Annotated in this window: 185 protein-coding genes and 1 pseudogene (2 of these 186 only partly in view); 111 read left to right on the forward strand and 75 right to left on the reverse strand. The window is 41.3% G+C overall.

The genetic code is table 11. The annotated features are described in order from the left end of the window. The 3 genes in view from NSTC745_RS24660 to NSTC745_RS24670 are tightly spaced (at most 52 nt apart) and all read right to left on the reverse strand, a layout consistent with a single transcriptional unit that may run on beyond the window. Positions 1-138 carry the start of an IS630 family transposase gene (locus tag NSTC745_RS24660; protein ID WP_445632652.1) on the reverse strand. The gene continues 399 nt to the left of window position 1, outside the view, so only the first 138 of its 537 coding nucleotides appear in the window; its start codon is at positions 136-138; its stop codon lies off the left edge, out of view. 52 nt (positions 139-190) lie between these two features. Then, positions 191-463, reverse strand: a complete 273-nt coding sequence (locus NSTC745_RS24665) for a winged helix-turn-helix domain-containing protein (protein ID WP_445632651.1) — start codon at positions 461-463, stop codon at positions 191-193. A gap of 19 nt (positions 464-482) precedes the next feature. Then, the gene (locus NSTC745_RS24670; RefSeq protein WP_445632650.1) at positions 483-686 is read right to left on the reverse strand and encodes a hypothetical protein; all 204 of its coding nucleotides are present in this window, start codon (positions 684-686) and stop codon (positions 483-485) included. Positions 687-990: 304 nt separating this feature from the next. Between NSTC745_RS24670 and NSTC745_RS24675 the strand changes: the two genes are divergently transcribed. From NSTC745_RS24675 to NSTC745_RS24685, 3 genes are all read left to right on the forward strand, one after another. After that, entirely contained in the window at positions 991-2,349 is a 1,359-nt protein-coding gene (locus tag NSTC745_RS24675) for a S8 family serine peptidase (protein ID WP_445633312.1), read from the forward strand. A 15-nt stretch (positions 2,350-2,364) separates the two neighbouring features. After that, on the forward strand, positions 2,365-2,772 hold the full coding sequence (locus NSTC745_RS24680; RefSeq protein ID WP_445633313.1) for a hypothetical protein: 408 nt from the start codon (positions 2,365-2,367) through the stop codon (positions 2,770-2,772). A 141-nt stretch (positions 2,773-2,913) separates the two neighbouring features. Beyond that, positions 2,914-3,969, forward strand: a complete 1,056-nt coding sequence (locus NSTC745_RS24685; RefSeq protein ID WP_445633314.1) for a M20/M25/M40 family metallo-hydrolase — start codon at positions 2,914-2,916, stop codon at positions 3,967-3,969. 303 nt (positions 3,970-4,272) lie between these two features. Here NSTC745_RS24685 and NSTC745_RS24690 read toward each other — a convergent pair whose 3' ends face one another. After that, positions 4,273-4,521: a hypothetical protein gene (locus tag NSTC745_RS24690; RefSeq protein ID WP_445633315.1), complete on the reverse strand. Its 249-nt coding sequence runs from the start codon at positions 4,519-4,521 to the stop codon at positions 4,273-4,275. 484 nt (positions 4,522-5,005) lie between these two features. Between NSTC745_RS24690 and NSTC745_RS24695 the strand changes: the two genes are divergently transcribed. From NSTC745_RS24695 to NSTC745_RS24705, 3 genes are all read left to right on the forward strand, one after another. Further along, a complete protein-coding gene (locus NSTC745_RS24695; RefSeq protein ID WP_445633316.1) occupies positions 5,006-5,164 on the forward strand; it encodes a hypothetical protein in 159 nt (52 codons plus the stop codon). A gap of 8 nt (positions 5,165-5,172) precedes the next feature. After that, positions 5,173-6,834: an alpha/beta hydrolase gene (locus NSTC745_RS24700; protein ID WP_445633317.1), complete on the forward strand. Its 1,662-nt coding sequence runs from the start codon at positions 5,173-5,175 to the stop codon at positions 6,832-6,834. Between the two features lie 1,216 nt (positions 6,835-8,050). Then, entirely contained in the window at positions 8,051-8,731 is a 681-nt protein-coding gene (locus NSTC745_RS24705; protein WP_445633318.1) for a DUF6875 domain-containing protein, read from the forward strand. A 202-nt stretch (positions 8,732-8,933) separates the two neighbouring features. On the opposite strand, the gene NSTC745_RS24710 is transcribed toward NSTC745_RS24705, so the two are convergent. Both NSTC745_RS24710 and NSTC745_RS24715 read right to left on the reverse strand, forming a co-directional pair. After that, entirely contained in the window at positions 8,934-9,149 is a 216-nt protein-coding gene (locus tag NSTC745_RS24710) for an amidohydrolase family protein (protein ID WP_445638678.1), read from the reverse strand. 165 nt (positions 9,150-9,314) lie between these two features. Beyond that, positions 9,315-9,734 carry a fosfomycin resistance glutathione transferase gene (locus tag NSTC745_RS24715; protein WP_445633319.1) on the reverse strand — a complete coding sequence of 140 codons (420 nt, stop codon included), beginning with the start codon at positions 9,732-9,734 and terminating at the stop codon, positions 9,315-9,317. Between the two features lie 141 nt (positions 9,735-9,875). Between NSTC745_RS24715 and NSTC745_RS24720 the strand changes: the two genes are divergently transcribed. The 5 genes from NSTC745_RS24720 (at position 9,876) to namA (ending at position 14,907) form a co-directional block, all read left to right on the forward strand. Continuing rightward, on the forward strand, positions 9,876-10,340 hold the full coding sequence (locus NSTC745_RS24720) for a CYTH domain-containing protein (RefSeq protein ID WP_445633320.1): 465 nt from the start codon (positions 9,876-9,878) through the stop codon (positions 10,338-10,340). A gap of 490 nt (positions 10,341-10,830) precedes the next feature. Then, positions 10,831-12,477, forward strand: a complete 1,647-nt coding sequence (locus NSTC745_RS24725; RefSeq protein WP_445633321.1) for an FAD-dependent oxidoreductase — start codon at positions 10,831-10,833, stop codon at positions 12,475-12,477. Next, on the forward strand, positions 12,474-12,869 hold the full coding sequence (locus NSTC745_RS24730; protein ID WP_445633322.1) for a 4Fe-4S binding protein: 396 nt from the start codon (positions 12,474-12,476) through the stop codon (positions 12,867-12,869). The genes NSTC745_RS24725 and NSTC745_RS24730 overlap by 4 nt, the downstream gene beginning before the upstream one ends. A 694-nt stretch (positions 12,870-13,563) precedes the next feature. Then, positions 13,564-13,770 carry a hypothetical protein gene (locus NSTC745_RS24735; RefSeq protein WP_445633323.1) on the forward strand — a complete coding sequence of 69 codons (207 nt, stop codon included), beginning with the start codon at positions 13,564-13,566 and terminating at the stop codon, positions 13,768-13,770. Positions 13,771-13,839: 69 nt separating this feature from the next. After that, positions 13,840-14,907, forward strand: coding sequence for an NADPH dehydrogenase NamA (namA, locus tag NSTC745_RS24740; RefSeq protein WP_445633324.1), 1,068 nt, complete (start codon positions 13,840-13,842; stop codon positions 14,905-14,907). Between the two features lie 418 nt (positions 14,908-15,325). On the opposite strand, the gene NSTC745_RS24745 is transcribed toward namA, so the two are convergent. The 7 genes from NSTC745_RS24745 to NSTC745_RS24775 form a co-directional block, all read right to left on the reverse strand. Beyond that, positions 15,326-16,165: a M24 family metallopeptidase gene (locus NSTC745_RS24745; RefSeq protein WP_445633325.1), complete on the reverse strand. Its 840-nt coding sequence runs from the start codon at positions 16,163-16,165 to the stop codon at positions 15,326-15,328. Further along, the gene (locus NSTC745_RS24750) at positions 16,140-17,408 is read right to left on the reverse strand and encodes an APC family permease (protein WP_445633326.1); all 1,269 of its coding nucleotides are present in this window, start codon (positions 17,406-17,408) and stop codon (positions 16,140-16,142) included. The genes NSTC745_RS24745 and NSTC745_RS24750 overlap by 26 nt, the downstream gene beginning before the upstream one ends. 89 nt (positions 17,409-17,497) lie before the next feature. Continuing rightward, complete coding sequence (locus tag NSTC745_RS24755; protein ID WP_445633327.1) at positions 17,498-18,478, reverse strand: alpha/beta fold hydrolase; 981 nt, start codon at positions 18,476-18,478, stop codon at positions 17,498-17,500. A gap of 119 nt (positions 18,479-18,597) precedes the next feature. Further along, positions 18,598-18,969, reverse strand: a complete 372-nt coding sequence (locus tag NSTC745_RS24760) for a Rieske 2Fe-2S domain-containing protein (RefSeq protein WP_445633328.1) — start codon at positions 18,967-18,969, stop codon at positions 18,598-18,600. After that, on the reverse strand, positions 18,957-20,396 hold the full coding sequence (locus NSTC745_RS24765; RefSeq protein ID WP_445633329.1) for an iron-containing redox enzyme family protein: 1,440 nt from the start codon (positions 20,394-20,396) through the stop codon (positions 18,957-18,959). The genes NSTC745_RS24760 and NSTC745_RS24765 overlap by 13 nt, the downstream gene beginning before the upstream one ends. A gap of 220 nt (positions 20,397-20,616) precedes the next feature. Continuing rightward, the gene (locus NSTC745_RS24770; RefSeq protein ID WP_445633330.1) at positions 20,617-21,702 is read right to left on the reverse strand and encodes a 50S ribosomal protein L11 methyltransferase; all 1,086 of its coding nucleotides are present in this window, start codon (positions 21,700-21,702) and stop codon (positions 20,617-20,619) included. A 483-nt stretch (positions 21,703-22,185) separates the two neighbouring features. Next, the gene (locus NSTC745_RS24775) at positions 22,186-24,783 is read right to left on the reverse strand and encodes a pre-peptidase C-terminal domain-containing protein (RefSeq protein WP_445633331.1); all 2,598 of its coding nucleotides are present in this window, start codon (positions 24,781-24,783) and stop codon (positions 22,186-22,188) included. 779 nt (positions 24,784-25,562) lie between these two features. Here NSTC745_RS24775 and NSTC745_RS24780 point away from each other — a divergent pair. Then, positions 25,563-27,881 carry an NB-ARC domain-containing protein gene (locus tag NSTC745_RS24780; protein ID WP_445633332.1) on the forward strand — a complete coding sequence of 773 codons (2,319 nt, stop codon included), beginning with the start codon at positions 25,563-25,565 and terminating at the stop codon, positions 27,879-27,881. Between the two features lie 67 nt (positions 27,882-27,948). Here NSTC745_RS24780 and NSTC745_RS24785 read toward each other — a convergent pair whose 3' ends face one another. The 6 genes from NSTC745_RS24785 to glmM all read right to left on the reverse strand — a co-directional run bounded on the left by NSTC745_RS24785 (position 27,949) and on the right by glmM (position 35,732). Beyond that, a complete protein-coding gene (locus tag NSTC745_RS24785; protein ID WP_445633333.1) occupies positions 27,949-28,449 on the reverse strand; it encodes a glycine-rich domain-containing protein in 501 nt (166 codons plus the stop codon). A 467-nt stretch (positions 28,450-28,916) separates the two neighbouring features. Beyond that, on the reverse strand, positions 28,917-30,098 hold the full coding sequence (gene hpsO / locus NSTC745_RS24790) for a hormogonium polysaccharide biosynthesis glycosyltransferase HpsO (RefSeq protein WP_445633334.1): 1,182 nt from the start codon (positions 30,096-30,098) through the stop codon (positions 28,917-28,919). 99 nt (positions 30,099-30,197) lie between these two features. Further along, positions 30,198-31,178, reverse strand: a complete 981-nt coding sequence (gene hpsN / locus NSTC745_RS24795; RefSeq protein WP_445638679.1) for a hormogonium polysaccharide biosynthesis glycosyltransferase HpsN — start codon at positions 31,176-31,178, stop codon at positions 30,198-30,200. Between the two features lie 62 nt (positions 31,179-31,240). Continuing rightward, positions 31,241-32,395, reverse strand: a complete 1,155-nt coding sequence (locus NSTC745_RS24800; protein WP_445633335.1) for a glycosyltransferase family 4 protein — start codon at positions 32,393-32,395, stop codon at positions 31,241-31,243. 11 nt (positions 32,396-32,406) lie between these two features. Beyond that, on the reverse strand, positions 32,407-34,047 hold the full coding sequence (hpsL, locus tag NSTC745_RS24805; RefSeq protein WP_445633336.1) for a hormogonium polysaccharide biosynthesis protein HpsL: 1,641 nt from the start codon (positions 34,045-34,047) through the stop codon (positions 32,407-32,409). 215 nt (positions 34,048-34,262) lie between these two features. Beyond that, positions 34,263-35,732 carry a phosphoglucosamine mutase gene (gene glmM, locus NSTC745_RS24810; protein WP_445633337.1) on the reverse strand — a complete coding sequence of 490 codons (1,470 nt, stop codon included), beginning with the start codon at positions 35,730-35,732 and terminating at the stop codon, positions 34,263-34,265. Between the two features lie 564 nt (positions 35,733-36,296). Between glmM and NSTC745_RS24815 the strand changes: the two genes are divergently transcribed. Then, positions 36,297-37,013 (forward strand): biliverdin-producing heme oxygenase, encoded by a 717-nt coding sequence (locus NSTC745_RS24815; RefSeq protein ID WP_445633338.1) that lies wholly within the window; start codon positions 36,297-36,299, stop codon positions 37,011-37,013. A gap of 401 nt (positions 37,014-37,414) precedes the next feature. Here NSTC745_RS24815 and NSTC745_RS24820 read toward each other — a convergent pair whose 3' ends face one another. Next, a complete protein-coding gene (locus NSTC745_RS24820; protein ID WP_445633339.1) occupies positions 37,415-38,659 on the reverse strand; it encodes a tetratricopeptide repeat protein in 1,245 nt (414 codons plus the stop codon). 343 nt (positions 38,660-39,002) lie between these two features. Between NSTC745_RS24820 and NSTC745_RS24825 the strand changes: the two genes are divergently transcribed. The 4 genes from NSTC745_RS24825 to NSTC745_RS24840 all read left to right on the forward strand — a co-directional run bounded on the left by NSTC745_RS24825 (position 39,003) and on the right by NSTC745_RS24840 (position 50,967). After that, positions 39,003-41,483, forward strand: coding sequence for an endonuclease MutS2 (locus NSTC745_RS24825; protein ID WP_445638680.1), 2,481 nt, complete (start codon positions 39,003-39,005; stop codon positions 41,481-41,483). Between the two features lie 431 nt (positions 41,484-41,914). Then, positions 41,915-47,968, forward strand: coding sequence for an AAA family ATPase (locus tag NSTC745_RS24830; protein ID WP_445633340.1), 6,054 nt, complete (start codon positions 41,915-41,917; stop codon positions 47,966-47,968). Continuing rightward, positions 47,965-49,956, forward strand: a complete 1,992-nt coding sequence (locus tag NSTC745_RS24835; RefSeq protein ID WP_445633341.1) for an ATP-binding response regulator — start codon at positions 47,965-47,967, stop codon at positions 49,954-49,956. The genes NSTC745_RS24830 and NSTC745_RS24835 overlap by 4 nt, the downstream gene beginning before the upstream one ends. Positions 49,957-50,115: 159 nt before the next feature. Beyond that, positions 50,116-50,967, forward strand: a complete 852-nt coding sequence (locus NSTC745_RS24840) for a Uma2 family endonuclease (RefSeq protein WP_445633342.1) — start codon at positions 50,116-50,118, stop codon at positions 50,965-50,967. A 24-nt stretch (positions 50,968-50,991) separates the two neighbouring features. On the opposite strand, the gene NSTC745_RS24845 is transcribed toward NSTC745_RS24840, so the two are convergent. Next, positions 50,992-52,314 carry an AAA-like domain-containing protein gene (locus NSTC745_RS24845; RefSeq protein ID WP_445633343.1) on the reverse strand — a complete coding sequence of 441 codons (1,323 nt, stop codon included), beginning with the start codon at positions 52,312-52,314 and terminating at the stop codon, positions 50,992-50,994. Between the two features lie 633 nt (positions 52,315-52,947). Here NSTC745_RS24845 and NSTC745_RS24850 point away from each other — a divergent pair. The 5 genes from NSTC745_RS24850 (at position 52,948) to NSTC745_RS24870 (ending at position 60,143) form a co-directional block, all read left to right on the forward strand. Continuing rightward, positions 52,948-54,531, forward strand: a complete 1,584-nt coding sequence (locus NSTC745_RS24850; protein WP_445633344.1) for a mechanosensitive ion channel family protein — start codon at positions 52,948-52,950, stop codon at positions 54,529-54,531. Positions 54,532-54,659: 128 nt separating this feature from the next. Beyond that, entirely contained in the window at positions 54,660-56,315 is a 1,656-nt protein-coding gene (locus NSTC745_RS24855; protein ID WP_445633345.1) for a mechanosensitive ion channel family protein, read from the forward strand. A 374-nt stretch (positions 56,316-56,689) separates the two neighbouring features. Continuing rightward, on the forward strand, positions 56,690-57,796 hold the full coding sequence (locus NSTC745_RS24860; RefSeq protein WP_445633346.1) for an ABC exporter membrane fusion protein: 1,107 nt from the start codon (positions 56,690-56,692) through the stop codon (positions 57,794-57,796). A gap of 8 nt (positions 57,797-57,804) precedes the next feature. Then, the gene (locus NSTC745_RS24865; protein WP_445633347.1) at positions 57,805-59,001 is read left to right on the forward strand and encodes an FtsX-like permease family protein; all 1,197 of its coding nucleotides are present in this window, start codon (positions 57,805-57,807) and stop codon (positions 58,999-59,001) included. 26 nt (positions 59,002-59,027) lie between these two features. Continuing rightward, entirely contained in the window at positions 59,028-60,143 is a 1,116-nt protein-coding gene (locus NSTC745_RS24870) for an ATP-binding cassette domain-containing protein (protein ID WP_445633348.1), read from the forward strand. A gap of 785 nt (positions 60,144-60,928) precedes the next feature. On the opposite strand, the gene NSTC745_RS24875 is transcribed toward NSTC745_RS24870, so the two are convergent. Further along, positions 60,929-61,150 carry a DUF4327 family protein gene (locus NSTC745_RS24875; protein WP_445633349.1) on the reverse strand — a complete coding sequence of 74 codons (222 nt, stop codon included), beginning with the start codon at positions 61,148-61,150 and terminating at the stop codon, positions 60,929-60,931. 485 nt (positions 61,151-61,635) lie between these two features. On the opposite strand from NSTC745_RS24875, the gene NSTC745_RS24880 reads away from it, so the two are divergent. After that, the gene (locus NSTC745_RS24880) at positions 61,636-61,950 is read left to right on the forward strand and encodes a cation-transporting P-type ATPase (RefSeq protein WP_445633350.1); all 315 of its coding nucleotides are present in this window, start codon (positions 61,636-61,638) and stop codon (positions 61,948-61,950) included. Here NSTC745_RS24880 and NSTC745_RS24885 read toward each other — a convergent pair. Beyond that, complete coding sequence (locus NSTC745_RS24885) at positions 61,887-62,714, reverse strand: HEAT repeat domain-containing protein (RefSeq protein WP_445633351.1); 828 nt, start codon at positions 62,712-62,714, stop codon at positions 61,887-61,889. The genes NSTC745_RS24880 and NSTC745_RS24885 overlap by 64 nt on opposite strands. Before the next feature lie 372 nt (positions 62,715-63,086). On the opposite strand from NSTC745_RS24885, the gene tsaB reads away from it, so the two are divergent. Further along, the gene (gene tsaB, locus NSTC745_RS24890) at positions 63,087-63,734 is read left to right on the forward strand and encodes a tRNA (adenosine(37)-N6)-threonylcarbamoyltransferase complex dimerization subunit type 1 TsaB (RefSeq protein WP_445633352.1); all 648 of its coding nucleotides are present in this window, start codon (positions 63,087-63,089) and stop codon (positions 63,732-63,734) included. A 9-nt stretch (positions 63,735-63,743) separates the two neighbouring features. Here tsaB and NSTC745_RS24895 read toward each other — a convergent pair whose 3' ends face one another. After that, a complete protein-coding gene (locus tag NSTC745_RS24895; protein WP_445633353.1) occupies positions 63,744-63,953 on the reverse strand; it encodes a hypothetical protein in 210 nt (69 codons plus the stop codon). 498 nt (positions 63,954-64,451) lie between these two features. Here NSTC745_RS24895 and NSTC745_RS24900 point away from each other — a divergent pair, with 498 nt between their 5' ends. Beyond that, complete coding sequence (locus NSTC745_RS24900) at positions 64,452-64,889, forward strand: DUF6918 family protein (protein WP_445633354.1); 438 nt, start codon at positions 64,452-64,454, stop codon at positions 64,887-64,889. An 80-nt stretch (positions 64,890-64,969) separates the two neighbouring features. On the opposite strand, the gene NSTC745_RS24905 is transcribed toward NSTC745_RS24900, so the two are convergent. Then, positions 64,970-69,400: an ATP-binding protein gene (locus tag NSTC745_RS24905; protein WP_445633355.1), complete on the reverse strand. Its 4,431-nt coding sequence runs from the start codon at positions 69,398-69,400 to the stop codon at positions 64,970-64,972. Positions 69,401-69,533: 133 nt separating this feature from the next. Then, positions 69,534-69,767 carry a helix-turn-helix domain-containing protein gene (locus NSTC745_RS24910; protein ID WP_445633356.1) on the reverse strand — a complete coding sequence of 78 codons (234 nt, stop codon included), beginning with the start codon at positions 69,765-69,767 and terminating at the stop codon, positions 69,534-69,536. Between the two features lie 607 nt (positions 69,768-70,374). Here NSTC745_RS24910 and NSTC745_RS24915 point away from each other — a divergent pair. Together NSTC745_RS24915 and NSTC745_RS24920 are read left to right on the forward strand one after the other, a co-directional pair. Then, the gene (locus NSTC745_RS24915; protein ID WP_445633357.1) at positions 70,375-70,761 is read left to right on the forward strand and encodes a hypothetical protein; all 387 of its coding nucleotides are present in this window, start codon (positions 70,375-70,377) and stop codon (positions 70,759-70,761) included. Between the two features lie 62 nt (positions 70,762-70,823). Then, positions 70,824-71,639: an SDR family oxidoreductase gene (locus NSTC745_RS24920; protein ID WP_445633358.1), complete on the forward strand. Its 816-nt coding sequence runs from the start codon at positions 70,824-70,826 to the stop codon at positions 71,637-71,639. Between the two features lie 61 nt (positions 71,640-71,700). Here NSTC745_RS24920 and murD read toward each other — a convergent pair whose 3' ends face one another. Then, positions 71,701-73,212: a UDP-N-acetylmuramoyl-L-alanine--D-glutamate ligase gene (murD, locus tag NSTC745_RS24925; RefSeq protein WP_445633359.1), complete on the reverse strand. Its 1,512-nt coding sequence runs from the start codon at positions 73,210-73,212 to the stop codon at positions 71,701-71,703. A gap of 83 nt (positions 73,213-73,295) precedes the next feature. Continuing rightward, on the reverse strand, positions 73,296-75,449 hold the full coding sequence (gene glyS, locus NSTC745_RS24930; RefSeq protein ID WP_445633360.1) for a glycine--tRNA ligase subunit beta: 2,154 nt from the start codon (positions 75,447-75,449) through the stop codon (positions 73,296-73,298). Between the two features lie 550 nt (positions 75,450-75,999). On the opposite strand from glyS, the gene NSTC745_RS24935 reads away from it, so the two are divergent. From NSTC745_RS24935 to NSTC745_RS24950, 4 genes are all read left to right on the forward strand, one after another. Continuing rightward, positions 76,000-77,289 (forward strand): glycosyltransferase family 4 protein, encoded by a 1,290-nt coding sequence (locus tag NSTC745_RS24935; protein WP_445633361.1) that lies wholly within the window; start codon positions 76,000-76,002, stop codon positions 77,287-77,289. 695 nt (positions 77,290-77,984) lie between these two features. Continuing rightward, the gene (locus NSTC745_RS24940) at positions 77,985-79,610 is read left to right on the forward strand and encodes an efflux RND transporter periplasmic adaptor subunit (RefSeq protein ID WP_445633362.1); all 1,626 of its coding nucleotides are present in this window, start codon (positions 77,985-77,987) and stop codon (positions 79,608-79,610) included. 180 nt (positions 79,611-79,790) lie between these two features. After that, positions 79,791-82,946, forward strand: a complete 3,156-nt coding sequence (locus NSTC745_RS24945) for an efflux RND transporter permease subunit (protein ID WP_445633363.1) — start codon at positions 79,791-79,793, stop codon at positions 82,944-82,946. 295 nt (positions 82,947-83,241) lie between these two features. Next, positions 83,242-83,685: an RpiB/LacA/LacB family sugar-phosphate isomerase gene (locus NSTC745_RS24950; RefSeq protein ID WP_445633364.1), complete on the forward strand. Its 444-nt coding sequence runs from the start codon at positions 83,242-83,244 to the stop codon at positions 83,683-83,685. Between the two features lie 53 nt (positions 83,686-83,738). Here NSTC745_RS24950 and NSTC745_RS24955 read toward each other — a convergent pair whose 3' ends face one another. Next, entirely contained in the window at positions 83,739-84,470 is a 732-nt protein-coding gene (locus NSTC745_RS24955; protein ID WP_445633365.1) for a gamma-glutamyl-gamma-aminobutyrate hydrolase family protein, read from the reverse strand. 507 nt (positions 84,471-84,977) lie between these two features. Here NSTC745_RS24955 and NSTC745_RS24960 point away from each other — a divergent pair. Next, on the forward strand, positions 84,978-85,928 hold the full coding sequence (locus tag NSTC745_RS24960) for an RpoD/SigA family RNA polymerase sigma factor (protein ID WP_445633366.1): 951 nt from the start codon (positions 84,978-84,980) through the stop codon (positions 85,926-85,928). Between the two features lie 143 nt (positions 85,929-86,071). On the opposite strand, the gene NSTC745_RS24965 is transcribed toward NSTC745_RS24960, so the two are convergent. Continuing rightward, complete coding sequence (locus NSTC745_RS24965; RefSeq protein ID WP_445633367.1) at positions 86,072-86,557, reverse strand: DUF6985 domain-containing protein; 486 nt, start codon at positions 86,555-86,557, stop codon at positions 86,072-86,074. A gap of 373 nt (positions 86,558-86,930) precedes the next feature. Here NSTC745_RS24965 and NSTC745_RS24970 point away from each other — a divergent pair, with 373 nt between their 5' ends. Further along, the gene (locus NSTC745_RS24970; RefSeq protein WP_445633368.1) at positions 86,931-88,925 is read left to right on the forward strand and encodes an MASE1 domain-containing protein; all 1,995 of its coding nucleotides are present in this window, start codon (positions 86,931-86,933) and stop codon (positions 88,923-88,925) included. 4 nt (positions 88,926-88,929) lie between these two features. Here the strand turns inward: NSTC745_RS24970 and NSTC745_RS24975 are convergent, their stop codons facing one another. The 5 genes from NSTC745_RS24975 to NSTC745_RS24995 form a co-directional block, all read right to left on the reverse strand. Continuing rightward, the gene (locus NSTC745_RS24975; RefSeq protein WP_445633369.1) at positions 88,930-89,574 is read right to left on the reverse strand and encodes an HMA2 domain-containing protein; all 645 of its coding nucleotides are present in this window, start codon (positions 89,572-89,574) and stop codon (positions 88,930-88,932) included. A gap of 275 nt (positions 89,575-89,849) precedes the next feature. Beyond that, positions 89,850-90,248, reverse strand: a complete 399-nt coding sequence (locus NSTC745_RS24980) for a VOC family protein (RefSeq protein ID WP_445633370.1) — start codon at positions 90,246-90,248, stop codon at positions 89,850-89,852. Positions 90,249-90,342: 94 nt separating this feature from the next. Beyond that, positions 90,343-90,753 (reverse strand): VOC family protein, encoded by a 411-nt coding sequence (locus NSTC745_RS24985; protein WP_445633371.1) that lies wholly within the window; start codon positions 90,751-90,753, stop codon positions 90,343-90,345. A gap of 29 nt (positions 90,754-90,782) precedes the next feature. Further along, positions 90,783-91,241: a YybH family protein gene (locus NSTC745_RS24990; protein ID WP_445633372.1), complete on the reverse strand. Its 459-nt coding sequence runs from the start codon at positions 91,239-91,241 to the stop codon at positions 90,783-90,785. A gap of 70 nt (positions 91,242-91,311) precedes the next feature. After that, a complete protein-coding gene (locus NSTC745_RS24995) occupies positions 91,312-91,668 on the reverse strand; it encodes a YciI family protein (RefSeq protein ID WP_445633373.1) in 357 nt (118 codons plus the stop codon). A 294-nt stretch (positions 91,669-91,962) separates the two neighbouring features. Here NSTC745_RS24995 and NSTC745_RS25000 point away from each other — a divergent pair, with 294 nt between their 5' ends. Beyond that, the gene (locus NSTC745_RS25000; RefSeq protein WP_445633374.1) at positions 91,963-93,216 is read left to right on the forward strand and encodes an RNA polymerase sigma factor; all 1,254 of its coding nucleotides are present in this window, start codon (positions 91,963-91,965) and stop codon (positions 93,214-93,216) included. 427 nt (positions 93,217-93,643) lie between these two features. Here NSTC745_RS25000 and NSTC745_RS25005 read toward each other — a convergent pair whose 3' ends face one another. After that, a complete protein-coding gene (locus NSTC745_RS25005; RefSeq protein WP_445633375.1) occupies positions 93,644-94,048 on the reverse strand; it encodes an acyl-CoA thioesterase in 405 nt (134 codons plus the stop codon). Positions 94,049-94,428: 380 nt separating this feature from the next. Beyond that, positions 94,429-95,178 carry an SDR family NAD(P)-dependent oxidoreductase gene (locus NSTC745_RS25010; protein ID WP_445633376.1) on the reverse strand — a complete coding sequence of 250 codons (750 nt, stop codon included), beginning with the start codon at positions 95,176-95,178 and terminating at the stop codon, positions 94,429-94,431. Positions 95,179-95,596: 418 nt separating this feature from the next. Between NSTC745_RS25010 and NSTC745_RS25015 the strand changes: the two genes are divergently transcribed. The 3 genes from NSTC745_RS25015 (at position 95,597) to NSTC745_RS25025 (ending at position 99,933) form a co-directional block, all read left to right on the forward strand. After that, positions 95,597-96,763, forward strand: coding sequence for a glycosyltransferase family 4 protein (locus NSTC745_RS25015; RefSeq protein WP_445633377.1), 1,167 nt, complete (start codon positions 95,597-95,599; stop codon positions 96,761-96,763). Positions 96,764-97,090: 327 nt separating this feature from the next. Beyond that, a complete protein-coding gene (locus NSTC745_RS25020; RefSeq protein ID WP_445633378.1) occupies positions 97,091-97,999 on the forward strand; it encodes a hypothetical protein in 909 nt (302 codons plus the stop codon). A gap of 11 nt (positions 98,000-98,010) precedes the next feature. Continuing rightward, positions 98,011-99,933, forward strand: coding sequence for an Hsp70 family protein (locus tag NSTC745_RS25025; protein ID WP_445633379.1), 1,923 nt, complete (start codon positions 98,011-98,013; stop codon positions 99,931-99,933). Between the two features lie 117 nt (positions 99,934-100,050). Here NSTC745_RS25025 and NSTC745_RS25030 read toward each other — a convergent pair whose 3' ends face one another. Then, positions 100,051-100,251 carry a hypothetical protein gene (locus NSTC745_RS25030; protein WP_445633380.1) on the reverse strand — a complete coding sequence of 67 codons (201 nt, stop codon included), beginning with the start codon at positions 100,249-100,251 and terminating at the stop codon, positions 100,051-100,053. Between the two features lie 173 nt (positions 100,252-100,424). On the opposite strand from NSTC745_RS25030, the gene NSTC745_RS25035 reads away from it, so the two are divergent. The 3 genes from NSTC745_RS25035 (at position 100,425) to NSTC745_RS25045 (ending at position 101,973) form a co-directional block, all read left to right on the forward strand. After that, a complete protein-coding gene (locus tag NSTC745_RS25035) occupies positions 100,425-100,883 on the forward strand; it encodes a cupin domain-containing protein (protein WP_445633381.1) in 459 nt (152 codons plus the stop codon). 369 nt (positions 100,884-101,252) lie between these two features. Further along, positions 101,253-101,441: a helix-turn-helix domain-containing protein gene (locus tag NSTC745_RS25040; RefSeq protein WP_445633382.1), complete on the forward strand. Its 189-nt coding sequence runs from the start codon at positions 101,253-101,255 to the stop codon at positions 101,439-101,441. 208 nt (positions 101,442-101,649) lie between these two features. Next, positions 101,650-101,973 (forward strand): thioredoxin family protein, encoded by a 324-nt coding sequence (locus NSTC745_RS25045; RefSeq protein WP_096540441.1) that lies wholly within the window; start codon positions 101,650-101,652, stop codon positions 101,971-101,973. Positions 101,974-102,160: 187 nt separating this feature from the next. Here NSTC745_RS25045 and NSTC745_RS25050 read toward each other — a convergent pair whose 3' ends face one another. Both NSTC745_RS25050 and NSTC745_RS25055 read right to left on the reverse strand, forming a co-directional pair. Beyond that, positions 102,161-103,336 carry a DUF1822 family protein gene (locus tag NSTC745_RS25050; RefSeq protein WP_445633383.1) on the reverse strand — a complete coding sequence of 392 codons (1,176 nt, stop codon included), beginning with the start codon at positions 103,334-103,336 and terminating at the stop codon, positions 102,161-102,163. A 162-nt stretch (positions 103,337-103,498) separates the two neighbouring features. Continuing rightward, positions 103,499-104,665, reverse strand: coding sequence for a sigma-70 family RNA polymerase sigma factor (locus tag NSTC745_RS25055; protein ID WP_445633384.1), 1,167 nt, complete (start codon positions 104,663-104,665; stop codon positions 103,499-103,501). Positions 104,666-104,849: 184 nt separating this feature from the next. Between NSTC745_RS25055 and NSTC745_RS25060 the strand changes: the two genes are divergently transcribed. From NSTC745_RS25060 to NSTC745_RS25080, 5 genes are all read left to right on the forward strand, one after another. After that, positions 104,850-105,284 (forward strand): hypothetical protein, encoded by a 435-nt coding sequence (locus NSTC745_RS25060; protein WP_445633385.1) that lies wholly within the window; start codon positions 104,850-104,852, stop codon positions 105,282-105,284. A 389-nt stretch (positions 105,285-105,673) separates the two neighbouring features. After that, positions 105,674-106,099: a hypothetical protein gene (locus tag NSTC745_RS25065; RefSeq protein WP_445633386.1), complete on the forward strand. Its 426-nt coding sequence runs from the start codon at positions 105,674-105,676 to the stop codon at positions 106,097-106,099. A 75-nt stretch (positions 106,100-106,174) separates the two neighbouring features. Beyond that, positions 106,175-106,960 (forward strand): hypothetical protein, encoded by a 786-nt coding sequence (locus tag NSTC745_RS25070; RefSeq protein WP_445633387.1) that lies wholly within the window; start codon positions 106,175-106,177, stop codon positions 106,958-106,960. Then, positions 106,957-108,591, forward strand: a complete 1,635-nt coding sequence (locus tag NSTC745_RS25075; RefSeq protein WP_445633388.1) for an ATP-grasp domain-containing protein — start codon at positions 106,957-106,959, stop codon at positions 108,589-108,591. Before NSTC745_RS25070 ends, NSTC745_RS25075 begins: the two co-directional genes overlap by 4 nt. 273 nt (positions 108,592-108,864) lie before the next feature. Beyond that, the gene (locus tag NSTC745_RS25080) at positions 108,865-114,108 is read left to right on the forward strand and encodes an nSTAND1 domain-containing NTPase (RefSeq protein WP_445633389.1); all 5,244 of its coding nucleotides are present in this window, start codon (positions 108,865-108,867) and stop codon (positions 114,106-114,108) included. On the opposite strand, the gene NSTC745_RS25085 is transcribed toward NSTC745_RS25080, so the two are convergent. Next, on the reverse strand, positions 114,062-114,400 hold the full coding sequence (locus NSTC745_RS25085) for a hypothetical protein (protein WP_445633390.1): 339 nt from the start codon (positions 114,398-114,400) through the stop codon (positions 114,062-114,064). The genes NSTC745_RS25080 and NSTC745_RS25085 overlap by 47 nt on opposite strands. Before the next feature lie 500 nt (positions 114,401-114,900). On the opposite strand from NSTC745_RS25085, the gene NSTC745_RS25090 reads away from it, so the two are divergent. The 4 genes from NSTC745_RS25090 to NSTC745_RS25105 all read left to right on the forward strand — a co-directional run bounded on the left by NSTC745_RS25090 (position 114,901) and on the right by NSTC745_RS25105 (position 120,194). Next, entirely contained in the window at positions 114,901-116,487 is a 1,587-nt protein-coding gene (locus tag NSTC745_RS25090; RefSeq protein WP_445633391.1) for an NAD(P)H-hydrate dehydratase, read from the forward strand. Between the two features lie 551 nt (positions 116,488-117,038). Beyond that, positions 117,039-117,875 (forward strand): YsnF/AvaK domain-containing protein, encoded by an 837-nt coding sequence (locus NSTC745_RS25095; protein ID WP_445633392.1) that lies wholly within the window; start codon positions 117,039-117,041, stop codon positions 117,873-117,875. Positions 117,876-118,315: 440 nt separating this feature from the next. Beyond that, complete coding sequence (locus tag NSTC745_RS25100; RefSeq protein ID WP_445633393.1) at positions 118,316-119,200, forward strand: DUF2382 domain-containing protein; 885 nt, start codon at positions 118,316-118,318, stop codon at positions 119,198-119,200. Positions 119,201-119,297: 97 nt separating this feature from the next. Next, on the forward strand, positions 119,298-120,194 hold the full coding sequence (locus tag NSTC745_RS25105; RefSeq protein ID WP_445633394.1) for a DUF2382 domain-containing protein: 897 nt from the start codon (positions 119,298-119,300) through the stop codon (positions 120,192-120,194). A 222-nt stretch (positions 120,195-120,416) separates the two neighbouring features. Here the strand turns inward: NSTC745_RS25105 and NSTC745_RS25110 are convergent, their stop codons facing one another. Continuing rightward, positions 120,417-121,601: an MFS transporter gene (locus NSTC745_RS25110; protein WP_445633395.1), complete on the reverse strand. Its 1,185-nt coding sequence runs from the start codon at positions 121,599-121,601 to the stop codon at positions 120,417-120,419. 99 nt (positions 121,602-121,700) lie between these two features. Between NSTC745_RS25110 and NSTC745_RS25115 the strand changes: the two genes are divergently transcribed. Continuing rightward, positions 121,701-122,624 (forward strand): ion channel, encoded by a 924-nt coding sequence (locus NSTC745_RS25115; RefSeq protein WP_445633396.1) that lies wholly within the window; start codon positions 121,701-121,703, stop codon positions 122,622-122,624. Positions 122,625-122,687: 63 nt separating this feature from the next. Here NSTC745_RS25115 and NSTC745_RS25120 read toward each other — a convergent pair whose 3' ends face one another. Continuing rightward, positions 122,688-122,870, reverse strand: coding sequence for a hypothetical protein (locus NSTC745_RS25120; protein WP_445633397.1), 183 nt, complete (start codon positions 122,868-122,870; stop codon positions 122,688-122,690). A gap of 301 nt (positions 122,871-123,171) precedes the next feature. Between NSTC745_RS25120 and NSTC745_RS25125 the strand changes: the two genes are divergently transcribed. Beyond that, positions 123,172-124,872: an alpha/beta hydrolase gene (locus tag NSTC745_RS25125; RefSeq protein ID WP_445633398.1), complete on the forward strand. Its 1,701-nt coding sequence runs from the start codon at positions 123,172-123,174 to the stop codon at positions 124,870-124,872. Between the two features lie 1,173 nt (positions 124,873-126,045). Next, complete coding sequence (locus NSTC745_RS25130; protein WP_445633399.1) at positions 126,046-126,852, forward strand: SDR family NAD(P)-dependent oxidoreductase; 807 nt, start codon at positions 126,046-126,048, stop codon at positions 126,850-126,852. 142 nt (positions 126,853-126,994) lie between these two features. On the opposite strand, the gene NSTC745_RS25135 is transcribed toward NSTC745_RS25130, so the two are convergent. Beyond that, positions 126,995-127,378, reverse strand: a complete 384-nt coding sequence (locus NSTC745_RS25135; RefSeq protein ID WP_445633400.1) for a hypothetical protein — start codon at positions 127,376-127,378, stop codon at positions 126,995-126,997. A 250-nt stretch (positions 127,379-127,628) separates the two neighbouring features. Between NSTC745_RS25135 and NSTC745_RS25140 the strand changes: the two genes are divergently transcribed. From NSTC745_RS25140 to NSTC745_RS25205, 14 genes are all read left to right on the forward strand, one after another. Then, positions 127,629-129,116, forward strand: a complete 1,488-nt coding sequence (locus NSTC745_RS25140; RefSeq protein ID WP_445633401.1) for a glycosyl hydrolase family 57 — start codon at positions 127,629-127,631, stop codon at positions 129,114-129,116. 227 nt (positions 129,117-129,343) lie between these two features. Beyond that, positions 129,344-129,805 carry a hypothetical protein gene (locus tag NSTC745_RS25145; RefSeq protein ID WP_445633402.1) on the forward strand — a complete coding sequence of 154 codons (462 nt, stop codon included), beginning with the start codon at positions 129,344-129,346 and terminating at the stop codon, positions 129,803-129,805. A 217-nt stretch (positions 129,806-130,022) separates the two neighbouring features. After that, a complete protein-coding gene (locus NSTC745_RS25150; protein ID WP_445633403.1) occupies positions 130,023-130,616 on the forward strand; it encodes a LemA family protein in 594 nt (197 codons plus the stop codon). 6 nt (positions 130,617-130,622) lie between these two features. Then, positions 130,623-132,527 carry a M48 family metallopeptidase gene (locus NSTC745_RS25155; RefSeq protein WP_445633404.1) on the forward strand — a complete coding sequence of 635 codons (1,905 nt, stop codon included), beginning with the start codon at positions 130,623-130,625 and terminating at the stop codon, positions 132,525-132,527. Between the two features lie 365 nt (positions 132,528-132,892). Then, positions 132,893-133,612, forward strand: a complete 720-nt coding sequence (locus NSTC745_RS25160) for a hypothetical protein (RefSeq protein ID WP_445633405.1) — start codon at positions 132,893-132,895, stop codon at positions 133,610-133,612. Between the two features lie 549 nt (positions 133,613-134,161). After that, a complete protein-coding gene (locus tag NSTC745_RS25165) occupies positions 134,162-134,644 on the forward strand; it encodes a cupin domain-containing protein (protein WP_445633406.1) in 483 nt (160 codons plus the stop codon). Positions 134,645-135,140: 496 nt separating this feature from the next. After that, positions 135,141-135,263, forward strand: a complete 123-nt coding sequence (locus NSTC745_RS25170) for a hypothetical protein (RefSeq protein WP_445633407.1) — start codon at positions 135,141-135,143, stop codon at positions 135,261-135,263. A gap of 113 nt (positions 135,264-135,376) precedes the next feature. Beyond that, positions 135,377-135,499: a hypothetical protein gene (locus NSTC745_RS25175; RefSeq protein WP_445633408.1), complete on the forward strand. Its 123-nt coding sequence runs from the start codon at positions 135,377-135,379 to the stop codon at positions 135,497-135,499. Between the two features lie 113 nt (positions 135,500-135,612). Then, positions 135,613-135,735: a hypothetical protein gene (locus tag NSTC745_RS25180; protein WP_445633408.1), complete on the forward strand. Its 123-nt coding sequence runs from the start codon at positions 135,613-135,615 to the stop codon at positions 135,733-135,735. A 113-nt stretch (positions 135,736-135,848) separates the two neighbouring features. After that, on the forward strand, positions 135,849-135,971 hold the full coding sequence (locus NSTC745_RS25185) for a hypothetical protein (protein WP_445633409.1): 123 nt from the start codon (positions 135,849-135,851) through the stop codon (positions 135,969-135,971). Positions 135,972-136,166: 195 nt separating this feature from the next. Next, on the forward strand, positions 136,167-137,393 hold the full coding sequence (locus NSTC745_RS25190; protein WP_445633410.1) for a hypothetical protein: 1,227 nt from the start codon (positions 136,167-136,169) through the stop codon (positions 137,391-137,393). A 3-nt stretch (positions 137,394-137,396) separates the two neighbouring features. Next, positions 137,397-139,370, forward strand: coding sequence for a tetratricopeptide repeat protein (locus tag NSTC745_RS25195; RefSeq protein WP_445633411.1), 1,974 nt, complete (start codon positions 137,397-137,399; stop codon positions 139,368-139,370). Positions 139,371-139,426: 56 nt separating this feature from the next. Then, positions 139,427-139,570, forward strand: a complete 144-nt coding sequence (locus NSTC745_RS25200) for a hypothetical protein (protein WP_445633412.1) — start codon at positions 139,427-139,429, stop codon at positions 139,568-139,570. 493 nt (positions 139,571-140,063) lie between these two features. Further along, entirely contained in the window at positions 140,064-140,852 is a 789-nt protein-coding gene (locus NSTC745_RS25205) for a phytanoyl-CoA dioxygenase family protein (RefSeq protein WP_445638681.1), read from the forward strand. Between the two features lie 452 nt (positions 140,853-141,304). Here the strand turns inward: NSTC745_RS25205 and xylB are convergent, their stop codons facing one another. Together xylB and NSTC745_RS25215 are read right to left on the reverse strand one after the other, a co-directional pair. Continuing rightward, on the reverse strand, positions 141,305-142,771 hold the full coding sequence (xylB, locus tag NSTC745_RS25210) for a xylulokinase (protein ID WP_445633413.1): 1,467 nt from the start codon (positions 142,769-142,771) through the stop codon (positions 141,305-141,307). A 27-nt stretch (positions 142,772-142,798) separates the two neighbouring features. Further along, entirely contained in the window at positions 142,799-143,173 is a 375-nt protein-coding gene (locus NSTC745_RS25215; RefSeq protein WP_445633414.1) for a GNAT family N-acetyltransferase, read from the reverse strand. Positions 143,174-143,465: 292 nt separating this feature from the next. Here NSTC745_RS25215 and NSTC745_RS25220 point away from each other — a divergent pair, with 292 nt between their 5' ends. Continuing rightward, positions 143,466-143,732 carry a hypothetical protein gene (locus NSTC745_RS25220; protein WP_445633415.1) on the forward strand — a complete coding sequence of 89 codons (267 nt, stop codon included), beginning with the start codon at positions 143,466-143,468 and terminating at the stop codon, positions 143,730-143,732. Positions 143,733-143,735: 3 nt separating this feature from the next. Here NSTC745_RS25220 and NSTC745_RS25225 read toward each other — a convergent pair whose 3' ends face one another. The 5 genes from NSTC745_RS25225 to NSTC745_RS25245 all read right to left on the reverse strand — a co-directional run bounded on the left by NSTC745_RS25225 (position 143,736) and on the right by NSTC745_RS25245 (position 149,641). Next, a complete protein-coding gene (locus tag NSTC745_RS25225) occupies positions 143,736-145,220 on the reverse strand; it encodes a mannitol dehydrogenase family protein (protein WP_445633416.1) in 1,485 nt (494 codons plus the stop codon). After that, positions 145,180-146,334 (reverse strand): ABC transporter ATP-binding protein, encoded by a 1,155-nt coding sequence (locus tag NSTC745_RS25230; RefSeq protein WP_445633417.1) that lies wholly within the window; start codon positions 146,332-146,334, stop codon positions 145,180-145,182. The genes NSTC745_RS25225 and NSTC745_RS25230 overlap by 41 nt, the downstream gene beginning before the upstream one ends. 101 nt (positions 146,335-146,435) lie before the next feature. After that, positions 146,436-147,257 carry a carbohydrate ABC transporter permease gene (locus NSTC745_RS25235; protein ID WP_445633418.1) on the reverse strand — a complete coding sequence of 274 codons (822 nt, stop codon included), beginning with the start codon at positions 147,255-147,257 and terminating at the stop codon, positions 146,436-146,438. A gap of 1 nt (position 147,258) precedes the next feature. Then, positions 147,259-148,182 carry a carbohydrate ABC transporter permease gene (locus tag NSTC745_RS25240; RefSeq protein ID WP_445633419.1) on the reverse strand — a complete coding sequence of 308 codons (924 nt, stop codon included), beginning with the start codon at positions 148,180-148,182 and terminating at the stop codon, positions 147,259-147,261. A 112-nt stretch (positions 148,183-148,294) separates the two neighbouring features. Next, the gene (locus NSTC745_RS25245) at positions 148,295-149,641 is read right to left on the reverse strand and encodes an ABC transporter substrate-binding protein (RefSeq protein ID WP_445633420.1); all 1,347 of its coding nucleotides are present in this window, start codon (positions 149,639-149,641) and stop codon (positions 148,295-148,297) included. A 147-nt stretch (positions 149,642-149,788) separates the two neighbouring features. Between NSTC745_RS25245 and NSTC745_RS25250 the strand changes: the two genes are divergently transcribed. Together NSTC745_RS25250 and NSTC745_RS25255 are read left to right on the forward strand one after the other, a co-directional pair. After that, positions 149,789-150,592 carry an SDR family NAD(P)-dependent oxidoreductase gene (locus NSTC745_RS25250; RefSeq protein WP_445633421.1) on the forward strand — a complete coding sequence of 268 codons (804 nt, stop codon included), beginning with the start codon at positions 149,789-149,791 and terminating at the stop codon, positions 150,590-150,592. 195 nt (positions 150,593-150,787) lie between these two features. Continuing rightward, a complete protein-coding gene (locus NSTC745_RS25255) occupies positions 150,788-151,780 on the forward strand; it encodes a sugar-binding transcriptional regulator (RefSeq protein WP_445633422.1) in 993 nt (330 codons plus the stop codon). A 245-nt stretch (positions 151,781-152,025) separates the two neighbouring features. Here NSTC745_RS25255 and NSTC745_RS25260 read toward each other — a convergent pair whose 3' ends face one another. From NSTC745_RS25260 to NSTC745_RS25275, 4 genes are all read right to left on the reverse strand, one after another. Continuing rightward, the gene (locus tag NSTC745_RS25260) at positions 152,026-153,402 is read right to left on the reverse strand and encodes a dihydrolipoyl dehydrogenase family protein (protein WP_445633423.1); all 1,377 of its coding nucleotides are present in this window, start codon (positions 153,400-153,402) and stop codon (positions 152,026-152,028) included. A 126-nt stretch (positions 153,403-153,528) separates the two neighbouring features. Then, positions 153,529-154,353: an alpha/beta fold hydrolase gene (locus NSTC745_RS25265; RefSeq protein WP_445633424.1), complete on the reverse strand. Its 825-nt coding sequence runs from the start codon at positions 154,351-154,353 to the stop codon at positions 153,529-153,531. A 277-nt stretch (positions 154,354-154,630) separates the two neighbouring features. Beyond that, positions 154,631-155,038, reverse strand: coding sequence for a hypothetical protein (locus NSTC745_RS25270; RefSeq protein WP_445633425.1), 408 nt, complete (start codon positions 155,036-155,038; stop codon positions 154,631-154,633). Positions 155,039-155,360: 322 nt separating this feature from the next. Further along, positions 155,361-155,636: a UBP-type zinc finger domain-containing protein gene (locus tag NSTC745_RS25275; RefSeq protein ID WP_445633426.1), complete on the reverse strand. Its 276-nt coding sequence runs from the start codon at positions 155,634-155,636 to the stop codon at positions 155,361-155,363. A 516-nt stretch (positions 155,637-156,152) separates the two neighbouring features. On the opposite strand from NSTC745_RS25275, the gene NSTC745_RS25280 reads away from it, so the two are divergent. The 4 genes from NSTC745_RS25280 (at position 156,153) to NSTC745_RS25295 (ending at position 160,080) form a co-directional block, all read left to right on the forward strand. Continuing rightward, positions 156,153-157,808 (forward strand): alpha-D-glucose phosphate-specific phosphoglucomutase, encoded by a 1,656-nt coding sequence (locus tag NSTC745_RS25280; protein WP_445633427.1) that lies wholly within the window; start codon positions 156,153-156,155, stop codon positions 157,806-157,808. A 166-nt stretch (positions 157,809-157,974) separates the two neighbouring features. Then, on the forward strand, positions 157,975-158,814 hold the full coding sequence (locus NSTC745_RS25285) for a uroporphyrinogen-III synthase (protein ID WP_445633428.1): 840 nt from the start codon (positions 157,975-157,977) through the stop codon (positions 158,812-158,814). Between the two features lie 146 nt (positions 158,815-158,960). Continuing rightward, positions 158,961-159,257: a 2Fe-2S iron-sulfur cluster-binding protein gene (locus NSTC745_RS25290; RefSeq protein WP_445633429.1), complete on the forward strand. Its 297-nt coding sequence runs from the start codon at positions 158,961-158,963 to the stop codon at positions 159,255-159,257. A gap of 502 nt (positions 159,258-159,759) precedes the next feature. Continuing rightward, the gene (locus tag NSTC745_RS25295; protein ID WP_445633430.1) at positions 159,760-160,080 is read left to right on the forward strand and encodes a DMT family transporter; all 321 of its coding nucleotides are present in this window, start codon (positions 159,760-159,762) and stop codon (positions 160,078-160,080) included. Between the two features lie 378 nt (positions 160,081-160,458). Here NSTC745_RS25295 and NSTC745_RS25300 read toward each other — a convergent pair whose 3' ends face one another. Together NSTC745_RS25300 and NSTC745_RS25305 are read right to left on the reverse strand one after the other, a co-directional pair. Continuing rightward, a complete protein-coding gene (locus NSTC745_RS25300; RefSeq protein ID WP_445633431.1) occupies positions 160,459-161,277 on the reverse strand; it encodes a type 1 glutamine amidotransferase in 819 nt (272 codons plus the stop codon). A 183-nt stretch (positions 161,278-161,460) separates the two neighbouring features. Continuing rightward, entirely contained in the window at positions 161,461-162,798 is a 1,338-nt protein-coding gene (locus NSTC745_RS25305; RefSeq protein ID WP_445633432.1) for a MurT ligase domain-containing protein, read from the reverse strand. A gap of 685 nt (positions 162,799-163,483) precedes the next feature. On the opposite strand from NSTC745_RS25305, the gene NSTC745_RS25310 reads away from it, so the two are divergent. The 25 genes and pseudogenes from NSTC745_RS25310 to NSTC745_RS25430 all read left to right on the forward strand — a co-directional run bounded on the left by NSTC745_RS25310 (position 163,484) and on the right by NSTC745_RS25430 (position 191,742). After that, positions 163,484-164,332 carry an STAS domain-containing protein gene (locus NSTC745_RS25310; protein WP_445633433.1) on the forward strand — a complete coding sequence of 283 codons (849 nt, stop codon included), beginning with the start codon at positions 163,484-163,486 and terminating at the stop codon, positions 164,330-164,332. Positions 164,333-164,349: 17 nt separating this feature from the next. Next, on the forward strand, positions 164,350-164,763 hold the full coding sequence (locus tag NSTC745_RS25315; protein WP_445633434.1) for an STAS domain-containing protein: 414 nt from the start codon (positions 164,350-164,352) through the stop codon (positions 164,761-164,763). Then, positions 164,702-165,148, forward strand: coding sequence for an anti-sigma regulatory factor (locus NSTC745_RS25320; RefSeq protein WP_445633435.1), 447 nt, complete (start codon positions 164,702-164,704; stop codon positions 165,146-165,148). The genes NSTC745_RS25315 and NSTC745_RS25320 overlap by 62 nt, the downstream gene beginning before the upstream one ends. A gap of 1 nt (position 165,149) precedes the next feature. Next, positions 165,150-166,157: a SpoIIE family protein phosphatase gene (locus NSTC745_RS25325; protein ID WP_445633436.1), complete on the forward strand. Its 1,008-nt coding sequence runs from the start codon at positions 165,150-165,152 to the stop codon at positions 166,155-166,157. A 158-nt stretch (positions 166,158-166,315) separates the two neighbouring features. After that, the gene (locus NSTC745_RS25330) at positions 166,316-168,463 is read left to right on the forward strand and encodes an ATP-binding protein (RefSeq protein ID WP_445633437.1); all 2,148 of its coding nucleotides are present in this window, start codon (positions 166,316-166,318) and stop codon (positions 168,461-168,463) included. Next, positions 168,456-170,501 (forward strand): response regulator, encoded by a 2,046-nt coding sequence (locus tag NSTC745_RS25335; protein ID WP_445633438.1) that lies wholly within the window; start codon positions 168,456-168,458, stop codon positions 170,499-170,501. The genes NSTC745_RS25330 and NSTC745_RS25335 overlap by 8 nt, the downstream gene beginning before the upstream one ends. 400 nt (positions 170,502-170,901) lie before the next feature. Continuing rightward, positions 170,902-171,489 (forward strand): thylakoid membrane photosystem I accumulation factor, encoded by a 588-nt coding sequence (locus NSTC745_RS25340; protein WP_445633439.1) that lies wholly within the window; start codon positions 170,902-170,904, stop codon positions 171,487-171,489. A 314-nt stretch (positions 171,490-171,803) separates the two neighbouring features. Further along, entirely contained in the window at positions 171,804-172,412 is a 609-nt protein-coding gene (locus tag NSTC745_RS25345) for a hypothetical protein (protein WP_445633440.1), read from the forward strand. A 447-nt stretch (positions 172,413-172,859) separates the two neighbouring features. After that, complete coding sequence (locus NSTC745_RS25350; protein WP_445633441.1) at positions 172,860-173,297, forward strand: Hsp20/alpha crystallin family protein; 438 nt, start codon at positions 172,860-172,862, stop codon at positions 173,295-173,297. Between the two features lie 293 nt (positions 173,298-173,590). After that, positions 173,591-174,673, forward strand: coding sequence for a photosystem II q(b) protein (psbA, locus tag NSTC745_RS25355; RefSeq protein WP_096535943.1), 1,083 nt, complete (start codon positions 173,591-173,593; stop codon positions 174,671-174,673). 566 nt (positions 174,674-175,239) lie between these two features. Then, a pseudogene (locus NSTC745_RS25360) lies at positions 175,240-175,626 on the forward strand (AMP-binding protein); the annotation flags it as partial. Between the two features lie 607 nt (positions 175,627-176,233). After that, positions 176,234-177,352, forward strand: coding sequence for a sensor histidine kinase (locus NSTC745_RS25365; protein WP_445633442.1), 1,119 nt, complete (start codon positions 176,234-176,236; stop codon positions 177,350-177,352). A gap of 26 nt (positions 177,353-177,378) precedes the next feature. Then, positions 177,379-178,059, forward strand: a complete 681-nt coding sequence (locus NSTC745_RS25370) for a response regulator (RefSeq protein WP_445633443.1) — start codon at positions 177,379-177,381, stop codon at positions 178,057-178,059. A 40-nt stretch (positions 178,060-178,099) separates the two neighbouring features. After that, positions 178,100-180,232, forward strand: a complete 2,133-nt coding sequence (locus tag NSTC745_RS25375; RefSeq protein WP_445633444.1) for a substrate-binding domain-containing protein — start codon at positions 178,100-178,102, stop codon at positions 180,230-180,232. After that, positions 180,210-180,884: an FHA domain-containing protein gene (locus NSTC745_RS25380; protein ID WP_445633445.1), complete on the forward strand. Its 675-nt coding sequence runs from the start codon at positions 180,210-180,212 to the stop codon at positions 180,882-180,884. Before NSTC745_RS25375 ends, NSTC745_RS25380 begins: the two co-directional genes overlap by 23 nt. Positions 180,885-181,488: 604 nt before the next feature. Further along, positions 181,489-182,640: a KamA family radical SAM protein gene (locus tag NSTC745_RS25385; protein ID WP_445633446.1), complete on the forward strand. Its 1,152-nt coding sequence runs from the start codon at positions 181,489-181,491 to the stop codon at positions 182,638-182,640. A gap of 534 nt (positions 182,641-183,174) precedes the next feature. Continuing rightward, positions 183,175-183,669, forward strand: a complete 495-nt coding sequence (locus tag NSTC745_RS25390) for a DUF2231 domain-containing protein (RefSeq protein WP_445638682.1) — start codon at positions 183,175-183,177, stop codon at positions 183,667-183,669. Continuing rightward, on the forward strand, positions 183,666-184,265 hold the full coding sequence (locus NSTC745_RS25395; RefSeq protein ID WP_445633447.1) for a DUF2231 domain-containing protein: 600 nt from the start codon (positions 183,666-183,668) through the stop codon (positions 184,263-184,265). The genes NSTC745_RS25390 and NSTC745_RS25395 overlap by 4 nt, the downstream gene beginning before the upstream one ends. 66 nt (positions 184,266-184,331) lie before the next feature. Then, positions 184,332-185,252 carry a cytochrome c oxidase subunit II gene (locus tag NSTC745_RS25400; protein WP_445633448.1) on the forward strand — a complete coding sequence of 307 codons (921 nt, stop codon included), beginning with the start codon at positions 184,332-184,334 and terminating at the stop codon, positions 185,250-185,252. Then, on the forward strand, positions 185,242-186,909 hold the full coding sequence (locus tag NSTC745_RS25405) for a cytochrome c oxidase subunit I (protein WP_445633449.1): 1,668 nt from the start codon (positions 185,242-185,244) through the stop codon (positions 186,907-186,909). The genes NSTC745_RS25400 and NSTC745_RS25405 overlap by 11 nt, the downstream gene beginning before the upstream one ends. A gap of 136 nt (positions 186,910-187,045) precedes the next feature. Then, positions 187,046-187,714, forward strand: a complete 669-nt coding sequence (locus NSTC745_RS25410; protein WP_445633450.1) for a cytochrome c oxidase subunit 3 — start codon at positions 187,046-187,048, stop codon at positions 187,712-187,714. Positions 187,715-187,756: 42 nt separating this feature from the next. Beyond that, a complete protein-coding gene (locus tag NSTC745_RS25415) occupies positions 187,757-187,993 on the forward strand; it encodes a hypothetical protein (protein ID WP_445633451.1) in 237 nt (78 codons plus the stop codon). Between the two features lie 158 nt (positions 187,994-188,151). After that, positions 188,152-189,522 (forward strand): NAD(P)/FAD-dependent oxidoreductase, encoded by a 1,371-nt coding sequence (locus NSTC745_RS25420; RefSeq protein ID WP_445633452.1) that lies wholly within the window; start codon positions 188,152-188,154, stop codon positions 189,520-189,522. A gap of 212 nt (positions 189,523-189,734) precedes the next feature. Next, positions 189,735-190,343 carry a TetR/AcrR family transcriptional regulator gene (locus tag NSTC745_RS25425; protein WP_445633453.1) on the forward strand — a complete coding sequence of 203 codons (609 nt, stop codon included), beginning with the start codon at positions 189,735-189,737 and terminating at the stop codon, positions 190,341-190,343. A 487-nt stretch (positions 190,344-190,830) separates the two neighbouring features. After that, positions 190,831-191,742 (forward strand): fatty acid desaturase, encoded by a 912-nt coding sequence (locus NSTC745_RS25430; protein ID WP_445633454.1) that lies wholly within the window; start codon positions 190,831-190,833, stop codon positions 191,740-191,742. Positions 191,743-192,039: 297 nt separating this feature from the next. Here NSTC745_RS25430 and NSTC745_RS25435 read toward each other — a convergent pair whose 3' ends face one another. From NSTC745_RS25435 to NSTC745_RS25470, 8 genes are all read right to left on the reverse strand, one after another. Continuing rightward, a complete protein-coding gene (locus tag NSTC745_RS25435; protein ID WP_445633455.1) occupies positions 192,040-192,789 on the reverse strand; it encodes an SDR family NAD(P)-dependent oxidoreductase in 750 nt (249 codons plus the stop codon). A gap of 109 nt (positions 192,790-192,898) precedes the next feature. Beyond that, on the reverse strand, positions 192,899-194,320 hold the full coding sequence (locus NSTC745_RS25440; RefSeq protein WP_445633456.1) for an MFS transporter: 1,422 nt from the start codon (positions 194,318-194,320) through the stop codon (positions 192,899-192,901). Between the two features lie 296 nt (positions 194,321-194,616). Beyond that, positions 194,617-195,243 (reverse strand): rRNA large subunit pseudouridine synthase E, encoded by a 627-nt coding sequence (locus NSTC745_RS25445; protein ID WP_445633457.1) that lies wholly within the window; start codon positions 195,241-195,243, stop codon positions 194,617-194,619. A gap of 853 nt (positions 195,244-196,096) precedes the next feature. Beyond that, a complete protein-coding gene (locus tag NSTC745_RS25450) occupies positions 196,097-196,786 on the reverse strand; it encodes a DevA family ABC transporter ATP-binding protein (protein ID WP_445633458.1) in 690 nt (229 codons plus the stop codon). Between the two features lie 36 nt (positions 196,787-196,822). Beyond that, positions 196,823-197,995 (reverse strand): ABC transporter permease DevC, encoded by a 1,173-nt coding sequence (gene devC / locus NSTC745_RS25455; RefSeq protein ID WP_445633459.1) that lies wholly within the window; start codon positions 197,993-197,995, stop codon positions 196,823-196,825. A gap of 65 nt (positions 197,996-198,060) precedes the next feature. Next, entirely contained in the window at positions 198,061-199,248 is a 1,188-nt protein-coding gene (locus NSTC745_RS25460; RefSeq protein ID WP_445633460.1) for an ABC exporter membrane fusion protein, read from the reverse strand. A 659-nt stretch (positions 199,249-199,907) separates the two neighbouring features. Next, on the reverse strand, positions 199,908-200,120 hold the full coding sequence (locus NSTC745_RS25465; protein ID WP_445633461.1) for a hypothetical protein: 213 nt from the start codon (positions 200,118-200,120) through the stop codon (positions 199,908-199,910). A gap of 318 nt (positions 200,121-200,438) precedes the next feature. Further along, a complete protein-coding gene (locus tag NSTC745_RS25470) occupies positions 200,439-200,633 on the reverse strand; it encodes a hypothetical protein (RefSeq protein ID WP_096534177.1) in 195 nt (64 codons plus the stop codon). A 1,032-nt stretch (positions 200,634-201,665) separates the two neighbouring features. Here NSTC745_RS25470 and NSTC745_RS25475 point away from each other — a divergent pair. The 3 genes from NSTC745_RS25475 to NSTC745_RS25485 all read left to right on the forward strand — a co-directional run bounded on the left by NSTC745_RS25475 (position 201,666) and on the right by NSTC745_RS25485 (position 203,708). Continuing rightward, positions 201,666-202,319, forward strand: a complete 654-nt coding sequence (locus NSTC745_RS25475) for a sigma-70 family RNA polymerase sigma factor (RefSeq protein ID WP_445633462.1) — start codon at positions 201,666-201,668, stop codon at positions 202,317-202,319. Positions 202,320-202,553: 234 nt separating this feature from the next. Beyond that, positions 202,554-203,174, forward strand: a complete 621-nt coding sequence (locus NSTC745_RS25480; RefSeq protein WP_445633463.1) for a hypothetical protein — start codon at positions 202,554-202,556, stop codon at positions 203,172-203,174. A gap of 243 nt (positions 203,175-203,417) precedes the next feature. Further along, positions 203,418-203,708: a hypothetical protein gene (locus tag NSTC745_RS25485; RefSeq protein WP_445633464.1), complete on the forward strand. Its 291-nt coding sequence runs from the start codon at positions 203,418-203,420 to the stop codon at positions 203,706-203,708. Positions 203,709-203,958: 250 nt separating this feature from the next. Here the strand turns inward: NSTC745_RS25485 and NSTC745_RS25490 are convergent, their stop codons facing one another. The 6 genes from NSTC745_RS25490 to NSTC745_RS25515 all read right to left on the reverse strand — a co-directional run bounded on the left by NSTC745_RS25490 (position 203,959) and on the right by NSTC745_RS25515 (position 209,590). After that, the gene (locus tag NSTC745_RS25490) at positions 203,959-204,393 is read right to left on the reverse strand and encodes an Hsp20/alpha crystallin family protein (protein ID WP_445633465.1); all 435 of its coding nucleotides are present in this window, start codon (positions 204,391-204,393) and stop codon (positions 203,959-203,961) included. Between the two features lie 571 nt (positions 204,394-204,964). Beyond that, a complete protein-coding gene (locus NSTC745_RS25495) occupies positions 204,965-205,657 on the reverse strand; it encodes a class I SAM-dependent methyltransferase (protein ID WP_445633466.1) in 693 nt (230 codons plus the stop codon). 45 nt (positions 205,658-205,702) lie between these two features. After that, on the reverse strand, positions 205,703-206,905 hold the full coding sequence (locus NSTC745_RS25500; RefSeq protein ID WP_445633467.1) for an ABC transporter substrate-binding protein: 1,203 nt from the start codon (positions 206,903-206,905) through the stop codon (positions 205,703-205,705). A gap of 84 nt (positions 206,906-206,989) precedes the next feature. Further along, entirely contained in the window at positions 206,990-207,727 is a 738-nt protein-coding gene (locus NSTC745_RS25505; protein ID WP_445633468.1) for a peptidoglycan-binding domain-containing protein, read from the reverse strand. Positions 207,728-207,842: 115 nt separating this feature from the next. Next, a complete protein-coding gene (locus tag NSTC745_RS25510) occupies positions 207,843-208,235 on the reverse strand; it encodes a hypothetical protein (protein WP_445633469.1) in 393 nt (130 codons plus the stop codon). Between the two features lie 596 nt (positions 208,236-208,831). Further along, positions 208,832-209,590 (reverse strand): hypothetical protein, encoded by a 759-nt coding sequence (locus tag NSTC745_RS25515; RefSeq protein ID WP_445633470.1) that lies wholly within the window; start codon positions 209,588-209,590, stop codon positions 208,832-208,834. Positions 209,591-210,283: 693 nt separating this feature from the next. Here NSTC745_RS25515 and NSTC745_RS25520 point away from each other — a divergent pair. After that, positions 210,284-210,736: an Hsp20/alpha crystallin family protein gene (locus NSTC745_RS25520; protein ID WP_445633471.1), complete on the forward strand. Its 453-nt coding sequence runs from the start codon at positions 210,284-210,286 to the stop codon at positions 210,734-210,736. A 95-nt stretch (positions 210,737-210,831) separates the two neighbouring features. Here NSTC745_RS25520 and NSTC745_RS25525 read toward each other — a convergent pair whose 3' ends face one another. Further along, the gene (locus tag NSTC745_RS25525; RefSeq protein ID WP_445633472.1) at positions 210,832-211,023 is read right to left on the reverse strand and encodes an RNA-binding S4 domain-containing protein; all 192 of its coding nucleotides are present in this window, start codon (positions 211,021-211,023) and stop codon (positions 210,832-210,834) included. 341 nt (positions 211,024-211,364) lie between these two features. On the opposite strand from NSTC745_RS25525, the gene NSTC745_RS25530 reads away from it, so the two are divergent. From NSTC745_RS25530 to nifJ, 6 genes are all read left to right on the forward strand, one after another. Next, entirely contained in the window at positions 211,365-211,736 is a 372-nt protein-coding gene (locus tag NSTC745_RS25530) for a hypothetical protein (RefSeq protein ID WP_445633473.1), read from the forward strand. A gap of 164 nt (positions 211,737-211,900) precedes the next feature. Next, complete coding sequence (topA, locus tag NSTC745_RS25535) at positions 211,901-214,063, forward strand: type I DNA topoisomerase (protein WP_445633474.1); 2,163 nt, start codon at positions 211,901-211,903, stop codon at positions 214,061-214,063. Between the two features lie 430 nt (positions 214,064-214,493). Next, entirely contained in the window at positions 214,494-219,710 is a 5,217-nt protein-coding gene (locus tag NSTC745_RS25540) for an eCIS core domain-containing protein (RefSeq protein ID WP_445633475.1), read from the forward strand. Between the two features lie 4 nt (positions 219,711-219,714). Next, a complete protein-coding gene (locus tag NSTC745_RS25545; protein WP_445633476.1) occupies positions 219,715-220,071 on the forward strand; it encodes a hypothetical protein in 357 nt (118 codons plus the stop codon). A gap of 4 nt (positions 220,072-220,075) precedes the next feature. Further along, complete coding sequence (locus tag NSTC745_RS25550; protein WP_445633477.1) at positions 220,076-220,909, forward strand: hypothetical protein; 834 nt, start codon at positions 220,076-220,078, stop codon at positions 220,907-220,909. A 545-nt stretch (positions 220,910-221,454) separates the two neighbouring features. Then, positions 221,455-225,138: a pyruvate:ferredoxin (flavodoxin) oxidoreductase gene (gene nifJ, locus NSTC745_RS25555; protein ID WP_445633478.1), complete on the forward strand. Its 3,684-nt coding sequence runs from the start codon at positions 221,455-221,457 to the stop codon at positions 225,136-225,138. 761 nt (positions 225,139-225,899) lie between these two features. On the opposite strand, the gene NSTC745_RS25560 is transcribed toward nifJ, so the two are convergent. Then, a complete protein-coding gene (locus NSTC745_RS25560) occupies positions 225,900-226,280 on the reverse strand; it encodes a response regulator (protein WP_445633479.1) in 381 nt (126 codons plus the stop codon). Positions 226,281-226,756: 476 nt separating this feature from the next. Here NSTC745_RS25560 and NSTC745_RS25565 point away from each other — a divergent pair, with 476 nt between their 5' ends. The 3 genes from NSTC745_RS25565 (at position 226,757) to NSTC745_RS25575 (ending at position 229,346) form a co-directional block, all read left to right on the forward strand. Continuing rightward, complete coding sequence (locus NSTC745_RS25565) at positions 226,757-227,479, forward strand: Crp/Fnr family transcriptional regulator (RefSeq protein WP_445633480.1); 723 nt, start codon at positions 226,757-226,759, stop codon at positions 227,477-227,479. Positions 227,480-227,829: 350 nt separating this feature from the next. After that, positions 227,830-228,552, forward strand: coding sequence for a Crp/Fnr family transcriptional regulator (locus tag NSTC745_RS25570; protein ID WP_445633481.1), 723 nt, complete (start codon positions 227,830-227,832; stop codon positions 228,550-228,552). 341 nt (positions 228,553-228,893) lie between these two features. Beyond that, complete coding sequence (locus NSTC745_RS25575) at positions 228,894-229,346, forward strand: response regulator (RefSeq protein ID WP_445633482.1); 453 nt, start codon at positions 228,894-228,896, stop codon at positions 229,344-229,346. Positions 229,347-229,720: 374 nt separating this feature from the next. Here NSTC745_RS25575 and NSTC745_RS25580 read toward each other — a convergent pair whose 3' ends face one another. Together NSTC745_RS25580 and NSTC745_RS25585 are read right to left on the reverse strand one after the other, a co-directional pair. Further along, positions 229,721-230,095 carry a hypothetical protein gene (locus NSTC745_RS25580; RefSeq protein WP_445633483.1) on the reverse strand — a complete coding sequence of 125 codons (375 nt, stop codon included), beginning with the start codon at positions 230,093-230,095 and terminating at the stop codon, positions 229,721-229,723. Between the two features lie 102 nt (positions 230,096-230,197). Continuing rightward, positions 230,198-230,686 carry the 3' portion of a hypothetical protein gene (locus NSTC745_RS25585; RefSeq protein WP_445633484.1) on the reverse strand. The gene runs 117 nt beyond the window's last position, so only the last 489 of its 606 coding nucleotides appear in the window; its start codon lies off the right edge, out of view — the gene reads right to left on this strand; it ends in the stop codon at positions 230,198-230,200.

Raw genomic sequence — 230,686 nt, forward strand, 5'->3', positions numbered from 1 at the left:
TAAATAAAAATTTTCACGTTGCCATTGACTTAAGCCCACAGGTTTAACTCCTCTAGCTGTAATCAAACGTCCTGCAATTGTCTTTAATCCTAAACGTGTTTCATCCTGACCGGAGGCGGAGCGTCTCCGGCTCCGCACAAGTACCTCAATCGTTTCCCCGCTCCAAATTCCTCCTGCAAGAATTTGAATGCTAAAGGCAGTTTTTTTTAAAGTGAGATAGACTTTGTGGGTGTTGTTTGGTACTTTGAGGACGAGGCACTTTTAACTTCGCACCCAAACGCTGGCGAACAATTTCATAGACTGTTTTGTAGGCAAGTGAAACCCCTAATTCGCTCTTGAGCCATTGTTGAATTTGGCCATAGCTAGTAAACCCAGATGGCTCCTGTAACCGCTGTTCCAAGCGTTCTAAGTCTGAACCAATAATGCTCGGAGCTTTTCCGGGTGCATGTTTGACTTCAAGCAAGCCCCTTGTTCCTTGATCTTTATACTTCCTTACCCAACGAGTTATGGTTGCTACCAGAGCGTCCTAAACGTTCTGCAAGCGATCGCCTGCTGCTAACTTGACCACTCTTGAGCCAATAGAGCATTTGTAATCTTTCTTTACTGCTTGCCGTGGTGGCATGTTTGACAGCTTTCTCCAATTCTTCTTGGCTTTCTGAAATCTCAATTTGGAATGGACGACTCATCACAAAGTTACTCAATGCACCCATCTATAAGTTTGACCTAGTTTGGCGCATCTTCATACAGAATTGGTATGAGAATCTCGAAACAAAGAAGGAGTTCGCGTTATTAGCAAGAAAATTGGCCACCCATCTCAGGAAAGTGAAGCTAGAAATAGGAACAATAGAAAGTCGTAAAATTGCTATAAAATCTCTAAAAATTTGGGCAAACTTACTTGAAGGCGTTAAACCTCAACAAACAACATCTCGTCAGTCTGCATCTGTTAAAACTCAAACTAACAAACCTAAACCTACAAAGAGGTAAATTAACTTGAGTACCGAGTCAAAAATATCCCCTGCCTTTGAGCAATTTCTTGCCGACACTAACGAAGATGATAAGCGAGATGCGATTGTTGTTTACCAAGCACCACCAATTGAAGGTTTACCATTACGTGGTCGCTTACGAGAACTAAAACGACGATTAGATGAAGTAAAAGAACAGGTACAACTTCAAAAAGCAGTTGAACAAAAAGTTATTGCTAACTACCAAGAAGCTAGCCGTGATTTGGGTTACACAAAGCAACCGCTAAAAACTTCCTCTATTGGTACTGGTACATTACCTGTAGCCACTGTCGAAGTTACTCGCAAAACCCTGAAAACTTTAGCAGCACAACCTGGTGTTGTTGCTGTTCTCCCCAATCAAAAAATTCACCTCATCCGGCCTCAAAAGGTTGAATATTCAGCACTGATTGAACAGGAAAAGCAAGATAATCTCACTTGGGGTTTAAAACAACTTGAAATCCCTCAACTTTGGCAAAAAACCAAAGGACAAGATATTAATGTTGCAGTTCTTGACACAGGGGTTTATGCTGCTCATTCAGCCCTCAGCGATCGTGTCAAAGATTTTATTGTTATTGACCCACTAGGACGACGCATCAAGTCTGAGCCAGCTTTTGATTGTGGGCAGCATGGCACTCACGTTTGTGGAACCATCGCAGGCGGTCAAACCGCAGAAGGTATTTCTATTGGCGTTGCTCCCCAAGCAAATCTGTTTGTTGCAGGTGTACTCATTGGTGATGCTTCCTTGCGAACTTTAATGGAAGGAATTGCTTGGGCAATTGAAAAAGGGGCAGATATTATTAATATGTCTCTAGGCTTGAACTACTATGAGCCTCTGTTTGCCGAAGTTCTGGAAATCTTGCTCAATCAATATGGCATTCTGCCTGTGGTAGCGATTGGTAACGAAAATCATGGTAACAGTAGCTCACCTGGTAATGCTTATAATGCCTTCTCAGTGGGTGCAGTGGAAAAAAGTGAAAATAATTTTGAAGTCAGCTTCTTTAGCAGTGGTGCAAGCCTTGTTTTTCCTGGACAGCCAAATCATTTGGTAACTAAGCCTGATATTGTTGCGCCAGGTTCTCAAATTTACTCATGTATTCCTCCTACCAAAGGCCCTGACGGTACTTATGAGTACAACTTTATGGATGGAACTTCGATGGCAACTCCTCATGTGGCAGGAGTCGCAGCTTTACTAATGGCAGCAAACCCAACCGCACCTCCAACCGATATAATAAGAGTACTCAAAGAAACCGCTTATCATCCAAACGGTTCTGCACTCCGACCTTGTAACCGTTGGGGAAATGGATTAATCCAGCCAGTTGAGGCATTGAAAGCCCTCACATCAATCTAACCGGGGATAAGCACGATGCAAAGGCACGATGCACCCAATACAAAGAAGCTTAGCCCTGAGTTTGCAGCTCGGTTGACAAGTCTTGAACCTCAACAAAAAGTTCGTGTAATAGTCCTACTTCAGGTTCAAGATGCTCAAACCTCCCTCAATAAGCGTCAATCGCGTAGTGAGCGCCAAGCTGCAATCAAAGCCGTGCGCGAGTCAGCAAAACAAGCTTTAGAAAACATTGTTGAAATTATCCAAAACTTTGACGGACAACCGTTAACCGAACATCCTGATTTGTTCGGCTCTATTCCACTTGAAATTAGTGTCGCTGGTGTCAATGCCTTGGCTGAATCTGAGGCAGTTAAAGCTGTAATGGAAGATCAATCAATTTACCCAATACATTTAAGTAATTCTCCTAAAATCAATAAACTTGAATAGCTTATTGATTTCATACAACAGGTTACAGTTCACTTACTCTACAGTTTTTCACTTCAAATTGCAGCTAGCACAGAATTCTGCGATCGCATTTATGCTTGGAGATTTGCGCTACCCTAAGTCTGGAAGCCAAGGATAAATCATATGAGCAAATGGATCTGGCTGATGCTGTTGGCGCTGATGACAGTTGCGATGGTAGCTAGCACAGGTAGCACATTTTTTGAACAGCGTCCCTCACCAGAAATTGTTCAGAGCATTCCAGTAAAAACACCAGAACCACAGCCAGGGTCTCAGGAAGTTGACAGTACCCTACAAGTGTCTGGTGAAAGACTGTTAACTCATATCCAAAATTTGAATTTTCAGCGTTACACAACAACAGAGCGATCGCGTACTCGCACATATATCACAAATGAACTGAAAAAATTCGGCTGGACACCTAAATTAGAAAAGTTCTCCGATGGTGTAAATATTTTTGCCGAACGTGCAGGAACAAACAAAGCTGCTAAAGCAATTCTCGTTGGAGCGCATTACGATACTGTTGCCTCTTCTCCAGGTGCCGATGATAACGCCAGCGGTGTAGCTGTCATGCTGGAAGTTGCGCGGCTGTTGGGTTCCCATCCTACACCACGGAAGCTACAGTTAGCTTTTTTTGACCGAGAAGAAGCAGGACTTTTAGGTAGCCAGGCTTTTGTTGGCAACAAAGCACGCTTAGACAATTTGGGCGGGGCGATCGTCATGGATATGGTAGGTTATGCTTGTTACACACCTGGGTGTCAAAAATATCCTGCGGGATTGCCTGTTACCCCACCTAGTGAGAAAGGCGATTTTTTGGTGGTAGTTGGCGATACAGAACATTTACCTTTACTGAATGCGTTCCAAAACTCCCAGAATATTCCCCCAACTGCTCTGATCAAACAGCAATCAAATCTACCGGCAGTTTTGACACTACCAATTCCTCTCAAAGGTTTACTGACACCCGATACTTTACGCAGCGACCACGCACCGTTTTGGTATCAAGGAGCAGGTGCTGTACTGGTAACAGATACCGCTAATTTACGTACTCCCCACTATCATCAACCTAGCGATGTTCCAGCGACTATTGAGCGATCGTTTTTCACAGGTTCAGCCCAGGTTGTGGTTAATGCTACCACTGTTTTATTAGAAAAAAACGAGGATTTAGCAACTCAGCCAGCGACCTAATTCGTAATTAGTATGTTTGCGACACACCAATTATTCGTAAGGGCACAACAATGTTATGCTCCTACCCATCTGTTGTATTCTTTTTTCAAATTTGTATTATTTTTTTACGGCAGGTTTTATTTTTAATAACTATACATACGAGTGTCAAATTATTTCCTATTCAATACTGTTCGGATAAGATCCCCCCGCCTGTAGCGACCCCCTTAAAAAGGGGGTAATTAGAAGAAAAAGCCCCCCTTAAAAAGGGGGGTTGGGGGGATCTTAGAGGCATAAACACGTTAACCGAACTGTATTGATTTCCTATTAATCAACTTTTAGTTGAGGAAAAGTTAAAGTCCAATTCTCTTTATCATTTATCTCAAAGTACAAACCTTGGAGAATCAATCGCACGGATGTTCGAGTTCTAATGAACTTTCTCAATAGATAAGTTCCTGGCTCAGCAACAATACCATCAATTTTTTTTCTATAACCGAATTGTTTTGAACAGTAATTGCCAGCACCTTTGACCGTCAACACAAAAAACGGAGCTTGTTTGTATTCATCAGGAATCATAAAGATTCCGTATGATTTATGTTTACCAAGCCACGGCTTAACAACAACTTTACTGGCTTGTATTTGAAATTTTGTAGTATTTGATGCTAAAAAAGCTTCAGAATTGCAAACAGAATCATTTACGGGCCACCATAATGCAATAGTACTTAGCGAAAGTAGGAAAATAAAAATATAAGTGAGTCTGGGAAGCATAAAATTAGAAAAAAGTGTTGGTGCTACTGGTGCAATTTGAAGAGTAATGGTAGTGCAGCAACAGCAATAAGACTATCCACCTGCAACAGGTTAGTGATTGGGCATTGGGGATGGGGCATGGGGCATTGGTTACCAGCAAAGGACTAATAACTAATGCCTAATGACTAATGACTAAGGACATTTGTTGCAATATTTAACTTAGTTGAGAAACAATCGGTTTTTTGTGGCTATTAACACCGATTTTTGCTGAAATTTTTAGCTGTAATGAATTGTACAATTCTTTGTTTTTGTGATGTTTTTGATGAGTTGCGATCGCACCCGCAGATATATTTCCCACTTAGGAGCGATCGCTATTAACTTCCAACAAAAAATCTGCGTCTATTTATTTGTAGTAAATCAAGTAGCCAAATACACGAATATCCGCTATATTCACGTAAGTATGAATTGGTGAAAATCTTCATGGCTAGAAGTTGGGATCTAAAAAAACTTGGTAGTTTCTTGTGCGCCATTGCACTGACGCAATTCGGTACAAATACTTGTGCAAAAGCAGCTGACACAGTTGTTGTTCGTTTTGGTCTATTTACAGAATCCATCACCCTTGCTGAGTTGCAAAAGGCTGCAAAAAGTGGGGAATTACCTAGAAGTTTACAGCCTTACACTAAACGATTATCCCAAGAACAACGTCAGTTCTTTTTGGGTGCGTTAAACACGAATTTACCGTTAAATGTTGTCACTATTAATAGATTACTTAATACGCAGATTGGTACAAGTATTCTCAACGATCTGGCTACTGCTTTAGCCAGGGAAGACAAAGCTGGAGTACAAGCACTCAGGGCAGGATTAGTATTAGGCTCTAATGCACCAGGCGGACTTTCTATACTCAGTTTTATTGCCGCTTATCCGAGTAAACGCTTAGAAATAAATGTACCGCAGGCTTTTAAGGTTGCAGGAAGTTTGAATACGGCTTTTTGGCGCACTCAGCAGTTTATGTTGGCAATTGCGCCTCAACTCGGCCTCCTGACACCACAGCCCTTGACACCCCAGGTTGCTTTTCCTTTTGACCCCTCCCAACCAGGAACCGCTAAAGTAGAAATACTCAAATTAGACTTAGATGACCAAAAGCACAATCGCAAAATTCCAGTTGATGTTTACTGGTCAACTGCTGCAACTCCTGACAAACCCGTGATTGTCTTTTCTCACGGTTTCGGTTCAATCCGCACGGACTTGCGTTATCTTGCGGAACATCTAGCATCCCACGGTTATGTAGTCGCAGCTTTAGAACATCCTGGTAGTAATGCGACAAATGTTGGCTCAGCTTTACAAGGGAAAAACAGATTTGTCAAGCCTGAGGAGTTTTTGCTTCGCCCTCAAGATATTAGTTTTGTTCTCGACGAATTAGAAAAGCTCAATCAAACAGCTAATAACCCCCTTGCTGGGAAACTTGCGACTCAGAACGCGATGGTTGTTGGCTATTCTTTTGGTGGTGGTACAGCTTTGGCAATTGCTGGCGCCGAGTTACAACTAGAACGTCTCAAACAACGCTGCAAACAGAACTTGGCGATCTTGAGTTTAGGAGAAGCTATGCAGTGTATCGCTCAAGAACTGCCAGAAAATAGCTATCAATTGCGGGATAACAGAATTAAAGGAGCGATCGCTCTCAATCCTACAACTTCTCTGATATTTGGTGAAACTGGGTTAACCAAGGTGCAGGTTCCTACTTTGGTGTTAACAAATTCAGCAGATAAAACCACCCCAGCTTTAACCGAACAAATTGTCGGATTTGATAAAATCCCATCCCCCAAATGGTTAGTTGGTGTAGTTGGAGGTACTCATTTGAGTGTCAAAGACCCAAGTACCACTCAAGATCAAATCGGACAACCAAATACCCCTATCAGTGGCGGTGAAGTTGTCAACGAAAAAGCAGCTGATGTTCGTAAGTTAGTTAAAGCTTTAACTTTATCCTTCGCTGCACAACTGACTCCAGAAGCTAAAAACTACGCAGTGTTTCTCACATCAGATTATGTAAACTCTACATCAACCCCAGCATTTCCATTCCGGCTAGTTACTGAAATTCCTCCTAATGCTATGGCTATAGTCAAAGAATTCGTTGGAAATAACTAGCCCTTTTAACTAGCCTTTTTTAACTAGCCTTTTGTAGTTCGGCAGACATGTAGTTCCAGAAATTAATTTTTAATCTTTGTCCTTTGCTAATGAAAAATGACGAATTAATCCGATTCGATCGCGTGTAAAAAATTACTTACATCTGAGGAAACAGGCAATAGGCAATAGACTTCTTGCAAAAGTCGGGAAAAGGGGGAAACGTTTGGTATTTTCCCTTTTCCCACAAGAGTGCAAAAAGCAATTGATTGCAAGGGGTCTAATGAATACTTTTACTATTGCCCTTTGCCTATTCCTTGAGCTTATGAATAATATCAATTCAAATTATGTTTGCGATACATCAATTATTTATTTGTAAGGGCATAATACCGTTTCACTTTCAAATTGATGCAAATAGGCAGCAGGAGGGTAGGGAGCAGGAGGACACGGGAAAGAATTAAAGACCAATCATTTGTATCATGTATTTCGTGAAATGGCATAACAATATTCCCTACGATAACCTGTACTTTATTAACATCCAATTTGCTGTATATGGCATTAATTTTTTCAGCCTCTGCCTAAACATAGATAAATCAATTAAATACTATAGATAAATCAAATACTAAATTAAAGTATAAATTATTACTAATTTATTAAGTGTCACAAGCTTGTATCAAGTTAATATTGTTACATATTATCGTAACTGTTTGCTTCCTGAGATTATTGAATTATCAGTAATAATAAGCGTTCGGATTAAATATTATCACTGCTCCCAAGAATATTCAAATTCTAACTAAAATACTTTACTGCTCAAGTAATAATACTGTGATTCTACGCTACATACTATCAGTATTTGAAAAACTATACTAAATTTTTACAATAAAACTAAATACTTAGATATTAACTTTATAATACTTTTGTTAAAAATATTATTAGCTTATAAGCACTAAAAAGGCAGGTGAATAAGGTCAAAAAAAATAAAAATATCACCTATAATACTACAAATTGCGCTCAGAAATAAATTACTTGAGGCTGAAATATATTTTCAGCTTTGTGCATTGCTCTAAATTGAATTGCACAAAATATTAAAACAATTTTTCTTTGGCAATGACTCAAATCAGCCCAAAATGCAACGCTATGAAGGCTGATTTTTTAGATAAAAATTGATTCAGCTATCAGATAGCATCATCAAAGGAATTTGAATTCAGAATCTAACAATTACTACACTTGACTGAGGCTAATGCAACTCTATACACCTATTGAAATTGAACAACTTCAGGAAAACGAAGACCTTCCCTACTTAATTCAAATTTTAGATTGGGTTAAAAATTTTTTAGGAAGACCTCATCCTCATTTAGGAAGACCGGGGGCAGTTTGTCCTTTTGTACCTTACTCTATAAGATCCAACAGTATTCGTTTGGCAGTTATTCGCACGAAAGATTTGTATCCAGAACAAATAGAAAATATTGTCAAACGTTATCGAGATATCTTCCTACAGATGGATGTTAAAGAACAAGAATCAAAAATTAGTAAAGCTTTTTTGCTGATATTTCCTGATATCCATATAGAAGATGCTTCTAAAACCATAGATAGCATCCAACAAAAACTTAAACCTATATTTGTCGAATCAGGACTAATGATTGGAGAATTTCATAAACGCAATCAAAGTCCTGGTTTACATAACCCAGACTTCCGTCCACTACGTAGCCCTGTACCTTTGTTAGCTATCCGATTTATGGTTGAAGCAGACTTACCTTTTCTTCAAAGTCCCGCCGATCCACACTTACGCATTAGGTATCTGGAAGCTTATTTAAAGCGGTTTGGCTATAAATTTACAGATGAGACTAGGTTTAAAACTGCTTATCAGGCATTGGCTTTAGCGAAAGAAGAAGTAGAAACAGCAAATCTAGTGAGTTATTAAAGTTTTAATCAGCTATAAGTTATCACTTACCGCTGATAACTGATAACTGATCTCAGACTTGTATTTGATATTTCCAGCAAATAACCTATCGTTTTGGCTGTTTATTGTGTGTTTTGTGTTCCCTGTTTTATTCTAAAAATTTATCAAAGATTGCAGTGCGCCACTTCAAGCATTACTGAAATCTGATTTCTAGCTTTTTGATTTAACTGACTCGACGACCTTGACAGATAGTTGCAGTCAAGCATGGGACTACACCATCACGATGAACAGCGATCGCATCAGCTCGTTTACCTAGTTCGAGACTACCGCGATCGCCAAATATGTCAATAGCTTTCGCTGGATTGCTGGTAAATAGTTGCATCGCTTCGTAAATCGGCTTATCAGTTTTATCAGCAATCAGAAAGATGACTTGCAGCAGGCTTTGGGGAACTTATATTAAATCTCTCTTTCTTCTTTGCGCCTACCCTTCTCCTTCGGAGACGCTACGCGAACGGGAAGCCGCTTCTCTACGAGACGCTGCGCGAACGCGTCTATGCGCCTTTGCGCGATCGAAATAATTAAGTAACACCAAATAACAGAGAGTTTACAATTTATCCTCAAAAAATACCATACCTTCATAAGGAACTTCTCTAGTTGCAGCAATTCGGGAAAACAAATCACCCACATGCAATTCCAACTTATGAAAATCTGGATCGAGAATATATAATGAATCTCCCTCGCTGATATTTTCTTTCCACTTTTGTACGCCCAAAGAAATCAGGCGATCGCTATATTTTTGAAACTCTTCTTCGGGAACGCTAAAAGCAATATGAGTATACTCAACCGCAGGATTTGTAAGGGTATTTGCATCTAAAGATAGGCACAACCACAAATCACCTGCGAGTAAATAAGCGCCTTTTTTCCATTTGGCGATCGCTCGACAACCAAGAATTTTGGTGTAAAACTCAAAAGATTTTTCCACATCGGAAACTGACAAAGTAATATGATTAATTCCTGTAATCATTGAAACCCAGATTAAATTTAGCTTTCTTCATTTTGGATTTTGAATTCATTTACCCTTCATTTATCGCTGTTCTGTAGTAACCAGGTCATAACATTTTCGATTTTGTAGTATAAATAAACTAGGGATTGGAGATTGAGTAAAATGCCGCAAGAAATAGAGCGAAAATATTTAGTGATTGGGGATGATTGGAGAAGTTTAGCTGAAGGTCGTATCTATCGTCAGGGATATATTCCTACACAAGATAAAGTGACTGTACGCGTCCGGATAATAGGAGAAAAAGGTTATTTGACAATTAAAGGCCCTACTATTCAATATTCCAGATTAGAGTTTGAGTATCCTATTCCGATTCAAGATGCTCAAGAAATGCTTGAGACATTGTGTCAACGTCCATTTATAGAAAAAATTAGATATAAGATACAATCGGGCAGCTTGATTTGGGAAATAGATGAGTTTGAGGGTGCTAACAAAGGGCTAATATTAGCAGAAGTTGAACTCAGCGACGAAAATCAAGAAATTGAACTACCAACCTGGATTGGAGAAGAAGTTTCTCATGATTCCAGATATTACAACAGCAATTTAGCAAAACATCCTTTTTCAGAATGGTAATTGTTGACGGTTGACGGTTAATAGTGAGACAACTCAACGCAGGAAGGTGTCTGTTAAGTTTCGTTCCTGAAACATCACTTGTTTTGAGTCAGGAAACTTTTCTATAAGTAGAGCGATCGTAACCTCCGATCGATACCATTTCTTTGTAAGGCTGCGCCTAATTTCCTTGACTTAATATCAATAAAATTTTTAATCACCTCTTGTTTTTTAGCACAATCTATGCAAATCTCATAAATGTATAATACGGTAAATCAGTCAATTTACCGTATTATATGTAAGAAATTGAGTAGATTAGCCAATAAACTCAAATTTAGTTACTTGAGAGTATGTCTGAGACTGGGGACTGGGGACTAGATATAAGTACACAAAGAGTACAGGGCAAAAGGATAATTCTTCTTAATCCTGAGCGCTCAATGATGAAAACGGACAGAGAAGGCAGTATTGGAAGTTAGCCCTAGTACCCAATCACCAAAATTTAGGAGATAACATCATGAATGCATATCAATCAGAGTCAGGCAATAGTTCTACTACTTCTTCGCAACTGAATTTAGAGGCTGATGTTCTAGTCATTGGGGGCGGGCCATCAGCGACTTGGGCGGCTTGGAATGCTGCTGCCCAAGGAGCAAAAGTGATACTGGTAGACAAAGGCTACTGCGGTACGAGTGGAGCGACAGCACCCTCTGGTACTGGTGTTTGGTATGTGCCTCCCGATCCACAACAACGGGAAGAGGCTATGGCTAGTCGGGAAGCTTTAGGAGGCTATCTGTCAGAACGCTCGTGGATGGAGCGCGTATTGGATCGAACCTATACAAATCTGAATAAACTCTCAGATTGGGGCTATCCATTTCCTGTGGATGATGAAGGTCGTCCCCATCGGCGATCGCTCCAGCAAGCTCATGATTACATACGGCTAATGCGTAAAAAAATTACCAAAGCTGGCGTAAAAATACTCGACCACAGTCCAGCTTTAGAACTACTGGTAGACGCAGCAGGCGCAGTTGCTGGGGCGCGGGGGATTTGCCGCCAAACTGGCGAACGTTGGCAAGTTAAGTCTGGAGCAGTGGTAATTGCTACTGGCGGCTGTGCCTTCCTGAGTAAAGCTTTAGGCTGTAACGTCCTCACAGGAGATGGTTATTTGATGGCAGCTGAAGCTGGTGCCGAAATGTCAGGCATGGAATTTTCCAATGCTTACGCCCTATCGCCGGCTTTTTCCTCAGTCACCAAAGGAGCTTATTATCGTTGGGCAACCTTCTACTACGAAGATGGCACAGAAATTGAAGGTGCTGGTTCCCAAAGAGGGCGATCGATTATTGCGCGTACCCTGCTCACCCAACCCGTTTATGCTCGTCTGGATAAAGCAACTCCTGAAATTGAAGCGATGTTGCGGACTATTCAACACAACTTCTTATTGCCATTTGACCGCATGGGAATTAATCCCTTCACCCAACTTTTCCCTGTAACTCTGCGTTTGGAGGGAACGGTACGCGGTACGGGTGGAATTCGGATTGTTGATTATAACTGCGCTACCACCGTACCCGGACTTTATGCTGCTGGTGATGCTGCAACGCGAGAATTAATTTGTGGTGGCTTTACTGGTGGTGGTAGTCATAACGCTGCTTGGGCAACCTCTTCGGGATATTGGGCGGGTGAAGCAGCAGCAAACTACGCCCGTCAACTCGGAACTAAAGCTAATCAACGCTTTGTGCGAGGACTGGGAGAAACTGGGGTAGCTTCCGAAAAAGGTAGCAACAACAGTTTTGTTCCCTCAGAAGTAACTAAAGCAGTCCAAGCCGAAGTATTCCCCTACGATCGCAACTTATTCCGCACCGAAAAAGGATTGACACAATCCCTCGATCGCCTACATCAGTTGTGGAAAGAAGTCCGCAACACCCAAGCAGTGCCAGAAAATCAAGCTGTCCAAGCTAGGGAAGCCACTGCAATGCTAGCAACTGCCAGGTGGATGTACGCTAGCGCCCTTGAACGTAAAGAAACTCGCGGGATGCACAAACATCTAGACTATCCAGAACAAGACCCGAACCAATACCACCGCCTACTGAGTGGTGGTCTAGATCGAGTCTGGGTCAAGCCCCAAAAACTACAAACTGCCGTTAAGGAAAAGGAGCTAGTAACGCTGTGATTGAGCTAGTTAGCGAATCTCGCTGTATTAAATGTAATATTTGCGTTTCCGCTTGCCCCACCAACGTTTTTGACAAAGTGCCAGACGGGCCGCCAAGGATTGCTCGTAAAAGCGACTGCCAAACCTGCTTTATGTGCGAGTTGTATTGTCCAGCCGATGCCCTCTTCGTTGCCCCACAGGCAGATGAGTCCGTCCCAGTAGACGAACAGGCTCTTATAGAAGCGGGATTTTTGGGCGGATATCGGGAAACCTTGGGCTGGAAACCTGGAGGCACTCCAGCAGGCGTGAGAGAACAATCTGCCCGAATGTTTATTGGTCGGAGCAATTTACCTACTGATTCTCAGGGTAGAATTCTGCCTTGGAGCAGCCAGCCTAATTCCCAGCCAAACTAACTAAATGAGCGCTTATAGATCCCCGACTTCTTGAAGAAATCGGGGATCTGACCGCTAGCGATCGCGATTTTATGGGAGCCTGCCCTTTATTTACACCCTTTACTCAGGGAATTATTGCTCTGGTGTAACCAACAAAAGACAAAAAACGATCTCAACTCTATCGATTTGAAATTGTTAATTATAACATTATTCTCTAAGTCTTTAAATTTGATAACTATACTTGCAATAATAATTATTAGTTTGACTATCAGAAAATAGTTAAATAAAAAATTATGGCATTCCCAATTTACTAATTTATTAATTTATTTAGGAGATTTTCAAATTTAGTTATTATCAATACTACACTATGAGATTAATTAACTGTAACCTAAATAATTGTGATGATAGCAAGCAAAAATTTTTTAACTTTTGATTCCGGCTGAAAATTATACATTAATGTATTTTCAATGGTTTGATTTTCTATAGTCAAACCAAAAACGCCGAAATCATTGATAACAAAGTTCTTCATTGCTGTCATGCCGAAAAAATGTCGCCGTCAGGCAAAGATTAGCTATATTTAACCGACTAGCTAGTCAGTTTCTAGCTAGAGAAATCAGCAAAGCTTATTTAATACTTAAGTTGACTAAGCAAGCTGATATAAACATTCTCAAGAAGGCGAATTTGCAATACAGCTATATTAGTGGAGAAAAAACCAATGTTTTTTGGACAATTTGAAAGAGAATCTTTATATGGAGAAATTTGGTCAGTTTGGCAAACAACCAAATTACCAGAACATCTACAATTATTGGTCGACCGAGAGCAAGTAAAATACGATATCTGGGAATTGCAAAGCCAAAAGCCTGATTCTAAGACTACTCCTGTCAGTGGCGATCGCACTTCTAGCGATTCACAAAATATTTGACCCCACGCTTTTTGAATTCATACTGCAAACCTATTGAGCATCACATAGCAAGAGAAGGAATCAATAACGATGCCACACCTGTTTGAACCATTCAGGATTCGTGAAGTTACTTTTCGCAACCGCATCGCCGTTTCACCGATGTGTCAATATTCAAGTACAAATGGATATGCCAACGATTGGCATATGATACATCTGGCTTCTCGTGCAGTTGGCGGTGCAGGTATAGTGCTAACAGAAGCAGCAGCTGTGGAACCACGCGGACGTATTAGCCCCCAAGATTTAGGCATTTGGTCAGATGCACACATCCCAAGTTTAGCCAGGATTGTGGGATTGATTCACAACTTTGGAGCTGTTGCAGGTATCCAACTTGCTCATGCAGGCAGAAAGGCCAGCACCGCCAAACCGAGTAAGGGAGGAAAAGTACTCGACGAATCTCAGGAAGGTTGGCGTCCCTTGGTTTCCAGCAGTGCGATCGCTTTTAGCAAAGATAGCCCTGTGCCCGAAGCCCTAAGTATTGAAGGAATTCAAGAAGTTATTGATGCCTTTATTCAAGCTGCTAAACGTTCTCTGCAAGCCGGCTTCAAAGTTATTGAAATCCACGCTGCCCACGGTTACTTGCTGCACCAGTTTCTCTCACCCCTTTCTAACCATCGTGAAGATGATTATGGTGGTAGCTTTGAAAACCGTACTCGTTTGTTAATAGAAGTAGTTCAAGGAGTCCGAGAGGTTTGGCCTCAAACACATCCACTTTGGGTACGCATCTCCGCCACTGACTGGGTAGACAAGGGTTGGGACATTGAGCAGAGTATCGCTTTAGGTGACAAACTTAAGTCTCTAGGAGTCGATCTCATCGATACTTCATCAGGGGGGCTAATTCCAGGGATCAACATCCCAGTTAAACCTGGTTATCAAACTCAATTTGCCGAACGCATCCGCCGTGAAGCTAATATCTATACAGGAGCCGTAGGGTTAATTACATCTCCAGAACAAGCTGACGAACTGATTCGCAAAGAAGCAGCTGATATAGTGCTGTTGGGACGCGAACTACTCCGCAATCCTTACTGGCCGCATTTAGCAGCCAAACAACTCGGACACGATAAACTTTGGCCTGTTCAATATGACCGCGCTTGGCTGTGATGCTATCTGGGGGCTGGGTTGCTAAAGTGAAAATGCGATCGCCTTAAATATTAAACCTGAATGGACAGTTGCTCATGACAGATCGTATTACTTTGGTTAAAAGTTTTAATTTATACCAATTTCTGATGAATACTATAATAAAATCTCTCAATGTAGGTTGGGTTGAACGGCAGTGAAACCCAACATCCACACAGATCGAATGTTGGGTTACCCTACGGGAAGCCGCCCTACGGGCGTCTACATTCCTCAAACGCCACTTGCTTTAAGCCGGGAAACCCGTCTAACGCAGTGGCTCCCCAACCTACAGATATTATAAGTGTTTAACCGAACCTGATATTACTATTGGACTTTGGACAAAAAACTTGTTAAGCATTCAAATCTAACTGTGGAAAAAGTGCAACTTTTAGCCCGAATGTCATTATAAAGCTAGTAAATCTTCGTAGAAAGCTCCAAATCGATTTTGAGGATGAACTAGGTGTGTTTCGAGTATCCAATGCCGTTTATTCCCAAAATTATCAGGAGCGCTCATCGGTCTAATGTTTTCTGGGCAGATATAATCAAATTTAGTATCTCCAAGTATTTTTTCATGGGGGAAAAGCCCAATTAAATGACCTGAATGGGGTTGCGAACTCAACTTCCAATCGTTTTTCTCGGCCTGATATTGCATATATTCGTAGAGTTCCTTGCCAGTCATATCCTGATTTTGTAAATAATAAGCTTTGCCTTGGAGAAACAGGTGCTCACAATCATTGCATATCCTAAATTTCTCAGGGTCAATATCTGTTCCTGGCACAATTATGGTACGTCCAAGATCCACTTCTACACGAACAGAGGAATCCACATCCATACAAAGAGCGATACCCAGGTCAAAAAAAGCTATATCTCCTGAGTTAATCGCATTATTTGTAACCTTGGCACTATAAGGATTAATGGTATCTTCGCCTACACGCAATATTTGTTTATGCCAGAATCGCGGTTTTTGACCTGGTGGACAAAGCACTTGTGCAATTAATTCGTGAATCGCCTTTTGAATTGTTCCAGTTTGAGATTCAGCTTTTACTAGTTGAGATTCGATAATCTGCTCGATAAGCAACAGGGCGCGATTCCGAGCGGAAATTAGCTGTTGTGCCAAGATGGAGTCAGTATACAAAGAATTATGGCCTTGCATAATGGTGGGATAAATTGAGGTGACCAGGGGAGACATTTTTCGGCGGTTTTTATTTGGAAATCCCTTATTTTGCCCGACTACTGATGACATTCTGGCGTACTTTATTGGCTATGAAGCCCAAAAGCATCAGACCGAGTACAAACACTAAGCCCCAGCTAAAAGTACCCATAATTGCAACGACGAGAATCAAGGTAAAGCCACCAACTAGTTTCTGCCACCATTTTCGAGTGAGTTTGAGGTAGGCAATGACGCTTAAGGCATTCACCGCGAAAAAGCCTTGCCCTGCTAACCCGAATAGAAGGCTCAAAGGGAGTATACCTAAAAAATTTAGTATGGTAGCGATCGCAAAAGCAAAGATTGTCCAAGCAACTGCTACACGGGGTATTTGAGAACGCGGTTCAATTTGGCTCAGCCACTGTGGTAGTAATCCCTCACGCGCAGAAGCAAACACCAAACGAGAAGATGCCCAACTTCCCCCAATCAGATTTGTGGTAACAATCGCTACTCCAATGAGGGCAACTATCTGACCGCTTGTCTTTCCAAATATGGAGGCCAGCATCGCCACGATCGGTGCGGTTGTCAAGCTCGTGTCGTTAGGTGATAGGGTAAACTGGACAGCCAGAGCAATTGTGATGTAAAGTGCCACAACAATAATAAAGCTCACACCAACAGCCACAGGAAAATCTCGCTTGGGATTGCGGTATTCTTCAGATGTGAATGACAGCATCTCAAAGCCAGTGAAAGCAAAAAAAAGAGTTGCTAAAACAGGAAACGTGGCATTCAACTCTACTAGAGGAACGATACCTGTACCTACATTTATATTGCCAAATACTAGCGTGGCAATAGCCGCAGTGGCTACCAGTCCGACGAGGAAGAAAGCTAAAAACTGCTGAACGCGACCCGATATCCTTACGCCCTGATAATTTACATAACCTGCGAAACTAATGATTGCCAGCGACGCAAACAGCGTACTCAATCGTCCTCCCCCTACTGCTGCTGCAAAGTAGTTTCCGCCGGTAACTGCGATCGCTGGGCCACCCATCAAGAATGTACCCAACAGTAAGGCTTCGGTAGCTGCGGCGATCGGTCGTGAGAATGCTGCTTGCACAAATCCAGCAACACCCCCAGCACTGGGAAAATTTGCACCCAAATAGGCAAAGATTACAAGCAATGGCACAACCAACAAAGCGTTCAAGAGCCAAGCGTAAACAGCAGCGCCACCGACTTGTTGATAAGCAATACCAGGCAGCACAAGCAAACCACTACCGACGACAGTAGTAATAGCTAAACCAATAGCCTGACCAACTGTCAATGTTTTTGCCAGCCCAGTCATTTTATTCTCCTCCTTTTCAATCTCTTAATGTTCGTATCCCAATACGCTTGGGTTAAGCTTTTCTCTCCCCTTCCCTAATACCCGTGCCTTTATTTTTGTACCAAAAAATTATTTACAGCATCTCCAAACTCTATGGGTAACTGATGATGAAAACCATGAGCGGAGTCTGGGTAAATCATTAATTGCGCCTGAGGAATTTCACGTTCCAATACATAAGAATTTTGTATTGGTAGTGCAATATCATACCTTCCTGTAGCAATCAGAATAGGTTGTTGTATTAGTTTTAGCTTGTTGAAATAGTTTTCTTTGTTCTCAAACCAGCCAATGGCGGCAGAAAACTGTGTTTTCCAACTATCCGTATTTACGAGTGGCTCAATATCTGTTGTTCTCTTTTTGATTCTTTGCAGAGATTCTAAACCTAGTTTCCTACTATTGCTAGAGTTAGCAAAGAACATCTTTAAATGATCCTCATCTGTATAATTTTCTTTGACAGCAATATCTTTAAATGCTTGAGATACAGGTACAAATTCCGGATTTCCAGGTGCTGTAGATGCTACTAAAACCACGCGACGTATGAGTTTTGGATATTTAATAGCCATCGTCTGAGCCACCATTCCACCAAGCGACCAACCGAGAATATCTACTTGTTCGTATCCCAGCGCTTTTATGAAATGTTCTGCATCAACAGCCATGTCTGTGATTGTAGAAGCAACTTTTCCATTAGAGGAACTAATGCCCGTATTGTTGAAGAGAATCACTTGATGGTTTTGTGCTAGACGTTCCAAAAATAAAGGATCCCAGTCATCCATCGTACCTCTGAGTCTTTGAATGAGCAGTAGTGGACGACCGGTGCCGAGTATTCGATACGCAAAATTATGTCCATCACTCTTTACATAAAGTGTGGGAATATCTGTTGCAGATAATTGATTTTTGGTGACATTCTTCACAAAAGGTCTGGGAATATCTGTTGCAGACACCTGATTTTTAGGAGCATTAACAATCATAAAACTTGCCAATATTCCCACTACAAAAAAGGCTAACAAAGATTTTCGCAAATTAAATATTTGCATAATACTCCTGCAAAATGTTGGCATACATTTAGTTTTTTTGCTGCTAGAAATCGTAATATCGCGCATTTAAATTGCTGGAATTGGGCGGGCTTTTCGGCCCACCCTCGCAAGACTTTCAGTTAGTTACAGGTACGATAGCTTTCAGCTTGTCCTTCATTGCAACCAATCTCTGGAGCCACCAAAATGTGACGGTGTTTGAACACAATCGGCGTTGACTCTGCTTTAGGTATAACGGCTATTGCAAGATTATGACGCCAGACCAAAGGCATAGCATGTTGCTGTAACCGTTGAACGGAAACAGCCGAGTTATGCCAGGGGCAAACGATCGCACTTTTTTGACAATTAAAGTACCCTAGATGAAGCGGCCCGCCTCGATGAGGACAATTATCTGTCACTAAGAATGTGCGATTGTCCAAGGAGATGAGGAAGAAACGGCGATCGCCATGAATCAGGAAATTTGATTGCTGGGGATCGAATTTTATGACAGGCATTTTTGATAGTCTCCGATTGAATAGATGTTGTACACACATTCTTCGGATTCAATGATCGCTCCGTGGAGTCGATTGTGCTGAATAACCGTGCCTTCGCCAGCATTGAGTATTGTATAGCGATCGTCACCAGTAACGAACTTCATCACACCAGACTCGATGTAACAAAGCTCATCACCATCATGAACGTGAGTAACTGACAATTCACCGCGAGGCTCAATAAACTGCTGCATTTTCGGATTGATGCTACCATCTTGAATTTTCTTATAGACCGGTAATGCTAAGGCTTTGTACTTCAGTCCGTCGTCAGCCCAATGCACTTGGTCGATAAAATCGCGATCGGCAATTTCGGATATGAGCTTGGCTTCCTCAAAACCCCGCAAAATATCAGGAATTATTCCTTCGCCATAACTGGCGATCGCTGGCTTAATCAGTTTTTCCAGCACCATTCGACTGTGATGGCGATCGATATGGACATGTTCTAGAAAATAACGGTTGTTAATGGTTGAACCAAATATTTTCTTCATTGTTTTAGCAGCTAGTTCGCAGAATTTGATAAAAGTGGTTTCTGCGTAAAAAATAGCTCCTAAATAGCGGAAGAATTTCGAGTGGTCAGTGCAGATGTAATTAAAGTAATTATTTAACATCAGTGAAGATGTTAAATAGAACTGCCAATAACTATGTGGTGTTGATTCTAAGCCAACGCTAAGAAGTGTTTCTTCAAATAACTTACTATGCTTTGTCTGATGAACACCGTAGCCGTATTCATCAATCACAACCTTAAATAGCTCTGATTGCAGAGAGCCATAGGAACCCAAAATATTCCTAGACATTGCTGAAGATTCTACTAGAAAGTCCCCAGCTAATTGGATCAAAAAGGTTTTGACAGCATGGACTGGATCTGTGGAACCTTCGATGGTTTCCATTACCAAATTAGTTTGTGTGTTCTTGACAGTTTCAGCATATTCTTGGAAATATTCCTCAACAGCAGCAGCAGTCCAATTACCAGTCACAGATATTTCGCTATCAAGGAATGAGAAAATGTAGCGTTCTAACCAAGGTCGGATAATATGCCCCAAAGTCATAATTTTGGGGTCATAAAATTTTTCAAAATCTTCGCGTTTCCGAACAAAATCATGTTTTGGCAAGAATACAAAATTGCTTTCATACACAGTTAGCAATGTTCGATTAGCAGTCAAACTATTGTAAGTCAGTAAATTATTTCTATCCAGAGGTTTTGAAAAGTCCAAATGATGGAAAATATGCGGCCGCAAGGTTCGACGATAAGGATTGTCTTCCAGCAACCATTCCTCTGTATCTTTAAACAGATTGCATTTGCCATATTCAATTAAACATGACTTGAAAAAATCATAGTCACTAATTTTCAGAGCAGCAGAGGTTTCTTGTGAAAATCTAGTTTTTGTTTGCATGATGTACCTAACCTACTGAATCTAAATAGAAAACTAACAGTTGCGTTGACTTAAAAAACAAGGGAATCAGAGGATATTTTAAAAGTTGAAGTCATTCAAAATGCGATCCAAATAATCGCTATATAGATAACAGCCTCCAAAATTTTGCACTCCTAAGGAGGCTGGGATCTTAATTTTGATCTTCACCCTGATAGCTTGGTTTTATAACAGTATTCCTCTTTTAAAACTTCCTCTTATTTTTCAGTACTTTGTTCATCTGAAAATCAATATTGGTATCACTTTGCCGAACGGTTAATTTCAACACTTCGCCCCGTTCAACAATCATCGGTTTTTCAAAACATTGTACTGCTTGCATCCAGTGTGATTTTTCGTTATCTACTGCATTGGTCAAAATAACTCCATTACCTAAATCTAACTCAAACCAAAAAACAACACCATGAACAATTCCCTTGTGTTCAGCTTCTACAGATATTTCTTTCTGACGCGATTTCAAAGGATCGACTCGGAAATCGAATTCAAATGCTGTAGTGGGTTTACTTAACAAGCGATGCGGCCAAATCCACAGCCGAACTGGGAAATACCCGGCTGTAGAGAAGATATTGAATGGCGAAACATCAAAATCAGTTGCCTCGGATGCAAAATTCAGATTATGTACTAAACTGCTCTCTAACAAGCTAAACTTAACTACTGCTTTAGCTGGAATAATCGTTGCATCTGGAGTCAACAATGCTTGCCGAGCGTGACGAATGGTTGGCAATATACCTTCACCAACAAGCCCACAATCAACAGTTTCAGTGATTAAAACATCGGCTCGTTTGGCTAAATCTAGACCAACGACAAGATTATCTGACTTTTTCGGGACAATTTTAATCCGGTCTTCAAATCCATTGATACCAATAATTTTATTAGCTATATGTGCGATTGGTTGCATCATTTCACAGGATGTCACATAACTAGCTCCATGACGAGCAGCCATCATTGCCAATAATCCCGAACCTGCTCCAATATCTAGCACTGTGCAATTTGGACGCACAACGTGTTTGATGGCAGCTTCAAATGCTTTATTGCGTTCCACATCATTAAGCATGGCAAAGTGCCAGCGTGGAATTAGCTTCCGATAAACCTGACTGAACCCAAGATGCAAATTTATCTTCGATTTATCAAAGGCCAGAATCTTTTCCATATCCTCCGACATTTGCTGTAAGAGGGCAAGAGGTATCAGGCTCTGTTGTTGTAGCTGCAACGTGTCAAAGGTTTCTATTTCTAAATCGAGTTTTTGGTCTTTTTTGACAAAAGATAAAGTCATATCGTTTGACCTCCTAATTAAAGTTGTTATAGGTAATGTGATTTAACAAAACGGAATTCAGAGTAAAGCCGCAGATGTTTCCGTTGCTTTGGTCAGAACTCTCTTGCTTGTACTGTATGTAACTCGCGGATTGAGTAGCGATTCGCTGTGTCCGAAAGCCGCTGAATAGATGAGTTTAAGTCCCCTCGGAAATTTTCAATTCGCTGGTTTACGATTAGTGGGAGATTTAGACCCGCCATTAATTGATTGTGAATTCTGTATTCTTCTTCAAGCACTCTTGAAAAATAAAACCTCAGATACTTATACTTTTAGGGAGCAAGTGTCCGATGGATAGGAGCGATCGCAACTATCTAACAGTATTGCTATTACTCCCTCAAATGCCATATTTGGCAGAGATGATGCGTGAATATGGTGCAATACCCAGTCTGGTTAATTCCCGAAAATTCTTCAAACTTGTCTATACTTAGTCATCAACTTCTAGTATTACAGCACTTGAGTGCTGGAGTAGTTGAAGGAAAGAGTGTAGTTGGTGGGGTCGCCATTAACCTGATAAGCTTGCAAAAAGTAGTTACCAGGAGTATCTACTCGAATACTATCAGTCTGAGTACCTGGATTTGTAGACCCTAAAATTACATCGTTTTTATCTACGATGCGATTTCCGTTACGGTCTGCAATCAATCGGATATCGACATTACCATCTACCGGATTCAGGACAATATCGGTAGCTTCAAAACTGTCAACAGAGAAAGCAAAGATATCAGAAGTGTCATTGTTGCTGATGTTAGCGTTGATGGTGAGACTGCTGGATAGGTTTCCGAGAGGGATTTCATTCAACAGCAGATTACTGGGATTAGCAGTAGACAAGGATAAACGGTAAGAAACATCACCTAAACTATCTTGAGCAGAACGGCTAACTTCCGCAAAATATGTGCCTGAAACTAGATCGCTAACATTGATTGAGTCATCTACATTGGTTCTGCGAGCAGCAATTGAGACAAACACATCATCCGTGTCTGGTTCAAATGTCTTGTCACCATCGTCTCGAAAAAGTCGGACATTAGCATTATCCCCTGCACTGATATTAGTCAGAGCTAGGTTAATATTACCAAGAGTTTTAGTATCGAACACATAGATGTCTTTCGGATCTGTTGAAGTCAAAACACCATCGCGGGCAACAGGGTTTTTTCCCAGTTTGCCGAGACTTATGAGATCCTTTTTTTCTCCCTTAGTCGGTACAGCGCCAGGCGTGGTGAAATAGTCAAAAGCAAGATTATATTTGGTCGAGTCAGCACCAGCTTGATAAACTTGCAGTAAGTAATTACCAGCAGCATCTACTCGAATACTATCAGTCAGAGTACCTGGATTTGTAGAACTTAGGAGTACATCCCCTGGATCAACGATGGCATTTCCATTCACATCTTGAATCAGTCGGATATCAGCATTACCACCTTGTGGAGTCAAATTTATGTTGGTTCCTTCAAACTTATCCAGAGAGAATGCATAAACATCAGCAGTATCACTATTGCCTACATTACCAACGAAAGTTTGACTAGCTGATAAGTTTCCAACGCGGAATTCAATGGGTAGAAGGTTGCTAACACCAGTATTAGACAAGGATAAACGGTAAGAGGCGTCACCGAAACTGCCTAGATCGAAACGACTGACTTCTACAAAATAAGTGCCTGCTGCTTGATTGGCTACGGTAATTGAGTCATCCTGATTACCTGGCCGAGGGCCTGCTGAAATGTATGCATCACCTGATGTTGGCTCAAAAATACCGTCACCATCGTCTCGAAACAGTTGGATGTCAATATCATCGCCAGCAGTGATATTGGTCAAAGCGAGGTTGATATTACCAAGACTTGTGGTATTGAATACAAAAACGTCACTAGAGTCTGTTCCGGTGAGAGTGCCATTGCGGATAATAGGGGTACTACTCAAATTACTCAGAGTAATAGGAGCTTTGACAAAAGTGAATTGGTCTAGATTAGTCAAGCTGACATCAGAAGATGATATACCCTGTAAAATAGCAATTAGTTCTTGTGTGGAAGAATCGTTAAAAAATATTGCTGTACCCGATGGTAGTCCCGTGGGAGACGAACCTAAAGAATAATTCTTAGATGAACCTGACAATTGGATTTTGTCTACTCCACGATTGAGGTTGTTGTTAACCAATCCAAAGTCCGTAATCAGTGCGTAGTCTTCAGTTCCTAAAGATTTCGGATCGCCGTTATCGTAAAAAACAATATTCTTATTATTTAATACTTGCCCTAGAACAAATATGTCGTCATTTTGATTCCCTGTAAGGGTATCAATCTCACCTCTACCAAAATTTAAATTTGGCAAAAAAGGATCGACACCAATCAAACGGTCGTTACCTAGACCACCAGACAAAGAGTCGTTGTTAGCGCCACCAATCACAACGTCGTTACCAAGATTACCTCCAACAACGTCATTACCAGCACCACCAAAAACGGTATCGTCACCACTTCCACCATCGAGAATATCATTTCCGATATCTCCGTTTAGTTGGTCATTGCCGTTTTCACCAAACAGTTGGTCGTCACCATTGCCGCCAAACAATTTATCATCTCCTAGACCTCCTCTAAGGGTGTCGTTTCCCGATCCTTCATTAGTAGTAAAGTCGCCAATGATAGTATCATTTCCATCATCACCTAAGAGGTTATCATCACCGTCTTCACCGATAATAATGTCGCTACCTGCACCACCGGCAACCGTGTCATTTCCTACACCACCGATTAAAAGGTCATTTCCTGCATCTCCATTAACTAGATCCTCACCAGTTCCTGCAAGAACGAGGTCATCACCATTACCTCCGTTGGCTGTATCATTCCCACCAAGAAGTACGATGCTGTCATTACCAGCTAGTCCGGAAATTTCGTCTGGATTATTAGTTCCTAGAAGCGAATCATTGTCGGATGTGCCAACTACGGTGTTTGTTGGAGTGGTGATTTCTGTGAGAGTCTTGACTTGGTTTGTTGTCGAACTAGATTTTGATGCTTGAAGTCCTTGTTGCTCTAATTCCAAAGCAATTTCTAATCTAGATTTTACCTTTGCCATATTTTTCCTTCTGCGTTTGATGAATGTTATCTATGTGAATCGAAGTCATTCGTTCATCTGCACTGGGTAGTACTAAAAGGAACTCCAATAAATCATCCAATCATGTGGGGTGGGTCACAAAGCCCGCCCTATGGACTCAGGCGACGATACGCCACCCTATATGGGTTTAATTGGATATTTTTTTGATTTAGAAATTCCTAACCAACCAAAATTTGTTGGGTAAGGCAACCTAAAGAATTTGGAAGCACAGCAGAAGTTGGAGAGTGAAGAATTACTGAAGAATAATTCTTTTTCTTCCCCTGTTTGTGCCACCCATTTATATCTGCATAGCAAACCACTAATTTACAGCTATTTTCAGATAAATAGACCACGCTTTTCGGGCACAGCAGTGCTGTGCCCCTACGACAGATGTGGTTCAAATACATGAAAACTGCTGTAGTTAGTACAAAAACCGGAGTGTCAGTAATCAAAGGACGCAAAAATTTTGACGACAAACTTCAATAACTGTCTTAAACTCAGATTTTTTTCTAAATCATCAATTCTGGTCAGTCTACGGGATCGGAAGACAAAACCTGATGTCATTTATCAGGATGATGCCAAGAGAAATGTAAAAGTTATTTACACTCTTTTTATTTCCTTAACTTCCGTATATACAACACAATAACTCTTTATCTTTCTGAAAGCAAGCACTATTCCTCGGAAAAACTTTCCGAAAGACTCCGAAAATACCGTAAACATACCAGTACACTAGAGTATGAACAGCAAATTTTTTTTGAGTGATGTTCCCACGTAATTTTTTAAGCCAGATGGCTCACGAGCGCGAACTGTCTCCAGAGCAAGAGCAAGTTTTTTTAATGCGAATGGGAGACAATGAGAAATATGAACGTATAGCTGAGCATTTGCTTACATCTCCAGATGCGTGTTTGAAGCGGATGGGTCAGATTTATAAAAAGTTTAATATTGTTGGTAATAGCCGAGGTAAGGAAAATCGACTGAGAATTTTTCTCATTAAAGAGTTAGAAAAATGGCAGCAATTAGAAGAACAGACAGAGCAATTTTCAGTAAATACTCAGCTAGCTAATATTCCCCATCCGGAAGCTGAGCATAATGTTACGCCAGCTAAGCACAAACCCTCAGTTTTGCAAAACTTACCCGCACGAGAATGTAGGGCTTTCGTTGGTCGCAGCCAAGAAATTGCCCGACTGATGGAACTTCTAGATTCTCAGCATTCTGCCCATTTAATCAGTGTGGATGGCATTGGTGGCGTAGGTAAAACAACTTTAGTAGTTGAGGTGGCTTATCGTTGTTTAGAAGCAAGTCAGCATAGCAATTTTCCGATTGTGAGTACTCCCACCTTTGAAGCCCTTATTTTTACTTCTGCTAAACAGAATCATCTCACCGCAAATGGTTTGCTACCACGATTGACTTTTCAGCGCACTTTGCGGGATATCTGTCGGGAAATCGCTTACACTCTAGATTTTTTGCAAATTACCAATGTACCTTATCAAGAGCAAATCGAGCTAATTCGTCAGAAACTATCTCAAATCAAAACCTTACTAATTGTCGATAATCTAGAAACTATTGAGAATAAACAGGAAGTTCTTTCGTTCCTTTACGATTTACCGCCTACCGTCAAAGTTATTGTGACTACTCGCGAACAAGCTCTGTTTGTACCCATTCGTTTGGATTGTCTTCCTAAAGAACATGGTTTGCGCCTAATTCAACATGAAGCCAAAGAGAAAAATTTAAACTTAAGTGCTGAACAATCTCAGCTACTTTTTGAGGGAGTGAGCGGAGTCCCTGCTGCCATTATTTACGCTATTGGTCAGATGGCAGCAGGTTACTTGCTCCAAGATGTGCTGTTACAAATTAAGCAACCCGATGGGGATGTTGCCGGTTTTTGTTTTGCAGGTTGTGTCACTCCATTGAGAGGTACACCTACCCACTATTTGCTGATGACGCTGGCTTTGTTTGTGCAGCCCGTCACCAGAGATACTGTTGCTCAAGTAGCTTTCGATCGAGTGAACCCGATCGCAATATCTCAGGGATTAGCTAAATTGCAGCAACTTTCTCTGGTCTATCAGCAACAAGAACGCTACGGTTTACTTGAGCTAACCCGCGAATATGTCTTAGCAGAGTTAGCTGTTCATAATGAGTTTGCCCAAAAGTTAAGGGAACGATGGGTGAATTGGTATCTGCGATTTTCGGAGGCATACGGAGGCACTAATTGGAAGGAATGGCATCTTGGCTATGGATATTTGGAAGTAGAGTGGGAAAATCTGAGAACTGTTCTGGAATGGTGTATTAGTCGAGCTATGTACTCGGATGTGCGAGCAATGTGGCGACACATCAAAGGCTATATTCATATCCGAGGCTACTGGGATGAGCGTTTAGATTGGACAGCTTGGTTAATTGAAACTGCCAAACAAGTTGGTGATTGGTCTTTTGCAGTAGAGGTGATGAGCGATCGCGCTATTACATTGCTGAATATGCGTCAGACGAGGGAACTACAACAAGCAGAAGTACTTTTAAAAGAAGCTTGGAATTTACGCCACCATCAAACCATAACATTTCAGTTAGAGCTAGCAAGAAATATGGTTATCCTGCATATTCATCAGCAACAATTAGCGATCGCTCAAGAGTGGCTCACCAAAGAACAAAAACTTTTAAAGCAAGCTTCCTTGTCAGATTTAGAATGCCGAGAACAACAAGTTCATATTCTTTATTATCAAGGACAAATATATTTCAAAAATAATAACTATCAACAGGCTCAGGCCATTTTCCAGAAAGCATTAGAACAAGCTCAAGCCTTAGGATGGCAAAGAGCTACCGCAGCTATCCAAAATTGGTTGGCAGACATTTCCCTCAAACTAGGGAATATAGGCCAAGCAAGAGAAATCTTGAGCTTGAGCTTTCCGATGGCAGAAAGACATAAAGATCGGCGTTCTATTGCTTTTCATAAAGCGACATTTGCCAGACTAGAAAAATTATCAGGGAATTTGGCTCAAGCTCAACGATGGGCAAAAGAAGCAGCAGAGGTTTTTGATAGTTTAATGATGGTACCGGAAGCTCAAGAAATGCGCTCTCTTGGTAGCTGACTTTTCACAGGATAATATTGTTTGCAAACCATCTGTGTTCCTTACCGCCTGTGAAAAGTCTGTTTTTTTAATTAATAGTCAATAGTTGGTTTTTTGGTAAGGTAAGACAGGCACTGCTTTGTCTTGAAAGGCTGGAGCACATAGGCAAAGTCTCATAAGATGTAGTCTGAGAATTTATATTTTTACAAATACCTAATTGAATAACTTTATCAAACAAAGCTTGAGTTAGAACAAAACCTATGTCTTGATTTTGGCGTTCAGAGTTGTTATTACTACCTATAGAAGAACGATGATGTAAAATATAGCCGTATAAATTATGACAATCCTGAATATATTGATAGGTGTCTAGTAAAATATGCGTGTGCCAAACTCCATCAACTTCTTTAGTGGGAATCAGTTCCATATTGGGAAAAAGGAAGTGAATGCACAAGAACATTTTATAATCTGCGATCGCCACTTCTGTTTGTTGGGCTGTCCAGCCATACCCATTTTCTGATGACATCAGTTGGTCTGCGATCGGTTTCCAGTCAAGTTTATTCACTTTATTTAAAAAAGTGACAATCTTCATAGTTTTTGTCCCTCTAACAGAATTAATAAATTTGCAAGAAATCTTGATTGTTCAACCTCAACAATCAAACCTCTATTTATTTATCAATCTCTCATGAGATTATTATGTAAATAAGAAGGCAGTTCTTGGTAGAGGAAAACTGCCCATACTCTAGAACTGCCGCGATCGCTAAATATCATCAACCATGAACTAGGAAATCTGATGGACTAATTCCCAGGTGGCGGTGATATCGTGCTTTTGGCTTATTTTAAGTAAGTTGTAGTTTTGTTGAGAAAGATGCGGGTAATGGATAGCCTTGGTAAGGGGAGGGGCTGGGGGTGGGGTGTTAGGGACTTTTGCACTCTTACTCCATGAGTTGCACGCACAAGGAGCACTGAAAATATCTTGGTTTTCCCAGTCACCAGTACCCAGTCCCTAGTCCCTATTTTCAAGCTAGGTCTAATAACTAATAACCAATGCCCCATGCCCTATGCCCCATGCCCCATGCCCAACTCTTGATAAAACTCTAATTGCTGTTTAGCTAAAGCTTTATTTGTGTATTTAACCATTGCTTTTTGATAACCCATTTCCCCAAGACTATGAGCAAAATATGGTTTATCCATTAATTCAATTAAGCAATTAGCCAGCGCTGGAGCATCTCCTTCAGGAAAAATTAAACCAGCATCACCAATTACATGGGGAATTTCACCGGAATCAGAACCAATCACAGGCACTTGACAAGCCATTGCTTCAATTAACACATGACCGAATTGTTCTTTCCAACCAGCAGATGTTAAGGTTTTAAATTTGTAAGTTGTTTCTGAAGGCAGTACCAAAGTGCTCATTAAATTAATATAGTTCGCCACCCGATCGTGGGGAACGCTTTCTACTAAAATTAACCGTTCTTCAATATTGTTTTCTGTCGCTATTTTGATTAATTCAGCTTTTAATTCTCCCCGCCCCAATAAAAGCAATTTCCAAGGTTGATTTTTTAAAGTTACTAAGGCTTTTAAAAGCGTGAACAAACCTTTTTCTTGGACAAAACGACCGACAAAACCTACTACAAAATCTTCTTTTTCAATACCTAAACTTGCGGCTAACTCTGGTTGTGCTTTGGGAGTAAATAAACTTTCATCTACACCCAATTGCGGCATGACTTTAATTGGCCCTTGATATCCACGTTGCCGCAAAATTTCTGCGCCATCTTGGTTACCAGAAATAATGCCGTGGCTTTGATTAAGGTTATATTTTTCTAATAACGCAACTGGTAATTTTAATTCGTATGGTAGGTTCCACCACGTAAAAAATACATTTTTTGCTTTGAGTCCTAATAGCTTATTTAAAGCAATCATCTGAGTATAAGCTAATCCCCTAGACCCTTGTTCTACCTGGATGATTTCGGGACGAAATTGTTTGAATAAAGATATCAAATCAGCACCAAAGGTTAGAAGTCCCTGATGATTTTCGCTGAAGTTAGAAACCGGAACTATTTTAAATGAACCTTCATCGCGATATTCAGTTTCAATAATTTTGTTTTGTACGCCGCCAGGATTCCAACGTTTTGGAACTACAACTGTTACTTCAATGCCAGGTTGTAGTTGAGATAAAGCACGTAATTTTTCACAGTTGAGGTCTACAATATAAGTGTGACTAGCAACTAAAATTTTCATTGTTATTTGTTATTTATCATTGGTCATTAATTATTAGTCATTAGTCATTAGTGAAAACTAATCTCCAATGCCCTATGCCCCATGCCCTATGCCCAATACTTATACTTTTCCATCGAAACGAGTGTAAATTTGGCCATCATTCCATACTGATTGGATGACAGTACCCAAGGCTTTGAAAAAACCCAAAGTGTAAAAAATACCGCGAGTGGCAATTTTGATGGGGGAACCACTTTTGTGGCAAGGTGGGCGTCCCAAGACGTGGCAATCAAATAAACGTGCGTATAGGCGTAAAGCTTGGGTAACTGTGAGGTTTTTCAGCCCCATTAAGAAATGATTGTGGTAAAAGGTGAGTTGATATTTGAGCGATCGCATACTAATATCGTGACAACCACCAGTCTCTTCACCTAGATGCACCAAATGAGCCTCTGGATCGTACCAAATCTTATATCCCGTCTTTCGTACCCGCAAACAAAAGTCTGATTCTTCCCGCACTGCACTACCCCGAAATCTCTCATCAAAACTCAGTCCGTGCTTAGTAAAAATTTCGCGGCGAAAGGACATATTGCAACCCCTTGCTGTCAGTACTTGTTGGGGTTTTATCGTATGTACTAAATCAATATGATACCAAGCTATTCCTGGGTCCATAGCTTCGGGAGGTAAATATTCAATCTCTAAATCTCCTCCAGAATCGCCCAGTTTCATCCTGTCGAATACCCGTCCAGCAACAGCCCCCACTTCTGGGTTTTGGAGATAATTTTTCGCATGGGCTGATAACAATCCAGGCGTTAACTGAACATCATCATCAATAAATAATATTATTTCACCAGATGACCGCCGCACAGCATAATTCCGCGCCCCTGGTAAACTCGCCCAATCTAACCGCAACCATTTAATTTTACCTGCTGCCGCCATTTCCTCAAGATAGGCTTGAATTTCTGGTTGGTGTTTTGCGGTTTGGTCTACCACCAAAACTTCAAAATTGGGATAGTCTTGTTTGAGTACATCCACAATACTATCCCGTAGCGGTTCCTCCCGACCGTATGTCGGAATAACCACTGTAATTAAAGGCAAATTATTCATAATTTTAGTCATTAGTCATTTGTCATTGGTCATTAGTTTTTCCCCGCGTCCCCGCGTCTCGTTTATCCCGCTGCTGCTGCATATAAATTATCAAATAACTCATTTTGCTTTTCAGAGTTATGCAAAATTTGTGCTTGAGCTAATGCTCCCGCACTTAAAAATTCATAATGTTCTCGTTTATCGCTTCTATCAATAAATTGCATGATTTGTTGTAGTGCTTGTTCTGCTAAATAGTCATAGGTACTATTAAGAACTTCCCAATATTCATTAGTTTTAGTTTTTTCTCCATGTAACCAATTAGCCCAGTGTCTAATATCGTTGATTGGTAATTCTAAAATATAGCCATTTTCGTTATGACGAATAAACTCTGGTAGGGCGCATATATTTGTTGTAATTGCCGGCGTCGCAACGGAAAATCCTTCGATGACACTAAAGCCATAAGTATCATGTAATGTAGGCATTAATTGAAAATGGCTTTGGGATAGTAACTCAATAACTTTGTCGTTAGGAAGATTTTTATGGAAGACAACGTTACTTAAATCCAGTAACTTTAAATCTTCTAAATATTTGGTGGTATCGGGAAAATCTGTAGGTACTCCTGAACCATGCCCTAGTCCGGATATTATATGGATAGTAACAGGTAAACCTAATTTTTCAGCTTTCTTTGCTAGCCTTAAAGCAACGACTCCACCTTTTCTTGCAATGTGGTGTCCTACAAAAATAAGCTGTAAATTTTGGTCTGGTTGATAAGTTTTTGCTTGGTCAACTCTGGTACGAAAATTTGGATGAATTACATCCAATTTCTTAGTTAAGCTCTCTTCTATTTTCCAGCCTTCTATTCGCTTAAGGAACCTGATTTTAGCATAATCCGACATTGCTATAAGTTTTTGGCAATTATCTAGTGCTAAACGATTGTTTAATAATTCATAAATTACTGCTTCGCGTTTATTTTGAGGATTTCTATACAAAAAACGGTGATCTTCAAATGTGACAAACCAAGGTTTATTTGTATATAAAACTCTGTTAAAAGAATGAACAACCTGATATTTTTCCCATGATGGTTGCCAAGCGAAAAAACTTCCTAAAGGATACCAAAGTTTTTCTATAGGATATCTACCTGTAGGAAAAGATTTGGCATGGATTAGTTGGTGCCTAGAATTACGTGGTAAATTAGGAATTCTAATGTGATTATTACCACATATGATAACTTTTGCCATTTTTCTCTGATTTAAATTGTTTTTAGACGTTTTTTCTTGTTTTTTGGGTTGGGGTCGGCATCTTCCTTTTCTTGTTTTTCCAGTTCTGGCAATTTAAAAAGAACTCCCGCAAAAAACCAATAATAGACAGCAACTGGATCTACATCCAAGGGATAATAGTAGGTGTTGTAACTAATAAACAATATAAACACCCATAAAGCTGCTCCGTAACTGCGGAAATTACGGTTTTTTATCGAACGATAGGTTTTAAAGGCAATAATTGTTAAAGTCGTGACTAAACCCAAAAATGCTAGTACTCCAACAATCCCAATTTCATAAAGTACTTTGGGGTAATAAGTTTCTACCAGCTTAGTTTCGCCCATTGTACGGGCAGAGTTAGTTGCTCTACCTAAGCCACTACCTAAAGGCCCGTCTACGTTTTTCCAGTTTTCTTCAAATTGCTGAACGATAAAATCTTGGGGTGGTGAAGCTTCCCAACGACTGGTAAAACTTGCGGTTCTCTCTTGGACGACAGCAGGGTTAGTTACCATTGCTACTCCCAAAATAAAAGCTAGTCCTATGCCTATGGGGATAAACCGTTTGAGGTTGCCAATTTGACCTGTGAGCAATAGCAAAATTCCAAAGCAGGTTGGTACTAAAGCTAAAGCAATTCTCTGTCCAGAAATGACAGCATTGATAAATACTGAACCTAAAGCACCTAAGCTGACTAACCGCCAAATTATTGAGGGGTCGGTGAATCCAGTAGCAAAGGTAAAGAAGGTGCTGGAAATCAAAAACCATGCCCATTGCCAAGGGGCAACAAATGTTCCTGGTAAGCGAATAACTCCTTCTTCAGGACTATATAGTAGTGCTCCACCAAAATAACACCGCGCTTCTAGTGATGTGACAAATAGAGCATTTCCTTCAAGACCTCTAGTGCCTTTACATATACCAGTGAATAATAAGAAATATTGAATAAATCCCAGCACACAGCAAATCAGTATGAGGGAAACTTGGAGGCGCGATAACAATAAAAAATCTCGTTTATCGCGAATTAAATAGTAAGCACAAGCAATCAAAGGTACATAACCTAAAAGTACTTTCAGTCCCAGAATTCCCATACCTAAAGGTATTTCTTTGGGCGCCTTTTGTAAAAGTCCGACACTAGGGGGGTTAAACTGCTGTCCGCCATTAACAAACAACAGCGTTAACACACAGCAAGCCAAAACAATATAAAGTGGAGTTTTAATTCCAGAGGGAATAATCATCGGTAGCCCTTGTTTGCGGCAAGTCTGCCAAAGTCCAATGAGTGCTGGAACGTAAAAAGCATCTTTAGCTAATTGCAGTACCGGACTATTGCCCAGATAGTAAGTAATAGTACCGCCCGCAGGTACGTAAATGATGAAGGCATATAGGGCTTGGCGGGGATATTTGTAAGAAAGGGACATGACAATTATCCCCAAGACACCAGGAACTGCTGCTTTAATTCCAGCTACGAAAAAAAGTACGATACCCAAGAAGACACCGCCACAGGTGGCGGTGGTGAGTAAGCTGGTGAGTTCTTTACGCGCTTGGGCTGCTTTGCGCTTTTGGGCTAACTGTTCTTTAAGACTAAGGGTAGGAGCTTCTGGCTTTTTTGAGCGTTTAGATTTTTTCTGCTTGGGTTTTGCCATTTCAGGGGTGTGGAGAGTAGGGACTGGTGACTGGGTGATGGGGAGATGGGGTGATGGGGAGATGGGGGAGTGTGGGGAGTGTGGGGAGTGTGGGGGGAAAGAGAATTTATACTTCCGGCTTTTCCTCTCCTCCCACACCTCCTTGTCCTCCCACACCTCCTTTTCCTCCCACACCTATCAATGCCCCATGCCCTATGCCCCATGCCCTACTCAGTTTATGCTATGTATTGCTGAACTTTTGAGACTAATTCATTTGTCCAGTGGTTGGCGAGTTCGGCATTGGCGGCTTCTACCATAACTCTGATTAGCGGTTCTGTACCAGAGGCGCGAACTAAGATTCTACCAGAATCACCCATTGCAGCCTCGGCAAGAGCGATCGCTTTTTGCAGAGGTTGGCAATCTTTCCATCCCAAACGGCGATCGCGGTCTATAACTCGCACGTTCCGCAATAATTGAGGATAGGTCTGGAAGCTTTGGTCTACTAATTCTGCTAAGGAAACACCTGTTTGTTTTACTAAAGCTGCTATATGTAAGGCTGTTAATAAACCATCGCCTGTGACGGCATAATGACGGCAAAGGATGTGACCTGATTGTTCCCCGCCTAGCATTCCGCCAGTCCGCAACATTTCGGCTTGCACGTATTGGTCGCCGACTGCGGTACGAATCAAGTTACCACCAATTTCTTGCCAAGCTTTCTCGAAGCCCAAGTTAGCCATGACTGTAGACACAATCAAGTTGTCTGGGAGTTGTTGTTTTTGTTGGAGGTGGCGTCCCCAAAGGTAGAGAATGTAATCGCCGTTAACTTGCCTACCTGTATTATCTACTGCTAAAACGCGATCGGCATCGCCATCAAAGGCAAAGCCGATGTCGGCGTTGTGTTCTTGTACGGTTGCTGCCAGAATATCTAAGTGGGTGGAACCGCAATTGACGTTAATGCGATCGCCATCTGCTTCGTTATGCAAGCAAATTACCTCTGCACCCATCTGTGTAAATACTGTTGGTGCTAATCCTACTGCTGCTCCCCACGCCAAGTCTAAAACAATCTTCATTCCTTCAAGATTGAAGTCGCCATCCAAGGGTTTTTTCAAGGCGTCGCCATAACTATCGATTAACTCAAAACGTGAGTAATGCCTTCCGCAATTGCTGTGAGTAGCAGCCGTTGATATCTTGCCACGCAGTCCCGCTTCAATTTCTGCTTGCAATAGTTGGGGTAACTTCCCGCCATCCGCACCAAAAACCTTAATGCCGTTGTCTTCTGGAGGGTTGTGACTGGCAGATATCATCACTCCACCAATGGCATCACTGATACTCGTGAGATAGGCAACGCAAGGAGTGGGACACAATCCCAAATACCAAACCTCTAATCCTGCTGCTGTTAACCCCGCACTCAAAGCCATTGCCAGCATATCGCTAGAGTTTCTCGAATCTTGTCCGAGAATCACTGGTCCCACGCTAGTGGCATGGTTACGTAAAACAATACCCGCCCAAAACCCAATTTGCAATGCCAGGGGCGCACTCAGTAATTCTCCCACTCGTCCGCGAATACCGTCTGTGCCAAATAACGGATTTGCTGGTAGCGCTAGTAAATTCAGCGCAAAACTGCTCTCAATGCCTTTGCCTAATCCATTCGGTTCGGAGGCTGAATTCCCAACAATGCCTGATGTCCGAGTTACAGATGAAACCATATTTTTAAACACTCCACACAATAAACTGAAAAATAGCACTTGAGACTTGATTGAGCAATTTCGGCATTCTTTATTCTCTTTATAAATTTGCTTCAGATAAACTTAATTTTACGTAAAAATACTTAAAGGAATTTGGTACAATTGTAAATATTTCATGAATTCAGTATTGGTTTTTACGTTAGTAAATAAAGTTGACTCATTTTAACTAATTCTTCTCTTTATGCCCTCTATCTTAGTCTGGACTCTTATACGTATTAGTTAATACTTAATGTCTTTTTTAAATTAAAAGTAATAAATGCTACTTTTAATAGTTAAGTCATATTTCAGTAAAGTCGAGAATGAAAGTAAAATCTAGCTGGTAAAAAGAAAAAACCAAAATCCCAGGAATATAAGCTTTTATTCATTTATTGGCTTGTTGTGTAAAATGCTACTAAAATAGAATAGCTTAAAAAATTTTAATATAAATTCTCATCAAATAGTTTTAAGGTAACGTTTTAATGGCCTTTTTAGCCTTTGGTCAGTTAAAACTCCGGCAGTTGACTTTTTAAAGTTGAGAAATTTAGTATGAGCAGCAATTTAGCAACCAAATTACGTGTAGGCACTAAAAAAGCCCACACAATGGCAGAAAATGTAGGTTTTGTCAAGTGCTTTTTAAAAGGAGTAGTCGAGAAAAACTCTTACCGGAAACTAGTTGCTAACTTCTACTTCATCTACTCAGCGATGGAAGAGGAGATGGAAAAGCACCGCCAGCATCCAATTGTTTCTAAAATTTATTTTCCCCAGTTAAACCGCAAGCATACCCTAGAGCAAGACCTGAATTATTACTTTGGTGCGAACTGGAGAGAGCAAATCCAACTGTCTCCCGCAGGTGAAGCTTATGTAAAGCGGATTCGGGAAGTATCTGCAACAGAACCAGAACTGTTAATCGCCCATTCATATACTCGTTATCTGGGTGACTTATCCGGGGGACAAATTCTCAAAAATATTGCTGTAACGGCAATGAATTTGTCTGATGGGCAAGGTACTGCCTTCTATGAATTTGCAGATATTTCTGATGAAAAGGCATTCAAAGCCAAATATCGCCAGAATTTGGATGAATTACCTCTAAACGATGCTACAGGCGATCGCATTGTTGATGAAGCTAACGCCGCCTTTGGGATGAACATGAAGATGTTCAATGAATTGGAAGGCAATTTGATCAAAGCGATCGGTGTAATGTTGTACAACAGCCTCACACGGCGTCGTACACGCGGTAGCACTGAACTCGCTACTGCTGAGTAGTTAGTGTGGAGTAGTGACAGTTGGCTTAATGTCAACTTATAATTCAAAAAAATTCCCACCGAAAATACTCAGTAAATGCTGAGTACTAAATGCGGAGTGTGGAGTGTGGAGTCATTATTCCAGACAGCTTGATGAAAAATAATTCATAAGTGTTTCTGGGAAAAGAGCAATGCTTGCGGTCAGCCCGTTTTGCATCTGTGCCAAAAACCTTCAAAATATTTAGGGGCAATAGCCCTGTGAATGCTTTTTATTAGTGAAAGCAAGCATAGGGAGATTGCCCCTCAATTATGTTAGGCATGGGGTGAATCGGAAGTGTGGAAGGTGTGGGAGGATGGTGAAAAAATCTTTCCCCCCTCTCTCCCCACACTCCCCCACCTCCCCATCTCCCCAGTCCCCACAACTTAATAAGCAATTAAATCCTTGAGGGCTTCTTTAGCCTCAGCGTTTTGTGGGTCTATTTTTAATGCTTCCCGAAAAACTTTTGTTGCTTCTTGTTTTGAGCGATCGCCAGATTCATCATAGGCGATATCTTTGCCTAGTTTGATGTAAAGTTCAGCCATTTTGCGGCGTGGAATCACATTTGCCAAGGACTGATAAAATCCCATTACTTCACTAAACCCTTTTTGTTTGTAAAGTAGCATATTGATATTTGAGCAAGTATCATAACTGCCTTCACCAATGTTGACTACCTTTTGACAAATTGCCAGGGCTTCATCTAGATTTTCTTGTTGAACTAGTGCTTGAGTGAGTTTGCTGTAGTAATAATCACTACCATCTTGGGCAGCGGCTTGACGATAAAAACCGATCGCTTCTTCATATTTTTCTCGGATCGCCAGCACATCAGCTAAGTCTACGTATGTTGAAGGTTCAGGTTTGATTTTAATTAGTTGGCGATAGGCTGCGATCGCTTCATCGACAAACCCACGCTGAAATGATAATTCGGCTAACTTTTGATAATAAACTTCATCTTCAGGGTTATTGTTACTCGCTTGACGATAAATAGCTACTGCTTCCGGGTATTCGAGGATTTCGCCTAGCTTATTGTAAGCGTAAGGAGACCAATAACCACTTTCATCAACTTTTAATACCTGGCGGTAAGCTGCGATCGCTTCTTCTCGTTTGCCTGTTTTAAATAGGGCTTCAGCTAAAGTATTGTAATTATATGCTTCTGGCTTGAGTTTAACTGCTTGGCGGTAAGCGCCTAGCGCTTCCTCTGTCTTGCCGATTGCGATTAACTGGTTGCCTAAATTTGTATACGTGGTATCATTTTTATTGTCTAGTTTGACAGATTCCCGTAAAGCTGCGATCGCTTCTGCGATTTGTCCCTTTTCTGCCAAGAAATTTCCTAATTTTAGGTAAACTTCAGCATCGGGAGCTAATTGCAAAGCTTGGCGATAAGCTGCGATAGTGTCTGCAATTTTGCCTTGGTAAGATAATATATCTGCTAGTTTGACGTAGGCAGAGGTATTCTTGGCATCGCGTTTAATCAAACTGCGCCAAATATTAGCGGCTTCTTCATAATTTTTCACTTCCTCAGCAGATGAGGCTTGTTGCTCCAACTCTTCCACTGTTTGTGCCACACTAATTTGAGGAGCCAACGCCAAACCTAAACCCAACAGCAAAGGCAATATTTTCCAGCTTCCCATAGAGTTTCTGCTTCAAATAACTTAAATCAATCTTCAAACTAAGCTTAGTACCAGTATTTAAGATTGTAATCAGTGAAACTTCCAATACTGAGGAAATTAGGCAAAAATATAATAATCCGCTTTAATTGTTGAACTATTGAACTAACTTACTTAAATAAAAATGTGATTAATTATTCTCTAGCTATATCTGTATTTATTCAGAAGTCGTTGAGCATCAGTAAACATCTGTACTTTATCCTTTAAGATTTACCCATCAAGGGGCTAGAATTGTTACGATAGTTTCAGATTAGACGTTGAAGCCTTGATCCAATCTGAAACCTTAGAACTATTAGAATGGCATCGTTTGTGCCAGCACCTTTCCACCTTCGCGGCAACTAAATTGGGTGTTATAGCCGCGCGTCATCTGAAAATACCTGATTTTCAAATAGAAAGCGAACAGTTATTAGAGCAAACCAAAGAAGTCTATCAGCTGGAAAGTCGCCTGACTACAGGACTGTCATTTGAGGGAATTCAAGATATAGGTGACTCCTTAGAACGGGCAGAACGCAGCGGAATTTTGGCAGGAGATGAACTCTTAGCGATCGCCACCACCTTGGCTGGTGCAAGAAATTTGCGCCGTGTGATTGACAATCAGGAAGATTTGCCAATCCTCACTGATTTAGTTGCCGATTTGCGGACTTACCCAGAACTAGAACAGGAAATTCACCGCTGTATCGACGAACGCGGGCAGGTAACCGACCGCGCCAGTCAAAAACTCGGCGAAATTCGCACAGATTTGCGGCGAGTACGCACGCAAATTACCCAAAAGCTGCAAAATATAATACAGGCAAAATCTGGCGCAGTTCAAGAACAGATTATTACCCAACGGGGCGATCGCTATGTAATCCCTGTCAAAGCACCCCAGAAAGACGCCATCCCCGGTATCGTTCACGATACCTCCACCAGCGGTGCAACGCTCTACATCGAACCGAATTCCATCGTACCTCTGGGCAACCAACTGCGGCAAATCGTTAGGAGAGAGCAAGCGGAAGAAGAAGCAATTCGCCGCGCTTTGACCGAGCAAGTAGCCGCAGTCAAATTAGATTTGGAAAGATTGCTAGCAATTGTCACCACTTTAGATTTAGCAACCGCTAGATCTCGGTATAGTTACTGGTTAGGAGCCAACCCCCCGCGATTCATTCAGCCGCAAGAAAATGAAATGATTACTTTGCGGAACTTGCGTCATCCCCTGTTAGTATGGCAGCAACAGCACGAACAAGGGCAGCCAGTAGTTCCGGTGGATTTACTTATCAGTCCTCACATTCGGGTAGTGACGATTACCGGGCCAAATACAGGTGGTAAAACTGTTAGCCTAAAAACTCTAGGGTTAGCAGCATTGATGGCCAAAGTGGGTTTATTTGTCCCCGCCCGCGAACCAGTGGAAATTCCTTGGTTTGACAAAGTGCTGGCAGATATTGGCGATGAACAATCTTTACAGCAAAGTTTATCCACATTCTCCGGGCACATCCGGCGGATTAGTCGGATTTTGGAAGCATTGGAGGCTGGGGACTCTTTACTGGGGACTGGTGATAAGGAGATGGGGGGATGGGGAGATGGGGAGATGGGCGAAACTACTGCTACCACCCCACTACCTCACCACCCCACCTCTCCTACTCAGCCAATCCCTAATCCCCAATCCCCAATACCCAATCCCCAATCCCTAGTTTTACTCGATGAAGTTGGTGCAGGTACCGATCCAGCTGAGGGTAGCGCCCTGGCAATCGCCCTGTTGCAATATCTCGCTAATCACGCCCAGCTAACTATTGCTACCACTCACTTTGGCGAACTCAAAGCCCTGAAATATGATGATGAGCGGTTTGAAAATGCCTCTGTAGAATTTGACGAAAGTACTCTCTCGCCTACTTACCGTTTGCTGTGGGGAATACCAGGGCGTTCTAATGCTTTAACAATTGCGCTGCGCTTGGGATTGAAGCCAGAAGTGGTAGAACAGGCGAAAACCCAAGTGGGAGAGGCAACAGATGAAGTTAATCAAGTAATTGCTGGGTTAGAAGCCCAACGCCGCCGCCAAGAAACCAAAGCTGCGGAAGCTCAAAATTTGTTGCAGGAAGCGGAACGTTTGTATAAACAAGTATCTGCTAAAGCCGCGGCCTTGGAGGAGAGGGAAAGCACTTTGCGGGCTTCACAAGAAGTAGCAGTGCAACAAGCGATCGCCCAGGCAAAAAATGAAATTGCCCAAGTGATCCGCCGCCTGCAAAAAGGTACGCCAACAGCCCAAGACGCCCAGCAAGCAACTAACGCATTAAATCAAATTGCCCAGCAATATCAACCAGCAACCCCAGCAAAACCAAAACCTGGGTTTATGCCGAAAGTAGGCGATCGCATCCGCGTTCCCAAGCTGGGACAGACAGCAGAAGTGTTAACGGCACCTGACGCAGATGGAGAGTTAAGCGTTCGGTTTGGGCTGATGAAAATGACTGTGAAGTTGCAAGATGTAGAATCCTTAGATGGGCAAAAAGCCGAACCAGTCGTTAAACCTAAACCAGCCCCAGCCGCAGTTACACCACCACCGCAAAATGTCCCGGCAATTCGCACCTCGCGAAATACCGTTGATTTGCGTGGTAAGCGGGTAGCTGATGCCGAATTGATTCTCGATAAAGCTATTTCGGAAGCTACAGGCCCGATATGGATTATTCACGGACACGGAACTGGTAAATTGCGACAAGGCGTCCACGCCTTTTTGCACCAGCATCCGAGAGTTAACAGCTACGAAGCCGCAGAACAAGCAGATGGCGGGAGTGGTGTTACCATCGCGCATATAAATTGAACAAAGATAAAAGCGATTGCACCTTTGGTTGATGTTGGGGGCGATCGCTTTTACGTTTTCAATAAATTATCGCATTAAAGCTTTACTTTCCTTTACTTTCGATCGCATAAATAAATCTGACGCTTATTAATATGTCAAAAATTAATGACATTTTCTAATTTAAATGGCAGTAAAATTAAACACTGGGATAAAAATCATAAATAAAACTTACAGAAGATCAATTGAAAATCCGCAGATTGCATCACAAAAATTTAAAATAATAGTAGTCGGGCGAGTCAGCGGATAAATAAAATTATTTACCCTAAACATCCAAAAAACTAGCAAAAACTTATCAAAATGATTTTGGAATTATTTAAACAATCCTTTTTAGTAACACAATGAGTTTTTTTAGCTGATTTAAGAATTGATGTCACTCAAGTGACAAAAAAAATATGAGTATTATCCTTGCCGATTACAACGCGATCGAAGTTATTTTTGATGGCATAAACAGCTGCATCTACCGTGCTTTCAAAGAATCAGAACAAACTTCAGTAATTATCAAAACTCTAAAAGCTGAATATCCCACCATAGAACAAATTGCCCAGATAAGGCACGAGTATCAAATACTGCAATCTTTGGAAATAGAAGGAGCTATTCAACCTCTAGCCTTAGAAAGCACGCAAAATGGTGTTGCACTTATTTTGCAAGATTTTGAGGGAGAAACACTCAAGGATATTATTAGCAGGCACAATTTAAAACTCAACAACTTTTTGCAAATTGCTATTCAACTAGCTACAACTCTATATCAACTACATCAAAATCATCTTATTCATAAAGATATTCAACCTCATAATATTCTCATCAATTCCAACACGGGTCAAATAAAAATTATCGACTTTAGCATTGCATCACGCTTATCTAGAGAAAATCAGATAGTTAACGATCTCAATTTGCTAGAAGGTAGCCTAGCTTATATGTCACCTGAGCAAACTGGGAGAATGAACCGCTCAATAGACTATCGAACCGATTTTTACTCCTTAGGCGTAACATTCTACGAAATGCTAACTAGCGAGTTGCCCTTTGTCGCAAACGATCCTTTAGAATTAGTTCACTCACACATTGCTAAGATCCCAGTTCCGCCTCACGAATTAAATGCCAAAATACCGCTAGCAGTTTCTGATATTGTCATGAAATTATTAGCTAAAACTGCTGAGGAAAGATATCAAAATGCCTTAGGACTAAAAGCTGATTTAGAACTATGTTTGCGCCAACTGCAAACAACTGGTAAAATTGAAAATTTTGTTGTTGGTCAACTTGATTTATATAGCCAATTTCTGATTCCCCAAAAACTTTACGGTCGAGAGCGAGAAGTTACCAAATTGCTCGATGCCTTTGAGCGAGTTAGTTCTGGTGCAACTGAGTTAATGCTAGTTAGTGGTTATTCTGGTATTGGTAAATCTTCCCTAGTAAATGAAGTTCATAAACCCATAATTCGCCAGCGCGGCTATTTTATTTCAGGAAAGTTTGACCAGTATAAACGCAATATACCTTATGCTTCATTAATTCAAGCTTTTCAAGAATTAATGCGACAGTTATTAACAGAAAATGCTGTCAAAATAACAAACTGGAAAACAAAAATTTTAGAAGCAGTTGGTGTTAATGGTCAAGTTCTGATCGATGTTATTCCCGATGTCGCAAAAATTATCGGCTCTCAGCCGGAAATACCAGAACTAGGAATTAATGAAGCTCAAAACCGCTTTAATAGATTATTTCAACAATTTATTCATGTATTTTCTCAAGCCGAACATCCACTGGTAATTTTTCTAGATGATTTACAGTGGGCAGATGCAGCTTCCCTCAAGTTAATTCAATTGCTGATTAATGACCCTGAGAGTAAACATTTATTAATAATAGGAGCATATCGAGATAACGAGGTGACTCCGAGTCATCCATTAATATTAACTCTAGAAGAATTGCAAAAATCTGGTGCAAATGTTAACAATATTGTTCTCCAGCCTTTGGAAATTTGGCATATCAAGCAATTAATTAACGATACACTGCGTATTTGTCTAGAAAAGTCACAGGAACTAGCTGATTTAGTATTGCACAAAACCCAAGGCAATCCATTTTTTGTAACGCAGCTACTTAAATCTCTTTACCAAGATAACTTGTTATTTTTTAATTTTGATACAGGTTGTTGGGAGTGGAATATTGAACTGATTCAAGAGATTGATATTACTGATAATGTCGTTGAATTAATGGTTAATCAAATTCAAAAACTATTACCAGCGACACAGAAAGTTTTAAAATTAGCTGCTTGCATAGGCGATAAATTTACTTTAGATATTTTGAGCATTGTTAATCAAAAATCTTTATCAGAAACAGCCAAAGAGCTATGGGAAGCTTTGCAAGCAGGTTTAGTTTTACCCATAGACTCATCCTATAAAATACCCCTAGTTGTTAGTGAGGATTTAGAAGAACAGCAAATAATTGCATACAAATTTTTGCACGATCGCGTACAGCAAGCATCTTATTCTTTGATTCCAGACGTTGAAAAAAAAGCAACTCATCTGAAAATTGGGCAATTGATTCTCCAACAAACTTTGCTCGAAGATCGAAAAGAAAATGTCTTTTATTTAGTAAATAATTTAAATCATGGCATTGATTTATTAACTTTAGAATCAGATAGATATGAGCTAGCTGAACTTAATCTCATAGCAGGGCAGAAAGCAAAAGCAGCAGCAGCCTATGAGTCGGCTATGCGCTATTTAAAAGAAGGTTTAAGGTTATTAACAGTAAATAGCTGGCAAAACCAATACGAATTAACATTATCAATTTATGAATCAGCGGTAGAAGTAGCGTACCTCAATGGTGATTTTGTACAAATGGAGAAATGGGCGAACCTTGTTCTACAGGAAGCAAAAATTCCACTCCATAAAATGAAAATCTATGAGGTAAAAATCCAAGCTTGTATGGCGCAACTCAGACCGCTTGAAGCATCGAAAATTGGTTTACAAGCCCTAGAATTGTTAGGTATTAGTTTTCCCGCGTCACCTAGCTTGTCAGACATTCAGCAAACTCTCAATGAAACAGCTACTAATTTAGCTACAAAAAAAATAGAAGACCTGATTAACCTACCGTTAATGACAGATATAGATAAGTTAGCAGCTATCAGGATGCTAACTTGTATGGGTTCGCCTACCTATCAAGCTGCTCCTGCATTGTTTCCGTTGGTGATATGCGAACAAGTAAATTTATCTATACTTTATGGAAATGCATCTTTTTCTGCTTATAGTTATGTTTGTTATGGAGTAATTTTAAATAGCATTATTCAAGATATAGATTCAGCTTATAAATTTGGTAAATTAGCATTAAGCTTAGTCGAAAAGCTAAATATTTTAGAATTAAAAACAAGCATATTTTTTGTAGCTGCATCATGTACGATGCATGGCAAAGTCCATGCTAGGGAAACGTTACCATTTTTGGAAAATGCCTACTCTAGTGGGTTAGAAAACGGACAGTTTGAATACGGTTGTTATGCTGCGGTACAAAAATGTCACCATTTATATTTCATTGGCGAAGAATTGCCAATACTGGAAAAAGAAATAGCAAAAATCAGTGATGTTCTAGCTCAACTTAAACAGGAAAATCCCTTAAGTTGGAATGCAATCTTTCATCAGTCAGTTTTGAACTTGCTCCGGCCTTGTGAAAATCAGTGTCGTCTAATGGGTGAAGTATACAACGAAGACGAATCATTGCCACTGCTGGAAACAGCTAACGCTAGAACTGGACTTCACTACTTTTATTTAAACAAACTGATCCTTTGCTATTTATTTGGTGACTACCAACAAGCAGCGCAAAATGCACTGCAAGCCGAACAGTATTTAGATGGAGTTAAAGGATTTTTTCATGTGCCAGTATTTCATTTCTATGAGTCTTTAGTACAACTAGCAATTTACCAATTAGCGCCAGATGCTCGCCAAAAACATCTATTAAATAAAGTTATTAAGAATCAAGAAAAAATGCAAATCTGGGTCAACAATGCCCCAATGAATTTTCAGCATAAATATGAGCTTGTAGAGGCAGAGAAGGCGCGAGTATTAGGGCAACATTGGCAAGCGATGGAATATTATGACCGAGCAATTGCTGGAGCTAAGGAACAAGGATACATCCAGGAAGAGGCTCTTGCCAATGAACTAGCAGCAAAGTTTTATTTTCAATGCAGTAAAGAAAAGATAGCTCAGACTTACCTGACTGATGCTTACTATGGATATAGTAATTGGGGAGCAACAACAAAGCTGAGAGACTTAGAAGTAAAATATACTCAAATTTTTGCGCGGCTGTCAGAACAAAGAATTCACAAACCAGAAAAGAACAAACTTATCAACTCTCTGAATCCAAGTATTAGCGAATCTTTTGATTTAGCAACAGTTATTAAAGCTTCACAAGCTCTTTCTGGTGAAATTGTTTTTGAAAAGCTGCTAGCAAAATGGATGCAGATTGTGTTAGAAAATGCTGGGGCAGAAACAGGGTTTTTAATTTTAGAGAGGTCGGGTAAATTATTTATAGAAGCTTCAGGTAGGTTTGGTGAAACTGAAATTAATGTACAGCAATCAAGACCTGTAGAATTAAGTCAGCAATTACCTATATATATCATTAATTATGTATATCAGACTCAGGAAAATATTGTACTCAACGATGCTACCTCTGAGGGGGGGTTTACCACAGATAGCTATATCGTTCAGTACAAACCAAAATCTATTTTATGTATTCCGATAATTCATCAAGGTAAATTGATTGGCATTCTTTACTTAGAAAATAAATTGATTGCTGGGGCTTTTACACCGGAACGATTAGAAGTTTTGCAACTTTTATCATCACAAGCTGCAATTTCGTTACAAAATGCCCGTCTCTATAATGATTTAGAAGAATATAATCGGACATTAGAAATAAAAGTTAAAGAGCGCACTCTCGAATTACAAGATAAAAATTTACAATTACAACAAGAAATTAGCGATCGCCAAAAAGCTGAAGAAATAGCTGCATCTGCCAACCGTGCCAAGAGTGAATTTCTTGCTAACATGAGTCATGAACTCCGAACTCCACTCAATGGTATTTTGGGTTACACTCAAATTTTCCAAGCAGATACATCTTTAACTGCTCAACAAAAAAATGGCATAAATATTATACATCAGTGTGGCGAACATCTACTAACACTAATTAATGATATTTTAGACATCTCCAAAATAGAAGCTCGAAAAATGGAGCTTTATTTACAAGAGTTTCATTTGCCGTCTTTTTTAGAAGGAATAGTAGAAATTTGTCGAATTCGGGCTGAAAGTAAGGGAATTAGCTTAATCTACCAACCTTTTTATCCGCTACCTAATCTCATTTGTGCCGATGATAAGCGCCTACGTCAAGTTTTAATTAATTTATTAAGTAATGCAGTTAAGTTTACAAAAAAAGGTAGCATTACTTTTAAAGTAGGCTATGTAACTCAGCATGGGGAGTGGATAATTAATACAGAGAAACTTGCAGAGCAGTTATTAAATTCCAAAATTCGATTTCAAGTAGAAGATACAGGAATTGGGATTGCTACAGAGCAATTAGAAGAGATATTTTTACCTTTCAAGCAAGTAGGTGAAGATAGCCTCAAGACAGAAGGTACTGGATTGGGGTTGTCTATTAGCCGCCAATTGGTTCAGATGATGGGGAGTGAATTATATGTCGCCAGTGAATTAGGTAAAGGTAGCATTTTTTGGCTAGATTTGGAATTACCAGAAGTCGTTCAAAGCACAAAAAATAATGTTAATGAACTTAACATTATTGGTTTTGTAGGCGCTAGACGCAAAATTATGGTAGTAGACGATAAATGGGAAAATCGGTCTGTATTGATTAATATCTTAGAACCTCTAGGTTTTGAAGTTGTAGAAGCAACTGATGGTCTAGATTGTCTTCGGAAAGTTCCTAAATGTCAGCCAAACTTGATTTTTATGGATTTGGTAATGACAAATTTGGATGGATTTGAAGCTACCCGCCGCCTCAGAGTGCTACAAAACTTTAAGGAAGTGATAGTGATTGCTGTCTCAGCTAGTGTCTTTGAATTCGATCGGCATGAAAGTCGGAAAGTAGGGTGTGATGATTTTCTGGCGAAACCAATTAAGAAAGCAGAACTTTTAGAAAAGTTACAGGTTCACTTAGGATTAGAATGGGTATATGAAGATAAAGGTAAGGTAAGAAAGATGAAGGACGAAAACAAAAGTCCGACTAATACTTTACACTTAACATCTCAGACTCTTATTGTCCCTCCTTCAGCAAGTGAATTGGCAATTTTGCTAGATTTAGCTATGCGGGGTGATTTAAGAAGCATTGCTGAACGAGCAGTAAAACTAGAAGAAATAGATGAGGAGTTGCAGCCTTTTGCTACTCATTTATATCAACTGGCTAAAGGTTTTAAAGGAAAACAAATATTGGAGTTTCTCCAAAAGTATTTTGAGGGCGTATGAAAAATGATGTTAATAAATCGAGTGTGATTTTAATTGTTGATGACACTCCCATCAATTTAGAAATGCTGTTTGATTTTTTAGGTCAAGCAGGATTTACGGTTTTGATTGCTGAAGACGGCGAAAGTGCGATCGCCAGAGCGGAATATGCCCCACCCGACTTAATTTTGTTAGACATCCTCATGCCAGGAATGGACGGTTTTGAAACCTGCCGTCTTTTAAAAAGCAGTGAATTAACACAAGATATTCCTGTTATTTTCATGACTGCGCTTTCCGAAACAGTGGATAAAGTCAAAGGCTTTGAACTGGGTGCAGTCGATTACCTTACCAAACCACTCCAACATCAAGAAGTCTTAGCCAGAATTCAACTTCATCTCAAGCTGCGAACTCTCACAAAAACACTGCAAGAACAAAATTTACGCTTGGAAAATGAAATTACCGAACGCTTGCGAGTTGAAGAAAAAATCCGCGAACAAGCTGCTTTATTAGATATTACCAGCGATGCAATTATTGTCAAAGATTTTGTCAATCAAATCCGTTTTTGGAACAAAGGGGCTGAGGATTTGTATGGCTGGAAAGCTGCGGATGTAATTGGTATGAATATCAACCAGATTTTATATCCACCAGAAAGCTTATCTCAAATTCAAAATATTTCTGCAAGTATAGCTGAATCTGGTTTTTGGCAAGGCGAATTGCATCAGGTTAATAAACAAGGAAAAGATATTATTGTTGCCAGTCGTTGGACTTTAATGCGCGATCGCAACGGTGAACCAAAATCAATTTTAACGGTAAATACTGATATTACTGAAAAAAAACATTTAGAAAATCAAATTTTGCGGGCACAACGTTTAGAAAGTATTGGTACTTTAGCTAGTGGCATCGCTCACGATCTCAACAATATACTGACTCCCATTTTGACAGCAGCACAACTGTTGCAACTCAAAATGTCTGATACCAATGAGCGCAATCAACAGATGTTGCAAACCATAGAAAATAATTCTAAACGTGGGGCTGCTTTGGTGAAACAAGTCTTGCAGTTTGCGCGAGGAGTCGAAGGACAGCGTACCATTGTGCAAGTGAACCATCTGTTCTCAGAAATTCAGCAAATTGTCCAAGAAACTTTTCCAAAATCGATTGAATTGGCAGTAGATATTCAGCCAGGACTTTGGGCTGTAATTAGCGATCCAACGCACCTACATCAGCTACTGATGAACTTAGTAGTTAATGCTCGTGATGCTATGCCTAGAGGTGGTCAGATTAAAATCTCTGCGGAAAATCTCTTTATCGATCGACAGTATGCACGCATGAATCTTGATGCCCGTGTGGGTGCTTACATTATGATTACCGTTGCAGATACAGGCATCGGGATGCCTTCAGAGATCCTTGACAGAATCTTCGAGCCGTTCTTTACTACTAAAGATATTGGCAAGGGTACAGGATTGGGCCTGTCTACTGTTAGGGGTATCATCCAAAGTCATGGGGGTTTTATAACTGTAGCTAGTCAGCTTGCTAGAGGTAGTCAATTTAAAGTTTACTTGCCAGCAGTAGAAGTAGCAAAAACATCACAAGGACAAGACCTGGAATTGCTCAAAGGTAACGGAGAATTAATTTTAGTAGTTGATGATGAAAGCGAAATTTTAGAAACAACCAAAATTTCTTTAGAAACTTACAATTACAGAGTCATGACAGCGAGTAATGGCATTGAAGCGATCGCCCTCTATGCTCGACACGAAGACGAAATCAACCTAGTGCTGATGGATATGATGATGCCATTAATGGATGGTGCCATTGCCATTAGTACGTTACAAAAAATGAATTCCCAGGTCAAGGTTGTGGCTGTTAGCGGTCTGAATGCTAACGATAAACTAACTAAAATACCTGGAGTTAAAAAGTTTATCCCTAAGCCATACACAACCAAGGAGTTATTGCAGACCTTACACAGTATTCTTGTAGAGAAAGCCTCAAACCCAAAGGATACGGTTAAGGCTTGACCTAACACGCTAACCCATCAAATTTGATGGAGGCGATCGCTTTTACTTACCGTGATATTTTCCTAATTTCAATCCGAAATCCTGTAAACTCGGTACTTTAAGGATTATTTCAAGTACCATAGATATATTCGCTGCGGGCTACCCTACTGATAAACAGCCATGTCAGAAACCACCCTACCTGCACCTCTAATTGAAATTCCACCCACCCAAGCAGAACTTCCTTTTGATGATGGTGTCCCAATGGAAAGCGCACGGCACAAAGTTCAGATGGACTTGCTGATAGATGGCTTAATCCCTTGGCTGTCACACCGAGAAGATGGATTTGTTGGTGGCAATATGTTTGTCTACTATAGTCTGGCGCAGGTGCGAAACCAAGATTTTAGAGGGCCGGACTTTTTTGTGGTGTTGGGTGTCCCTCAAGGCGAACGCAAAAGTTGGGTGGTTTGGGAAGAAGGAAAAGCCCCGGATGTTGTTATTGAGTTGCTTTCTGAAAGTACAGCCACCGCAGACAAAAACGAGAAAAAGCTGATTTATCAAAATCAAATGCGCGTGCCAGAATATTTCTGGTATGACCCGTTTAACCCAGATGATTGGGCGGGCTTTTCTATCCAGCAAAGAGTTTACCAACCCTTAGTTATCAACGATCGCCATCAATTGGTGAGCGAATCCTTAGGGTTAGCCTTGCAGCGCTGGCAGGGAAATTACAAAGGAATTGATGCAACTTGGCTGCGCTGGGCAACTTTGGAGGGAGAATTACTGCCAACACCTGAAGAACAAGAATACCAACGAGCCGAACAGGAACGCCAACGAGCCGAACAGGAACGACAACGAGCCGAACAGGAACATCAACGAGCCGAACAGGAACGCCAACGAGCCGAAAGAGCAGAGTCGCAGTTATTACAAACGGCACGCAACTTGCTGGCGGGTGGGATGACGGCCGAACAGGTAGTTAACATTACAGGTCTGGATGCATCGGCGATCGCACCATTGATACCTCCATCTGAATCGTGAGAAAAATGGCAATTGCCTGCTATTTTATTCAAAACTACCTAAATTTGCTGATTCACAATACAAACGATACAATTCACAGGAAAATTTAGCGCGATCGCACTCAAGTTTTATCAGCCCAATACTTTCTAATTTATAAGCAAGCATAGATTCTAATTTTATATCTTGTGCAGCAATTAACTTTTTAATCGCAGCACTCAATTCTGGCTCCTCCTGGAGTGCTGTTAACAGCCGTCGTAAATGGTCGTTATAAATTCCTGATTCCGTGGGAGCTTGTTGTAATAGCTGCTTTAAGGTAACTTTTCCCTGAGAAACGTGATACAAAGCTAGGCGCACTAAATAGGGATGTCCCCCTACCATTGACATCAGTTGCTTGGCTTGTTTACCATCTCTCCAATCTAGCCCATGACGCTGTGCTAAATCCTGCACTTGCTTGATTGTAAATGAGGGCAACTTTAGCGGTAATCCGATATTAAACGGTGATTGGTTTAGCTTTAAAGGAATATAAATTTCTGTTGAATAAGCCACAAGCAGCCGGAGTTTTTCCCAAATTTCTATTTGCTTAGCTTGCTCGTGCCAAGAACGCAACAAGGGTAAAAACTCTTGAGCGATCGCTGGATACTCAAACACACGATTTACTTCATTTAATGCCAAAACAAAGGGACAAGTAAGATATTCTAGCAAATACCTTTGAAAGTAGTTGGTGCAGCTAACTTTGCTGCCGATATCTTCATCCCAATACTCATCGAGTTTGGATTCTAGCTCTAGCTTACTACTGATGTTGGCACAAAACCAACGTAAAAATTTATCAAGGTTGCAAAATACCGTTGAGTCTGCTTGCTGAAAATCCAAGTTTACGCTGCGATAGCCAACGGATGCAGCGTAATCAATAATGCGTATCATCAGAGAGCTTTTTCCCATCTGGCTAGAGCCTTTGATGCGAATAACACATCCCGGTTCAGTAATTTCTTTGTAGGCAAATTCCTCAATTGGCGGACGAGGGATATAAAACCGGGAAGATAGCATGACTGGGCCGCTGGGAAATTCTAGGGTAGTAACGGTACTGCTGGCGTGTTTTTCAATCTGTTGCTGTTGTGCTTTGGTGAGGAGGCGTACCTCTAGGGTGTGGCGGAAGTTAGCTTTGCTAATTCGTTCTCCAAAAATTTTACTAAGTACGTGCCACAACTGGGAAGCTACTTCTCTAATACTTTGTGCCCCATAGTGAACTTCACCTGCCATGTGGTTGTAAGTTTTTCCCTCCCAGGACGAGCGCAACACTAATTCTTGCAGGGGTGTCAAAGGTTTTTTTTGGCTGACTGATAGAATTTGTAGCACTTGCTCGATGTTCATTTTCTAGATGCGTAGGCAGCTTTTCACCTTGATTGAGATCTAGGCAACTCCGACAACCCAAAATGTAGTTAATATTCGGCTATGTTTTAGAGTTAACAGTAGTATATTTTTTCAAAAACCTACAAAGCAAGTATTGACAATTATGTTTTTATGTGATAGGTATAATTTACTATTTGTACAGCAAATAAGCCGCTTTTAACACGATATATGAGATCGATAAACGAAACAACCTTATTATTTATACTAATGAATTATTTGATTTATACGCTTATCAGATACAAAATGTAGGTAATTTTTGTAGCTCCAGCCATATCTTGACGAAAATTAGGCAACAATTTTCTCTTTACTTAATTTCTGGTTTAATTTAATAATACTCTCAATGCAAAATAATTAGTACAAAAATATTGAAGATTCTGCTTTAGTTGTCGCAGAAAACATATTATTTTAGTTAAATTAATAATTGCATACATAAAATATTTAAAAGATATTTAGTAACAGCAAAGCCTATTTACATAGATCGAATGAATAAATTTCTATTAAATATTAAAAGATTGACAAAATATAATGATATGAAATAATTAACATCTATCCATTTGGATATTGTCTAAAATTATTCAAATTCTATGATTAAAGATGAACATATTAATTATTGTCGCTGAAGTCAGCCTCATAATATTTGTGTTCTTACTTATCAACTGGCTTGTAAGTAAGACATTTAAGCTGTCTATTAAATCCTCTATATTGAGAAGTGACGATAAGAGTATCAAAACCCTACGACGCAACATCACAGGGTTACTATTACTTGCTTGTTTGGTATTGTCTATTCTGATTGTAGGTGCTAATGGTTATTTAATTTATCGTGGAGAAAACCTACAGAAATACACACTAACTATAATTCGCCGTATTCCATTAGAATTTTGGACAGCTCTAGGAATTGGTATAGCTAAAAGTATTGGCGTATTGATTGTAGCGGCGATTGCGGTGACATTTGTCAATTATTCCTTGAAGGTAGCTAACACCCGCGCCAAGAATTTAGAAAGAAGTACTGCTGACGATGAAAGTATTGATGGTTTCTTCAACGCCCTCAATCAAAGAGTCACTGGTGGAATTTGGCTGTGGGCTGCGATTTTGTGTGCAGAATTTCTGAAATTGCCACCAGTAGTTTCGCAATATCTCTACATTGCACTACGGATTTATCTAATTATCGCCGTCGGTTTGCTAATACTCAAAGCAGTTGCAGTGTTAGTTGATAGCCTAGATGCTTTGAGCCTCAGATACTCTAGCCCTGATAACCTCCTGAGATTCTACGATCGCCTCCGACACCTGATACCCTTTTTAAAGCGGTGTCTAGAATTTGTAATTTATGTCTGCATGGCAACATTGGTAATTCAACAAGTGCAGTTAATTGCCAACGTAGCAGCTTTTGGCCCGCGAATCATCAAAATCATCGCCATCATCTTTATTAGTCGTGTAATGTTTGAGGTCGTCTACTTATTTATTGAAGAGGTGCTGTTTAAAAACCAGAATCTAAATGACATTCAAAGAAGTAGACGCTTGACCCTCGTTCCTCTATTCCGTAGTTTCTTACAATACTTCATTTACTTCAGCGCGATCGTTTCGATCCTTTATACCCTGGAAATCGATCCTACTCCCATACTTGCAGGTGCAGGTATTGTCGGTATAGCCGTCGGTTTAGGGGCACAAACGCTGATTAACGATATCGTTTGCGGCTTCTTTATTCTGTTTGAAAACTATTACTTAGTCGGTGACTATATCGAGGCTGGAAAAAGTGAAGAAAGAATTGTCGAAGGTATTGTCGAAGCAATTGAACTAAGGACTACCCGCGTTAGACACCCGAACGGTCAATTACAGATTATTCAGAATGGGAATATTGGCTCAATTACTAATTACTCCAAACAGTACATCTATGCAGTAGTAGAAGTTGGCGTTCCTTATGATTCCAACTTAACTCATGTCTATAAAGTAATTGAGGAGGTAGGACAGCAGTTAAAAGCAGATTATCCAGATGTACTCGAAGGTACACAAGTGGATGGCATCGAAAACCTTGGTGAGTCTAACTTATTGCTGCGGACATTGACAAAAGTCAAGCCGGGAAAACATCTGCAAATCCAGCGTATTCTTCGCAAGATTTTTACAGATACTCTATTGCGTGAAGGAATTGTTATTCCTAGTGGTGTTCCAAGTACAGAAGATTAATTTACTAATAATTTTAGAGTCATTTAATTTTGAATTTTGGATTTTCCATTGCAGGAAAAATCGAAAATATAAATATGCTTCGACAGCAACAAACTTTCAAATTACTTAAGATTTGAGGTAAACAACAAATGATTTATACGCTCATTGCCCAAGCGGCAGAATCTACATCAAAAACCCCGATACCAATAGCGCCGCCCACTGTGCCAACAGGGGCACAAATCAATGCTTTTTTATATACATTTGGGGCATCTGTAATTGTTTTCTTTGTCATCTACTTATTCCTCTTCTATATACTGCGAGTCTTTTTTAGGCGTACAGAAAAAGATACAGCTCTACTCATTCTTGCAATTTCACAAATTCCCACCATTGCAATTTTTATTTTTGCCAGTCTCAAGATTTCCCTGTTCCAATTAGGTTCAGGAGGAATTATAGATTGGATTGACCGAGGACTGACAGCTTTGCTAATTGCCGCTTTCACCTACTTGGTAAGTCTATTCTTTACAGAAGCAGCAGTTTCTTATTTGAAAGACTACGCCCGCAAAACTGAAGCTGTCTGGGATGACGTATTAATTCCACTACTGCAAAACTTTATCCCAGTAATCACATACATAATTGGAATCTCTCTGTTTTTCAGCACCCTTGGAGTTGATTTAAGTGGCATCGGTTTAGCAATAGGTAGCATTACTGTAGTTTTGGGATTGGCAATCAAAGATATTTTAAGCGATTTTTTCAGCGGGTTGGTATTGTTAGTTGATACACCCTTTAAATTTGGAGATGTTATCTCCATGCCAGATGGATCAATTGCAATTATCAAACAAATTGGTATCCGGGTGACCAAACTATATTTGATTAACGAGCATTGCGAGGTCTATGTACCAAACACATCATTGGGCGGTCAAAATATCGTCAATCTGAGTCGTCCTACAACCCACTATGCTTACACAATTAAAGTCTCAGTCAGAGTTGATGCTGATGCAGTAGTAGCAACAAAAATTTTGCAAGAAATTATCATTGGGCATCCAGATACCTTAGGTGATATCGATGAAAAACTGCAATGTTTAGACAATTTCGCGGCATTAAGAGAAGCAGAGGGTGATAAAATCTCAAAAAAAGAAGCAGGGCGGCTGCGTTTATTAATTGAGAAAGATGTTAATGAACAGTTGCAAAAGCTTGAACAAGCATTTGAATATTTTGCCCTGGAAATTAAACAGCTAGAAAAGGGAGGTTTGAATTCAGAAGAATTAAGAAGTATTCAGAAAAACTATCTGGAAATATTGAACATTGTCGGTCTGGTGGTGATTACAGAACGTAAAGGTAAACGAGCGCGATCGCGCCTAGAAGAACAACAACAGGCTGGAAAACCAACTTTGATTAGTTTGATTCGTAAATGGTATCAAACTTGGCTTCAAGACCCTGATTTAGTATTTGAAGACCAAAGTCTTTTACCTGACGAATGGGAACAAAAAATTGAACTTTTGAAAATAAAACTCAATAAGATTTTTCAAAAAATTTCCAATCCTGGAGTAGATGAAACCAGATTAGATGACTACTCATTAAAATTTGTTGAATGGTTACATGACAGTTTTAAAGAATCTAATACTGCCTGGAAAGAACCACAAGTTCAACTAACTGATATCCAAGGCTCTGGTATGCAATTTTCTGTAAGATTCTACGTTGATAATATTCAATTAGAACACTGGCGGCGTGGTAACCGCGTCCAAAATGAGGTGCGTCGAGAAATGGTACGGCGTTTAAGACAAGCTTATATTTACACACTAGGATGATGAAATCTAGGGTGTACATACAAGTCTTTGGCGGCCCAATTTCAGATTTATCCCACAACCACGTCAAAACCCTTCCTCTTTTTGCTCAAGAAAGGAATTAAAGATAGGACTATTTGAGATTTTTGTTTTGTTTTGGGTCATTTCATTAAAAGTCAGTGGTAAACTCGCTGGCTAAAGCGAGGGAGACGACTTCCTCACTCTAGCCAGCGATTTTTTCATTTTCAGTATATTCATGTAGCAAATAATTTGCAGTAACAATATTTACAGCATATACTAAAAAAATAAAATTTTTACTAATAATTTTGTTTTTATCTCCTGTTTATCAGGAGATAAAAGCATATATATCTACCATTAAGACTGAAACAGCAGGAATTATGACGCCTTTTTTTATCCCCGATCGCAATAGAAAATATACTCATTTTTTAGCAATAATAACTACAATAATTGCTGGCACAATTACTGTGGTTTGGTTAATAACATATCGAATAAGAGAGACGAATGAAACGGCCAAACCCCAGCCAGAAGTTGTAAATCCAGCGATGTCTACGACTGGCTACGCCTACGCGGCGGTGACGGCTTTGGGGCATATAGAACCAGAAGGAGAAGTAATTCAAGTATTTCCGCCTGCTTCAACCGAGTCAGCCCGCATCCAACAACTAGAGGTGAAGCAAGGGGATTGGGTGAAGGCTGGGCAAGCGCTAGCAGTGTTGGATAATTATGCTCGTCGTCTGGCAGCTGTGAAGGCGGCTGAGGAAGATGTGAAAGTAGCTCAGGCACAATTGATGCAGGTACAAGCAGGAGCAAAGCAAGGAGATTTACAGGCTCAGCAAGCGGAAATTGCGCGTCTGGTAGCAGAATTGAAAAATGCCCAAGTAGAAGAGTTACGGTATCGCAGTTTGTACACACAAGGGGCGATTTCGGCTTCCCAATACGATCGCCAACGCTTGCAAATGGAAGCAGCGCAACGTCAGGTAAATCAAGCGCGTGCTTCACTCAATAGTTTGGCAGAAGTACGTCCGGTAGATGTGCAGTTATATCAAGCACAAGTCAAACAAACAAGAGCAAAAGTAGTACAGGCTCAGGCTGAATTAGACTTAAGTGTAGTGCGATCGCCCCGTTCTGGACAAATCCTCAAAGTGCATACATTTCCTGGTGAAATGGTGGGAAGTCAGGGCATCGTCAATTTAGGCAATACAACGCAAATGGTAGTAGTTGCAGAAGTTTATGAAACGGATATTCCCAAAGTACATTTAGGGCAAATAGCAACAATTACTAGCCCCAGTCTCACTAAACCACTCTCTGGAAAAGTTTCACAGTTAGGTTTAGAAATTGGGAAAGCAAATGTATCCGATATCGGTTCCTCAACGAATATGGATGCTCGTGTAGTAGAAGTGAAAATTGCTTTAAATCAAGAAAGTAGCCGTATTGTAGCAGCAATGACGAATCTTAATGTTGATGTATCAATAGGTCTTGAAGAATGATTCGATGTTTGGTAAATGAACTGAGAAAAATACCTATTGCTTGGTTGCAATTGAGATACCAACGCAATCAAACGATTGCAGGAATTGTGGGAATACTTTGCATTACATTTCTTATTTTTATGCAGTTGGGATTGAGAAATGCCTTTTTAGAGGGAGCATTGCAATTAACTTTGAATCTTAACGCAGATATTGTTTTAGTTAGCTCTCTCTCTTCAACTGTACTCCAACCAGTAACTTTTTCCTCCAGACCTTTATATCAAGCACTAGCAATCAAAAACGTTGAATCTGTCGCACCACTTTACATTACTTCAACTCAATGGTATGACAGAAATCAGTCTGTTTATCGCATTCGGGTAAATGTCATAGGTATTCCTACAAACATACAAACACTAAACCTACCCGGAGTTAAAGAAAACCTTGAAAAACTAAACAAGCAAAAATTTGCTTTATTCGACCGTAATGCTAGAAATGAATTCAACTCCATCATTACTGAATTCAAAGAAAAAGGAGAATCATCGGCAGAAGTTTTAGCAGGAACTAGTAGTTCATTGCAAAAGCTGAGAGTTGTTGAACTCTTTGAATTAGGAGTTAATAATGCTTATGATGCTAGCTTTATTGTTAGTCCTGGGACTTTTAGTGAATTATTTGGACGTGACTTTAGAAAAATAGATATTGGCTTAATTAAATTAAAGCTAGATTCTAATTCCGATATTGCCATAGCTCAGACCGTTAAACAATTAAAAAGTTATCTTCCGGCAAATATTAAAGTGGTTTCTAAATCAGAATTGATCGAGCAAGAAAAAATATTTCACGAAAATAATTCCCCAATGGGTTTTATATTTCGGTTTATTTTAATTATGGCTGTAATTATCAGTATTTTTATACTTTATCAAATACTTTATGTAAAAGTCACACATAATCTTGCTAACTATGCAACCTTAAAGGCTTTGGGATTGAGTCAAAAATCTATCATTGCCGTGGTGTTTCAAGAGGCGATAATTTTAGTGATTGCTGGATATATTCCAGGCATAATTGCATCTTATATAGCTTATGACTACCTAATTAAAGTGACAAAAATATTTATCAAAATGACTCTAGAAACAGCATTATTTGTTTTGGGATTAGTCTGCATAATTTGTCTAATATCAGCAGCACTTTCGTTATTAAAAGTTAAAGATGCAGATCCGGTAGATGTTTTTAAGTAAATTGTTTTATTAATCGTATCAGGTTTATGAGCCAAATTATCACAATTAAAAACCTGAATCATTATTATCAGGAAGGCAAAAGGCAAAAACAAATTTTATTTGGAATCGATCTGGAGATTTACCCAAAAGAAGTTGTTATTTTAACTGGAGCATCTGGTTCCGGAAAAACAACGCTATTATCTCTCATTGGCTGTATGCGTTCTGTTCAAGAGGGTAGTCTCAAAGTTTTGGCTCACGAATTGAAAGGAGCCAATGAAATTCAGCGAATGCAAATACGGCGCCGAATTGGCTATGTTTTTCAGCATTTTAACTTACTGGATTTTATGACTGTGCAACAAAATGTGATGGTTTCTTTGGAACTGCAAGAGAACTTTAAGCCTCAGGAAGCAAGAAGCCAAAGTAGGGAAATTTTGGAAGCAGTAGGATTAGGAAAGCATCTAAATGCTTATCCAAGGGATATATCTGGCGGGCAAAAACAACGGGTTGCCATCGCTCGCGCTCTTGTCCACCGTCCTCAATTACTTTTAGCTGACGAGCCGACATCCGCTTTAGATAGACAAACAGGACAAGAAGTCACCGAACTAATGACGACACTAGCTAAAGAACAAGGAAGCGCGGTTTTGATTGTCACCCATGATAGCCGTATTTTTAATGCTAGCGATCGCATCGTCCGTATGGAAGATGGCAAACTTGATATAGACTACCAAGGTCAGCTATCTATTACTTTACCAACCTTAACAGATAAGCAATTATTTGAGTTAATTCCCCAATTACAAATGTTGACCTTTCAACCGGGTGAAATTGTTATCCGTCAAGGTGAAATATCAGACAGATTTTATATCTTAGTTGAAGGTAAAGTAGAAGTCATTCAAGATTTGCCGAATTCCGAATCAAAAGTATTAAGAACATTAGGGCCTAATACGTATTTTGGTGAAATAGGGTTATTGCGGGAAACAAAACGGACGGCAACTGTACGTGCAACAAATGAGGCAGCAATTAAAGTTTTGACTATAAATCGTTACGATTTTTATCAAATGGTTGTCAGTTCAAAAATGACTCATGCATTTTTGAACTACCAGGCAATAAAATCGCTCTGGATTGATAAGTTCAAAACATCCTACTACAAGAGTATCAAGAATTAACTTTGATTTTTCCTATCACTGCGTAAGTCCTGAATCAAATTCTTTGACAGATGACCGTTAACCACCAACAGTCAACTTTTGTTTTTACTTTGGTGAATAGATATGAATTAATGCGATCGCTTTGAGAAGTAGCGATCGCATTTTAATACTGAGCTAATTGTAACTATAGCTAACTATACAGCTAACTAAAATATCAACTAACAAATAACAAATTAATACTATCAACATACTGGAGCAACATAGTGAATAGTACGTAATTCGCTACCATGAGGATGCCAATGAGTATGTGTGGTTTTTTAATCAATGTGACTTTCATAAGTTAACTAAAGTGAGGGTAAAAAAGTGGGTATATTTTCCCCACTTATGACGTTTGAATACCCTACAATTTGTAGCTTTACTATCTACTTATGAAATCAGTTGAAATACTGAAAAATTTTCTCATATTCATGATTGAATTTAGATCGTGTCCGCCTAATCACTTATCATTAAAATTACATTAGTTAAACCCATTCCATTACTCCAGAGGGCTTGGTGTTGGTTTTTTACTCCCTCTTGAGTCTCACACCTTTGGTTATACGAAGATAATTTGAGGAACTTGTGAGGTGACGACTACTTTGTTGTTCTTGTTATTACTTACTCAATAGCTGTCCGATTTGATTTATGAACTTATCTGTGCAGGCACGGACCCAACAGGCAAGAGGGTTGTAGAAGATTAAAGCGTATAGAATTTTTTCACCCAATCAAATCAAATCGGATTCTTATATAGTTAAGCGATCGCAATTTAATTAGTCTTCGCTCCAATCTTCACGGCCTAAGAGATCTATAATTTTGTCCCGAAGCAAAAATTCATTTTTTTCTAGCTCAAGTTCAACGCAAACCCAATCACGCCCAGGAATATATTTACACAGAGTATAAATCGGCTCATGACGACGAATTGCTCCTTTGTTAACGAGTTCGCGTGCTTCATCTTTGATAGCTTGAATATCATACTTAACAAGAGTATCCATAACAAAACCCCTCAATATTAACTAGGCAGGTTCAGCCTAAGCATCAACATTTGGACTCTAATTTAAACCTATCAAAAATGTTTGAGGATTTTGTGAAGATTAAAATTTAATTTTATCAGCTATTGCCCTTTAAAAGGATCTATGGATTATGGTATGTTTAATATCTAAATCCTTTGCTATAAAAGCTGGTTAATTACTGATAATTTTAAACTCTCCGCGTCCCTATATGTTGCCGTGTCAATGTCTTAATTGATATTAAGTGTTGTCGGAGTTTGATATTACATTCTGCCTTGTAAGTAAGGATAAAAAAAGCTTGGTAGTGTACAAAGCTCATTGGAACTACTTTGTGACTTATGATTCTGTTTTGACTTCACAACTTCCTCAAAATTTTTTTCTAACTTCATACCAACGAATCGAATTAGCACAAGCATTTTGATATCAGAAACCACTAGATTTACTAGCTTACTGAACCAAAAAATGTAGCTATGAACTCACATCATGCGATTTGGTCACTCACACCTGAAGAAGTCTACAACAATTTAACAACGACTCCCCAAGGACTGAGCGAGGTTGAAGCTAATTTACGCATCAAACAATACGGTTACAACGAATTGCCAGAACCGCAAACACGCCTTTTAATCTTGCGTTTTATTGACCAATTAACTCATTTTATGGCGCTTTTGTTATGGGTGGTATCACAGGCCAAGAAAGAGGAGGTAGGAAATGGCAAATCCTTCTACCTCACTGTTGAACCCTGTTTTAACGTGAGTTCGACGGAACTAAAAAAGGGCAGGAGGTAGGGCCTAATTATAGTTTTATAATCCATTTTTGCGATAGTATGAGCAATTAATCCCTGACTATAATGTTTTTTATAGTTTCTAATAGGCTCATAATTACCAGATAATAACATTTCTGTTAATTTATTGATTGCATCAGTATTTCCCACTCCAATTTGTTCCAAAATTGATAATGCTGTACAGCGAGTACGATATTCTTGTGCAGTCCTCGCAGTTTCAACTATGGCATTGATAGTATCTTGACTAGTATCCTCAATGCGTTTTAAGCTCTTAGCAGAAGTTCTACGAGTATAATCATAAGAACTATTGTGTATTAAATAAATCAAAGTTTGAATTGCATCCTGGCTACCTTTATCGATGTACCCCAAGGTATAAGCAATGGCTTCGCGAGTTACTTCATCAGAGGTGTTACGTGCTAGGTTAGCCAGAGTCGTAATTGCTTGTTCGTTACAAACAGCAATTTTCGCTAGGTTCTGTGCTATTACCCTACGGGTAGGTGGCTGAACAGTACTGAGTTGCTTAATTAGTGTTTGAATTACATCATTGTTACCAGTACCAATTTTGCCTAAGCTTTGAATTCCTACCCAGCGCGTAGGTTCATCTTGGGTGGTGTATACTAGGTCAATTAAGGCATTAATTACATCTGCATTCCCAGCACCCAAAAACCCCAAACGTTCAGCAACCTGTTTGAGAACTGAGTTATCCTGACTTGTGTGTAGTTGTTGAATTAAAAAATTAATATTGTCTTGCTCTTGCTGGTTGCTCATTGGTTTTCATAAATTCTAAATTTTTCAAGGGGGTCTTTACCTCCCAAACCTTTACCTGGCTAGATTTTACAATGATGTTGCCCCTTGAACTGTTGACAGTTAACCCTCATCTGTTAACGAACTTCATCAGCGACTGTGCAATTTCAAAGCCTAATATAGGACTAGTATTTGATTTTTGAAATACAGGTAGGGTGTGTTAGCGATAGCGTAACGCACCACAAGTTTGGAATAGTGCGTTACGCTATCGCTAACACACCCTACTGAGATTTTTTCACCAAATCAAATATGATTCTTATAGCTTAGGATTGTCTGCTGAATCACTTGATTTCTTTACAAAATCCTGTATCTCAATCTAGTATAAATTTATAGTTCATGTCAACGAAAATTCTCACAACCAAATATGCTTTATCACTGCACACCACGACGCCAGAATTAGGTATAGCAATTAGTAATTTTTCAGGGGATACTCGCTCTCAAGTTTGGAATTTAGGGCGCGATTTATCTAGCTTAATACATCAATATCTAATCGAATTTATCAAACCACAAACTTGGGCAGATTTGTCATTTATCGCAGTTGCAAAAGGCCCCGGCGGCTTTACTGGGACTCGTATTGGTGTCGTAACTGCCCGAACTTTGGGGCAACAATTAGCTATTCCTGTATTTGCAATTTCGACTTTGGCTGCGGTAGCTTGGTCAGAGGCAAGCAAAAATCAAAATCCAACAACTCTTGCTGTGGAAATGCCAGGACAACGAGGTCAAATTTTTGCTGCTATCTATCAATTTATCCCAGATGCTTCTGAGCTAATAGCCTTATTGCCGGATACAGTTATGACACCAGAAAAATGGCAGGAAACTTTAGCCAATTGGAACACTAGTTATCAGCTGATTCAAGCCCAATCTGGGTTAGCAGCAACAGTAACAAGTATTCTGGAACTAGCAGAACTCGATTGGCAACACGGCAAGTCTCCTCATTGGTCTGAGGCTTTGCCTTATTATGGACAACATCCAGTAGAAGTTTAACTAGAACATTCAATCGTCCAACAAACTCATCAATGCTTGTAATTCAGAGTCTGGTGACTCTGATAATCGATCCCGTAGTTCTAACAGTTGAGTCTGTAATGCTGTAACTACGTTCGCCATATCAGAGTCTTGTGCGATTTTTAGCTGACTTTCTTTGATTCTGATTTTTCTCAACAGGTCATTTACATCGGAAATTGAATCATAATCTTGAGAAATCATAGCCTTACACCTACTAGAAATTACAGGAGTAAAGTGAAACTTGTTGCTCACACATTGTCTAGCATCGTTTAAATTTTAAGTAAAAATTGTACATGCTATTGGCACAGACTTGTCATCAGAGTGATTTTTTTTTAAAGTTTAGTATATTGCTTGATAGTAATTTAGCTATGAATTATGTTCAAAAAATTCAGTATTTGCTAGAATTCTCAACAGCTGGTTAGGCATCTATATGCTGTTTGACCTCAAATTAGTTAACTAGTATAAAATTTTTAGTTGAATGCGAAAAAACAATTGTATTTACCTAAATTTGAACTCATGATGTGATACTACGATTACCTAATTTAGGTTATAGCTAACTTTACAATTACCATTGAACAGCACAGCAAGGTTATCTTTAGGACTGATAATGGCATCTCAGATACCATTTTCTGTAACTTGCTGCTTGCTAAAAAATTAGTCGAATGACAATTAAGTACTGGATTTCTCAGGAGGAGTGAAATGGGACTTAGCGACGAACTTTTGAACTCAAACAAAAAAGCTATGGTCGTAGAAGACTGCTGCAATCTACTCGAAACACAAGTTGCTTCTAAGTCAGGTATCAGCGGTATGGCTTTGAAAGCTGCCTTTGGGGCCTTAAAGGGTATCAAACCTGGATACATACCCTATGCCGTTGAACAACTTTTGCCCCAGTGTTTCACAGCTATCGATCCCATTTGGAATGAAGGCGTCCAGAAGGGCGACCCGGTGGGGTACGTGATTGCAAATTCATCAGATACAGCAGATGCACTTTTAAGCGTAACTGACGCGAGGCTCAAAACTGTGAAACGCCAAATCGTGCGAGGAACTTATGAAAAGCTTCGCGGCTCAGCCAAAAAACACGTCGAAGAGGCCATACCAGACTTAGCTAATATCATCGACAAGTATGCCAACGGATGATGGGGAGTGGGGACTGGGGGACAAGGGAGACAAGGAGAATAACTCCTAACTCCTAACTCCTCAGTCAACACCTTCCATTCCTATCTCCCAATCAAAGTAGCAATTGCCTTGACTAACTCGTCTGGTTCTACGGGTTTAGATATATGCTTTTGAAATCCTGATTCTAGGGCTTTTTGCTGGTTGATTTCGCCTGCATAAGCAGTTAAAGCGATCGCCACAATCTGCTTATCCTGTGCCTGCAATGCTTTAACTTGGCGCATCAGCATATAGCCGTCTGTTTCTGGCATTCCGATATCACTCACCAGAACATCCGGCTTTGACTGTGCCAAGGCTTGTAGTGCTTCCAAAGCAGATGCCGCAGCAGTCACCTTTGCTCCAGCTTGTTCGAGGACAAATGTGTGGAATTCACGAGTATCTGTGTCATCGTCCACAACTAAAATTTTGATGCCCGCAAGAATTTCAGTTGCGGGGGAAACATCAGAATCGGTAATGCTATTGTCTTGTTTTTTACTTAAATCTTTTTTGATTAAGGGTAGTCTGACTGTGAAAGTGGCTCCTTGCCCTTCGCCTAAACTTTCTGCCCAAATCGTTCCCCCATGTAGTTCTACCAAATGACCGACAATTGCTAGGCCTAACCCCAAGCCACCAAACTTTCGCGTTGTGGTGCTGTCAGCTTGACGGAAATATTCAAACACATAAGGAAGGAATTCCTGCGCGATCCCTTTGCCTGTGTCGCTGACGGTAATCTGAGCTTGAGTGTCAACCTGCTGGAGTTGAATCTCAATTTTCCCTTCTTCAGGGGTGAATTTTACAGCATTCGATAACAAATTCCAGATTACTTGTTGTAAACGACCGGAATCGCCCAAAACTCGCTCTACAGAAGTATCGAGGGTTTTATTAATTTGAATATTTTTAGCTTCTGCTGCCAAACGCACTGTCTCCAATGCTGCATCAATTACAAGCACTAAACTGACAGGAAACATATTCAGGTTGAGCTTGCCTTGTAAGATACGAGACACATCGAGCAAATCTTCAATGAGCTGAGCTTGTAATTTAGCATTACGCTCAATGGTGGCGATCGCTTTTTTTACTGCGGCTCGGTCAAACTCACGAGTCTTTAGCAAATTTGCCCAACCGAGAATCGGATTTAAGGGCGATCGCAATTCATGGGAAAGCACCGCTAGAAACTCATCCTTGATGCGGTTGGCTCTTTCGGCTTCGGTTCTGGCAGCTTGCTCAAGTTGTAGCAGGCGATCGCGTTCTGATTCTGCTGCCTTGCGTTCCGTAATATCAATAGACGAACCGATGTAGCCTAAAAATTCTCCTTCGGCAGTAAATCTGGGTACACCTACATCAAAAATCCAGCGGTATTGCCCATCAAAGCGTCTGAGTCGATATTCCATTTGAAACCCTTGATGGGTATCAAAGGCATTCACATAAGTATCTAAGCAATATTGTAAATCCTCCGAATGCACTCCCTTAGTCCAACCATTGCCTATCTCTTCCTCTATGCTTCGTCCAGTAAAGTCCAACCATGTTTTGTTAAAATAATTACATTTTTTATCAATCCCAGCCATCCAAATTAATGTCGGTGCTGAATCTGCCATTAGCCGAAAGCGTTCCTCACTCTCTCGAAGTGCCTCTTGGGCTTGTTTGCGTAAGCGTAGCTCCTCGTAGACATCACTGACATCTGTAACAAAGATTGATACTCCTTCATTAAAGGGATAGATCCGATTCTCAAACCAGCGATTCCATTTAGGATAAAAGTATTCAAAACGAACCACAGTCTGTTCGGCGATCGCCCGATGAACCTGGGTATAAAATTCAGTTTCCACCAGATCTGGAAATATCTCCCAAATGCTCCTACCCAGCAACTCATCCTTTGAAAAACCCACAACTTCTGCTACCCGTTGATTGACAAAGATGTAGCGCCACTCGCGATCCAATACAAAGAACTGGTCTTGGATACCAGCTAACACTGTCTCCAAGTGGGCTTTTGCTACCTCCGCTTCAAACCGTAGCTCTTGTTCCCGTTGCATTGTCTCCTGTCTCAGACGAGCCATTTTTAAGGCTGCTTCTACCCGTGCTAACAATTCACGGGCTGAGAAGGGTTTAATCAGGTAATCATCAGCTCCAGCTTCTAACCCTTCCACCCGTGCCTCTTCTCCTGCCCGTGCCGACAGCAGAATAATCGGAACTTTTTTCGTCTGCGGATCGGTTCGTAATGCTTGCAACAATCCAAAGCCATCTAAGAAAGGCATCATTACATCCGTCAGCACTAAATCTGGCAGATGCTCCCGAACAGAATTCAAAGCAGCTAAACCATTGGGCACTGCTTCCACTTCATAATGCTGGCTTAACAACCGCTTGACATAATCGCGCATATCAGCATTGTCATCAGCTAGCAGGATGCGGGCAGTTTTAAGCACAGGGGCAGAGGGGGAAAGGGGCAGAGGGGAAATTAGACTCTCCTGCTCCCCTGCTCCCACCTCGGCTTCGCTCGGCGACCACCTGCTCCCCTGCTCCCCATCCTCTTCAGGTAGCCAACGCAAGGCTTCTTCTATATAGGGCGCTACACCTAAGGCTGTTGAAGCTAAAGTTTGAGGGGCGCTAATCCTGTCTGGAGGCAAATGAGCATAACCTGTAGGAATCGACACAGTAAAGCAACTGCCTGCTCCTAGAACAGTGCTTACTTGGACAGTTCCACCATGCATTTTCACCAATTCTTGCACCAGTGACAATCCAATTCCCGATCCTTCAAAAGTTCGTCCTTGCGCTCCTTTGACGCGGTGAAATCGTTCAAAAAGATGAGGAATTTCTCCTGTTGGAATGCCAATTCCTGTGTCTTGCACCGACAATTCTACGAAAGAAGACGCGGAGACAGGGAGAGGGGGAGACGCGGAGATTGTTTGTGATAAATTCTCTACATTCTCATGTCCCCTTATCCCCTTGTCCTCCGATCCAACTTCTCTCCTTGTCCCCTTGTCCCCTTGTCCCCTTGTCCCCCCATCCTCTTCCCCCACCCACCGCAAATTCACCGTAATTTTTCCTGCCAAGGTGAATTTGAAGGCGTTAGACAGCAGGTTAAGAACAATTTTTTCCCACATTTGGCGATCTACATACACTGGTGCGGGTAGGGGAGGACAATTAACTGATAACCGCATTCCTGCGCGTTCAATCGCTGAACGAAAAACACTAGCTAATTCGGCGGTGAAAGTGGCGAGGTCGGTGGGTTCGTATGAAGCTTGAACCCGTCCGGCTTCGATACGCGAGAAATCTAGGAGGCTATTGACTAGTTTCAACAAGCGCAGTCCGTTACGTTGCACCATTTTTAACTGCTCTTGTTCGTTGGGTGGTAACAAATCGCCACAACTGGCCAAGGTGTCTTCTAGCGGCCCTAACATGAGAGTTAATGGGGTACGAAACTCGTGGCTGACGTTGCTAAAGAAGATAGTTTTGGCGCGATCGATTTCTGCTAAAGCTTCAGCCCGTTTGCGCTCTTGTTCGTAAGCTTGAGCGTTGGCAATGCTAGCTGCGATTTGAGCTGCAACTAGTTCCATAAATCCTTTGTAATTGTCGTCAAACAGCCTGAAGGGGTTTAAGCCAGCAATTAAGATGGCAGCTTTGCCAGTTTCACCCGATGGTGCAATGGGTACAGCTACTGCTTGATGTGGGGAGCGCTCCCATATCCCACAAGGCAAGTTACCAAAATCCGCTGCTACAATGTCAACCAGTTTTGTTTGATGGGTTGTCATCACTTCCCCAAAAGGCCAAATTGCATCAGAATTGAGACTAACTGTTTGTGGAACTGCGATGTGGTTTGGCTCGATGCGGCATGTTCTGGCGAGAAAAACTTGTTGTCGATCTGGATCGACTAAATAAATCATTGCAAAGGGTAAGTCATAAGGGTTGGTTTCCAGACAACTGGCACTGAGGGTACAGGCTTCATCAAACGTCCGTGCATCTGCTGTCCTGGTTGCCAACTCTCGTAATAGTTTTAACTGACGCTCGCTAATGATGCGTTGTGTGTCATCTGTATTGGCACAGATAATCCCGCCCGTCTCGCCCTCATCATTGGGAACCGGGCTATAGGAAAAAGTATAATAAGTTTCTTCTGGGTAACCATTACGCTCCATAATCAGCAGTAGTGCTTCGTCGTAAGTACCCTCGTTTTTCAGCATCGCTGATTCTGCTCTAGGGCCAACCTGATCCCAAATTTCCCGCCATACATGGGAAGCTGGCTGACCGAGTGCTTGTGGATGTTTGCCACCAATAATAGCTTTGTAAGGATCGTTGTAAAGATTAATTAGTTCGTCGCCCCACCAGACAAACATTGGTTGACGACAAGTGAGCATAATCCGCACCGCAGTTTTCAAACTCTGCGGCCAATGCTGTGTTGGGCCAAGGGAGGTTTGCGACCAGTCGAGTTCTCGCATCCGCGCCCCCATTTCACCTCCACCGAGAAGGAAATTACCGTCGGCGTTGCTTGCTGACGTTGACTCGTTTTTCATTGGTTCCTCTCGATTAGTCATGGGTCGGGTAGAAAGCTACAGTTGTGGTCATCTGCCGGTCAAAATCTTTTTGGTATGGCCCAAATAGCGTTGAGGGCGATTCTGATTTTGAACTCAGCACCATAAAACAAGCTTACTCTTCTTCTCCAAAGTATGTCCCTTGGAGAATTTTACTTCGATCGCCCAACTCATTGAGTAAGGGATTAATACCCTGCATTGCCAAAACAGAGGGTGTTGCGCGTCTATTTTGCCAACGGTTTATTGTTGCAAACGCGACACTAAACTTGGCGGCAAACTTTTCTTGAGACAGATTCGATTTTTGCCGCAGGGCATGAACTAGCTTACTAATATAGGATTGTTTTGCCACAAGTAGGCTTCTACTATGAAGCAGGTAAATCAAAGTTTATAATGCTTTATATATCTAATGTTTACGTCAAAGCGCTATTTGCCGTCAATTATTCTTGAGATAGAGATTATAATTTAAACAGCTTTTCCATTAGTTAGAGTAGACAAGCTGATGTAGTGCGATCGCTCCCAAAAATTAGATGACAAAACTCATCAAAACTCAGAAACACCATATTTAGTAAATTATCATAGCCAAAGTTGTCGAGCGCAACAAGATTGATTTTTGGCTCTAAGATTTAGCTTCTCTACTTCATTTTCATGAAAACTATTGTGAATAGCTACCTGTATTGAGCAATTTATTTAGATTACGATTAGTTGAATTTATGGGTTTAACAAAGAATAATATTTGATTATATTTGAAAGCTTGTTTATTCTAGAAGTAACTCAAAATTACAGATTAGAGAAACTCCTAAATTGTATTTACTTAATTTAACCTAACAAATCATCAAATTTTCAAAAAAAATCACAATTTTCACAAATAAAAATTGAACTAACATTGAGTCAGCCAAGTAATACTACTAAGTTACTGAAATAAAATTTATGAAAGACGTGCAATTTAAAAATCAATTTTGATAAAAGCAATAAACGAAAAATCTCAACCTTTTGTAGCAATTATTACTCCAGATTTTTCTAAAGATTTACTAACTGTAATGAACATCAAATTTTTCCAAATTACTCTAGTGTTATTAGTATTTCTGTTCAACTTAGCAATTGCTTCTCCTCCCACTTGGGCAAAAACAACACTTTCCTTAACTAGCAATCCTGACTACTTTGAAGTGGGTCAAAAAGTTATTTGGCTTTACAAAGCTCGTGGTGATTCTGCTGATATCCAGAGAATTCCCGCAGAAGTGGTCAAGTTAGGTTCCAAGGAAGTGCAAATTAAGGTATACAAAAATAAAAATGAATTTGTGAATCGTTGGGTAAATCCAAACAAGCTAGAAAATTTTCATAAATAGGCTCAGAAAAACTAGCTGTTAAGGTCTTGAGGGCTGACTCTTTCAAGGTTATCCTCAAAATTATGAGTAGAAATTTTGACCAAAAACACGCTATTATTACTGGCGGCTCAAGTGGAATCGGTAAAGCAACAGCGCAACTGTTAGCTAACGAGGGCGCACATATTTCAATTGTTGCTCGCAGTCAAACCAAGCTGGAGGCTGCAAAAGCAGAAATAGAGGCACTAAGAGTACATCCAAATCAGCGCATTATTGCCATTTCAGCAGATGTAGCGGATCGAATTCAAGCCGAGCAAGCGATTAAGACAGCTATTGACCAAATCGGCTTTGTTAATTTGTTAATTACCTCTGCTGGTGTTGCCCAACCTGGTTATTTTCAAGAACTCTCAACAGAGGTTTTTGAACGCACAATGGCAGTCAATTACTTTGGCTCGCTTTACTGCATTAGGGCGGCACTACCAGCTTTGGAACAACAGCGACAGGGTAATATCGTACTCATCTCTTCTGGTGCGGGTTTAATTGGTATCTATGGTTACACACCATATAGTCCTACCAAGTTTGCTGTACGGGGTTTAGCGGAGTCCCTGCGCGGCGAGTTGAAATTGAGCGGAATTAACGTCTCGATTGTTTATCCTCCCGATACTGATACCCCACAACTTGAAGAGGAAAACAAGACTAAACCTCTGGAAACGCAAATGATTACTGGCACTGCCAAGATTTGGAGTGCTGAGAAAGTGGCTTTTGAGATTGTCCAAGGTATTAAGAAAAACTCATTCGTAATCACTCCGGGACTAGAAATGACATTGCTTAACAGGTTCCACAGCTTGCTAGCTCCGGTAATTAACTGGTATATGAATCGGATTATTGACAAAAGTCATTAATAATTTTTGTTGACTGTTAACTGTTAACCGTTAACAGTCAACAGTCAACCCAAAATTTGAACTATGGACTGTTGACGAGAATTGTTTGAGTCTGGAAGTTGATGTTGGGCTTGGAGTTTTGCACCCAATCAAGGCACAACTGACGGAAACGATCGCCCCGCACCTCAAAATTGGGGTACTGGTCGAAACTCGCGCAAGCAGGAGATAGCAAAACTACAGCTGCTTGATACTGCTTAGCTAATTCTGCCGCTCTAGGAATTGCCCTTTCCATAGTTTCCACAATTTCGTAACTAGAATATCCTACTTCTTGCAGGCGTTGGGCAAATGCGGGTGCAGCAGAGCCAATTAATAAGACAGCAGCAGCTTTGCTTTGAATTTGTGCTAGCCAAGCAGTATCATCGCCTGCTTTCGCTTCTCCGCCAGCAATTAAAATCGCTGGACTGTTCGCAGATGCCAAGCCAACTTCGGCAGCATCGTAGTTTGTAGCTTTGCTATCGTTAATAAAATCAATGCCTTCCCAAGTGCAGATATGTTCTAAACGATGGGAAACTCCAGGAAATTCTTCTATTGCACGAGCGATCGCATCTTTATTAATTCCCGCTAACCGCGCCGTAGCCACTGCCATCAAGAGATTTTGCTGGTTATGTTCTCCCACCATCCGCAAAGCAGATACTTTTACAATCCGTTCTGGTGCAGAGGTAGCAGTTAACTTTTCTACAACCCAGCCATCTTCAATATAAAAGCCTTTTTCGCTAATCAGAGAATCTTTGCCTTTGACACTAGTCCAATAAGCATTCGGCCAAGCACTCAAACCCAGCTTGCTCAAGTAAGCATCGTCGCCATTAAATACTTGTAACTCAGACTGGCTCAATAACTTGGCTTTGATGTTGTAGTAATTTTCTAAAGTTTTATGCCGCGCCAAATGATCCGGCGTGAAAGTCGTCCACACACCAATCCGAGGTGCCAGAGACGTTGAAGATTCTATTTGATAGCTGCTAATTTCAGCAATTATCCAATCGAGTGAGGAGTTAGGAGTTAGGAATGAGGAGTTATCAAATCTTTCCCCTGCTCCCCCTGCTCCTCTTCCCTTCCAAGACAGAGCAACCTCACAAGCAGCATAGCCAATATTACCGCAAGCAGGTGCGTTTAAGCCTGCGGCTTGGAAAATGGCGGCAATTAAAGATGTGGTGGTGGTTTTGCCGTTAGTGCCGGTAATTCCTACCCAAGGTAAAGGTTGCAAATGTCGCCAAGCGAGTTCCATTTCGCCGATGGTTTCAATCCCTAGTTCCCGTGCCTTATTTAATACAGGAACATCCCACGGCACGCCAGGACTAACGACTATTAATTCTGGTAAATTAGCACCATTCAAGTCTGGGGATTGACCTAGTTTAACGGTTATTTGTTCGGCAGTGAGTTCTTGTTGTTGTTGGAGAAGGGTCTCGGAGGTGTTGCGTTCAGCTAAGCTCTCGGCGCTAGCGGAATCAGTCAGTTCCACCTCCCAACCTTCCCGTTTCAACAATCTCGCCGCAGCAACACCGGACTTTCCAAATCCAATTACAGTAGCTCTGGACATAGATTGCAGCAGAGATCCCTGGTTAAGCACTCCTTATACTAACGTTTATTAGCAAAAATTACACAACTTTTTGTTGACCTACGCTACAGATTTTTGACAATTGCTCCGAAATCAGCCAAAACGCGGGCATGATTGCGGACTAATCCCAACAGATGTAATCGATTACGCTTAATTTCTGGATCGGAGTCCATTACTAAAACGCTATCCGGGCCGTCAAAGAAGTTACTAACTGTGGGAGCAATTTTTGTCAGGGCTGCTACTAACAGTTGATAGTTTCTGGTTTCGTGTGCTGCTTGAGTTTCTGGCACTAAATCTACCAAGGCATTATACAAAGCCACTTCGGAAGGCTTTTGGAATAGTTCTTCACGGATTATGGCTGTTGGCTGTAGCTGTTTTGTATCTAGATCGCCTTGGGCGGCCAAGCGTGTGGAACGGTTAACGGTTTCATAGATGGTATCTAAGATGCCATCGTTACGAATTTGTTGCAGATATAAGGCGCGATCGCGTACATCTAACAAATCCTTTAATGCCCGCTCTGTATATTCTGGATCGTTTTCTCCCAAAACTGCATTCACTAAGTCGTAATCAATCTGTTTTTCTTCCTGCAATAAAGTCCGAATTCGCTGTAAGAAAAATTCTTGTAATGCTGCTGTTAATGATGCCAGATCTTTTTGATATTTTGCTGCAAAATCTGTCGCTATTTGCAATAGTAAGTCATCTAATTTTATTGGTAAATTAGCAAACCAAGTAATTTTTACTACTGCATTGGCAGCACGACGCAAAGCAAAAGGATCGGAAGAACCGGAAGGAATTAAACCTAAACCGAAGATACTCACTAAAGTATCTAATCTATCTGCTAAACCGACGACTTGACCTGTGAGCGTTTCGGGTAAATTGTCACCTGCTCCCGTTGGCAAGTAATGTTGAAAAATTGCCTTTGCTACTTCACTATCTTCACCGCTGGCTAAGGCGTATTTTTCTCCCATAATGCCTTGCAACTCTGGAAACTCATACACCATTTGAGTAACCAAATCTGCTTTAGATAATAAAGCGGCGCGGTGGATTTTTTGGCTTTGCTCTGCTGTTAAATCTAATTGCTTAGTTATTTGCTCGGCAATTTTAACTATTCTATCTACCTTGAGACGCAAAGATCCCAATTGTTCTTGAAAAGTGACTGTTTCTAACTTTGGTAAAAAGCTTTCTAATGGCTTGGTTAAATCGGATTCGTAGAAGAATCTGCCATCAGCTAATCTAGCACGAATCACCCGTTCGTTACCCACAGCAACGATATCTGATTTTTGGGGATCGGCGTTAGAAATAGTGATAAAATTCGGCAGTAATTCTTGCTGAAGATTACCTGATTTGAAGACAGGAAAGTAGCGCTGGTGAGTTACCATAACTTCAGTAATTACTTCAGTTGGTAATTCCAAAAATTCTGGTTCAAATTTCCCGACAACAGCCGAAGGATATTCCACCAAATTGATGACTTCTTCTAATAAATCGGGGTAGATTACTGTATGTCCACCTAAATTTTCTGCTACCTTATTTACTTGCTCTGTAATTAAATTTGCCCGTTCTTCTGGGTCAACGGTAACGTAGGCTTCTTTGAGGGTGGTAACATAATCTGTAGCCTGGGCAATTGTCACAGGTTGAGGATGTAAGACGCGATGACCTTGGGAAATGCGATCGCTCTGAATCGTTTTAGAACCATTTACCAATTCTAAAGGCAGCACCGTATCATCTAACAAAGCCACAAGCCAACGAATTGGTCGGGAAAATCTCGCATCTCCATCACCCCAACGCATCAACCGCTTTCCTTCCAAGCCCCAAATCCACTGGGGAATCAGTTCTGTCAAAATTTCCGCCACAGGACGCCCAGAAATTCTTTTTTGCACAAACACAAAATCCCCTTTATCAGTCGGACGAACAGACAGCGCATCTACTTCCACACCCTGCCTTTTGGCAAAACCCACTGCTGCTTGGGTCGGCTGACCATCTTTAAAAGCAGCAGCAGCAGGAGGCCCTTTAATTTCTTCTTCCCGGTCTGGTTGCTGGGATGGTAGACCTTTAATCAATACCGCCAAACGTCGGGGAGTCCCGTATACCTCGACGCTTTCGACCTTGAGGCTGTTTGCTTCCAAACTTCGGGGAATGCGCTCTTGCCATTGCACTAAGGCATCACTGAGAAAGCTTGCAGGTAGTTCTTCTGTACCAATTTCTAATAAAAAAGCAGGCATAGGTTACTTTTTTTAAGTTTGCGTAGCTCAACTTTATGCAGTTGATTCCAACAGTTTACCTTGCCGCAATGCTGCCGTATGGGCTGTAAAACACTTTTAAGTAATTCGGCAAAATTCCTCATCTCTCCTACAGGGTGGTGTAGTTCACAATGCTTCATGTGCCACTTTCCAAGCCGGAATGCGGGTTTCATGCACGGAATTAAATATGATGCTACAATCCCCTATGAGTAAATTTAACGATTAAATTCCCATTTTAATTAGTTCAAAGTCATCACCCCTATGGTGAAAAAGTTAAATTCAGCGAACAGTTAACTAGTAGCTGATAACTGCACAGTGGAGGGACTCGATCCAAGCAGAAAAAACTCAGAATTGATAGTTAATAACTGTTAAAATTTACCTAGAAAATTTCTAAATAGTCTGCAATGCAATTGTGATTTAAATAAATCATAACCTGTTCGCAACCTAAGTTAAATAATACAAAACAGCAGCCCATTTGCAAGCAATCAATTTGCTAATCTTTGGCTGTTTTCACCAACTTCAAAAATAGCTCATGCACATTCTGATCTATTCCTACAACTACCATCCAGAGCCGATTGGAATTGCTCCCTTAATGACTGAATTGGCAGAAGGACTAGTAAAGCGAGGTCATGAAGTGCGAGTAATCACTGCAATGCCCAATTATCCTGAGCGACGGATTTACGATGAGTATCGGGGTAAATGGTACGTAACCGAACGAAAAAATGGTGTTACAATCCAACGAAGTTACGTGCGAATTAAGTCTAAACCCAACGTTGTAGATCGACTTTTATTGGAGTTGAGCTTTATTTTCACAAGTTTACCGCAAGCTTTTAAAGGCGATCGCCCAGATGCGATAATTCTAACAGTTCCACCTCTACTAGGTATTTTACCAGCAACAATATTTAGCTATTTATACAACTGCCCGCTAATTCTGAATGTGCAAGATATATTACCAGAAGCCGCCGTGCGCGTTGGGCTGCTGAAAAACAAATGGACGATCCGCACTCTTGCAGCCTTAGAAAAATTTGCATATCGAACTGCACAAAAAATTAGTGTGATTGCTGATGGGTTTAGTGAGAATTTAGTAAATAAGGGAGTACCTGTTAATAAAATTGTTTGTATTCCCAATTGGGTGAATATAAATTTCATCCGTCCCTTACCCAAACACGATAACTCCTGGAGAACTGCACATCAATTAGATGGGAAATTTGTCGTACTTTATTGCGGAAACATTGCCCTCACACAAGGTTTAGAAACAGTCATACAAGCAGCAATTTGCTTGCGTCATCTCAAGGATATTGTCTTTGCGATCGTTGGTGAATCAAGAGCATTGCAGAGGTTACAAGAATATTGTCTATTAAATGGAGCGGATAATGTTTTGCTGCTACCTTTGCAACCACGAGAAAAATTACCAGACATGCTAGCAGCATCAGATGTGGGACTGATTGTGCAAAAACACAATGTAATTTCATTCAATATGCCTTCAAAAATACCACTGCTTTTGGCCAGTGGTCGCCCGATTGTGGGTTCAGTTCCGGCCAGTGGTACTGCTGCTAGAGCGATCGCACTTAGTGGTGGTGGCATAATTGTGGAGCCAGAATCACCCCAGGCTTTAGCAGATGCAGTGCAGGATTTATATACCAATCCGACTTTTGCAGCCAAGCTAGGTCACGTAGGCAGACAGTTCGCCGAAGCAAACTATACCTTAGAGCAAGCACTCGATCGCTATGAGTGGCTATTTTCTCAGATTGTTACCAATCAAAAATCAATACAAAGTATATTACCAAAATTGGATTCCAACAAATCTATTGTAGATGGTTGAAACTTCTGCCCCCCTGCCTCCCCTTCATCGCCCAAATCTGGGAAAATTAAATCACCCGATCGGGTGACCTAAGTGTAGGAAGTCGAAATCGATTAAAAAGAAGATTCTGGATCAATAAACGCCGATTGTGGTTCGTTCTTGGTGAGGATAAATCAATGAAACTCGCAATCTTGATTAAATAGATCTCAAATAACTTAGTGATTGGCTACTCTTTATCTTCCTTCAGATCGATATTCACTACTACTTAAGAAGGGTAAACTCATTTTTAGCATTACCAATCTTCTTTACTATGTAGTCATAATGCAGCCTAATACTTACATAGAAATGCAAGCAAGTACTTGCAAACACTTATGAAAAACCTAACACCAGGTTGCACATTTGAGGTGATACAAGACTGACAAATTACTGCCCAAACAGTTGGTTGTGTATTAAAAAAACGGCGAGGAGAAAGGTACAGTGCGCTCAGATATTGATTTGAAACCATCTTTGCATAGTTTTATAGGTATGTTGCTTCGCCTCAGAGGCAGAGATATAGGGTAGCAAATATAACGGAGACGGGGGAGTGTGGGAAAAATACAAAAAGCTTCTCACACCTGTCAATACCTAATGCCCTGTTTGGCCTGTTTGACCAATGTCCTCCTCGTTGACCTAAGTAAGATTGCTCAAGTCTAGATTCACAAGACGAGAAAACGAAAATGTCCAATTCTGAGTTCCCTGAATCTTCCTTTCCTGTTGAAATAGAACAGCCTGCTGTTAATGATTCCAGTCAAGAGTCCAGACCCTTACCAGGATCGCCCAAATCACCTAAAAAGCGGCGTTGGCCTGTAGTGTTGGGAATTATCCTGTTAATCGCAGGTGTTGGTTTTGGTTGGCGGTGGTGGCAAACTAGCAGTGCTAGCAATGGAGCATCGGGTAATCAGGCCGCTCCCGCTCAACCTCCGGCAATTCCCGTGAAGCTAGCAATTGTGGAGACAGAAACTACACAAGAAAGTTCCCAGTTTCTTGGCTCCTTAGAGGCTCCTCGTTCGGTACTCATTAAGCCACAGATTGAAGGACGAATTACCCAGATTTTCGTCCAAGAGGGCAACCGAGTACAACAAGGGCAAGTTATTTTTACCTTGCAAAGCGATGATGCCCAAGCTCAGTTATTACAAGCTAGAGGCTCACTCCAACAAGCCCAGGCGCGTCTTGCCGAACTTGTAGCGGGTACCCGGCGAGAAGAAGTTGCCCAAGCTAGAGCGCAGTTAGCCCAAGCCCAAGCTCGTCTTAGAGATGCCCAAGCAGGAGCGCAGCCACAAGAAATTGCTCAGGCTGAGGCTCAAATCCAGTCAGCTAAATCTGATTTGGAACTGGCACAGTCACGAGCCAAACGATACGAGCAATTGAGAAAAGAAGGTGCAGTTTCCCAAGATACCTTAGAAGGATATGTCAAGGAACAGCGGAGTGCTGAAGCTGACCTCGTAGTAGCCCAGAAACGTTTAGACCAACTCCGCCAAAGTAGAAACTCTAGTATTAATGAGCTAGCTGCCGCTGTAGAACAACAGCAACAGAACTTAAGGCAGTTGGAAAATGGCTCTCGCCCAGAAGAAATTGCCCAAGCGCGATCGCAAGTTACTCAAGCAGCAGGCCAAGTCCAAGCTGCCCAAGTGCAACTGCAATATACAAAAGTCATAGCTCCTTTTACTGGCATTGTTGGTGATATTCCCACAAAAGTCGGAGATTACGTACAAAGAGCAGATCAGCTCACCACATTAACTAGAAATGATTCATTAGAACTGAATATTTCCGTTCCCCTAGAAGAAGCCAAAAAGTTGCGCTTGGGATTACCAGTACAAATGCTCGACGCCCAAGGCAAAGCCATAGCCACAGGTAAAGTCAGCTTCATCTCCCCAGATGCGAGTTTAGATTCCCAAACAGTTCTAGCCAAAGCCAACTTTGGCAATTCTACAAGGCAACTACTTAATCGCCAGTCAGTACAAACCAAAGTCATTTGGGACGAACGCCCAGGAATTTTAATTCCAGTAACAGCAGTATCTCGTTTGGGTGGAGAGACATTCGTCTTTGTGGCTGAAGCACCAGCGCCAAACTCTAAACCTGGAGCGCCAAAAGCTGAAGCACCAGCGCCAAACTCTAAACCCGAAGCGCCAAAATTGGTAGCTCAGCAAAAGCCCGTAAAGCTGGGAGCTATTGAGGGCAATAGTTATCAAGTGATCGAAGGACTAAAACCTGGCGACAAAATTGTTGTTTCTGGTATCCTCAACCTCACCAATGGCGCCCCCATTAGCCCTGCACCGGAAACAGTCGGTAGTCGGAATTTTTAAGTGAACTGGGACAAGGGGGACAAGGGGGCAGGGGAAAAAGGGAAAAGGATTTAATCTTTCCCTTTTTCCCCGGTTGGTGAGCTTGTCGAACCATACCCCTTTCCCTTTACCCATACCCAATGCCCAATGCCCAATGCCCCATGCCCAATGCCAAATACCCAATGCCCAATTTTCTAAATTATGTTTGTTGACTTTTTTATTAAGCGGCCAATTTTTACGTCGGTCTGCTCCATTATTATCCTTTTAATAGGATTAATCAGTATTGCTACACTGCCGATCGCCAGGTTCCCAGAAATTAGTCCTACCCAAATCACTGTCACTTCCAACTACAGCGGAGCCAGTGCCGAAGTCGTAGAAAGTGGCGTTACTAATCTTTTAGAAAGGCAAATCAACGGCGTTGAGGGACTTAGATATATCACTTCCAGCAGCAGTAACGACGGTACTAGTACCATTACAGTTACTTTTGATTCATCGCGGAATAAAGATATTGCCGCTGTAGATGTGCAAAACCGTGTTTCTGTTGCCCAACCGCAATTACCAGAGTCTGTACAACGCACGGGAGTCCAAGTATCAAAAGAGTCTAGCAATATTCTCTTGGCAATTGGTTTATTCGCGGAAAATAACGAATACGACAATACATTTTTAAGCAACTATGCTGACCTTTACATTGCAGATGCCTTAAAAAGAGTTAAAGGTGTCAGTAATGCCCAAGTTTTTGGCGAACGCCGCTATGCCATGCGTTTGTGGTTAGATCCGAATCGGCTGGCTAGCCGGGGATTAACAACTCAAGATGTGGCAGATGCCTTATCCGAGCAAAATATTCAGGTGGGTGCAGGGAGAATTGGGCAAGAACCAGCTCCGCAAGGACAAAGATATCAAATTGATGTGCGTGCTGCCAGTCGATTAACAGATACCAGAGAATTTGACGAAATTGTCTTGAAAACAGAAGATGATGGCACATTAGTTAAGCTCAAAGATGTCGGCAGAGCAGAACTAGGCGCAGAAAATTACAATACATTTCTGCGATTTCTTGGTAAAGATGCCATCGGTTTAGGAATTTATCAGGTTACTGGTAGTAATGCCTTGGATGTAGCCAGAGGGGTGAAAGACGAAATGGCGCGATTGGCTCCGAGTTTTCCCCCAGGGATGAAATACGAGGTAGCTTTTGATACAACTATGTTTGTTGAAGAGTCCTTGGCAGAAGTGTTCCAGAGTCTGATTGAATCCATAGTGCTGGTTGTGATTGTAATTTTTGTGTTTTTGCAGGACTGGCGAACTACTTTAATTCCAGCGTTAACAATTCCACTATCCTTAATTGGGACATTTGCATTCGTCAAAGTTTTTAACTTTTCGATGAATAGTTTGACTTTGTTTGGTCTAACTTTAGGATCTGGGATGGTGGTAGACGATGCCATCGTGATAGTAGAGCAAATCAATCGGTTTATTAAGGACAAAGGTATCAATCCTACCCAAGCCGCCAGCGAATCAATGAGGGAATTGTTTGGAGCGGTGATTGCAACTTCACTGGTGTTAATGGCGGTGTTTGTCCCAGTGGCGTTCTTTCCGGGAACCACAGGCGCACTTTATCAGCAATTTGCTCTTACCATTGCCTTTTCCATTGCAATTTCGACTTTTTTGGCTTTGACTCTGACACCTTCTTTGTGTGCATTATTGCTGCGTCAAGGACAAAGAACTTCAGGCTGGCTGGGTTGGATTTTCGACCAGATTAATCGGGTTCTCGACTGGTCACAGCATAACTATAAGCGATCGCTCAATTATCTCACACGCATCAAAAGCGTTGTTATTGGGTTGTTTATCGTCTCCTTAGGAATGACTGCTTGGCTTTACACCACAGTACCTACAGCCTTTCTTCCAGACGAAGACGAGGGTTATTTCATCACAATTATCCAAGGGCCACAAGGCGTTTCGCTGCAATATACCAGCGATGTTATGGCACAGGTAGAAAAAGAAATCCTGCAAATTCCAGAAATACTAGGAACTTTCGCCGTGGGAGGATTTGGTTTTAGCGGTAGCACTGCTAACAGCGGTATCATATTTACAACTTTAAAACCTTGGAGCGAGCGCCCAAGACCCGATCAAACAGTAAAAGCGATAATTGGCAGATTACAGGGAAAGTTATTGTCTATCCCAGAAGCAAGGGTCTTTCCGGTAAATCCACCGCCAATTCAGGGTTTAGGCAACTTTGGCGGCTTCGTCTTTCAGCTGCAAGACCGCAGAGGTAATAGTGGTTTAGAAAATTTGGTGCAGTCGATGGGGCAATTACTCGGTCGCGCCAATCAAACACCAGGATTACAAGCTGTATTCAGTACCTTTGCCGCAGATACACCACAATTATTTGTGGAAGTAGACCGCAATAAAGCCAAATCACTGCAAGTTCCCATCGATGATGTTTTCAGTACTTTACAAACTGCTTTGGGTTCGCAATATGTGAATGATTTCAATCTCCAGCAACGTAATTATCGCGTTTATATCCAAGCAGATGAACAGTTTCGTTCTAATCCCAAAGATATTGGTAAACTCTACGTTCGTTCTCAAAAAAATCAAATGATTCCTTTGAGTAACTTAGTGAAAGTGACGCCAACTGTGGGAGCGCAAACGATAAATCACTATAATTTGTTCCGCTCAATTGAAATTAATGGTTCTGCTGCTCCCGGCTCTAGTTCTGGAGATGCTATTAAAGCAATGGAACAAGCTGCTCAAGCAGTTTTACCTCCAGGTTTTGGTTACGAATGGTCGGGAACTGCCCTAGAAGAAATAGATTCTGGTGGTTTAGCACCTCTGATTTTTGGGTTAGGATTGGTGTTTGTCTTTTTGGTACTAGCTGCTCAGTACGAAAACTACATCGACCCTTTCATTATTATGTTGTCAGTTCCCTTAGCTATTTTTGGAGCGCTGGTAGCTCAATCGATGCGAGGCTTTCCCAACGATGTTTATTGTCAAATTGGTCTAGTAATGTTGATTGGTTTGGCTAGTAAGAATTCTATCTTGATTGTGGAATTTGCTAACCAATTGCGGGAGCAAGGATTTTCCATTACCAAAGCAACTATTGAAGCTTCACAAGAGCGATTACGTCCAATTGTGATGACAGCCTTTTCTACTCTTTTAGGGATTTTCCCCTTGGTTACTGCCACAGGTGCGGGGGCGAGTAGCCGTCAATCTTTGGGAACTGCTGTTTTTGGTGGGATGTTAATTGCTACTTTTTTGAGTTTGTTTGTGGTGCCGATTTTATATATTGTAATTAAGGGCGCCACGGAGCGATTGATTAAACCAAAACGGCATCAAGAATTGCAATCATCTTTGGTTGAAGAAAAATAGGAATTAATCTCACGCAAAGGCAAGGCAGCGACGGGTACGTAGGGGGTTTCCACGCCAGTTGCTTGGCTGTCGGCAGAGCCACCCAACGCAGTCGCTCCCTATGAGCGACTGCCGCGCAAAGCCGCAAAGAATAAAAGTTAAATAGATGTAATTTTGGCATTTCATATTCAGATTCAGCAATACCCAATCTTGAATATTATTTAGCTAAATTGTAGCGACAGTTAAGAAGGTAATTAACTGTCGCTATTTATCGTAAGATGAAAAAATAGGGTAGGCTACTTTTAGAGGGGAAGGCATGAAAATCGCTATTGGCAGTGATGAACGCACTAACCTTACTGATACTGTATTAGAAGAACTTAAGCGGCGTGGGCATGAAGTTATACCTTTTGGTTCTCTAGCAGAGGATCGTCGAGAAGTTGATTGGCCTATCAGTAGTAGTAAGGTTGCTTTGGCAGTAGCAACTCAGAAAGTAGATGAGGGAATTGTTTTTTGTTGGACTGGTACTGGTGCATCTATAGCTGCCAATAAAGTCTGTGGGATACGTGCTGCTTTGTGTCATGATGCTGAGACGGCGCGGGGTGCCCGCATCTGGAATCATGCTAATGTCCTAGTGTTAAGTTTACGGGCAACTACAGAAGCGATCGCCAAAGAAATATTAGATGCTTGGTTTAGCACCCCCTATTCTGAAGATGACTGGAATCTGCTACAAATCAAGCGAATTCGACAGCTAGAGAAATGAGGCGCCAAGAATAATCACTGGTCAAAGTATTTAATAATACTTTTATTCCTCAATTAGCTTTTGGTATGTGCAGCGCGAACGAGAGCTTGAAAAAGTCTTTGATTGCTAGGATCTACGACAGTTGAAAGCTCAGGATGCCATTGTACGCCGATTGCCCAAGGATGATGTTCGTGTTCCACAGCTTCAATTACTCCATCATCTAGAGCATGACCAACAACCCGCCAACCAGATGGTACTTTATCTACTGCTTGATGATGCCAAGAAACTACAGATACGTGAGAATTCTGTAAACAGTCAGCTAAATAGCTTTGTACATCTATCTTGACGAAATGTTCTGTAGGCAAACGTCGTCCGGGTTCAGGCTCTACGCGATGCAATGCAGATGTCCCGTAAACATCTGGAATGTGAGGAATTAGAGTACCTCCACAGGCGACCATGAGAATTTGTAAACCCCGGCAAATACCCAATATCGGCAAATGACGTTCAAGAGCAAACTTGGCAAGCTCCAATTCAAAAGCATCGCGTTCGCTATCAACAGCATAAATAGTGGGATGAGCAAAACCGTTATAGCAAACGGGGTCAATATCTCCGCCACCAGAGATGATTAAACCATCCAAAGAATCTAGAAGTCTGGCAGGCTCGATTTCTCCTGGTGGTAATAATATAGGAATGCCACCTGCGGCCCGGACTGCATCTATATATTCACTTGGCAGAGAAAATGGTAATGATGCTTGCCGTCCGTAAGTTGTGATGCCAATCAATGCTTTTTGAGATTTGCTAATCATCTTGATGCTATCTTAGTATTTCGTCTATGGGGCTACTATTTGATTTTGGCGATCGCTCTGGGCACGAACTAGTGGTCTATCGCATTAATTTTGCTGATTTGTGGGCGTTCAGATCCCCGGCTTCTTCAAAAAGTCGGGAATTTATAAATCTTCATAACTAATGCGATAGATCGCCAGTGCCATTAATACTTCCTCAAAGAATTTTTACCAGTCTATCGTTAAAGTTAGAATCTAGCCTGTGGGCTAGCTTGCCCAATCACTAGTGGTTTAGCAAACCAAAATTGCTGTGTAGACCCAGCAAGGGAGCAGGGGAGCAGGGGAGCAGGGGGGAATGAAGGTACTCTCTCCCCTGCCCCTCTGCCCCTCTGCTGACCACCATGCAAAGTTGGTGTGACAGAATACTAGCGAGTAGTTGCATAAGATTACCTTCCTTGGTTGATATTTTTTATGAAGCTATTTGATTTATACTTTTAATTTCGTCTAATTTTAGAGAAATGTTAAAGTTGTATGTCCAGCCTGACTTCTGACATGGTACGCGTTTATTTGCAAGAAATTGGTCAGTTCCCTTTATTAACATCTGACCAAGAAATAACTTATGGCAGGCAAGTACAACAAATGATTGCCATTGAGCAGCAAAAACAAGAGCTTAGTCAACAATTACATCGCCAACCAACACCAGCAGAACTAGCAAATTTTGTCAATCAAAGCGAAGCTGAAGTCGATCGCATACTTCAGCTTGGACAACGAGCCAAGCAAAAGATGATCGTAGCAAATCTCCGGCTAGTGGTTTCCATAGCGAAAAAATACCAGCGTCGCAATCTGGAGTTTTTGGATTTGGTTCAAGAAGGCGCAATCGGTTTACAAAGGGGGGTAGAAAAGTTCGATCCTAACCGAGGCTATAAGTTATCAACTTACGCATATTGGTGGATTAGTCAGGCGATTACCAGAGCGATCGCTGAAAAATCCCGCACGGTGAGGCTACCAATTCACGTCAACGAAAAGCTCAGTCAAATTAAGAAGGCACAGCGAGAACTATTTCAAACGCTCGGTCGTCGTGCTACTGTCACGGAAATTGCTCAGAAACTGGACATGGAACCAAGCCAGATTCGAGAATATCTCAGCGCTGCTAATGGGACAGTCTCTCTAGATTTAAGAGTGGGTGATAACCAAGATACAGAACTTAGCGAACTTCTCAGCGATGAAGGCATCTCGCCAAATGAACGAATCACTCAGGAACTCCTGCGCCAGGACTTGAACGATTTGTTAGCATCGCTCAAACCGGTGCAGCGGGAAGTATTAATCTTACGCTTTGGATTGTTGGATAATCAAGAACGAAGTTTGGCTCAGATTGGAGAGAAGCTTAATGTTAGTCGAGAACGAGTTCGCCAAATCCAGCAGCAAGCCATGACTGCTCTGCGCCGTCAAAAACCATCCATTGGTCAGTATTTATCTTCTTAATGACACCAAAAGCTCACCCCTAAGGGGGTGATGGCTTTAATTGTTTTTCAGCTTAGCTCTAGCCCTCTTCTAAGAAACCAGATTTGTTGAGGGTTGAGGAATAAGTTCAAAACCAAAAGCCTGAGCTTTCTTGTGGGTGCAACTCAGGCAAAGTTCCACCAAGTCAAGTCAAGTTTGCAATCTGGATCTGCATGACCGTTGTAAGGGCCGACAAAAACAAGCTCATCAGTATTTTTGATTAGCCATTGCATACCATGTTCTATCTCCCAATCACATTCAAGTTCGACATCGATAAAAGTACTAAATAGGTCTTTTTGGGAAGATATAAAATGAATATTCATTGGCTGACAATGGTTCCAGATTTGTGTTGAGGAGAATTCAACTTCTTCTCCAATATTATCTAAATGACCTTGGTAATATTCAAAACTCGCTTGTTCTAATTTAGTAAATAAGGTTTCGCCCCAAGCGAAAAAGGTTTCAATACATCGTTTTTCATAAGTATCCAACTGTTTGTCAGCAACTAGACGAACATTGAGATCGAACTTAGCAAAATAAATACTAGCTTCTAAAGCACCAAACTTATCTGTTTTCAGGGTGGCTAAAACTTTTTCTAGCGTGTCTGCTTTCATAGAAATTATTATCCTAAAGTATAGTTCGACTGGTAAGTAGAAGGACTAAATTAAACCTAACTTGAGATTACCAGGTTTCGACTTCCGCGTAGTCGAAACTCAACCCTCCTTTTCTTAAAGGTCGAGCATTGAGCGCAGTCGAAATGCGTCTTCTAAATAATTGTATCCACTTACTTAGCAGCGAGAATTGATGCACGATACAAATTGAGTATGCGCTTAAAAGGAATTTATCGAATTGGCTGAGATAATATTTTAGGTAATTTTTATAAACTATTTATAAACTAAATTCGGGCTGTTTTATGTTCTCAACCTTAGGAAAAAAGGGCATTCTATCTTTAGAAAGGAACATTAACACCAAACAGTCAGTAAACGGATGATTCAACAAAAATCGCCTATATTCCCTTTTGTACTAAGGCAAATCGGAGGCACAGTTGTTTTGGCGATCGCTTACTATGAAATGGCTGAAATTTCACGTCATCTTGCTTCCACGCCTCAGGATGTAACTCCAGTTTGGCCGCCGGATGGAATTGCTGCTGGGGCTGTTCTGTTGTTTGGTAACCCAATGGGGTACGGTGTTTTTCTAGGTTCATTTTTTGCCAACTTCTGGGCGTTTCGAGATCCAACAAGTTTCTTATCTCTGGTGATTTCGACTTTACCAGTTGTGGGAATTGCCATCGGAACAACCCTGGGAACTATGTTGGGTGCCTTCCTGCTACGAAAAACTACCAACCTTCGCTATCCCCTAGAACGCGTCCCAGACGTATTCAAATTTTTGATCTTAACCGGCATGGTGGGGCCAAATATTAACGCAACTGTTGGAGTAGCTTGCTTAGCATTGAGTGGTAAAGTTCCCTGGACAGCCTATGGGACAGTTTGGTTAACCTGGTGGATTTCTAACGTTTCAGGAATTTTTATCTTCACCCCAATTATGCTGAGTTGGGAGCAATTCATTCAAAAAAAACGACATTTACCTTGGCAATGGTTATCTCTAAATTCAACCTCAGAGGATTCTGAAAATCTCCTTGCTATTCGTTACTTTAAAACAAACTCACGCAGTTTAAGATTTTGGTTAATCGTAGTAGAGCCACTTATTTTAATCGGGTTAGTGTTTTTCATCGGCAAAGTTGCTTTTAGTGAAGGATATCACTTAGAGTACATGTTGATTCCAACGCTCATCTGGTCTGCTTTTCGACTAGGGCAACCCGGTGCAACGCTGTTAACTTTTATTGTCGCTGCGATCGCTGTAATCGCAACCGTCAATGGTAAGGGTGGTTTTGCAAGTCAAGATCTCAACCAATCTTTGATCCAACTGCAATCATTTATTGGTGTAATTACGCTTACCATGCTTGTGTTGACAGCAACGATCGCAGAACGAACACAAGCCCAAATAAAACTGCATTTAGCTTTTGCTGAATTAGCTAGAACCAATGAAACTCTGGAAGTTCGAGTTCAGCAGAGAACTGAAGAATTGAATGAAAAAAATACTGCTCTCAAGCAAACTCTACAAACACTAAAACAGACTCAATTACAGATGTTTCAAAGTGAAAAAATGTCTGCATTAGGACAGATGGTGGCGGGAGTTGCTCATGAAATCAATAACCCAGTTAATTTCATTCATGGCAACTTAATTTATCTTTCTGAGTATATCGAAAATCTGCTCAGAGCATTAGAAATTTACCAACAGCACTATCCCAACCCACCTCAAACACTGTACACAGAATTAGATAAGCTTGAACTGGACTTTTTACAATCAGATTTAATTAACATTCTTCAGTCGATGAAAATCGGTACTGAGCGCATCCGCACCATTGTGTTATCGTTGCGGAACTTCTCGCGCTTGGATGAAGAAGGATTGAAAGCGGTAGATATTCATCAGGGTATTGATAGTACCTTGGTGATTTTGCAACATCGTTTGCAAGCAACAGTTGACCGTCCACAGATTCAGGTTATTAAAGAGTATGGTAATTTACCGCTGGTTGAATGCGACCCTGGCTCACTTAATCAAGTTTTTATGAATCTTTTGAGCAATGCTATTGATGCATTAGAAGAATCTAATCAGAGGCGTTCGTTCCAAGACATTTCAGCTAACCTCAACACCATCTTGATTCAGACTCGTCAAATTGATGCAAACCAAGTGATGATTATGATTTCTGACAATGGAGTAGGCATTCCACCAGAGATTTGCTCTAAACTATTCGATCCTTTCTTCACTACCAAGCCCGTTGGCAAAGGCACTGGCTTGGGTTTGTTTATCAGCTATCAAATTGTAACTGAGAAGCACGGTGGTAATCTTTCGTGTGAGTCTACAGTGGGACAAGGCACAAAGTTTGCGATCGAGATTCCTATAAAAGCTAAAAGAATCGCTTGAGTAATTATACAGCGTCACCTTCGCTGACAGCTTGTAATTGTAAAGGCTGGGACTTCATCTCGTCATTGCCGTACAATCGCCATCGTTTGTTGGGTAAGAAAAACATAGTCGCAGATTTTAATTTCTTAATTATGCTTCTTGAGGTAAAAAGTATTCGTTCCCAAATGTCTGTCCTAAATCTTCGATACACAACAACATTACGTGCTTGATTAATCTTACGCGTACTATCAATTAGGTTAATTAAAGCATCAAAGGTAGCCCTCACAATTGATTTTATTGTTACCTCTTTTGGTGCAGCCAAATCTTGAGCATTTTGAATTAAACTAACGAGATGTTCGCGCATTTGACGATCTGGAGTTACACCTACTTTATAATTAATGACGATGGACGCCGCTTGTGGGTTAGCACGGACATTTATAACTCTCTTGTCAGATTCCATCACCGATTTAATTTTATTAATATACTCAGCATCTCTGGCTAGTAGAGGAATACGAAAACGTATGCGTCCAGGAATTGCATGAACAATGCTATATGATATTTTTGCAGATGGTACTGCTTCTTTTGCTACACTTTTAGCTACCTTTTTTGAAGGTAAATGCGGATTCAATTTAGCACTTTTGTCAGAATTAGGCCGTTTTCTAGAAGTCATAGTAACGTTTTGTAATTCAAAAAAACAGAATTGAAGCTTATAAAGTTATCTATTGATGTTCTAAGTAAGTCAATTTAATTAAATATCAAAAAATACTAAGTGCTTTGTAAGCAAGCGCCATACAATCTATATATATATAGCAATCGTATTTGATTTGCTCTCCATCAAGAGGCTCAGATCCCCGACTTGTTCAATAAGTTGGGGATCTTTTTGTTCGTAACTCAATTAGGATTGCTGTAGCTTTGAGATTTCCAAGTGTGTTGTAGAGCGACGAATTATTTGACCTCTGGCTCCATATAGATAAGTTCCCAAATGTGGCCATCTAAGTCAGCAAATCCATGTCCATACATAAAACCATGATCTTGTGGTTGATTGTAGGTTCTTCCACCAGCGGCGACAGCAAGGCGAATCATTTCATCGACTTGTTCTCGGCTATCACAAGATAAACACACAAGCACTTCTGTGCTTTTTGTAGCATCACAAATTTCTTTGGGAGTAAATGTCTTAAACTTCTCATTCGTTAAGAGCATGACGAAAATGTTTTCGGACACAATCATACATGTGGCAGTTTCGTCAGTGAATTGAGAATTAAACTTATAGCCGAGTTGAGTAAAAAACTCGATTGATTGGTTGAGGTTTTTGACTGGCAGATTGACGAAAATTTGAGTAGTCATGATTTTTCTTGTAAATTATTGTACAGTCATGCGTCAGCGAAAAAGCACTGAAATTTAAATCTATGGAAGATGCCCAAAAGCACCTTCCGGCAAATCAAGCAGCCTTCTGGCAGTTGACCATCCACGGAATGCCAAATCGATCGACCAACATACCAAAGCGAACAGACCAAAAAGTTTGAGCGATCGCCATCTTTACTTTTCCTTTTTCTGCTAGGGCATGAAAGATACGTTCTGCTTGTACTGGCTCGTCAATGCTCAACTGCACGTAGAAGCCTTGGGGTGTTTCAAAGCATCCCGGCGGACTGTCAGACCCCATCAATAATCGATCGCCCAAATCGAGGCAGACGTGCATGATTTTGTCATGCCATTGAGGGGGTACGTGTTCTGCTGTCGGGGCATCCCCATGAGTTAGCATCATGACAATTTTGCCGCCTAGACATTGTTCGTAGAACTCGAATGCTTCTTTACAGTTGCCATTGAAGTTGAGATAAGAATTAATTTTCATTGGGATTTCCTTGGGTAGGTTAAGTAGGGCTATAGGTCTAGCGTCAGAACAGCTTGAGATGTGTAAGGATCGAAAGGAACCGAACAATGCTCATGCACGATCGACCATCTACCGTGTTGCCGCTGGTAGCCAGCAGTGAACCGCAGCCAAGTCTGCATCGCCGGATGATCCTCTGGCATATCTGTGAAGCGTAACAGCCAGTGGGCAAAAGCCAAGTCGCCGCTCGCGAAGATTTTGAGATCCCGCGTCTGCGTCCCAAAAGAGTCTGGCAAGTAAGGCAAACACTCCTCCCAAATGCGGCGGAAAGCATCTGCACTCTTCATTTGGAATGGCGGTTTACAATCAAAGTAAACGACATCTGTGGTGTAATCAGCCATGATTCGGTCTACGTCTTTGGCACAAATGGCACTTTGTTGATTGTCGATTAGTTGTCGAATCTGAGCTTCGTCGCGTGTATTGCTGGTTTCGTTTGTCATCTTGGTAGCCATATTTTTGTCCTTTTGAAAATTCATCAGTTGGTGTCTTTTGCGTCGCGATCGCTTGTACCCCCGCCAGATCCTAATGCTCTGGCAAACCTGCGATTTCAATTACAGGGCGAATCTCGACAGTACCGACTTGTGCTGCTGGAATTTGGGCAGCGATCGCGATCGCTGCATCGAGATCCTGGGCATCGATGAGGAAGAATCCACCCAATTGTTCGCGCGTTTCTGCAAACGGTCCGTCGGTCACAAGCGGTTTGCCATCGCGCACTCGGATGCTGGTTGCAGTCGCAACAGGGTGAAGCGGGGCGGTAGCTAAATACTGTCCTTTTGAGTTGAGTTGCTGCGCCAGTTGTGCGGATTTTACATAACAATCCTCACGCTCGTTTTCGCTAAGGACATTTTCTTCGAGGTAAATCAGCAGTACGTATTTCATTGGATTGCCTCCGTTGTCTCCCTTTGTAATTAAGTCGAACGGCAATTGCTCAAATCGACACCTCTAAGAGAAAATTTTTTATCATTTAGGTATCGATCAAGGAAGGCAGGGGGCAGGAGGAAAAGTGCGCGTACTCTAAAACTGCTGCGATCGCTAGCTTTTCTTGCGGTTTAAGACAAGAACACCAAATTAAAAATTTGGTGGCTCTCCCAACAGGAGGGGCCTGAATCCCCAACTCAGGTAAAACCCCCTGCCTCCCCTGCCTCCCCTGCCCCCTGCCTCCTGAAGTTAGCTATGACCTCAAACGCACAATCAGATGTAGCCCAAGCGATCGCCTCGATTTATCGTGCCGAGTGGGGTCGGATTGTTGCCACGCTCATCCGACTGGTTGGGGATTTCGATGTGGCTGAAGAGGCGGCACAGGAAGCTTTTGGCGTCGCCTTGAATCAGTGGCAGTCTCAGGGCATTCCCGATCTGCCCCGTGCCTGGATTATCAAAACAGCTCGATACAAAGCGATCGATCGCCTCCGCCGCCGGACGCGGCTGACAGAAAAACTCTCATGGTACGCTGCATCCGGATTAATCCCAACAAGCGAGGAGCCAACCTACGACACCGATGAAATTCCAGACGATCGGCTACGACTGATCTTCACTTGCTGCCACCCAGCACTAGCAAGGGAGGCTCAGGTTGCTCTGACGCTGCGGATGCTAGGCGGACTTGAGACGGATGAGATCGCGCGGGCATTTCTCGTACCTACGGCAACAATGGCACAAAGACTTGTGCGTGCCAAACGCAAAATCCGCGATGCGGGTATTCCCTATAAAGTGCCAGACACAACCGAACTCTCGGCGCGGATGGAGGCAGTGCTGACGGTAATCTATCTCATTTTTAACGAAGGCTACGCAGCAACAAGGGGCGAGGCAATGGTGAGAGCCGATCTCTGTACAGAAGCTATCCGGCTGGGTCGCCTTGTGAGAACATTGATGACACCACAGCCACCAACCCAAGTGACTGGGCTGCTTGCACTCATGTTGCTGCATGACTCGCGGCGCGATGCTCGTCTTGATGAGGCTGGCGAGATTGTTCTGCTCGAAGATCAAGATCGTCGTCGCTGGAACTCACAGCAGATCGCTGAGGCACTCCCAATGGTCGAGGAGGCGCTTCAAGGCGAGATTGAGCCTTTTGCACTGCAAGCAGCGATCGCGGCATTACATTGTCAGGCAAAACGTCCACAAGAAACGGATTGGTTGCAGATTGTCCGCCTCTACGATTTGCTCGAACATTTGCAGCCTTCGCCGATAGTGTCATTGAATCGAGCGGTTGCCATCTCAATGGTAGACAGTCCTCAGACAGCACTCGAACTCATCGATGGCCTTGCCCAAGAGCTTGATGGCTACCATCTATTTCACGCTGCTCGTGCCGACCTACTGCGCCGTATGGGAGCCTTTCAAGAAGCCGCAACCAGCTACACACAAGCCATCTCGCTAGTCACTAATGATAGCGAACGCCGCTTTCTAGAGCGCCGACTGCACTCAGTTCAAATCTAATTTCCAGCATAGAAATTGCGATATACAGCAATACGGTTCAGAAAATTTATCTGTTAAGGCAGGCAGGGGGAGCAGGGGAGGCAGGGGAGGCAGGGGGAGAGAAAAAAGCTTAACTGAGCGGTATTGTGATATGCAGCAGTTTGCAAATAAATGAGGTACGCAACTGGAAAATTAAATATAGAAATTCTTCTTTTCCCTCCAGCAACAACTCAATTAATTGAACTGCTAAGTAGAAGGACTAAATTAAACCTAACTCGATCTCGCTGGGTTTCGACTGCGCTCAACCCTCAAGGAATAGGCTTACTGAGCATTGAGCGTACCCTACCCTGCGGGAACGCCAAGGGCGAACGGGATCGATCTTGCTTGGCGTAGCGTCTCCCCTTGGGAGAAGTCGAAATGCATCTTCTAAATAATTGTGTCCACCTACTTATTCGTTTGATCCTTCTAAAAAATCTTGTAGTGTTCGCAAAGTTCGTTCTCTCGAATCAATGAATACTACTTTAATCCGAGCTTCAATCGCAACTAATGGATTTCCTTGTTTGATAATCTCAATTGATTGCCAAAAATTTGCTTGGTAGTGAGACGGTTCCTTGGCTTCCTCTAACTTAGTGTTGATTACTACATTTTCTTGGATAATTTCCTTACGGTAATTAACTTCAATACGAGCAACAACTGGAAAAATGCTCTTTTTGCCCTGTAAGTTGTGGTATTTGAGCCAATCCCAACGTCCTGTTTCTAAATACTCCAAAACAGTAGCATTGTTAACATGACCTAGACTATCTAGATCGTTTGGACGTACCTGTAGTTTTAAAGAAACAAGTTCAAAATTCATTAATGCTTATATTTTCGCTGCTAGAGTTGATATTCAGGGATTGAGTGAGGAGTATCCCTTAGATTTTTTCACAACTTCCAGCAAGAAATAATGTACTCGGATACATTATCGTTTCTTGGCTAAGGGACTTCCAGGTAAATAACTATTCCATCGCTAGAATACCGATTTATTAATAAAACACAAGACTGATAAAACGAGATTTAACGTCTTCTGCAACCCAACGAAATTTCATTTTATCGTTATGATTTCGGTTACCGATCGCTGTTGTACGGTAAGCTGGGGAGGCTGGGGGAGAAAGAGCTAATTTATTGTCTTGGCGCTCCAAATGGAATAATTTAGTTTTTGCAAGTCCCTTAAGATCTGTTGATAGGAATACCCAATTAGCGTTCTTGTTCGGTCGGGCGGATCAAGATTTCGTTGACGTTAACGTGTTGAGGCTGTGTGACGGCATAGACGATCGCATTGGCAATATCTTCACTCTCCAGATTTTTGACCGAACCGTAGAAGTTTTTCGCCTGCTCTAGTGCTTTAGAATCCGTAATGTGCTGCGGTAACTCTGTTGCGACTAACCCTGGTTCAATAATCGTGACGCGGATGTTGTTTTGATAGACTTCTTTGCGAAGTGCTTCACTAAATGCGCCAACCGCCCATTTACTAGCGTTGTAGACAGCACTACCGGCATTAGCAATTCGACCTGCAACCGATGAAATGTTGACGATATGCCCAATGCCTTGTGCTTTCATCAAGGGTAAAACTTTGTGAGTGGCATACATCAATCCCAATACGTTGATATTGAACGTGCGCCGCCAGTCTTCTGTATCTGCACCGTCAATGGAGCCTAACAGCATCACCCCTGCATTATTGATGAGAATATCGACTCTGCCAAACTTTGAATGAGTTTTGCTTACCAATGCTTCTACCTGCGCCTCATCTGAAACATCAGTGGTAATGGATAATACTTTTCCACCAGCGCTAGTAATACGAGCTTCTAGGGTTTGCAGGCGATCGCTCCGACGGGCAGCGATCGCTACTGTAGCACCCTCGGCTGCCAGCGCCAGTGCTGTAGCCTCGCCAATACCAGATGATGCCCCTGTTACAATTGCCACTTTATCAGTTAACTTACCAGCCATTGTTAGCTTCTCCGTTGTCGTTTGTTTTTTCGTTTTTACGTAAAAGTCAATTTCCGGTTTGAGAGGTGAAAACTATACCAAGCGGAATACTCGACGCTTCCTGAATTTTGATTAGGGAAATTTTAAAATTTTGGCTGTAGTCGCAATTCCTTGGCGCAAAACTAGCCAGTAAATCTTATATTTGAGCTATACATTTTTAATGTAATATTCAACAAATTTCTTCTATCTATAGAAATAAATTTATTACTAAAAAAATCTCTAAATCTGGAGATTAAATTCTCTAGATTGATTTGGCTGAGCTATTTTTCTAATATAAACTTTTTAGTAAATAATTCTTAGCATTGATGTGGTACTTGCTAAAATAAGAGAAATTTTAGACCAAGATTGAAGAAACATTAATTTGGAGTGTCTCATCACAATGAAAACTAAGTTAAAAATATCGCTACTTGTATGGAACTTATCTACTAATGATGGCTTTATTCGGGCGTATTTGTTACAATCTGCATTACAGAAATTAGGTTATGAAGTAGAAATATTAGGATTTTTATTTAATAAAGATTTATATGCTGCGATTCCATCTGATACAAAAGTTTTTGCTATAGAAGGTGCAAAATTCCCAAAATTTTTTCAAACAGTCAACAAATTTTTAAAACATATCGATGGAGATATAATTTATGCTATCAAACCACAGATAGCGAGTTTTGGAATAGCACTGTTAAAGAGCTTATACAGCAGAAAACCAGTGATTTTAGATATAGATGATTGGGAACTTAGCTGGCATGGTGGTGATAATTGGCGTTATTCTCCGACAGTGAAACAATTAGCTAGGGATTTATTAAAATCAGACGGCGCACTTAGGAGTCCACATCATCCTTTGTATGTTAAATGGATGGAAGGTTTGATAAATCATGCGGATGCTGTGACGGTGCATACTAAATTTTTGCAGCAGCGTTTTGGTGGTGTATTGGTTCCTAATGGTAAGGATACCTCCTTATTCGATCCGGCTCGATATAATCCTGATTCCAGTAGAAGTCGCTATGGTTTATCTGAATACCGAATTTTAATGTTTCCTGGCGCACCTAGACCTTATAAAGGTTTAGAAGATGTTCTCATAGCGTTAGATAAAATTAATCAGCCAGACTTAAAATTAGTAATTATTGGTGGCAGCCCTTATGATGATTACGATCGCCAACTTCAACAACGTTGGGGGCGCTGGATTATAAAACTACCAAAATATCCAGCTGATGCCATGCCCGATCTTGTTGCTGCTGCTCACATTGTTGTCGTTCCCCAGCGAGATACTCCAGAAACTCGCGCTCAATTTCCTTTGAAGTTGACTGATGGAATGGCAATGGCTAAACCTGTATTATCGACACGTGTTGGAGATATTCCCGAAATTTTAGGCGATACTGGTTATTTAGTTGAGCCTTCTTGTCCCGAACAAATTGTCAAACAAATTCGATTAATATTTGAGAATTTAAAGTCAGCAAACCAGCGAGGTATTGAAGCCAGACAAAGATGTGTAGAACAATATAGTATAGAGGTTATGGCTTCTAGACTCGCGCCGCTAATTAGTAGTCTTTAGGCATTTGCGTTAAACCCCGATCGCATAAGGAAGTTTCGCACTCCTTTTTGTCATAACTTTTATCAACAACGCTTTTGGGCAAGCCGATCGATCGCGTTTATACTTCTCCTTCTTTAGATAGTAATTTGCAACCAATGTAATTCATAATTATTAATCCATAATTCATAATTAAAAAGAATTGTACGCGGTGTTTCTAAAAGCAGTCATCTTTTAGTTAGAATTTAAATCCACGATTTATGAATTATTCGGTCGCGATGCGATCGAACGATGAAATGAACAATTGTTTATTTTACTTTTATTAGTAACGTTAAAGTCTTAGCCAACGCTATGAAAACAATAACTTCACTTTTTAGCGAAGAACGCAACCAACTTCAGATAGATATTGATAACACAACCAACATTGAGGAGATAGTTAACCTGGTTCAGAACCGACTCGATCGCCTCGAAAGAATTTACATTGAAAAGCTAAATCTGGCTCAAGTTCGTCTGGCTTCGTTTTTTCTAGATACGCTGCGACAATCCATTGCCACCCTTGCTGCGGTTAACTATCATCAAGTTGTTCCAGCAGAAAAAAGCCAAATTACTAACCCAGGTACAAAGTTTTTTTCCAGCAGAGTAATCCTGAAACTGCTAAAGGGACTCATTTATATAGGCATCTTAGGTTCGTTGTTCTCTTTAACTAAAAATACCCCAGGTGCATGGATGGCTATCTTGTTAACCTCTATACTTTTGGGACTAGAGGTTGTGCTTCAACTTGACTCGAACAACCAGCAAAATTCTATGTCTTTAGAACTATTAGAATTACCTCAACCTCTTGTTAGGTTTGATAGCAAAGTATTTTTAGATTGCCTTGGCGATGCTCTCAACACGATCGACCTAGCAGTGGCTAGAGTAGAAGAATCGAATAAATATGAAGGCGACCTCGTAATAGAAGAACTACCAGAGCTATTGAATTTTCTGCAAAGGCTAGTGGGCGCATCAAAACTTGATAAACCCCAAATGGCTTATGAATTGGCAAAACTTCTGCCACAGATTTTAATGTCTCAGGGAATTAACGCTAAAATTTACCGGCCAAATGACCCTGATAGCGATCGCGAGTATTTTGACTTTGAGCCGAGTATCGACCCCGATACCAAAGATCGCGTAACTCTAACTCCCGCTCTGTTAAAAGGCGATCGCCTCCTGAGGCGCGGCCGCGTAATTGAGCCAGCGTATTCCTCTTCTAGAGAAGAATAGACAATAAGGATATGGAAATTTTAGAAACCATCGGTTTTGATTTGGGACATGGTGAGACGGCTGTAGCTAAAGCTATAGTCGAAAGCATCGAACCCCCCCAGATGCTAGAGATTAATAACAAGAAGAACCAAGTTACAGCTCTTGGTTGGCATCCTAAACTTGGTTATCTCGTTGGCGAACAAGCATTAATTCAAGCTGGCGTTACCCAACTGACAATTTCTTTCAAGCAAAAACCCAACAACGATCCCAAGTATCGGGAAACAATTAGCACTTTTGTAGCAACCTACTACCGCCTTTTGAAAGAAAGCAAACAACTTGAAGGCGGTAAAAGTAGCTATTTTTACATCGGCTGCCCTTCAGGATGGTCAGTTAGCGATCGCTCCGAATACCAAAATCTACTTCAAGAAGCTGGCATTCCCCAAATAAATGTTGTACCAGAATCGCGGGCCGCTTTCATGCAAGCCAAGGAAGCCGGGAAGTTGGAGTATGACAAACTTGTTGCATCGGTGCTAATTGTCGATATTGGTTCTTCAACCACAGATTTCACTTTAGTTAACAGCTTAGAAGAGATCCCCATAGATTTCGGGAGTAATACTTTGGGTGCATCTTTAATTGACAAAGCTATTTTTTCTCGGACTCTTGCCAACCACGAACAAAAAGCATTACTCGAAAAAGTATTTAAGGAATATCCGCATCATCAAGCTCGTTGCGAACTTGCTTGCCGCAAAGCTAAAGAAGATTACTTTTCTAACGAACAGCTATACAGCGATCCTGAATCCTTTGCGCGTGGGTTCGAGTCTATCAACGAACAGATTTATTTTATTCCCCAAGTAAATAAATTGATGATAGAGGAAATCTTAAATCAACCCTTACCTGAATTGGGGTTTCATAGCTGGATTCAAACGTTTAGCGACTCTTTAAATGAAGCAAAAGAAAAGTTAAAAAAACTTGGAATTGTGCCGAAGCTTGTGCTGATGACTGGCGGCGCATCTCGCATGAAATTTACGCACCTTCTTTGCCAGAAAATGTTTCCCGAACCAGAAACGCTGCTCCGTCCCGATCCAGAGCCGGAACGTTGCATTGCACTGGGTTTAGCACGAGTAGGAAGATGGGATCTGCGTGCTGCTGCTTTTAAAGAAGAAGTCAACAAACTATTTACCTCTAACAAAATTAAAAGTTTGATTGAGAGGCATATCCCGGAGTTAATTGAATCACTAACTAAGCCTTTGACAGATGGCTTGATTGTCAACGCAGTTAAACCAGGTTTAAAAGATTGGCAAAAAAACAAAATCCGAACTTTAGCAGATTTGGAAACATCTTTGATCGGTCGTGCAGAACAGTGGCTCAAAAGCGATCTCGCTGTGCGGATAATTAATAATCAATGTGTTTCTTGGTTTAGCAATAAAATTCAACCAAATTTAGCTGCACAAACCGATCCAATATGTCGAAAGTTTCAGATACCTCGAAGCAGCTTAAGGTTTCAGGATAGCATTGACCCAAATTTTGTTAACCCAGAGCTACGAGTTGGAGATGCTATCCTTGCTGAAACAGTAGGGTTTATCGTCAATGTAGTAATTGGCGGAGGTACTGTAGCTAGCATAATCACTTTAATCCTAACTGGACACTTAACCTGGCCTATTGCATTAGTTTATGGGGCTTCGGTTATGGCAGCAGGAATGGAGCTAAATCGTAAAAGCGTTCAAGAAGTAATCAAGACAAATGTGGATGTACCTAGTTGGGTTCGTTCTAGTTTTTTAAGTGACAAAAAAATCGAGGATATGTGCGAGCAAATAAAGCCTGAGTTAGAGAAAGTTATTCAAGAACAACTGAAAGCAGATCGAGAGGCTTTTGACAAACTGATTGTCAAAGTTGAGCAAGAGCTTCAAAAAAGCCTTTCCAACAAAGTTCAATCTTGCATCATTTTGATTCAATAGTGGTAATTTATGCTAACAAATATAGTTTTTATAAATTCTGCTGTTAGAGGTTATTTGAAAAGTATTTGGTTGTAATTTTAGGCACTTTATCGATCCCCCCTACCCCCCCTAAAAAGGCTACGGTGTACACACAAGTCTCTTGAATTGCACCTTTGTTGCATCGGCTTGCACCTTTGTTGCATCGGCTTGTACCTTTGTTGCATCGACTTGCACCTTTGTTGCATCGACTTGCACCTTTGTTGCATCGGCTTGTACCTTTGTTGCATCGCCTTGCACCTTTGTTGCATCGCCTTGTACCTTTGATGCATCCAAGAGCAAAAATTAAACTTCTGTGTCTTACACAACAACTTTAAAAGACTTGTGTATACGCGGTAGCTTAAAAAGGGGGGAATCAGAATCAAAGTCCCTCTTTTTAAGAGGAGTCACTGCGATCTTGGGGGTTTCCCCTATGAGCTAAAGGTTTCGTTCAGCGAGGAACTATTAGGAGATTTATGTCACTACCAATTATTTTGCAACCCGGCGAAGGTGAATCAGTAAAAATTCGTACAAGTACCTGTACTTTTAAAGCAACTGGCGAACATACGCAGGGACATTTTGGATTGTTTGAATTTGTAATGGAGCCAGGTACTCAAGGAGCTAGCCCTCACATCCATAAGGAATTAACCGAAATGTTTTATGTGGTAGAAGGTGAAGTTGAACTTGTTCTCGATGGACGCCGAGTGAACGCTACACCAAAAACATTCATACTAGTTCCACAAAACACTCCGCATGGCTTTTCTAATCCTGGAACAACTCCCTCAACGCTCTTAATTCTATTTTGCCCTGCCGATTCGCGGGAACAATATTTTCAGGGATTGGCCGAATTGACAAAAGATGGGCGAGAGCCTAGTCAACAAGAGCTACTTGAATTGATGCAAAAATTCGATCAATATCCAGTACCAAAAGTTTAAACAACTACAACAACTAATCATTTTGTGAGTGTGTCATTGAGCGCAATTGTTCGTTTACCAGCAATATACGGTGCTGGAGATCGCCAGATGTAGGTTGGGTTGAGGAACGTAGCAAGATCTTGCAGGGTAACCCAACGTTCTTGGCGATTTGTTGGGTTTCGCAAGCCTCAACCCAACCTACTTTTGTGCTGCCTCCTAACTCCTACCTTTGTTGGTAAATTGCGATCGCGAGTCAGGATTAACGCTGATAACAAACATTTATCATAAATATCAGCTACTCTCATGTTAATATTATTAATGCTTTTGAATACCTTGTTAAAATTAGGCTAAACAGCAATCTAATTCAGATTGCAAGGAAAGTAACTCCTAATGCTCAAGCAAGGTATATCACTGGCAGAAGCCGCAAAACGTCTAGGCGTAAGTCAGAGCGATTTGTATGTGGCTGTGCAGAAAGGACAAATTTCTACTTTTAGAAGAGACAGAAGAACTGTTGTTCTTCCAGGAGCTTTAAAAGATTACCAAATTAGGCGAAGTTTAATTTCTGAGTACAAGCTTTAAGTGTCCAAGTTTGGCTAACGCTCGCTTCCAATATTTGTTAACTGTATTTAAGTACCAGCAATTCTAAAGCCTATTGGTCATTTTCCTAGCATACCTGAAGCGATGGGTTCTCAACTCCCGCGAAGTTTTTGATGAAGTGAGCGATTATCGCACTATATTGCAGTGGGTACAACGCCGCTATGAGATAATGCTCTTTTAAAGAAAACTTATGACTGCCGTTTATATTCAAGACGAAACCGAGTTAGATAGGCTACTTGAAACCGAGCCTTTATTGGTAGTAGATTGCACAGCTGCTTGGTGCGGCCCATGCAAACTCATTGCCCCCTTGATAGATCGACTAGCAGTAGAGTATAGCACTCGCGTCAAAGTCTTTAAGCTAGACCTTGATGCCAACCAACCTGTCGCTAAACGATTTGGCATTCGTAGTATTCCTGCTGTCATGTTCTTTCAGCAAGGCAAGTTGGCAGAAACAATGGTCGGTGTTAAATCTTACGAAGAATTTAGCAACGCCTTCGATAAGTATTTGGCTTGATTATATTTTAGTGTTTGTGCGATCGAAAACTTATACCGTTTCTTTGCGAAGCTGCGCCAAACTCTCTCAAACTCTTACCTTGGCGCTCTTTGCGTCCTTTGCGGTAGCCTGCGACAAGCCGCTTTGCGTCAACGTTTAAAAAATTGACTTTGGCAAAGAGTTTTAGCCTTAACTAAACTGTATTGCTTTAAAACTTGAGTATTTCCCAGTCATAGTTGTCGGGAAAAGGTTGTATTTCCCAGACTATGCCTTCTCCTGCTTCTAAGGCAACTTCTACGTAGAGTTGTTCTACAGCCGTTGTAGCTACATCTTCGTTATTGGGAAAAGGCTGTAAATCTTCGGTGAGTAATCGCAGTTTAAAACCGCCAGGAATAGCTGCACCGACGGCGGCGTTACGTAATTCAAAACGCCAAATAGTTGTATCTTGATTCTTTTGTGGTGTGATTATCATCTCATAGATTTGACCTGCGATCGCCAACCGACGAGAGAGAATAGTACTTGGTTGCGTGTCTTCCGCACCCCGCGCCTCAGCAGCACTCAGTTGTAAATCAAAGCTTCTCCAACCGACAGCCTCAGCAACTTGAGAAACACCACTTTGCAACCATTGGATAACTGACCATTGTTCTGGTAATCCTAAGCGTCGTTGATATAAATTTTGTCGCCAACCGCCATGTTGAATTAATCCAGCCCACAGTTGAAAAGGGATTTCTTGTCGTGGTGTAAGTATTTCCGGGTTTCCCAGACGGGCTATTAAATTTTGTGCTTGTTGTGGCGATAAGTTGGGAATTTCTTCAATAGGGCTACGGGTGGGTTCTTCCGGACACAATTGACGCGCCAGAGCTAAAACGCTGATGTCGTTGATTATATCAGTAGCATCTAGGGAATAAGTGCGATCGCTGGCATCATAAATACCTTGAGTTTTCAGTTTTTCATGGTTGCAATAACCCCAAATCCTAACGTAGCCTTCATCTGGTTCGACTTGTACAGCTAAATAATGATCGCCTACCCAGCTAGGAATATCCACCCATTCTTGAGGTACTCGGAATTCACTCAAATCAATTGCTTCGCTAGGTATCAAGACTAATCTTGTTGCCTCAAGGGTGAGTGCAATTCCATTAACAAGTTCCCAAAAACTGGGTAAAGCAGTAGTGGCAGGCCAAACCTTTGTTTGTGGCGTCCAGTCTTCTTGCAACCATAGCAAGATAGCACCCAAGCAAAGTTGATTAATGTAAGCTTGATAGCGAGAATTAGGATTAGAAAAAGCTTGATTTTCTAAATCCGCTTGGTTTTGCAGAATTATAGGGATTTCTAAAACCAGATCTGTTGAACTAGCGAAAGTAAATACAGTGGCGTCAATAGTCATAGCGGTTACTCTTGGGGATTGGGCATTGGAAATTTGCAAGTTTGAGATTCTGAGGTAGATGGATAGAGAACTTAAAGAGATGAACGAAGCTTTGAAGTGGACGAACAAACTCCTACTTGTCCCTACCTCTCTTTACCTCCCTTGCCCCGTTCCAATTCCCAGTCATACACCATAATAATTTTTCAACCATTCCTCCATTAGTATGTTTACACTATGCAGTAGGTCTGAGGTGACGGAAATATGCAAACTATCTTTACTCCAATTAGCTAAAAAGCGTAACAAAGTTTCTTGGGCTTTTTTTAGTCGCCGCGAGACAGTATATTGCTGTATTTGTAATTGTTTGGCAATTTTATCTTGAGTTAGTTCTTGAGCGTAATAAAGTTGTAAAATTTCTTGTACTTGCGGTTCGAGTTGAGCGATCGCAGCTATTAAAACTTTGTTAATCTCAGTTTGTTGAAACTTTCTTGTTTGTTCTTCTTCTTGAGCAATAATTTGATTAATTAGGGATTCTTGTTGTGTTTCAGGAATGTTATCAAGCCACTCCCACGAATCATCACCACCTTTAGGGATATTAAGAGAGTCAACCTTAAAATAACGATAGCGGCGTGCGGCTTTAGCGGCATTTAAAAGCCACTTTTCTAAGGTTTGGGAATTCACTTGCTGACTGCTTTGAGAATTATAAGCTTTAGCGATCGCTTCCCAAGTCTCGTTGTCTGGTTGGGAAATTTGGCGAGATGTACCTTTTTGTGTTGGGATATATAAAGTTTTGAAACAGTTCCAAGCAAGGACATAAGCATTAATATCTTCTGGCAATAAACCTGCATTTTGTAAAGACTCTACCAAAAACTTTTTAGTGATTTTTCGTAATAATCCCCAATCTGTACAAATATCAATTTCACGATTTTGGCGTAAATTTTCTCGAATAGCACTGCTAAAGAGGGCACTAGCGTAGTTTTTTAAAATAAAGCCTCGGTCTGGATTAAATCCTTTGAGGACTTTATCAACTTGAGCGATCGCAATTTGAAAACAGTCAGATAACTTGTACTGAGTACTCGCAAAACTGTTAACTGTTTTTTGGGATGCCCAATAACAGGATTCTTGCAAGTAAGCCGTTAGATGCTGTTTTGCCAGTAGCGTTGTTTCAGGGGTGAGCCAAAATTTATACCAATATAAAATCCAAAAATTTTCCGAAGTTTCTTGAGGAGTGCGGTTGAGACAACTTTGGATACTGCGACGCAACCTTGATTCGGTCGCCCAACGACTGAAGCGATCGGCGTCAAATTGTACAAAAGTTGAAAAAATTTCAATAATGCTTTGTCGAGGATGCATAAAAAATTGTCACCCAACCTATAGAAAGATTGAAAGCGTTAAAGGACGCCTACACAAACTTTACTACAAGGTGTGAGGATTATATTTCGACTTCAATGAAATATTTTATACTTAGCCAACTAGTAATCGTGTCTACTTATCAATAAGTTACAAAAACAATTACGAATAATGGAGTGTGACTAAAATGTTGAAACGTTCTTTGAGTATTATTGCTGCTAGTAGCATATTAACTACTGCTTTAATCAGTCCTGCTTTAGCTGTACCTGCTGACTTTATTGGTACTTGGGTAAATAAAGATGCCAACACTTCTAATATTACTCGTTTAGTAATTACCTCAAGTGGTAGCAATAAATTAAATATTAAGGTGTTTGGCAAATGTCATCCTAGTGATTGTGATTGGGGAACTGCACCATTACTTACCTATGGTATTAATGTCCAAGATACTAATCATAAATATGCAACAGCCAACTATAATAAAGGGTTCGCAAATTCCTTCTTAACCTTGGGTTCTGCTGGTCAAGAATTAATGTTGCAAGGCTATACGCAGTTTTTAGATAATAGCGGCAGGCAGAATTACTATTCTCGTGAATACTTTCAAAAGCAAACAAGAGTCAGATAAGCGATCGCTAAAAATCAGCATTAATTATTACTCTAACAACAATAGAGAAGTTTGCAATTAACTGAGGTACACAAAGCAAGACTGAAAATAAGATAGAAAGATTTTCTAGCTCTTGCCTCAAAACTATAGCTTGTACTTCAAAACTGCTAGAAAATGTAAAATTTATCCCAGCATTAAACCTCGCTTATGCGGGGTTTTTACATGTGTATTCAAAATTGAATTATTCTCAAAAAATAATTCTCAAAAATTTCGCCAAGACTGCATAAAAATATCAAAGCAAACCTATTGACTAAGTGAAAGGTGAAAACTGAAAACTTAAGTAGCCATACTACCTTGACAAATCCAGTCACAACAACAAAAGCAAGAAACCAACTTAAAGGAGAATCGCAATGAAAATTACAAGTTCAACTTCTACACGTTTAGCATTAGTAATGGGTTTAGCAATAGCTAGTTCAATTGTTAGTACTGTAGCTAAAGCTGAATCTATCCCACAATTAAATTCTCATGGGAACGTATCAAATAAGCCTTTTATTACTAATTCTGCCCGTCGTGACACTCTTTATAATTTAAATCAACGACCCTTGAATAGTGTCTTAGAAACTGACGGTGGAAAAACAAAAGAATCGAGCGATAAAGGCAAAGATTCTAGTGATAAAGGTAAGGATAGTAAAGAGACTTGCGAAAGTGGTAACTGTGGTGGTGGTTTTCTAGATAGAGCTAATCCAGTTATTTTACCAGCAGATCAACTAAAAGTTCCTACACTACAAAATGTACGTCCTCAAACTTTAATTAAAGCTAACAAGCCAATCTTCTAAACAATAGAGATTCCCGGCTTCTTGAAGAAGTCGGGAATCTAAGCCTCCTATGATAAAAATGAGCGACTAAATATTATGGATTTATTAATTATTGGTTCGGATGATGACATTTTTTGCCAAGCAGTTAACGAATTGGTTGGCCAAAAAGGTTATAAAAGTGCAATTTTAGATGTTTGCAATGCTGCCAGAATGTTTTTGATCGCTGTTACTTCTGGAAAATCATATATTACACCAGAAATTCCAGTTATTTTACGTATTCCGCCACAGATGCCGATTCGCACTAGTTTTGATGATTCTTTTATTTATGATGAGTGTCTTGCTACTTTATGGGCAGCAACAACATTATCTAAATCAACAGTAATTAATCGTCCAACTGCAAACAGTCTTTGGGGTAATTTATCATATTCTTCTAACTTGACTAAATTAAAGGCTGGTTATACTAGCAATCTAGAAGTATTCTCTTCACAAATTCCACCATCGCCGCAAGCATTACTCGATAAACAATGGTATCTCCAAGATTTAACTACTTATAATACTGCTGCATATCCACAAATCCCTGAAGGGGTGGGGCCATTTCGCGCAAGTTGGGTTTCGGCTAACCTGGAATATGAAATTGTTGTTGTTTTAGAAGATAAAGCATGGCGTTGCACCAACACATCTCTAGAACATTTACAGTTAGAAGAAAAAAGTATTTCGCTGCTGAGAAATTTAGATTTGGTATTTGGTACTGTAACTTGGAGTATTGATAGCAACCTAGAAAGTGCCAATATTGCTCGTATCAACCCTTATCCATCTTTGGAAGAAATACAGTTTGTTTGGTCAGATTTTGCTCCCGCACTTTTGGAGACTATTTTCTCATGATTTATGCAATTGGCCTTGATTCAGATCGCACTTTTTGTCATTTTGTTAACTACGCTAAATCTCGTGATGTCGAAGTACAAGTAATTAATTTACGCGAAGTGATTCAAAATGGAGATTGGCGCCTAGCATTACCCGATGATAATCAAAGTTGGATAAGTTTTTCTGGCGAAAAGTACATATTAAATCCTCATGGTTCTTATTATTGTCGCTTGATTGACCTTTCAACCGTACAATCAGATTTACAAGATGCGATGCGATGGAAAAGTCTTCTTGCTGCACTTTGTTGTTGGCTAGAACATATTCCCGGTAACGTAATTAATCGCCCTGGTGCTGGTGGTAATAATTTCTCAAAACCGCTTCATGAATTTCATCTACAATCTTTAGGTTTTCAAGTTGCTGATAGCATTACCAGTTCCAATCCAGAAATTCTAGCTGAGTTTGCTAACGCTGGATTAACAATTGTTAAGACAACATCGGGTGTTCGTGCCGATAGTAGATTGGTAAAATCAGAGGAGTTTATCGATTTCCACCCAGACGCAGGCCCGGTTCATTTACAAAGATATGTACAGGGTGCTGATGTGCGCGCGCACGTAGTGGGTAATAGAGTTCACGCAGAATTAATAAAATGTCCGCAGGTAGACTATCGCCATTTTCATGAAGAAGCTGAGTATATCGAGTGGGAGTTACCAGAAGCTTTACACCAAAAAATTGTTAATGCGACTGCTGCATTGGGGTTAAAGTTTGCAGGTTGGGATTTTAAAGTTACCAACGATTTAGAGTACTGGTGTTTAGAAGTTAATCCAATGCCGGGATACGATGGATATGATATTCGGGCAGATGGTAAAATAACAGATTCGTTATTAGCTTTGCTGACAGAAGATATTACAGAAAATAGTATTAGTTGGTATGGAGATTCGAGGAATGAAATTTTCTCAGAACAAATTCTGACAGTCGAACAGTGTAATGATATTTGTTCTGTGATTCATAGTTTAAGAGAATTATGGATAAAACGAGGAAAATCTCCAAAGTTTTTCTATACTTTAGGTACGGCGAGTTACTTAGATTTCTTAAATGAACCTAATTTTTCTAAAGATTATTATACTATAGCTTGTGAATATAATCTAATTCTAGAAAAACACTTAGGTTGGCTTTATAAGTTAGTCAAAGAATATTTAGAGCAGACGCTTATAAACCCTGTAATGTATAAACCAGGTGCAGCACTACCCGGTTTTCATATTTGGCAAGATGCTAATCTTATTACTAAACCGAATGCTACTACACACTTCGATTTGCAGTACCGAAACCTCAAATGGGATGAAGATAAACTCGATACTGTAAACACAATATCCTTTACTTTACCAATTAAACTGCCTAAAAGTGGCGGTGGATTGAATGTTTGGGATTTCAACTATATCAACGATCATAGTCAAGCGATCGCAGGTGATGTAGATATTATTAAACGATTTAGAACTCAAACTTTTCATCGCTATCAAGTTGGTGAAATTGTTTTACACAGCGGACATACGCTTCATCAGATTGCACCAACTACTTACATTTATCCTGACGATGAAAGAATAACTCTACAAGGTCATGGTTTATTTTGCGATGGTCAATGGTTACTGTACTGGTAAGATAATCCTCCTAATATATCATAAGTCTTTAGATACAAAAGTTAGCGGCTGAGGGCTACAATTGATTTTTGATTAATTCTGTATAGCAATCTTATCTAAGTTGTAAGTTTATGCTAGTTGTAGCTTACAGTACAAATAGCATATCATTACGAATAAAGGACTTTTTGAGAAAGTTGTAGCATCTTTACAAATATTTTGGTGTTGTTAAGTGGTTACTTAACTTGTTTAGGACTTACGCAGTAAAAACCTGAAACCTCATTTAGGATTACTATAATGTCACCAATTGGAATCCCCAGCCGCTCAACTTCAGTCAAACAAACTGCAATTCCTAAACTGTGGCTCATGTTGGTGGGAGTCAATAAATATCAAGATGACGGACTACCCAGCCTTAATTATTCAACAGTAGATTGTCAGGGTTTAGCAGAAGCATTGGTAAATGCAGCCGCACAATTTACTGAAACAGAGGTCAAAATATACCATGATTTTGCGCCGCAACCACCATCTTTAGAAAACATCCGTGCCAGTCTCCGCCAAATTACCACTGCGGCTCAACCTATTGATAGTATTTTATTTTATTTTTCTGGACATGGAATTGTAGAACCAAACACTCAGCAAGCATTTTTGTGTTTGGCAGATACTCAAAAATCCGATCTTCAAAACACAGCTTTAGCTTTACAAGAGCTTTTACAATTATTGGGTAATAGTGGGGCGCAAAATCAGCTTGTTTGGTTAGATGCTTGTCATAGTGGCGGGATGACGCTCAGAGGTATAACAAAAGAACCATTGCTGAACGCTACACCAAAAATGGTTGAAGTATTACAACAATGCGCTGCTAAAAGTAAAGGTTTTTATGCTTTGCTTTCCTGCGATACTAACCAGCAATCTTGGGAGTTCCCCGAATTGGGACACGGGGTGTTTACTTATTATTTAATGAAAGGCTTGCAAGGTGAAGCAGCAGATAACCAAGGCTTAATTTATGTGGATAATTTGTATCGATATGTATATCATAAAACTCTCCAATATATAGATAAAAGTAACCAACAGTTACGGCTAATTAATCAGCAGAAAAAAAATAAAGGAGAAACTCAAATTTTTCGAGAATATCCATTACAAACTCCTAAGCGAATTGTTGAGGGAGTTGGAGAGCTAATTGTCGGTAGAGGATTAACTAAGGAGACCCTTGGGGTGCGCCGGATAGGAATAGTAGTAGAAGGATTATCAGTTAGCAAAACAACGCTAGATATTAGCAAATTTCTCGGAAATACTGGGGATTTTACACTAGAGTATTTGCCAGCAACAAAAGTATCTGCCGATCGCCTCAAAGAAGCGATCGCTACTCATTTACAACAACCAGCATCAGAAGTTATTCTACTTTATCTGCGGGGACGAATTGAAGAAACCGAAACAGGCGAATGGTTATTACTAGGAGAAAATATCCGTATCAAGCGTTCCTGGTTGAAACAACAGCTGCGTCTTTGCAACGCTCAACAAATTATTATCCTCGATTGTCCTGTAGCTAATACATCCTTGCAAGATTGGGTAGAAGATTTGCAAATTGACTCGCACCAAGGACAATGTATCATAGCCTACGCCTCACCTGCTGACGCACCAGAACGCTTCGCCCAAAAATTTCTCGATACTTTGATGGCAGCTTCTCAAGTAGATGGACTCTCAGCCGCCGCAGCGATCGCTCAACTACAATTATCCTTGGCAGGTAGCGGCGTTCCTCTTTACATCTGGCTATCAGGCAGACAAGGCATTATAGAAATTCTCCAAGCAAAAACTTACGCAGACACGCCAAAATCAACCACAGGGTTAGATTTGGGAGTATGCCCTTATATGGGGCTAAGTGCTTTTTCTGAAGAAGATAGCCAGTATTTTTACGGTAGAGAAGCCTTAACTCAGGAGTTAATTCACCAACTACGCGATCGCTCTTTTTTAGCCGTCATCGGTGCTTCAGGAAGCGGCAAATCTTCAATTGTGCAAGCTGGTGTAATTCCCCAACTGCGATTGGGCAAACAAATACCCAGTAGCGAACAATGGTGGATTGGAAGTATTCGTCCCGGAGTAAATCCGCTGGAAGCTTTAGCGCAGCGGCTTGGGGGAGTGGGGGAGCAGGGGAGCAGGGGGGCAGAGGAAGCAGGGGGAGTAAAAGAGCAAAAGAATTATTCTTATCCAATCCCCAGTCCCCAGTCCCCAGTCCCCAGTCCCCTTTTGTTAGAGGGAATATTTCACCAAGGGGTAGAGGGATTTGTTTACTGGATACGCAATCAACCCCATCGAGTTGTGGTGCTAGTGGTGGATCAGTTTGAGGAACTGTTTACCCTAGCTCCTAACCCAGATAGAGAGCTATTTTTAGAATTATTGCTGGGAGCAGTGCAATATGCTGGCGATCGCTTCAAATTAATTATTACTTTACGGGCAGACTTTATTGCCTCCTGTTTAGAAGTACCAGCACTGGCTAAAGCTTTGCAGGATTTGAGCGTGTTGGTTCCACCGAAGTTAAGTTTGGATGATTATCGACGGGTGATTCTCAACCCAGCTCAACAAGTCGGGTTAAAAGTAGAACCAGAACTGGTGGAAGTATTGTTGCGGGAGCTAGATCGCTCGCCAGGAGATTTACCATTACTAGAATTTGTTTTAGAGCAATTATGGCAACATCGAGTTGCTGGTGAGTTGACTTTACAAACTTATCAAGAGCAACTAGGCGGAATTCAAGGAGCATTAGAGCGATCGTCTCAGGCTGTTTACGAAAGTTTCGATCCTCAAATGCAAGAATGTGCTAAATGGATTTTTTTATCTTTGACACAATTAGGTGAAGGTACAGAAGATACTCGCAGGCGGGTACATAAATCAGAGTTAATAGTCAAAAAATATCCAGCCGCATTGGTAGAAAAAACCCTCAACGCCTTAACTGCTGCCAAGTTAGTAGTGATGAATTTAGAAGAAGAAGTAACAAAAGGACAAAGTAGACAAGCAGAACAAGAAAAAATTTCTCCCCCTGCTCCCCTGCCCCCCTGCTCCCCTGCCCCCCTGCTCCCCTACTCCCCTGCTCCCATAACAGTAGAAGTTGCCCATGAAATCCTCATCCGTCATTGGTCAACTTTACGCTGGTGGTTAGAAGAAAACCGCGATCGCTTGCGAAAACAAAGGCAAATTGAGCAAGCTTCCCAATTGTGGCTGCAACGCAGTCAGCAAGCTGATTTCTTATTACAAGGAGTGCGACTGGCTGAAGCAGAAGATATCTATATTAAATATACCGACGAACTTTCTGCTGATGTGCAACGGTTTATTGAAGCTTGTTTAGTACAAAGAAAACAACAGCAACTACAAGAGAAAAGAAGACTCAAGCAAGCTCAAAGGGCTGTAGTTGCACTCAGTATTTTAGGATTAGCGGCTGTCTGTTTCGGCTCCTTAGCCTATTGGAAATCTCAAGCAGCCCAATTGCGAGAAATTGAAGCCTTAAATGCCTCATCTCAAGCTAATCTTTTATCACATCAGCAGTTAGAATCGCTGATTGCTAGTGTCAAAGCAGGTAAACAGCTAAAAAACACTCTTGGCGCACCCACTGAAATGCAAACTCAGACTCTGAGTGTTTTACAACAAGTAATTTCTGGAACCCAAGAGCGCAACCGCTTAGAAGGACATACCGCTGAAGTATCGAGCGTGAGTTTCAGTCCTGACGGTAAAACAATTGTATCGGCTAGTAACGACAAAACAGCCATAATCTGGGGACATGATGGCACAAAGTTACGCACGTTAACAGGGCATACTGGTACAGTACGGAGTGTCAGTTTCAGCCCAGATGGTCAAACGATCGCAACAGCCAGTTTCGATCGCACCGTCAAGCTTTGGAGAACTAGGGACGGTGCTTTAATTAGAACGCTAAACGGTCATACTGCGGAGGTTTTGAGTTTATCTTGGTCTAAGAACGGCGAAACCATCGCCACAGGTAGCGCCGATGGCACTGCTAAAATTTGGCAAGTTAGCGATGGTCATTTGCTGAGAACTTTTAGCGGATATAGGGATTTTGTTAATAGTGTAAGTTTTAGCCCTGATGGGGAAATTTTGGCGATCGCTAGTGCAGATAAAACCGTTAAACTTTGGAGTGTTAGTGATGGAGTGTTGCGGCAAACCCTCCTTGGGCATAGCGCCGGAGTTTCTAGTGTCGCTTTTAGCCCCGATGGGCAAACTCTAGCTTCAGCCAGTGAAGATAAAACAGTGAGACTCTGGCACACAGACGGCAGCTTACTGAGAATTATTCCAGCCCACAATGCAGAGGTTCTGGGCGTCAACTTCAGTCATGATGGTCAAAACCTAGCTTCCACCAGCACCGATAGCACAATTAAAATTTGGAGTTCTCAGGACGGCTCTTTACGTCAAACTTTACTAGGACATAGTATTGCAGTCTACAGCGCCAGTTTTAGCCCCGATGACCAGACCTTAGTTTCCGCTGGCGCTGATAAAACTGTTAGACTTTGGCAGTTAGATAATCCTCTATTCAAAACTCTCACAGGACATCAAGGTAAACTCTATAACGTGAGTTTTAGCCCGAATGGGCAAATAGCCACCGCCGGTCAAGACACTACGATAAAACTTTGGCAGCGTGACGGAACTTTGCGCCAAACCCTGCAAGGTTATGATACTTCAGTTTACGGACACAGTAAGGAAATCTACGGTTTAGCCTTCAGTCCTGACGGCGAGATATTAGCCTCAGCGAGTCTTGACCATTACATTAAACTTTGGCGGACTCGTGATGGTTATATGATTAAAACCCTTCAAGGGCATCAACGCGAAGTCAATAGTCTCAGTTTTAGCCCTGATAGTCAAATTCTGGCAAGCGCCAGTGCTGATACAACCATTAAACTTTGGAATATTCAAACAAAAGCTTTAATTAAAACTCTCCAAGGACATACCGCTGAGGTTTTGAGCGTGAGTTTCAATCCTAGCGGTCAAGTACTGGCCTCAGCTGGTAGAGATAACAAAGTTTTGCTTTGGAGAGTTAAGGATGGTAAGTTACTGTATACTCTGCCAGGACATACTAACGCTGTCAACGCCATCAGTTTTAGTCCTGATGGTAAAATACTCGCCTCGGCTAGTGCTGATAAAACTATTAAACTCTGGCAAGTCAGCAATGGAGCTTTACTGCAAACTATTACGGGACATACTGATGCCGTCTACAGCCTCAGCTTTAGTCCTGACGGCCAAACAATCGCCTCAGCTAGCGGTGATGGAAGCATCAAACTTTGGAACCGTGATGGCAGAGAACTCAAAACTCTTCTAGGTCATACTGATGCAGTATTGAGCGTCAGTTTTAGCCCCGATGGGAAATTTTTGGCTTCTGCCAGTTTTGATGGTACAGCTAAACTTTGGCGTCTTCAAAGCACAGAACTGCAAACCCAAGATTTAGACAATCTACTGATTCGCAGTTGTAATTTACTAAAAGATTACCTCAAAACTAACCCCAAGATTAGCGATCGAGAACGGGGTTCGCTATGTTCAGATTTACGGAGTTAGATTTAATCGTATTTTGTAAACCTGTACCCAGTTGCAACAATGTATCTCTGCGAGGAGGTCTAGGCCCTGGCCCTTTGACCGGCGTGGTACCACCAGTTGGCCCCGGAGATTCGCCATTCCCTGGACTAGAAAGTTGATTTTGAATTGCAGGAGCTTGAAATACTCGTACCAAATCTGGTTGTAAACTATCAACTTTGGGTGTGATAGGTTGTACGGGATTTGCCAAAGTGGGCAAGGCAGTGAATAATACTGTTGGTAACGCGATCGCTAAACTCAAAATTTGCTTTTGCATATCAAGCCTTTTTCCTCTTTAATATATACTTAAAGCTGAACTAGTGAGATATCCCCTTATCGATACTTAGCTACAAAGCCAAGCAACAGCATTCCAGATTGTAGGTTTAAAACTCTCAATAACTTAATAGATCTAGTTGAGTTTTTTTATGCAGTTTTCTGAGAGGTTGTTTGAAAAGTGATAGGCTGTGATTTTAATCGCATTGTTACTCCCCTTAATCCCCCCTTATAAAGGCTTGTCATTACCAACATCTTTTAAAGTGAGGTAGGGGTGTCAAGAAAAGTTTAGTGCAGAAATTCTACCCACCTTGCCAGGGTTAAAGCTAGCAATTAGCAGTAATATAAAACTCATAACTCCAAGCTCCTATAGCAATCCTAAATCTTTCGTGAGAAACAAGATCCGCAATTTCTCAAATAAATCGGGGATCTAAACACCGCGAATTCTCACAAATCAGATAGGATTGCCGTAACTCCTAACTCCTAACTTTTCACTCACCACTGATGTCACATAGGCAAGAACAAATCTCACAAATAGTAGTAACTGCTGAGCAAATGCGCGATATTGAAGCGCGGATCTTTGCAGCAGGAATGCCTGTAGTAGCTTTAATGGAAAAGGTAGCAGGCTTAATTGCCCGTCGCATTCAAAATATTTATCCAAATCCCGAACAAAGGCAACAATTTTCTCCTTCATCCTCAAATCTTCGTATTGGCATTCTCGTCGGTCCCGGTCACAATGGGGGAGATGCTTTGGTGGTAGCCCGCGAATTACATTTTCGTGGTTATGAAATTTGGATTTATTCCCCTTTTTCTAAGCTCAAGGAATTAACTTCACAGCACTTGCAGTATGCTCGGAGTTTAGGCATCCCAATTTATCAAGAAATTGAGCAATTACCGAGTTCTGATTTGTTGATTGATGGGTTGTTTGGATTTGGTTTAGAAAAAAATCTCACCGATCCCATCGCTTCTGCAATCGATCGCTTAAATGAATTGTCTGTGCCAATTTTGAGTATTGATTTACCTTCGGGATTGCACACTGACACAGGGGAAGTATTAGGAACAGCGATTCGCGCCACTCAAACGTTTTGCTTGGGTTTATGGAAGTTGGCTTTTTTACAAGACCAAGCGCTGGAATTTGTCGGTAAAGCTGAGTTAATTGATTTTGATATTCCTTTGGCCGATGTCCAAGCTGTTCTCTTAGATGCACCTAAAATTAAACGCATTACACCAGCAACGGCACTTTCGACTTTACCTTTACCCCGTCCACCAGTTACCCACAAATATAAGGAAGGACATTTACTGCTGATTTGTGGTTCGCGGCGCTATGCAGGTGGAGCAATTTTAACTGCTTTGGGTGCTAGGGGTAGTGGTGTGGGAATGCTTTCGGTGGCTGTACCGGAGTCTTTAAAATCTCTTTTGGTGTCGCATTTGCCAGAAGCACTGATTGTCGGTTGTCCAGAGACGGAAACCGGAGCCATTGCTCAATTGCAACTACCTGCAAAAACTAATCTCAGTTCTTTTAGTGCGATCGCTTGCGGCCCCGGTTTAACAACAGATGCAACTCCCATTGTCCAAGAAGTCATAGAAAGCGATGTTCCTCTGCTTCTCGATGCCGATGGTTTAAATATACTTGCCCAAATTGCAACCATCCCCACTTTACAAAAACGCCGAGCACCAACCATTCTTACACCCCACACAGGTGAATTTCAGCGATTGTTTCCCCATATCGCTGAGGCCAAACATCACAGAGTGAAAGCAGTACAAGAAGCAGCAGCACAAAGTGGGGCGGTAGTATTGTTAAAAGGTGCGAAAACTGCGATCGCTAACCCCCAACGTGAAGTTTGGATTGTGCCAGAAAGTACACCCGCCTTAGCCCGTGGCGGTAGCGGCGACGTGTTAACTGGGCTACTCGGTGGATTGTTAGCCCAAGGGTTGACTAAACAGATCCCAGTAGAAGATATTGTTGCGACTGCCGCTTGGTGGCACTCCCAAGCGGGTATTTTAGCAGCCCAAGAACGCACCGAGTTAGGTGTAGATGCGTTTACATTGGCACAATATTTAATAAAAACTCTCAGTAGTTTTAAAAGATAAAAACTAACAATAATCCTAGCTCGGACTTAAGTGAGTTATTTTTTAATGTAAATATAATTACAATTAACTTAGGTAAGAAATTATTATTTATAACTAGAAGGACTAAATTAAACCTAACTTGAGATTACCGGGTTTCGACTTCGCGGGACTTGAGCGTAGTCGAAACTCAACCCTCGTCTTCTCAAAGGTCGAGCATTGAGCGCAGCGATGCCCTGAGCTTGCCGTTGGCGAAGCCTCTCGTAGAGAAGGGTCGAAATGCATCTTCTAAATAATTGTGTCCACTTACTTATAGCAATCCTCAATAATTCTCTCTAAAAAAGATAGCTGACTTCTTTAATAAGTCCGGGATCTCACGCTTGGATTATAACTTTAGTTATATCTCTATTGATTATCAATAGTCTTCAACTTGAATTTTACCATCATAAAGTATGAGCTATAGACCCGGAAACGTCTTAAACTTCTTAATTTAATTCAGTCGCCAGCAGGATGAGATTGAGTCTAATATTTTTTAGACTAGCTGATAAAGATTAGAAAGAACTTGAGAATAGCATATGCCTCTTCACAAACTTGAACATTTCGACCCAAATTATAGAGAAACTTTTGGCGGAGATGATGTAAGAGCACTGGATGTTTATACTGAGGGCGGACAGAGAGTTGGCTTAGTTGATGATGTTTTAGTTGACGATGATGGTCGTTTTCGGTATTTAATTATTGACACCAGCTTAGATTCTGTTAATAAAAAAATCTTACTTCCAGTTGGTCTTTCTCGGATAAATTATGCAGCAAGAACGGTTCATGTTGATGGATTGAGCAGAGAGCAAATAGAAAGGTTACCCGATCATCAAGAAATTGGAAATATTGATAACGATTACGAAGAAAAAGTACGTAGTGTATTTCGTCCTTCAACCAGTAACGTGACTTACGATCGAACATACAATTACCAAAAAGAACCAGCTTTCTACGAGTTGAATGAGCAAGATCATCAAACTTTTAGACTGTATGAAGAACGATTAATTGCTAATAAGCATCGCGTGAAAACTGGGGAAGTAGCTGTTGGTAAGCATATTGAAACTGACACTGCACGTGTCACAGTTCCTATTCAAAAAGAACGGGTTTTAATTGAGCGAGTTGTACCCACTGAAGTAGGAACCGTTGAGACCAACGAACTTAAGTTTCAAGAAGGAGAAATAGCACGCATAGAAGTCTACGAAGAAACACCCGAAATACGTAAAGAAGCCTTTGTGCGGGAAGAAGTCCGAGTTAAGAAAGTAATAGAACGCGATACTGTGGAAGCACAAGAGACGATTCGTCGAGAAGAGTTAAATGTTGATACTGCTGGAGATCTACATGTGCAAGAAAGTGATAATATTAAACACGAAAATGTTTAATAGTTAAGAGTTACATCGCATTCGATCTCAATGAGATAGACAAGGGCGGGCAAGATGCCCACCCTCATAAGATTTATCATTCTAAAATGGTTTTTAACTCACCTGCAAAGTGCGGTATCGCTTAAAAACATCTGCTAACTGTTAAGTATTTATGTTGGTGAATTAGACAAAATAGCTCTGATAGTTAGAGACAAAACTTGTTCTACTCTTGAATTTGCTGTATTTTTGTAATTTCTAACAGGCAAAGTTGATTTTTATCTTTGCCTGTATTTTAATCTATTTATATTTTTACTTACAATTTTAATTAAAAATTTATAAAAACATACAACTTTGGATAATTGTTTGTTAAATAATTTCTTTCGTCAGAAGGAGGTAAACGAGTGAATAAATGTCTACCTTAGTAACAAGGAAATGTAAATACATTTTTGAGGGGAAATAAAATGGTTCTTTACAAGTTAGAAGATTTTGAGCCTAACTATCGCGATAGTTTTGATGGTCATGATATTAAGGGACTTGGTGTTTATACACAAGGAACTGATGAAAAAATTGGTAGTGTCAACGATGTTTTAGTTGATGAAGATGGTCATATCCGTTATCTAGTTGTTGACTTAGGTTTCTGGATTTTTGGTAAAAAAGTATTACTACCAATTGGTCGCGCTCGTATTGACTACAATAGCGATCGCGTCTACACCATCGGTTTAACTAGAGAGCAAGCAGAAGATTTACCTGAGTTTAATGAACGCCTAGCGCTTGACTACGACTACGAAGAACAGGTGCGTGGAGTATATCGCCGTCCTGGAGACTACACCACTCCTGCTGAAGCATCAAGACCTGTAGAAGCATCAGCGCCATTAGATGCAACCTATTCTACTCCTAGTTACAACCGTGATAGTTACACATACGAACATGAGCCTTCTTTATACAATTTAAACGAACAAGATCATCAAACTTTGAGATTGTATGAAGAACGACTAATCGCCGGCAAACAACGCCGCAAAACCGGAGAAGTAGCAATTGGCAAACACATTGAAACCGAAACTGCACGAGTCGCTGTACCAGTAGAAAAAGAGCGAGTTGTGATTGAACGTGTAACTCCTGCGGATGCTGGTAGAGCCGTTCCTGCAAGTGAAGCAAACTTCCGTGAAGGCGAAGTTGCTCGCGTCGAACTCCATGAAGAAACTCCTGAAATTCGCAAAGAAGCAGTTTTGCGGGAAGAAGTTAGAGTTAGAAAAGTTGTAGATCAAGAAACAGTTGAAGCTCAAGATACTGTGCGCCGTGAAGAACTAGACATAAATGCTCCTAACCTTCCCATTGAAGAACGCTAAGGGGAAATAGGGACTGGGAAATAGGGACTGTTTTCCTAATACCCAGTCCCCAATACCCACTCCCCAGTACTCAGTCCCTTTTACTAATAGCTAACCGATGGTAAGAAACATTGGACAGGTAAGCTCGAATAATCACACTAACACCTTACTAGCAAGTTTAAAACACAAAGTAAAAAATTTTGTTGTGTTTGATAGTCAAGGTGAGCTAGTAGGAAACGTTCAGGATTTAATTGTAGATAGTAATAATCGGTTAAACTTAGTTATATCTAACCGAGTGCATCAAGAAATCCTAGTATCTAATCAGGCTTTAACCGATAAACATGCTTCTTTATTCTGGGTGCAAAGCCAGAGAGTCAAAAAAATCGACAATCCGACTAAATCTGTTTTCATAGACTTAGATAAATCAGAAATAGAGTATATGCCTGAATATTTAGAAGCAGAAACACCAGGCGAGGGCAAATCCGAACTATCACAAAACTCAACTAAAGAACTAGCTTATAATCAAACTACAAATAACTCTGTTGAGCCAGCAGAATTAGAAGACGTTAGTGAAGAAAAGATTATTCGTTTACTAGAAGAACGGCTAGTTGTTGAAAGCAACAAGCATAGAGTAGGTGAAGTAGTTGTTCGCAAAGAAATTGAAACTCGGATGGTACAAGTTCCTGTACGCCGTGAGAAATTAATAGTCGAACAAGTCAGTCCAGAACACAAGCAACTTGCAGAAATTGATTTAAGCGGAGGCGAAATTTCTGGACTAGAGTTGAATGAACTAGAAACAGTCGAACTTACACACTTTGACGGTGGTTTAACAGTGGCTGGCGAATTTAGTTCGCCTAAAATTGCTAGTTTATTATTGAATGCGATCGCACTAGAGAAAAATCATGGATGCAATAAGGTGCGAGTGGCGATTTCTGTTGCAGATGAATCACATCAAAAAAAATACCAGGAGTGGTTTGACCGCTGTTCCAAAGGTCAACAGCCAAAGCCTGAATAATATAGCAGAAGTCAGAATTCACAACTCAAACAGATTTGAATGCTGATAAAAGTAATCTTGTGTACTTCAGCAACTTGAAATCTGTTGTAAATAAGTTTCTAGCAGATAAATCATTAGGGCGAGCATTGCACGCCCTATTTTTTTGCTCATAATTTACGTATGATATCCTTCTATCCTGACTTCTGAATTCTGAATTCTGAATTCTGACTTCTGAATTCTATTCTAGAAATTACTCTGAGGTGTGTATCTTTTACGAGTCACTATTGCCAAAACTAATATTAAAAAAGTAACCGTTCCAGCTAAATATAATGGATAGCCATAGGTTTTGGGATCGGATTTATGAATTAGCATTCCTGCAATCACAGGGCCAATACCATTGGAAATACTCAAATAAGATGCGTTTAATCCCATTGCAGTTCCTTGATCCTCTGCTTTTGTATTCAAAGAAATTAACGTGCTAATCATGGGTTGTACTAAAGAATTGAATAGCGAAAACAGTATACTGACTGCTACAAAATAAACAATGTTAGGAAAAACTGGCATTAAAACAAATGAAAAACTTCGGAAAAATATACCTAAAAATAATATAGTAACTACATTACTTTTCTTTTTTAAAATTGAAACTCCCCAAGTTTGCATGATTACGCCTAACACTCCAAAAACTAAAAACAGAAGTGTTAAAGACTGGCTATTTTGACCTAAGACATAAATATAGTAAGGTTGAAAAGCATACGTAAAAATAGTAAAAGTTGTGCCAATACAAAAATTGATAATTAGAAGTACGCCAATTTTAGGCATAACTAAACCTCTAATTAAATTTCCTAAACCTAAATCAAAGATATTGTGTGCTTTCTCAGCTTTTTTGGGCAGACTTTCTGGTAAGAAAAAGATTGTAATTAACAAAGCGACGAATGCGACTGCACCGGAAACTATAAATCCAAATCCCAAAGAAATCTGCTGTGCCAACAAGCTAGTAACTGGGCCTAGTACAAAACCTAATCCTAGTGCTGCTCCATAAATTCCAAAGCCTTGGGCCCGCTTTTCGGGAATGGTAACATCTGAAATAATTGCTTGAGCTACGGAAGCATTTCCGCCGGTGATTCCATCTAAAAATCTAGCGAGAAAAAGAATAACTGCTGTTGTCGCTGTTCCAGCGATCGAGTTAGCTAACACAGTTCCGGCTAAACTGATAATTAGTAAAGGCTTGCGTCCAAAGCGATCGGAAAGTTTACCAATCACCGGAGTTGCAAAAAACTGAGCTATGGAATAAATCGAAAATAACAAACTCGTTTCAAAATCGCTCAGACCGAATTGTTTGCCATAAAGATAGATAATGGGAATTAAAACTGTAAAACTGAGGGAATTAATAAAAGCAATTAAAGCGGTAATCCAGAAATTTCGATCCATCACAACCTGGTTGTTACTTTGCAACTGCACTGTAACTGAAAACAGCGACTTTTAAACCCTAGTAATAGTACTTACTTATCGTTCTTTTGGCTACCCCAGATGAAATTTCGAGTCAAGCGATTTTCACGCAAGCAAAAACAGCGTTTGCTCCCACCTATTCACATTCAGATTCGAGACGGAAAGTTTGAGATTATGGGGATGGGTGTATGGTATTCCTACTGGCGCGATCCCTACCATCTGCTACTGACCATTCCCTGGGTTGGGTTTTTAATACTGATTTGTCTATCTTATGTAACTATTAATGCTGTATTCGCCGTAGCTTACTTTCTAGGTGGAGATTGTATTGCCAATGCTAGACCCGGTTCTTTTTTAGATCTTTTTTTCTTTAGCGTCCAAACCCTAGCATCCATCGGCTACGGTGCGATGTATCCTAAAACAACTTACGCCAATGTTATTGTTACCATTGAAGCGATGATCGGTTTGGTGGGAATCGCTGTGATGACCGGATTAGCGTTTGCCCGCTTCTCTCGACCAACCGCCCGCGTGATCTTTAGCCGTGTAGCAGTGATTACACCTCACGATGCCAAGCCAACTTTGATGTTTCGCAGTGCTAACCAGCGCCGCAACATGATTTTGGAAGCGCAGATGCGAGTATATTTGATGCGCGACGAAGTAACGGCAGAAGGTCAGCACATGCGTAGAATCTACGATTTGAAACTGCTGCGAAACCAAACACCAAGCTTTTCTTTAAGCTGGTCAGTGGTACATGTGATTGATGAGTTTAGTCCTTTATATGGGATGACGGCAGAATCACTAATGCAGACAAATTCGATGCTGATGATTTCTTTGAGTGGCATTGATGAAACAGTTGCACAGGTCGTCCATGCCCGTCACAGCTATGGCGCTAAGGAAATTTTGTGGAATAATCGCTTTGTCGATATCTTTCACGAAACACCCGATGGACATCGCTACATCGACTACAATCGCTTTCACGATGTTTTACCTTCAGATGAAATTGAGTAAGAATTCAGAATTCAGAACTCAGAAACTATCATTAATATCTCTTTGCGTCCCCGCGTCTTTGGGTTAATCCTTTGGACATTGTATTGGTTTAACCACAACCCGACCATTTTCAACCACAGTACAATTTTCACCAGTCTTCTTGGTGTCGTTAACTGGCATATCTTGACACTGCTTTTGGTGAGAGATATTTTCCTTTTGTTGTTGATTGAGGATAACAACACAAGAGGAACAAGAACTGGAAGACATATAAAATATCTCGATCTATATATTCTATTATCGCTCTATTAAATGCTATTTGGCTGAAAAATTTACTACTTACAGGGATTTTAACTGGGTAGAATACAAATGATTGTAGAAAGGTACAGCTAGCTAGCGATCTGCCAACCCAAAAATGTTAGGTGGAGGTTGGGTAAAGGGAAAAGGGTAAGGGATTTAAAACCTTTCCCCTTTCCCCTTTACCCTTTACCCCGCCTAGTGAACTTGGCGAACTACTAGCTGTACTTTTTGACAATAATTGTTTGGCAGGGTTAGACAATGGGTTTTTCTGATGAAAAAATTTTGGCGATACCTGGGTTTGAGTTTTGTATCTACCTTTTTGACTGCTACTCCCGGATTGGCAGCCGATCGCATTAGCTTTTATTACCCTCCCTTCGGCGAATTCTCTTTGTCTGTGGACTCGCTAGAAACTTTTGCGAAAACTGGCAAAATCGATGAAGACTTTTCCTTTTATGCTAGCCGTGCTACTTCCGAACAACTCGCGCAATTGCGGAATCTACTCCAGCAACGCTTCAATGTTAGTCCTACGGTAGTATCTCAGGTTACCTATTCGCCAATCGGTGAAGAAGTGATGCAACGTCTGGGAGAATTGCTTCTCACTGAGTCTCGACAAAACGGTTTCTATGCCATACGTGCAGCTTTGATCGTAGCTGCTGCCGATCGCGAAGGCTTAACAGTCGTAAATTTGCTGCGGAGATTTCCCAGCAATACTATCAGGATAAATTACTCAGAAGGGCTAAGGATTGTCGATAACTTGTCACAACTTATAGAAAAAAAGGATGAAGTTGTGGGTTTTCTCCAACAACAAGCGACGGTAGCCGCAGCCAATTCCAAGGTTGATTTCTCACAACAGCCAGATTTGCGATCGCCTGGAAAATTCACTTGGCAGAAAAAAAGCTTTGAGCTAAATGACTTTTCTCGCAATCGTCGTCTGCCTGTAGATATCTATTTACCTCAAGCCAATTCCCAAGCTGAACTAAAACCGCCGTATCCCCTAATCGTAATTTCTCATGGTCTGGCTTCGGATCGCTCTACCTTTGCTTACCTAGCTCAACATCTCACATCCTATGGTTTTGCGGTTGCGGTATTGGAACACCCTGGTAGTAATGCCGAACGCATTCAGCTATATTTTGCAGGTTTGGCAGGGCCGCCAGAACCAGCAGAATTTGTCAATCGACCTTTGGATATTAAGTATTTACTCAATGAACTTGAGCGTTTAGAAAAATCTGATACCTTCCTCCAAGGAAAACTTAATTTTCAGCAAATTGGGGCGATCGGTCATTCTTTTGGTGGTTATACTGTTTTGACTCTGGCAGGAGCAAAGATTAACTTTGACCAACTTTACCAAGACTGTAATCCCAATAATTCCTTCTTTAATTTGTCGCTGTTGTTGCAGTGTCAAGCTGCTGAGTTACCCCTAAAAGATTACCAACTCAAAGACGATCGCATTAAGGTAGTCATGGCGATTAATCCCATTGACAGTTCGATTTTAGGTCAGGGGGGCATCAGCCAAATTAAAATTCCAGTAATGTTGGTGGCTGGTAGTCAAGATATTTTTGCCCCACCTGTATCTGAGCAGATTCTCCCTTTTACCTGGCTGACTGACTCCAATAAGTACCTTGCTTTGATTGAAAATGCCACCCATTTTAGTGCGATCGCCGAACCTACTCCTGAGAATAATGTATTACCTGTGCCGCCTGCCTTACTAGGCCCTAACCCTACTCCTGTTTATTCCTATCTCAACGCTTTAAGCGTAGCTTTCTTATCAACCCATCTCCTCAACCGCCCAGAATACCGGTCTTATTTGCAGCCATCTTACGCCACATTCATTAGTAAAGAATCTTTGAATCTCAGTCTTTTGCAATCGCTAACACCAGAGCAATTTAATCAAGTCTGGAGTGGGGCAATTCCCCAGTCATTCCGGCCATCAAATCCTCAACTTACGACTCCTCAGGGACAAGAAGGAAAATAATATAGCAGTGAACAGGCAATAGGCAACACCTTTAGAAGTCACCTACCTGACAACTGCTATAAGTCCTAACAAGCTAAACGCCCCGCGATCGCTAACAACACTCTTGAATAATTACGTATATTCTCTTAAAGAAGCTTTTTCTAGAGTATTAGTAATTATGAATTATGTTGGCTTATGGTTCAGATCCCCGACTTCTCTAATAAGTTGGGGATCTTCTTAATCATCAATAAATTACAATTGCTCTAAACAAGGTAACTCTCAAGCATTAATTAGATAATCTCAAAGTTAAATATAGATAACCCATAATCTTTACTAAAGTTTTAGCAAATCAATATAGTCTGCAATTTTGCATTTTAAATAAGCATCTAGCCCTCTTATCCGATTAAAAAAATAAAAACCACAAACCTTAATTTTCAATCAATCAGTAAATATACTGATAGTATTACGCAGATAATTAATAAAATATAATTATTACAATCATAAGAAAAATGAGATGGCAATCTTAAATAATGCGTGAAAAATAAGGCACTACGATTTTTTGATAAGTCGGCATCTTCGGCTGGAAATTCTTACACATCAAATAGGATTGCTAAATATGTCTTTTTTATATCTAAGCTGTGGCTTAGATATAACAATTTTGCAAAACAGAAATTAATTGTCAGGGCTTTAATATATTTGCACTTACGTATTCATAAAAACTTATTTAATAAAATCTTTTATATATATATACTTGTACTAAGAAGTATTAAGAAAGTCTTATTAAAAGATATTGCAATGACTTGATTTAATTGCTAACGTGTGTATGTCAACGATGCTGATGAACGCTCAAATCGAGGAGAAGTAAAATCTATGAGCTATATTGATTCAGCCGAGTACGTTAGTAATTAAGAGTAAAAAACGAGAAATTTCTGCCTCGTATAGACAATTACGAAGGATTGCAGATTAACCAAGAAATAGCTCGTTGTTAAAGTGACTGGGAACTGGGGACACTTCGGCATGGTTCGACTGCGCTCACCAGCCGCTCAGTGCATCGCTGGTGACTAAGGGTTGGAGAGATGGTAATAAGTACTCACCAATGCCCCATGCCCACTTGCCCTGAGCGTAGCCGTTCGCGTAGCGTCTCGCAGAGAAGGGATGCCCAATCCCTAAGTTACATTTTGGAGGATAAAACCAATGGAGATTCAAGGTAAAGTAGCCCTAATTACAGGGGCTTCTCGCGGTATTGGTAGGGCGATCGCGCTGGAACTAGCCAAACAAGGCATCAAGCGGCTGATATTGGTAGCACGCGATCGCCAGAAGTTAGTTGAGCTAGCGAACAAAATTGAGGCGATGGGTGTGGAGACTGCGATCGTTGCTTTGGACTTGACTCAGGTAATTGAAGTCAATGTTACTATTGCTCAAGTTTGGCGCAAGTATGGCCCGATTCATCTGCTGGTTAATTGTGCGGGAGTCGCATACCAAAGCTCGTTTTTGCAATCTAAACTGCCCCAAGTTCAAGAAGAACTTTCTGTAAACTTATTGGGAATGTACAACCTCACAAGTCTGATGGCTCGACGTATGGCCAGCCAAAGGCAAGGAACAATCGTCAATGTATCGAGTCTAATGGGAAAAATTGCAGCACCGACAATGGCAACCTACTCGGCTACTAAATTTGCCATCTTGGGATTTACCCAAGCCTTGCGCCGGGAACTCGCCCAATACAATATCAGAGTGATTGCATTACTACCTTCTCTCACAGACACAGACATGGTACGCGACTTAAAATTATTTCGCTGGGTAATCCCCATGACTCCCCAGCAAGTAGCTCAAGCACTTGTCGCTGGAATGCGAAATGATTCACCAGAAATTTTAGTCGGATGGCAAAGTCATCTAGCAGTGTGGTGTCAACGCCTTGCCCCTTGGTTGTTAGAACTGATTTTACAAATAGCAACTCCGCCAGCACCTAGAAGACAAAAATTCACTGAAAAACCGAGTTTTTGAGCAAAAAATTCAGCGTTTTGGCGACTTGTTTTTGTTGAAGAAAAATCAATGTCAGGCCAAATCGCTGTAACTGTTATCCCATCCACCATTGGCGGAGTGTCTCCTTTAGGAGAAGTTCAGATGCCTTGTAATGGCGTCATACCTAAGGGCCAACCCTAGTAACTTGCATACAGCCACGACCATTGTTGTAAACTTGCAAAATTGCGTATCGATCTGAGCGAACTAATAAACCCACATATTGGGCTACACTTACACCACTATCGCAGATGGTTGTTGGCTCACCAGACCTCAACGCCCGATCCGACCAAGTACACTGACCAGGTGACAAGCCTTCGGGCGCGGCTCCTGCTGCTGGTTGGAAATTGATTCGCACACCATCACTACCATCGTTTTGTATAGCCAGCGTACCACCACCACGACAGGTCATTGGATAGCTCTGTTGTGCAATAGCAGTATCCACAGTAAAAAGTGGCGTCAAGATAGCAACTACAGCAGCCATCTTGGAAAGATTGGATAATACTGTCATCTTTTGACTCCCAGAAATAAAAAAATTAGTAGTAGCTTGTTTTCAATAGCTATTAGGTTTGATGAAAAACTTTTATGCAATTATGGCAAATTGTTATTCAGATAAATTTGGCTCTACCGCACTTGTTAGCCCAAATTAATAGTCTGTAAGAGGGAGTAGGGAACGGAGTCAGGAGGCAATATCAGAAATAAGTTCATAAATTGCTGCGCGATCGCATAATGAGACATACCCTGTTTCGGAGCAACCAGAAATGCTGACACTACCAACTAATCTCTCTTCTTTGCCCGAAATCATTGATGGCTTGCCGAATATTTCTGGTTGGGAAACAGAAATCCTTTCTGTAGTTAACCATGATACGCCTGTATTTTTACCAACAACGAATATTAAGTTAGATGACGTAAATGCTGTATTTGCGATCGCTTTACACATGCACCAGCCTACGATCCCTGCTGGATACGGTGGCACATTCATCAGCAATTTGCAATACATGTTTGAACATCCCAACGAAGGCGATAACCATAATGCAGGGCCTTTTGCTTATTGTTACAGCCGCATGGGAGATTTCATTCCCGAACTTGTAAATCAAGGTTGTAATCCGCGTGTAATGTTGGATTACTCAGGTAATCTTTTGTGGGGACTGCGGCAAATGGGGCGCAGTGATATTATTGATAACTTGAAACGTATTACTTGCGATCCTACCTATCAACCTTATGTAGAATGGCTGGGTACAATGTGGGGTCATGCTGTTGTTCCCTCCACTCCCATAGCAGACATTAAATTACATATAATTGCATGGCAACATCACTTTGCGGCAATTTTTGGTTGGGAAGCATTAGCACGAGTCAAAGGATTTTCACCTCCAGAAATGCATTTACCAAATCATCCTGATGTCCTCTTTGAATTTGTGAAAGCGCTCAAAGAATGTGGATATCGTTGGTTACTCGTTCAAGAACATTCTGTAGAAACAATTAACGGTGAATCTCTTAACTACAAACATTTACCACATCGTTTGATTGCCCGCAATTCTCAAGGGGAAATAATTAGTATTACAGCATTAATTAAAACTCAAGGTTCGGATACTAAATTAGTTGCCCAAATGCAGCCTTATTATGAAGCTAAAACCTTATCTAAACAACAATTAGGAAGCGCACTTGTGCCGCCAATAGTTAGTCAAATTGGAGATGGTGAAAATGGCGGCGTGATGATGAATGAATTTCCTAGTGCTTTTAAACAAGCTTGGTGGGATATGGTAAATCATGGTGGAGGAAAATCAGGCGTTGTTGGGATGTGTGGTACAGAATATTTAGAATTAATCGAAGCTGCTGGATGCAAACCTGAAGACTACCCAACTTGCCAACCAGTTGGACAACATCAGATTTGGCAGCGAGTTTCACCAGAAAATACCCAACCTGAAGCTGTAGAAAATACCATTCAAGAATTAAAAGAAAACAACCCTAATTTTCACATGGATGGAGGCTCATGGACAAATCATATTAGTTGGGTGAAAGGATATGAAAATGTCTTGTCCCCCATGTATGAATTAAGCAGCTTATTCCATCAAAAATTTGATAAATTACAGCAAACTAATTCAGCAGAACCTATTACCAGACAATTTGAATACCGTAACCTTCTCCTATATAATCTTTTACTGGAAACTAGTTGTTTTCGTTATTGGGGACAAGGCGCTTGGACTGATTATGCAAGGGAAATTTATCAACGAGGTAAAAGCTTGCTGTAAAAAATATTTGATTTTAGAATTTACGTCTGATGTGAATTATCCAAATCAACGAAATATCAAGGATTGTGCGCCCTGTACAGACGTTGCAGTGCAACGTCTCTACAACGATAAATAAGGGTTTTTAGCGTCTAATCGACATAATGTGTAATTCAGAATTCAGAAGTAAAACAGGGTTTATACCTGTTTTTGTATACTTAACTGTAATATTTTATGCAAATATTTGAGAAATGAGTATCAAAAAAAATGAGCGCATTCAAATAAATTTAGATTTATCGCCAGAAATTTATGAGACAATAACTAATCTGTCGCAACAGATTAATCGAGATAATGCTGAGGTGCTGTTAAAGGCGCTCTCACTTTTAGAAGTTACAGTAGAAGCTAAGCAAAGAGGTAAACATATCTGGATTGCAGATGAAAACCAAAACCTAGAAACTGAAATTACAGATATAGAAGATTTATCAAAAATTATTGCCACCAAAGGTAACAAGCCATTGGTTCTATCAATAGGCAACTCACGATCGCAAGAAGATGTAGAACTTGAGCGCAAGGTACGAGAACTCAAGTTTAAACAAGAACTTAGGAAAGATTGGATTATATTTATTGTTAGAGATGTAGTATTTTTTTCTGCTGCTATCCTTTTTATTTTTGCTGTCAGCGGTTATTCGCTATTTATGCAAATTTATAGATAACTGTTTTTGATATTTTGCCGTAGGTTCTGACTTCTCGCTGCGCCTCTGCGGTTGTTAAAAAATCTTACAACTCGTCTAACTCAGTAAAGTTGCGTAATTAATTTTACAGACGACGAAGCTAACTTGCTACAAGTAAACTCATTGTCATATCCAACTATTTAGATTATTTCATCAAAATAGTTGAATTTTCTTCTGCAAGTTCTATGGATTGAAATTTATGACTATCGGAGTTTTCATATTTGCTGTAGCTTTAGTTGCTACTGTTGCTCTAATTCTGATTAATGGCTACAACGATTTAGTAAAGTATCGCAACCGCTACAAAAATGCTTACTCTCAAATCGATGTTCAATTACAGCGTCGCTATGATTTAATTCCTAATTTGGTGGAAACTGCTAAGGGATATATGAAACATGAGCGAGAAACTTTAGAAGCTGTAATTGCAGCTCGAAATTCTGCGATGAATGCTAATAGTCGCGCCGTACAAAATCCTGGCGATCCCCAAGCGATGCAGCAGTTGGGTAATGCGGAAGCCGCGCTGGCAGGTGCGTTAAGCCGCTTCATGGTACTTTCAGAATCTTATCCAGAATTGAAAGCCGATCGCTCTATCAGTCAGGTGATGGAAGAACTATCTTCTACTGAAAACCGCATTGCTTTTGCTCGTCAAGCTTTTAATGACGCTGTGACACTTTACAACACCAAAAGTGAATCTTTCCCCAGCAATCTTGTAGCAAATACTTTTAATTTTACTCTGGCAGAATTGCTTCCCGAAGCAAATGCAGAAGTGAGAAATGCTCCTCGCGTGTCTTTTTAGGTGTCTATGAATTTTTTTGAACATCAGGATCGGGCACGCCAAAATACACAAAAATTAATCGGGTTATTTTCTCTATCCATCGCAGTCACGATAGTAGCAATTTACATTGCTACTTTATTTCTGTTTCGCATGGCTCCCCGTATTTGGTGGCATTCAGGATTATTTCTGTGTGTGGCTGGGATTACAATAATTGCGATCGCTGTAGGAAGTGTCTATAAAATTGCCTGTCTCCGTGAGGGAGGAAGTGTAATTGCCCAGGAGTTAGGGGGAAGACTTTTACTCCCAGAAACCGCCGACGAACAAGGAAGACAACTATTAAATATTGTCGAGGAAATGGCGATCGCTTCTGGTATTTCTGTCCCAGAAGTTTACCTCCTGGAAAGAGAAACCAGCATTAATGCTTTTGCTGCGGGATTTACGCCCAATGATGCCGTTATTGGAGTTACCCGTGGGACTTTGCAACACCTCAACCGCGATGAACTCCAAGGAGTCATCGGCCATGAATTCAGCCACATTCTTAATGGAGATATGCGGCTGAATTTGCGTTTGGTAGGACTGTTACACGGAATTTTGTTTATTTATTTAACTGGGGAGTTGCTGTGGCGGCTTCGTGGTGGTTCCCGCGAAGATAAAGGTTTGCCTTTGTGGGCGTTTGGTTTAGCACTAATGGCAATTGGCGGTATCGGCTTACTTTGCGGACGCTTGATTAAAGCCGCCGTCTCTCGCCAACGGGAATTTCTCGCCGATGCTTCCGCCGTACAGTTCACTCGCAACCCCAACGGACTTACCGGAGTCTTCCAAAAACTCCAACAAATGGATTCCCGTTTGATTTCGCCGGGTGCAGAAGCCGCCAGTCACATGTTCTTCGGCAATGCCCTCAATCCTTCTTTTTGGGAAGATATGTTTTCTACCCACCCACCTCTAGCAGAACGTATCCGTCGTGTTGGGGGTGTGAACGTTAGTAATTTACCAACAATGCCATCTCGCCATCGCATCGGTTCCCAGGAATCTTTAGCAATGGGTTTTGCTGGTGGTACTGACGCCACACCACAACAAATAGTCAACCAGGTGGGAACCGTTGCACCAGAGCATTTTACCCACGCTCAAGGGCTGTTGTCCCAGTTGCCAGAATCTTTGCGTTTAAGCGTGCGGGAGCAGGGGAGTGCAATGGCGATCGCTTTTGCGCTAGCGTTAGATACGGAAAATCTTGAAGTCCAAGAACGTCAAATTGCTTGGTTGCGCGAAGTACAGCCCACAGAGTTGGTAGAAAAAACTCTGGAATTGAGTAGCGAAATTAGCCAGTTAGATCCCAGCATTCGTTTGCCACTTGTAGATTTGACAGTACCCGCATTGCGCCAAAATTCCGCCAAGGAATGCCAAAGGTTGTGCAAATGCGTTCATGGTTTAGTGAAAGCCAAGGGCAATTTATCATTGTGGGATTTCGTGTTGCAATTAATACTATGGCATCGTCTCCAACCTTGTATTAATCCTACGTCAGCCATAACAGTAGAATTCACCACCATCGAACAAATTTGGCCGGATAGCATCTTAATACTATCGACACTCGCACGCGTGGGACATACCGAACCCGATGCCATAGCTTATGCTTTTCGTTCTGGAGTTTTTCGACTTCCCAAAGCCGGAGAACAAGAAAAACCAGACACACCAGTTCCTTGTAATTTTTCTGAACTCAAGAAAAGTATCGAACGCCTTCAGCTTGCTAGTCCCAAACTCAAGCAAGCTATTATTGATGCCTGCGCCCACACAGTACTCTTAGATAATAAAGTTACTCCTTCGGAAGCAGATTTATTAAGAGCGATCGCCATGACATTAGACTGTCCCATCCCGCCATTTTTAAATCCTCAACGTGGCAATTCAAAACAAAAACAATCTTCTCCAAAGGTCGGTTAAAGCCCAATTAATTTATTTAATTATCACAATCAAAGAGTATCATATTGTACAAAAAAATCCTGACTCGTAGATATAGCACAGCGAGCATAGTTTAGGACATAAACTCCTCGTAAAAGCCTGACATCGAGAGACTTTCTTTGCCTATTGCCTGTTGCCCCAGCCCTGTTCCTTGCTATCAGTATTAATTTACTTAAAAACTTTGGACAAAATACCCGCTCCTTTAGCATTTTAGAAATTTGATTGCTATAGTAGATTACAGCGCTTTTCAAGTAATTGAACTACACCACTCGCCATGACCTCTCTCAACCGTGGCCAAATACCTGAAAACTGCTGTAAATAACTATTCTTGCAAGGATTTGAAAGCTGTGCGGGATGATTTACAGGGCTTGGAAATTAGTCACAATGAACTGCAAAATTTGACTAATTTACCTGTCAATGAGGATCTGTTAATTATTACAAATATCTTGCTAAAATTCGGAAAAACATATATAGATAAAATCAAAGGTTCCGAAGGGGCAACTGTAATATTTATTGGATTTTCTACATTTGTTTTTACTTATATATTATTTGATTTAGTTCTCAAAGTATTTGTTTCATGGGTAACAATCCCGTCTTGGCTATTCTTACTTTTTTTAGGGCTTTGGGTTGGTGGATTAACACAAAGTATCTTATATCTACTTTGGAAAAGCAGAACTAAATTAGTCAAAAAAAATATGAATAATTCTCTACGAATCCTTTTAAGTGAGGTGAATAGATATAATGCTATTATTAAAGCAATCGATATTAATGACCAAATAGAAGAAGCTGGTAACCCAGAAGTAGTTATAAAGCAAAGAGACAGCGTAATCGAAGCGTTGAAACTTACAAAAACTGACTTAGTTCGCGCTTTGAAGACAGAAAGGATATTGAGAGAAAATAAAAACTTTATTCTCAGTAATACAGAATTATTTGCCAATAATTTAGCAACTTTAACAGCCATGCAAGTACACGAGCAGGCTACCGAGCATGGAAGGTTACTCAACGAAGCATTACAAATTGCATTAGATGTACAACATGAAATGAAAAAATTACAGAGTCAGCATTAAAAATATAGGACTTACCCACACTCTACGATTCTTCTCTACAAGACGCTAGGCGCTTCTTGTAGAGAAAAAAGGTACTTCGGGGAGCAACGCGATTTGGTGAGGTCAGATAAAAAAGGTGCGATGCCTGCGGTGGTCTGCGCCTACGCTAAAAATCATTTCAGTATAAACAAAATATTTATTACACTCGATTCGCGTATTAATATTAAATAAGTTAAATGACTTAGAATCTGGTAGTTTATCTAACTTCAATACTCTGTAATTCTATCTTTAATTACTTCATCAAGCTTATAAATGCTTGATTATTTTATACTTTAATTCTGACCCAAAGAACATTTTGCCATAATTGATACTAAGTACCAAAGACTTGTTACAGATATTTTGGGAAATAATCGTCGTTTCCCATAATATTTACAGCAGATCTTAGCTTTGTGAGGTGCATGAATACCCCACCTGCCAAGATAGCGCACCCTCCCCGATGCCTTGGGGAGGGGTGTACCTCATGTACTTGCAATACGCTGTATTAAATCAGCCCAAAGGAGAAACTTAGATATGAGAAAAATTTCTGTGATTTTCCCCTTAGCTATCCTGTCTTTTACCAGTGTAGTTGTTAACAGCCAAGAAACTTCTCCACCCAATAAATACACTCAATCTGTTACTCGTGAAGTTTTAGCAAGTGGTTATCCAACTAACGATCGAAAGCAAATTCTTGAACTTGTACGCTATACCATCGCACCGAGAACAAAACTGCCTATTCATACTCATCCGGGAATGCAGATTGAACGAGTAGAGGCGGGAACTTTAACTTATACTGTTGTGGAAGGGGAGGCTAAAGTAACTAAAGCTGATAGCACAGAATTAATTCTTAAAAAAGGAAAAACTTTACAGCTGACAACGGGAGATTCTCTAGTTGAACCTGCCGGAATGATTCATTATGGAGAAAACCAAACAAACAAACCAGTTATTCTTTTGTCTGCTTCTCTATTTAATGCAAATCAACCAAAAGCTATTTTAAACAATCCCGGAAACAGATGAATGTGATGAGAAGTTTCGACTTTTATCATAGGGAAGTTTATCAAACATAATTACTGTACAAATTAATCATGGTGTGAATTTACATACACAGGTTGTTTCAGGCTTTTATTAATGATTATTCGATCGTAAATAGACCCTTGGTGTAGGGGCACAGCAGTGCTGTGCCCCTACGACTAATGTGGTTTTTAAATCATCCATATTTGATATTTCTTGTCAATGCGTAAGTCCTAAAATCAACCGAAGGAACCAATCAACTGCTGACAAACGCCCCAACTGTTACTTACTCCGCAACTTTGGTGAAATCTTCGAGGTTTGCGACCAGTTAATTATGCTTTACCGCGATGCTGTGCATACAAAAGACCATAGCGACTAAACTATCAAAATTTCTGAAATTAATTCAATTACCTCCCCTAGTTTTACCCGATCGCTCTCTATATTCATAAACACAAGGGCAGAGAACATTGCCCAATACACACATCAAAATCAGGAAAAAACAATGAAAACTGTACAATCTAGCCAACCTAAAACATTGAAGAAATTTGCGATTCGTGAAGTTGAAACTCTGAAAACTACTGCTGCTGCTGCTTATGTCTGCTGGATATGTAGTAGTTGTTGGTAATTTGTGTAATTAATTCAATTACCTCCCCTAGTTTTACCCGATCGCTCTCTATATTCATAAACACAAGGGCACAAAACATTGCCCAATCCACACATCAAAATCAGGAAAAAACAATGAAAACTGTACAAGCTAGCCAACCTAAAACATTGAAGAAATTTGCAATTCGTGAAGTTGAAAGTCTGAAAACTACTGCTGCTGCTGCTTATGTCTGCTGGATATGTAGTAGTTGTTGGTAATTTCTGAAATTAATTCAATTACCTCCCCTAGTTTTACCCGATCGCTCTCTATATTCATAAACACAAGGGCAAAGAACATTGCCCAATCCACACATCAAAATCAGGAAAAAACAATGAAAACTGTACAAGCTAGCCAACCTAAAACATTGAAGAAATTTGCGATTCGTGAAGTTGAAAGTCTGAAAACTACTGCTGCTGCTGCTTATGTCTGCTGGATATGTAGTAGTTGTTGGTAATTTCTGAAATTAATTCAATCACCTCCCCTAGTTTTACCCGATCGCTCTCTATATTCATAAACACAAGGGCACAGAACATTGCCCAAAACAAACATTAAACTCTGGAAAAAATAATGAAAACTGTACAAGCTAGTCAACCTAAAACATTGAAGAAATTTGCGATTCGTGAAGTCGAAACTCTCAAAACCACCGCTGCGGCTGCTTATGTCTGCTGGATATGCAGTAGTTGTTGGTAAGCTAAGACAATCAATGAACTATTGAATTTAAAGTTGACATTGTAAATAGTTCATTAAGATAGCTACACGTCAAATTAGTGGCGGATTGCAATCCACCACTAATTAATAAATATTTTTTCTCTTATGCATGAGCATCTCCGGCTCTGCTCCTGAATTCAGAATTATTACAACATTCAATTAGGAAGGAAACTTGACGTGACCAGATATCCTGCCGATGCTCTGGTTTCTATTTATCCATTTACTCGCCAACCTGAAGGAGATGAATTCATTATTGGTAGAGTAGATACTAATATTTTTCTAGCATTGCCTTCTGATGCAATAGAGTTGCTGGACTATTTGGCTGCTGGCAAAACCATCGGACAGGCACAATGGCTTTACGAGCAAAAGTATAATGAAGTCCCAGATATTGAAGGTCTGCTAGAAGTTTTAGAATCAAACGATTTTGTTAATATTCTATCTGCGAAACAAACACTTTTACCAACATATACTAAGCAACCGAAGCAAATAAATCACTTCACCTGGATTTCTCAAGATTTTGCCAAAATTTTCTTTAATAATCGGGTATTAATTGGTTGTGGATTAATCGTATTTCTGGCTTTAGTTGCTGTTTACTTGAAGCCTTCAATTATGCCTGGTTATCAAGCTCTTGTCTTTAAAAAAAATGTCACAATGATGGCATTAATTTTAACTGGAATTAATGTTATTGCAGTGTTTCTGCATGAGATGGCTCATTTATTGGCTGCTAAAGCAGTGGGTGTTTCTTCTCAATTAAGACTTAGCAATCGCCTTTGGATACTCGTAGCAGAAACAGATATGACGGGGATATGGGGTGTTCCTCGAAATCAGCGATATTTACCTTTTCTTGCAGGCCCTTTACTAGATCTTGTATCGGCTTCTATCTTGCTATTGGTTTTGTTTGCCGAACAACAAAAATGGCTAGCGATCGCTCCTTTTGTTTTGCAGTTGATACAGGCGATCGCTTTGAGTTATTTCCTAGCTATACTTTGGCAATGCTATTTCTTTCTTCGGACTGATTTTTATTACGTAATTGCCAACTTTTTTAGATGTAGAAGTCTGATGAAGGATACAAAGGTTTTCGTACAAAACCAAATATTGCGATTATTCAGATTTTCTCATACCACTGACCAATCCTCTATTCCTAAAGGCGAAATACGAGTGATTCGCTGTTACGCTGTTATCTACGTTCTAGGCCACATCGCTGCATTTTGGTCGCTGTTCTTCATCGGTATTCCAACTATGTGGAATTATGCGTCCCTACTTTTAGGCACGTTGAGTGCAGGGTATGAATCTAATCCTTATGCCTTCACCGATGCCTTAATAATGGGATTGCTGGTTTTTGGAATTCAAGGTATTGGTATTTTTCTTTGGATTAATAGTTTACGTCATACTAAAAGGAGATAAATTATGAAGCGCCACAATACTCTCGAAAAGACTATTTTACAACAGCCAGAAATTGGTAAGGTAATTTTACTAGAGGCAGAATCCGGTAGTGCCAGGTTAGAAATTTTGCAGCAATGGTTACAGGTAAGTGAAGAAAATAAAGCAAAAAATTGGCTGCTATCATTTAATACCCAAGAAGATGGATTATGGGCTGGATTAAATGAATGGCTAAATCAAATTTTACCAGATATTCAAGCTAAAGCACCACATTTAATTACTAAACATAGCTATGAATTAGCAATGATTTTGCCTGCTTTAAGGCGTCAAATATCGGTACGAAATCCGAATTTAACAGACAGTTCTATTGATGATGAAAGGGTACGTAATTATCCTTTGGATCGAGCTTATAGAATAGTACATGGTGTCATCGATTTACTCGATTCTTGGTACGATTACACCGATGGTTCTCCTTGGGTAATTGCTTGTAATAATTACGAGCAAGCAGGATTTTTAGTACGCCGCTTTTTTGCTGAACTGATTCGTCGGCGGGGACAAAAACTAAATTTAAGTTTACTTTTCGCTACTGCTCCTAATACTGGTGAAACTGCCATTACTCACTTAAATCAGAAGTTTTTGGTACAAAAGATTAGCTTGCAATTACCAGCAGAACCAGAAGTAGTAATTTCTCCAGAAAAAATGTCCCAACTGGCACAAAAGTTGGAAGAACAAATTGGTAGAGATGCGATTGAACTGGAAATTCACGGGCCGCGGCTGGTTTCCTATTGGTTAAAAAGCGACCAACCTGAAAAAGCATTGATTTGGCAAGCAAGACTTTTAGGAATTTATAACCATCAAGGTTTTTATGAAGATGCATTAGTTTACTGTGAATCTGTCGCTACTCAACTTGACCATCTTTGTGGAACGGACAATAACATGAGATGGAATATGGTTGGTAATCTTTTTAATTGCTACGCAACAACAAAAAATATTGACAAGGCATATCAAATAGTTCAAGAAGAAGCTCTCCTTAAACTTGATGCACCAGCACAGTTAGTTCGAGCTTATTACATAATGGCAATGTTCCATACTCGCTTTTTGCCGGAACACGACCACACTTTAGCTGAAGATTATCTCAATCGCAGTCTGAGCATTTTAGCAGACCCAACTGCGGATATTCCAGCTGATGATAGACATTTTATGACTGCTTTCGATATGAACGGTTTAGCACTTGTTAAACACCGTCAAGGTCTTCCTCAAGAAGCGATCGCACTTTGTAAGTCGGCAATTGAAGAATTCAAAATTCATTTGAGTGAAGGTAAACATCGATTGCATCGCTCAGTTTTGGACTATAACATTGCTCAAGTATATGCAGCAATGGGCGAATTAGAAGAAGCTGTGATTTATTTTACTGCTGCCATTACCGCCGATCCAAACTACTCAGAATACTACAACGATCGCGGTAATGCTTACCAACGTATGGGCCAATTAGAAAATGCTTTGCACGATTATCACCAAGCTATTGAGCTTAGTCCGCCATACTATGAAGTCTGGATGAATATCGGACATTGCTATGCTTTAAAAGGTCTAATTGAAGAAGCAATCAACGCTTATTCAGTTGCTATCGATTTACAACCTACTCAAACTCCAGCATTAATTGGTCGCGCTCAAGCATTGGAAGCATCGGAAGATTTAGAAGCAGCTTTATTAGATTATAATGCAGCACTTGATTTGAATTCACAGCAACCTTTCTTATTAGCAAATCGGGCTACAATTCACTACGAACTCGGACAATTACCAGAAGCTTTGAGCGATTTATCAGCTGCGATCGCTTTATCACCAGACAATCCAGACTTCTATCAAAATCGGGCGATCGTATTAATTAATTTAGGTCAGTCTGATGCTGCATCTGCCGACCTCATGACTTATCTTCGGCTGAACCCCAATGCAACAGATCGTGCTGAAGTAGAAGAAAGTTTATCTAGTCTGAGCAAGAGATAACTATCAAATTCTTCTGGTGAAATTTAGAATATTATTTGCTCGAAATTGATGGAGCGATGTCTAGGATATCGCTCCATAATATTACAAATACAATTGCCAGTATTTCAAACATAGGTGATGCAGTTGGTATGTTGATGATGCGCCGTTTAGGAATGTTGAGCGACGAATTATTTGACCGTAGCGACTTTCTTGAAAGTTAAGTTTTTTTACACCTGCAAGCTTTACTGGAAGCGCATCTAATTTTTAGGGTTTCTGCCATAAAGTTTTATAAGAATTTTGTTGTCACCAAAGTCAGGTTCTTTCTTTTATGTAAATCTTGCCTATGTATGGCGACAACAACAAAAGTATTTATTAACTTTATTTACAATTTTTCGGTTAAAAACTGGAGCATTGTGTCGATATCATCCTCTAAAGCCTTTTTATTTAGAGTTTATTGCCCAATTACGCACCTTCTAGCCCAATTTATTATTAGTTTTTGGGGCTATCTTAGCTAGGCAGCAGAACTATATCGCTATTATCTCGCTCGAAATGACCCCTGCTATGTCCTTTTTTCAAAATGCTTTCTTCAAGGGGATTAGGATGAATACCGCCGCACGCGAAGTTGTTTTTGACTACACCAATACTGTCCAAGCCCAGAAAACAGAAGAGATCCCCCCAACCGCGCTCTTTGAGCAGTATGATACTGCTGCCATCATGGGCGGACTCTACGGCGACGGGATCGTTGGATTGAAAGGCGCATTCGAGCCGACGTGGGCAGATCGCCTCGGTGAGGATATTGAGGTTCTCTTGGAGGAAGCGCTTGCCCGTCCGGGAGGAGCAGTGGGGCGCGGGCCCAACCGATACTACGTAGAGATACACCCGGAGAGGATCGGGGGGTTTCTCGACCTCGTTACACATCCTTGGGTAGTGGCAGTGTCAACCGCAGTCCTTGGAGAAGACTACAAAATCGTGGAGATTGGATTCGACGTGCCTCTTCCTGGCTCCATGAATCAGCCCTGGCATCGTGACTTTCCTGCGCCCGAAGCCACTCTGACAGGACGCAGGCTCAACTCGCTTGCCTTCAATTTGACCACCGTGGATGTCGAAGAGGATATGGGGCCATTCGAGATAGCACCCGGCACCCAGTGGGATCGCCCAATCGGCTTCAAACACGGAATGTTTCCGCCCAAATCTCTCTACAGTCGATACCAGGAGCGTGCTGTGAGGAAAATACCGAAGCGTGGAGATATATCTGTCCGGTCAGCGCTGACCATTCATCGGGGTACTGCCAACCAATCCCAAAAATCGCGACCGACGCTAGTGCTTGGTGTGGATGCTCCAGATGCCCAAAACGCAAAGCGGCACGATCTCCAGTTCACTCGCGCTTACTACCAGACTATCCCCCCAGTACATCGAAAGCACTTCGCCTGCCGAGTCGTTGACGAACTAGAACCTATCGTACAAGCACATACCATTGAGGGACTCGTCATGGGGGAGGCTTAACACAAACCGAGTTCAAGTTATAAACACATTTTTCTCAAAATTGCTAAGCTAACGCGCCTACACATTGCACAAACTCTGTGTAGACCGTCATTAGTCATTAGTCATTAGTCATTTGTGTTTACCAATTGGACTTTGGACTATTGGCTTAGGACAACCTCACCAGTTGATGTGCAATCTTATTTGCGTAACAGCTTATCTGCTTGCAACAAGCTTTGTTGGGCAATGTATTCTTCTTCCTTTTGGGGGTCATGAAGCTGAAGCCTGATATCATGTGCGGTTAATTACTTACTAAACCCGAAGAACCCCACCCCTTAATCCCCTCCCCGCTTGCGGGGAGGGGAGACAAAGCACTGCTTTGGCGGGGTGGGGTTTAATGATTACCGAAATCATAACTAATTACCCGAACATGATATGAAAGCTCGATCGCCCCTAGCCCATCTTAACTGCGGACATTAACGAACAGCTTTCAAGGTATCGTAAAGTAATTTGTAGCGATTAAACGCTGCTTCATACAAAGGATTTGTCTGGGGCTGTACCAGATGACTAGCTGGCGATACTATCTTGAGTGCAGCTTCTAAACTAGGGTACGCACCAATCCCCACCATTGCCAAAATAGCAGCTCCGTAAGCAGCTCCCTCTTCGGCTTTGGGAGCAATAAGTTCTGTTTGCAAAACATCTGCTAAAATTTGCAACCAAATATTAGACCGTGCGCCTCCACCTGTTGCCAAAAGTTGATGCACGGGAGCGATCGCACTAATCACTTCCAAGGCTTCCCGCAAGCTGAATGCAACCCCCTCCAAAACAGCGCGAATGACATCTGCTTGTGTATGAGCTAATGACAAATTCACGAAAGCACCGCGAGTCTCTGGATCGAGGTGGGGACTGCGTTCTCCGGAAAGGTGAGGCAGAAATAGAACACCACGCGCACCAGGAAGCGATCGCTGTGCCATTTCCATCAAATCAGTGTATGATATCTGCGGTGCAAATGTATCTCGATACCAACGCAAAGAACCACCAGCCGCTAAAGTCACTCCCAATAGATGATAACCACCATCCACATGACAGAACAAATGTACGCGACCTTGGGGATCGGGAATTGGGCGATTGCATGGTGCAAAGATAACTCCCGATGTACCAATACTCAAACTACCCAGGTTGAGGTTGCTTGATGAGATACCCAAACCAATTGCTGCTGCTGCATTATCGCCTCCGCCAGCAATTACAGGCAATCCCGCAGGTAATCCAACGCGGGCAGCGATTTCTGGTTTCAGCCGTCCGGCGATCGCGGTTGATTCGATGACTGAGGGAAACAACGCTGGCTTGATATCTAGAGCATCGAGAATATCTGTATCCCACAGCCGCTTCGCCAGATTCAGACACCCGACACCAGACGCATCAGATGGTTCTGTCGCAAGTTCGCCTGTTAGCACGTATCCTAGATAATCTTTTGGCAAAAGAATTTGCCACAACCGAGTATATGCTTCTGGTTCTTGACTCCGCAACCATAAAAGCTTCGGCAATTGAAACCCCGTAATTGCCGGATTTCCAGTGCGTTGAATTAATTCTGGATGGGGAATAGTGGCTTCAATCTCAGCAACAGCTTTACCTGTGCGTTGGTCGTTCCACAAAATTGCTGGTCTGATGGCTTTTCCTTCAGCATCGAGAGGAACCATACCATGCATTTGTCCCGATAAACCGAGGGCGATCGCTTGGTATCCATTTAACTGTTGAGTAACATCAGAAAGAGCAGCCAAACTTGCATCAATCCAATCCGATGAGTTCTGTTCTGTCCAGCCTGGTTGTGGAGTTAACAGCGGATAGCTTCTGGTTGCTTGAGCGATAATTTGCCCTTGCAGGTCAACTGCGATCGCCCGCACTCCTCCCGTACCCAAGTCTAAGCCAACTACGATGTCGCTCAATTGCGCCTCCAAATCCTTAATTGCGAATTAACCCAACTTCTTAAAGTATCTGGCGACTGGGAACAGCCTAAAACCCAGCTTTTCATAGGTACAACGTGCTGGGGCATGGCCCGGATCGCCTCCGGTTTCAACCATAGCAACGGACATTCCAGCAACTTTCATCCAATCAAGAGCGAATTCCATCAAAGCAGCGCCAATGCCTCGACGTTGATAGTCTGGATCGACGGCAACCATATAGATTTCTCCCATACTGTTCTCAAAGTGGAGTTTCACGGCTACAAAGCCCTGAATTGAACCGGAGTCGATCGCCACCCACACCTTATTGTCCGCAGCAGCACAAACTCCCTCGACAGCATGAAGCTGGCTTACACGCCAACCGTCGGGATAGAATGAGCGATACACGTCAATATCCATCGCTTTCTCAAGGGAATCAAAAACCGGAGACCATGCCCGAATCGAAAGGCTTTTGATGGCGTCAAGGTGGCTATCTTCGTATGGTTCAATTCGCATTTCGGTATCGACTCTACTTATAAGAGCAGGAAAAGGGGCAGGGAGCAGGGCACTGGTGTCAACTTAACCTAAAACTGCTGTCCCGCAAAGAACTGAAGTTCTTTGCTAATAGCTCAAGTCATCTCAAAGATGACTGAATTTTTTAATAATCTTTAGTCTACTTCAGTAGACTTGAGCTATTAGCTTGGGAATTCATTCCCAAGCGGGTGATGAAGCCAATAGTGAAGCTATTCCTAGCGATGCAACAAAGGTGCAAGCCGATGCAACAAAGGTGCAAGTCGATGCAACAAAGGTGCAAGTCGATGCAATAAAGGTGCAAGTCGATGCAATAAAGGTGCAAGGCGATGCAACAAAGGTGCAAGTCGATGCAACAAAGGTGCAAGTCGATGCAACAAAGGTGCAAGCCGATGCAACAAAGGTGCAGGTCAAGAGACTTCTGTGTACACTGTAGGCTTTAGAATCGGGCTAATGTTTCTTTAGCTCCAAACTCATACAACCTGTGTAAATGGTTCGTAACTGCATCCACGAAAAGCGGTGACTGGGATAAATCGCCAAAAATCTCAGTCAGGTTGAGCAATGGTCTGGCATCAGAGCCACTGGTACAAGCTAGTTGTGTGAGAGTACCTCCTATTGGGTCATCAATGGGAATAGCGTTGCCTTGGTCATCCTTTCCGTTGAGGTAACGGAACCAAGCTGCAACCGTGAGACTCATGTAGTCAATTACTCCGCCTTGTTGCAGTGCATCGCGAACTGAACCTAAAACAAATTTTGGCATTTTAGCGGAACTATTGAGGCAAAGACGCGGGAGTTGATCTCGAATCTTAGGATTAGCAAAGCGTTCTATTAAGGTCTGTTTGTAATTATCTAAATCAATTCCTGGTACGGGTTGGAGTGTGGGCGTGACTTCTGCCATTAAACGATCCACAGCTTGCCGGATTAAGGGATCGGCCATCACCTCGTGGACGTAGCTGTAACCTGCCAAGGTGCCAAGATAACCAATTAACAAGTGACTGGCGTTGAGCAGCCGGATTTTCATCATTTCGTAGGGATGAACATCATCGGTCATCTGCACGCCAACAGATTCCCAATCAGGTCTACCCGCACAGAAGTTGTCTTCAACTACCCACTGAAGGAACGGTTCGGCAACGACTGGAAAGGCATCATCAATATTAAACTCTTCCTCCACCATTTTGATATCTGCTGGGGTGGTGGCGGGGGTAATGCGATCGACCATACAGTTGGGGAAGGCTACCTGTTCGGCAACCCAACTTCCCAATTCCGGGTTCTGCATCTCGGCAAATGCAGTTAACATTTTCCGGGCAATGTTGCCGTTGCCTTGCAAGTTATCGCAGGATAATACAGTAAACGGTGCTATTCCCTGTTGGCGGCGGCGTTCAAGGGCTGCTGTCAAAAAGCCATATACGCCAATTGGCTGGTCGGGATGCTGCAAATCGTACTGAATCGTTGGGTGATTGGTATCAAATTCTCCGCTACCTTCAATATAGTAGTAGCCACCTTCGGTAATTGTCAGAGTGACGATACGGCATTTGGGATCTGCTAAGGTATCAATTACTGCTTGGCGGTTATCTGGGGCAAACAGATATTTTGTAATTGCTCCAATAACACGGGCTTTGTCGCCTTCTGGCGACCTTTCAACTAAGGTATACAAACAATCTTGCGACTTCAGTGCATCCCGCATTCGTTGGTCAAATTCCAGTAACCCAACCCCGCAAATTCCCCAATCACTGCCGGGATGTTCGTGAAAGTAGTTATCGAGATATAATGCCTGGTGTGCCCGATGGAACCCACCCACACCGATATGGACAATGCCGTTAGTAATTTGGTGGCGATCGTACTGGGGTACGCGAACGTTACTTGCTAAACGAGCTAAAGCTGCTTCATTCAGCTTGATTGCTGAGCCGGTGCTGATATTGTTCATGGGATTCATTAATGGTTAAATGGTGACGGCGAGCTTTAGGAATGGCTTCACCCTCTCGGTCAAACAAATGGCAAAGTTCGCCGTTAATGTAAATCGGCACGAAATCGTGCAATTGGGCGGGATTATCTCCATCTGTTTGCACTACGATGGTGTCACCACCCGCAATTTTGATGTAAAGATAGGTTTCTCCGCCCAATCGTTCTACAACTAGCACTTCGCCATTTATGCTGGGGTTGCTGCGATCGAGCCGCAGATGTTCGGGACGAATTCCTAATGTGGCTCTATCCCCAACTGACAGGGTTCTGGGCTGCACGGGAATCATTACAGTTGCATCGCCAGGAAGCCTTACCGTTGTCCCAGAGTCATTGACGGCTGACACCGTGACGGGGATAAAATTCATTTTCGGCGAACCAATAAATCCGGCGACGAATATATTGCGGGGATGGTGGTAAAGTTCTAGGGGAGAACCAACTTGTTCGATGATGCCACCTTGCAATACCACAATTTTGTCAGCAAGGGTCATTGCTTCAACTTGGTCGTGGGTGACGTAAATCATCGTGGCTTGCAGGCTGTCATGTAAACTAGCAAGCTCAATTCGCATTTGCACCCGCAAAGCTGCATCTAGATTTGATAGTGGCTCATCAAATAAAAATACTTTGGGATTTCGCACTAAAGCACGGCCAATCGCTACCCGTTGGCGCTGTCCTCCTGATAGTTCTTTGGGTTTGCGGTTTAAGAGTGGTTCTAATTGGAGGATGCGGGCGACTTCACGTGCTCTTTCATGGCGTTGGGCTTTCGGCATACCTGCAAGCCGGAGGCTAAAGGCCATATTTTCGGCGACTGTCATGTGGGGGTATAAGGCGTAGGTTTGAAAGACCATTGCCAAGCCGCGTTTGTCGGGGGGTATGTCGTTGACTTTTTGACCGTCGATGAGTAAATCGCCGGAGGAAATTTCTTCTAGTCCAGCAATCATGCGGAGTAAGGTGGATTTTCCGCAGCCGGAGGGGCCGACGAAAACGACAAATTCGCGATCGCTGATGTCGAGATCTATGCCTTTGATGATTTCTGTGTCGGCGTAGGTTTTATGGATATTTCTTAAAGCAACTGTTGACATAGGATGTTTTGATTAAGGGTTTTGTTTTATCACGCAGAGACGCGGAGGCGCAAAGAGGAGAACGCAAGAGTTTGTTTGTAATCCCTTGTGCCTTCTGCCTTTTATTTCACTGCACCGAAGGTTAGACCTCTGACTAGTTGGCGTTGACTTAGCCAGCCGAAGATGAGGATGGGTGCGATCGCCAATGTTGATGCTGCTGAGAGTTTTGCCCAAAATAATCCTTGGGGGCTGGAAAATGAGGCAATAAAGGCGGTGAGGGGGGCAGCGTCTGCTGTTGTTAGGTTCAGGCTCCAAAATGCTTCGTTCCAGGACAAGATAATTGAGAGTAAGGCGGTGGAGGCGATTCCGGGGAGTGCTAGGGGTAGCAAGACGTGAATCAGTTCTTGCTGTGTGGTTGCTCCGTCCATGCGATCGGCTTCGAGAATGTCTTTAGGAACTTCTTTGAAGAAGCTGTAAATCATCCAGACGACGATGGGCAAATTAATCAGGGTATAAATGATAATTAAACCGATGCGGGTATCTAGTAAGCCAGCGTTGCGACACAAAATGTAGATGGGAACCAGTACGCCGACTGGTGGCAGCATTTTGGTGGACAGCATCCACAGCAGAGTTCCTTTGGTGCGTTTGGTGGGAAAGAACGCCATCGCGTAAGCAGCAGGTACAGCAAGCAGGAGGGCGACTATAGTTGAGCCGAGGGAAATTGCTACGCTGTTAAATGCATAATTGAAATAATTTGCCCGGTCTTGGATGGCAACATAATTTTCCAATGTCGGGCGGAAAAATAACTGCGGGGGAGTTGAAACTGCCGCTACTTCGGTTTTGAAACTGGTAATAAACATCCAGAAGATGGGGAAAAATAAGAGGCAAGCGGCAAGCCAGCCCAGTAAAGTCCATAGCCACCGCTTTGAAGTTTTACGTGCCATGTTAAGTATCCAAATTACGAGCAACACTACGCATTAAGAAGATTGCCACGATATTGGCAAGGATGACGGCAATTAATCCTCCAGCTGATGCACCGCCGACATCAAATTCCAACAAGGCTTTTAAGAAGATGTAATAGGCTAGGTTGGTGGTTGCGAGTCCGGGGCCGCCGCCTGTGGTCACAAAGATTTCGGCAAAGATGGTCAAGAAGAAAATTGTCTCAATCATGGCGACCACAGAAATGGCGCGGCTAAGATGCGGTAGCATAACGAAACGAAATAGAGCGATCGCATTTGCTCCATCCATTCGCGCTGCTTCTAACTGGTCGCGATCGAGTGACTGAATGGCTGTTAATAAAATCAGCAAAGCAAAAGGCAGCCATTCCCAGGAAACAATAATAATGATGGCAAGCAGGGGAACGCTGGCAAACCAATCAATTGCTCCCAAACCCAAGCCTCTAGTAATTTGAGCAAACAGCCCATTTACTGGATGCATCAGCATATTTTTCCAGATTAGGGCGCTGACTGTAGGCATCACAAAAAATGGCGAGATTGCTAGCACCCGTGCCACACCACGACCGTAAAAGTCCTGGTCAAATAGCACTGCTAATAATGTGCCTAGACCAATTGTGATTACTAAAACTGAAACAACCAGAATAATTGTGATGGCGATCGATGTCCATAGTGCTGAGTCAGTCAGAATGAAGGTGAAATTTTCAATGCCGATGAATTTACGTGCGTCTGGATTCAACAGGTTATACCGCTGAAAGGAAAACCATATAGTCATCACCAGAGGCACAATCATCCACAGCAGCAGGACAACGACCGAAGGCGCAACCAGAGGTAAGGTTGACGCTTGCCGTTTAGCCCATTGCCTAGCGGGTGGCGGCGTTTCGTGTTGAGGTTTGACCGCTAATGAAGAAGACATAATGACAATTCAAAATTCAAAACTTGTACTGAGCGCAGTCGAAGTATTCAAAATGGCAGCATTTACGCAAAATCTCTTTAAAATTCCTATGCCCCATGCCCCATGCCCAATTTCAATCGATATAACCCGTATGTCTCATAAAACGTTCAGTAAATCTCTGCGATTGCTGCAACGCCCCATCTATCGAAGTCCGATTAGTTAATGCTGCTGCCAAAGTTTGCCCGACAGAAGAACCGATCGCTTGAAATTCTGGAATATCCACATATTGAACGCCCTTATACGGTGTTGGTTCTGCGGATGGACGGGTAACATCAGCAGATTGAATTGCTTTCAGCACGATTGGGGCAAAGGGTGCAGCTTTGCGATAGTTGGGGTTTTCATACGTGGAAGTCCGAGTTCCTGGCGGTACGGCAACCCAGCTATTCTCTTTGGCAACTAGTTGGATATATTCTTTTGATGTTGCCCAAGCAACAAACCTTTGTGCGGCTTCTGGCGATTTTGAGGTTTTAGGAACTGCTAAAGCCCAAGCCCAAAGCCAGTTTGAACCGTTGGGATATTTTTCAATTGGCGCACGGGCAAAGCCTACTTTATCGTAAACTTGGGATTCTTTGGGATTGGATAGCAGCCCAGCGGCCACGGTTGCATCTACCCACATACCACATTTACCTGTGGAGAATAATGCCAGATTCTCATTAAATCCGTTGGAACTGGCTCCTGGCGGCCCGTACTTTTGCAGCAAATCGATATAAAATGCGATCGCCTCTTTCCAAGCTGGAGTATTAATTGTCGGTTGCCAGTTCATATCAAACCAGCGTCCGCCATAAGTGTTAACCAAGGTGGAAACAAAAGCCATGTTTTCACCCCAACCAGGTTTTCCACGCAAGCAAACTCCATAAATTCCACGCGCCGGATCGTGGATTTTGCTTGCCCATTCTCTCATTTGAGGATAGGTTGGCTGTTCTGGAACCGTAATCCCGGCTTTATCAAACAAGTCTTTGCGGTAATACAGCATAGAACTTTCCCCATAAAACGGCACGGCATAAAGTTTGCCGTTATGAGAAAGTCCTTCGCGGATGGGTTTTAGTAAATCGTTAATGTCGTAGTCTGCACCTAAATCCAAGGGTCTTAACCAATCCCGTCTAGCCCAGATTGGTGTTTCATAAGAACCGATAGTCAAGACATCGAATTGACCGCCTTGGCTTGCAACATCTGTAGTTGTGCGTTGGCGCAAAACATTTTCTTCTAGCACCACCCACCGCAGTTGAATATCGCGGTTGGCTTCCTCGAACTTGCGGGAAAGTCCTTGCATGACCACCATATCGCCATTATTAACAGTGGCGATCGTCAGTGTAGTTTTCTCTGCGGCTTGGGATTGCCACGAACAAGCGTGTAGCAGTTGCGCCAACATCACTCCAGCGAGAAATGCTACCAGCACTTTAGCGAAGCGGGGGATACGCATCGCATTACTCCTTTGATATAAAAAATCGAACGGAGAAAATTTTTGATTTTATGCTCTAAATTTGAGTAAAAGCTCAATAATAGAATCATACCAACCCCACTTCAATGACGGGAATTTGCAACAATTCTTCAATAAGAGGTTGAAATTATGACAGTAACAGCAACCTATCAGTTTGTAGGTAAAAATATCTTGATTACAGGTGGTGCAGGAGATATAGGCAAGGCAACTGCACGCCGGTTTGCTGCTAATGGTGCGGGTGTAGCGCTGCTAGATTTGAATGAACCGAAGATGACAGATGTAGCAGAGGAACTAAAAGATTACAACGTTCCTGTGGGCACATTTCGCTGTGATGTTACATCTGCCGATCATGTTACCAAAGCCTTTACTGATGCTGTAGAGCAGCTTGGACGGATTGATTATGTATTTAATAATGCGGGTTATCAAGGAGCGTTTGCGAAAACAGACGGATATCCTGAAGATGACTTTCAAAAGGTGATTAACATTAACGTTGTTGGCGTTTTCCACGTTCTGAAGGTGGCTGCAAAGTACTTGCGCGATATCGGAGGAGGTGCGATCGTTAATATGGCGAGTTATGCAGGCGTAGTCGGGCCGCCAAATATGTTAGCGTATGGTGCTTCCAAGTTTGCGGTGATTGGTATGACTCAGACAGCAGCCAAAGACTTGGCTCCCTACGGCATCCGGGTAAATGCATTGTCTCCTGCACTTATAGGCCCTGGTTTTATGTGGACGCGACAAACCGAATTGCAAGCAGCAGTAGGTTCTCAGTACTTTGATGCCGACCCCAAAATAGTTGAGCAACAGATGATTAATTCAGTCCCAATGCGGCGCTTAGGAAGTTTGGCAGAGGTAGCAAATGGGGTAGCGTTTCTGATGAGCGACGAAGCAAGTTACATAACCGGGTTTAACTTGGAAGTAACAGGTGGTCAATGAAGAGGGCAAGGGGCAAGGGGCAGGGGAGCAAACGCCGTTTAGCATGTGAACTCTTTCTTAAGCACTACCTCAAGAGATGCAAGAGCGTTAAATTTGCACTTTTTAGTTAATATGAGCAAAAGTTATGTCTTTGGGCATATACTCAAAATTATCTAACCATTCTTTTGGTAGGTACATAGTTTTGGAAGGTGGGATATGGGAGAGCCTTTATTAGAGGGGCGCGATGCCAATAAAGCTGGCTTGCCCCTTAGATCCCGCAAATTAGATCTAGCTGCTCATGCTGCTTGGCTGTATTACATTGCTGGAAATACGCAAGAGGAGATTGCAGCAAAACTCAATGTTTCTCGGCAAGCTGCACAGCGCTTGGTGGCACTGGCGGTCACTGAAAAATTGATCAAATTTCGCCTCGATCATCCGCTGAGCGAATGTATTGCTCTGGCTGAGTCGTTGCGCGATCGCTTTGGGCTATCGCTTTGTGAAGTGGTTCCAACTGACGCAGGCAATGGCGAGACACTCAATGGAATTGGTGTCTGTGCTGCCACCCACTTAGAGGCTTACCTGATGGCGAAGATTCCGACCATACTAGCGTTGTCCTCTGGTCGCACATTGCGAGCAATGGTGGAGCAAATTCCCTCAATGAACCAACCCCAGCATAAAATTGTTTCTATTATTGGCAATATGTCTCACTATGGGCGTGCAGGTCGTCACGAAGTAGTGATGCATTTGTCCGATCGCGTCGGTTCCCAAGCTTACCCAGTGCCGACTCCGGTTGTCGCCACTAGCGTTGAAGAACGAGAATTATTGCAGACTCAGCGATCGTTTATTACTGTTAAAACTCTTGCAGAGCAAGCCAAAGTAACATTTGTCGGTATTAGCGAGATTGCCTGGAATGCACCGTTACATCAAAACGGCTTTATCAATGATGATGAGGTGGCTGAATTGATAGAACTGGGGGCAGTAGGAGAAATTGCGGGTTGGGCTTACGATCGCTACGGAGTATTGCTGCAACAAGGAACGAATAACCGGGTTGCTAGCGTACCACTCGAACAACCGGCTTCTCGGTTGATTGTTGGTGTAGCAGGTGGCCTGAAAAAGGCAGAAGCGATTCTAGCTGCTTTACGCGGTCAGTTAATTACAGGATTGATTGCTGATGAAGCCGCCGCCCAAGCAATTCTGGCTAAAATTTAGCTGAATCCGACACAAGCCCTACACTGCTGGTAAAAAGTTATAGCGAGCGCACATTTAAGCGTACTACTCCACGAGCGTCAAAAAGCGTTGAGAGTTGAATCCACCCATCACTAAGCCATAATCAAAACGGTGTTGCGGTTGCCATTCCAATGCACTCTAAAAGTGCGCTAAGTGTCAAGATGACTGATATGCAGACACCATTGGCAATCGGCTGGATGAGTAGAGCAATTTTCACCAAAAACTCTTTACATATTCGGACACCCTGGCATGTTATCTCCAAGCAGCAACCGTGCCAAACTGGGTAAAGCTTCACCATAGGTCGGATGGATGTGAACCGATCGCTCTAACAGCTGCCAAGTTGCTCCTGCTTCCATTAGGGATAAAAATACATGCACTAGTTCAGCAGTTTCGTACCCCACTAAAGTTGCTCCTAGAATTTTGTCTGTATCGCAGTCGATCGCCATGCGATAAAATCCCAAATCATGCCCCCACTCGATGGCACGCGCAATTTGGCTCATGGGTAACGTGACAGCACGGGCGTTGATGCCTTGTTTCTGAGCCTGTTCTAAGGTCATACCCACTCGCCCAACTTGGGGTTCTGTGTAAACCGCATAACCAAGAACGCGATCGCTCCGCGTCCGGTTTTCTCCACACAAAATTGCTTTTAAGCGGCGATAGTCCTCCCAGGACACATGGGTAAAGGCAGGCTGTTTGGCAGCATCCCCGATGGCATAGACTCCAGAACAAGTAGTATGGAAGCGATCGTCAATTTTGACAAACCCTCGCTCGTCTAGCTCAATTCCGCTGGCGGCTGCATTTAAGGCACTTGTATTGGGTTTTCGTCCAATGGCAACCAGCAACGCTTCTCCCTGGAGTTGTTCGCCATTGCTCAGGGTCAGCCGAAACACATTATTCTCGTGGGCGACGCGATCCACATTGACGCCAAAGTGAAGTCCAATCCCATCCTGCTTGAATGCTTCTGCTAAGACCTCGCTGACATCAGACTCTTCTTGTCCGAGGAGGCGATCGCCCCGCACAATTAAGTCAGTCTGACTGCCCAAACGCGCTAGTCCTTGTCCCAATTCCAAGCCAATATAGCCCCCTCCGATCGCCAATAAACGGGCTGGTAAGGCCTTCAAGTCAAAGAAGTTGCGGTTAGTCAGGTAGGGAGTTCCGGCAAGTCCGGGAATGTCAGGAATTAGCGATGACGTACCTGTGTTAATGATTACCAAAGGAGCCTGAAGGGTAACATCCCCACCTTTGACCGTCCGTTCCCCCACAAAAGAAGCTTCGGCACAAATGATTTTGACACCCGCACTCTCTAATCGCTTGCGAATCCCCTGATTAAAGCTGCTGCGGATTCCCCGAACTCGCTCCATAACAGCGGGGAAATCCACTTCAACCTCTGTGTGGATGCCTAGCTTCTTACTCTGGCGTGCCCGTCCCGCTGCATGAGCCGCTGCTAAGAAGGCTTTGGACGGAGTACAGCCATAGTTGATGCAACTGCCGCCTAAAGCATCTCGCTCAAACAAGACAACTTTACGTCCCTCATTGGCCAAATCAGCCGCCAGTGGAATGCCTCCTTGACCGCTGCCGATGACAATAACATCTGCTGTTTCCATCAGTGCTAAACTCCTTGGAAATAGTTTCCTTTCATGACGCTCTCACACTCAAAGTTAAAAACTCTCTGCGTATTAAGGTAGGGTTTGAATTGAGCTGTAACGCATTCAGATTTTCAACAATCCGTATCAGGATTTGAGAAATTCCAGCAGGTCGGCGTTAAGCTGTTCCTTGCTCGTGTCGCCCAGACTATGCGATCCGCCGGGATAGATCTTCAAAGTCGAATTCTTGACCAGCTTTGCAGACACAAGGGCAGAAGCACCAATCGGCACGATTTGATCGTCATCACCGTGGATAATCAACGTTGGCACATCGAACTTCTTCAAATCCTCGGTGAAATCTGTTTCCGAAAACGCCTTAATGCAGTCATAGGTGTTCTTATGACCAGCCATCATCCCCTGCATCCACCACGAATAAATCAGCCCTTGGGAGACTTTCGCACCGGGTCGATTGAAGCCAAAGAACGGCCCGCTGGCTACATCCAGAAAGAACTGCGAACGGTCAGCCAACAACGCCGTCCGAAAGCCGTCAAAGACTTCAATGGGTAGCCCACCCGGATTTGCCTCCGTCTTGACCATTAGCGGCGGCACCGCACCCATCAGCACTGCCTTGGACACGCGTTTAGTGCCGTGGCGTCCAATGAAACGCGCCACTTCACCACCGCCGGTAGAGTGTCCGATGGTCACCGCATCCTTAAGATCCAGCGCCTCGAACAGCTCCGCCAGATCGTCGGCGTAGGTATCCATGTCATTGCCGTGCCACGGTTGGCTAGACCTGCCATGACCGCGACGATCGTGGGCGATGCAACGGTAGCCGTGGGAGGCGAGAAAAAACATCTGCGATTCCCAAGCATCCGCGCTCAGCGGCCAGCCGTGGCTGAAGACAATGGGCTGTCCTGTACCCCAGTCTTTGTAGTAAATTTGCGTACCATCTTTAGTCGTGATTGTACTCATGTGGCTCCTATGTAAATTACGAGCATTTCCCAATCTGTTTCTAGTTCGGACTGTAAAGATAATTGCATCCGCGATCGCTAACCATCGAGGGATTGCTACTCGAATGGTTGATACATAAATGATTTCGGCAATCTTATTTTGATGTCTGATTGCTCCCTCAAGTGGTCGATCTAACTTTCAATCGGTTATCTTTATGCTTGAATTTTGGCTAAACTTCGACTGCCGAAGCTATTAATTTAAGATACCAGTTAACTTAGAGCTTACACACTTGGTGACATCAACGGGTAACGATAAAGGCAGCCAGAGCGATCGCTACCAGATCCTCAGCAAGGGCAGCAGGAACTGAACCAATCTTTTCAATGGCGGCTATCCGCACCGCCCGACCCCCATAAGCACCGACTAATGCACCCACAACACCAAAGAGCGCTCCAACAATTGCAAAACTGCTGTTTGCTCCGGTGACTAGCCATCCCACAATGCCACCGCTGAGAATCCGAGCAATCAACGCTGGGGGGCTGGTGCGAGACGGGATTTGCGGCAGCATATCGGCAATCAACTCACCCACCGCCAGTACAGCCAGAACGATCCCTATAATGCCGCCACGTGCCAGAAATAAAGCAGCAGGGGCTGTGAGCGATCGCAGCCCCGCAACTAACCCAAGGAAAAATGCAGAAATCAATGCCATGAGCAGAAATAGCCTTTCTGGTAGATTTGGATACCATCTTTAGTCATAATCGCGAGCAATATTGTGCTCATGAGATTATTCTTCCTTCAATCGGTTTATAATATTCTGAATGGTCATTCGAGGGTTTGATTTTCTTGAAATAGAAAACCCCGAACTATATTTACTTGATGCTTATAAGCCTATAAAAGTCTATCCTAAGATAGGTTAGTTAATTGGTTTTCTTATTAATTTGAAAATTAATAAAAGCAGATTTTAGACAAGCGAGTAATTATCTATCTGAGATCCTGTGGATATTTAGGCTCACTCAACCTGGATGAATTTATCAATAAATCTTCTGTTGTTCATCCGCAAAACACCACAGCCAATCTTCTCCTAATTCTGCTGAACTAATTACGGGATGTCCAGTCTCTTCATAATGACGGCGTGCATGTTGATTTTTGGAAGAGTCGCAGCATAGCATCTGACCGCACGCCTGGCAAATACGCAGATGCACCCAGCGTTCATTGAGGCGAATGCACTCCTGACAATGAAACACGGGATAGTTGGCTTTCGGAATTATGTTTGAGAGACTTAGTTCATTGAGATGTTGACACGACATAGAGTTTTGCTGTGAGTAGATGAGTTGGAAAAGCTTCTTCAATACTAGATACAGACACTGTTATAAGCAGAGATTGAACGACATCAACTATTTAGTTAATCTTAATTTAATCTAAAGATAATATTAATTTTCTATAATTTACTTTAATTTATGTACTTTAATAGTGAATTATTTCAATATAAAAATATTTGAAATGAAACAAAAATTTTTAAATTAAATGTAAATAATTTTAAATGCAGTGAGTAAATTTTAAACCCAGTAAAAATATTTTTAGTAAAAATTTTATATAATAAGAAATTGCTTAAATCAAATAGTATTGATATTACATACTAATTACAATTAAAAATTTGTCATGCTTATGTTATCAAGCTAAATAATAATAAAATGCTATATGTCAATCAATAAAATATGTTTCTTTATTAGCTTGTTTACTCAGAGTCAACAACTATCGTAACCTTATCCTCTTGTGTAGCTTCCTTGTTTGGGAGTCCGAAACTAACCAGCCGAAAACAAAAAATGAGTTCTTTAAACACCTCAACGAATATTCGTACATTTTCCACTACCCCCTTTGCCGATCAGAAGCCCGGCACCTCTGGGCTGCGGAAAGCAGTGAGTGTTTTTCAACAACCTCACTACTTAGAAAACTTCATCCAATCTATTTTCGACACGGTAGAAGGTTTACAGGGACAGACATTAGTTTTGGGCGGTGATGGTCGTTATTATAATCGTCAAGCCATCCAAATTATCTTGAAGATGGCTGCGGCTAACGGTGTGGCTAGAATTAAGGTTGGTCAGGGAGGAATTTTGTCTACTCCTGCTGTATCTTGTATCATTCGCAAGTACAATGCTCTTGGTGGCATTATTCTGTCTGCCAGCCATAACCCTGGTGGAATAAAGGGTGATTTTGGTGTTAAATACAACATCAGTAACGGCGGCCCTGCACCAGAAAAAGTGACAGAGGATATTTATAACCGCAGCAAAGTAATTGATCGATACCAAATCCTAGATGCACCAGATGTAGATCTAGAAACTTTGGGTGAATCTCAAATGGGAGAAATGGTTGTCGAAGTCATTGACTCCGTGCAGGATTATGAAAAGTTAATGGAGTCTTTATTTGATTTCGATCGCATTCGCCAACTCTTAACGTCTGGTAACTTCCGGCTGTGTATCGACTCACTTCATGCCGTGACTGGCCCCTATGCCCATGCCCTGTTTGAACATCGCTTGGGCGCACCTTCAGGAAGCGTGCGTAACAGTATACCTTTGGAAGACTTTGGAGGCGGACATCCAGACCCGAATTTGGTGTATGCTCACGAACTAGTCGATATTCTTTATGGAGAAAATGCCCCGGACTTCGGTGCAGCTTCCGACGGTGATGGCGATCGCAATATGATTTTGGGGCGCAGGTTTTTCGTTACCCCCAGCGATAGTCTGGCAGTTTTAGCTGCCAATGCCAAGCTAGTTCCAGGATATAAGGCTGGTTTGACAGGAGTAGCGCGATCTATGCCTACAAGTCAGGCAGTAGATCGAGTAGCAGCACAACTTGGAATCGACTGCTATGAAACACCTACTGGCTGGAAGTTTTTTGGCAATTTATTAGATGCAGATAAAGCAACTCTGTGCGGTGAAGAAAGCTTTGGCACTGGCTCCAACCATATTCGAGAAAAGGACGGACTGTGGGCAGTGCTGTTCTGGCTGAATATTCTAGCAGTACGCCAACAATCTGTAGAGGAGATTGTCAGCGAACACTGGCAGACTTACGGACGTAACTACTATTCTCGTCACGATTACGAAGAAGTAGATTCAGAGCGAGCCAATACCCTCATGGAGCAACTGCAATCGCAAATACTAAATCTCAAAGGAAAACAGTTTGGTAAGTATGAGGTTGAGTATAGCGATGACTTTAGCTACACTGACCCAGTTGATGGCAGCATTAGTAAAAATCAAGGCATTCGGATTGGATTTACTGATGGCTCCCGCATTGTCTTCCGTCTATCTGGTACGGGTACTCACGGTGCAACTTTGCGAGTTTATCTAGAATCTTATGAACCGGATGCTGCTAAACAAAACCTAGATCCGCAGCAAGCACTAGCTGATTTAATTGCGATCGCTGATAAAATTGCTCAAATTCGCACCTTAACAGGTAGAGAAAAGCCGACTGTCATTACCTGATGAGTATCAAAGTAAGGATCGAATGATATTTTATCTCAAATCTCAGCTTTGACCTTTAGAAATAGACTCTAGTGGTGTGCCACACAAACTTTGAACTTTGGGTGACACACCACTGGCTTTTTAAGTTTTGAACTCCTTGTTCCCGGTTGCCTATTCGCTTTTAACAATGCACATCGAATCAACAGAAATTAATTTGCTCGCTCCATCTAACAAATTACCTCTACATAACAAGAGAATTTTAGTCACAGCGCCGAGAAATTATGCTTATAGGTTGTCCGAACAAATCATCAAAAAAGGCGGTTTGCCTATTTTGATGCCTACTATCGAAACCTGTTATTTATCAAACTATACTCAGTTAGACAACGCTTTGAGCCGTATAAAAGAATTTGATTGGATTATCTTCACAAGCAGGAACGGAATAATTGCATTTTTTCACCGCATGAATGATTTAGATATTCCTATATCTGTGTTAGAAAATTGCCAATTATGTGCATTGGGAAAAGATTCAGAAAGTTTATTTTCGTTTAGTGGCAAAGTGGATTTAATTCCCAAAGAATCTAGCCCAGCGGGAATTGTCGCCGAATTAAAAACAATTGTCCAAATTCATGAAAAAAAAGTGCTGGTACCTGCTCCAGAAGTTGTAGGTTTGCCGGAACCTAATGTGATACCGAATTTAATTACAGACTTAGAGAATTTGGGCATAAAAGTGACTCGCGTACCTGCATATATCACGCAGGGTTTAGATAAAAATATTTACAGTATTGAATTAGACTTGATTCATCAAAGAAAGATAGATGTTATTGCTTTTAGTAGCACGGCAGAAATAGAAAGTTTTTTAAGAATGGTCAACTCTTCAACCGATTACGAAGATTGTGCGATCGCCTGCTTTGGCCCCTACACAACAGCTAATGCTCAAAAGTTGGGAATGACTGTCTCTATCGTGTCTCAGAATTATAGTTCATTTGAGGGATTCGCTGAAGCGATCGCCACATTTTTTGCTTTGTGATTTTCCTATCCATCTTTTGGTAGATGTAAACTAGCCCCACTAACCGATCCTTGAATTTAGAACAGTCAACCATAAATAACTCTAGACTAGCTGCACATAAACCCGTAGTATCGAAAATGGAGTTTATATTAGTTAGGGATTTTGACATGGCAACTTACAAGGTCACATTAAAGACCCCAGATGGCGAACAAGTAATTGACGCTCCTGACGATCAGTACATCCTAGATACCGCAGAAGAAGAAGGAATTGACTTGCCCTACTCCTGTAGAGCTGGTTCTTGCTCTAGCTGTGCCGGAAAACTGATTTCAGGTGAAGTTGACCAATCGGATCAGAACTTCTTAGACGACGAGCAAATTGATGCAGGATGGGTTCTGACATGCTACGCCTATCCCGCTTCTGATTGTGTCATCGAAACCCATCAAGAGGAAGCGCTAAACGCTTAACTTAAGAAATCTGGATTTAATAAAGAGCAATTTAGCGTGCGTTACGGGCATTCTTCCTAACACACCTAAAATCTTAAGTTGTGAGTTACCCTACGCGATAACACAACACCCTTTGGGTGGCGCTCCTCCGTAGCTCTAAGCGTTCGCGGTAGCGTCTCGTAGAGAAGCCATGCCGCAGGCTTTACGCTGAGCTAACACCAGTCGTCTAGAGAAGGAAACCTTCTTGCAGTCCTGGTTCACCAGCTACTACAGATTTGGCAACCAAAGCAACGCACTAGCTCACCTACAAGATTTAAAATTTTGCACTTTCCTAAAAAACCTACATAGGTTCAGCAAATCATACGAAAAAGCGCTCTCTAAGAAGGAGCGCTTTTTATTGCAAATCTGATATACAGCCATACGGTTGAGTTCAGGAACTTCCAAATCAAAAATATTCTTGCATTGAATTTTGGAATTTTTTTAGAGATAATAAAAGCCTTATAACCAACTGCTCGCAACAGATATGTCAATAAGTTGGATTTACCTCATTGCAGCAATTCTTTTTGAAGTTTCAGGTACAACTTGCATGAAATTATCAGAAGGATTTACTAAAATTGTCCCTTCAGTGTTAATATTTGTTTTCTATGGATTTTGTTTTACTTTTTTGACTCTGGCTCTGAAAAAACTTGAAATCAGTATAGCTTATTCTGTTTGGGCTGGTTTGGGAACTATCCTAGTCGCGATGATTGGTATGATTTGGTTTCGTGAATCTGCCACATTAACTAAACTCATTTCCATCGCCTTAATAATCATTGGAGTAATTGGTATAAATTCTAACCGATGAGTAAAAAAGGCTAAGAGTTTGTTGGGAAAATCGTTTTGAATACTGAAATTTTTGCTTTAGGAAAGCATTGGTGTCAACTAACGATTTGCTCAAATAAAAAATACCTCGTCTTTTAGAGGGACGAGGGAAATTAACCAAAACTCATCATTCTGCTTATTGCTGGTGTAGTGAATACATCAGCAATTTCTATTGTTCCCTTAGCATAGCAAACTTAACTGAATGTACCTAAAAGTATAGTAAACCTCGGTAAATATAGCCCACAAGTAATTGACTTTTATACTTTACCAAAGACAATCAAAATGATGCTGCCAAAGTGGCAAGTCTTTTATACACTGAGCCAAAAAGAACATTCAGCAAGCGAAAAATCAGGGCAAAAACTTAAACTTGCGTTGTCGTGCGAGTTGGTAAACTAACTTTTAATCGCTGAAACATTGCTTCCCGTGCTTGGAGAGCAAGATTATCATCTAATGGTTCTAGGGTAATTGCCTGTTGATACTTTAGCCGCAATGCTGTTTGAATTAACCAATCAGCTACGAAGGGATTTTTAGGTAACAAAGGGCCATGAGAATAGGTAGCGATCGCATTTTGATAAAACGCTCCCTCTGTCCCATCTTCACCATTATTACCTAAGCCATACACCACCCGCCCCAAAGCTTCTACTTTTCCGAGTTTGGTACGTCCACCATGATTTTCAAAACCTACCAAATACGGTGTACTACCTGTCATCTCTGCTAAATCCTGCGCCAAACGTGAAGCTGTAACTTCAATAACTAAATTTCCAATACAGCGCTTAGTATTTTCGCCAGGATGTACGGAAACTAAATCGAGTATTCCCAAACCTTCAATACGTTGCCCCAAGCCGGGTTCGTAATAATGTCCCAGCAATTGGGGAGAACCACAAGTAAAAACTCCTGGTGTCCCATTTTCAATTTTATCGCGCATCGCGTCAGCCTTCGCGCCTTGCAAATCGCGCATGACAATTTCTTGCTGACGGTCTTGTGCGCCACCACCGACTATGACATCCACAGATTTAATATCATCTGCTGTGGCATTTTGGTCTAGGGGTAAAACTTTAACACTGCATCTCCGCCACAGAGCGCGACGTTCTATAGTAATCACATTACCGCGATCGCCATAGGTACTCATCAGCGTTGGATACAACCAACCAATTGTTAATTCTAAATTTTCTAAACTCATAATTTTGGGGACTGGGGAGACTTGTACTGAGCGAAGCCGTTGGCGCAGCCTCTCGTAGAGAAGTATAGGGAGATGGGGAGACGCAGGGACACGGCGACGCGGAGAAAAACAAATGACAAATGACAAATGACAAATGACAGATGACAAATGACAAATGACGAATGACAAATGACAAATGACAATTTACAGAATTTTTCGACCAGTGAGAACTTCTCGCACTTCTAACATGGCTGAATAAGTAGGGAGAATGTGCAAAGTTTCATTCTCTGGTGTATGCTCTAGGGCAGTAGCGATCGCCTGTCGCAAATCTTCTTGGACAATTAAATTTAATGTACTTTCAGGAGATTTTTGGCTGTAACGCAGGCGTAGTGCCATATCATAAACGCGATCGCCACTTACTACTAAAGTTCCTCCACGTTCGACTAATTTCTCAGTATCTACATCCCAAATCCAGGATACATCAGTGCCATCGGGGGTGCGATCGTTTAATACTAGCAGTGTAGTTTTATCTGCACTTTGAGTGACTACGCGAATTGTTTCATTCGTGCCTACAGGATTTTTTGATAACAAAATCCGTACTTTTTTACCATTAATTACTAAATCTTCAGCGCGACCAAAAGCGGCTTGGAAGTTGTTAATAGTATCTTTAATTGTTGCTTCATCAACTCCTAACTCTTTAGCTGCTGTTACTGCTGCCAAAGTATTGTATTTGTTATATAAACCAACTAGAATTTGCGGCCATTCACTACTTTCCAGATTTGGTTGACTTTTACTAAAACCACACTTAGGACAAGTAAAATCTCCCAAATGCGACAAGTAAACACCTTTATAATCTAGTGAATGTCCGCATTTTGGACAATATATAGAATCAACAGCGTGAGGAATTGCTTCTAAATAATGTTCTGGTTCATTCAAGCCAAAGAATAACACCTTTTGGGGTAACTGCTGCCCAAGGTGAGATAAAGTTGGGTCGTCAGCATTAGGAATTACTACTGTTTCTGGCGGTAGCGTCGAAATTACCTTTGTCCAACGCTTACTAATTGTGTCTACTTCCCCGTATCTATCGAGTTGGTCGCGGAACAAGTTTAGACAAAGAATAATTTGCGGTTGGAGTGGAGTTAAGACTTTCGGAACAATATTTTCATCAACTTCCAAGATCGCGTAATCAACATTTAGCGTTCCCACTAAATTAGTGCTTTCCAACAAAGCTGTCATCAAGCCGTTTTCCAGATTTGCACCTGTAGAATTATGAGCGATGCGATAACCTTTGTTTTCTAGTATCGTTTTTAGAAGCAGCGATGTTGTGGTTTTGCCATTAGTTCCGGCAATTAAAATCACTCCCTTTTTGACTTGCTGACTCAATAATTGTAAAAGTCGGGGTTCAATGCGACGAGCAATCGAGCCTGGCAATACACTAGCAGCACCGAGACGCAGCGATCGCACTAAAAATGTCACGCTTTTCGCCACTGACACCGCAAAACCCAATCGCACTCTATCTATAAGTTGTATTTTGTTTCCCACATTCGTACCCTAGCCTTCTGGCGGTTGCTAATTGAAACTTTTTTAGTTGCAAATTTAATTTTGTGAGTTTAGCGAATCCTAGCTGAAAATGCCAGTGTCAATATTTAAGAGGCAGAGGGTAGGGGGAGATGGGGAGGTGGGGAGGTGGGGAGATGGGGAGGTGGGGAGGTGGGGAGATGGGGAGGTGGGGAGATGGGGAAGTGTTAAATTTGAGAGTTTAAAGTTTAGAAGTTCAACAAGGAACCTCTGAGGTTCGTCGCTGAATATCTGAGGTTCATCGCTGAATATCTGAGGTTCGTCGCTGAATATCTGAGGTTCATCGCTGAATATCTGAGGTTCGTCGCTGAATATCTGAGGTTCATCGCTGAATATCTGAGGTTCATCGCTGAATATCTGAGGTTCATCGCTGAATATCTGAGGTTCATCGCTGAATATCTGAGGTTCATCGCTGAATATCTGAGCTTTAAACTTCTAGTTGTAACACTCCCTCATACTTCGGCTCCGCTCAGTACAAGTCTCCCCGTCTCCCCACCTCCCCACCTCCCCACCTCCTCATCTCCCCACCTCCCCATCTCCCCATCTCCCCACTCCCTCCCCCCTACCTCTTCAACTTCGCCTTTCACCTGGCACTGAATCGTCATACACTGATTTTGGAATAATCAAAAAGGTTGCCCTTAAAGGAACGATGAGCGAAAGTAAGATACCAGAGATCCTGGAAACTTTCGAGGCAGATATGCTGTCAGAGTGGACTCAAGAGCTAGCTGCTGTCAATATTCGCAGAGGCTTGATTAAAGAAAGTGAGTTAAAGGAGGAGTGTCGGGAATTTCTGAGCTTGTTTCGGATCGCTGTTGGGCAAGGGAACTTGACTAATATTCAGGCAGCGGCGTGGCTGGATATGCGAGAGATGCTGACTAGCATTTCCCGATCGCGATCGCAAAAAGGCTTCACACCTTCAGAAACAGCGACATTTATTTTTTCCTTCAAGCAACCACTCTTCAACCGATTGCGTCAGCAATTGCACGACGCCACTGAGTTGGGTAAAGAAATCTGGCTAGCTACACAGTTACTAGATCGACTGGGATTGCTGATCGTGGAAGTGTATCAGAAGTCGCGGGAAGAGGTGATTTTCCGACAGCAGGAAGAGTTGCTGGAGCTTTCTATCCCAGTGGTTAAACTCTGGGAGGGAATTTTGGCATTGCCAATTATCGGCACTTTGGATAGTGCCCGCACTCAAATAGTAATGGAGTCATTATTGGAGAAGATTGTTGAAACAGGGTCAGAAATTGCCATTATTGATATTACCGGAGTTCCCACCGTCGATACCCTCACCGCTCAACATCTGCTTAAGACTGTTACCGCTGCCCGTCTCATGGGAGCCGATTGTATAATTAGTGGCATTCGTCCGCAAATTGCCCAAACCATCGTCTATCTCGGCATTGATTTGACTAATATCACAACAAAGGCGACGCTAGCCGATGCCTTTTTGACGGCGTTAAAACGTATGGGAGCGGCTATTCGCTCTCGACCCCAATAGGTGGATAGGAGAAACCAATGGAACGTATTCCCATACTCCAAATTGGCGATCTCCTGCTTGTGACCATCCAAGTGGATATGCACGATCGCTTGGCGATGACGCTACAGGACGACTTGACCAACCGCATTACTCAAACTCGCGCTCATGGGGTGCTGATCGATATTTCTGCATTAGAGATCGTTGATTCTTTTCTGGGGAGGATTTTAGCCAACATTGCCAAAATGTCACGGGTACTGGATGCACAAACGGTTGTCGTGGGAATGCAGCCTGCTGTGGCAATCACCTTAGTGGAATTGGGGCTATCGCTGACGGGGATTCGCACTGCCTTAAACGTAGAAAAGGGTATGGCACTGTTGCGATCGTCACTCGATGAAACCACAAATCATATCACTGCGACTAAATGGCGTGCAGATGACGATGGAGAAGACTGAAACCCTCGAAATTCAATCTTCTGGTGATGTAGTCTTAGTTCGGCAGGCAGTACGCCAGTTGGCTGTGGAAATTGGCTTTGGCTTAGTAGATCAAACTAAAATTGTCACCGCCGCCAGCGAGTTAGCCCGCAATACCCTAGACTATGGGGGAGGCGGTACAGCCAAGCTAGAAACCCTTGAGGAAGGAAGACGACGAGGAATTAAACTGACCTTTGAAGATCGCGGGCCGGGAATTCCCGATATTGAGTTGGCACTGAAAGATGGGTTCACCACTGGCAGCGGCTTGGGTATGGGGCTGAGCGGTGCCAAACGGCTTGCCAACGAATTTGAGATTCAGTCTGCGGTGGGAGAAGGAACGCGGGTAATAATTATACGATGGAAATAAAATGAGCGAATCTGTGGCCATCACAATTACTGAATCCAGCCAGACCGGGGAAGCTCGAAGGTTAGCTATGGCTTTGGTAACTCGGCTCGGCTTTCAGGAAACCCAACGCGGCAAAGTTGGCATTGTGGTGACAGAGATTGCTAACAATTTGGTGCAGCACGCTCGCGGTGGAGTCATACTGCTGCGATCGCTCAAGCAGGATTTAGCCGTCGGCATTGAGATTTTATCGCTGGATAAAGGGCCGGGGATGGTCGATGTAGATGAGTGTTTGCAAGATGGCTTTTCCACAGGCGGAACATCAGGCAACGGATTGGGCGCAATTCTTCGCCTCTCTAATTTATTGGAAATTTACTCGATTCCCAAGCAAGGGACAGCACTCCTGGCTCACGTTTGGTCGGACTCGGCACCCCATCCGCCTCAAAAGACCTTAGAAATTGGGGCGATCTGTTTGCCCAAACGAGGGGAGCATATTTCCGGAGATGCTTGGGCATGTGAAGTCAGCGCTCTCCGTAGTTCGTTGCTAGTTGTCGATGGCTTGGGGCATGGGCCTCTGGCTGCCAGTGCTGCTTCCCAAGCCGTGAGAATCTTTCAAGAGCATCATCATCTTTTTCCTGGAGCGATTATCGAAGCTGCCCACGCCGCCTTGCGAAGTACGCGAGGAGCAGTACTGGCCATTGCCGAAATCGACTTTGAACAACAATCTGTCCGCTTTGCCGGAATTGGCAATATTTCTGCCAGCATTTTCTCGTATACTCAACAGCACAATCTCCTATCTCATAACGGCACGGTGGGGCATGAACTCCGCAAAATTCAAGAGTTCACCTATCCTTGGTATACTAACGGACTTTTAATTATGCATTCTGACGGATTAGACACTAAGTGGCGGCTCGATCGCTATCCCGGTTTGACTCAAAAACATCCCAGCTTGATTGCAGGCCTGTTATACCGAGACTTTAACCGAGAACGGGACGATGTAACGGTGTTAGTGGCTAAAGGAATGGGGAAATAGGCAGGGGGCAGGGGAGGCAGGGGGGCAGGGGGAAAGTGTGTTTTGATAGGGGTTTAAAGTTTTGTAGTTTACATTTAATTATGTCTGCCTACTTAGTAATTCGTAATTGAAGGAACAAGCCCTAAAGGAAGTGCAATTTTGAATTGGAGCAAAGTGACTTGACAATCCTTTTCAGGCTCGAAATCCACTACCAACAGGATGTTGTGCAAGCTCGGCAACGAACTAGGGAAATTGCCGAACAGTTGGGCTTTGATGCTCAAGATCGGGCGCGATTGGCAACGGCAATTTCCGAAATTGCCCGCAACGCGTTTCAGTATGCCAAAGGCGGAACGGTGGAATTTTGTGTTGAAGGAGAGCCGCAAGCGTTTTTGATTCGGGTTGAGGATCGAGGTGAGGGTATTCCTCATCTGGCAGACGTTTTGGCAGGACGCTATACCTCTAGTACCGGAATGGGGTTGGGCATCGTTGGCACCCGCAGACTGATGGATTTTTTTGAGATTGAATCGCTACCGGGACAAGGAACAACGGTGGTGATGAGTAAAAGATTATCGAAGCGATCGCCGACTTTCACTGATTCGGAATTACACCAGATTCGAGAAACCGTAATCGAGCGATCGCCCCAGAATCCCTATGAAGAAATCCAGCAACAAAACCAGGAATTACTCCAGGCAATGGCAGAGCTGCGGAAGCGGGAGGAAGAACTAATTCGTCTCAATCGGGAACTAGAAGACACCAATCGCGGTGTAGTTGCCCTCTACGCAGAACTGGATGAAAAGGCAGACTCGCTACAAAAGGCAAACGAGCTAAAAACCCGTTTTCTCTCGAACATGAGCCATGAATTCCGCACGCCCCTCAACTCCATTTTGTCCCTGTCTCGGATGCTGCTGGCACGGATGGATGGCGATTTGACCGCCGAGCAAGAAAAGCAGGTAACATTTATCCAAAAGGCAGCGAGCGGATTATCAGAATTGGTCAACGACTTGCTGGATTTAGCAAAGGTGGAAGCTGGAAAAATTGAAGTGCGCCCCAGTTCTTTTGAAGTCAGTGACTTATTTGCCACGTTGCGGGGAATGCTGCGCCCATTATTAGTTCAAGACTCCTCTGTGGCGCTGATTATCGAGGAACCCAACGCCATACCCCCCCTTTATACCGATGAGAGCAAAGTCGCCCAAATTCTCAGAAACTTTATCTCCAATGCCCTCAAATTTACTCAACAAGGAGAAGTGCGCGTAACCGCTATGCAAACAGGTCATACCGTGACCTTCTCCGTATCCGATACGGGCATTGGCATTGCTCCAGGCGATCGCGAGCGGATTTTTGAGGATTTTGTGCAAATTGAATCCCCTCTGCAAAAGCAAGTCAAGGGAACCGGCTTAGGATTGCCGTTATCGCGCAAGCTAACAGAGCTACTCGGCGGCAGCATTTCCATGAAAAGCGAAGTTGGTCAAGGCTCCACCTTTACAGCATCGATTCCCATCGTCTACCCATATACAACTGAATTTCCCACCCAAAAGCAACCCGCCTCACTTGAGCCAAATCGCTTGCCCATTCTGGCGGTTGAAGATCATCCGGAAACGCTATTTATTTACGAAAAACACCTCCAAGAGTCAACCTATCAACTGATTCCGACTCGTACCTTAGCTCAGGCAAGGCTTGTATTACAGCAAGTTCAACCAACGGCGATTATGTTAGATATTATGCTAGAAGGGCAAAACGGCTGGACGTTCTTGCGAGAACTCAAAGCAGACGAAACGACTCGTACCATCCCTGTACTCGTTATTACTATCATTGATAACGAGAAACAAGCACTGGCGCTAGGAGCCGACGGCTTTCTAATTAAGCCTGTAGACAGATTGCCGCTGTTGAATAAACTCAATACGCTGATTAATAAGAATAGCCCCCAAAAAATTTTATTAATTGATGATGACCCTGCCTATCGATATCTAGTGAAACAACTGTTGATAAACACAACATTGAGTATTTTAGAAGCCCCGAATGGAGAAGAAGGATTAAATTTGGCACAATACGAGCATCCAAGTGCGATCGTACTTGACTTGGAGATGCCAGAGATCGGTGGTTTTGATGTACTCGAACAGCTTAAAAACAATTCCGTCACTCAGTCGATTCCTGTAATTATCCATTCATCTGCTCAACTGGATATAGAAGTGCAAAGGCGGTTAGCAAAACAAAGTATCGCCATTCTTTCCAAAGAAACAGGCTCTCAAACGGCAGCGAGCGCCCAACTTCAAGATGCCCTCGTGAAAGCCGGAATTGTTCTGGATGCTTGGGGAGAAAGCAATGTCTGAGCTACACGTAACGATCCTGCATGTTGACGATAACCCAGCCAATCGTTACATTGTCACCCGAATTTTGCAAAATGCCGGGTTTACCGTGGTGGAAGCAGCAACTGGAGCGGCTGGATTAAAAGCAGTTGTTGAGTATCAGCCTGCTTTGGTAATTCTAGATGTCAAATTGCCCGATTTGAGCGGCTTTGAAGTCTGTCGCCAAATTAAGGCAAACCCCGAAACGACTTTTATCCCGGTACTACACCTGAGTGCAAGTTTTATCCAAAGTCAGGACAAAGTAGAAGGCTTAGATAGCGGTGCCGATGCCTATTTAGCCCAACCAGTTGAACCCATTGAACTGGTTGCTACGGTGCGATCGCTATTGCGAATTCGACGGGCAGAAGAATCTGCTTTTTCCTCGGCGCGGGAGTGGCAAAGCACCTTTGACTCCATCAACGACGGCGTATGTCTGGTAGACCAACAAGGTAGAATTTTGCGCTGTAATCGCGCGATGATAGAGATGGTTGGCAAGCATCCCGGCGAAATTTTGGGTCGTCTCTACCATGAGTTGATAAACTCACAATGGGGAATCGGTGACGGCATTTGCTTTCGCCGTGCTAAAGAAACTCACCAACGGCAAGTTCTAGAATTTCAGTCTCAAGGACGGTGGTTTGCCAAAACCATCGACCCGGCATTCGATCGGCAGGGGACTCTCACAGGTGCCGTTTTCATCCTGTCAGATATTACCGAGCGCAAACAAGCAGAAGCTTTACTGCAAGAGCAGAACCATCGCCTCAACGAACTGATGGTTTCTTTGCAGCAACAGACCGAACAAGCACAGCAAGCCAACCGAATTAAAGATGAGTTTCTCGCAGTCTTGTCTCATGAATTGCGATCGCCCCTGAATCCGATTCTGGGTTGGGCAAAAATTCTGCAAACAACCCAGCCTGACACAGCCAAAAGTCAGTACGCACTCGAAACCATCGAACGCAATGCCAAATTGCAAGCACAACTAATTGAAGATCTGCTGGATGTGTCGCGGATTCTCCAAGGCAAGTTAAGTTTGAAGACAATACCAGTCAATCTAACTTTTACCATCAAAGCTGCCCTTGAAACCGTGCGCCTCGCAGCTGAAGCTAAATCCATTCAGATTGAAACAATATTTGAGCCGAACATTGGTCAAGTACTTGGCGATTCCGCTCGTTTGCAACAGGTTGTTTGGAATTTACTTGCCAACGCGATTAAATTTACCCCACAAGGTGGTCGAGTAAAGGTGCAATTGTCCGAGATAGTAGGGGAAGCAGGGGAAGCAGGGGGAGCAGGGGGAGCAGAGGGAGAAATAACTCAAATCCTCAATCACCAATTGCCAGTTCCTAGCTATGCTCAAGTGACTGTAAGCGACACTGGTAGAGGTATCACTAGTGACTTTCTGCCCTATGTTTTTGACTACTTCCGTCAAGCTGATGGGACAACCACCCGAAAATTTGGCGGGTTGGGGTTGGGGTTAGCAATCGTGCGCCATTTGGTTGAACTGCACGGAGGAACCGTTGAAGCAGCGAGTCCTGGAGAAGGACAAGGATCGACGTTTACAATCAAGCTTCCACTCATCGCTGCGGCAAAACTAAATCAAGATGATGCTGCGTCTGATAATCGCTCAGACTTCAATCTCAATGGTTTGCAAGCACTACTTGTAGACGATGACAGAGATTCACGGGAGCTGATCGCCTTCCTACTAGAACAGCACGGAGCGCGAGTGACTCAAGCAAACTCAGCTAGCGAAGCTCTAAGCAGTTTGGGGCAAGCAAAATTTGATTTGCTAATCAGTGATATTGGTATGCCTGATATCGATGGCTACACATTAATTCGGCAAATTAGAAAGCAGTCCCCCGATCGCGGTGGAGAAATTCCGGCCATCGCCCTCACTGCTTATGCTGGAGAAGGCGATCGACAACAAGCACTAGCCGCCGGATTTCAACAACATATTTCTAAACCAATTCAACCAGAAATACTCATACAGGCTATTTTGAGTATATTAGCCATTGAGCCAAGATATGTGTAATTAGACTGCTTCTGCTGTATTTAGAATATTGCCTTCGATTCATCAAGGAATCATGAATCCTGCCATCTGTGGCGATCGTACCCTTACGGTGAAGCAAGCGACGCGTAGCGTTTCACAAAATTATACCAATTTCAAAAAACAATAGGACAGATACACACGCTCAAATCCTTGTGATATCTAGTTTTCTTAATTTTGAATTGGTATTAAGCCGATCTGCATTCAAGTTGCTCCCTTTGAATTGTTGGTAATACCGTTTCACGGTATTACCTCTCCACTTCCGAGAGATAATCTCACTAAGCGTTATCTTAAAAAATAGTGCGCGGGCGTAATTATATATCCAGCCCAGTTTGCCGATTTCAGCACAACTCACGACAAGTAGTAGCTTGCAAGGTTTCTTTTGATGAATAGCACAAAGTTTCTTTTTTTACATAAAAAACTTACTGGCTGGCGAAGGTTGCTGTCCAAATGCATGTTGTTGGTTGTTTGTCTGTTCATTATAAGTATGCAACCTGCGTATGCTGGTCTCAATGATGATAGATATGATGGCAACATGTTTGTGGTCTATGCGGGTAACGGTTCATTAGTTCCCTCCAAACAGACACTGGCTCAGGCTTTAGCAGAACATAAACCCGTATTTTTGGCCTTTTATCTCGATGACAGCAGCGATTCCAAAAGATATGCCATCTCCATTTCACGAGTACAGGAATTATATGGTCGGGTAGTAGAGATTATCCCTATTAGTGTAGATAGCATCCCGGCCAAACAAACCTACGATTCCACAGAACCAGGATATTACTATTCTGGCAGGGTTCCTCAGGTTTTAGTGTTTAATCGATCGGGTCAAGTAGTTCTGAATAAAACCGGTCAAGTAGCTTTTGAAGATATAGACGATGAATTTCGCAAAATATTCGATTTATCACCACGCACGGAAACAGCACAGCTAAAGCGACGGGCTTTCAATGAGTTCAGTAGTGAGTTAGCTAAGTAACTTATCGGGTAGACCAATTGGTCTGCCCTAATTTTTAGTGCTGTCTGTTACTGCATTGTTTTCTATGCCAAAGCATAATCAGTAGAAGACAGGAGGCAGGAGAGATGATGCAGAAGGTTCTAAACTCAATTTTTTAGCTATTCTCTTTTTCATTTGTGATTTGTCTGCATAGTTAATGAGGGCTATTTATTGAAATATTCTGTATAACACGTTAGAAAGTTAATTCATAGTCTATAGTTCATAACTAATGGCAAATGCCTAATGCCCTGTTTGCCCGATGCCCAATAACCAATGACTAACTAAAGTGTATTCTGATGTCAAAGGTTTACACCACTCAACAACTAATCCAAATTTTGGCAGATGAACGCCAAGCTTGCCTCAAAGGGAAACGCTTGAAATTAGAGGTAAAAGTTTCTGGTAATCCTGTAATTGACCAGTTTATCAGAACTGAGGGGTTGCAAAAATTCACAGCCTATCAAGATTTCAAAGCGGCAATTCACGATTACCAAAGAGAAAATAAAGTGTCAGGTATTATCTGGCGGGAAATGACAGTCAAAGGTAAATACTTGCATTATCCCGAAGTAGATACCGAATTAATAGCGCTTACCAGTGATTTAGAGATTTTAAAAGCCGCTAAAAATTCGATTTTGGAATTTTGGTATGAAGTCACTACGGGGATGGACTTGTATTTAAGTTTCAACAATAGTAAACAACACCAACAAATTACTATACCTGATGTTGAAAGAATTGCTCAAATAACAGAATGGGCAAGTTTATGGAAGTGGGAAAATTCTAACTTTTTGGAAATAATTTTGCAGCTTGGATGGGGTAAACCAGAAGAGGCTTATTATAAACGAGGAAGACCGCGATCGGGTAGTGAATATATTCATGCAGTCAATCCTGGCAATCGTCCCATTGGTTGACATATGTAGTAGTCATAGTAGATTTCACATTAGTCAAGTACAAGGTAGGGGCGCAAAGTTTTGCGCCCCTACAAATTTATGTACCAATACAGTTCAGATAAGATCCCCCCGCCTGCGGCGACCCCCTTAAAAAAGGGGTAAAAGAGCGTTATGAGCAAGCCTTTTTAAGCAGGGTTGGGGGGATCTAAAGGAATTAAAACGTTAACTGAACCGCATTGATTTATGTACCTCATTTGCTTAGGAACCGCTATATTTCGGTTTACCGAACATAAAAATGAGAGCAAGCCGTAATTTATCTTTGTCAATAACGTGGTGCGGTAATCATCAATTTAGTGGTGATAATAACCGAATGTACAGCAGTTTTAACCATGCGTAATATTGAAATTAAGCACAAAGCCAAGTGCAAAACTTATTAAACAAATAACTAATTAATTGCGAGGAAGAGTTATGGCATTAGTTCGTTGGAACCCTTGGAGAGAAATCGACACTCTACAACGTCAAATTAATAATTTATTTGAAGACACCAGAGTACCTTCTGGATTGCTTGATAGAGATTTTATCAAAGTTCCGGCTGCTGAACTTCAAGAAACTGATGATGCTATTTATCTGAAGCTAGAACTGCCAGGAATCGAAGCCAAAGATTTAGATATTCAAGTCACTGAAGATGCCGTTCACATCAGCGGCGAACGCAAGTCTGAAACTAAGACCGAAGAAAAGGGTACTACCAAGACCGAATTTTACTACGGTAAATTCCAACGTGTAATTCCTTTATCTGCTCGGATTCAAAACACCGATGTCACCGCAGATTATAAAGATGGCATCTTGCACCTGACACTACCTAAAACTGAGCAAGAAAAGAACAAAGTTGTCAAGGTCAATCTCTAATCACCTTTGGTTAATCGATCGCGATCGCACTAGTTTACCTCTTTTGAGAGATTGAGATAGCTAAAAGCCCAGTTTCCACAGGCACTGGGCTTTTTCATCACAATTTTTTGTATATATGGGCGAGTGTGCGATCGCCTTTTCTCGACTTTAAATAAGTAAAACTTATAGTTAATATAAGTTTTACTATCTTAACAAAACTTGATTAAATTACGTAAAGCAATGTAAATTACATTCACAGGCGAAAACAAATCGCCTAATTCATCCGGTAAAAAAACAACCGCATTTATAAAACAATGACAGCAACCATTCAACGTCGCGAAAGCGCCAACGTATGGGAGCGGTTTGCAAACTGGATCACCAGCACCAACAACCGCCTCTACATCGGCTGGTTCGGCGTCCTAATGATCCCCACCCTGCTAGCCGCCACCGCCTGCTTCGTAATCGCCTTCATCGCAGCACCACCAGTAGACATCGATGGTATCCGCGAACCAGTAGCAGGTTCATTACTCTACGGAAACAACATCATCTCCGGTGCAGTAGTACCTTCTTCTAACGCAATTGGTTTGCACTTCTACCCAATTTGGGAAGCAGCATCTCTTGATGAATGGCTCTACAACGGCGGCCCTTACCAGTTGGTAATCTTCCACTTCCTAATCGGCGTATTCTGCTACTTAGGTCGTGAGTGGGAATTGTCCTACCGCTTGGGAATGCGTCCTTGGATCTGCCTAGCGTTCTCTGCGCCAGTAGCAGCAGCAACCGCAGTATTCTTGATCTACCCCATCGGACAAGGTTCCTTCTCTGACGGTATGCCCTTGGGAATCTCCGGAACCTTCAACTTCATGATCGTGTTCCAAGCAGAGCACAACATCCTGATGCACCCCTTCCACATGTTAGGTGTGGCTGGTGTATTCGGCGGAAGCTTATTCTCCGCAATGCACGGTTCCTTGGTAACTTCTTCCTTGGTTCGTGAAACAACCGAAAGCGAATCTCAAAACTACGGTTACAAGTTCGGTCAAGAAGAAGAAACCTACAACATCGTTGCTGCTCACGGTTACTTCGGTCGCTTGATCTTCCAATACGCTTCCTTCAACAACAGCCGTTCCTTGCACTTCTTCCTAGCTGCATGGCCTGTAATCGGCATCTGGTTCACCGCCTTGGGTGTAAGCACAATGGCGTTCAACCTTAACGGTTTCAACTTCAACCAATCCATCATCGACTCTCAAGGTCGCGTAATCAACACCTGGGCTGACATCATCAACCGCGCTAACTTGGGTATGGAAGTAATGCACGAGCGTAACGCTCACAACTTCCCCTTAGACTTGGCTGCAAGTGATGTTGCTCCTGTTGCTCTAACCGCTCCTGCTATCAACGGTTAATTGCTAACCAAGTCAACTAAAAATTAAATAGAATGAAAAGCGCCCTCCAAAAAGGAGGGCGCTTTTTAGTGTCAATGATTAGGGGTGGTAGGCAGCAATTATTAACCCTCACACTGCAAGTATGCGCGGCTAAAATCAGGTGTAATATCGTGTTCGGTGAAAGACTTATCATTAAGACCGCAGGGGGCAGGGGGAAAGAGGGTTTTCCGATTTCTGCATAGATTACGCGAATTATAACTAATCAACCGAACTTCATATAACTATTAAAAACCCTAAAAGCCATATGCAAGAAGCTTTTCCAGACTCTCTTGCTCAAAATTACACATATATCGACTCAACCCTAATGAGTAGCGATGTCTGCGACAAGCCGCTAAGGTGTCCACGCACCAGTTATCTGGCTGTCTCCCAAAGTCTATACATATTTTTGTAAAAATATATACTCATTAACTAGACCTTCTAAGTAGTTAAATTGATAAAAGTATGCAGGTGTAACTGTTGTACTTGTGTATCCACCACGAGGTAAACAGCGGATGACAAGGTTGCAAGCTATTGCCAAAGACGCTATCAGTGAGGAAGATAGTAGGGCAATTGTTGGTGTTAGTCGTAGTAATTTAGACCAAAAAATTGCGATCGTGCCTTGCATGACTCTCTCTGAGAGCATCGCCAACCGAGAATCATTAACTCGCTGCTCAAATGGAGAAGTCGGGGAAATTTGGGTTGCAGGGCCGAGTGTTGCTGGCGGTTATTGGAATAAGCCCCAAGAGACTCAACAGACTTTTAATGCCCGACTGCAAGACACAAAAGAAGGGCAATTTTTACGCACTGGAGATTTAGGATTTTTGCTTGATGGCGAACTATTCATTACAGGTCGCCTCAAAGACGTGATGATTATTCGCGGGCAAAATCATTATCCCCAGGATATTGAATTCACAGTCGAAAATAGCCATCTAGCATGTTCTGGAGTCACTAACGAACAAGTTTTAGTGACTCCGGTATGTTCTGGAGTTAATACACGGAAGGGGAAGACAGGAGAAAAAAGGGCAAGGGAGAATGGAAAGAAAAACTTTTTCCCTTTAGCTGTTACCCGATTTCAAGTTAAAAGGCATATCAAGCAGAAAGTCTGATGTTTGGCAAAAACATTTCTTAAAAATCCGAAATATAGCAACTCTTGTGTGTAGATTAGACAGGAGCAGTTTTGATTTGAATAGACTATATTTTTTTGTCGAATGAGTCAAAAAAGCTAGTCTACTAACAGCAAAACGTTTATCCTACAATATTTATCGAATTATTACAAATTAGACTGCTATGAAACTCATATTTTATTTTTAAAACAACTCTATAAAGCTCAAAAATCTGCTTTCCCGTTACCTATTGCTTATTGTCTATTGCTTAATATATCTACAAAAGCGATCTGCGCTCGTGAAAAAAAGCTTAATAATTCTTCGTAATAATTATGTTACAAAAATAACTTAAGAAAAAAATAAACATTGCTGATACTGCATAAAATTATACTAGACAACAGAAGAGTAAAAATATTTGCTGCAAAAAGCGAGTGAAGCTATGACACTAGGCTTTTCTCTACACAAACTAGAAAATGGCTCTAATTATTTGAGTTCTTCAGATATCCAAAGTTTTTGTCAACTTGAGTCTGAGCAATTAACTAGTCAAGAGCCAATTTTTTTCGCTCGGATCGTCTATCATGATTGTTTGCTGAAAAATCATCAGGAAGTTATCAATTATCGTCAAAATCAATCTCCTTTTTCTCAAAAAACTTTAGCTTATTTGCGGTCAGAAGCATGGCTAACAGACTTTCCGCCTGTTTTTACTGTGAATAAATTTGAACTCAAAGATTTTTCATCCATTTGTTATATTTGCCCCATAGGCTATAGAAATCAAAAACCGGAATACATCCAAATCATTACTGATGAACCTATTTCAAAAAGTTTGCAATTATACATCAAACATTCTGCCATGCTTTTGGGTAAGTATGTAGATATTTACTTAGACTATGGAAGACAAAAAAATGAAATTCAGCTTTTAGAAGATATTTTGCATCGAGTCGGCCATCAATTGCGTAATTCCTTAGGGCTGATTGGATTATATGCACATAATTTATGCTTAGGTTTAAAGGAAAATCCTTGGCAAGAGCAAGCAACAATCATCAGCGAAAGCATCCAAGATTTAGATACTAATTTAAACGAGCTTCTTGATTGCGGTCAAAGTGTAAAATTAAGGGTTACACTGCAAGATTTAAGAAGTCTAGTTGTCGAAAGTATCACCAATTTACAACCTTTGATTAATGAAAAGAAACTTCAAATAACCATTCCTGAAACATCTACAACTTTGAAAATAGATCGGCTACAAATGAAGCAAGTATTTGACAATATTCTGAGCAATGCCGTTCATTTTAGTCCAAATTCAGGAATTATTAGCTGTAGCTGGCAGATTTTTCAAGAGGAAGTTTTAATCAAAATTTCTGACCAAGGGCCAGGATTATCTCCAGAGGATTTACAAAAAATATTTACCCCTTTTTATTCCCGCCGTCGAGGAGGTACAGGGCTGGGTTTAACGATTGCTAAAAAAATTATTTTGGATCATCAAGGAAGTATTTGGGCACAAGTTTTATCGGAACGCGGGGCACAATTTTCGGTAATTTTGCCCAGACCCAGAAGTGGATAGACAATTTGTAATTCGTAATTAAAAAAATGAGTAATGCTAATAAAAAGCTTTCGGTTTTACTGGTAGATGACGAAGAACGTTTTCGTCAAGGGTTACGTACCCTGCTCAATTTTTATAATATTAGTTCTGCATTACCTGTAGAAATTGTAGGCGATGCAGATTGTGTAGACCAAGTTTTAAAATTCACTCACCAGAAGAGTCCAGATTTAATTTTGTTGGATATGCAATTAACAGGATGTGATGGGATTACGGTTCTAGCACGTCTAAAGGAAGCTGCTTTTTCTGGTAAGGTTTTAGTATTATCTGCTCATCAAGAAGATGACTGGATTTTCCGTGCAATGCAGGCGGGAGCGTCTGGTTATGTGTTTAAAAATCGTTTGGCGACTCAATTGTGTGAAGCGATTAATACTGTCACTAGATCGGAAATTTATTTACCTTCAGAAGTTGCAAGTCGATTTTTTCGGTTTTTTCAAGCTTATTCAGATTCTTCTGTCAGAGCATGTAATCAAGTGCATTTAACAGAAAGAGAACAAGAAGTTTTACATTGGTTAACTCAAGGCGCTTCTAATGAAGAAATCGCTAAGCATTTATATGTGACGGTTGCTACTGTTAAGGCGCATCTTACCAGTATTTTTGAAAAATTGAAGGTTACTAGCCGTACTCAAGCTATTGTGGCTGCACTCAAGTTAGGATTAGTTAAAGGTTGAGCGCAACGAAACTAGTCGGCGCAATTCACGAAATTTTTCTATGCCTTCACTAGAATCTTTTTATCAAGAATACCCTTGTTCGTACAATTCTCCCTTAAATTGCGATCGCCCTTTCCAAACGGCCCAGCAAATCAAGGGTGCTAAATTTTGCTTAGAATGCGGTTTTCTGGCAACTCTACCACAGGAGGCTGAGATTAAAGGCACTCAGGGTACTTATCAAATAAATAGTTATTTGGGCGTGCGGGGTTTAGGTCGTTTATACTCCGGTATCCAACTTAAAGATAAACAGCCTGTAATCATCAAAGAATATTTACTACCCAGTCGTTCTTTTAATGAAAACGAAACGATAAAATGCAAAGAAACTTTTAAAAGAGTAGGTGGAGTAAGTTTAGCTGATAGTCGAATTCAAAACTTTCGCCTTGTGGAAACTAAAGAAGCGATCGCTGATGATAAAGGAGAACGCTGCTATTTAATCGCTAAAGAAATAGACTCATCCCAAAGTTTAAATAAATATATCCTTGAAAAAGGAGCAATGACACCTCCCCAAGTGCGGGAATTCCTCAATCAAGCACTACAAACTCTCCAATTTCTCCACACCCAAAAGCTGCGTTTTCCTTCCAACCAAGTACAAATCGGTTTAACTCACGGCAACATCAACTTAGATAGTATTTTAATTAAATTACAAGGGCATCAAAAATTTTCTATATATTTTTGCGATTTAGCTATCTGGGAAAACTTATTTATTCCACCCATTATTCCTCAACCAACCCCCGCTAGACCCGAACAAGATTTACACTCTTTAGGAATGGTAGCTTTTTATTTATGGCTGGGAAGAACAACTAATTTACCTTCTAATCAGCCTTTAGATCCGAGAGACGATCGACAATGGCCAGATACAGATAATAATTTAAAACAATTTATCTATCGTTTAATGGGGTTGGAAACTCCTTTTCCAAGTGCAGAAGCGGCTCGCCAAGCACTGTTGCAACTTCCCAAACAAGATAATGTCAATAGTTCGGTACGTTCTTCTACTTCTGTTGAAATCGAAAAACGTTTACCAATGCCCTTAATTTTATTGCTAGGAATCCTGGCTTTTTTACTACTAGGTGGAGGCATTTGGTATTGGCTTTCGGGTAAGAAAACAAATGAACCTAATTTGGCTCAATGGCGTACACTTGTCCGAAGTTTTTCAGAAGTTCCCAATCTTCCTTCAGGAAATTTTACTTACACAGGAGAAAAAGAAAGTACATGGAGTTTTATTTTGACGCAACCAATAGACGACAACCGTTTAGGTAATTTATTGGCTCAACCCAGATCGGATGCAACAGCAATCTATAACTATGAATCTGTTTTATCAGGGGATGTAAATAATCCAATCAAAAGTATAGAAGAAGTACAAACAGGGAAAAAAGACTTTGCAATTACTAGTTTAGAAAATAAGATTACAAGCCAACTAAAAAAAGAACAAATTGCTTATGATGGATTAATTGTCTTTGTTGCATTTAATAAGAGAGATTCTAATCTGGCTAATGCTTTAGGAGGACAAATCAGCCTTGAGCAATTGCGGCAAATTTACACAGGTAAAATTACTAATTGGCAACAAATTAACACTAAACTGCCAAATTCTTTAGAAATCAAACCTTTTGCTCCCACCGAACCGGAAGCGATCGCTAAATTTCAAGAAATAGTTTTGAAAAATAATCCCCAAGACAAAGCTTTATTTGCAGCGAAAATTCCGAAACAAGATACCACAAAAACCCAAAACCAGATACGTAGGGAGACTTTAGAGGGACGAGCTACCGGGATTATCAGTTTTGGGATTATCAGTAAAACGTGGAAACAGTGTAGCGGTTATCCCCTAGCGATCGCTAATGGTAACAACCCTAGCCAACCTTTGTTTCAAAAACGCGATCGCCGCTCCATTAATCCCTCAGATGACTTGTGTCAGCATGATGATTATTATGTTGATGTTACTACTTTCCAAAGCTATCCTTTGGGATACCCTATTTTTGTAGTGTACCCTCAAGACAGTAACCGCCTAGCTGGTGGTTCTACATTTGCTCGGATGCTAACAACTCGTCAGGGCCAGTGTTTACTTAGCAAAGTAGGTCTTGTCGCTTTACAACCTATGCCTGATGATATAAATTCCTATGCCTGCAAATCGGTGCCCTAATCCTAGTTGCGAATATTTTAACCGCGCCCTGCCTAACAATGCTAAGGTTTGTCCCTGGTGCTCAACTCCTATAGGTAATGTAGTAACTCCTACATCACAACCACCTATTCAGTCACAGCCCAGTCAACCACCCATTCAACAACAGCCCATTCAACCACCCATTCAACCACCCATTCAACAACCACCTAACCAGTATCAGCGAACAGACCAACCCAACTACCAAGTTCCTCAACAAACCCCTGTAGATTATTCAACAGTCTATCAGCAACGAGTTTCTTATCCAGCAACACCTCCTGTTTACAACCCCCCGCCTCAAAGAGCGCCAGTTTTAAAGCTGATTCATAGCACTGGTAGAGAATTTCACCTCGTTGGTGAGGGAGGTTTTATTGGTCGTCGCAGTCAAAGCCCAGGAATAGCGCCGCCAGAGATTGACTTAACCGGTATTCCCAATGAGGGAATAGTCTCTCGTCGTCACGCGCGAGTCGATTGGGATTGGTCGCAAAATGCATATATGATTGTTGATATGAGTACAAATGGTATTTATTTAAACAACAATCTTCTAACCCCTGGAATGCAATATCGCGTACTGAACGGCGATTCGTTGAAATTTGGCCAGGATAATCTAGTTAATTTCACTGCTTATGTAATGTAACATTAAGCTGTTAATTTTCAAGATCGGAGAATGCATTAGTTTTGCAAAAGTTCTTAAATTTGATGGGGTAGTTGGTGGTTTATCAACTACCCTTCAATTTTGAGCCAAACAAAGCCTCTTAGTCTGAAAATTTTGCCATCAGTTTATGTCCGCAAACAAAGCAAAGAAACAAACAAATAACAAGGAAAAAATTTGCTGCAACCTGACAAAGAAATGTTATGAGTACTTAAGTAGAATTAATTACATACAGTATTTTTCTGTTCCTTTTTTCCCTAACCCCGAATCCTATTCCCTCTCTCCATCAATCAATCTAATTTTGGGCGATTACTTATAGCCATTTTTGGTTTAATAGACTACAACAGTAGGGGCAAATATTTGCCTACGAAATGTAGATGTAGATGTAGAGTGTGTTGTAGCCAAATGCTACACCTTGAATTGTTGAAGGTGTGTTAGCTATGGCATAACAGACCCTACATTTACGTTTATTAACATGCCTTGAAATATTAGCGCCAACTCACTTCCTAGCTGCTTTTGCCTACGAAATGTATGTAAAAAAAATTGCTGCGGATTATTTGATGATTGTCAGTTCAATTTAATTTCTATTATGCTAAAAAACACTGTTTTAGATCCTTTAGTAACGAGTACTCAGCGTACAGAAATTTGTCGGATTTTAGGCGAGACTTATAACCAAGAACATTGGAACGATTGGCGCTGGCAAATGCGGCATAGGCTGACTAAGTTAAAACAATTTCAGCAGTTATTACAGCTGACTCCTACCGAAGAACAAGGACTTTTAATAGCACCAGAAAAGTTTGCTGTAGCCGTAACACCACATTTTGCATCGCTGCTCGATCCGAAAGATCCCCTTTGTCCGCTACGGTTACAAGTGATTCCACGGCAAGAAGAACTTATTGTCAGTAGCACAGACTTGATAGATCCCTGTGGAGAAGATAGCGACACCCCAGTTCCGGGACTTGTACACCGCTACCCCGATCGCGTACTATTACTTGCTTTGGATAGTTGTGCGGCTTATTGTCGTTACTGTACTCGCTCTCGTTTGGTTAGCCAAGGCGAGATGCATCCAGTCACCCGGCGATTGGATGCGATTGTTGCTTATCTAGAAGAACACACCGAGGTGCGTGATGTTCTAATTTCCGGCGGCGATCCGCTGTTGATGTCTGATGAACCTTTAGATAATTTGCTGCGGCGACTGCGTGGAATTCCGCATTTGGAATTTATCCGCATTGGTTCCCGCGTACCGAGTTTCTTACCACAACGAATTACACCGGAATTAGTTGCTTTACTACGTAAGCATCGCGTGTGGCTGTCCTTGCACTTTTGCCATGTGCGGGAACTTACCCCGGAAGTAGCACAAGCTTGCGATCGCCTAGCTGATGGTGGTATTCCTCTAGGCAGTCAAACTGTCCTACTAAAAGGCGTAAATGATTCCGAAGAAGCACTAAAGAATCTATTTCACGGCCTCCTCAAACTGCGGGTGCGACCTTATTACCTTTATCAATGCGACCCAGTTGTTGGTACAGCACATCTGCGAACAAGTGTGCAAACTGGCATTGATTTAATCTCTAAATTGCGCGGTCATACAACTGGGTATGCTGTACCAACTTATGTAATTGATGCCCCAGGTGGTGGTGGCAAAGTACCAATTCAAGCTGAAACTTTAGTTGCCTATGAAAACGGTACAGCTACAGTCCGAAATTGGGCAGGTAAGACCTATACTTATGCAGATCCAGGTTAATAATGGATTGATTCTTACGCTTTTTATAGTTTGGTTTATATAGCAATTCTATTTGATTTGCTCTCCATCAGTGGGCTTCAGATCCCCGACTTCTTGAAGAAGTCGGGGATCTTTTTGTTCCAACGCCGAAAGTGTTAAAAAACCCTTGGAGATACTTGGTTATCAAGCTACTGTCCAAACTTTTGAAGTTGATGTCTAGACATTTTTCACCTTCAACTAACAGGCTGTTTCATTGCCTTTAAAGCAGAATTTGTCAAGATTGTTACCGAGAAAATTGTAAGTAAGGGTGACAATGCAATGAATATTTAAACACTTACGTATGAGTAAAATAGTTTATTGTTTATTTTACGTAAATCATTCCAAAGATAGTGTTTTTGTTTGCCACTTTCAGAAACTATTTATTCAGACATATTTTAAAAATAGTAGATCAAAAAATTAAATCTTTATAAGCATAAATACATAAAAGGCTAAAAATATGATTTTATTTGTACCGCAGCAAGTGATGATAGCGCCTCAATACTGAAGGAAAAAATGATGCCTGCTCTGCCTCTCAATAGCCAAAATCTTCCTTACCCCGATCCCATACACCCCATCATCGTCCACTTTGTCATCGCGATGGTGTTTTTTTCATTTTTCTGCGACGTAGTAGGTTATTTTACCCATAATGCGCGATTGTTTGAAGTAAGTTTTTGGAATATGTTTGTCGCTTCGGTGGCTATTTTTTTGGCAGTTATCTTTGGTCAGTTTGAAGCAGGACTGGCAAACAATTATCAAGCAGTTCAGCCAACATTAAATTTTCACACTGTTATGGGTTGGTCGCTAGCGGCGATCGTAGCTGGTATTACAGCTTGGCGTTTTGTAATTCGCAATCGGAATTCCTTAAAGATACCGCCAGCTTACCTTGGTGTCGCAACTTTTTTGATTTGTCTAGTCTGCTTGCAAGTATATCTGGGAAGCAAACTATTTTGGGTATACGGGTTGCATGTTGAACCTGTTGTTGAAGCAACCAAGCAGGGGGTCTGGCGATGAACTCGCAACTAATCGAACAATTGAGATTGAGGTTAGGCGCTAACGGATTACCTTACGAAATTCCCATACATCCACAATTGGTACATCTAACATTGGGCTTGTTTATTATCGCCATCTTGTTTGATATCGCAGGAGCATTTTTTCACTTAGGGCGACCAATTTTCAAATTTCTGGGTCTTCCTGCAATCCGTTCTGGGTTCTTCGATGTTGGCTGGTACAACCTTATAGGAGCTGCGGTTGTGACATTTTTCACTGTTGCATTTGGTTTTTTCGAGTTACTGCTGGCAAACCCGCCAGTGAATCAAAAGAGTGATTGGGGGTTGAGTCCTGGTTGGACAATGCTATTGCATGGTTTGGGTGGTATTTTGTTGTTGGGGATCGTTGTAGCTATGACTGTATGGAGAGGTTTGCAACGCGATCGCTGGCGCAAGGATGCTTCCCGACAAGTTCAGTGGAGTTACTTATTAGTAGGTATCGCAATCTTAGGTATTTTGTATGTTCACGGGACTTTAGGGGCGCAATTGGGGGAGGAATTCGGAATTCACGTCACTGCGGCCAAGTTAATCCAAAAGGGTACAAATCCAAATTTGTATTAATCATTAGTCATTGGTGATAGAAATTCCAAAAAATAAATTATCCAATTTCACTCCTTCAACAATTTTATGGTGAGATTTTTAGAATATTTACTGATAGCTGGGTGTATAGCAGTGTTGCTAGTCGCCAGCCATTGGATTGGGCAGCAAGCATATTCTTGGATGCCTGCGGAGGCTACAGCAGAAGCACAAAAAGTAGATAGTTTGTTTAGCTTTTTAGTCTCAGTTGGAGCCTTCATCTTTCTTGGCCTTGTTGGTATGATGATTTATTCAATGCTTTTTTTCCGGGCATCCAAGGAAGACTACAGCGAAGGGCATCCATCTAGAGGCGATGCGAGGCTAGAAATTCTCTGGACGGCAACGCCAACTTTGTTAGTAATGTGGATTGCTTTTCAAGGCTTCAATATTTATCAGCAATTAGATATTTTAGGTTTAAGGCAAATTGTTCATTTGCATACACCTCTAGAATTTGAAACAGCCTCCGCCGCAGAAGTGAGCGATGTACCCAAACCAGCTGACGAAACTATTGATGTTTTTGTGAAGCAGTGGGATTGGTCTTTCCGCTATCCAAATAATGTTAATAGTAATGAATTACACCTTCTTGTTAATCGCCGCACTCGTCTAAATATGCACGCCCAGGAGGTGATTCACGGGTTCTACGTCCCGGAATTTCGCTTAAAGCAGGATATCATTCCTGGGCGGGACATTGACCTTGTAGTTACACCCATTCGTGTTGGTAAATATAAGCTAAAAGATTCTCAATTTAGCGGTACTTATTTTGCTTTGATGGATGCAGATGTATATGTCGAACCAATTGAAAAATATAATCAATGGCTAACTCAAGTAACTAGCGAACCAATGACTATAAAAAATCAGGCTGTTGCTGAATATAGCCAACCGCCGAAGACATTATTTAAAACTAGCTGGTACACTGTCGCACCTGCTCAATCTGCTGTTGCAAATCAAAGGAAAGTCAGTAATGACACATGATAATATTTCTAATTTGGAAAATTCTGCAAACGACATTGCTGATAACTGGCGACAATACTTCAGCTTTAGCACCGACCATAAAGTTATCGGCGTTCAGTACATAGTAACGACTTTTGTTTTCTTCTTGATAGGCGGGTTGTTGGCAATGCTTATTCGTGCCGAACTGCTTACTCCGGAATTAAATGTAGTCGATCGCCCCCTCTACAACGGCTTATTTTCTATGCACGGGACAATCATGATTTTTCTGTGGATTATCCCGTTCAATGCAGGTATTTCTAATTACCTAGTACCTTTGATGATCGGAGCGCGAGATATGGCGTTTCCCTTGCTGAACGCCATTTCTTTTTGGATTATTCCACCAGCTGGTATTTTTTTACTGTCTAGCTTTTTGCTACCCAACGGCCCTGCAAAAGCTGGTTGGTGGTCTTATCCACCTGTTAGTCTGCAATTTCCCCCCAATCAACCGATTAACGGTGAATTTTTTTGGATTGTAAGTTTAGTATTGATTGGCATTTCTTCCATCATGGGAGCAGTCAATTTTATTACTACAATTTTTTGGATGCGGGCACCAGGAATGACATTTTTTCGGATGCCTGTGTTTATTTGGTCAGTCCTTAGCGCCCAGTTATTGCAGCTAATTAACTTGCCTTTCTTGACAGGTGCATTGGTATTACTATTATTTGATTTGGCTTTCGGAACACAATTTTTTAAACCTTTAGAAAATGGCGATCCGATAATTTATCAACATCTTTTCTGGTTTTACTCCCATCCAGCAGTTTACATCATGGCACTGCCAGCCTTTGGGATTTTTGCAGAAGTTTTGCCCGCCTTTTCCCGAAATCCTTTATTTGGCTATCGTTCGTTAGCACTCGCTTCCGTGGGCATTGCTTTAGTAAGCATTTTTGTTTGGGTGCATCATATGTTCACCAGTGCTACCCCTGGTTGGATGCGGATGACTTTTATGGTGACTTCAATGTTGGTGGCTATACCCACTGGTGTAAAAGCATTTGGTTGGACTGCCACAGTGTGGAAAAGTAAGCTACATCTAGAGACACCAATGTTATTTGCAATGGGCGGCGCAGCAATGTTTATTTTTGGTGGTGTTACTGGTGTCATGCTTGCCGCTACACCCTTCGATATTCATGTCAACAATACTTACTTTGTGGTAGGTCACTTTCATTACATTGTCTTCAACACCATCACGATGGCAATTTTCGCAGCCATTTACTTTTGGTTTCCCAAGATTACTGGACGGATGTATGCTGAAGGCTGGGGTAAGTTGCATTTCTTATTAACCTTTATCGGTGCAAACCTAACTTTCTTCCCCATGCACCCATTGGGTTTACAAGGAATGTTGCGCCGCATCTCCTCCTATGACCCACAGTATCAAGGATGGAATGTTATCGCTAGTCTAGGAAGTTTCTTACTAGGAGTATCTATATTACCGTTTATTGCCAATATGGTAGGTTCGTGGCTATACGGCCCAAAAGCAGTAAATAATCCTTGGCACGCCACCGGACTAGAATGGACAACCACATCTCCGCCGCCGCGAGATAACTTTGAGAATATTCCCGTGGTGAAAAGACCCCCTTACGACTATGGCGATCCTAAATACTCTGTGATTCAAAATTCTGACAACGGTGAATCGGCACAATGATGAGGGGGTGGGGAGATGGGGAGATGGGGAGTGTGGGGGGAAAGATTTCTTCTCGATCCTCCCACACCTCCCACACTCCCTGCCTGCCCCATGACCAATGACCAATGACCAATGACCAATGACCAATGACTAATTTATGACCCGTCGTATCATTCATATAGATGAAAGTCCTATCCGTTTTGAACGGTGGCGGCGATACTTACCAAATTGGTTGCAGCGTTTTTTGCCAAGTGGGGGCGGAAATGTTGAAGACCATCATGGCAAAGGTATGTTCGGGTTTAGTGTATTTCTGCTATCAGAAAGCTTAGTTTTTGTGAGCTTTATATTTACATATATTGCTTTGAGGTTGACCCACTCAAAAAGTTGGTTGCCACCGGGTGTTTCGGGAGTGGAATTATCTAATTTCGTGATTATTAATACGGTGGTTTTGCTCTCTAGTAGCTTTGTGATTCAACCAGCCGAAAATGCTCTTAAACGCGGCAATTTAAAGAGATTTCGGTGGCTTTGGTTGATGACGATCGCAATGGGAACCTACTTCTTAATTGGTCAAGGAATTGAGTGGAGCAAACTCGATTTTGGGTTAAGCACAGGACTACTGGGTTCAACATTTTATCTATTGACGGGTTTTCATGGCCTCCACGTTCTTACTGGTGTAATTCTTCAAATAATTATGCTCATTCGCTCATTTATTCGGGGGAATTACAACAAAGGTCACTTTGGCGTCAGCGCAACTACTTTGTTTTGGCATTTTGTTGATGTAATTTGGGTCTTTTTATTCTCACTTCTGTATTTGTGGCGAGCATAAAAATATTCAAAAAGTAAGTTAAATTTTTTCAGGAGTAAATTTATGAAGTTATTAGCACAAGAATTACCGTCTCCGAGAGCAATTCAAGAAACTCCGCCACCTGCGACAAAAGATCCACTGATTGCACGTAACTTACAAAAAGAACAGTACGTTGGCATTATCGGACTAGCGATCGCTCTAATTGCTGCTGTCGGATTTTTTAGCCGCAGAGTCGAATACGCTATTATATTCGCTGTTATTCTGAGTGCCATTCTCATCGCTTTCTTGTTATTTGTATAACAAATTAGTCATTGGTCATTGGTCATTGGTCATTGGTCATTGGTCATTAGTCATTAGTCATTAGTCATTTATCCCCCTGCTCCCCCTGCCTCCCCTGCTCCCCCTGCCTCCCCTGCCTCCCCTGCCCCCCTGCCCCCTGCCTCCCCTGCCCTCAATTTATGAACAGCCCTGTTTACCAAACTGTAATTCTCGGTGGTGGTTTTACCGGATTATTTACGGCATTAAACCTAGCTCACGAACATTATCCTCGCTCTGTGATTTTGATTGATAAAGATGAGCATTTTTGTTTTAAGCCCTTGCTGTATGAATATTTCGATGGCGAGATGGATACCTTTCAAGTAGTACCGCGTTTTTCAGAATTACTTCGAGGTAGCGGTGTTATCTTTGTGCAAGATACAGTGCAGTCGATAGATCTGCATCAACAGGAAGTCCAATTAGCTTCAGGAAACTCCTATAAATACAGTAACTTAGTATTAGCTTTAGGCAGTGTTACTGGCTATCATGGCGTTGAAGGTGCCAAAGAAAATGCTTTTCCTTTCTGGATGCGAGCAGATGCGATCGCTCTAGATCGTCATTTACGCGAATGTTTCCAAAAGGCACTTAAAACCGAAGATGCAGAAGAACGTCAAAAACTATTAACAGTAGTTGTAGTCGGTGGTGGTGCTTCTGGTGTGGAAATGGCAGCTACTTTAGCAGATTTTCTCCCTCATTGGTACGGCGCTTTGGGAGGTAACGCATCTGAAATTCGTGTAATTATACTCAATCATGGGCAAAAAATTCTCGATGGCGATATTAACGATCCGCTACGCCCAATTGCTGAAAACGAATTGCAAAAACGCACTCTACCAATTGAAATTATTAAAGGAGCAGAAGCTACCGCTGTTCGTCAGAACGCAGTTGAATATAAGAGTAATAATCAAGTCAACACACTGCCGACATATACCACAATCTGGACGGCTGGTACTTCTGTTCATCCACTGATTCAAAACTTACCAATTCCTCAAGAACATCGAGATCGCCACAATCGTCTTTTAGTTACTTCTAATATGCAATTGCTCGATTTTCCAGAAGTTTTTGCAGGCGGAGACTGTGCGGCTGTTCGGGATAATTCGTTACCACCAACAGCCCAAGTAGCTTATCAACAAGGAACTAATATTGCCAATAATTTGAAAGCGATCGCCACAGGAGAAGACCCCAAACCTCTTCGGGTTAATATCCGAGGAACTCTCTTAAAGCTAGGATTAAATGATGCTGCTGCTAACTTATTCAATGCTTTTGAAGTTGTAGGCGAACCTGCACACTTAATTCGTCAAGCCACTTATTTAACACTATTACCAACCCCAATTCATGACTTCAAAGCTACAACTGAATGGCTGGATGAAGAGATTTTTCATCACCACCTCGACCCCCAAGATACAGGTAAAAAAGTAGTACAAGCAGTAGAGTTAGTTGGTGCAGGAGTAGTTAGTGTTTTAGTTGCAAGAAAATTGCTACGAATGTTAGGAGAAAAGGACAAAAGGGAAGAGTGAGGAAGAGTTTTTTTTGCAAGCTCGATCCTAAATTGTGAGGAAAAGGAGAATTCATTGATGAATACACCTACATGTAACAGTTACTCGTGAGTTTAGCTATAGGAATTAAGATCCTTCAGGGTATTGAAAACTGTTATAAATTTTAGGAATTGCATCATGAATTATCCTTTTCAACATAACCTAGTGATATCAGTGAGTACTTGCCAGCATAAATGAATAAAGCCATCCGTTCATCAGCCCTTACCCGTAGACGTTTAATTGAAGCAGCCTCACAGGTATTTGCTAGTTTAGGGGTTCAAGGAGCAACCACCCGTGAAATTGCTCGTGTTGCTGGTGTGAATGAAGTGACTTTATTTCGCCACTTTGCTAGCAAAGAACAACTTTTGGGAGCAGTAATCGAAAATGCTTTGGCACTCCAGATAGAAGCTCTTGCACACCCACAAGCGTGGACACAGGATTTGAAAATTGATTTAAAACGGTATGCCCAACTTTACAATACTATGTTAGAGGGGCATGAAGACTTAATTCGCACCTTCATTGGAGAAGCCAAGCGTCATCCTGAGGCAGCTAGACAAGTGATTCAACAAGCTGCCAAACCATTAGGAGAAAAACTAGTAGCTTACTTGCAATGTAGTCAAAGACGAGGCATCGTGAGAGCAGATGTCGATCCATTTCCAGCAGTCGATATGTTTACAGGAATGTTGTTAGCTGGAATGCTATGTCGTACTGCAAAATTCAATCAAGGCAACTATAGCTGTGAGGACTATATTGAAACTTGTGTAAATATTTTTGTGCGTGGTATTAGCATTACTCCACTTTAAGAGGTTATTTATAAAGTAAACCTTAAATCGTAGGGTATGTTATGGCAACGCTTAACGCACCGATAATTATGATGCCCTCTGGCTAACCATCAATGGAATTAGAATAGATGACATTATTTACTTTACTCTCCCTGAGCAGCGCGATCGCCAATTCTCTACATGAGTATTGCTTAGTGAAGGGGAATAAAATCACATTCTCAAAGCCTCTATTAGGAAATGATATTTAGAGGGATATCAAGTGTTTAATACAACATTACTTTTTACACATCGCCTCAGAATTATGTTTAGAAAGGCCTTGTCATAATTCAAACTCATATTTTCTAACCTAAGAATTAAGTATTATGTCTGACAATCTTCAACTATTGTTGAATTTAGATAGCTAATTTTTGGAATTTCTGGTTAATATCTAATGAACCGCAAAAACGATAAATATTCTATTTAGTGGTGTGTTGATTCTTGCTGAACCAACTATTACGAGGAATTCGATATGACGGCTATTACTACCATTTCAATAGTTGAAAAACAAACTGTAAAGCTTGTATCTACTTTACTAATTTGGCTGGTATATCTGTTTTTTTTGCCTTATATCTATGCTTCATTAAATATTTTTTCACTCTTGTTTATGCTTTTCCCAGGAGTTTATCTCCTTTGTTTATTGGCACAGTTTATGCATGAATGTTGGCATGAATATTTACCACGTATCGATAATAAGCTTTTTTACTTAATATTATCTTGGATAATTTTTCTCGACCCACAAACTTTTAATATAGTACATCCTTTTCATCACTCTCAAGTAAATACTTACAACGATATCGAGTTTCATCCATTAGGAGAGATTAAAAATAAACCATTGCGAATTATTTACAATTTATTAGAAATATGTTTGGGAAATATATTTATTTTAATAGTAGCAAGCTTTCAAATATTGCAGCATCCAAAACTAAAACAACAGTACTGCTTGAAAAAATTAATAATCTCTATTGTGATGCGGATTTTTATTTGGGGTGGAGTTGGTTACACTTCACATTTGCTATTAGGAGTAACTACAGGACAAATTATAATTTCTTATCTGATTACCTGTTGGATGGGATCTTTTATGGTTCATCATTGCGAACTCATCGAACATGGAAACTTGATTGTAGAAGGAGATTTAAAAGAGCGTAATTTACAAACTAGAAACTTGAAACCTTGTGGTATTTTAGAAAAAGTTTTTCTGTTTATTACCCATAACCATTGTCTAGAACATTCATTACATCACTCTATGTCTAATACTTACACCCGACCATTTCCCCAGACAAATGTTTTACCAGAAAACACAGTGTATATCTCATTGGCTGAATATTTAGTAATTCTCAAAGATATGCTCATAGGTAAATGCCTAGTTATTAATTCTAAATAATTACAGATGATTGCACCTTGCTGAAGCAACGATTATCGTAGGGGACACAACATTGTTCATTGGTGTCAACTTAAGCTCAAACTGTTGCCCCACAATTACCCCACCCCCAACCCCTCCCCTTGGTAAGGGGAGGGGAGGTTTTGCGCCAGCAAAACCGGGGTGGGGTAACGCGGATCTTGATGTTAAGTGAGATGGCTGAATATCAAATCTTTACAAGGGTTTCACGTTAAGTTGACACCAATGCAACATTGTTGTACCCCTACCCGTGTAAGTCATTTACGTGAAATACGCTGTATGTTAGTTTTCTTGTCCGATTGGCCGAATGAGAATTTCATTGACATTTACGCGCGGCGGTTGAGTAACAGCATAAACGATCGCAGCAGCAACATCTTCGCTTTGCAGAGGTGTAATTGATTTGCGTCGTTCTTGAATACGTTGTTTGCTAACGGGATCGGTAATATGGTCGTCAATACCTGTGTCAACTAAGCCAGGTTCGATGATGGTGACGCGAATATTATCCTTATAGACTTCTTGACGCAATGCTTCCGAGAGAGCATTTACACCCCATTTAGTAGCATTGTAAACACCCACACCAGCCCGTGCTGTCCGCCCTGCAACTGAGGAAATGTTAACTATATGCCCTGACTGTTGCTGTTTCAAAATCGGCAAAGCTGCGTGAGTAACATACAGCACCCCTAGAACATTGATATCAAAAGATCGCCGCCAGTCCGCCGGATTTCCTGTCTCAATAGTACCGAGCAAAGCAATACCAGCATTATTAACTACAATATCTATCCGACCGAACTCTGCATTGGCTTTGCTTGCTAAGTTATTTACCTGAGTCTCATCAGTAATATCAGTGACAACTGGCAAAGCGTGACCACCACTAGCTTTGATGCGTTCTGCCAATGCCTGAAGCAGCTCGCCACGCCTAGCAGCTAGGACTACTTTTGCTCCTTCTGCCGCTAAGGCGATCGCTGTTGCCTCTCCAATTCCCGAAGAAGCTCCCGTAACAATTGCTACCTTATCTTGTAATTTACCTGCCATTTGTCATTTCTCCTTAGTTATTATTTATCGGGCATTGGGCATGGGGCAAAGAAAGATCCCTCCTTTTCCCTTTTCCCTTTTCCCTTTCCCCTTGGCGAAGCCATCTCCCCTACCCCTTCTTCAATCTCAAAACAGATGCCATTGCTGCCCCACACAGTACTAGGGCGGCAAAACGAAAAGTTCCTTGGAAGCCGACAACAATTGCTTCAGGAGGAGCAACGGACACATCTGCACCAAGAGCCATAGTAGCGATTAACCCTCCAAATACTGCCCCAAATAGAGAAACACCTACGGTGTTACCTGAGGTGCGTGACAAAGACAGCAACCCAGAACCAATCCCTAGCCGTTCGCGAGGTACTGCTCCCATAACGGCGCTGTTGTTGGGGGATTGAAATAAACCCAGCCCAATACCGTAAATAAAATAACGGGAGATATAGCCCAATTCAGTGAGTTGAGCATCAAAGGTGCTAATCCCCAAACAACCGCCAATCATCAACCCCAACCCAATTGAGCTAATCAATTGAGCGCCAAAGCGGTCTGCAAGTGTTCCAGCTAAAGGAGCAATCAACCCACTCAGTACTGGCGATACTGCTAGTAGTAGTCCTACTTTTACTGTGGGATATTGCTTTACTCCCTCTAAAAAGAATGGGACGATCAGTAGCGAACCGCCAATGACAATGAACGCTAGCCAACCACTAAGCAAACTCATACTCAACTGAAGATTGCGAAACAAGTGCAGTTCTAGTAGTGGCTGCTGTATCATCGTTTCAACTATCAAAAAAATCGTCAAACTAACGGCGGCGATCGCTAGTAATATCAATGCATTAATACTACTAAAGCCTTGGCTTTGCCCTAGTGTCATACCTAGCCCAAAACTACCCAAAGTTAATAAGGCCAATATTGCTCCAAAAGGGTCAAATTTCTGTTTACCCTCAATAATTACAGAAGGTGGCACTACGCGAGCGACTAAGAAACTAGCTACGATCCCCAGCGGTACATTGATCGAAAATATACTATGCCAGCCTGACCAACCCAGCAGTAACCCGCCAGCCGAAGGGCCAAAAGCAATACCCAATGACACCACGCTACCGATGATGCCTACAGCTCGACCTCGTTCGGAAGAGGGAAAAACTTCTGTAATAATTGCCAAACCAAGGCCGGAGATGAACACAGCACCTAATCCTTGAAGTGCCCGAAAGCCGATTAACCACTCGATACTAGGTGCAAGACTACACAACAGCGAACTGAAAGTGAACAAAATAAGCCCGCCTTGATATAACGACTTTTTGCCCCACATATCCCCCAGCCGAGTTGCTGCCAAAACCAAACCGGAACTGACCAACTGATAACTCAATACAGCCCATTGAGTTATGGGGAAAGTCGTGTCAAAAGCTTGTACCAATGTGGGTAAAGCAACATTGATAATGCCCACATCCAGAGTAGACATGAACACCCCAAGTCCCACACCAACTAAAACCCAATTTTTTTGAGAGCCTGACAAAGCCAGAGGTTCTGCTTGCAATTTTCCCAACGTTTAGTCTCCGCCCTTAACTTTACGATTATGAATAGTTTGCATACGTATATTAATTGTAAGTTGTTACCATTACTGCCAAGCTTAACAAAGAACCGTACAGTAAATACGGTAATTTGATAGACATAGTGTATTTTATGATAAATTTGAAGCCGCACAACATTAGACTTCTTGCAGAAGTAGGGAAAAGGGTAAGGGGTATGGTTCGACAAGCTCACCAACCAGGGGAAAGCGGCTCATAAAAACCCTTTTCCCTTTAACCCCTCTTGCAAAAGTTACTTTTGCAAGAGGTCTATTCAACTGAAATCAGAATCAGGAATGCGGGAAAAACTTTTTGATTTACTGAAATTACGCAGAGATTTCAGTTCAGATGCAGTGAGGTCGCGCCATTGGCCTGGTTGTAGTTCATTTAATTGTAAGTGTACGATGCTGACCCTGACCAATCGTAAAGTCCCAAACCCGACAGCCGCAGTCATGCGACGTACTTGGCGGTTTTTTCCCTCTGTCAAAGTTATTTCCAGCCAAGCTGTTGGTACATTTTTGCGAAATCTAATTGGTGGGTTGCGTTCTGGTAGCTGTGGTTCTTCTGGTAACAACCTAACTTCTGCTGGCTGAGTGCGGTAGTTTTGAATTTCGACGCCTGTTTGCAATCTTTTTATCGCTTCTGGGTCAGGAATTCGTTCTACTTGTACCCAATAGGTGCGTTTATGAGCAAAACGCGGATGGGCGAGGCGATGTTGCAATTGTCCATCATTGGTTAATAGCAACAAACCTTCACTGTCCCAATCTAAGCGTCCCACAGGATAGACATCAGGCACATCAATATAATCTTTGAGAGTGCTATGTGTGGGAGTTTCTTTTGTAAATTGGCTGAGAACTCCGTAAGGCTTGTAAAAAATAATATATCTATGGTGATTAGTCATTAGCGATCGGTTATTGATTATTTTCTATGTTTCCCTATCTACCCCACTTACCATTTTGTTTATAGCGATCGCCACTCTGAGTAAAATCAATATTACACCCACTCATTAACACTTGTATTTTTATTTAAAAATACATAAATACACAAGCAAGACACGCTAAAAAAAATTATTGTTCGAGTAGTAAGGCTTCACTAAATAAAGATTTTAGCAAGCAAATTAACCCAACTAAAGATAAAACCAGTTCAAAATAGACCTTGAATAGTCTATTGTATATATTTTGTTATCGTGGAAGTTAATCCCATAAGAACCCAGGTAGTAGGTATTTTCAGTATTGTTTATACCACCAGTCCCATTGAATAAATTAATATACATATAACCTCCAAATACAGTCTGACTTTGAGATGGAGTTAGGTTGTGTATGAATATCCCTAAGTCAGTAGGGTGGCAATAATAAATTACGATTTTAGCCATTGTTTTAATTTTTCCTCAAAAAATACAATTTACTTTAAATTTTTTGGATAAATATGGAAAAATTTCGACTATTATATATATTTTTGTATTCAAAAAAACATTGATATTTTAAAACATATAGCAGTCCTATTTAATTTGTGAAAAATATAGAGAAGGCAACGTAGAGGCGCCAGCGCCTTGCCGCAGGCTACCGCAAAGTACGCAAAGGCAAGAAAGAAGAAAGAGATATGAAATTTTCACAAATGATTTAGGAGCGTTATAAATCATTAGAGTTCTTGCAAAAGTCCTTCTTTGCGTTCTCTTCTCTGCGCCTCTGCGCCTCTGCGTGATACAAAAAAATATTTATGCAAGAGGTCTATTTTTTATAATAAGTTTGTTAACATCATTGGTAAACTTCTTTAACTAGCCGACCGTCTTCTATATGAATTATTCTATCGGAGATATCTAAAATTCTATTGTCATGGGTAACCATTAAAATGGCACAATTTTGTTCTTTAGCTAATAATTGCATGAGGTTAACAATATCTCGGCCTGATTTACTATCTAACGCTGCGGTAGGTTCATCAGCCAGAATTAATTTCGGATGGTTTACTAAAGCACGGGCAATTGCTACTCGTTGCTTTTGACCACCAGAAAGTTCGCATGGATAGTAATTAATTCGATTCCCTAATTTAACAGCATGAAGCATAGCTTCTGCTTTTATTTTAGCTTCAGACTTAGAAATATTGTTGTCTAATTCAAGGGGCATTTGAACATTTTGCTGGGCTGTTAAGAAATTTAGTAAATTATGAGATTGAAAAATATAGCCGATATGACGACGTATTTGTACTAAGCGATCGTTACTGGCTCCATAAAGCTCTTGATTGAGAAATTTCAAGCTTCCCTTTTGAACGGAACGCAGCCCACCAATTAAACTCAGCAAGGTTGTTTTTCCTGAGCCTGAAGGGCCAGTCATAGTCACAATTTCGCCATGTTTAATTTGAAGATGGATGTTAAATAAAATTTGACTTTTTAATATTTGTCTGCCAAAGTAGTGATTCAGGTTTCTGACGCTAACAATAAAGTCTGCCATGACTAAATAAAAAATAATTAAGTTAATTATGCAAAGCTAAAAAAAATCGGCTGGATCTACATTCCGCAGTTTTTTTGTAGATATTAGTCCAGATGCTAAACACATTAAAATTATAAATAATAATACTATAGCTGCTTTATCTACGCTCATGCTAATTGGTAAGTTAGTAATACCTTGAGCTACATCGTACAAACCTATAGATATAGCAAAGCCAGGTATGTACCCAAAAGAGGCTAAGATTAAAGCTTGTTGGAAAACTACAATCAGTAAATATTTATTTTTAAAACCCATTGCTTTGAGAGTTGCATATTCAGCTAAATGGCTAGTAATATTACTATAAAGAATTTGATAAACGACTACTACACCAACAATAAATACCATAGTCACCATCAATTGAAACACAAAACCAATAGGTGCTCTGAGCGTCCAATAGCTTTTTTCCAAATTAATAAAATCTTCGCGTGTCATTACTATTACGTCTTTAGGTAATTTGGCAGACAAAATAGCCAAAACTTTTTGGGGGTCAGCATCGGCTTTGAGGTTAATTAAGCCTATATCTACATTTTGTGCTGAACGACCTTGGAATATTTGGAAAAAAGTGGAAGCACTAACAATTAAATTTCCATCAACTCCAAAGGATGGGCCGAGGCTAAATAATCCACCAACTTTTACCTTATAACCAATTGATGAAGTATAGTTAAATATTTCCAGTATTACAGGTTTACCTTGTTCAAAAGTTTGAGGAATTGGCCCAAATTGTGACCGAGATTTACTGTCAAATAAAACTATATTGGGCAATTGTAACAAACTATGGTTTTGCTGAATATCTGGTAATTTTAAAATTGGTCTATTCGGCTCAAATCCAAGTACATATATGGGGAACTTTATCCCATTTATTAAATTTTTTAGCTTGGCGAACTGCATATATATTGGGTTGACTGATTCTATTCCATCACATCCTAATATTTGATATAAATACCAACGCGGAAAGCTTTGATTGAATGTCAAAGATTGATATTGAGTGCTGATTATAAATAAATCACCTTTGAGATTGTTATGTAACTGCGTAGCACTAGTATATAAAGCATCTTGAAAACCAACTTGAATAAACATCAATACTGCAATAAAAGCAATTCCAGTGGAAGCGACAAAAAACCGAGCTTTTTGTCGGGCTAGCTGTAGCCAAGCTAGAGATATATTAATAATCATTTGATAAACCTAAATTGATAAATATGAGATTGCTTACTCAAAAAAATCAAACTGTGCCTATAGATTTAGATGTCAATGCGTATCTGTACCTGTAAATTAGTAAGAGCAGCAATTTGTTTATTATTTTCCATATTCTCGATGCGAATTTTTACCTTAATTACTTTGTTATCTGTATCGGCTTGCAAATTATTAAACATATTTTGTTGCTCAACTTGCAAACCGATATCTGTGACTGTTCCCCGTAATTGCTTTGGTAAAGCATCACTAGTAATAACGACTGACTGACCTAGACGTACTTTTTTAATATCAGTTTCATAAACTTCTGCTATTGCATACATCTGTTGTGTGCGACCTAAGTCAGCTATTCCCGTAGCGCCAATAATTTCTCCAGGACGAGTACTAATTTTAAGAATTTGACCGGCAATAGGCGATCGCACAGAACTTAAATCTAATTCTGCCTGAGCTTGTTTAACTGAAGCTTTCGCACTCTCGACATTAGCCTGTGCTGCTTGCACATCAGTAGAACGGACTTCTGTAATACTTGCGAACTTGGCTTTGGCCTCCATCAACTGCTGTTGAATAGTTTCTACAATTCGATTGTGAGAAGCCTTAGCTTCGTTATACTGCTGTTGAAGAATTTCGACTCGCAAACGCCTAGCTTCTGACTCAGAAGCAGAAATAGCACCTACTTTGTATAGCTGCTGATAGCGCTGATTTTCGCTTTCAGCATTACGTAATTCAGCTTCTAAGCGAGCAGTTGTGGCTTGTTGTGCAGATATGGCTCCAGACAAATCAGCTTCTAAACGAGTAATTGTTGCTTGCTGTGCAGAGATATCTCCAGCTTTGGCTCCTGCTTTTACTTGATTTAGATTAGCTTGCGCTACTAAAACTTGTTTTTGTGCTTTTTCTAAAGCTGCAAGACGGGGATAATAACTATCAAGAACAGCAACTATTTGTCCTTGACGCACCCAACTTCCTTGTTTGACAAAAAGTTTCGCTACTCGAACACCCCCTTGAGAATTAGGGGCAGATAAACGAATAATTTCTCCTTCAGGTTCTAAAGATCCTAAAGCAGTAACAGCAGCGATCGCGGGAGAATTACTAGGAGTAGGTGAGTCTAGTTTAGAGGTCAACTGAAATCGTGAAAAGCTATAGAAAGAAAGTGTAACAGGAACTATAGCCATAGCTGCTGACAATATTATCAGATACCAACTTACAGGTTTTGTTAATGGCTGCCTTTGTTTGTATACCATAATTATTTTTTCCAAGTTAATGTGTAAAGCTTCTGCATTTAATTCACCCCAAAAGTTACAGCATAATTTAAGAATAAAGCAAATTTGAGATCTAGCTTTGTTACCTAAAATTTGTACTTCACTTAGTGAAAATAAAAAATGTTTAAGTCCCGTTAGTCAAACTTAAAACTTGTGGTGTCCCTATAGGTAACATGATTACGAAATTAATAGTTAATCTGGAAAAGTCAACCGTAAAAAGCTTGTTACCATCTATAGAAAACAGGCTAAGGCTATTTGAAATGTTATTGATACCATCCTGAATGTTAGCCAAATCAACACCAGTAACACCTCCTAATACAGTGGCAGATCCATCAAAAGAGACTTGAGCGAACAGTTCGTTATTTTCGAGATCGAGAATTTGTAGCATATTGTGAAATTAACAGCATCAAGGTTAAGAGTAAAGTGACGCACATTGTTTACGATCGCAGATTGCATTCAGGTAAATATGCAAGTAATTGTTACAGAAAACTGTTTATTTTAATCAAAACTTTAATAACGCGTTTATCTCCTGTTTTTTAAGCAGGAAGTATCCGACTAATTTCTTGAAAAACTTTCGTTTAATCAACCTTTAAACCTTTCTTTTCTGACACTAACTAAAATTTATAGCCAAAATCTGAAGATTAAAGCTCCGAAATGTTTCCAGCGGTTGGTTTCGCCATCTCTGACATCAGAGAGCTAACTCCAAAGGCAAGTAACCCAGCAAAAAGCCCAGCGGTTAGTGCAGCTGCTCCAAAGGCATAGGGGGCAACCTCACAACCACTAACACTAGCAGATTCTTCACTGGAGATTTTACTAAACAGTTCGTTATTTTCGAGATCGAGAATTTGCAGCATATTATGTATATCAACCTCAAGAGTGAAGTAGCACTTTTTTATAGCGAAAAGCTACGCACATTGTTTCCAGGCACAAATCGTATTAAGGTAAATATCCAATTAAAAACTTAGTAATTATTCACTCTCCTCTATCTGAAAAATTTTTGATAAACTTAATTTTTTGTATAAATATAGGGAGAGTAAACAGTTAAGGAGGCAAATATCTATGGTCATAAAAGGTTTAATAACGCACCCAATTGACTCACTTTTCAGCGGTGGATATCCAATTTTTAGAATCGAATAAGGGTGCGTTATTTTCCTTAACTCATACAAATAAGCTTATTCAAGAGAGGGGTTAATTGCGGTAAATAATAGCAAGGCTTGTACAACTGGATCTTTAAAAACGCCAGTGGCTATTGCAAGGATACTTGCCACACCAAAGGATTCAAGTCCACCGCCACTAACGCTAGCAGATTCTTCGCTGGATATTTCGCTGAAGAGTTTGTTATTTTCGAGATCGATAATTTGCAGCATATTGTGTAATTAAGAGCATTATGGTCAAGGTAAAGTGGTACTTTCTCATAATGAAAAGGTACGCACATTGTTTCCAGTTACAGTTCGCATCAAGGTAAATATCCAAGTAAATTTTTTGGCGATCGCCAAACTTCTTTATCTATTTGCGAACTGTTCCTATTTCCTTTAACGAACACTCGATGCAAAATATTCCAAAATCGGATCGCCAAGTTGGCATAAGTTCAACGAGCCTGCCATTTGCCGTTATTTAACTCTCAAAAGCCTTTGCACAACAAGGGGTTTAGCCTTTATGTGATGTTTTGGTGATTCGATCTCAAGTTGGCAAAACTTTACGCTAAAGATTTAGATCGTATTCCAAACTCTTGTCCAGATTTAGTTACAGCTTTACCCAAATTTTTGTTGCTAGTTTAGGAATATTTTGGATTGGGTATTCGTTAAAGAAAATAACAACGGAAGAAAAAGACATCATTAAATTCACAGATAGATTTAGCTTTGATTGCCTAGAATCTGAATTAAAATTTTTTGATATCGGTTTCTGCCGTGATTTACTCCTAAAATACTTGCTTTCCCAAGCCTCAGCGAATTCGCTGGGGTTTTTTCTTAATAACTTTTAAAATGAAATATCATAGACTAAACTCCTTAAATATTGTCTTATAAATCTTGTTTAAAGCTTAAATAATTACTGATAATGTTGACAAAAATTTAGCTCTAACTAAATTTTCAAAATATTTCATTCTAATTAATAGATATTTTTATCATTTTTTTTGTCTTAATTAAAAGATATATAACAATAATACCTGTATTATTGTCTCTTTTGCTTGTTCGACAAGATTATTATTTTATTTATTTTCGTTTAAATTTATTTTATAAAGGTAAGTTTATTTAGCAGAAGTTCACCTAATTATTTCCATAAAATCCCATTAATCAAGGTTGAAAACATAATAGCAACGCAGAAAGCGATCGCTATATAGTTAGTCTGTTTTCAAAGTGTAAACCCATTTTTACTAGAAAATTAATTTTACTTAATAACTTATGCTATTACAACAAGAATCATTGTCTTCTTATCAAGAAATTTTGCTCAGATTGGACTATCGTCAGAGATTAGAAAAGATTGCCCGCAAATACACTAGAGGAACAGGTTTATCTTGGGAAGATGCTTTTCAGATTGCCCATTTAAAAGTTTTCGTGGCTTTTCAAGCAGGAAAGTTTCGCCAAGGGAGTGTAGAAGAATTTTATTACTGGGCTGTTGCTGTAGCTAGATGTGCAATTATTGATTTTCTTCGGAAGGAAAGCCTACGGAAGTATCAGAGTTTAGATGATAATCTCCCAGGAACAGATATGTCTCTAATAGAGACAATTCCTGATGAATTTAATACATTGGATGCAATAGAGCGTACAGATTTAATCCTGAAAGCACTAGAGTCTATTTATAAACTCGATAAATGCTATCCACACCTAAATTATCTGAAATTATGGCAAGGAAAAGTTAATGGTAAAACACAAACTCAAATTGCTACTGAATTAAGAATTAGCCAGGGTGAAGTTTCCAAGCGATGGCAAGAACTTTTAAGGCGTATTGCAGAGTTGTTAGGATTATTAGAAATTAAAGATATTAAGGATAAACTGCGAAAAAATTGCCAGCAGAAGACATCAAATTATCGTTATCGCTCAACACAGCAGTGGTAAGCAAATCAAATGTTGAATTACAGATTGATTATCAAAAATATAACAATTCATCATAGTGAAAAGCATTGAATCGTTAAATAGATATGGATTGAGTTCTATCCTATATTGAATCTTTGATTGTCAATGAACGTTGTATTAAATAAAAAATGTATGCGTTTAAACTTGGGTAAATTCATTTTTTTGAATAAGCAGAGGTGTAATATCTCAACGCCACAGCCTGGAGAAATTTGGAAAGTGAATTGCTTTGTACGGAGTCCTCTAGATTTCCTTAGTAAAGAGCAACATAATTTGTACTCTTACTTAGCACAAAGTTTTTTGCTAGGCAATTCACCACCGCGCTATGTAATGATTGTCAAAGAACCTGAGCTAAACGAAAACATAGAAGAAGAGTGGTTGATTGTTTATGTGATGTTGCTATCAGTAGAAACAGATTTTATCAGTAACTTAGATTTGCTGATTCCTGCCAAAATATCAGGTTTAGATCGAGATTTGTTGGCAGAAACTTGGCATATTATTCCTGTGCTGGCTTGTAACTTACTACAGCCAGTCGGCAAACGACTCTCCCGCCAGATTTATGACTATTTGCTAACAGTAAGAGACTATCATTATGGGTTGGTTTCTCAATTGCCAGCAATAACGGAAATCCAAAAATTAGGGTTTACAGATGAGAATTTATGCTCTGCAAACAACCCAAAAATTCAAAATTTTCATAAAGCAGAACAAGCCTGGAGTGATGTATTAGCAGTACCAGTAGCGGCTTACTATACTTACTTGAAAAGTATAAAATTCACAACTGCAATCTTAAATGAAGCATTGCAATTAGAACAAGACTTGCAATCTGACATTGGCGGTTAAAAATTAAACTTTGATGTTCTGCGGTTTTAATAAGTAATCAAACGGGCATTATATTACTGATAAATATTTAGAGAAAATGCTTTGAGGTGATTATATCTCAAGGCATATTTTGATAATTGTAAATTATTACCTCTATCGGAAGTAAGGAAGTAAATATTTTAATTTAGAACTAGAGCCAAATTTAATAATTATCAAATGCTCTTATAAATGAAGAGATAAGCATTGATATAGGAAATTCAAGAAATGGCTAAGATATCAGATTTGAAAACGATGGATACAGAATTATTTTTGCAAGAGATAACGATCGCTCAAGCAGAGACTATATTAGGTGGATATTGCCAAACTCAGGAGAGTCATCCCTGTGGTTATATAATCAATGTTACTGAAGGTATGAAAAAACCCAAAAATCCGGATGAAGGTGCAGATCGGAACAATTTTAGTAATCAAAAGATTAACACTGTAGATAATTCTAGAAAAATTTATATAAATGGGATACCAATTAAAGGAAAAAGAAATATTACAGTCATTTGCTGATTAATTATCAATAAAATATTACTACCAGGGAACGATGCGATTCATTCGTTGCCAGCTAACGTATATTTGCAACGATCGCATCATAAAAACTATCTTCAAAGTGCGATGCGATCGCTATGATATTCACATTTTAAGACATTGCTTTATTTAGCTAAAGAAAGCCTGATTAATGCTTATTATAATCAGGCTTTTATTTATCTCATTTTATCTAAAGAGGTCGAGAAAATTATCTCAACCCATTAGCAAACGTTTAGAGATTTACTTTGACAACTTTGTTCTTTTCTTGCTCAGTTTTAGGCAGTGTCAAATTCAAAATGCCGTCTTTGTATTCAGCGGTCACATTGGTATTTTGGACTCTAGTAGATAGAGGAATTACACGTTGGAATTTCCCATAGTAAAATTCGCTCTTGCTAGTACCTTTTTCTTCTGTTTTGGTTTCTGACTTCCGCTCGCCACTGATATGCACGGCATCTTCTGTGACTTGAATATCCAGGTCTTTAGCTGATATTCCTGGTAATTCTAGCTTTAGATGAATAGCATCCTTAGTTTCTTGCAATTCAGCAGCGGGAACTCTAATTAAGGCTTTTTCAAATCGTGCAGATGGTACTTTAGTATCTCCAAGCAAACCGTTGAGGTGACGTTCTAAAGCATTCAATTCTTGCCAGGGGCTGTAACGAACTAGCATATCAGATTATTCCTTGTAATAGAATCAATGAAGATTTAAATCCTTCCTTTAATTGCTATATTATTGAAAACTAACAAGCTTGTGAATTCGGTTTTTACATCTAATTAATGATGATTACCGCCAGAGAAGCTAGGTAGATCTCTATATGTAGAAAACCGAAATATTATTAGTTCGGTAAACCAGAATCTACTTTTATTTTGGAATCAACTCACCCACAAATTAGAAAAGCTGATTCAGTTTTCAATATTCCCTACCCACACAAATACAGCCTATTTCAGGTAAATGAAGTACACGGGTAGGGGCGCATAGCTATCATTGGTGTCAACTTAAGCTCAAACGCTTATCCCACAGGCATTTTACCCCACCCCCAACCCCTCCCCTTGCTAAGGGGAGGGGAGGTTTTGCGCCAGCAAAACCGGGGTGGGGTAACGCGGATCTGGATGGTAAGTGAGTAGAACTCGCTCATCACGTTTTCGCCAGGGTTTCACGTTAAGTTGACACGTATGCATAGCTATGCGCCCCTACGATTATCTGTACTTCACTCCTTTACAATGTGCTGTAAGTTTAAAAATTAAAGGCGATCGCTATATTGTCGTTCAAAGATAAATAAAATTGAGGCTGGTTTTTTTGTCTTTGGGTGGCAGGGTTCGATTAACTTCAGCAAACGGTAATTTTTCAGATGAAACTCACAAATCCACGATTCAATTGTTCTAAAGTACCAAGGAGCAGGATGAAATGACTCTAATCCGATTCCTTGCCAAGAAGTCTGTCGCCACCCATCAGAGTATGGAAAGTCACCGCAAGCCATCAAAGGATGAAGTGTTTGAATGATTATTTTTCCCTTATCAACTAACAAACTGTTACCTGCCTGAACTATCTCGCTCACAGCAGATTCCCCAAGGAGTGAAAAATTGCAAATGAAGCAGTCAAACTGGTTAATGTTGCCAAATTTCTGTAATGGGAGATCCGAGTAGGAAGATACGGCAAAACGGACATCGCCAAGGCTTCGCGCTGATTCGACAAGTTCGGCAATGGCATCAACTCCCCAGCCATCAAACCCGCGACGGAACAGTTCGCGGCACAACCATCCTTCGCCACATCCGATATCTAGAAAAGTTTGTGGTTTAAGTTCAACCACAGCTTCTACAATCGCTTTATCTGTAACTAAAGCGCGGCTTTCAAGAAGTTGGTCGCGAACTACACGCGTCCAGGGTTTAGCGTTTACTGCCCATGAATGGAGAATTTGTTGTTCGTTTTCGTCCATAACTCATTGATTATGAATTATAAATTATCCGTTATTGTTCAAAATTTATTTAATGTTTAAGAATGAAAATTTGCCTTTAACGCCGTTTGATTCCATCTTCAATTGAGCGACATAAAACTCTTTTTGAATTACATCACCTGCTGGTGTAAAAGCAATTTCACCAAGGGGAGTTTGATATTTTCCTTTTAATAGCTCCTGATTCAATTGTGTACGCAACTGTGGCAACGTTAATTTGTTAATTTGGCTTTTTTTATCTAAAGATTGGAGAGCTTCTACATATACCTGCATTGCGGCAAAAGCTTGGGCGCTAACTTGGGGTGGTTCTCTTTGATATTGTTCAATGTAAGCTTTACGGAATATCGCGTTGATCTCACTAGGATATACAGGACTATAAGCTTGAGCAATAATCACGCCATCACAAAGCGCTCTACAGACAGAAAATATATGCGATGTATTAAAACCATTGCCACCAATAATTATTCCTTTGTAACCAAGTTCTCGTAATTGTTTAACTAAATTACCTCCATCTACTGCTAACCCCGATATAATTACTAAATCTGGTTTTAAATTAATAGCATCGCTGGCTTGAGCTTGAAAATCTGTATCTGTAGTTTGAAATTTTTGTACTGTGACTAAATCCAATCCTAAATTTTTAACTGTTTTTTGAAAAATTTCAGTTTCTGATTTATTGAAAGCATCATTTTGAGCGTAGAATACGGCTACTCTTTTGATTTTAGGATTTTGTTGGAGTGCAGCTTTCACGGAATAAGGAGCAACCACAGCCACAGATGAAGAAACACGAGCAACATAATCACCAATTTCGGGAATACCTTCAGCTGTATTTGATGCTCCAATTACCGGAACTCGATTGCGATCTGCTATGGGATCGGCACTAAAAGCTTGTTGTGATAGCGTAGGGCCAATTATACCAACGACTTTATTTTGATTAATTAAAGTTTGAAAAGCATTAATAGCTCCAGCTTCATCGCCACCAGTATCTTGAAATACTAATTTAATTGGTTTCCCATTGATGCCTCCTATGTGATTAAAATACTTTTCGGCAATTTTTACTCCATCGGTTCCCTCTTGACCAAGTAATGCGATATTGCTTGTTTGGGCAAAAGCGATTCCGATGGGAATCACATTAGATGTATTTGTTGGATTGAGATTACTAGTTTTGCTACAAGAGATGAGTAATATAGAGGATAAGAATAATAATGCAGTTTGAGCAGCGATCGCACTTTTCATAAACGCCTAAATATAATGCTTTTGACAATTAATTTATTCATTAAGGTGCGCTATGCTTTGAGCCTAACGCACCATATTATTTGTTTACTTTTTATTCCACAGAGCGATAAATTCTTTATAGATTGCTGGGGTTATCTGACTTTGTAAGTGATTAAGTGCATCGCGATGGTTGGGATTGTTGTCATCATAATAAGTGAATACATTTGTCAGCTTTACAATTTCAGGATTTTGATCGTTTGTCCCCCTCCATTTATTAGTAACTTTGTGTAAAACATCCTTGGGAAGATTTTGTTGTAAGTTATTTAGTGCTGCAATATAAGAAGGATTTTGAGGATTCTTTTTAAATTGCACCCACAAATCTATCAGCTTGGTTTGCGGCTGAGGCTGGGGCTTATTTGGCGTCAGAGTCGGTTGCTGGAGAATTTGACGCTGTTCGACACTGGCAATACCATTTTCGGTTAGACCTTGAGATTTTTGAAATTTCTTTACGGCTTTATAAGTGGCTGGCCCATAAAAAGGCTGATCTGAAGGAATTTCAGTATTGGTTGCAAAGCCGTGAAACTTCAATCTATTTTGAAGCCCTTTGATTATATCCTCTATTATTTCTCTGGTTTGAGCATCAGCGTTACCATTAACTACAAGTTTTTGTGGGTACTGTTTTTGAAACTTTTTAATGGCTTCTTCGGTAGGATCGTCCGTTAAGGGGTTATTATTCCGTTTCCAAGGAGCAAATTGAGGATCGGGATTAGGATCGATCTCAGGAGCTAAATATCCCAGTCCAATCAATATATGACGGATGGCTTGAGGACTATAAACGACCATGCTTTTTGGTTCCTTCACTAGTAAATTCAAGTTTATGTATTGTATTTTACAAAAAAAATTAGGGGTGCATAGTGCGCCCCTACAAATTGTTTTACTCAAAGCAATATTAGTAATACTAAGCGGTTGGAGTACTCTGTGTTAATTTTTTGACTGCATTCCGTATGCGGGTTTTTCTGCTTTTGCGGATGCGATCGCTTGTACGCACGCCTCCCGCCATCATATATTCACAGCTATCTTTGCCGTATTTCACAGCCACTCCCAACAGCATTCTCTCACCCATCTCTTTTAATTTTTGTTCTGACTCAAGAATCTGAATTCGCGAAGCATCAATCAACTCTAAAAGCTTATTATACTCATCAATTTTGCTGCGTAATTTTTCAATTAGTTCTGTTAAGTTTTTTAAGCTACAACCATTCCCAAAATCTAAATTTGGATCGATTTTCTTTAATCCAGCAGCTCTTAACTCAGCCTTTTCTAAAACGCGAGATACTTGTCTTTTGCGAAGCATAAATTGACTCCTGTTCAATCGTTATACAGCTAGTTTGCTCGACAACAACCATATATCGGCTCAGGATAATCCACAATTAATAGTATTTTTTATCACAATGCCATCGCCGCGATCGCTCTTGATTATCTCCAAATTTAGACTGCAATGGATCGTACCACGCTGACACGCAATCTCAGGCCTTTTAAAACAGAGCGATCGATCCAAGCTGGACAAGATCGCCCGACACGAGTAGTCAGGTTGACACAAGCCGGACAGGCAAGTTTAAGCAAAGCTTTGCCCCCCTGTAGGAGCAAGCCTGTATTATCGAACAATTGAGACAAGGCGCTGGTCAACTTTGATATCGCATTTACAGGTAACAACAGCTGTAGTCAACCGATAAAGCGCCAAATGCTTCGCGTTTGCGTAGCCTCTTGTAGAGAAGAACGCCAAGAGTCCTAGAGTCTGCTTTTTTAATAAATAAGTAGAAGGACTAAATTAAACTTAACTTGAGGTTGCCGGGTTTCGACTTCGCTCAACCCTCATTTTCTCAAGGTTCGAGCATTGAGCGCAGTCGAAATGCATCTTCTAAATAATTATGTCCACTTACTTAATCACTTTTATGGCAATCTATTGTCTTTTATTTGCTGAGATGTAGCTTCCATAAAATTGATGAAAACCTGTATTATCTTATGAATTCCCTCGCTACCTCCTGCAATTAATCCTCCTGTTAATAAGGCATCTAAAGAACGAAAAATAACTAACTGTATTTGATTATTTGAATCAATAATTACTAATGGTTCGATTGAACGAACACCGATCGCACTGATTAAAAGACCGACTAAAAGCGATGTCCATAGCGCAATTGTTCGCGTATCGGCTTTGTAGGCTGCTCTTTGGCGTTCTTTTAAATTTAAATCATCGAGTTCTGGTTTGGCTACTAATAATACTTCTTCTTGACTCTGGATAAAATTTTGGATAATTTGTTGTTCTAAGCTCATTCCTTCTGGCGGGAGAATACTGGCTCTGTTAGATTTCAAGTCAGCAATATTACTTTGTTGATTTTGCTCTTTGGCTAGTTTTAGTTTTTCATCAACTATAATTTTTTGTCGCTGAATTTCAATATCCAGTTCTTCGATAAATGGGCTTCGCCAAGTAGTTATAAACACTTCTAAAGAACGCTCTAGCAACAAAGATATAAATAATGGCAGCGTCAGTTGTTGTATAATATCACTCAGTCCAAAAGGTCTGAAAGTAAATGGTTGAGATGATAACCAAGTTGAAAAAGTTACTACTAAAAAACTAATAATGATTAATACAATAAATAGAGGAGATTCTGAAGAAAGCCTGAGCAAATCTATACTCCTGTGGGGTGTCACAATATCAGGTGAGAACTCCACCTGCTGAGTAACTTAACAAGGTTAATTTGATAGAACAGTAAATAATTTATTAGCTAAGTCTTTTCTATAAGAAATCCTTAAGGTAACCCTGCTCAAACTGCGATGTCCAAGGTGGGCTAAGCCTGGGTATCTCAGGGTTGCATTATGAGTGATGGTGCGATCGCCAATCATATCATGTTCGGATAATCACTTAGGATTACCATATCTGTGCAAAAATCCCAAAAGTCTCTTTCCCCCTGCTAGAAAGCCCCCTGCTCCCCTGCCCTCTAAATGATAAGTCTTCACCCGAACACGATATCATACCCCATAAACTATGCCGCATTCAAAGAGCGATCGCCAGACCAAATCATGCCAACTCGCAATACCCGCTGCATCGGGAAGCAAGCTACGCAATTCGCAAATACCAAAGTGAATTGCTGATACAACATTCAATTTGGTAAAGTACGCAACGTTTTGCCTAAATTGTATTGTAATCGTCGTTCCGGTTTACCGAACTCGATAAGTAGAGCAAACCGTAATCTTTTTTCATGTCTAACTTGGTGCGGTAATCCTCATTTATTAGGTGAGAATAACCGAATTTACAGCATTTTTAACTCGGCATAATATCAAAAGTAAGCACACAGAAAAGTGCAAAAACAAATAAACAAAAGCTAATTAATGAGAGGAAGAGTTATGGCAGTAGTTCGTTGGAATCCTTGGAGAGAAATCGATACTCTACAACGTCAAATTAACAACTTGTTTGAAGACACTATCGCACCATCTAGCTCATTTGAAAGAAACTTAGTTAGAGTTCCGGCTGCTGAATTACAAGAAACTGAAGATGCTATTCATCTGAAGCTAGAACTACCGGGAATGTCAGCTAAAGACTTGGATATTCAAGTAACAGAAGATGCTGTTCACATTAGCGGTGAACGTAAATCTGAAACTCAAACTGAACAAAAAGGTACTATTAAGAGCGAATTTTATTACGGTCAATTTCAACGTGTAATCCCTTTATCAGCTAGAGTTCAAAATACCAAAGCGATCGCTGAATATAAAGATGGCATTTTGAGCCTGACACTGCCTAAAGCCGATAAAGAAAGGAACAAAGTTGTCAAAATTAATCTGGAACAACCCACCGCTTAAGCAGTTGTGAATAAATTACTCTACCTCCTTTGATTGATTGAAATAGCTAAAAACCCGGTTATGAAAATGACCGGGTTTCTTGTAACCATTATCAATTATTCAATTACATCACCAACGTTAAAAGTTTGCCCTGCTACTGTTACTCGATCGCTTGCTACTAATTGCCGTCCTCGCCGCGTTTCAATTGTGCCATTGACTTTAACGTTACCATCAATAATCATCAGTTTAGCTTGCCCTCCAGTTGGCGCTATACCCAACAACTTTAAGAACTGGTCGAGTTTAATCATGTTGCCATTTGTCAATAGTAATTAATGTTCTACGAGCATTGAATTAATTTTAATTCGATTATCATTTCTAAATTCGCAATTTTTTATCGCTTCCAAAACTCGCCAGATAATCTTGTAGGCGATCGCATTTTTCTACCCTTTTACTTGTTTGAGTAATAATAAATACTTTATTACTAGTAAATAATAATTAGATATTAAGTATAAAAAACTTCCCTACTTACCAGTCACTATTCCCCATTCCCTTATTTATTTTGTTTCTCCCCTAATTCTCCCCTTTCTATTTTTAGAGTACTAAAACCTACTAAAACTAAAAACTTTTTATTTCAATTCAGGAGCGCCCTATGAAATTATCTAGTTTGATAGATTCTATACTAATTGTTACTTCGATCGCTATGATGCCTGGAATTAGTACTGCACAAACAGTTGCTGCTAACAGTAATGAAGCAATAGTCAGCAATTATAGTAGCATTAGTCACCTGGAACCTTTCGACCTGATTACTTATGCTTACGAAGGGGGTCTTTTACAACATGGTATTCCCAGTGGTGGAACACTAGTATTTAAAACTCTAAGTAACAATATTCTTGCAAAAGATTTGGTGATAGCTGCCGTGAATGCAAAGAAATTACAACCACAAGTGTTAGATGACCAAAACTATCTCAATGCTGTGAGTTCCGAACTAATAGCATTGCCCGATTATGCTGCTGCTGATTGATAAAGAAGAAAGGGAAGTTTATGTAAATTACGGCATCTGTCTTACTTTTAAAATAAGCATTAACTAAGTATAAAAATTCTTAAAATAGCCAATTAATATAGTACCTTTATACTAAGATAGGCGATCGCCCCTTTTGATATCAAGGACTATTCAGCGCAGGTGCTATGCCCAAACGCCTCCTCGTGGTAGAATCTCCCGGAAAAGTCAAAAAACTCAGTCAAATCCTGGGTTCCGAATGGATTGTTCGCGCTAGCTGCGGGCATATCCGCGAACTCAGCGATGAAGGTGAAGATTCGTTGGGTTTCAGTATGGATGGCAGTCGGGTCAAATGCAATTATATTCCCCGCGACCAACGAGCTAAGGAAACCATTCAGAAACTAAAAGCCGCAGTTAAACAAGTTGATGAAGTTGTCATCGCCACCGACCCAGACCGGGAGGGAGAAACAATCGCTTGGCATATCAAGGAAGTGCTGGGATTAAAAGAACCAAAACGAGTAATTTATACAGAAATTACAGCACCAGCAGTTCGAGAAGCGATCGCCAAACCGAGAAAACTAGATTTAAACTTGGTAGGTGCGGGACTGTGCCGCGATTGTTTGGATAAGTTAGTCGGCTATAAGGGAAGTCCCTTAGTTTGGGCATTAAACAACGGGGCAAAAAGCGTCGGTCGAGTTCAAAGCGCCACATTGCACTTGATTTGTCAGCGGGAAAAAGAAATTCTAACATTTGTACCCCAAGACTACTGGAGTGTCTGGGTAGATTATGCTGAAGGATTCCGCGCTTTCTACAAAGGAACGGCGAATTCTGACGCAGACACGCCAGAACAAAAAACTGAAACTAATGATGATGCCGCAACCAGTACAACACAAGCACCAGAAAGCAAACGTATTCTCTCGGAAGCAGAAGCAAACAGGTTAGTTGAAGAAGCACGCCGCCATCCCCATCAAGTTATTAAGTTTGAAGGGAAAATAGTTCAACGCCAACCACCTCCTCCATTCACTACTTCTAGCTTGCAACAAGCAGCTGGTTCCAAGCTGAGATTTTCTCCAGACAAAACCATGCAAGTTGCCCAAAAGCTTTATGAAGCCGGTCTAATTACATATATGCGAACAGATTCGGTGATGTTGAGTCCTGAATTTTGTGCTGCTGCGCGTCAGTGGTTAGAGCAAAATGACCCGCAGAATGTACCGCAGTCCTTAGCCAAACATCGCAGTGCTAAATTAGCTCAAGAGGCACACGAAGCTATCCGCCCAACAGATGTTTTCCGGCCTTCAGCCGAGTTACGAGTAGAACTGCCGACAGATGATTTTAACCTGTATGTGATGATTTGGAAACGGGCGATCGCTTCTCAATGTCGTGCCGCCCAACTCCGCAAAACCCAGATAATTACTCAATCTGGAAATCTGCTGTGGCTTTGTAATGGACAAGTAGTTGAGTTCTACGGTTATGCCCGGTACTGGAATAATATCAGTAAAGATACAGTTATACCGCAATTGCAACAGGGGCAGATGCTGACATTAAAAGATGCACAGCATGAAAAGAAACAAACACAACCGCCGCCTCGATACACCGAACCAAAACTAGTGCAACTAATGGAACGCAAAGGTATTGGTCGTCCCAGTACTTATGCTCCCACCGTCGCCACCTTGAAAAAGCGCGATTATGTGCAGTTGACAAAAGATAGTTTGCAACCAACGGCTTTGGGTTTAGAAGTTGATGCATTCTTACAAAAAGCTTTGCCGGATTTACTAGAGGCGGAATTCACCGCTAAGATGGAAGATGCTCTAGATGCGATCGCCATTGGTAAACAAGGCTGGCAACAATACTTAAGTACTTGGAATCAGGAATACTTTGCGCCAGCTTTAGCAAAAGCTAAAACTGTCGCTGTGAGTTCTGCATCTGGAAACAAAGCTTCACCGGGACGAGAACGCAAATATGAAACATCCAAAACTCGCTGCCCTGAATGCAAAAATTGTTTAGCTAAAATTCCCAGTAGCAAAGTTAAAAAGAAGTACTTTCTCAAATGTGTTAGCGGCTGTGAAAACATCGTCCTTTTTTGGAGTGACCTCAGCAAAACTTGGGAATCACCACGAAACAAAGTATCCAAGGATGAAAGTGTTGCCAAACCTCCAGCTAAGCTAACTTCATACTCTTGTCCAGTATGTAAAAAACCATTAGAAGAATACAGCTACATTAAAGAAGGGCAGAACAAAACAATGCTACGTTGTTCAAACCCCCAATCCCGCCAAGACAAAAAACATCAGCAAGTTGCTTATTTTTCTACACAAAAAGGTTGGTGGAGTCCTAAATTTGGCGAGTTAAATTAACTTCTCAGTTTGCAGTAGACTTGTTTCATAAGTAAGTTTGGGCGTTGCTTATTGAAAATATGAATTAGTCTCATACCATTTCTTTGTGAGGCTGCGCCAAATTCTCTTGGCTTGCTTCCTTCTTTTTTTCTTTGTGTCCTTTGCGCCCTTGCGGCTCTGCCGACTTGTTCGCGCAGCGTCTCCGACAGGAGAAGCAACTGGCGTGGAAACCCCCTACGTACCCGTCGCTGCCTTATCTTTGCGTGAGATAAAAATAGTGTGGTTCATTTACCTGAAAATCGCCGTAATTGTCCTCCTTAAAGAGAAAAAGCAACTTGATTTCGGATTGATTGTAGACTTTTGATTAATTGTGTGGGGAGGGCGATCGCACTACTGTACCTATATCAGCAAAATACTATCCACCCTACTGCACGGGCATCAGGAGAAGCAAATGAGAGAACGTGTAGCCAAACCCAAAAAAGCTACTACTAGTTCCTTCTCAATACCTAAACTCAGACAACCGACGCGCGGTTTTGGTTTAAACTCGTCTGGTGTCTTGCGCCAAGCAACTGCTGAATTGCCATACCTCAACAAACCTCTAGGGCACGACATTAGTCGAATATCGCTACACCAACAAACAATAACTAAAGCTAACCAGCCGGAAGATGTTGAGGAACAAGAACCCCAGACAGTAGCACCACAGGTGATGCAGGAGATGAATGAGCCTGAAAATCACCAAACAGTGCAACGGGAAGAACTGCAAGAAGAAGAGGAACAGACACAGGCAGATTTTCCATCTCAGAAATTAGAAGAAGAGGAATTACAAATGAAGCCTCTTGGTTCTTCCCCCCAAGCAGTTACCCAGGAGCAACCCCTAAACGAACCCGTTACCCACGACATTAGTCGAATGTCACTCCGCGTGCAAACAAAACTCACAATTAATCAGCCAGGAGACATTTACGAACACCAAGCTGATACAGTAGCACGCCAGGTGATGCAGAAAATCAGTCAGCCTCAAAATCAGCAGTTTATCCAACACGAGGCTTTCCCAGAAACAGAATTACAAAGGAAATTTCTAGTTGGTTCCGCCACTCCTGTGGTGCAGCGCCAGGGTGGTGGAGTGGTAAGTACATCTAACTTAGAAACTTCCATCGAACGGGGACGCCAAAATGGGCAGCCACTCTCAGACGATATCCGGCAACCAATGGAGCAGGCCTTTGGTGCTGACTTGAGCGGTGTCAAAATCCATACAGATAGCCGCTCTCACGAACTCAACCAAACCATCCAAGCTCGTGCCTTCACCACAGGACAGGATATCTTTTTTCGTCAAGGAGAATACAATCCGGGAAGTTATCAAGGCAAGGAATTACTTGCTCATGAATTAACTCACGTTGTTCAACAAAACGGCAGTGCAATTGGGCGGCAAACAGACTCGTCGGCAACAACACCAGTAACGCCAGATATAGATATTCAGCGGGTTTGTTGTTCGCAAGGTGAAGAGGAAGAGGAGCTTTTGCAAGCGAAAGAACTTCCCGGCCGCACTATCCAACTTGCTCCTGATGTAAATACTCAAGTTTCTCAACAAACCCCACAGGACGCTGCTGAAGTTGAGAACGATGTACGTCAGGAACTGGATAACAATCGCGCCAGACAAGCAAGCGTCGGCGTTCAATCTCCCCTCGCGGCGGGAACAACAGAACCACCACCAGACGAAAACCCCAAAACACAACCTGAGTCTGGGAAAAATGCGACTGACAGCAATTCTGTGGAAATGGCTGCACCCAAAGATGAATCTCCGGCGGCAGTTGAAACTCAACCAGACAAGCCCAAAGAAGATGGCGAAGCCGATGCGGCTGAAGCTGTCAGCCTGGAAACGAATTCAGATAAGGGTGATGATGTCAAGGATGAAGACAAAGCAGTGAAAGCAGGCATGGCTGAAGCTGTCAGTCCGGAAAAGGATGCAGATAAGGGTGATGATGCCAAAGATGAAGGCAAAGAAGTAAAAGCAGGTATGGCTGAAGCTGTCAGTCAGAAAAAGAAAGATGTCGAAGACGAAGAAAAGGCATCACAAGCGGCTGAAACTGGTGGAGTTAATCCACAAGGTATGGAACAAGCCGCCAGTCCGGAAACGAAAGCAGCTCAAGGCGAACAGATTGCACAGCAAGCTAATGCTGTTCGAGGTGCAGGTTTAGAAAAATTACCGCCGCAGGTTAATAACCAGAATCCGGAAAGCATGGCTCAAGCCGTCACCCCGGAAACTGTAGCAGAGAAAAAACAAGCCACAACAGAGGTTTTGGCAGCACAAGCCCAGCAAAATGCTGTAAATGCTCAAACGTCCCAATTAGCGGCAACAGGAGTTAACTTTGCACCTCCCGAACAGGAAACGGCTCAAGGTGAGGATGATGCCATCTTGCAAGAACAGCAAAAAGCTGAGGCGATAAATATTACAAATAGCTTTTTGGCTGAAGCAGCTTTGCGAGTGCAGACAATTACCCAGCTGGGGCAAGGAATTGAAGCGCGTATTCAAGGTTCGACTGAAAATGCCAAAGCTGCTGTAATGGCGGCAGTTGAGCAACAAAAGGCAACCGTTACTGCCCAAATTGCCCAGCAGCGCCAACAAGTGCAAAGTCAAGCACAAGCAACCATAGCCCAAATTCAAACACAATATCAGGCAGCAGCAGCGACAACTTCCCAAACAGTTGCCGCAGAACGCCAAAAGGTTGCAGCAGAATATACAACATCTGTCCAGAAAGTAGATGAAACTGAAAGCAATCAACTGGCGAAGATTGAAGAATTTTATACCCAGGCAAAAGAGAAATATCGGGCTGCTGGTGTTAAAGTAGGCGATGAAGCGATCGCCTTTGGAGAACAAAAGGCCGCTGAATGGGAAGCTCAAATTACTGGTAAAGATGATAACTTCTGGGACGGGCCGCTTACAGATAATCGACTCAAGGCGAGGGCAAAAGCAGCCAGAGAAGTAGCCAAACAATACAAAGAAGGTTTAGTTGCAGAAGGCAATAAACAAGCTGATGCCGTCGAACAAGGCAAACCGAAGGATATTGAAGGAATCCATAATATTGCTAATCAGTCTCGCCAACAACTGCAAACTCTCCAACAACAAACTCTAGACAATTTAAACTCTGTTGAACAGCAAGTTTTGACGCAATTGGCAGACGCACAAACTCAGTTGACGCAAACGGCTAACCAAACTCTGCAATCTACATTACAAACTTTAGACCAACAGCAAGCTGCTCAATTGCAATTGTTGTCAGTTTATGGTAACGGGCAAGTTTCGGCAATTGAACGGGATGCCCAAAAGGCGATCGCTTCTATCCAAGATGGTATTAACCAAGCTGCTGCCAGCCTCCAAACCGCCATCCAAGATACCCAAGCCCAACTCGAAGGAACGCCAGCACCGAATCCACAGGAGTTAAGCGCCACTTTAGCAGAAATCTTGGCGCAGTTCGACACCTCCGTGGCTAAAGTCCAAGAGCAAACCGAACAAGGCATTACAGCATCCCAAGAAGGCATCGCCCAAGGAGGACAGCAAGCGGTGACTGCGGTGAATGGTATTGCCCAAAGTGGATTGGAAGAGTCTGCTGCTGTTTCCCAAGAAGCCAAGACGAGCCTAACTAACTTAAATCAAGGCGCTACAGACACCTTCAATCAAATTCAGCAAGCCTTCACAACCACAGTTACCAATACTACCCAAGCAGCCCTTACAGGTTTTGGTCAAGTCACCCAAGGAATCCAAAGTGCTTTCGACCAAAGTAACCAAAACATGGACACTAACTTCCAAAAGAGTGTCAACGACTTGGAAGAAGGGTTGCGCGGTTCAATCCAAGGAGACAAACAGCCAAATCTCGACTCCGATATCCAAAAATACGCTCAAGAAGCAGCAGATAAAGAACAGCCGCGCTGGAAAACAGTGCTGAAAGTTTTGCTAGTCATTGCTGTAATTGTTGTTGCCATTATCGTTGCGCCAGCGGTGATTGGGGCAGTGGGGGCGTTAGCTGGGGCATTGGGAGCAGGCGCAGCTTTAGCGGGGGGAATCGGTGCAGTTGTTGGTGGGGCAATTGTTGGGGCTGTGGCTGGTGCCGTGATTCAGATGGGCAACAACGCCATCGACGGTAAGAACCTGCTGGATGGCGTGGGTAAAGCAGCCTTGGCTGGGGCGATCGGTGGTGCCTTGGGTGGGGCTGGTGGTGTATTCGGTAACATGTTGGCTCAAGCCGGCAGACTGGGGACAGGGCTGACTCAATCGTTCTTGAGGTTTGGTATTGATGTTGCCTTCGATATTGCTGGTGGTATATTTGGTAACTTAGCAACAGGAGAACCCATAACTTTAGAAGCAGTTCTCATTGGTGTTGCGATCGGTGCAGCCGTGCAGATTTCTACAGCAAACCTTGGTAGACTCGGTAGATTTGGGCGCAGCGTTCAAGGTATGCAAACCAGAACTTTCCAAGCTGGAGAGCAGTTTGGCACTTCGCTAGGAAATGGAATTAGAAATGGCTTTGGTGGCAGAATTGATACGCCGACAGTTAGCAGTCCAGAAGTGGATGTGCCCAATGTTCCGCGTCCGGAAACTGAGACGCCAAGAAGCAGTCCAGAAGAAACAGGTGAGCCTAGCAGTACTAGAAGCACTCACTCTGAAGAAACAGGCGAGCCTAGCAGTACTAGAAGCACTCACTCTGAAGAAACAGGCGAGCCTAGCGGTACTAGAAGCACTCGCTCTGAAGAAACAGGCGAGCCTAGCAGTATTAGAAGCACTCGCTCTGAAGAAACAGGCGAGCCTAGCGGTACTAGGGGCGATACCGATATGCCTAGTATCAAAGAATCTGAGGCAAACGCACAAAGCCCTGATAAAACTACACCTAGCGGTACTAAATCTGAGGAATCATCTCAGACTCAACCAGCAGGAAAACCTGAGGAAATACTGAATTCTGTTAACAGCAGAATAGCTAGCCAGTCTGATAAATTTGAGCTTACCTACACTCAAGACCAATTAAACTCCATCATCAAGAAAGGTAAAGAACTAGGACTGAATGATAAAGTCATTGAAGATTTAATTTACACAGGGTCAAGAAAGGCTAAGGCAATCTCAGCTGATGAACTGATTGGACAAATGGAACACTGGGTTAATGTCATCAGCAAGCGCGGATACCCAGAGAAATTTACTGATAAAAATGAGTTTGACCAATTCAGCCAAGACTTACTCAAAGGTGTAAAAGACGCAGATATTCCTGCCGATGATATCAGAATTCAAGGCTCATCACTCCGGAAAACTAGCGCTCAAGATGTTGATATTGCTGCATTTGTCGATGAACCCACTTTTGATAGATTACTGGTTCAGCGATACCATGAAAGAATAACAATAAAAGAAACTAATACAAAAGTTTCTCTGAATGATAAATCCCACGACGAGTTAGTTCAATTAGCTAATGATATTGCAGCCAACCCGACAAAATACAATTCACAAGGTAACACTTTCCAAAATGCCTTGCTCAATGGCATTATAAGTTCCAAATCTGATATTGTAAAACCACTGAAAACCGCCAGTAAGGAAATTCAGAAGAAATATCCTCATTTGAATGTCGAATCTATTTCTGTTTTAATCAGAGGTGGAAGATTTGATGTCAAGCCTGACTTACCCGTTACAGGAAATTGAGATAATGAATAAGATAGCTTTCTATGGAACAATATATTCTGACGATTACAACGTTGTAGCTGCCATATTGAAAAATTGGTTAAAAACAGAAGATTTGGATATTAAAATCAGGCTCAGTGGTGAAGAAATAGTCTACGAAACCGAGGAATTTTACTTGTATTCTTACAATTCTGTGACTGTTGAAGGAGTACCACCAAGTTTTCTCTTGGAAGGTAATATGTCCGGAACGCTTGAAGAAGTAAAAGTATTGTTACAGCAACTTTGGCAATTGTGCCAAGAGCAAAATATTACTAGTAGTTTTGAATACGTCGAAGTCACAGAGGATGGAGATGAAATCTCAGAGCAGTTTTACATCGAATAAATTTATGAATAATCAAGATCGATGTTCTTTTTGGATGGATTCTAAGCACCAGCGTTATTTTCTCATTCCCGATAACCAAAAGCTATCTAGAGGGCGCTTCGTCATATCTACCCTTACTGGCACGCAAAAGAAAGTCACGCAAACTGCGATCGCTAATTTTGAAATTACAGAGTCAGCAGCAAAAGCATACCTGGAAAATGAAATACATCAGGCGATGGTGCAAGCAAAAATCGCTGTCTCTAACCTGATGTTACCCTCAACGGAAACCTCAGAAAAAGCTCCTTCACTATCTAGTGAAACTCCATCAGTCTCAAACATTCTTTCCTTACTTTTGGGTGCTAAAGTTGAAGATTTACAAAATAATCCTAAAGCTGCCACAATTAATTTTGTTAATATATATACCCAATTCCAAGAATTTTTAGGTGAATCTATCTCGGAAAATTCTAGTCAAGTTGAAAGTACGCGATCGCTTTTACGTCACTTAAGAGAAATACTACAAGCGCAAGGAATCAATATCAGCGAAGAAATTGAGATACTACCTAATAAGTTACAAGAGGTGCTGTCTTCGGCAAACATTGAAGAATTTCTGCAAGAAATTGCGATTAAACTACGGGATTTAATAGAAGAAATCGAACAGTCACCTGGTGGATTTGAGCAGATAATTGATGAGACAATAAAATCTTTGGATAAAGATTCATTCAGCGATCGAGATAAGGAACTCGAAGAAAAGAAAAAGGAAGAATATAAGCAATCGGCTGAAAATGCGATCGCTCAATCTTTAAAGTTTAGTGGTTTTACGCCATTTGCTGGTGGCAATTTTACATCTATCAATATTTGAATACTGTACTCAGGCTATTTTATTAAGGCAAGAGACGCGATAAATCGCCGTCTCTACAATAAGCGATCGCAACTTAAAATATCAAAGATTCCCGACCCTATACCCCACAAAAAAGAATCAACTACCTGAAAGCCTTATCTCATCAAAACCTTGATTCTTGAGTACATAATTAATACATATCAATAGATGCAATATTGCAAATGAGATACTAATATTTGCAATATTTATTGAAAATTAACTTCTGAGCAGAAGCAATAGGCAATAGCTCAACAGCGTCCTAATCTTCAGCTTTTTTAAGCAAACCAGATTCCTAATTAGAAATCTTGAGAGTCAAAGTCATTTGCAAAGGACAAATGACCAATGACCAATAGACCTCTTGCAAAAGTTCTTTTTGTAAGAGGTGGGAAAAGGGAAAAGGTTATGGTTCGACAAGCTCACCAACCAGGGGAAAGGGAAAATAACAAACCTTTCCCTCTTCCCCTTTTCCCCACTTCTGCAAGAAGTCTAATGACCAATGACAAATGACCAAGGACAAAAATCAAATTATGAACAAAACCTTTGCAACTATCGACGGGAATGAAGCTGTTGCCCGCGTTGCTTACAAATTAAATGAAGCGATCGCCATTTATCCTATCACCCCCTCTTCAGCAATGGGTGAATGGGCGGATGCTTGGGCAGCGGAAGGTCGCTCTAACTTGTGGGGAACTGTTCCCAGCGTCGTGCAGATGCAAAGCGAAGGGGGAGCCGCAGCCGCCGTACACGGAGCATTGCAAACGGGTTCCTTGAGTACCACTTTTACGGCATCTCAGGGATTATTGTTGATGATACCCAACCTCTACAAAATTGCTGGTGAATTAACTAGCGCGACAATTCACGTTGCAGCACGTTCCCTCGCTACTCATGCTTTATCAATTTTTGGCGACCATAGCGACGTAATGGCAACTAGGGCTACTGGTTTTGCCTTATTATGCTCGGCTTCGGTGCAAGAAAGTCAAGATTTTGCTCTCATCGCCCATGCTGCTACCCTAGAGGCGCGAGTCTCATTTATGCATTTCTTTGATGGTTTCCGCACCTCCCACGAAGTGCAGAAAGTCAAACTACTTGCAGATGATGATTTGCGATCGCTCATCGATGATAACCTAATCCTCGCCCACCGCAGCCGCGCCCTCACCCCAGACCGCCCAGTATTGCGCGGTACTGCCCAAAATCCCGATGTCTACTTCCAGTCCCGTGAGGGCGCTAACCCTTACTACAACGCCTGTCCCGAAATTGTGCAGCGCATCATGGACAGATTTGGAGAACGCACGGGCAGACATTACCAAATCTATGAATATTATGGAGCCAGCGACGCCGATCGCGTCATCGTTCTCATGGGTTCCGGCTGTGAAACCGTCCACGAAACAGTAGACTATCTCAACGCCTCTGGTGAAAAAGTCGGCGTCGTGAAAGTGCGACTTTATCGCCCCTTTGATGTCCGCAGATTTGTGGCAGCATTACCTACTAGCGTACAAGCCATCGCCGTTCTCGACCGCACCAAAGAACCAGGTAGCGCCGGTGAGCCGTTGTATTTAGATGTGGTGGCTGCTATTCATGAAGCGTGGGGAGATGAGGAGATGAGGAGATGGGGAGATAAGGGAGATAAGGGAGATAAGGGAGATAAGGGAGATGAGGAAGAAAATTTAACTTCATCCTCCCCATCCCCTCACCTCCCCACCTCCCCATCCCCCAAGTCTCCCAAAATCATCGGCGGTCGCTACGGTCTTTCATCCAAAGAATTTACTCCGGCGATGGTGAAGGGGATTTTTGATAATCTTGCCCAAAGTCAACCGAAAAATCATTTTACTATTGGGATTAATGACGACGTTACTTACACTTCTCTGGAATTTGACCCCAATTTTTCCACAGAATCAAGTGGTGTTGTCAGGGCAATGTTTTACGGCTTGGGTTCAGATGGTACAGTTGGCGCTAACAAAAACTCCATCAAGATTATTGGTGAAGAAACCGATAATTATGCCCAAGGTTACTTTGTTTATGATTCTAAGAAATCTGGCTCGATGACCGTTTCTCATTTACGCTTTGGTAAAGAGCCAATTCGCTCTACTTATTTAATTGACCAAGCTAACTTTATCGGTTGTCATCACTGGGGATTTTTAGAACGCATAGATATTTTAAAAGCTGCTACTCCTGGGGCAACTTTGCTGCTGAATAGTCCATACGGTGCAAATAGCGTTTGGGAAAATTTACCGCCAAAGGTTCAGCAGCAAATTATCGAAAAGCAGCTGAAGTTGTATGTAATTAATGCCAATCAAGTCGCCCGTGAAAGTGGTATGGGTGGCAGAATTAATACAATTATGCAAGTGTGCTTCTTCGCTTTAGCGGGCGTCTTGCCGCAAGAAGAAGCTATAGCGAAAATCAAACAAGCGATCGAAAAGACTTACGGTAAAAAAGGTGCAGAAGTTGTCCGCATGAACTTGCAAGCTGTAGACAACACCTTAGACAACTTACATAAAGTAGACATACTACAGACACTCCTCACTCCTCACTCCTCACTCCTCACTCCTCACTCCTCGCTTAACTCTGCTCCGGAATTTGTGCAGGAAGTCTTAGGCAAAATCATGATTTGGGAAGGTGACGATTTACCTGTCAGCACATTACCAGCTGACGGCACTTTTCCGGTGGGTACTGCCAAGTGGGAAAAACGTAACGTTGCCCAAGAGATACCTGTGTGGGATGCCGATGTCTGCGTTCAATGTGGTAAGTGCGTAATGGTTTGTCCCCACAGTGCTATTCGTGCTAAGGCTTATCAAGCTGATGAGTTAGTTAATGCACCAGAAACCTTCAAATCGATTAATGCCAAAGATAAAGACTTTGCCAATCAAAAATTTACCATTCAGGTAGCTCCAGAAGATTGTACGGGATGTGCGATTTGTGTAGAAATTTGCCCGGCCAAAAATAAATCTGAGCCATTGCGGAAAGCGATTAATATGGCACAACAATTGCCATTGCGCGAACAAGAAGAAAAAAATTGGGATTTCTTTTTAAGGTTACCCAATCCTGACAGACGGCAGTTGAAATTAAACCAAATTCGCCAACAACAATTGCAAGAACCTTTGTTTGAATTTTCTGGTGCTTGTGCGGGTTGTGGGGAGACACCTTACTTAAAATTATTAACACAATTGTTTGGCGATCGCGCCGTCATCGCCAATGCTACAGGATGTTCTTCGATTTACGGCGGTAACCTCCCCACAACTCCCTGGACAACCAACGCCCAAGGACGCGGCCCTGCATGGTCTAATAATTTATTTGAAGATAACGCTGAATTCGGTTTTGGTTTTCGTTTATCTGTGGATAAACAAGCTGAATTTGCAGCCGAACTTTTGCAGGGATTCGCAAGTGAAATAGATGAAAACCTAGTTTATTCTATCCTCAAAGCCGAACAAAAATCTGAAGCTGACATTTGGGAACAGCGAGAAAGAATAGAATTGTTGCGGCAAAAATTAGAGCAAATCTCGACTTTCGACCCCAATGTAAAATCAAAAATCCAAAACCTTAAATCCCTCGCTGATTATCTGGTGAAAAAAAGCGTTTGGATTGTTGGCGGTGATGGTTGGGCTTATGATATTGACTTTGGTGGTATCGATCATGTGCTGGCGAGCGGTCGCAATGTTAATATCTTAGTCATGGATACAGAAGTGTATTCTAATACAGGCGGTCAATCTTCCAAAGCGACGCCACGAGCCGCAGTTGCGAAATTTGCCGCCAGTGGCAAGCCTGCACCAAAGAAAGACTTGGGTATGATTGCTATGACCTACGGAAATGTCTACGTAGCAAGTGTAGCCTTGGGTGCTAGAGATGAACATACCCTCAAGGCATTTTTGGAAGCAGAGGCTTATGATGGCCCGTCGTTGATTATTGCTTATAGCCATTGCATCGCCCACGGCATTAATATGACTACAGGGATGAATCATCAAAAAGCTTTGGTAGAATCAGGTCGTTGGTTGTTGTATCGGCATAATCCAGAGTTGCAAAAACAAGGTAAAAATCCCTTGCAATTGGATATGCGATCGCCAACACAACCAGTAGAAAATTCAATGTATCAAGAAAATCGCTTCAAAATACTCGCCAAGAGTAAACCCGAACTTGCCAAGCATTTATTAGAACAAGCCCAAGCCGAAGTAGATGCACGTTGGCAGATGTACCAATATCTGGCAAAACGCGAGGTTCTTTGAATATCCGTCCTGATTTTTCTGAAAAATCAGATTAGTTTTGTAACGAAAATTGCGAGTTTGTTGATGAAACTCGTGAGTTTGTAACAAATAAGATGATTTTTGTTACAAACTTACCTTTTTGTTGATGAAACTCGTGAGTTTGTAAAAAATAAGATGATTTTCGTTACAAACTTACCTGTTTATTGATGAAACTCATGTTTTTCGTGATAAAACTCATGCTTTTCGTGATGAAACTCATGCTTTTCGTGATGAAACTCATGATTTTCGTGATGAAACTCATGATTTTGTTGATGAAACTCGCGTGAAATCAGCAATGTCGATTTTGTAGTGCAAGCATAGTTGAGACAGATACATACAGCGTATTTCAGGTAAATTAAGTACATCGGTAGGGGCACAATATATTGTGCCCCTACTGTATGTAGTGGCGTGACCGGACTAAAATAGTGCGTTAGTAGGTTGGGTTGAACGGAGTGAAACCCAACACATCAATCAATGTTGGGTTTCGTTCCTCAACCCAACCTACAACTACAATTTTTTTTGCAACATTTTAGCCGGGTCACACCAGTAGGTGAATTTTGGCTGATGATGATAGATACTCGCTCATCCGTAAAGTGAAAGCCTTTGAAGCAAGTTACGGTGTTGAGATTCCAGCGATCGCACTTACCGTGTATATTTCAAAAATAAATATTAGTACTATATATTGATTATTATAAATCAAGATAAAATCAATTAAATCATCTCTTAATTTCGAGATACTTTTATTAATACCGATCTAAGATTGCTCGCACTTGAGCTATCACTACGTCAGGGTCAAAAGGCTTTTGAATCAATCCATCAATCTTTAGTTCGGGAATATTCTGAACATCATCTTCATTCAAACCTGTCACCAACAAAATAGGAATAAATTGAAATTTTGTCGATTCCCGAATGCGTTGAACAACTTCAAATCCATCCATTTTTGGCATCTGAACATCTAGTATTAGCAGATCGGGTTGGTTAGGATCGGTTTCCAATCTCTCTAACACAGCTAGACCGGAATCCGCGATTTCAAGTTGACAATCTTCTGCTTCCAAAATCGTTTTTAGAAGAAAAGTATTATCAGCTACATCATCACAAATTAATATTCGCTTAATAGAATGCATTAGTTTTTTTTTGAGAAAACAGCTTTTTTTGCGTCAAAACTATAAAAATGCCAAATCTTCTTACTATAGATACGCCTACAAACTTTAGTCTGTCCGGTATCAGACATATAAATAAAAATCGTTATAGCACTAGACTTATAGCCCACTCTGTAGCGGGGTTTGGTCAGAGTTTTTTTGAACTTAAAAAACGAAGGGTACGAAACCGTACAGATTTCTGTCTTTGAATGCGTGTAATTTTGTACCCACGTTGATATTTCAAACAAATTTAAGGCACAATGGTAGGCTTGAAGGTTCTTAACTGTCTTTTGTCACTTTTAGAAAATGCAATCCATCAAAAGGTTATGAGGCTTTGGTTTCCATTCTTCGCCTAGTAATTTTAGTTTAAACATACAAAATAAAGGCTGAAACCTGAATGATACCAAAGTTTCAGCATTTTGCTTCGATTATTGTTTTTCGAGAGTGACAACACAGGGTTAATGTCTGTATCTAATAGGCCTCATCTGCAAATAAAAAATCACATACTCGCTTCGCTGTCAGCTACTGAGTATCAACGTTTAGTTCCCCACTTAGAGCCAGTAAATCTTCCAGTTAGGCAAGTCCTTTACGCAGCAGGAGAACCAATCACACACGTCTATTTTCCTTACCAGGCAATAACTTCTTTAGTCTGTAACCTAGAAGACGGCTCGACTGTTGAAGCAGGTGTCATAAGCAATGATGGTATGGTGGGTCTTCCTGTAATTTGGGGTGGTAACTCTACAACAACAACTGCATTTATACAGGCTGCTGGCAGTGGTGTGAAAATGAAGGCAGAGGTACTAATAAAGGAGTTTAATCGGGGCGGAGAGCTTCAACGTTTGCTGTTGCGTTACACTCAAGCACTGTTTACCCAGGTCACACAAACCGCAGCCTGCAACCGCTTGCATACCATCGAAGAGCGACTCGCCCGTTGGCTGCTAATAGTCGGTGACCGTATGCAATCAAATACATTCCCTCTGACTCAAGAATTTATTGCCCAAATGTTAGGCTGTCGCCGCTCTGGTGTCACAGTGGCTGCTGGTACCCTCAGCAAAGCCGGAATTATTAGCTACAAGCGTGGAAATATTACCATCCTGAATCGTGAAGACTTGGAAAATACATCTTGTGAGTGTTATTCCATCATCAAAAACGAGTATGCTCGGTTGCTAGGCACACAGGGCTAAGTATGGTCTAATACTGTTGAGTTAAGGCTGGCAGGGGGGCAGGGGGGGCAGGGAGGCAGGGGAGGCAGGGGAGGCAGGGGGGGCAGGGGAGGTAAGGGGGGGAAAAGCTTAATACCAAGGGTATTGAGCTATGGTCAACTGCGATCGCGCAATCATGGAATACGTTAATATCAAGAAGAACATCAAGCTAAAAGCATTAGTCCTGTATGCTCTAATGTTCCCGTTATGAGTTGTTAAGCTTGCAACTAAACAAAGTAATTCACCTTTTGACATATTGGGATTAGTCCCTAACTCCTCTCAAGCTGCCATTAGTTGCTGAAGTACGCAAAACAGCACACTTGGAGGTTTTTATGGCTGTCTCTAAAGTAGCTCATCTACCGATAAAAAATAAGATACTCGCTTCACTATCAACTACTGAGTATCAACGTCTAATTCCTCACTTAGAGCCAGTACATCTTAAATTTAAACAAGTCCTTTACGAAGCAGGCGAACCAATCACACACGTCTATTTTCTCAATCACGCAATAGCTTCTTTAGTCTCTAACCAAGAAGACGGCTCCAGCGTTGAATCTGGTTTGGTGAGCAATGATGGCATGGTAGGTCTTCCTGTAATTTGGGGTGGTCGTTCTACGACTACAAGCGCCTTTGTCCAGGTTCCAAACAGTGGTATGAGGATGAAAGCCGACGTACTAATAGCGGAGTTTAATCGGGGTGGAGAGCTTCAACGTTTGCTATTGCGTTACACTCAAGCACTGTTCACCCAGGTTACACAAACCGCAGCCTGCAACCGCCTACATACCATCGAAGAGCGACTCGCCCGTTGGCTGCTGCTAATTTCTGACCGTATGCAATCAGATACATTTTCTCTGACTCAAGAATTTCTTGCCCAGATGTTGGGCTGTCGCCGCTCTGGTGTTACCGTCGCTGCTGGCACACTTAGCCGCGCTGGAATTATTAGTTACAAGCGTGGAAATATTAACATCCTAAATCGTGACGACTTGGAAGATACATCTTGTGAGTGTTATTCCATCATCAAAAATGAGTACGCTCGGTTGCTGGAGACACAGAGCTAATACCATTTCACCTTAACAATTGATACAGGGGGCAGGGGACAGGAAGTTTTATTCTCCAAGGGAATTAGTGACTCCTTAATAGGGGGTTGGGGGATCTTAGTGCGTAAGTCCTAAAAGGTTTGCACTTAGGAGCTTATGTGCGTAACCGTACAGACTCTTTATGTCAAGCAACTATAAACTTAATAGACTTATCTAGATGAATTTATCTTAGTTTCTTAATGGAATTCTTTAAAAGTAGATAGCGATCGCTCTGCTTATCATGACTCCTAATTGTAATTATCAAATAGGAGGTTTGTGTCTTTGTCAAAAATTAATTCAATTAATACATTACAGAACATACAATGCTTTTAAAGCATATACCTTTTAGTGAATCGTCATCTCTTAATGGTTTACGAGTACTTGTCGTAGATAATAATGATGATTGCTTGTGCATGATTGCGTTGATTTTTGAAGATTGCCAAGCTCAAATTAAGACGGCAATATCTGTGGAGCAAGCAATACAGATAATAGAAGAGTGGAAACCTGATATTTTGATTAGTGAAATCGCTTTGCCTGGTAAAGACGGTTATTCACTAATTCGCTCCATTAGGCATAAAGAAGCCTTCTGTGGAGAGTTTATTCCTGCCATAGCTCTTACATACTATATAGATAGGGAATACCTTAACACAGCAATTAACGCAGGTTTTCAAGAGGTTATTTGTAAGCCTTTTGCTCTTAATGAATTAGTTGAAAGAGTAGCTAATCTCGCACAAATAAGTAAATGGCTAAAAGTTAGCTCTGTTAACAACCGATAAAATTAAAATTTAGGCTAGATAGCCAATGCTACAAGATTAATAACCAACTAGAAAATCGGGATTTACCGTTTGGTTTATTTTGTAAAGCTCAATGCGATCGCGGTACTTTTTCTAATTTTATCTGAGTTAAAGTTACCACATTTTGACAAAGACTCTAGACATTAGCTAAAGCTGCTCCTAGCACCAACTCCACCTTTGGTTCGGGCTATATATCTAATGAAACTGCAACGACCGTGATTTCCCAAGAATAATTATATCAAGTTCGGTTGATTAGTTATAATTCCCGTAATCTATGCAGAAATCGGAAAACCCTCTTTCCCCCTGCGGTCTTAATGATAAGTCTTTCACCGAACACGATATTACTAGGTTATATTTCAACTACTGGGCAAGTCTCCCTCAGGTAAAATATTATCTATACTGAGTACCCACGGTATACCTTTGTCAATTGGAGAACTGACAGTAATCTTTGCTGCGTTGGTAAAGTGTTTTAACTTCTCAGCAAAATGAGGAATAGTTTTCATGATTTGGCGATAGCTTTCCATATCGTGACAAATCATGATTAATATTAGAATGCCACTATTGATTTGGAAATACCAATGGCAACTAGATAATAAGATACGTGTCATTTTGTCACATGCCAAGAAAAAGCTTTTTTTAGTTGCTTCTTCAAGTTGCCTGAACATCATTTCACTGAGCCTTATTGTTTGATGTGAAGGCAAATCATCTGGATGAAGGGATGATTGATTCATAAGATATTCACAACCTCCAAAACGAACTCGTAGTAGTTTAAGATTAGTACACTGATATCGAGCAATAAATATTACAGAAAGGTCAGATTTTCCTAGTTAATATTATTGTTCTTGCGTAACAATCCAAAGCAAATCTAACCATAAATGCGGATAAGATGACTTTAAATTTGATAAAGGATCGCGCAGCAAGCTGTTGGCATTCAAACAAACAACTTCAACTAATCCCACATATTCTGCTACTTCTCTGAGTAGGTTTTTTTCTGCGGCTATTGCATTAATCAGTCGCTCAGGACAATAAATGCCAATGTATCTTCCATAACGGATACAGGTTTTGATATTCGCTCTTATTAAGTAAGGTCTAGGATTAATTACCTTTACATAACACTGGCGTAGTAATTCCCATACCCGTGGGTGAGTATGCTCGATAATTATGCTAAATTGTTGGGCTAAGTCTTCTTCGGTAATCATTATTCTCTCCATTGCTGTAAGTAGGCTTGTGTTGAAAATTGTCGTTATGACAAAGTAAGGGGCAGGAGGTTTACGCTGAATCTCGACTTCTCTACGAGACGCTACGCGTAGCTTGCTTTTCCT

The sequence above is a fragment of the Nostoc sp. DSM 114161 genome (assembly GCF_052692665.1).

What these genes read in the sequence shown, in the direction of transcription:
- NSTC745_RS24670 (WP_445632650.1), bottom strand. Translation starts at nt 686, where the DNA reads ATGAGTCGTCCATTCCAAATTGAGATTTCAGAAAGCCAAGAAGAATTG.
- NSTC745_RS24680 (WP_445633313.1), top strand. Translation starts at nt 2,365, where the DNA reads ATGCAAAGGCACGATGCACCCAATACAAAGAAGCTTAGCCCTGAGTTT.
- NSTC745_RS24685 (WP_445633314.1), top strand. Translation starts at nt 2,914, where the DNA reads ATGAGCAAATGGATCTGGCTGATGCTGTTGGCGCTGATGACAGTTGCG.
- NSTC745_RS24690 (WP_445633315.1), bottom strand. Translation starts at nt 4,521, where the DNA reads ATGATTCCTGATGAATACAAACAAGCTCCGTTTTTTGTGTTGACGGTC.
- NSTC745_RS24695 (WP_445633316.1), top strand. Translation starts at nt 5,006, where the DNA reads ATGTTTTTGATGAGTTGCGATCGCACCCGCAGATATATTTCCCACTTA.
- NSTC745_RS24700 (WP_445633317.1), top strand. Translation starts at nt 5,173, where the DNA reads ATGGCTAGAAGTTGGGATCTAAAAAAACTTGGTAGTTTCTTGTGCGCC.
- NSTC745_RS24705 (WP_445633318.1), top strand. Translation starts at nt 8,051, where the DNA reads ATGCAACTCTATACACCTATTGAAATTGAACAACTTCAGGAAAACGAA.
- NSTC745_RS24715 (WP_445633319.1), bottom strand. Translation starts at nt 9,734, where the DNA reads ATGATTACAGGAATTAATCATATTACTTTGTCAGTTTCCGATGTGGAA.
- NSTC745_RS24720 (WP_445633320.1), top strand. Translation starts at nt 9,876, where the DNA reads ATGCCGCAAGAAATAGAGCGAAAATATTTAGTGATTGGGGATGATTGG.
- NSTC745_RS24725 (WP_445633321.1), top strand. Translation starts at nt 10,831, where the DNA reads ATGAATGCATATCAATCAGAGTCAGGCAATAGTTCTACTACTTCTTCG.
- NSTC745_RS24735 (WP_445633323.1), top strand. Translation starts at nt 13,564, where the DNA reads ATGTTTTTTGGACAATTTGAAAGAGAATCTTTATATGGAGAAATTTGG.
- namA (WP_445633324.1), top strand. Translation starts at nt 13,840, where the DNA reads ATGCCACACCTGTTTGAACCATTCAGGATTCGTGAAGTTACTTTTCGC.
- NSTC745_RS24745 (WP_445633325.1), bottom strand. Translation starts at nt 16,165, where the DNA reads ATGTCATCAGTAGTCGGGCAAAATAAGGGATTTCCAAATAAAAACCGC.
- NSTC745_RS24750 (WP_445633326.1), bottom strand. Translation starts at nt 17,408, where the DNA reads ATGACTGGGCTGGCAAAAACATTGACAGTTGGTCAGGCTATTGGTTTA.
- NSTC745_RS24755 (WP_445633327.1), bottom strand. Translation starts at nt 18,478, where the DNA reads ATGCAAATATTTAATTTGCGAAAATCTTTGTTAGCCTTTTTTGTAGTG.
- NSTC745_RS24760 (WP_445633328.1), bottom strand. Translation starts at nt 18,969, where the DNA reads ATGCCTGTCATAAAATTCGATCCCCAGCAATCAAATTTCCTGATTCAT.
- NSTC745_RS24765 (WP_445633329.1), bottom strand. Translation starts at nt 20,396, where the DNA reads ATGCAAACAAAAACTAGATTTTCACAAGAAACCTCTGCTGCTCTGAAA.
- NSTC745_RS24770 (WP_445633330.1), bottom strand. Translation starts at nt 21,702, where the DNA reads ATGACTTTATCTTTTGTCAAAAAAGACCAAAAACTCGATTTAGAAATA.
- NSTC745_RS24775 (WP_445633331.1), bottom strand. Translation starts at nt 24,783, where the DNA reads ATGGCAAAGGTAAAATCTAGATTAGAAATTGCTTTGGAATTAGAGCAA.
- NSTC745_RS24780 (WP_445633332.1), top strand. Translation starts at nt 25,563, where the DNA reads ATGTTCCCACGTAATTTTTTAAGCCAGATGGCTCACGAGCGCGAACTG.
- NSTC745_RS24785 (WP_445633333.1), bottom strand. Translation starts at nt 28,449, where the DNA reads ATGAAGATTGTCACTTTTTTAAATAAAGTGAATAAACTTGACTGGAAA.
- hpsO (WP_445633334.1), bottom strand. Translation starts at nt 30,098, where the DNA reads ATGAAAATTTTAGTTGCTAGTCACACTTATATTGTAGACCTCAACTGT.
- hpsN (WP_445638679.1), bottom strand. Translation starts at nt 31,178, where the DNA reads ATGAATAATTTGCCTTTAATTACAGTGGTTATTCCGACATACGGTCGG.
- NSTC745_RS24800 (WP_445633335.1), bottom strand. Translation starts at nt 32,395, where the DNA reads ATGGCAAAAGTTATCATATGTGGTAATAATCACATTAGAATTCCTAAT.
- hpsL (WP_445633336.1), bottom strand. Translation starts at nt 34,047, where the DNA reads ATGGCAAAACCCAAGCAGAAAAAATCTAAACGCTCAAAAAAGCCAGAA.
- glmM (WP_445633337.1), bottom strand. Translation starts at nt 35,732, where the DNA reads ATGGTTTCATCTGTAACTCGGACATCAGGCATTGTTGGGAATTCAGCC.
- NSTC745_RS24815 (WP_445633338.1), top strand. Translation starts at nt 36,297, where the DNA reads ATGAGCAGCAATTTAGCAACCAAATTACGTGTAGGCACTAAAAAAGCC.
- NSTC745_RS24820 (WP_445633339.1), bottom strand. Translation starts at nt 38,659, where the DNA reads ATGGGAAGCTGGAAAATATTGCCTTTGCTGTTGGGTTTAGGTTTGGCG.
- NSTC745_RS24830 (WP_445633340.1), top strand. Translation starts at nt 41,915, where the DNA reads ATGAGTATTATCCTTGCCGATTACAACGCGATCGAAGTTATTTTTGAT.
- NSTC745_RS24835 (WP_445633341.1), top strand. Translation starts at nt 47,965, where the DNA reads ATGAAAAATGATGTTAATAAATCGAGTGTGATTTTAATTGTTGATGAC.
- NSTC745_RS24840 (WP_445633342.1), top strand. Translation starts at nt 50,116, where the DNA reads ATGTCAGAAACCACCCTACCTGCACCTCTAATTGAAATTCCACCCACC.
- NSTC745_RS24845 (WP_445633343.1), bottom strand. Translation starts at nt 52,314, where the DNA reads ATGAACATCGAGCAAGTGCTACAAATTCTATCAGTCAGCCAAAAAAAA.
- NSTC745_RS24850 (WP_445633344.1), top strand. Translation starts at nt 52,948, where the DNA reads ATGAACATATTAATTATTGTCGCTGAAGTCAGCCTCATAATATTTGTG.
- NSTC745_RS24855 (WP_445633345.1), top strand. Translation starts at nt 54,660, where the DNA reads ATGATTTATACGCTCATTGCCCAAGCGGCAGAATCTACATCAAAAACC.
- NSTC745_RS24860 (WP_445633346.1), top strand. Translation starts at nt 56,690, where the DNA reads ATGACGCCTTTTTTTATCCCCGATCGCAATAGAAAATATACTCATTTT.
- NSTC745_RS24870 (WP_445633348.1), top strand. Translation starts at nt 59,028, where the DNA reads ATGAGCCAAATTATCACAATTAAAAACCTGAATCATTATTATCAGGAA.
- NSTC745_RS24875 (WP_445633349.1), bottom strand. Translation starts at nt 61,150, where the DNA reads ATGGATACTCTTGTTAAGTATGATATTCAAGCTATCAAAGATGAAGCA.
- NSTC745_RS24880 (WP_445633350.1), top strand. Translation starts at nt 61,636, where the DNA reads ATGAACTCACATCATGCGATTTGGTCACTCACACCTGAAGAAGTCTAC.
- NSTC745_RS24885 (WP_445633351.1), bottom strand. Translation starts at nt 62,714, where the DNA reads ATGAGCAACCAGCAAGAGCAAGACAATATTAATTTTTTAATTCAACAA.
- tsaB (WP_445633352.1), top strand. Translation starts at nt 63,087, where the DNA reads ATGTCAACGAAAATTCTCACAACCAAATATGCTTTATCACTGCACACC.
- NSTC745_RS24895 (WP_445633353.1), bottom strand. Translation starts at nt 63,953, where the DNA reads ATGATTTCTCAAGATTATGATTCAATTTCCGATGTAAATGACCTGTTG.
- NSTC745_RS24900 (WP_445633354.1), top strand. Translation starts at nt 64,452, where the DNA reads ATGGGACTTAGCGACGAACTTTTGAACTCAAACAAAAAAGCTATGGTC.
- NSTC745_RS24905 (WP_445633355.1), bottom strand. Translation starts at nt 69,400, where the DNA reads ATGAAAAACGAGTCAACGTCAGCAAGCAACGCCGACGGTAATTTCCTT.
- NSTC745_RS24920 (WP_445633358.1), top strand. Translation starts at nt 70,824, where the DNA reads ATGAGTAGAAATTTTGACCAAAAACACGCTATTATTACTGGCGGCTCA.
- murD (WP_445633359.1), bottom strand. Translation starts at nt 73,212, where the DNA reads ATGTCCAGAGCTACTGTAATTGGATTTGGAAAGTCCGGTGTTGCTGCG.
- glyS (WP_445633360.1), bottom strand. Translation starts at nt 75,449, where the DNA reads ATGCCTGCTTTTTTATTAGAAATTGGTACAGAAGAACTACCTGCAAGC.
- NSTC745_RS24935 (WP_445633361.1), top strand. Translation starts at nt 76,000, where the DNA reads ATGCACATTCTGATCTATTCCTACAACTACCATCCAGAGCCGATTGGA.
- NSTC745_RS24940 (WP_445633362.1), top strand. Translation starts at nt 77,985, where the DNA reads ATGTCCAATTCTGAGTTCCCTGAATCTTCCTTTCCTGTTGAAATAGAA.
- NSTC745_RS24945 (WP_445633363.1), top strand. Translation starts at nt 79,791, where the DNA reads ATGTTTGTTGACTTTTTTATTAAGCGGCCAATTTTTACGTCGGTCTGC.
- NSTC745_RS24950 (WP_445633364.1), top strand. Translation starts at nt 83,242, where the DNA reads ATGAAAATCGCTATTGGCAGTGATGAACGCACTAACCTTACTGATACT.
- NSTC745_RS24955 (WP_445633365.1), bottom strand. Translation starts at nt 84,470, where the DNA reads ATGATTAGCAAATCTCAAAAAGCATTGATTGGCATCACAACTTACGGA.
- NSTC745_RS24960 (WP_445633366.1), top strand. Translation starts at nt 84,978, where the DNA reads ATGTCCAGCCTGACTTCTGACATGGTACGCGTTTATTTGCAAGAAATT.
- NSTC745_RS24965 (WP_445633367.1), bottom strand. Translation starts at nt 86,557, where the DNA reads ATGAAAGCAGACACGCTAGAAAAAGTTTTAGCCACCCTGAAAACAGAT.
- NSTC745_RS24970 (WP_445633368.1), top strand. Translation starts at nt 86,931, where the DNA reads ATGATTCAACAAAAATCGCCTATATTCCCTTTTGTACTAAGGCAAATC.
- NSTC745_RS24975 (WP_445633369.1), bottom strand. Translation starts at nt 89,574, where the DNA reads ATGACTTCTAGAAAACGGCCTAATTCTGACAAAAGTGCTAAATTGAAT.
- NSTC745_RS24980 (WP_445633370.1), bottom strand. Translation starts at nt 90,248, where the DNA reads ATGACTACTCAAATTTTCGTCAATCTGCCAGTCAAAAACCTCAACCAA.
- NSTC745_RS24985 (WP_445633371.1), bottom strand. Translation starts at nt 90,753, where the DNA reads ATGAAAATTAATTCTTATCTCAACTTCAATGGCAACTGTAAAGAAGCA.
- NSTC745_RS24990 (WP_445633372.1), bottom strand. Translation starts at nt 91,241, where the DNA reads ATGGCTACCAAGATGACAAACGAAACCAGCAATACACGCGACGAAGCT.
- NSTC745_RS24995 (WP_445633373.1), bottom strand. Translation starts at nt 91,668, where the DNA reads ATGAAATACGTACTGCTGATTTACCTCGAAGAAAATGTCCTTAGCGAA.
- NSTC745_RS25000 (WP_445633374.1), top strand. Translation starts at nt 91,963, where the DNA reads ATGACCTCAAACGCACAATCAGATGTAGCCCAAGCGATCGCCTCGATT.
- NSTC745_RS25005 (WP_445633375.1), bottom strand. Translation starts at nt 94,048, where the DNA reads ATGAATTTTGAACTTGTTTCTTTAAAACTACAGGTACGTCCAAACGAT.
- NSTC745_RS25010 (WP_445633376.1), bottom strand. Translation starts at nt 95,178, where the DNA reads ATGGCTGGTAAGTTAACTGATAAAGTGGCAATTGTAACAGGGGCATCA.
- NSTC745_RS25015 (WP_445633377.1), top strand. Translation starts at nt 95,597, where the DNA reads ATGAAAACTAAGTTAAAAATATCGCTACTTGTATGGAACTTATCTACT.
- NSTC745_RS25020 (WP_445633378.1), top strand. Translation starts at nt 97,091, where the DNA reads ATGAAAACAATAACTTCACTTTTTAGCGAAGAACGCAACCAACTTCAG.
- NSTC745_RS25025 (WP_445633379.1), top strand. Translation starts at nt 98,011, where the DNA reads ATGGAAATTTTAGAAACCATCGGTTTTGATTTGGGACATGGTGAGACG.
- NSTC745_RS25035 (WP_445633381.1), top strand. Translation starts at nt 100,425, where the DNA reads ATGTCACTACCAATTATTTTGCAACCCGGCGAAGGTGAATCAGTAAAA.
- NSTC745_RS25040 (WP_445633382.1), top strand. Translation starts at nt 101,253, where the DNA reads ATGCTCAAGCAAGGTATATCACTGGCAGAAGCCGCAAAACGTCTAGGC.
- NSTC745_RS25045 (WP_096540441.1), top strand. Translation starts at nt 101,650, where the DNA reads ATGACTGCCGTTTATATTCAAGACGAAACCGAGTTAGATAGGCTACTT.
- NSTC745_RS25050 (WP_445633383.1), bottom strand. Translation starts at nt 103,336, where the DNA reads ATGACTATTGACGCCACTGTATTTACTTTCGCTAGTTCAACAGATCTG.
- NSTC745_RS25055 (WP_445633384.1), bottom strand. Translation starts at nt 104,665, where the DNA reads ATGCATCCTCGACAAAGCATTATTGAAATTTTTTCAACTTTTGTACAA.
- NSTC745_RS25060 (WP_445633385.1), top strand. Translation starts at nt 104,850, where the DNA reads ATGTTGAAACGTTCTTTGAGTATTATTGCTGCTAGTAGCATATTAACT.
- NSTC745_RS25065 (WP_445633386.1), top strand. Translation starts at nt 105,674, where the DNA reads ATGAAAATTACAAGTTCAACTTCTACACGTTTAGCATTAGTAATGGGT.
- NSTC745_RS25070 (WP_445633387.1), top strand. Translation starts at nt 106,175, where the DNA reads ATGGATTTATTAATTATTGGTTCGGATGATGACATTTTTTGCCAAGCA.
- NSTC745_RS25075 (WP_445633388.1), top strand. Translation starts at nt 106,957, where the DNA reads ATGATTTATGCAATTGGCCTTGATTCAGATCGCACTTTTTGTCATTTT.
- NSTC745_RS25080 (WP_445633389.1), top strand. Translation starts at nt 108,865, where the DNA reads ATGTCACCAATTGGAATCCCCAGCCGCTCAACTTCAGTCAAACAAACT.
- NSTC745_RS25085 (WP_445633390.1), bottom strand. Translation starts at nt 114,400, where the DNA reads ATGCAAAAGCAAATTTTGAGTTTAGCGATCGCGTTACCAACAGTATTA.
- NSTC745_RS25090 (WP_445633391.1), top strand. Translation starts at nt 114,901, where the DNA reads ATGTCACATAGGCAAGAACAAATCTCACAAATAGTAGTAACTGCTGAG.
- NSTC745_RS25095 (WP_445633392.1), top strand. Translation starts at nt 117,039, where the DNA reads ATGCCTCTTCACAAACTTGAACATTTCGACCCAAATTATAGAGAAACT.
- NSTC745_RS25100 (WP_445633393.1), top strand. Translation starts at nt 118,316, where the DNA reads ATGGTTCTTTACAAGTTAGAAGATTTTGAGCCTAACTATCGCGATAGT.
- NSTC745_RS25105 (WP_445633394.1), top strand. Translation starts at nt 119,298, where the DNA reads ATGGTAAGAAACATTGGACAGGTAAGCTCGAATAATCACACTAACACC.
- NSTC745_RS25110 (WP_445633395.1), bottom strand. Translation starts at nt 121,601, where the DNA reads ATGGATCGAAATTTCTGGATTACCGCTTTAATTGCTTTTATTAATTCC.
- NSTC745_RS25115 (WP_445633396.1), top strand. Translation starts at nt 121,701, where the DNA reads ATGAAATTTCGAGTCAAGCGATTTTCACGCAAGCAAAAACAGCGTTTG.
- NSTC745_RS25120 (WP_445633397.1), bottom strand. Translation starts at nt 122,870, where the DNA reads ATGTCTTCCAGTTCTTGTTCCTCTTGTGTTGTTATCCTCAATCAACAA.
- NSTC745_RS25125 (WP_445633398.1), top strand. Translation starts at nt 123,172, where the DNA reads ATGAAAAAATTTTGGCGATACCTGGGTTTGAGTTTTGTATCTACCTTT.
- NSTC745_RS25130 (WP_445633399.1), top strand. Translation starts at nt 126,046, where the DNA reads ATGGAGATTCAAGGTAAAGTAGCCCTAATTACAGGGGCTTCTCGCGGT.
- NSTC745_RS25135 (WP_445633400.1), bottom strand. Translation starts at nt 127,378, where the DNA reads ATGACAGTATTATCCAATCTTTCCAAGATGGCTGCTGTAGTTGCTATC.
- NSTC745_RS25140 (WP_445633401.1), top strand. Translation starts at nt 127,629, where the DNA reads ATGCTGACACTACCAACTAATCTCTCTTCTTTGCCCGAAATCATTGAT.
- NSTC745_RS25145 (WP_445633402.1), top strand. Translation starts at nt 129,344, where the DNA reads ATGAGTATCAAAAAAAATGAGCGCATTCAAATAAATTTAGATTTATCG.
- NSTC745_RS25150 (WP_445633403.1), top strand. Translation starts at nt 130,023, where the DNA reads ATGACTATCGGAGTTTTCATATTTGCTGTAGCTTTAGTTGCTACTGTT.
- NSTC745_RS25155 (WP_445633404.1), top strand. Translation starts at nt 130,623, where the DNA reads ATGAATTTTTTTGAACATCAGGATCGGGCACGCCAAAATACACAAAAA.
- NSTC745_RS25165 (WP_445633406.1), top strand. Translation starts at nt 134,162, where the DNA reads ATGAGAAAAATTTCTGTGATTTTCCCCTTAGCTATCCTGTCTTTTACC.
- NSTC745_RS25170 (WP_445633407.1), top strand. Translation starts at nt 135,141, where the DNA reads ATGAAAACTGTACAATCTAGCCAACCTAAAACATTGAAGAAATTTGCG.
- NSTC745_RS25175 (WP_445633408.1), top strand. Translation starts at nt 135,377, where the DNA reads ATGAAAACTGTACAAGCTAGCCAACCTAAAACATTGAAGAAATTTGCA.
- NSTC745_RS25180 (WP_445633408.1), top strand. Translation starts at nt 135,613, where the DNA reads ATGAAAACTGTACAAGCTAGCCAACCTAAAACATTGAAGAAATTTGCG.
- NSTC745_RS25185 (WP_445633409.1), top strand. Translation starts at nt 135,849, where the DNA reads ATGAAAACTGTACAAGCTAGTCAACCTAAAACATTGAAGAAATTTGCG.
- NSTC745_RS25195 (WP_445633411.1), top strand. Translation starts at nt 137,397, where the DNA reads ATGAAGCGCCACAATACTCTCGAAAAGACTATTTTACAACAGCCAGAA.
- NSTC745_RS25200 (WP_445633412.1), top strand. Translation starts at nt 139,427, where the DNA reads ATGTCTAGGATATCGCTCCATAATATTACAAATACAATTGCCAGTATT.
- NSTC745_RS25205 (WP_445638681.1), top strand. Translation starts at nt 140,064, where the DNA reads ATGGGCGGACTCTACGGCGACGGGATCGTTGGATTGAAAGGCGCATTC.
- NSTC745_RS25225 (WP_445633416.1), bottom strand. Translation starts at nt 145,220, where the DNA reads ATGAACAATATCAGCACCGGCTCAGCAATCAAGCTGAATGAAGCAGCT.
- NSTC745_RS25230 (WP_445633417.1), bottom strand. Translation starts at nt 146,334, where the DNA reads ATGTCAACAGTTGCTTTAAGAAATATCCATAAAACCTACGCCGACACA.
- NSTC745_RS25235 (WP_445633418.1), bottom strand. Translation starts at nt 147,257, where the DNA reads ATGGCACGTAAAACTTCAAAGCGGTGGCTATGGACTTTACTGGGCTGG.
- NSTC745_RS25240 (WP_445633419.1), bottom strand. Translation starts at nt 148,182, where the DNA reads ATGTCTTCTTCATTAGCGGTCAAACCTCAACACGAAACGCCGCCACCC.
- NSTC745_RS25245 (WP_445633420.1), bottom strand. Translation starts at nt 149,641, where the DNA reads ATGCGTATCCCCCGCTTCGCTAAAGTGCTGGTAGCATTTCTCGCTGGA.
- NSTC745_RS25250 (WP_445633421.1), top strand. Translation starts at nt 149,789, where the DNA reads ATGACAGTAACAGCAACCTATCAGTTTGTAGGTAAAAATATCTTGATT.
- NSTC745_RS25255 (WP_445633422.1), top strand. Translation starts at nt 150,788, where the DNA reads ATGGGAGAGCCTTTATTAGAGGGGCGCGATGCCAATAAAGCTGGCTTG.
- NSTC745_RS25260 (WP_445633423.1), bottom strand. Translation starts at nt 153,402, where the DNA reads ATGGAAACAGCAGATGTTATTGTCATCGGCAGCGGTCAAGGAGGCATT.
- NSTC745_RS25265 (WP_445633424.1), bottom strand. Translation starts at nt 154,353, where the DNA reads ATGAGTACAATCACGACTAAAGATGGTACGCAAATTTACTACAAAGAC.
- NSTC745_RS25270 (WP_445633425.1), bottom strand. Translation starts at nt 155,038, where the DNA reads ATGGCATTGATTTCTGCATTTTTCCTTGGGTTAGTTGCGGGGCTGCGA.
- NSTC745_RS25275 (WP_445633426.1), bottom strand. Translation starts at nt 155,636, where the DNA reads ATGTCGTGTCAACATCTCAATGAACTAAGTCTCTCAAACATAATTCCG.
- NSTC745_RS25280 (WP_445633427.1), top strand. Translation starts at nt 156,153, where the DNA reads ATGAGTTCTTTAAACACCTCAACGAATATTCGTACATTTTCCACTACC.
- NSTC745_RS25285 (WP_445633428.1), top strand. Translation starts at nt 157,975, where the DNA reads ATGCACATCGAATCAACAGAAATTAATTTGCTCGCTCCATCTAACAAA.
- NSTC745_RS25290 (WP_445633429.1), top strand. Translation starts at nt 158,961, where the DNA reads ATGGCAACTTACAAGGTCACATTAAAGACCCCAGATGGCGAACAAGTA.
- NSTC745_RS25295 (WP_445633430.1), top strand. Translation starts at nt 159,760, where the DNA reads ATGTCAATAAGTTGGATTTACCTCATTGCAGCAATTCTTTTTGAAGTT.
- NSTC745_RS25300 (WP_445633431.1), bottom strand. Translation starts at nt 161,277, where the DNA reads ATGAGTTTAGAAAATTTAGAATTAACAATTGGTTGGTTGTATCCAACG.
- NSTC745_RS25310 (WP_445633433.1), top strand. Translation starts at nt 163,484, where the DNA reads ATGAGCGAAAGTAAGATACCAGAGATCCTGGAAACTTTCGAGGCAGAT.
- NSTC745_RS25315 (WP_445633434.1), top strand. Translation starts at nt 164,350, where the DNA reads ATGGAACGTATTCCCATACTCCAAATTGGCGATCTCCTGCTTGTGACC.
- NSTC745_RS25320 (WP_445633435.1), top strand. Translation starts at nt 164,702, where the DNA reads ATGAAACCACAAATCATATCACTGCGACTAAATGGCGTGCAGATGACG.
- NSTC745_RS25325 (WP_445633436.1), top strand. Translation starts at nt 165,150, where the DNA reads ATGAGCGAATCTGTGGCCATCACAATTACTGAATCCAGCCAGACCGGG.
- NSTC745_RS25335 (WP_445633438.1), top strand. Translation starts at nt 168,456, where the DNA reads ATGTCTGAGCTACACGTAACGATCCTGCATGTTGACGATAACCCAGCC.
- NSTC745_RS25340 (WP_445633439.1), top strand. Translation starts at nt 170,902, where the DNA reads ATGAATAGCACAAAGTTTCTTTTTTTACATAAAAAACTTACTGGCTGG.
- NSTC745_RS25345 (WP_445633440.1), top strand. Translation starts at nt 171,804, where the DNA reads ATGTCAAAGGTTTACACCACTCAACAACTAATCCAAATTTTGGCAGAT.
- NSTC745_RS25350 (WP_445633441.1), top strand. Translation starts at nt 172,860, where the DNA reads ATGGCATTAGTTCGTTGGAACCCTTGGAGAGAAATCGACACTCTACAA.
- psbA (WP_096535943.1), top strand. Translation starts at nt 173,591, where the DNA reads ATGACAGCAACCATTCAACGTCGCGAAAGCGCCAACGTATGGGAGCGG.
- NSTC745_RS25365 (WP_445633442.1), top strand. Translation starts at nt 176,234, where the DNA reads ATGACACTAGGCTTTTCTCTACACAAACTAGAAAATGGCTCTAATTAT.
- NSTC745_RS25370 (WP_445633443.1), top strand. Translation starts at nt 177,379, where the DNA reads ATGAGTAATGCTAATAAAAAGCTTTCGGTTTTACTGGTAGATGACGAA.
- NSTC745_RS25375 (WP_445633444.1), top strand. Translation starts at nt 178,100, where the DNA reads ATGCCTTCACTAGAATCTTTTTATCAAGAATACCCTTGTTCGTACAAT.
- NSTC745_RS25380 (WP_445633445.1), top strand. Translation starts at nt 180,210, where the DNA reads ATGCCTGCAAATCGGTGCCCTAATCCTAGTTGCGAATATTTTAACCGC.
- NSTC745_RS25385 (WP_445633446.1), top strand. Translation starts at nt 181,489, where the DNA reads ATGCTAAAAAACACTGTTTTAGATCCTTTAGTAACGAGTACTCAGCGT.
- NSTC745_RS25390 (WP_445638682.1), top strand. Translation starts at nt 183,175, where the DNA reads ATGCCTGCTCTGCCTCTCAATAGCCAAAATCTTCCTTACCCCGATCCC.
- NSTC745_RS25395 (WP_445633447.1), top strand. Translation starts at nt 183,666, where the DNA reads ATGAACTCGCAACTAATCGAACAATTGAGATTGAGGTTAGGCGCTAAC.
- NSTC745_RS25400 (WP_445633448.1), top strand. Translation starts at nt 184,332, where the DNA reads ATGGTGAGATTTTTAGAATATTTACTGATAGCTGGGTGTATAGCAGTG.
- NSTC745_RS25405 (WP_445633449.1), top strand. Translation starts at nt 185,242, where the DNA reads ATGACACATGATAATATTTCTAATTTGGAAAATTCTGCAAACGACATT.
- NSTC745_RS25410 (WP_445633450.1), top strand. Translation starts at nt 187,046, where the DNA reads ATGACCCGTCGTATCATTCATATAGATGAAAGTCCTATCCGTTTTGAA.
- NSTC745_RS25415 (WP_445633451.1), top strand. Translation starts at nt 187,757, where the DNA reads ATGAAGTTATTAGCACAAGAATTACCGTCTCCGAGAGCAATTCAAGAA.
- NSTC745_RS25420 (WP_445633452.1), top strand. Translation starts at nt 188,152, where the DNA reads ATGAACAGCCCTGTTTACCAAACTGTAATTCTCGGTGGTGGTTTTACC.
- NSTC745_RS25425 (WP_445633453.1), top strand. Translation starts at nt 189,735, where the DNA reads ATGAATAAAGCCATCCGTTCATCAGCCCTTACCCGTAGACGTTTAATT.
- NSTC745_RS25430 (WP_445633454.1), top strand. Translation starts at nt 190,831, where the DNA reads ATGACGGCTATTACTACCATTTCAATAGTTGAAAAACAAACTGTAAAG.
- NSTC745_RS25435 (WP_445633455.1), bottom strand. Translation starts at nt 192,789, where the DNA reads ATGGCAGGTAAATTACAAGATAAGGTAGCAATTGTTACGGGAGCTTCT.
- NSTC745_RS25445 (WP_445633457.1), bottom strand. Translation starts at nt 195,243, where the DNA reads ATGACTAATCACCATAGATATATTATTTTTTACAAGCCTTACGGAGTT.
- NSTC745_RS25450 (WP_445633458.1), bottom strand. Translation starts at nt 196,786, where the DNA reads ATGGCAGACTTTATTGTTAGCGTCAGAAACCTGAATCACTACTTTGGC.
- devC (WP_445633459.1), bottom strand. Translation starts at nt 197,995, where the DNA reads ATGATTATTAATATATCTCTAGCTTGGCTACAGCTAGCCCGACAAAAA.
- NSTC745_RS25460 (WP_445633460.1), bottom strand. Translation starts at nt 199,248, where the DNA reads ATGGTATACAAACAAAGGCAGCCATTAACAAAACCTGTAAGTTGGTAT.
- NSTC745_RS25465 (WP_445633461.1), bottom strand. Translation starts at nt 200,120, where the DNA reads ATGCTGCAAATTCTCGATCTCGAAAATAACGAACTGTTTAGTAAAATC.
- NSTC745_RS25470 (WP_096534177.1), bottom strand. Translation starts at nt 200,633, where the DNA reads ATGCTGCAAATTATCGATCTCGAAAATAACAAACTCTTCAGCGAAATA.
- NSTC745_RS25475 (WP_445633462.1), top strand. Translation starts at nt 201,666, where the DNA reads ATGCTATTACAACAAGAATCATTGTCTTCTTATCAAGAAATTTTGCTC.
- NSTC745_RS25485 (WP_445633464.1), top strand. Translation starts at nt 203,418, where the DNA reads ATGGCTAAGATATCAGATTTGAAAACGATGGATACAGAATTATTTTTG.
- NSTC745_RS25490 (WP_445633465.1), bottom strand. Translation starts at nt 204,393, where the DNA reads ATGCTAGTTCGTTACAGCCCCTGGCAAGAATTGAATGCTTTAGAACGT.
- NSTC745_RS25495 (WP_445633466.1), bottom strand. Translation starts at nt 205,657, where the DNA reads ATGGACGAAAACGAACAACAAATTCTCCATTCATGGGCAGTAAACGCT.
- NSTC745_RS25500 (WP_445633467.1), bottom strand. Translation starts at nt 206,905, where the DNA reads ATGAAAAGTGCGATCGCTGCTCAAACTGCATTATTATTCTTATCCTCT.
- NSTC745_RS25505 (WP_445633468.1), bottom strand. Translation starts at nt 207,727, where the DNA reads ATGGTCGTTTATAGTCCTCAAGCCATCCGTCATATATTGATTGGACTG.
- NSTC745_RS25510 (WP_445633469.1), bottom strand. Translation starts at nt 208,235, where the DNA reads ATGCTTCGCAAAAGACAAGTATCTCGCGTTTTAGAAAAGGCTGAGTTA.
- NSTC745_RS25520 (WP_445633471.1), top strand. Translation starts at nt 210,284, where the DNA reads ATGGCAGTAGTTCGTTGGAATCCTTGGAGAGAAATCGATACTCTACAA.
- NSTC745_RS25525 (WP_445633472.1), bottom strand. Translation starts at nt 211,023, where the DNA reads ATGATTAAACTCGACCAGTTCTTAAAGTTGTTGGGTATAGCGCCAACT.
- NSTC745_RS25530 (WP_445633473.1), top strand. Translation starts at nt 211,365, where the DNA reads ATGAAATTATCTAGTTTGATAGATTCTATACTAATTGTTACTTCGATC.
- topA (WP_445633474.1), top strand. Translation starts at nt 211,901, where the DNA reads ATGCCCAAACGCCTCCTCGTGGTAGAATCTCCCGGAAAAGTCAAAAAA.
- NSTC745_RS25540 (WP_445633475.1), top strand. Translation starts at nt 214,494, where the DNA reads ATGAGAGAACGTGTAGCCAAACCCAAAAAAGCTACTACTAGTTCCTTC.
- NSTC745_RS25545 (WP_445633476.1), top strand. Translation starts at nt 219,715, where the DNA reads ATGAATAAGATAGCTTTCTATGGAACAATATATTCTGACGATTACAAC.
- NSTC745_RS25550 (WP_445633477.1), top strand. Translation starts at nt 220,076, where the DNA reads ATGAATAATCAAGATCGATGTTCTTTTTGGATGGATTCTAAGCACCAG.
- nifJ (WP_445633478.1), top strand. Translation starts at nt 221,455, where the DNA reads ATGAACAAAACCTTTGCAACTATCGACGGGAATGAAGCTGTTGCCCGC.
- NSTC745_RS25560 (WP_445633479.1), bottom strand. Translation starts at nt 226,280, where the DNA reads ATGCATTCTATTAAGCGAATATTAATTTGTGATGATGTAGCTGATAAT.
- NSTC745_RS25565 (WP_445633480.1), top strand. Translation starts at nt 226,757, where the DNA reads ATGTCTGTATCTAATAGGCCTCATCTGCAAATAAAAAATCACATACTC.
- NSTC745_RS25570 (WP_445633481.1), top strand. Translation starts at nt 227,830, where the DNA reads ATGGCTGTCTCTAAAGTAGCTCATCTACCGATAAAAAATAAGATACTC.
- NSTC745_RS25575 (WP_445633482.1), top strand. Translation starts at nt 228,894, where the DNA reads ATGCTTTTAAAGCATATACCTTTTAGTGAATCGTCATCTCTTAATGGT.
- NSTC745_RS25580 (WP_445633483.1), bottom strand. Translation starts at nt 230,095, where the DNA reads ATGAATCAATCATCCCTTCATCCAGATGATTTGCCTTCACATCAAACA.